This is a genomic window from Shewanella mesophila (genome assembly GCF_019457515.1).
In the GTDB taxonomy this organism is placed as follows: domain Bacteria; phylum Pseudomonadota; class Gammaproteobacteria; order Enterobacterales; family Shewanellaceae; genus Shewanella; species Shewanella mesophila.
The window spans coordinates 288,358-519,043 of sequence record NZ_CP080421.1; the positions used below are offsets into that span (position 1 = coordinate 288,358).

The 230,686-nt window shown below is 46.0% G+C and carries 177 protein-coding genes and 5 tRNA genes (1 of these 182 cut by a window edge); 102 read left to right on the top strand and 80 right to left on the bottom strand.

Annotated elements, in window-relative coordinates:
• On the bottom strand, positions 1-61 hold the beginning of the coding sequence (locus K0I73_RS01400; RefSeq protein ID WP_220062784.1) for a sensor domain-containing diguanylate cyclase. Its footprint begins 2,582 nt before the window's first position; 61 of the gene's 2,643 nt are visible here — the first part of the coding sequence; it begins with the start codon at positions 59-61; its stop codon lies beyond the left edge, outside the window.
• Between the two features lie 234 nt (positions 62-295).
• Between K0I73_RS01400 and K0I73_RS01405 the strand changes: the two genes are divergently transcribed.
• From K0I73_RS01405 to K0I73_RS01420, 4 genes are all read left to right on the top strand, one after another.
• Positions 296-372, top strand: a tRNA-Arg gene (locus K0I73_RS01405).
• 45 nt (positions 373-417) lie between these two features.
• Positions 418-493, top strand: a tRNA-His gene (locus K0I73_RS01410).
• A 67-nt stretch (positions 494-560) separates the two neighbouring features.
• Positions 561-637 (top strand) — tRNA-Pro (locus K0I73_RS01415).
• 52 nt (positions 638-689) lie between these two features.
• Positions 690-766 (top strand) — tRNA-Pro (locus K0I73_RS01420).
• Positions 767-1,336: 570 nt separating this feature from the next.
• Here K0I73_RS01420 and K0I73_RS01425 read toward each other — a convergent pair.
• The 12 genes from K0I73_RS01425 to hemC all read right to left on the bottom strand — a co-directional run bounded on the left by K0I73_RS01425 (position 1,337) and on the right by hemC (position 36,945).
• Complete coding sequence (locus K0I73_RS01425; protein WP_220062785.1) at positions 1,337-3,259, bottom strand: bifunctional diguanylate cyclase/phosphodiesterase; 1,923 nt, start codon at positions 3,257-3,259, stop codon at positions 1,337-1,339.
• A gap of 8 nt (positions 3,260-3,267) precedes the next feature.
• The gene (locus K0I73_RS01430) at positions 3,268-3,975 is read right to left on the bottom strand and encodes a transglutaminase-like cysteine peptidase (RefSeq protein ID WP_220062786.1); all 708 of its coding nucleotides are present in this window, start codon (positions 3,973-3,975) and stop codon (positions 3,268-3,270) included.
• A gap of 19 nt (positions 3,976-3,994) precedes the next feature.
• Positions 3,995-4,600 carry an OmpA family protein gene (locus tag K0I73_RS01435; protein ID WP_220062787.1) on the bottom strand — a complete coding sequence of 202 codons (606 nt, stop codon included), beginning with the start codon at positions 4,598-4,600 and terminating at the stop codon, positions 3,995-3,997.
• A complete protein-coding gene (locus K0I73_RS01440; RefSeq protein WP_220062788.1) occupies positions 4,600-6,012 on the bottom strand; it encodes a TolC family outer membrane protein in 1,413 nt (470 codons plus the stop codon). Before K0I73_RS01440 ends, K0I73_RS01435 begins: the two co-directional genes overlap by 1 nt.
• A 31-nt stretch (positions 6,013-6,043) precedes the next feature.
• The gene (locus K0I73_RS01445) at positions 6,044-7,426 is read right to left on the bottom strand and encodes an HlyD family type I secretion periplasmic adaptor subunit (protein ID WP_220062789.1); all 1,383 of its coding nucleotides are present in this window, start codon (positions 7,424-7,426) and stop codon (positions 6,044-6,046) included.
• Entirely contained in the window at positions 7,419-9,599 is a 2,181-nt protein-coding gene (locus K0I73_RS01450; protein WP_220062790.1) for a type I secretion system permease/ATPase, read from the bottom strand. Before K0I73_RS01450 ends, K0I73_RS01445 begins: the two co-directional genes overlap by 8 nt.
• Positions 9,600-9,762: 163 nt before the next feature.
• Positions 9,763-23,517, bottom strand: a complete 13,755-nt coding sequence (locus K0I73_RS01455) for a cadherin-like domain-containing protein (RefSeq protein WP_220062791.1) — start codon at positions 23,515-23,517, stop codon at positions 9,763-9,765.
• 235 nt (positions 23,518-23,752) lie between these two features.
• Positions 23,753-32,626 carry a retention module-containing protein gene (locus tag K0I73_RS01460; protein WP_220062792.1) on the bottom strand — a complete coding sequence of 2,958 codons (8,874 nt, stop codon included), beginning with the start codon at positions 32,624-32,626 and terminating at the stop codon, positions 23,753-23,755.
• Positions 32,627-32,917: 291 nt separating this feature from the next.
• Positions 32,918-34,084 (bottom strand): heme biosynthesis HemY N-terminal domain-containing protein, encoded by a 1,167-nt coding sequence (locus tag K0I73_RS01465; protein WP_220062793.1) that lies wholly within the window; start codon positions 34,082-34,084, stop codon positions 32,918-32,920.
• Entirely contained in the window at positions 34,081-35,223 is a 1,143-nt protein-coding gene (locus K0I73_RS01470; RefSeq protein ID WP_220062794.1) for a uroporphyrinogen-III C-methyltransferase, read from the bottom strand. The genes K0I73_RS01465 and K0I73_RS01470 overlap by 4 nt, the downstream gene beginning before the upstream one ends.
• A 55-nt stretch (positions 35,224-35,278) precedes the next feature.
• On the bottom strand, positions 35,279-36,010 hold the full coding sequence (locus K0I73_RS01475; protein ID WP_220062795.1) for a uroporphyrinogen-III synthase: 732 nt from the start codon (positions 36,008-36,010) through the stop codon (positions 35,279-35,281).
• Positions 36,011-36,015: 5 nt separating this feature from the next.
• Positions 36,016-36,945, bottom strand: coding sequence for a hydroxymethylbilane synthase (gene hemC, locus K0I73_RS01480; RefSeq protein ID WP_220062796.1), 930 nt, complete (start codon positions 36,943-36,945; stop codon positions 36,016-36,018).
• Positions 36,946-37,156: 211 nt separating this feature from the next.
• Between hemC and K0I73_RS01485 the strand changes: the two genes are divergently transcribed.
• Entirely contained in the window at positions 37,157-39,577 is a 2,421-nt protein-coding gene (locus K0I73_RS01485; protein WP_220062797.1) for a class I adenylate cyclase, read from the top strand.
• A 55-nt stretch (positions 39,578-39,632) separates the two neighbouring features.
• On the opposite strand, the gene cyaY is transcribed toward K0I73_RS01485, so the two are convergent.
• A complete protein-coding gene (cyaY, locus tag K0I73_RS01490; protein WP_220062798.1) occupies positions 39,633-39,965 on the bottom strand; it encodes an iron donor protein CyaY in 333 nt (110 codons plus the stop codon).
• A 461-nt stretch (positions 39,966-40,426) separates the two neighbouring features.
• Between cyaY and lptM the strand changes: the two genes are divergently transcribed.
• The 7 genes from lptM (at position 40,427) to K0I73_RS01525 (ending at position 45,845) form a co-directional block, all read left to right on the top strand.
• A complete protein-coding gene (gene lptM / locus K0I73_RS01495; RefSeq protein ID WP_258405251.1) occupies positions 40,427-40,585 on the top strand; it encodes an LPS translocon maturation chaperone LptM in 159 nt (52 codons plus the stop codon).
• 4 nt (positions 40,586-40,589) lie between these two features.
• Positions 40,590-41,834 carry a diaminopimelate decarboxylase gene (gene lysA / locus K0I73_RS01500; RefSeq protein ID WP_220062800.1) on the top strand — a complete coding sequence of 415 codons (1,245 nt, stop codon included), beginning with the start codon at positions 40,590-40,592 and terminating at the stop codon, positions 41,832-41,834.
• A 49-nt stretch (positions 41,835-41,883) separates the two neighbouring features.
• A complete protein-coding gene (dapF, locus tag K0I73_RS01505) occupies positions 41,884-42,717 on the top strand; it encodes a diaminopimelate epimerase (protein ID WP_220062801.1) in 834 nt (277 codons plus the stop codon).
• 2 nt (positions 42,718-42,719) lie between these two features.
• Positions 42,720-43,358, top strand: a complete 639-nt coding sequence (locus K0I73_RS01510) for a DUF484 family protein (RefSeq protein ID WP_220062802.1) — start codon at positions 42,720-42,722, stop codon at positions 43,356-43,358.
• A 4-nt stretch (positions 43,359-43,362) separates the two neighbouring features.
• Positions 43,363-44,259, top strand: a complete 897-nt coding sequence (gene xerC, locus K0I73_RS01515) for a tyrosine recombinase XerC (RefSeq protein WP_220062803.1) — start codon at positions 43,363-43,365, stop codon at positions 44,257-44,259.
• Complete coding sequence (locus K0I73_RS01520; RefSeq protein ID WP_220064213.1) at positions 44,255-44,971, top strand: HAD-IA family hydrolase; 717 nt, start codon at positions 44,255-44,257, stop codon at positions 44,969-44,971. Before xerC ends, K0I73_RS01520 begins: the two co-directional genes overlap by 5 nt.
• Positions 44,972-45,269: 298 nt before the next feature.
• The gene (locus tag K0I73_RS01525; protein WP_220062804.1) at positions 45,270-45,845 is read left to right on the top strand and encodes a HupE/UreJ family protein; all 576 of its coding nucleotides are present in this window, start codon (positions 45,270-45,272) and stop codon (positions 45,843-45,845) included.
• A 30-nt stretch (positions 45,846-45,875) separates the two neighbouring features.
• Here K0I73_RS01525 and ric read toward each other — a convergent pair whose 3' ends face one another.
• The 4 genes from ric to prmA all read right to left on the bottom strand — a co-directional run bounded on the left by ric (position 45,876) and on the right by prmA (position 49,233).
• On the bottom strand, positions 45,876-46,583 hold the full coding sequence (gene ric, locus K0I73_RS01530) for an iron-sulfur cluster repair di-iron protein (RefSeq protein WP_258405253.1): 708 nt from the start codon (positions 46,581-46,583) through the stop codon (positions 45,876-45,878).
• A gap of 325 nt (positions 46,584-46,908) precedes the next feature.
• The gene (gene fis / locus K0I73_RS01535; protein WP_011864135.1) at positions 46,909-47,214 is read right to left on the bottom strand and encodes a DNA-binding transcriptional regulator Fis; all 306 of its coding nucleotides are present in this window, start codon (positions 47,212-47,214) and stop codon (positions 46,909-46,911) included.
• Between the two features lie 17 nt (positions 47,215-47,231).
• The gene (dusB, locus tag K0I73_RS01540) at positions 47,232-48,200 is read right to left on the bottom strand and encodes a tRNA dihydrouridine synthase DusB (RefSeq protein WP_220062806.1); all 969 of its coding nucleotides are present in this window, start codon (positions 48,198-48,200) and stop codon (positions 47,232-47,234) included.
• A gap of 151 nt (positions 48,201-48,351) precedes the next feature.
• Positions 48,352-49,233: a 50S ribosomal protein L11 methyltransferase gene (gene prmA / locus K0I73_RS01545; RefSeq protein WP_220062807.1), complete on the bottom strand. Its 882-nt coding sequence runs from the start codon at positions 49,231-49,233 to the stop codon at positions 48,352-48,354.
• A 345-nt stretch (positions 49,234-49,578) separates the two neighbouring features.
• Here prmA and K0I73_RS01550 point away from each other — a divergent pair, with 345 nt between their 5' ends.
• From K0I73_RS01550 to K0I73_RS01570, 5 genes are all read left to right on the top strand, one after another.
• Positions 49,579-50,301 carry a fumarate reductase cytochrome b subunit gene (locus K0I73_RS01550; protein WP_220062808.1) on the top strand — a complete coding sequence of 241 codons (723 nt, stop codon included), beginning with the start codon at positions 49,579-49,581 and terminating at the stop codon, positions 50,299-50,301.
• Positions 50,302-50,453: 152 nt separating this feature from the next.
• Positions 50,454-51,125, top strand: coding sequence for a fumarate reductase cytochrome b subunit (locus K0I73_RS01555; protein WP_220062809.1), 672 nt, complete (start codon positions 50,454-50,456; stop codon positions 51,123-51,125).
• Positions 51,126-51,146: 21 nt separating this feature from the next.
• Positions 51,147-53,153 carry a fumarate reductase flavoprotein subunit gene (locus K0I73_RS01560; RefSeq protein ID WP_220062810.1) on the top strand — a complete coding sequence of 669 codons (2,007 nt, stop codon included), beginning with the start codon at positions 51,147-51,149 and terminating at the stop codon, positions 53,151-53,153.
• Positions 53,150-53,881 carry a fumarate reductase iron-sulfur subunit gene (locus K0I73_RS01565; protein WP_220062811.1) on the top strand — a complete coding sequence of 244 codons (732 nt, stop codon included), beginning with the start codon at positions 53,150-53,152 and terminating at the stop codon, positions 53,879-53,881. The genes K0I73_RS01560 and K0I73_RS01565 overlap by 4 nt, the downstream gene beginning before the upstream one ends.
• 99 nt (positions 53,882-53,980) lie before the next feature.
• On the top strand, positions 53,981-54,886 hold the full coding sequence (locus tag K0I73_RS01570) for a LysR family transcriptional regulator (RefSeq protein WP_220062812.1): 906 nt from the start codon (positions 53,981-53,983) through the stop codon (positions 54,884-54,886).
• A gap of 71 nt (positions 54,887-54,957) precedes the next feature.
• Here the strand turns inward: K0I73_RS01570 and rho are convergent, their stop codons facing one another.
• Both rho and trxA read right to left on the bottom strand, forming a co-directional pair.
• A complete protein-coding gene (gene rho / locus K0I73_RS01575; RefSeq protein WP_220062813.1) occupies positions 54,958-56,223 on the bottom strand; it encodes a transcription termination factor Rho in 1,266 nt (421 codons plus the stop codon).
• A gap of 231 nt (positions 56,224-56,454) precedes the next feature.
• Positions 56,455-56,781: a thioredoxin TrxA gene (gene trxA, locus K0I73_RS01580; protein WP_220062814.1), complete on the bottom strand. Its 327-nt coding sequence runs from the start codon at positions 56,779-56,781 to the stop codon at positions 56,455-56,457.
• A gap of 171 nt (positions 56,782-56,952) precedes the next feature.
• Here trxA and rhlB point away from each other — a divergent pair, with 171 nt between their 5' ends.
• Positions 56,953-58,260, top strand: a complete 1,308-nt coding sequence (gene rhlB / locus K0I73_RS01585; RefSeq protein ID WP_220062815.1) for an ATP-dependent RNA helicase RhlB — start codon at positions 56,953-56,955, stop codon at positions 58,258-58,260.
• A complete protein-coding gene (locus tag K0I73_RS01590; RefSeq protein ID WP_220062816.1) occupies positions 58,261-59,202 on the top strand; it encodes a Ppx/GppA phosphatase family protein in 942 nt (313 codons plus the stop codon).
• Between the two features lie 306 nt (positions 59,203-59,508).
• On the opposite strand, the gene K0I73_RS01595 is transcribed toward K0I73_RS01590, so the two are convergent.
• Both K0I73_RS01595 and K0I73_RS01600 read right to left on the bottom strand, forming a co-directional pair.
• The gene (locus tag K0I73_RS01595) at positions 59,509-60,045 is read right to left on the bottom strand and encodes a DUF6568 family protein (RefSeq protein ID WP_220062817.1); all 537 of its coding nucleotides are present in this window, start codon (positions 60,043-60,045) and stop codon (positions 59,509-59,511) included.
• Positions 60,046-60,351: 306 nt separating this feature from the next.
• Positions 60,352-60,930, bottom strand: coding sequence for a nucleoside triphosphate pyrophosphohydrolase family protein (locus K0I73_RS01600; RefSeq protein WP_220062818.1), 579 nt, complete (start codon positions 60,928-60,930; stop codon positions 60,352-60,354).
• 362 nt (positions 60,931-61,292) lie between these two features.
• Between K0I73_RS01600 and nhaC the strand changes: the two genes are divergently transcribed.
• On the top strand, positions 61,293-62,792 hold the full coding sequence (gene nhaC / locus K0I73_RS01605; RefSeq protein WP_220062819.1) for a Na+/H+ antiporter NhaC: 1,500 nt from the start codon (positions 61,293-61,295) through the stop codon (positions 62,790-62,792).
• A gap of 47 nt (positions 62,793-62,839) precedes the next feature.
• On the opposite strand, the gene fre is transcribed toward nhaC, so the two are convergent.
• Both fre and ubiD read right to left on the bottom strand, forming a co-directional pair.
• Complete coding sequence (gene fre, locus K0I73_RS01610) at positions 62,840-63,538, bottom strand: NAD(P)H-flavin reductase (protein WP_220062820.1); 699 nt, start codon at positions 63,536-63,538, stop codon at positions 62,840-62,842.
• Positions 63,539-63,680: 142 nt separating this feature from the next.
• Positions 63,681-65,162 (bottom strand): 4-hydroxy-3-polyprenylbenzoate decarboxylase, encoded by a 1,482-nt coding sequence (ubiD, locus tag K0I73_RS01615; RefSeq protein ID WP_220062821.1) that lies wholly within the window; start codon positions 65,160-65,162, stop codon positions 63,681-63,683.
• 167 nt (positions 65,163-65,329) lie between these two features.
• Here ubiD and K0I73_RS01620 point away from each other — a divergent pair, with 167 nt between their 5' ends.
• The 3 genes from K0I73_RS01620 to K0I73_RS01630 all read left to right on the top strand — a co-directional run bounded on the left by K0I73_RS01620 (position 65,330) and on the right by K0I73_RS01630 (position 66,883).
• The gene (locus K0I73_RS01620) at positions 65,330-65,827 is read left to right on the top strand and encodes a hypothetical protein (protein WP_258405254.1); all 498 of its coding nucleotides are present in this window, start codon (positions 65,330-65,332) and stop codon (positions 65,825-65,827) included.
• A 71-nt stretch (positions 65,828-65,898) separates the two neighbouring features.
• Positions 65,899-66,585 carry a pyrimidine 5'-nucleotidase gene (gene yjjG, locus K0I73_RS01625; RefSeq protein ID WP_220062822.1) on the top strand — a complete coding sequence of 229 codons (687 nt, stop codon included), beginning with the start codon at positions 65,899-65,901 and terminating at the stop codon, positions 66,583-66,585.
• Positions 66,586-66,792: 207 nt separating this feature from the next.
• Positions 66,793-66,883: transfer RNA gene (locus K0I73_RS01630), tRNA-Ser, on the top strand.
• A gap of 167 nt (positions 66,884-67,050) precedes the next feature.
• Here the strand turns inward: K0I73_RS01630 and K0I73_RS01635 are convergent.
• On the bottom strand, positions 67,051-67,917 hold the full coding sequence (locus K0I73_RS01635) for an AraC family transcriptional regulator (RefSeq protein ID WP_258405255.1): 867 nt from the start codon (positions 67,915-67,917) through the stop codon (positions 67,051-67,053).
• A 269-nt stretch (positions 67,918-68,186) separates the two neighbouring features.
• Here K0I73_RS01635 and cyaB point away from each other — a divergent pair, with 269 nt between their 5' ends.
• Positions 68,187-68,741, top strand: coding sequence for a class IV adenylate cyclase (gene cyaB, locus K0I73_RS01640; RefSeq protein WP_258405256.1), 555 nt, complete (start codon positions 68,187-68,189; stop codon positions 68,739-68,741).
• Between the two features lie 87 nt (positions 68,742-68,828).
• Here cyaB and K0I73_RS01645 read toward each other — a convergent pair whose 3' ends face one another.
• From K0I73_RS01645 to priA, 7 genes are all read right to left on the bottom strand, one after another.
• Complete coding sequence (locus K0I73_RS01645) at positions 68,829-69,263, bottom strand: DUF3859 domain-containing protein (RefSeq protein ID WP_220062825.1); 435 nt, start codon at positions 69,261-69,263, stop codon at positions 68,829-68,831.
• A gap of 34 nt (positions 69,264-69,297) precedes the next feature.
• Positions 69,298-69,687 (bottom strand): gamma-butyrobetaine hydroxylase family protein, encoded by a 390-nt coding sequence (locus K0I73_RS01650; protein ID WP_220062826.1) that lies wholly within the window; start codon positions 69,685-69,687, stop codon positions 69,298-69,300.
• Between the two features lie 119 nt (positions 69,688-69,806).
• On the bottom strand, positions 69,807-71,132 hold the full coding sequence (gene hslU / locus K0I73_RS01655) for an ATP-dependent protease ATPase subunit HslU (protein WP_220062827.1): 1,326 nt from the start codon (positions 71,130-71,132) through the stop codon (positions 69,807-69,809).
• 54 nt (positions 71,133-71,186) lie between these two features.
• Positions 71,187-71,711 (bottom strand): ATP-dependent protease subunit HslV, encoded by a 525-nt coding sequence (gene hslV / locus K0I73_RS01660; protein WP_220062828.1) that lies wholly within the window; start codon positions 71,709-71,711, stop codon positions 71,187-71,189.
• 251 nt (positions 71,712-71,962) lie between these two features.
• Positions 71,963-72,547, bottom strand: coding sequence for an SPOR domain-containing protein (locus tag K0I73_RS01665; protein ID WP_220062829.1), 585 nt, complete (start codon positions 72,545-72,547; stop codon positions 71,963-71,965).
• A gap of 14 nt (positions 72,548-72,561) precedes the next feature.
• Positions 72,562-74,307 (bottom strand): arginine--tRNA ligase, encoded by a 1,746-nt coding sequence (gene argS / locus K0I73_RS01670; protein WP_220062830.1) that lies wholly within the window; start codon positions 74,305-74,307, stop codon positions 72,562-72,564.
• A 124-nt stretch (positions 74,308-74,431) separates the two neighbouring features.
• On the bottom strand, positions 74,432-76,627 hold the full coding sequence (gene priA, locus K0I73_RS01675) for a primosomal protein N' (RefSeq protein WP_220064215.1): 2,196 nt from the start codon (positions 76,625-76,627) through the stop codon (positions 74,432-74,434).
• Between the two features lie 194 nt (positions 76,628-76,821).
• On the opposite strand from priA, the gene K0I73_RS01680 reads away from it, so the two are divergent.
• From K0I73_RS01680 to K0I73_RS01850, 35 genes are all read left to right on the top strand, one after another.
• The gene (locus K0I73_RS01680; RefSeq protein WP_220062831.1) at positions 76,822-77,526 is read left to right on the top strand and encodes a LysM peptidoglycan-binding domain-containing protein; all 705 of its coding nucleotides are present in this window, start codon (positions 76,822-76,824) and stop codon (positions 77,524-77,526) included.
• A gap of 261 nt (positions 77,527-77,787) precedes the next feature.
• Positions 77,788-78,000 (top strand): 50S ribosomal protein L31, encoded by a 213-nt coding sequence (gene rpmE / locus K0I73_RS01685; protein ID WP_220062832.1) that lies wholly within the window; start codon positions 77,788-77,790, stop codon positions 77,998-78,000.
• Between the two features lie 147 nt (positions 78,001-78,147).
• Entirely contained in the window at positions 78,148-78,918 is a 771-nt protein-coding gene (locus tag K0I73_RS01690) for a thermonuclease family protein (RefSeq protein ID WP_220062833.1), read from the top strand.
• Between the two features lie 178 nt (positions 78,919-79,096).
• A complete protein-coding gene (locus K0I73_RS01695; RefSeq protein ID WP_220062834.1) occupies positions 79,097-80,344 on the top strand; it encodes a malic enzyme-like NAD(P)-binding protein in 1,248 nt (415 codons plus the stop codon).
• A gap of 134 nt (positions 80,345-80,478) precedes the next feature.
• Positions 80,479-82,389 (top strand): RNase E specificity factor CsrD, encoded by a 1,911-nt coding sequence (gene csrD, locus K0I73_RS01700; protein ID WP_220062835.1) that lies wholly within the window; start codon positions 80,479-80,481, stop codon positions 82,387-82,389.
• Positions 82,390-82,636: 247 nt separating this feature from the next.
• On the top strand, positions 82,637-83,515 hold the full coding sequence (locus tag K0I73_RS01705; protein WP_220062836.1) for an MSHA biogenesis protein MshI: 879 nt from the start codon (positions 82,637-82,639) through the stop codon (positions 83,513-83,515).
• A complete protein-coding gene (locus tag K0I73_RS01710; protein WP_220062837.1) occupies positions 83,516-84,121 on the top strand; it encodes a PilN domain-containing protein in 606 nt (201 codons plus the stop codon).
• Entirely contained in the window at positions 84,118-84,774 is a 657-nt protein-coding gene (locus K0I73_RS01715) for an MSHA biogenesis protein MshJ (RefSeq protein ID WP_220062838.1), read from the top strand. Before K0I73_RS01710 ends, K0I73_RS01715 begins: the two co-directional genes overlap by 4 nt.
• A gap of 34 nt (positions 84,775-84,808) precedes the next feature.
• A complete protein-coding gene (locus K0I73_RS01720; protein ID WP_258405257.1) occupies positions 84,809-85,096 on the top strand; it encodes an MSHA biogenesis protein MshK in 288 nt (95 codons plus the stop codon).
• Positions 85,097-86,794 carry a pilus (MSHA type) biogenesis protein MshL gene (gene mshL, locus K0I73_RS01725; RefSeq protein WP_220062839.1) on the top strand — a complete coding sequence of 566 codons (1,698 nt, stop codon included), beginning with the start codon at positions 85,097-85,099 and terminating at the stop codon, positions 86,792-86,794. It abuts the gene before it with no gap.
• Between the two features lie 6 nt (positions 86,795-86,800).
• The gene (locus K0I73_RS01730) at positions 86,801-87,709 is read left to right on the top strand and encodes an ExeA family protein (protein ID WP_220062840.1); all 909 of its coding nucleotides are present in this window, start codon (positions 86,801-86,803) and stop codon (positions 87,707-87,709) included.
• Entirely contained in the window at positions 87,706-88,920 is a 1,215-nt protein-coding gene (locus K0I73_RS01735) for a tetratricopeptide repeat protein (RefSeq protein ID WP_220062841.1), read from the top strand. The genes K0I73_RS01730 and K0I73_RS01735 overlap by 4 nt, the downstream gene beginning before the upstream one ends.
• A complete protein-coding gene (locus K0I73_RS01740) occupies positions 88,917-90,677 on the top strand; it encodes a GspE/PulE family protein (protein WP_258405258.1) in 1,761 nt (586 codons plus the stop codon). The genes K0I73_RS01735 and K0I73_RS01740 overlap by 4 nt, the downstream gene beginning before the upstream one ends.
• A gap of 2 nt (positions 90,678-90,679) precedes the next feature.
• Positions 90,680-91,900 (top strand): type II secretion system F family protein, encoded by a 1,221-nt coding sequence (locus K0I73_RS01745; protein ID WP_220062842.1) that lies wholly within the window; start codon positions 90,680-90,682, stop codon positions 91,898-91,900.
• A 40-nt stretch (positions 91,901-91,940) separates the two neighbouring features.
• The gene (locus K0I73_RS01750; RefSeq protein WP_220062843.1) at positions 91,941-92,432 is read left to right on the top strand and encodes a hypothetical protein; all 492 of its coding nucleotides are present in this window, start codon (positions 91,941-91,943) and stop codon (positions 92,430-92,432) included.
• Between the two features lie 78 nt (positions 92,433-92,510).
• Positions 92,511-93,140 (top strand): type II secretion system protein, encoded by a 630-nt coding sequence (locus K0I73_RS01755; protein WP_434086707.1) that lies wholly within the window; start codon positions 92,511-92,513, stop codon positions 93,138-93,140.
• An 85-nt stretch (positions 93,141-93,225) separates the two neighbouring features.
• Positions 93,226-93,747 carry a prepilin-type N-terminal cleavage/methylation domain-containing protein gene (locus tag K0I73_RS01760; protein ID WP_220062844.1) on the top strand — a complete coding sequence of 174 codons (522 nt, stop codon included), beginning with the start codon at positions 93,226-93,228 and terminating at the stop codon, positions 93,745-93,747.
• A 17-nt stretch (positions 93,748-93,764) separates the two neighbouring features.
• Positions 93,765-94,280 (top strand): type II secretion system protein, encoded by a 516-nt coding sequence (locus tag K0I73_RS01765; protein WP_220062845.1) that lies wholly within the window; start codon positions 93,765-93,767, stop codon positions 94,278-94,280.
• A gap of 146 nt (positions 94,281-94,426) precedes the next feature.
• Complete coding sequence (locus tag K0I73_RS01770) at positions 94,427-94,873, top strand: pilus assembly FimT family protein (protein ID WP_220062846.1); 447 nt, start codon at positions 94,427-94,429, stop codon at positions 94,871-94,873.
• Positions 94,874-94,913: 40 nt separating this feature from the next.
• On the top strand, positions 94,914-95,477 hold the full coding sequence (locus K0I73_RS01775; RefSeq protein ID WP_220064219.1) for a type IV pilus modification PilV family protein: 564 nt from the start codon (positions 94,914-94,916) through the stop codon (positions 95,475-95,477).
• Between the two features lie 19 nt (positions 95,478-95,496).
• The gene (locus K0I73_RS01780) at positions 95,497-96,321 is read left to right on the top strand and encodes a PilW family protein (RefSeq protein WP_220062847.1); all 825 of its coding nucleotides are present in this window, start codon (positions 95,497-95,499) and stop codon (positions 96,319-96,321) included.
• A 61-nt stretch (positions 96,322-96,382) separates the two neighbouring features.
• On the top strand, positions 96,383-96,814 hold the full coding sequence (locus K0I73_RS01785) for an MSHA biogenesis protein MshP (protein ID WP_258405259.1): 432 nt from the start codon (positions 96,383-96,385) through the stop codon (positions 96,812-96,814).
• Positions 96,807-101,111, top strand: coding sequence for a DUF6701 domain-containing protein (locus tag K0I73_RS01790; protein WP_220062848.1), 4,305 nt, complete (start codon positions 96,807-96,809; stop codon positions 101,109-101,111). The genes K0I73_RS01785 and K0I73_RS01790 overlap by 8 nt, the downstream gene beginning before the upstream one ends.
• 230 nt (positions 101,112-101,341) lie before the next feature.
• Positions 101,342-102,391: a rod shape-determining protein gene (locus K0I73_RS01795; RefSeq protein WP_011864209.1), complete on the top strand. Its 1,050-nt coding sequence runs from the start codon at positions 101,342-101,344 to the stop codon at positions 102,389-102,391.
• A 140-nt stretch (positions 102,392-102,531) separates the two neighbouring features.
• The gene (mreC, locus tag K0I73_RS01800) at positions 102,532-103,416 is read left to right on the top strand and encodes a rod shape-determining protein MreC (protein WP_258405260.1); all 885 of its coding nucleotides are present in this window, start codon (positions 102,532-102,534) and stop codon (positions 103,414-103,416) included.
• Positions 103,413-103,901, top strand: coding sequence for a rod shape-determining protein MreD (gene mreD / locus K0I73_RS01805; protein WP_220062849.1), 489 nt, complete (start codon positions 103,413-103,415; stop codon positions 103,899-103,901). The genes mreC and mreD overlap by 4 nt, the downstream gene beginning before the upstream one ends.
• A 2-nt stretch (positions 103,902-103,903) precedes the next feature.
• Positions 103,904-104,485 (top strand): Maf family protein, encoded by a 582-nt coding sequence (locus K0I73_RS01810; protein WP_220062850.1) that lies wholly within the window; start codon positions 103,904-103,906, stop codon positions 104,483-104,485.
• 82 nt (positions 104,486-104,567) lie between these two features.
• Positions 104,568-106,070: a ribonuclease G gene (gene rng, locus K0I73_RS01815; protein ID WP_220062851.1), complete on the top strand. Its 1,503-nt coding sequence runs from the start codon at positions 104,568-104,570 to the stop codon at positions 106,068-106,070.
• Entirely contained in the window at positions 106,070-110,413 is a 4,344-nt protein-coding gene (locus tag K0I73_RS01820) for a YhdP family protein (protein WP_220062852.1), read from the top strand. The genes rng and K0I73_RS01820 overlap by 1 nt, the downstream gene beginning before the upstream one ends.
• The gene (locus K0I73_RS01825) at positions 110,337-111,167 is read left to right on the top strand and encodes a carbon-nitrogen hydrolase family protein (protein WP_220062853.1); all 831 of its coding nucleotides are present in this window, start codon (positions 110,337-110,339) and stop codon (positions 111,165-111,167) included. Before K0I73_RS01820 ends, K0I73_RS01825 begins: the two co-directional genes overlap by 77 nt.
• 64 nt (positions 111,168-111,231) lie before the next feature.
• The gene (gene tldD, locus K0I73_RS01830) at positions 111,232-112,680 is read left to right on the top strand and encodes a metalloprotease TldD (protein ID WP_220062854.1); all 1,449 of its coding nucleotides are present in this window, start codon (positions 111,232-111,234) and stop codon (positions 112,678-112,680) included.
• 168 nt (positions 112,681-112,848) lie between these two features.
• Positions 112,849-114,240 carry a TolC family protein gene (locus K0I73_RS01835; protein WP_220062855.1) on the top strand — a complete coding sequence of 464 codons (1,392 nt, stop codon included), beginning with the start codon at positions 112,849-112,851 and terminating at the stop codon, positions 114,238-114,240.
• 1 nt (position 114,241) lies between these two features.
• Positions 114,242-115,213: an HlyD family secretion protein gene (locus K0I73_RS01840; RefSeq protein WP_220062856.1), complete on the top strand. Its 972-nt coding sequence runs from the start codon at positions 114,242-114,244 to the stop codon at positions 115,211-115,213.
• Between the two features lie 12 nt (positions 115,214-115,225).
• Positions 115,226-116,392, top strand: a complete 1,167-nt coding sequence (locus tag K0I73_RS01845; protein ID WP_220062857.1) for an ABC transporter permease — start codon at positions 115,226-115,228, stop codon at positions 116,390-116,392.
• A 1-nt stretch (position 116,393) separates the two neighbouring features.
• On the top strand, positions 116,394-117,527 hold the full coding sequence (locus K0I73_RS01850) for an ABC transporter permease (RefSeq protein WP_220062858.1): 1,134 nt from the start codon (positions 116,394-116,396) through the stop codon (positions 117,525-117,527).
• Positions 117,528-117,630: 103 nt separating this feature from the next.
• On the opposite strand, the gene yjgA is transcribed toward K0I73_RS01850, so the two are convergent.
• The gene (gene yjgA / locus K0I73_RS01855; protein WP_220062859.1) at positions 117,631-118,170 is read right to left on the bottom strand and encodes a ribosome biogenesis factor YjgA; all 540 of its coding nucleotides are present in this window, start codon (positions 118,168-118,170) and stop codon (positions 117,631-117,633) included.
• 140 nt (positions 118,171-118,310) lie between these two features.
• On the opposite strand from yjgA, the gene pmbA reads away from it, so the two are divergent.
• The 7 genes from pmbA to K0I73_RS01890 all read left to right on the top strand — a co-directional run bounded on the left by pmbA (position 118,311) and on the right by K0I73_RS01890 (position 126,960).
• The gene (pmbA, locus tag K0I73_RS01860; protein WP_220062860.1) at positions 118,311-119,651 is read left to right on the top strand and encodes a metalloprotease PmbA; all 1,341 of its coding nucleotides are present in this window, start codon (positions 118,311-118,313) and stop codon (positions 119,649-119,651) included.
• 384 nt (positions 119,652-120,035) lie between these two features.
• The gene (locus K0I73_RS01865) at positions 120,036-120,377 is read left to right on the top strand and encodes a metalloregulator ArsR/SmtB family transcription factor (RefSeq protein ID WP_220062861.1); all 342 of its coding nucleotides are present in this window, start codon (positions 120,036-120,038) and stop codon (positions 120,375-120,377) included.
• Positions 120,378-120,418: 41 nt separating this feature from the next.
• On the top strand, positions 120,419-121,459 hold the full coding sequence (gene arsB, locus K0I73_RS01870; RefSeq protein ID WP_220062862.1) for an ACR3 family arsenite efflux transporter: 1,041 nt from the start codon (positions 120,419-120,421) through the stop codon (positions 121,457-121,459).
• A gap of 34 nt (positions 121,460-121,493) precedes the next feature.
• Positions 121,494-122,504, top strand: coding sequence for an ArsJ-associated glyceraldehyde-3-phosphate dehydrogenase (locus tag K0I73_RS01875; RefSeq protein ID WP_220062863.1), 1,011 nt, complete (start codon positions 121,494-121,496; stop codon positions 122,502-122,504).
• A 39-nt stretch (positions 122,505-122,543) separates the two neighbouring features.
• The gene (arsJ, locus tag K0I73_RS01880; RefSeq protein ID WP_220062864.1) at positions 122,544-123,764 is read left to right on the top strand and encodes an organoarsenical effux MFS transporter ArsJ; all 1,221 of its coding nucleotides are present in this window, start codon (positions 122,544-122,546) and stop codon (positions 123,762-123,764) included.
• A gap of 303 nt (positions 123,765-124,067) precedes the next feature.
• A complete protein-coding gene (aguA, locus tag K0I73_RS01885; protein ID WP_220062865.1) occupies positions 124,068-125,174 on the top strand; it encodes an agmatine deiminase in 1,107 nt (368 codons plus the stop codon).
• 79 nt (positions 125,175-125,253) lie between these two features.
• Positions 125,254-126,960, top strand: coding sequence for an amidase (locus K0I73_RS01890; protein ID WP_220062866.1), 1,707 nt, complete (start codon positions 125,254-125,256; stop codon positions 126,958-126,960).
• Between the two features lie 195 nt (positions 126,961-127,155).
• Here K0I73_RS01890 and K0I73_RS19060 read toward each other — a convergent pair whose 3' ends face one another.
• On the bottom strand, positions 127,156-127,290 hold the full coding sequence (locus tag K0I73_RS19060; RefSeq protein ID WP_258405261.1) for a hypothetical protein: 135 nt from the start codon (positions 127,288-127,290) through the stop codon (positions 127,156-127,158).
• 543 nt (positions 127,291-127,833) lie between these two features.
• The gene (locus K0I73_RS01895) at positions 127,834-129,738 is read right to left on the bottom strand and encodes a methyl-accepting chemotaxis protein (RefSeq protein WP_220062867.1); all 1,905 of its coding nucleotides are present in this window, start codon (positions 129,736-129,738) and stop codon (positions 127,834-127,836) included.
• Between the two features lie 404 nt (positions 129,739-130,142).
• On the opposite strand from K0I73_RS01895, the gene K0I73_RS01900 reads away from it, so the two are divergent.
• On the top strand, positions 130,143-131,516 hold the full coding sequence (locus K0I73_RS01900) for an alanine/glycine:cation symporter family protein (RefSeq protein WP_220062868.1): 1,374 nt from the start codon (positions 130,143-130,145) through the stop codon (positions 131,514-131,516).
• A 120-nt stretch (positions 131,517-131,636) separates the two neighbouring features.
• Complete coding sequence (locus K0I73_RS01905) at positions 131,637-132,251, top strand: hypothetical protein (protein ID WP_220062869.1); 615 nt, start codon at positions 131,637-131,639, stop codon at positions 132,249-132,251.
• A gap of 176 nt (positions 132,252-132,427) precedes the next feature.
• Here K0I73_RS01905 and K0I73_RS01910 read toward each other — a convergent pair whose 3' ends face one another.
• From K0I73_RS01910 to K0I73_RS01930, 5 genes are all read right to left on the bottom strand, one after another.
• Entirely contained in the window at positions 132,428-132,601 is a 174-nt protein-coding gene (locus tag K0I73_RS01910; protein ID WP_220062870.1) for a hypothetical protein, read from the bottom strand.
• A 368-nt stretch (positions 132,602-132,969) separates the two neighbouring features.
• Positions 132,970-133,662, bottom strand: coding sequence for a TorF family putative porin (locus K0I73_RS01915; RefSeq protein WP_220062871.1), 693 nt, complete (start codon positions 133,660-133,662; stop codon positions 132,970-132,972).
• 239 nt (positions 133,663-133,901) lie between these two features.
• Positions 133,902-134,174 (bottom strand): HU family DNA-binding protein, encoded by a 273-nt coding sequence (locus K0I73_RS01920; RefSeq protein WP_220062872.1) that lies wholly within the window; start codon positions 134,172-134,174, stop codon positions 133,902-133,904.
• Between the two features lie 147 nt (positions 134,175-134,321).
• Positions 134,322-135,119, bottom strand: coding sequence for a response regulator (locus K0I73_RS01925; RefSeq protein ID WP_220062873.1), 798 nt, complete (start codon positions 135,117-135,119; stop codon positions 134,322-134,324).
• 84 nt (positions 135,120-135,203) lie between these two features.
• A complete protein-coding gene (locus tag K0I73_RS01930; protein ID WP_220062874.1) occupies positions 135,204-135,593 on the bottom strand; it encodes a hypothetical protein in 390 nt (129 codons plus the stop codon).
• 144 nt (positions 135,594-135,737) lie between these two features.
• Between K0I73_RS01930 and K0I73_RS01935 the strand changes: the two genes are divergently transcribed.
• Positions 135,738-136,247 carry a DUF4240 domain-containing protein gene (locus tag K0I73_RS01935; protein WP_220062875.1) on the top strand — a complete coding sequence of 170 codons (510 nt, stop codon included), beginning with the start codon at positions 135,738-135,740 and terminating at the stop codon, positions 136,245-136,247.
• Between the two features lie 69 nt (positions 136,248-136,316).
• Here the strand turns inward: K0I73_RS01935 and K0I73_RS01940 are convergent, their stop codons facing one another.
• Together K0I73_RS01940 and K0I73_RS01945 are read right to left on the bottom strand one after the other, a co-directional pair.
• A complete protein-coding gene (locus tag K0I73_RS01940) occupies positions 136,317-136,625 on the bottom strand; it encodes a hypothetical protein (protein ID WP_220062876.1) in 309 nt (102 codons plus the stop codon).
• A gap of 271 nt (positions 136,626-136,896) precedes the next feature.
• Positions 136,897-137,202, bottom strand: a complete 306-nt coding sequence (locus tag K0I73_RS01945) for a hypothetical protein (RefSeq protein WP_220062877.1) — start codon at positions 137,200-137,202, stop codon at positions 136,897-136,899.
• A 241-nt stretch (positions 137,203-137,443) separates the two neighbouring features.
• Here K0I73_RS01945 and K0I73_RS01950 point away from each other — a divergent pair, with 241 nt between their 5' ends.
• Positions 137,444-137,965 (top strand): DUF3016 domain-containing protein, encoded by a 522-nt coding sequence (locus K0I73_RS01950; RefSeq protein WP_220062878.1) that lies wholly within the window; start codon positions 137,444-137,446, stop codon positions 137,963-137,965.
• A gap of 11 nt (positions 137,966-137,976) precedes the next feature.
• On the opposite strand, the gene K0I73_RS01955 is transcribed toward K0I73_RS01950, so the two are convergent.
• Both K0I73_RS01955 and K0I73_RS01960 read right to left on the bottom strand, forming a co-directional pair.
• On the bottom strand, positions 137,977-139,746 hold the full coding sequence (locus K0I73_RS01955) for a bifunctional diguanylate cyclase/phosphodiesterase (RefSeq protein WP_220062879.1): 1,770 nt from the start codon (positions 139,744-139,746) through the stop codon (positions 137,977-137,979).
• A gap of 80 nt (positions 139,747-139,826) precedes the next feature.
• The gene (locus K0I73_RS01960) at positions 139,827-140,138 is read right to left on the bottom strand and encodes a prephenate dehydrogenase (RefSeq protein WP_220062880.1); all 312 of its coding nucleotides are present in this window, start codon (positions 140,136-140,138) and stop codon (positions 139,827-139,829) included.
• A 48-nt stretch (positions 140,139-140,186) separates the two neighbouring features.
• Here K0I73_RS01960 and K0I73_RS01965 point away from each other — a divergent pair, with 48 nt between their 5' ends.
• Positions 140,187-141,071 carry a TraB/GumN family protein gene (locus K0I73_RS01965; RefSeq protein WP_220062881.1) on the top strand — a complete coding sequence of 295 codons (885 nt, stop codon included), beginning with the start codon at positions 140,187-140,189 and terminating at the stop codon, positions 141,069-141,071.
• 107 nt (positions 141,072-141,178) lie between these two features.
• Here K0I73_RS01965 and K0I73_RS01970 read toward each other — a convergent pair whose 3' ends face one another.
• Entirely contained in the window at positions 141,179-141,967 is a 789-nt protein-coding gene (locus K0I73_RS01970; RefSeq protein WP_220062882.1) for a methyltransferase domain-containing protein, read from the bottom strand.
• Between the two features lie 206 nt (positions 141,968-142,173).
• Between K0I73_RS01970 and K0I73_RS01975 the strand changes: the two genes are divergently transcribed.
• Complete coding sequence (locus tag K0I73_RS01975) at positions 142,174-143,013, top strand: MaoC/PaaZ C-terminal domain-containing protein (RefSeq protein ID WP_220064221.1); 840 nt, start codon at positions 142,174-142,176, stop codon at positions 143,011-143,013.
• A 91-nt stretch (positions 143,014-143,104) separates the two neighbouring features.
• Here K0I73_RS01975 and K0I73_RS01980 read toward each other — a convergent pair whose 3' ends face one another.
• Positions 143,105-143,995: an aldo/keto reductase gene (locus K0I73_RS01980; protein ID WP_220062883.1), complete on the bottom strand. Its 891-nt coding sequence runs from the start codon at positions 143,993-143,995 to the stop codon at positions 143,105-143,107.
• A 173-nt stretch (positions 143,996-144,168) separates the two neighbouring features.
• Here K0I73_RS01980 and K0I73_RS01985 point away from each other — a divergent pair, with 173 nt between their 5' ends.
• Positions 144,169-145,872: a formate--tetrahydrofolate ligase gene (locus K0I73_RS01985; RefSeq protein WP_220062884.1), complete on the top strand. Its 1,704-nt coding sequence runs from the start codon at positions 144,169-144,171 to the stop codon at positions 145,870-145,872.
• Between the two features lie 86 nt (positions 145,873-145,958).
• On the opposite strand, the gene K0I73_RS01990 is transcribed toward K0I73_RS01985, so the two are convergent.
• Positions 145,959-147,590 (bottom strand): mechanosensitive ion channel family protein, encoded by a 1,632-nt coding sequence (locus tag K0I73_RS01990; protein ID WP_220062885.1) that lies wholly within the window; start codon positions 147,588-147,590, stop codon positions 145,959-145,961.
• Between the two features lie 125 nt (positions 147,591-147,715).
• Here K0I73_RS01990 and K0I73_RS01995 point away from each other — a divergent pair, with 125 nt between their 5' ends.
• Positions 147,716-148,051 (top strand): phage terminase large subunit family protein, encoded by a 336-nt coding sequence (locus K0I73_RS01995; protein WP_220062886.1) that lies wholly within the window; start codon positions 147,716-147,718, stop codon positions 148,049-148,051.
• 48 nt (positions 148,052-148,099) lie between these two features.
• On the opposite strand, the gene K0I73_RS19065 is transcribed toward K0I73_RS01995, so the two are convergent.
• Complete coding sequence (locus K0I73_RS19065; protein ID WP_258405262.1) at positions 148,100-148,225, bottom strand: hypothetical protein; 126 nt, start codon at positions 148,223-148,225, stop codon at positions 148,100-148,102.
• A gap of 288 nt (positions 148,226-148,513) precedes the next feature.
• On the opposite strand from K0I73_RS19065, the gene K0I73_RS02000 reads away from it, so the two are divergent.
• From K0I73_RS02000 to rraB, 6 genes are all read left to right on the top strand, one after another.
• On the top strand, positions 148,514-148,795 hold the full coding sequence (locus K0I73_RS02000; protein ID WP_258405263.1) for an ABC-type zinc uptake system zinc chaperone: 282 nt from the start codon (positions 148,514-148,516) through the stop codon (positions 148,793-148,795).
• Positions 148,796-148,873: 78 nt separating this feature from the next.
• Positions 148,874-150,076, top strand: coding sequence for a hypothetical protein (locus tag K0I73_RS02005; RefSeq protein WP_220062888.1), 1,203 nt, complete (start codon positions 148,874-148,876; stop codon positions 150,074-150,076).
• Positions 150,060-150,971 (top strand): metal ABC transporter solute-binding protein, Zn/Mn family, encoded by a 912-nt coding sequence (locus K0I73_RS02010; protein WP_220062889.1) that lies wholly within the window; start codon positions 150,060-150,062, stop codon positions 150,969-150,971. The genes K0I73_RS02005 and K0I73_RS02010 overlap by 17 nt, the downstream gene beginning before the upstream one ends.
• 64 nt (positions 150,972-151,035) lie before the next feature.
• On the top strand, positions 151,036-151,830 hold the full coding sequence (locus tag K0I73_RS02015; RefSeq protein WP_220062890.1) for a metal ABC transporter permease: 795 nt from the start codon (positions 151,036-151,038) through the stop codon (positions 151,828-151,830).
• A 207-nt stretch (positions 151,831-152,037) separates the two neighbouring features.
• Positions 152,038-152,769: a 1-acylglycerol-3-phosphate O-acyltransferase gene (locus K0I73_RS02020; RefSeq protein ID WP_220062891.1), complete on the top strand. Its 732-nt coding sequence runs from the start codon at positions 152,038-152,040 to the stop codon at positions 152,767-152,769.
• A gap of 33 nt (positions 152,770-152,802) precedes the next feature.
• A complete protein-coding gene (gene rraB / locus K0I73_RS02025; RefSeq protein WP_220062892.1) occupies positions 152,803-153,207 on the top strand; it encodes a ribonuclease E inhibitor RraB in 405 nt (134 codons plus the stop codon).
• Between the two features lie 151 nt (positions 153,208-153,358).
• On the opposite strand, the gene K0I73_RS02030 is transcribed toward rraB, so the two are convergent.
• Together K0I73_RS02030 and K0I73_RS02035 are read right to left on the bottom strand one after the other, a co-directional pair.
• Entirely contained in the window at positions 153,359-154,318 is a 960-nt protein-coding gene (locus tag K0I73_RS02030; RefSeq protein ID WP_220062893.1) for a GGDEF domain-containing protein, read from the bottom strand.
• A 13-nt stretch (positions 154,319-154,331) separates the two neighbouring features.
• Positions 154,332-155,327: a response regulator gene (locus K0I73_RS02035; protein WP_220062894.1), complete on the bottom strand. Its 996-nt coding sequence runs from the start codon at positions 155,325-155,327 to the stop codon at positions 154,332-154,334.
• A gap of 668 nt (positions 155,328-155,995) precedes the next feature.
• Between K0I73_RS02035 and K0I73_RS02040 the strand changes: the two genes are divergently transcribed.
• A complete protein-coding gene (locus tag K0I73_RS02040) occupies positions 155,996-156,802 on the top strand; it encodes a crotonase/enoyl-CoA hydratase family protein (RefSeq protein WP_220062895.1) in 807 nt (268 codons plus the stop codon).
• A 125-nt stretch (positions 156,803-156,927) separates the two neighbouring features.
• Positions 156,928-157,425: a YqhA family protein gene (locus K0I73_RS02045; RefSeq protein WP_220062896.1), complete on the top strand. Its 498-nt coding sequence runs from the start codon at positions 156,928-156,930 to the stop codon at positions 157,423-157,425.
• 14 nt (positions 157,426-157,439) lie between these two features.
• On the opposite strand, the gene K0I73_RS02050 is transcribed toward K0I73_RS02045, so the two are convergent.
• Both K0I73_RS02050 and rapA read right to left on the bottom strand, forming a co-directional pair.
• Positions 157,440-158,300: a DUF3530 family protein gene (locus K0I73_RS02050; RefSeq protein ID WP_220062897.1), complete on the bottom strand. Its 861-nt coding sequence runs from the start codon at positions 158,298-158,300 to the stop codon at positions 157,440-157,442.
• A gap of 132 nt (positions 158,301-158,432) precedes the next feature.
• On the bottom strand, positions 158,433-161,339 hold the full coding sequence (rapA, locus tag K0I73_RS02055) for an RNA polymerase-associated protein RapA (RefSeq protein ID WP_220062898.1): 2,907 nt from the start codon (positions 161,337-161,339) through the stop codon (positions 158,433-158,435).
• A gap of 373 nt (positions 161,340-161,712) precedes the next feature.
• On the opposite strand from rapA, the gene K0I73_RS02060 reads away from it, so the two are divergent.
• The 3 genes from K0I73_RS02060 (at position 161,713) to K0I73_RS02070 (ending at position 169,649) form a co-directional block, all read left to right on the top strand.
• The gene (locus tag K0I73_RS02060) at positions 161,713-163,107 is read left to right on the top strand and encodes a PhoH family protein (protein ID WP_220062899.1); all 1,395 of its coding nucleotides are present in this window, start codon (positions 161,713-161,715) and stop codon (positions 163,105-163,107) included.
• A gap of 267 nt (positions 163,108-163,374) precedes the next feature.
• The gene (locus tag K0I73_RS02065) at positions 163,375-167,082 is read left to right on the top strand and encodes a response regulator (protein ID WP_220062900.1); all 3,708 of its coding nucleotides are present in this window, start codon (positions 163,375-163,377) and stop codon (positions 167,080-167,082) included.
• A gap of 164 nt (positions 167,083-167,246) precedes the next feature.
• Positions 167,247-169,649, top strand: coding sequence for a zinc-dependent metalloprotease (locus K0I73_RS02070; protein ID WP_220062901.1), 2,403 nt, complete (start codon positions 167,247-167,249; stop codon positions 169,647-169,649).
• A 47-nt stretch (positions 169,650-169,696) separates the two neighbouring features.
• Here K0I73_RS02070 and K0I73_RS02075 read toward each other — a convergent pair whose 3' ends face one another.
• From K0I73_RS02075 to K0I73_RS02105, 7 genes are all read right to left on the bottom strand, one after another.
• A complete protein-coding gene (locus K0I73_RS02075) occupies positions 169,697-170,242 on the bottom strand; it encodes a hypothetical protein (RefSeq protein ID WP_220062902.1) in 546 nt (181 codons plus the stop codon).
• 218 nt (positions 170,243-170,460) lie between these two features.
• Complete coding sequence (locus K0I73_RS02080) at positions 170,461-170,814, bottom strand: hypothetical protein (protein ID WP_220062903.1); 354 nt, start codon at positions 170,812-170,814, stop codon at positions 170,461-170,463.
• 44 nt (positions 170,815-170,858) lie between these two features.
• Positions 170,859-171,170, bottom strand: a complete 312-nt coding sequence (locus K0I73_RS02085) for a hypothetical protein (RefSeq protein WP_220062904.1) — start codon at positions 171,168-171,170, stop codon at positions 170,859-170,861.
• A 112-nt stretch (positions 171,171-171,282) separates the two neighbouring features.
• Complete coding sequence (locus tag K0I73_RS02090; protein ID WP_220062905.1) at positions 171,283-171,645, bottom strand: hypothetical protein; 363 nt, start codon at positions 171,643-171,645, stop codon at positions 171,283-171,285.
• A gap of 177 nt (positions 171,646-171,822) precedes the next feature.
• Entirely contained in the window at positions 171,823-172,233 is a 411-nt protein-coding gene (locus tag K0I73_RS02095) for a c-type cytochrome domain-containing protein (protein WP_220062906.1), read from the bottom strand.
• Positions 172,234-172,408: 175 nt separating this feature from the next.
• Complete coding sequence (locus tag K0I73_RS02100; protein WP_220062907.1) at positions 172,409-175,504, bottom strand: efflux RND transporter permease subunit; 3,096 nt, start codon at positions 175,502-175,504, stop codon at positions 172,409-172,411.
• A gap of 3 nt (positions 175,505-175,507) precedes the next feature.
• Positions 175,508-176,590: an efflux RND transporter periplasmic adaptor subunit gene (locus tag K0I73_RS02105; RefSeq protein ID WP_220062908.1), complete on the bottom strand. Its 1,083-nt coding sequence runs from the start codon at positions 176,588-176,590 to the stop codon at positions 175,508-175,510.
• A gap of 197 nt (positions 176,591-176,787) precedes the next feature.
• On the opposite strand from K0I73_RS02105, the gene K0I73_RS02110 reads away from it, so the two are divergent.
• Positions 176,788-177,732, top strand: a complete 945-nt coding sequence (locus K0I73_RS02110; RefSeq protein ID WP_220062909.1) for a LysR family transcriptional regulator — start codon at positions 176,788-176,790, stop codon at positions 177,730-177,732.
• A gap of 47 nt (positions 177,733-177,779) precedes the next feature.
• On the opposite strand, the gene K0I73_RS02115 is transcribed toward K0I73_RS02110, so the two are convergent.
• Both K0I73_RS02115 and K0I73_RS02120 read right to left on the bottom strand, forming a co-directional pair.
• Complete coding sequence (locus K0I73_RS02115; protein ID WP_220062910.1) at positions 177,780-178,439, bottom strand: Qnr family pentapeptide repeat protein; 660 nt, start codon at positions 178,437-178,439, stop codon at positions 177,780-177,782.
• Positions 178,440-178,480: 41 nt separating this feature from the next.
• Positions 178,481-179,848 carry an MATE family efflux transporter gene (locus K0I73_RS02120; protein ID WP_220062911.1) on the bottom strand — a complete coding sequence of 456 codons (1,368 nt, stop codon included), beginning with the start codon at positions 179,846-179,848 and terminating at the stop codon, positions 178,481-178,483.
• Between the two features lie 225 nt (positions 179,849-180,073).
• On the opposite strand from K0I73_RS02120, the gene K0I73_RS02125 reads away from it, so the two are divergent.
• Both K0I73_RS02125 and groL read left to right on the top strand, forming a co-directional pair.
• The gene (locus K0I73_RS02125) at positions 180,074-180,364 is read left to right on the top strand and encodes a co-chaperone GroES (RefSeq protein WP_220062912.1); all 291 of its coding nucleotides are present in this window, start codon (positions 180,074-180,076) and stop codon (positions 180,362-180,364) included.
• A 54-nt stretch (positions 180,365-180,418) separates the two neighbouring features.
• Complete coding sequence (gene groL, locus K0I73_RS02130) at positions 180,419-182,068, top strand: chaperonin GroEL (protein WP_220062913.1); 1,650 nt, start codon at positions 180,419-180,421, stop codon at positions 182,066-182,068.
• Positions 182,069-183,008: 940 nt separating this feature from the next.
• Here the strand turns inward: groL and mutT are convergent.
• The 9 genes from mutT to nadC all read right to left on the bottom strand — a co-directional run bounded on the left by mutT (position 183,009) and on the right by nadC (position 191,486).
• A complete protein-coding gene (gene mutT, locus K0I73_RS02135; protein WP_220062914.1) occupies positions 183,009-183,398 on the bottom strand; it encodes an 8-oxo-dGTP diphosphatase MutT in 390 nt (129 codons plus the stop codon).
• 23 nt (positions 183,399-183,421) lie between these two features.
• Entirely contained in the window at positions 183,422-183,634 is a 213-nt protein-coding gene (yacG, locus tag K0I73_RS02140) for a DNA gyrase inhibitor YacG (protein WP_220062915.1), read from the bottom strand.
• A 46-nt stretch (positions 183,635-183,680) separates the two neighbouring features.
• Positions 183,681-184,415 carry a cell division protein ZapD gene (gene zapD, locus K0I73_RS02145; protein WP_220062916.1) on the bottom strand — a complete coding sequence of 245 codons (735 nt, stop codon included), beginning with the start codon at positions 184,413-184,415 and terminating at the stop codon, positions 183,681-183,683.
• A gap of 7 nt (positions 184,416-184,422) precedes the next feature.
• On the bottom strand, positions 184,423-185,028 hold the full coding sequence (gene coaE / locus K0I73_RS02150) for a dephospho-CoA kinase (protein WP_220062917.1): 606 nt from the start codon (positions 185,026-185,028) through the stop codon (positions 184,423-184,425).
• Positions 185,029-185,058: 30 nt separating this feature from the next.
• Positions 185,059-185,970 (bottom strand): prepilin peptidase, encoded by a 912-nt coding sequence (locus K0I73_RS02155; RefSeq protein WP_220062918.1) that lies wholly within the window; start codon positions 185,968-185,970, stop codon positions 185,059-185,061.
• 73 nt (positions 185,971-186,043) lie between these two features.
• Positions 186,044-187,321, bottom strand: coding sequence for a type II secretion system F family protein (locus K0I73_RS02160; protein ID WP_220062919.1), 1,278 nt, complete (start codon positions 187,319-187,321; stop codon positions 186,044-186,046).
• A 60-nt stretch (positions 187,322-187,381) separates the two neighbouring features.
• On the bottom strand, positions 187,382-189,091 hold the full coding sequence (gene pilB / locus K0I73_RS02165) for a type IV-A pilus assembly ATPase PilB (RefSeq protein WP_220062920.1): 1,710 nt from the start codon (positions 189,089-189,091) through the stop codon (positions 187,382-187,384).
• A 101-nt stretch (positions 189,092-189,192) separates the two neighbouring features.
• A complete protein-coding gene (locus tag K0I73_RS02170) occupies positions 189,193-189,666 on the bottom strand; it encodes a prepilin-type N-terminal cleavage/methylation domain-containing protein (protein WP_434086693.1) in 474 nt (157 codons plus the stop codon).
• Between the two features lie 920 nt (positions 189,667-190,586).
• Positions 190,587-191,486 carry a carboxylating nicotinate-nucleotide diphosphorylase gene (nadC, locus tag K0I73_RS02175; protein WP_220064223.1) on the bottom strand — a complete coding sequence of 300 codons (900 nt, stop codon included), beginning with the start codon at positions 191,484-191,486 and terminating at the stop codon, positions 190,587-190,589.
• Between the two features lie 360 nt (positions 191,487-191,846).
• Between nadC and ampD the strand changes: the two genes are divergently transcribed.
• From ampD to K0I73_RS02220, 9 genes are all read left to right on the top strand, one after another.
• The gene (ampD, locus tag K0I73_RS02180) at positions 191,847-192,401 is read left to right on the top strand and encodes a 1,6-anhydro-N-acetylmuramyl-L-alanine amidase AmpD (protein ID WP_220062921.1); all 555 of its coding nucleotides are present in this window, start codon (positions 191,847-191,849) and stop codon (positions 192,399-192,401) included.
• Entirely contained in the window at positions 192,402-193,253 is an 852-nt protein-coding gene (gene ampE, locus K0I73_RS02185) for a beta-lactamase regulator AmpE (RefSeq protein WP_220062922.1), read from the top strand.
• A gap of 267 nt (positions 193,254-193,520) precedes the next feature.
• Positions 193,521-194,273 carry a pyruvate dehydrogenase complex transcriptional repressor PdhR gene (gene pdhR, locus K0I73_RS02190; protein ID WP_220062923.1) on the top strand — a complete coding sequence of 251 codons (753 nt, stop codon included), beginning with the start codon at positions 193,521-193,523 and terminating at the stop codon, positions 194,271-194,273.
• Between the two features lie 70 nt (positions 194,274-194,343).
• The gene (aceE, locus tag K0I73_RS02195; protein ID WP_220062924.1) at positions 194,344-197,010 is read left to right on the top strand and encodes a pyruvate dehydrogenase (acetyl-transferring), homodimeric type; all 2,667 of its coding nucleotides are present in this window, start codon (positions 194,344-194,346) and stop codon (positions 197,008-197,010) included.
• 11 nt (positions 197,011-197,021) lie between these two features.
• Positions 197,022-198,965 (top strand): pyruvate dehydrogenase complex dihydrolipoyllysine-residue acetyltransferase, encoded by a 1,944-nt coding sequence (aceF, locus tag K0I73_RS02200; RefSeq protein WP_220062925.1) that lies wholly within the window; start codon positions 197,022-197,024, stop codon positions 198,963-198,965.
• Between the two features lie 152 nt (positions 198,966-199,117).
• Positions 199,118-200,545 (top strand): dihydrolipoyl dehydrogenase, encoded by a 1,428-nt coding sequence (gene lpdA, locus K0I73_RS02205; RefSeq protein WP_220062926.1) that lies wholly within the window; start codon positions 199,118-199,120, stop codon positions 200,543-200,545.
• A gap of 133 nt (positions 200,546-200,678) precedes the next feature.
• Entirely contained in the window at positions 200,679-205,130 is a 4,452-nt protein-coding gene (locus tag K0I73_RS02210; protein WP_220062927.1) for an EAL domain-containing protein, read from the top strand.
• A gap of 166 nt (positions 205,131-205,296) precedes the next feature.
• Positions 205,297-207,510, top strand: coding sequence for a patatin-like phospholipase family protein (locus tag K0I73_RS02215; protein ID WP_220062928.1), 2,214 nt, complete (start codon positions 205,297-205,299; stop codon positions 207,508-207,510).
• A 163-nt stretch (positions 207,511-207,673) separates the two neighbouring features.
• Positions 207,674-209,728, top strand: coding sequence for a M13 family metallopeptidase (locus tag K0I73_RS02220; protein WP_220062929.1), 2,055 nt, complete (start codon positions 207,674-207,676; stop codon positions 209,726-209,728).
• A gap of 99 nt (positions 209,729-209,827) precedes the next feature.
• Here K0I73_RS02220 and hxpB read toward each other — a convergent pair whose 3' ends face one another.
• The gene (gene hxpB, locus K0I73_RS02225) at positions 209,828-210,490 is read right to left on the bottom strand and encodes a hexitol phosphatase HxpB (RefSeq protein ID WP_220062930.1); all 663 of its coding nucleotides are present in this window, start codon (positions 210,488-210,490) and stop codon (positions 209,828-209,830) included.
• Between the two features lie 413 nt (positions 210,491-210,903).
• Between hxpB and acnB the strand changes: the two genes are divergently transcribed.
• On the top strand, positions 210,904-213,501 hold the full coding sequence (gene acnB, locus K0I73_RS02230) for a bifunctional aconitate hydratase 2/2-methylisocitrate dehydratase (RefSeq protein WP_220062931.1): 2,598 nt from the start codon (positions 210,904-210,906) through the stop codon (positions 213,499-213,501).
• Between the two features lie 110 nt (positions 213,502-213,611).
• On the opposite strand, the gene rsd is transcribed toward acnB, so the two are convergent.
• Positions 213,612-214,079 (bottom strand): sigma D regulator, encoded by a 468-nt coding sequence (gene rsd / locus K0I73_RS02235; RefSeq protein ID WP_220062932.1) that lies wholly within the window; start codon positions 214,077-214,079, stop codon positions 213,612-213,614.
• 745 nt (positions 214,080-214,824) lie between these two features.
• On the opposite strand from rsd, the gene hemE reads away from it, so the two are divergent.
• Positions 214,825-215,889, top strand: coding sequence for a uroporphyrinogen decarboxylase (gene hemE, locus K0I73_RS02240; RefSeq protein ID WP_220062933.1), 1,065 nt, complete (start codon positions 214,825-214,827; stop codon positions 215,887-215,889).
• 96 nt (positions 215,890-215,985) lie between these two features.
• On the opposite strand, the gene K0I73_RS02245 is transcribed toward hemE, so the two are convergent.
• The 4 genes from K0I73_RS02245 to K0I73_RS02260 form a co-directional block, all read right to left on the bottom strand.
• On the bottom strand, positions 215,986-217,455 hold the full coding sequence (locus K0I73_RS02245; RefSeq protein ID WP_258405265.1) for a sensor histidine kinase: 1,470 nt from the start codon (positions 217,453-217,455) through the stop codon (positions 215,986-215,988).
• Positions 217,456-217,459: 4 nt separating this feature from the next.
• On the bottom strand, positions 217,460-218,185 hold the full coding sequence (locus K0I73_RS02250) for a response regulator transcription factor (RefSeq protein WP_258405266.1): 726 nt from the start codon (positions 218,183-218,185) through the stop codon (positions 217,460-217,462).
• A gap of 87 nt (positions 218,186-218,272) precedes the next feature.
• A complete protein-coding gene (locus K0I73_RS02255; protein ID WP_434086694.1) occupies positions 218,273-218,998 on the bottom strand; it encodes a spondin domain-containing protein in 726 nt (241 codons plus the stop codon).
• Positions 218,999-219,005: 7 nt separating this feature from the next.
• Positions 219,006-219,707 (bottom strand): spondin domain-containing protein, encoded by a 702-nt coding sequence (locus tag K0I73_RS02260; protein WP_220062934.1) that lies wholly within the window; start codon positions 219,705-219,707, stop codon positions 219,006-219,008.
• Between the two features lie 584 nt (positions 219,708-220,291).
• Between K0I73_RS02260 and K0I73_RS02265 the strand changes: the two genes are divergently transcribed.
• The gene (locus K0I73_RS02265; RefSeq protein ID WP_220062935.1) at positions 220,292-222,874 is read left to right on the top strand and encodes a putative bifunctional diguanylate cyclase/phosphodiesterase; all 2,583 of its coding nucleotides are present in this window, start codon (positions 220,292-220,294) and stop codon (positions 222,872-222,874) included.
• Between the two features lie 431 nt (positions 222,875-223,305).
• Here the strand turns inward: K0I73_RS02265 and purD are convergent, their stop codons facing one another.
• Complete coding sequence (gene purD / locus K0I73_RS02270; RefSeq protein ID WP_220062936.1) at positions 223,306-224,598, bottom strand: phosphoribosylamine--glycine ligase; 1,293 nt, start codon at positions 224,596-224,598, stop codon at positions 223,306-223,308.
• Positions 224,599-224,683: 85 nt separating this feature from the next.
• Entirely contained in the window at positions 224,684-226,273 is a 1,590-nt protein-coding gene (gene purH, locus K0I73_RS02275) for a bifunctional phosphoribosylaminoimidazolecarboxamide formyltransferase/IMP cyclohydrolase (protein WP_220062937.1), read from the bottom strand.
• Positions 226,274-226,574: 301 nt separating this feature from the next.
• Between purH and zntR the strand changes: the two genes are divergently transcribed.
• Together zntR and K0I73_RS02285 are read left to right on the top strand one after the other, a co-directional pair.
• Positions 226,575-227,054, top strand: a complete 480-nt coding sequence (zntR, locus tag K0I73_RS02280; RefSeq protein WP_220062938.1) for a Zn(2+)-responsive transcriptional regulator — start codon at positions 226,575-226,577, stop codon at positions 227,052-227,054.
• A 2-nt stretch (positions 227,055-227,056) separates the two neighbouring features.
• Entirely contained in the window at positions 227,057-228,436 is a 1,380-nt protein-coding gene (locus K0I73_RS02285; protein ID WP_220062939.1) for an SO_0444 family Cu/Zn efflux transporter, read from the top strand.
• 58 nt (positions 228,437-228,494) lie between these two features.
• Here K0I73_RS02285 and K0I73_RS02290 read toward each other — a convergent pair whose 3' ends face one another.
• Both K0I73_RS02290 and K0I73_RS02295 read right to left on the bottom strand, forming a co-directional pair.
• Positions 228,495-229,547: a DUF4382 domain-containing protein gene (locus tag K0I73_RS02290; protein WP_220062940.1), complete on the bottom strand. Its 1,053-nt coding sequence runs from the start codon at positions 229,545-229,547 to the stop codon at positions 228,495-228,497.
• 307 nt (positions 229,548-229,854) lie between these two features.
• Entirely contained in the window at positions 229,855-230,583 is a 729-nt protein-coding gene (locus K0I73_RS02295; RefSeq protein ID WP_220062941.1) for a YebC/PmpR family DNA-binding transcriptional regulator, read from the bottom strand.
• Between the last annotated feature and the right edge of the window lie 103 nt (positions 230,584-230,686).

Below are 230,686 nucleotides of genomic sequence, written 5' to 3' on the forward strand. Positions count from 1 at the left end.
TCCTTTTAAATAAGCGTCCAATCTCACGAGGTGAAAACTGGTCTGTTTTTTCCCTAAACATGGCTCCGCCAATCGCTACTATTATGTTGTATTAGGATTTTGGATATTAGCTATAGATAGCATAAAAAATCAGCACTACCAAGTCATTATTTTGACTGAATCAACTTGAATTTGACTATTTGAGGTTTAAATGACCATTAATCTGCTAAAAGTTGAGCAAACGCGTAAAAAAATCTGAGTTTGCTATAGACTCGCACCGAAATAATCCATACTATATGCGGCGCTAACAAGGCAGGCACCCATAGCTCAGCTGGATAGAGCGCACCCCTCCGGAGGGTGAGGCCGAGGGTTCGAATCCTTCTGGGTGCACCAGTTGGAGTTGAGACCAAGTTAGCAAGATAAGTAGTAAAATCAGTGGTGATTGTAGCTCAGTTGGTAGAGCCCCGGATTGTGATTCCGGTTGTCGTGGGTTCAAGTCCCATCAGTCACCCCATTACTTTCTTATTAAATATTGAGGGCGACCTCATAAAACATCTGCTACTGTTGGAAAAGTAGATACTCGGTGATTAGCGCAGCCCGGTAGCGCATCTGGTTTGGGACCAGAGGGTCAGAGGTTCGAATCCTCTATCACCGACCACATTATTAAATAGTGAGTCTAACTCGGTATTTGCAAAAAAATTAAAGATTTACGGTGATTAGCGCAGCCCGGTAGCGCATCTGGTTTGGGACCAGAGGGTCAGAGGTTCGAATCCTCTATCACCGACCACTTTCGAAAAGCCTTCTGAGAAATCAGAAGGCTTTTTTCGTTTTCAGTGTTTTCAATCCTGCAAAGGAGGAGGGGCTTATAACAGTGTGGGGACTCTCCTTGTGCAATAGCAATCAGTATAAGAATGTGATCTACTCAGCGTGTTTTTTGGCAACTAATTCAAGGTGACTAGATGATAGAATGCTTGTTCCCTTGTGAGTCTATTCAACGCAGGAGTAGACAGGTAAAAAACACGCTAAAAGGCGAGCTTTAGCGCATTTGGCACAGTGTTAACGAGCTTAAACCTAGTTCGACTATGTTCCTCATTCGTTGCAATCAACAGGGTTTGGCATGTTCCCGACATACTTAAGACATTCCCTCCATCCCTGGAGGTCAGATGTTGTGACTGCCCTTAATGCACGACTATATGGATATAGGAGATAGGGTAACGCATGGAGCGGTTACCGAGGATGCTAGAGCCGAGGAGCGATTAAGAGCCTTGCCCCTTAAGCGCTAAATTCTCGCTGAGCGATCACATCTTTATACTGATTGGTATTAATAAAAAAGGCTGCCATTTGGCAGCCTTCATATCTAAAGGGTGACTCTTTCTGGGGGGTAAATATAACCCATATAAGCATTAGTCTTAAGTGGTTCAAATCGAGCCAGTTGTTGCTGCTCCTGAATGCCGGTGACAATGATTTGAATATCTAGGCCTCTTGCTACATTGACCAGTGCGCGGCATAACTCGCTGCTATGCTCATTTTCATCGTAATACGCAAAGGATTGATCAAGTTTGACATAACTCGGTCTGAGCATCTGTAGGTATGACATGGAACCAAACTGACGACCAAAATGATCTATGCCAAAGTGAGCTCCATTGTCTCTAATTATTGTGCATAGAGCGTGGCAGGCATCTGGGTCACTGTAAACACCCGCCTCAGGAATATCGAAAACGATTCTAGGTGCAAGTTCGGTATGGCGAAGGAATTTGTTTAGCCAGCCATGGAACTCAGGGTCACTCAGACTGTGGAAGGTTAAGTTTATTGCTATTGGCTCGTAGTTACGTTCTAGCAGGCCATTTTCAGCAATGGTTTCGATTAGGCAGCGATCCAATAGCGAGCCCAGTGATAGCAGTTCGATATAAGGCATAAACTGTCCAGCATGTATCTCTTTATCACCAATAGTGAGTTGGCAATACAGTTCGCGTTGTACGACTTCATTTTTGTCTGAAAGGTGGACGGGCTGCCATTTAAATTGAAAATTTTTGTTAGTGATAGCTTCACTTAAGTGGTGACGCCACTGCTCTCTGGTATAAAGCTGCTTCTCAGTGCTTTCAAATGAATGGAAGACTTTATTGTCGGCCACCGCTTTCTGTAACGCATTATCGGTTTGCGCCAGTATGTCCGTTACCGTCATATGATCTGTTCTGTGGGCGATACCAATGGCAAACTGCTCATTCGGCTTACAGCCCGCTTTAGAGATCTCCTGATTGACTGTTCTAATCAGGGTCTGCAAGTATTTATTACTTTGTTCCTGTTCTGCGCTGGTGATCAAGAAAGCAAATTCGTAAGCGGCAATACGGGCAATCACCGAGGGGGCGACTTCATCAAGCTGCTCTTTCATTTTTTCCGCAAGTAGACGGATGGTTTCATCGCGTACTTGATAACCGTATTTACTGTGGACCACTTCAAGCCAGTCAAACTTTGCCATCATTAGGGAGCCATTGTTCGGCTCGCTCAGCCAGCTATTCAATCTTCCCATCATATATTGACGATTAGGAAGTCCAGACACTTGATCGACTAAGTTTTTCTTTCTTAGCTCGGTCACTTCTTCATCCAATGAGCTAAAAATCTGTTTGAGCTGATGAGACATGCTATTAAAGGCTTCGACAACAGATTTGAGCTCGGATGTTTTTGGCAGTTTCATGTCTGGGCCAAATTTACGCTGGGCTATTTCGGTGGCATGTTCAGCAATTTCATGGAGCGGTTTGAGAATCCAGGTAAGTCCGAAACGAGCGAGTACAATCGCTAAAAGAAACAGTATTGAAATAACGATAATGGCATTGGTGAGTGTGCGCCACAGCTCGTTATAACCAAAACCAGGATGTGCGGTAATTTCGAGTTTTGCTAATTGCAACCAACCGGATGTGATCGTACTTTCACGACGAATGGTGTCAAAGAAGCCTAAGTCGATAAACCACTGGGGAACGCCTTGGATCTTCACTGGGTTTTCCCATACCTGCTGTTTGCCATCAACGAGCCAAGTCAATTTAACCTGTTGGTAATAGCCACCTTCAAAAATAACATTAATAAGCGTCTCTGCACCGACGATATCTCCTGCCTCAAGATCAGGCACCAACATTATCCCTAGACTATTGCTAGTATTGTTAAGGTCAGACTCCATTTGCTTGGTGAGAAAGCTTTGGGTTTCGGTAAATTGTACATAAGCTAAGCTGATGACAACTACCAGAAATAGGCCAAATAGCAGTGAGTATATCTGTCGAAACAGTGTCATTATTCTAGCTACTCCAATCTTAATTTAGGCATTTTAAGTCTTTCAACACCCAATCTGTGTTTGAGATCATTCCATTTTTCAAGACGTTCAGATGAACCCGCTAGCACACCGCGTCCTTTCTCTTTGTTTAACCACAGCTGCCGACCATTGAAACTGTATACAGGTATCAAATCTGTACGTTGTGTTGCTGGTTTTATTACCCGATCTAAATTATCGAGCACTAAAGGGATCGAGCCTGGCGTTTCATAATATGCCAATACCATATGATATTGATTTACCGAGGTCGCTTTAACCATGGTAATGCGTAACTTATCATCGGGTACGCCAAGCTGGAGTAAAGTGAAGTATTTTGCGATGGAGAAGTCTTCGCAGTCTCCTCCATTTACACCAATAAACTCCATCGGGCTCGCCCAGTAATTACTGTCGCCCCACAGTTTTATGTCATCGACAAAGCGGAAAAGATTAAAAAAGTTATTTACATTAACAATTTGCTCTTTTTCACTAAGCCCTTGTGATTCATCTAATACTTTGAACCATGCTCTAACACGCATGCCTGCTCGGTCACCATATCGTGATTCTATTGCCGCGGTAATATAGTTCGCGTCTAAAGTTTGTGTCGGAGAAGCGTATAGGCATGAAAACCCCAAGGCCAATGCCATAATGCTAAATTGGCAGACCTTAAGGTAACGTTTATGCCTGCCGCGTTTAGCTTTCATCTTCTCCGACAATTACTGCTTATTTAACTTGTTCATCAACTGTGTAGATGTGCCATTTCATATCGGCAGTCGTATCTTCACCTGTGAGTTCGGCAATAACACGACGGTTTCGAGTATGAGCCATCTTAGTATGAGTAGGATCGACAGGACGGTCATAGCTATAACCTATGGCTGTCACCCTATCACTTTCTATACCAAAACGTTCTGATAGCAAGGAACTCACAGCATTCGCTCTGTTCTGTGACAGGGTTAAGTTATGCTCGTAAGAGCCCGTTTTACTACAGTGACCTTCGATTGTAACTTGAGTATTTGGAAACTGCTGCATAAAAGTCGCAACCGTTTCTACTTGGTTATAATATTGTGGGTCGATGTAGAAAGAGTCATTGGCAAAAAGGATCTTAAGTTCTTGACGTTCATTAATCGGTTTGACCTTTCCACAACCATAGTTGTCGATCGACGCCCCTTGAACCGTGTCATTGCAGCGCTCTCTGGCCACGATAACGCCATCTCTATCGTTGTCATTGAGATCAAAAACTTGGTTTGTTGGCTCGTCCATGGTGACTACGTCACGGGAAGCACAGCCGCCCATTAAGGCAAAGCTAAGGATGATAAGTAAGGCTTTCATTATTTAACTCCCCCTTCGTACTCGCGTTCACCTTTCCAGACATCGGGGCGTGTGACACGAAGTGACTCTAATAGTCGTCCTGTTGCGTTTAGAATACGGTATTCTGAGATAATTTCATCGTACTCGGCTTCTAGATAATCCTTACGAGCTTCAAATAGTTCATTCTCGGTATCGAGTAAATCGAGCAAGGTTCTTTGACCCAGATTAAACTGCTGGCTATAAGCCACTTGGGTATCCTTAGCTGCAATGACATGTTCGCGAATATACATCTTTTGTGGTTCAAGCATTTCGTAGGCATTCCAAGCAAGATTTACCCCTTCAACCACTTGACGATATGCCCGTTGGCGGATCTCTTTTGCTTCACCCACTTTGTATGCTGCTTCTTTTTCACGGGCTAAATCCTTACCGCCAGCGAATAAGTTGTATTTTACCCTGACCATGGCGACAAGATCGTTACTGTGACCACCGACATTTTGTGAGGCGAATGCCGAATAGCCATCTTCACCATCTAAATTGTCGTTCCAATTACCACCAAGTTCTAAAGACAACTTAGGGTAATAGTTGGATTGTGCCGAGGAGCGTTCATTTTCAGCAGCATTGATATCACTCGATGCCGACTTTAAGATCGGGTGATTATCTTGGGCTAATGTTAGGCTGCTATTGAGATCGGCTGGCAACATATCATCGTCGGGTACAGGCACGATAAGGTTTTCAGGTTCTTTTTCTACAATGCGCATGAATTGTGCTTTTGCATCATAGAAATTGTTTTTGGCTGAAATAACGTTGGCATTTGCTCGAGCAAGACGGCCTGTAATCTGTGAAAGATCGGCTACTGAACCAAGACCAGAATCGGTACGCTGTTTAATTTGGTCGTAAATATCTTTGTGGCTTTGTAGGTTCTTTTCTGCAAGCGTTAATACTTGCTCGGCGCGGATATAGTTTACATAAACCCTTGCCACTTCCAGTGCCATATCTTCTGCAGCAGCAAAGAGTGCCCACTGATCTGCGCTGGCTTCAAAGCTGTAACGATCGACTTCGCTAGATGTGTAGAAACCATCGAATAGCATCTGTTTGATGCTAAAGCCGACTTCACTACGCATTAACTCGATAACACCTTCGTCATCAACGTCACCTTGATTCTTCTTCCTACGTGTCGATGGGCTATTAGTTTGTTCCCAACCATAGCCACCGCTGATATCAACGGTTGGCATATAGCCTGCAACTGCTTGATTAACTTGTTCTTCTCTCGCTTTAAAGCGATTGAATGCGATGCGAATATCTGGATTGGTATCCAGAGTGTGTGCAACTGCTTGCTCTAACGTTTGGCTAGAACAGACTCCGGGCAGTAACATCGCGCTAACGGCCAGTGCCAAGGCACTTCGCTTTAGCTGACGTACGGTTTGCTTACTCATTGTTTAACCCCCCTGGTTATTTGTTGTGAACTTAGCGTTCACGTAGGGCAGTATCTCTTGCCCTCAAAATCGGATTAAGTATGTACTCTAGAACGGATCTTTGCCCAATAATTACATCAACCGAGGTCAACATTCCCGGTATGATAGGCATTAGGGTTCCATCGTCTTTCGTCAGACTTGATAGTTCAGTTCTAACCCTTACAAGATAGAAACTGTTTCCTTCTTCGTCCTGTGTTGTATCGGCACTGATGTGCTCTACAACGCCGTTCAAGCCACCATAACGGGTGAAGTCATATGCGGTGACTTTAACAACGGCGGGTAAGCCAGGATGTAAAAATGCGATGTCTTTCGGGAGAATTTTGGTTTCTATTAGCAATTGATCTTCCGATGGCACGATCTCGATAATATCAATGCCAGGTTGAACGACGCCCCCAAGAGTATTGATATGGACTGTTTTAATTGTCCCGTTTACTGGTGAAACAATTTCAGCCTTGCTGACCTTATCCTGCGCGCCAACTTGTGCTTCGTTCATGCGTGATAAGCGAGTCTGCATTTCATTGAGTTGTTTGCGAGTGTCTTCAGCGAATACTAATAATGCCTCTCGTCGCTTTAATATTGCTTCATCTTGAGACGCTTTCACTTTAGGACGTAATAGCCTAACGGAAGCTAATTCCCCGCGAATATCATTAACGATACGTTCGAGTTTCAGTAGTTCAACTTCTGGCACTATGCCTTTATCAGCAAGCGGTCTTGTCAGTTCCAATTCGCGGCTAACTAATTGAAAGCTCTTAGTTAGAGTCGTGATTTTGGATGCTAACTCTTCAGTTTCTTGCTGCTTTTGTTGGATCTGCCGGGCTAAAATCTCAAGTTGATTGCTGAGATTATCTAAACGCCCTTCATATTCTTCTCTCTGGCGGCGGACTAAGTCGGGCTCATCTTCAATTAATGATTGGGTAAACTGTAAGGGCTGTTTGACGATTTTGACTTGTTCACGCCAGTCAGTCGCCACATCTGAAATCGTGATGCTATTTAGTTCGGTGCGCAGACGTAACACGTTGGCTTGGAGACTATAGACCTCTTGTTCTTGTTGGGCAAAGTCAGACTTAAAGCGAGTATCATCGATACGAACCAAAGGCTGACCTTTAGTGACAATCATGCCTTCTTGAACATAAAGTTCCTGCATGATCCCGCCATCTAAACTTTGAATAACTTGTATTTGAGAAGAGGGAATCACTTTACCTGTACCTGTTGTGACTCTATCAAGTTCGGCAAAGTAGGCCCAAAGCAAAAAGCATAATGCTAGTGCTGAAAGTGCCCAGATAATCAGGCGGTGGCTGGTTGGTGCATCTGTCATCATTGCACCGTAAACGTCATCGACCATCTCTAAGTCGTGGGTAGTTAGATGCTTACTCACTCTTCGGTCCTCCAGCAAGTAAGCCTTTGGCAAGCTGATTAAGCACAGTATCTTTAGGACCGTCGGCGACTAAGTGACCACGATCTAGCACTATAATGCGATCGACTAGGTTTAATAGATGCATTTTATGAGTGATCAGTAGCAAAGTTCTCTCTTTAGCTACATTTTGCATTGCACGAATAAACTGTTTTTCAGCTCGAGCATCTAAACTGGCCGTAGGTTCATCCATTAGAAGTACTGGCGGATCGTTTAAGGTTGCTCTGGCGAGAGCAATTGTTTGGCGTTGACCACGAGATAATGATTGTCCGCCTTCGCCGACCTGCTGATCTAAGCCTTCAGTTTCGATATCGGTAAATTGATTGACGCCCGATAATTGTACAGCTCTAATCAATTGGTGCTCTGTGACCTGACGAGTACCGAACAAAATATTATCTCGGATTGAACCATGAAATAGCGTTATATCTTGGGGAAGATAGCCAAAGTTTCTGCGAAGATCGGTTGGATGAATTTGAGCCGAGTCTAAGCCGTCATAACGTAGGCTGCCTTTTGAGGGTTGATATAGTCCCACAAGCAGTTTAGCTAAAGAGCTCTTACCTGAGCCGTTGCGGCCTATGATCGCAACTCGTTCACCTGGAGCGATGGAGAGTGACATGGGATGCAGCACAGGTCGTTCAGAACCTGGATAATTAAAGCTGATATGGTCAGCATTAATCTGCCCTTCAAGTCGCTGCTTACTGACTAAGTGACCCTTATTCTCAAATTCATCTTCTTGGGTCATGATCTGGTCAAGTTGCCGCAGTGCACTTGCAGTATGGTTGCCGCGAGTCATTAGTCCGGCAAGCTGTGCCATAGGTGAAATAGCACGGCTAGATAAGATCACTGCTGCGATAATACCCCCCATCGAGATTTCGTTATCCGCAACGCGATAAACCCCGAGGATAACCACACACACTACAGACAGCTGGACGGTGAAATTGGCGATGTTGGTAACAGATGTCGAAATTTTCTTGGCCTTTAGTTGCCAGTTGGCTGTGTGGCCAATCATTTGCTGCCAACTTTTTTGCACAAGTCCTTCTGCTCCGCTTGATTTTATCGATTCAAGAGAAGCCAGCGATTCAATCAGATGGCCATGTTTTAGGCTGGCAAATTTGTTACTTTCTTCAATTGCAGCTTTCAAGCGAGGTTGCATTATCAAAGTGTAAATGATGATAATGGCACCACCGATGACGGGAATTAGCGCTAGATCGCCAGCAACGATATAAATGATGATCATGAAAAATACAGCAAAGGGTAAGTCGACCAGTGTGGTTATCGTTGCTGAAGTCAGGATCTCTCGAATACTGTCAAATTCACCTAACTGTCTTGCCATTCCCCCGACGCTCGGAGAGCGCTTCTCTAACGGAATACCAATGGCTTTAGCAAACAATCTTGATGAAACAATGATATCAACTTTTTTCCCTGCAACATCAATTAAATAGGCGCGCAATTGACGCATGATTAAATCAAATATGTAGGCAATCCCTGCACCGATAGCTAATACCCAAAGTGATTCAAATGCAAGATTCGGAACAACCTTATCGTAAACATTCATGATAAACAGTGGGGAAACTAAGGCAAACAGGTTAACCAATACCGATGCGATAAGGGCATCGCGATAGATTGGAGCCGAATCCTTTAGGGTTTGCAGCAACCAGTGTGATTTGTTGTCATGTTGGTGCAGGTCAAAGCCCATATCGCCGCGATATTGCTGCTTAACGAGAAACAGGTAACCAACATACATGGCTTCAAGCTCTTCAATAGAAAGTTGCTCTTCACCACCTGTTTCAGGCAGTTGAATCACGGCTCTATCTTTGTCGAAGTCAATCTCTCGTAACAAGCATGCCTTTTTATCTTTAAGTAATAAGATACAAGGTAGAAAAATGGGCGAAATTTGATTTAAGCCTTTGCGGGTTAGTTTTGCGGTAAGACCTGCTCGCCCTGCTGCTTGAGGTACTAATTCTGGCGTTAAAACACTGCCGGACAGGGGTAACCCTGCGGCTAAGGATTCGCTAGAGCATGGGCTGCCAAAATATTCGGTCAATAAGACTAAACTGTCTAACAAGGGGTCGACAGTCACTCTTTGGGAGGCTGAAACCGTCCATTGCTCAGTTTTTGGAGACGCTGTTGATTGCACCTTAAAAACTTATCCTTAAGATTTTATTAAAAATTCTATAAATGAATTATAGAAGTAATAGCTACACATAACAAAAGTATTAATAGTTAGGCATGATAAAAACATGAATAGCACCAATCTGCTAAATAGCAAATTGGCGCTATTAGTTATGTTTTATCTAGCGCTAAAAACTATGCAGTTGATCATGGTCGCTAAGTGGGTTGAACGTTTCAGTTCCAGTCGCACTGCTGCTAGCCGATGCGTCACTAATAATCAGTGCGCTTTCCCCATTACTATTTAACAGGGAGTTGATCACTTCAGCATCACTACTAACACCAAGTTGCTCAAATAGATTCACACCATCAAGAACGATCATTTGGTCGACATTACCGTCATCGTTAGCATCGACCTCAATAGTTGTTGAACCATTTTCGACGGTAAAGTGCAGATAATTTGCCAAATTACCTGTGTCTTCACCTTGCAATAGGTCGCTTAGATCGAGCTTATCTTGATTAACATTAAAGTCAGTTATATGGTCGGTGCCTGTGTCACCTTGTTGCCATACAAAGATATCACTACCATTATCTCCACGAAGAACATCATCGCCAAGTCCACCAACTAAGATATCGTTACCTGCTCCGCCACGAAGTCCGTCATTATGATCTCCGCCCTCTATATGATCGTTGCCAGTATGTCCATATAAAATATCAGAACCAGATTGGCCATAAATATGATCATTTCCGCTACCTCCGTTCACCACATCGGCTTTTTGGGAGGCCACATCATTTGCCAATAATATGCCGTCGTTATCAACTATAGAGTCATGACCTTTCAGAGATCCTGTCATTATGTGATGGTTTTGTATTTCAGATATAGATAGTTCTAGATCGTTATCACTTCCATAGCCTGCTGAACCAGTTTTTCCAGCATAAATGATATCATCGCCCTTTGCTGTCTCTATATGATCGTTACCATCGCCACTACTAACGACTTGTTTATTGCTACTAGAATAACTCGTTAAGTTGGCACCAGAAGCTGATACTTTATCGCCCTCGGCATTGGTAATCACACCACTTTTGTTGCCGCCAAAGTTAATGTTTAGTTGATCCTGTGCACTACCTTTCTCACCATTTATTACGATAAAGTCGTCATTTAAAGATGAACCCTCGGCAGCTATATTTTTGGCATCAATTATTGGCACGCCATTCCCATCAACAATGTTGACATTAATGCTCAACAGAGCACTTGATGTATCACCATCACCGTCTTGCATTGTATAGGTAAAGGTCTCTACTGCATCATTAGGAATATCACTGGCATTAGTCGTTATTGTATAGGTGTAGGTACCATCAGCATTGAGCACTAAGTTACCATAAGTACCGTGTATTGTAGCCGCTACGTTACCAGAAGTACCTGTCGATGTTTCGTCACCAGTCGTAACACCAATGATTGAAACTGCAGTGTCTGCACCAGTGATATCGTTAGATAATACATTACCTTCTGTTGATGGAAGAGAGTAACCGTCACCTTCGGCAATACGAACTACAACTTGATAACTGGTGGCAGCATTTTCGTCAGTATAAATAGTCTGGACAATGTTTCCTTGGTCATCCATAAAACCAATGACTTGTATGGTGTATGTATTTCCTTCGTAGTTAAAGGTTACATTGGTACTGCCTATCGTAATGATATCTTCTGGGTTATCGCCGCTGTTTGGTGTTTCATTATGATTAAACTCAATATCCATCGTAACTGGTGCCGGAACTCCAGATGCATCAAATACTGTGAAAGTGATTTGCATTGTTGCATCAGTTATGGCTGTGCCAGAAGATATAGGGTAGTTGTAGTGCGTAAATGTACCCAATACAATATCTTGATTTAATGGTATCTCACCATTTAAAGCTGCGTCGTTGTCAATAAAGCCATATCCTGATTGAAGTCCATTTGTAGAGCCCCAGCGAATTTGATCGTGACCGTTATCGTTGTCATTACCTCCACCGCCATCACCATCAAATCCGTCAAAAGTATTGACATATAGACCTCCTGAATGGGAAGTCCAGACTGCTTCGACCCCATTCACAAAAAACGAATCAACTGTAACGTTCAAAGAGTTAAAATCATTGTGTGCGGTACCGATATCGTCATAAATGTTCGTGGTTAGTGTTGTGAATGCGGTATCTCCATCAATATCAAAGGCGGTAATCGCAAAGTTGTCATTTATTATGTCGACACCCGAATTGCTATGAGTTTGTGCTTCACTTAATGAGTAGTTATAGCTAATAATGCCATTGTTATAGCTATTTATAATTAAGCTGCCATGTTCCGCAGCAATAACTATAGGAGTTGATGGCGTCGCAGCTAATAACGAGGAAAGTGTAACCGTTGTCGTTACATTTCCGTTTGTGATTTCTATTTTTGCTAAACCGTCATTCGCAATAATGTTCAGTACACCACTATCAGTTAATTGACCAGCACCAGAACCGCTAATTAAGGCTGATTCATCGACGTTAAGGTTTTCTACTTGTCCAAATGACACGTTGTCATCTACTGCAGCTATAACTGCGAAGTGTCCAGTGATGCTATCTCCATCGGCATCAGTTGCAGTTATATTGAAATCAAGCTGTCCATCATTCGGCGAAAGTATTGCTTTATATTGATAGAATTCCCATTGACCAGTGCTTGGGGTGAACTCGACTTTAAATACCAGTTCGCCCGAATCTGTTTGGCCTAAGAGTGTATTGCCAGACAGAGAGGTAACAATACTTTGGCCATCACTAGTAAATAGACCACTCTCATCAGTTCCATCAAAGACCAGAGAGCCCTTACCGTCGGCTCCCCAATTAGTATCAACCGTGCCCGTAGCATAACCAAAAGCGATATCGTCATAGCCTAAAAATTCAATCGCTTTGATGGCAAAATCGCTGTTGTCTCCGGAGTTGTTTACGCCATTATCGAGCGCTCTAATCACCATTTGATCAAAGCCACCCTGTAATACGTTAAAGCGTTCGGCATAGTCTCCGCTGTTTGAATTCGAGCTAAAGGTTTGCGAGCCTACAAGCTGTCCATCGCGATAAAAATCGACAACACCAACTTCTAGTTCGCCTCCAAAAAACATATTATTAAATTCAATATTAACGCCATAAGCTAATTTACCTGCATCTAGAGTAATAATGACCTCTTCTGATGCTGATGTTCCATCTGCAAACTGACGAAAATCAACTTCACCCGCGAGGTTAAGATATGGAGAGTTAACACTTTGAACACCGATGCCGCTGCTATTACCGTATATGTTAGATGCTGTTAGCGTTGAATTAGTGCTGGAGGTAAACCCATTCGCAGTGACTGTAAACCCATCAAAATCGAGTAAGCTATGGCTTCCGCTACTATTAGTAAATGAGAAGCTGCCAACTAGCGTATCAGGGATATCTGTATCTGATACAGCGACAGCGGCAGCATCAGCGATTTCTGGAGCATCATCTTCAATTATTACAGTGAAATCGCCGATATCAGAAGCACCGTTGCCATCGCTGACCGTAACGCCAAAATCGAGTGAAAGGTTATCTTCAGAACCGGTGTCTGCGTGATCAACAGGAGCTAACAGAGTCACGTCATATGACCAAGCTCCCGAAGAACCATTCTCTGGAGCTGTAAGGACAACCGTCATCACTGCAGTATAAGAACTTGTACCTATAGTGCCAACATATCCTGTTAGGGTATTTGTACCATCCCAAGACCATTGAACATTATCACCGCTAGACGTTATGTTTGTTGGCCCAGATAGTGACACTGTAAGGGCATCGCCATCAGCATCATCAATGTTAATCGTCCCCGATGCAGTAACTGAGTTAGTCGTGTCAGTATTACCACTAGTATCAGTAATACCATCAGGTAGACCTTCTTCTGATACACGAGAATTGGTCGTTGAGGTGATTACTGGAGTGTCGTTAGTCGCTGTGATCACCGGAGTGTCACTGTCTTGACCCGTCAATAGCCCATCGGACACGGTCAAGTCGATAGCAGGTAAGGTACCGCCGTTGTTAATGAGATCAGCGCCGGTTTGGGTCAGTACGACAACACCATTCACGAGGGCGTAATAGCCGTCATTGTTAGTGCCTAGCGTGAAGTCTACCGTCAGAGCATCACCGTCTTCATCAAAGGTGGTGTAGGTGGCGGCGACGTCGCCAGCGACAGCACTGTTTTCAGTAAAGTCATTGGCAACCACATCAATAGTTGGTGCATCGTTAGTTGTTGTGATCACCGGAGTGTCACTGTCTTGACCCGTCAATAGCCCATCGGACACGGTCAAGTCGATAGCAGGTAAGGTACCGCCGTTGTTAATGAGATCAGCGCCGGCTTGGGTCAGTACGACAACACCATTCACGAGGGCGTAATAGCCGTCATTGTTAGTGCCTAGCGTGAAGTCTACCGTCAGAGCATCACCGTCTTCATCAAAGGTGGTGTAGGTGGCGGCGACGTCGCCAGCGACAGCACTGTTTTCAGTAAAGTCATTGGCAACCACATCAATAGTTGGTGCATCGTTAGTCGTTGTGATCACCGGAGTGTCACTGTCTTGACCCGTCAATAGCCCATCGGACACGGTCAAGTCGATAGCAGGTAAGGTACCGCCGTTGTTAATGAGATCAGCGCCGGCTTGGGTCAGTACGACAACACCATTCACGAGGGCGTAATAGCCGTCATTGTTAGTGCCTAGCGTGAAGTCTACCGTCAGAGCATCACCGTCTTCATCAAAGGTGGTGTAGGTGGCGGCGACGTCGCCAGCGACAGCACTGTTTTCAGTAAAGTCATTGGCAACCACATCAATAGTTGGTGCATCGTTAGTCGTTGTGATCACCGGAGTGTCACTGTCTTGACCCGTCAATAGCCCATCGGACACGGTCAAGTCGATAGCAGGTAAGGTACCGCCGTTGTTAATGAGATCAGCGCCGGCTTGGGTCAGTACGACAACACCATTCACGAGGGCGTAATAGCCGTCATTGTTAGTGCCTAGCGTGAAGTCTACCGTCAGAGCATCACCGTCTTCATCAAAGGTGGTGTAGGTGGCGGCGACGTCGCCAGCGACAGCACTGTTTTCAGTAAAGTCATTGGCAACCACATCAATAGTTGGTGCATCGTTAGTTGTTGTGATCACCGGAGTGTCACTGTCTTGACCCGTCAATAGCCCATCGGACACGGTCAAGTCGATAGCAGGTAAGGTACCGCCGTTGTTAATGAGATCAGCGCCGGCTTGGGTCAGTACGACAACACCATTCACGAGGGCGTAATAGCCGTCATTGTTAGTGCCTAGCGTGAAGTCTACCGTCAGAGCATCACCGTCTTCATCAAAGGTGGTGTAGGTGGCGGCGACGTCGCCAGCGACAGCACTGTTTTCAGTAAAGTCATTGGCAACCACATCAATAGTTGGTGCATCGTTAGTCGTTGTGATCACCGGAGTGTCACTGTCTTGACCCGTCAATAGCCCATCGGACACGGTCAAGTCGATAGCAGGTAAGGTACCGCCGTTGTTAATGAGATCAGCGCCGGCTTGGGTCAGTACGACAACACCATTCACGAGGGCGTAATAGCCGTCATTGTTAGTGCCTAGCGTGAAGTCTACCGTCAGAGCATCACCGTCTTCATCAACGGTGGTGTAGGTGGCGGCGACGTCGCCAGCGACAGCACTGTTTTCAGTAAAGTCATTGGCAACCACATCAATAGTTGGTGCATCGTTAGTTGTTGTGATCACCGGAGTGTCACTGTCTTGACCCGTCAATAGCCCATCGGACACGGTCAAGTCGATAGCGGGTAAGGTACCGCCGTTGTTAATGAGATCAGCGCCGGCTTGGGTCAGTACGACAACACCATTCACGAGGGCGTAATAGCCGTCATTGTTAGTGCCTAGCGTGAAGTCTACCGTCAGAGCATCACCGTCTTCATCAAAGGTGGTGTAGGTGGCGGCGACGTCGCCAGCGACAGCACTGTTTTCAGTAAAGTCATTGGCAACCACATCAATAGTTGGTGCATCGTTAGTCGTTGTGATCACCGGAGTGTCACTGTCTTGACCCGTCAATAGCCCATCGGACACGGTCAAGTCGATAGCAGGTAAGGTACCGCCGTTGTTAATGAGATCAGCGCCGGCTTGGGTCAGTACGACAACACCATTCACGAGGGCGTAATAGCCGTCATTGTTAGTGCCTAGCGTGAAGTCTACCGTCAGAGCATCACCGTCTTCATCAAAGGTGGTGTAGGTGGCGGCGACGTCGCCAGCGACAGCACTGTTTTCAGTAAAGTCATTGGCAACCACATCAATAGTTGGTGCATCGTTAGTCGTTGTGATCACCGGAGTGTCACTGTCTTGACCCGTCAATAGCCCATCGGACACGGTCAAGTCGATAGCAGGTAAGGTACCGCCGTTGTTAATGAGATCAGCACCGGCTTGGGTCAGTACGACAACACCATTCACGAGGGCGTAATAGCCGTCATTGTTAGTGCCTAGCGTGAAGTCTACCGTCAGAGCATCACCGTCTTCATCAAAGGTGGTGTAGGTGGCGGCGACGTCGCCAGCGACAGCACTGTTTTCAGTAAAGTCATTGGCAACCACATCAATAGTTGGTGCATCGTTAGTCGTTGTGATCACCGGAGTGTCACTGTCTTGACCCGTCAATAGCCCATCGGACACGGTCAAGTCGATAGCAGGTAAGGTACCGCCGTTGTTAATGAGATCAGCGCCGGCTTGGGTCAGTACGACAACACCATTCACGAGGGCGTAATAGCCGTCATTGTTAGTGCCTAGCGTGAAGTCTACCGTCAGAGCATCACCGTCTTCATCAACGGTGGTGTAGGTGGCGGCGACGTCGCCAGCGACAGCACTGTTTTCAGTAAAGTCATTGGCAACCACATCAATAGTTGGTGCATCGTTAGTCGTTGTGATCACCGGAGTGTCACTGTCTTGACCCGTCAATAGCCCATCGGACACGGTCAAGTCGATAGCAGGTAAGGTACCGCCGTTGTTAATGAGATCAGCACCGGCTTGGGTCAGTACGACAACACCATTCACGAGGGCGTAATAGCCGTCATTGTTAGTGCCTAGCGTGAAGTCTACCGTCAGAGCATCACCGTCTTCATCAAAGGTGGTGTAGGTGGCGGCGACGTCGCCAGCGACAGCACTGTTTTCAGTAAAGTCATTGGCAACCACATCAATAGTTGGTGCATCGTTAGTCGTTGTGATCACCGGAGTGTCACTGTCTTGACCCGTCAATAGCCCATCGGACACGGTCAAGTCGATAGCAGGTAAGGTACCGCCGTTGTTAATGAGATCAGCGCCGGCTTGGGTCAGTACGACAACACCATTCACGAGGGCGTAATAGCCGTCATTGTTAGTGCCTAGCGTGAAGTCTACCGTCAGAGCATCACCGTCTTCATCAAAGGTGGTGTAGGTGGCGGCGACGTCGCCAGCGACAGCACTGTTTTCAGTAAAGTCATTGGCAACCACATCAATAGTTGGTGCATCGTTAGTCGTTGTGATCACCGGAGTGTCACTGTCTTGACCCGTCAATAGCCCATCGGACACGGTCAAGTCGATAGCAGGTAAGGTACCGCCGTTGTTAATGAGATCAGCACCGGCTTGGGTCAGTACGACAACACCATTCACGAGGGCGTAATAGCCGTCATTGTTAGTGCCTAGCGTGAAGTCTACCGTCAGAGCATCACCGTCTTCATCAACGGTGGTGTAGGTGGCGGCGACGTCGCCAGCGACAGCACTGTTTTCAGTAAAGTCATTGGCAACCACATCAATAGTTGGTGCATCGTTAGTCGTTGTGATCACCGGAGTGTCACTGTCTTGACCCGTCAATAGCCCATCGGACACGGTCAAGTCGATAGCAGGTAAGGTACCGCCGTTGTTAATGAGATCAGCACCGGCTTGGGTCAGTACGACAACACCATTCACGAGGGCGTAATAGCCGTCATTGTTAGTGCCTAGCGTGAAGTCTACCGTCAGAGCATCACCGTCTTCATCAAAGGTGGTGTAGGTGGCGGCGACGTCGCCAGCGACAGCACTGTTTTCAGTAAAGTCATTGGCAACCACATCAATAGTTGGTGCATCGTTAGTCGTTGTGATCACCGGAGTGTCACTGTCTTGACCCGTCAATAGCCCATCGGACACGGTCAAGTCGATAGCAGGTAAGGTACCGCCGTTGTTAATGAGATCAGCACCGGCTTGGGTCAGTACGACAACACCATTCACGAGGGCGTAATAGCCGTCATTGTTAGTGCCTAGCGTGAAGTCTACCGTCAGAGCATCACCGTCTTCATCAAAGGTGGTGTAGGTGGCGGCGACGTCGCCAGCGACAGCACTGTTTTCAGTAAAGTCATTGGCAACCACATCAATAGTTGGTGCATCGTTAGTTGTTGTGATCACCGGAGTGTCACTGTCTTGACCCGTCAATAGCCCATCGGACACGGTCAAGTCGATAGCAGGTAAGGTACCGCCGTTGTTAATGAGATCAGCGCCGGCTTGGGTCAGTACGACAACACCATTCACGAGGGCGTAATAGCCGTCATTGTTAGTGCCTAGCGTGAAGTCTACCGTCAGAGCATCACCGTCTTCATCAAAGGTGGTGTAGGTGGCGGCGACGTCGCCAGCGACAGCACTGTTTTCAGTAAAGTCATTGGCAACCACATCAATAGTTGGTGCATCGTTAGTCGTTGTGATCACCGGAGTGTCACTGTCTTGACCCGTCAATAGCCCATCGGACACGGTCAAGTCGATAGCAGGTAAGGTACCGCCGTTGTTAATGAGATCAGCACCGGCTTGGGTCAGTACGACAACACCATTCACGAGGGCGTAATAGCCGTCATTGTTAGTGCCTAGCGTGAAGTCTACCGTCAGAGCATCACCGTCTTCATCAAAGGTGGTGTAGGTGGCGGCGACGTCGCCAGCGACAGCACTGTTTTCAGTAAAGTCATTGGCAACCACATCAATAGTTGGTGCATCGTTAGTCGTTGTGATCACCGGAGTGTCACTGTCTTGACCCGTCAATAGCCCATCGGACACGGTCAAGTCGATAGCAGGTAAGGTACCGCCGTTGTTAATGAGATCAGCACCGGCTTGGGTCAGTACGACAACACCATTCACGAGGGCGTAATAGCCGTCATTGTTAGTGCCTAGCGTGAAGTCTACCGTCAGAGCATCACCGTCTTCATCAAAGGTGGTGTAGGTGGCGGCGACGTCGCCAGCGACAGCACTGTTTTCAGTAAAGTCATTGGCAACCACATCAATAGTTGGTGCATCGTTAGTCGTTGTGATCACCGGAGTGTCACTGTCTTGACCCGTCAATAGCCCATCGGACACGGTCAAGTCGATAGCAGGTAAGGTACCGCCGTTGTTAATGAGATCAGCACCGGCTTGGGTCAGTACGACAACACCATTCACGAGGGCGTAATAGCCGTCATTGTTAGTGCCTAGCGTGAAGTCTACCGTCAGAGCATCACCGTCTTCATCAACGGTGGTGTAGGTGGCGGCGACGTCGCCAGCGACAGCACTGTTTTCAGTAAAGTCATTGGCAACCACATCAATAGTTGGTGCATCGTTAGTCGTTGTGATCACCGGAGTGTCACTGTCTTGACCCGTCAATAGCCCATCGGACACGGTCAAGTCGATAGCAGGTAAGGTACCGCCGTTGTTAATGAGATCAGCACCGGCTTGGGTCAGTACGACAACACCATTCACGAGGGCGTAATAGCCGTCATTGTTAGTGCCTAGCGTGAAGTCTACCGTCAGAGCATCACCGTCTTCATCAAAGGTGGTGTAGGTGGCGGCGACGTCGCCAGCGACAGCACTGTTTTCAGTAAAGTCATTGGCAACCACATCAATAGTTGGTGCATCGTTAGTTGTTGTGATCACCGGAGTGTCACTGTCTTGACCCGTCAATAGCCCATCGGACACGGTCAAGTCGATAGCAGGTAAGGTACCGCCGTTGTTAATGAGATCAGCGCCGGCTTGGGTCAGTACGACAACACCATTCACGAGGGCGTAATAGCCGTCATTGTTAGTGCCTAGCGTGAAGTCTACCGTCAGAGCATCACCGTCTTCATCAAAGGTGGTGTAGGTGGCGGCGACGTCGCCAGCGACAGCACTGTTTTCAGTAAAGTCATTGGCAACCACATCAATAGTTGGTGCATCGTTAGTTGTTGTGATCACCGGAGTGTCACTGTCTTGACCCGTCAATAGCCCATCGGACACGGTCAAGTCGATAGCAGGTAAGGTACCGCCGTTGTTAATGAGATCAGCGCCGGCTTGGGTCAGTACGACAACACCATTCACGAGGGCGTAATAGCCGTCATTGTTAGTGCCTAGCGTGAAGTCTACCGTCAGAGCATCACCGTCTTCATCAAAGGTGGTGTAGGTGGCGGCGACGTCGCCAGCGACAGCACTGTTTTCAGTAAAGTCATTGGCAACCACATCAATAGTTGGTGCATCGTTAGTCGTTGTGATCACCGGAGTGTCACTGTCTTGACCCGTCAATAGCCCATCGGACACGGTCAAGTCGATAGCAGGTAAGGTACCGCCGTTGTTAATGAGATCAGCGCCGGCTTGGGTCAGTACGACAACACCATTCACGAGGGCGTAATAGCCGTCATTGTTAGTGCCTAGCGTGAAGTCTACCGTCAGAGCATCACCGTCTTCATCAAAGGTGGTGTAGGTGGCGGCGACGTCGCCAGCGACAGCACTGTTTTCAGTAAAGTCATTGGCAACCACATCAATAGTTGGTGCATCGTTAGTCGTTGTGATCACCGGAGTGTCACTGTCTTGACCCGTCAATAGCCCATCGGACACGGTCAAGTCGATAGCAGGTAAGGTACCGCCGTTGTTAATGAGATCAGCACCGGCTTGGGTCAGTACGACAACACCATTCACGAGGGCGTAATAGCCGTCATTGTTAGTGCCTAGCGTGAAGTCTACCGTCAGAGCATCACCGTCTTCATCAAAGGTGGTGTAGGTGGCGGCGACGTCGCCAGCGACAGCACTGTTTTCAGTAAAGTCATTGGCAACCACATCAATAGTTGGTGCATCGTTAGTCGTTGTGATCACCGGAGTGTCACTGTCTTGACCCGTCAATAGCCCATCGGACACGGTCAAGTCGATAGCAGGTAAGGTACCGCCGTTGTTAATGAGATCAGCGCCGGCTTGGGTCAGTACGACAACACCATTCACGAGGGCGTAATAGCCGTCATTGTTAGTGCCTAGCGTGAAGTCTACCGTCAGAGCATCACCGTCTTCATCAAAGGTGGTGTAGGTGGCGGCGACGTCGCCAGCGACAGCACTGTTTTCAGTAAAGTCATTGGCAACCACATCAATAGTTGGTGCATCGTTAGTCGTTGTGATCACCGGAGTGTCACTGTCTTGACCCGTCAATAGCCCATCGGACACGGTCAAGTCGATAGCAGGTAAGGTACCGCCGTTGTTAATGAGATCAGCACCGGCTTGGGTCAGTACGACAACACCATTCACGAGGGCGTAATAGCCGTCATTGTTAGTGCCTAGCGTGAAGTCTACCGTCAGAGCATCACCGTCTTCATCAAAGGTGGTGTAGGTGGCGGCGACGTCGCCAGCGACAGCACTGTTTTCAGTAAAGTCATTGGCAACCACATCAATAGTTGGTGCATCGTCAACAGGGGTGACTTCAATGGTTAAGGTTGCACTTGCACCAGTATTGGTGGTGTAAGTGATCACAGGAACGCTACCGTTCCAGTTGTCATTAGGGGTAAAGGTGTAGGTGCCATCGGCGTTGATGACGACGCTGCCGCCTTCTAGCTCGACGGTGGTGCCTGCGTTGACGGTTTCGCTGTTAACGGTGAAGCTAACCACTGACAAGTCGCTGTCGATATCACTGTCGTTATCCAGTACGTTGCCGGTGGCGAGGGTATCTTCTGCAATCGTGTTGCTGTCGTTGGCCAACACTGAGGCATCATCAACAGGGGTGACCTCAATGGTTAAGGTTGCACTTGCACCGGTATTGGTGGTGTAAGTGATCACCGGAACGCTGCCGTTCCAGTTGTCATTAGGGGTAAAGGTGTAGGTGCCATCGGCGTTGATGACTAATGAGCCGCCTTCTACCTCAACCGTAGTGCCTGCTGCAACGGTTTCGCCGTTAACGGTGAAGCTAACGACGGACAGGTCGCTGTCGATATCACTGTCGTTATCCAGTACGTTGCCGGTGGCGAGGGTATCTTCTGCAATCGTGTTGCTGTCGTTGGCCAACACTGAGGCATCATCAACTGGCGTCACTTCAATGGTTAAGGTTGCACTTGCACCAGTATTGGTGGTGTAAGTGATCACCGGAACGCTGCCGTTCCAGTTATCATTCGGGGTAAAGGTGTATGAGCCATCGGTGTTGATGACTAATGAGCCGCCTTCCACTTCAACTGTGGTGCCCGCGCTGACGGTTTCGCCGTTAACGGTGAAGCTAACGACGGACAGTTCGCTGTCGATATCGCTGTCGTTATCCAGTACGTTGCCGGTGGCGAGGGTATCTTCCGCAATCGTGTTGCTGTCGTTGGCCAACACTGAGGCATCATCAACAGGGGTGACCTCAATGGTTAAGGTTGCACTTGCACCAGTATTGGTGGTGTAAGTGATCACCGGAACGCTGCCGTTCCAGTTGTCATTCGGGGTAAAGGTGTAGGTGCCATCGGTGTTGATGACTAATGAGCCGCCTTCCACTTCAACTGTGGTGCCCGCGCTGACGGTTTCGCCGTTAACTGTGAAGCTAACGACGGACAGTTCGCTGTCGATATCGCTGTCGTTATCCAGTACGTTGCCGGTGGCGAGGGTATCTTCCGCGATCGTGTTGCTGTCGTTGGCCAACACTGAGGCATCATCAACTGGCGTCACTTCAATGGTTAAGGTTGCACTTGCACCAGTATTGGTGGTGTAAGTGATCACCGGAACGCTGCCGTTCCAGTTGTCATTCGGGGTAAAGGTGTAGGTGCCATCGGCGTTGATGACTAATGAGCCGCCTTCTACCTCAACCGTAGTGCCTGCTGCAACGGTTTCGCCGTTAACGGTGAAGCTAACGACGGACAGGTCGCTGTCGATATCACTGTCGTTATCCAGTACGTTGCCGGTGGCGAGGGTATCTTCTGCAATCGTGTTGCTGTCGTTGGCCAACACTGAGGCATCATCAACTGGCGTCACTTCAATGGTTAAGGTTGCACTTGCACCGGTATTGGTGGTGTAAGTGATCACCGGAACGCTGCCGTTCCAGTTATCATTCGGGGTAAAGGTGTATGAGCCATCGGTGTTGATGACTAATGAGCCGCCTTCTACCTCAACCGTAGTGCCTGCTGCAACGGTTTCGCCGTTAACGGTGAGGCTGACCACTGATAGGTCGCTGTCGATATCACTATCGTTATCTAATACGTTGCCAGTGGCGACGGTGTCTTCTGCAATGGTATTGCTGTCATTAATTGCGATGGTGGGGGTTTCATCGTTTGGAATGCTTGTTTGATTAATTACAGTTTGTTCTTGTGGAACTAGGCTTGAGCTATAACCTGATTCTGCTAACGTCTGGGCACCTGTTCGAGCTAGAGAAACAAAATCGGAACCGCCTTCATTACCTTGGGTTCCACCTGAGGCCGTTTCTGGTAAGGATTGGGTTGGATCATCACCAGCAGCAATCAGTGCTTGCAATTGCTCGATTTCATTTAGAGCATCGGTATCTGCTACGTTTATTTCATTGGCTGACAATTCAGAACTGTTATACGTACTACCATCTTGGTATGCGATCTCAAGCGTAGATTCATCAGGGATTGAAACCTTTGTACCAGCAGGAACGTAGTCTCCAACATTAGCAACTTTACTTCCTGTATCAGATTGAATTGATACATTTCCTTGAGTATTTGTGACGTGTCCGTTTTTAGCTGTAACTAGTGATTTCATTCCTGCCCCCGCAGATTAATTAAATACAATCGTAACCAACTGGCTGCAATTGTTAGCGTACTTTTTCGCCAAGAATGAGATGTTAACAGCGATGTTGACAATGGTCAATTTTTTGACGGGAAGGTCATGCTTAAGTATGGGAATAGGTCTAAACGTTTAACAGAAGGAAATAAAAAGGCCAAACATTCTTTGGTGCGTAGTCTGGCCTTCTATTGTGATATTTATATATTAGATCTTAAGGTATTGTATCTATAATTAGATTTTCATTGTTAAGTAAGTTACTAATGACCTGATTATCACTAAGTGAGTTATTTGCTGTCAGGTCAACGTTCTCTACAATGATGATCAAGTCGGTTAAACCGTCGTGATTTGCATCAACAGAAATTCCTGTATTACCACCGCTAAAGTTAAATTCTAGATATTCATCCAGACTAAAGTTGCCTGTCTCCTCATCAATTAGGATACTTGAAAGATCTAAAGCGTCGTAATTTACGTCAAAATTAACAAGGGTATCGGTGCTGCCATCAGCTGACCCGAGATTCCACACAAAAGTGTCTCTGTCTGTATCGACTCCGGCATCCATCGTATCGCTGCCAGTACCACCAATTAGTATGTCGCTACCTACACCACCAATAAGAATATCGTTGTCACCTTGTCCAAATAAGATGTCGTTACCGTTACCTCCATAGATAGTATCGCTGCCATCGTCTGCTCCTGATATATCAAACTCTTCAGTATGCTCAGATATGTAGCCGTGTATCTCAACGTCGCTAATATCATTGATATCAATATTCGTTTGAGTTGCCACATATTCTTTTAAGGCATCGTATCCTTGAGTGCTAATTCCTGTAAATTGAGCTAAGTCACCAAATACTATATCGTGCCCCTCACCAGCTGTGATGACATCATTACCAGGAAGAAGGCTAGATTGAAGAATTGCATCGGCTAAGTTACTCACGTCAACATTATTTAGGACTTGCCCATCAGAGTCGAAGTCTTCAAGTATGTTAGTATTGATGTTATTGCCAAGTCCGATTGCTTGTATGATTGATAATGCACTTAGCAAGTTGAATGCAGCTAACCCGTTCTGGTAGCTGCTACCAGGTATACCTCCATCGGAAGTTGGTCTTCCATCAGTAATGAAGTACGTGAGGTTGCTGCCGCTATTTTGAGATGCCAATCCAGTTGCAAACCAATCGTAAACCTCGTTAAAGGCGGCATAGTAATTAGTTTGCCCTCCACTGCTCATCGAAGCCATTGCGGTGCTTATCTGCGCTAAGGCATCATTTGCCGTTAAGTCTATAGAGATAAGTGTTTGAGCCGAACTGGCGAAATCAACTAATAAAACATTTACGCTTCCTGAATTAGGCAGATTCGCATTCGTAATTAATTGTTCGATAACGCTGAGTATTTGTGATCTTGCAGTATTCACACCTGAATTCCCCATGCTACCAGAGGTATCTATGAGAAAAGCGATATTGTAGTTTTCACCTGGGATAATGCTTGTGGTGTCGCTAACAATCAGATCATTACCGTCACTGCCCTGATGTGTATCATCGCCAGGATTTAATGTCTGGTGATTGAATATTTCAATATCAACAGCGGCAGAATCTGTTCCACCATTGCCATCACTTATTTCATAAGTAAATCTAACTGGGGCTGAGCTATTACCATTATGCTGATAGGTATAGCTACCATCTTCTTGAATAGTTAACACTCCTCCTGCAACATTAACAGTGGCAACCCCATTAACAAACGTGAGTTCTGCACCATTGATATGGGTAACTTTGAGGTTATCTCCATTAGCATCGGTATCAGAGCCTGATCCTGTGTCATCAGTTATTACATTGGAGCTAATTATTCCTCCGCTATCGACCTTGTATGCATTGTCGATTGCGTTAGGTACGTAGTTATCAGGAGTAAGTGTGATGTAAAAATGGCCGTTATTGTCATTAGTAAATGGTATTGCATCGCCATCATTATCAGTGGCAGTGTATGCAAACTCAAGGTCGATAGGAGTATTGAATACTACGCCAGAAGAGGATAATCCGTTGATTTGGAAATCTTCTCCACTAACGTGGAAGATCTCAATCGACATAATTGACAAACCATTGTGCTCTAATTCTTCAATTAAAAACACACCGTTGGTAGTTGTTATATCGACGACTTTTGTTGAGTTGTCTGAATAAGTAATTATGTATTGAATGTTAGCTGATCCTGTATGGTTACCGTTGTTATTAGTTCCCAAATCAATGGCTAATAAAGAGGTACCATCTACACCATATTCAATTTTAATTGACTCATTTTCGCTGATGGAGGTCTGCGGCCCCACTCCAATGCCGTGACTATTAGAGTTAATTTGAGAAGAAATACCGTTCGTGTATCCTGTAATTGTTGAGATAACACTAGTAGCCTGTCCATTTTGAGCATAAATTGAACCGTCAAAATCAACATAATAAGTTAGGTTATTACCTGCTGGCGCCGAACCTATGTTGTAGTCAATTACCGCTTCTTGGTCTACTTCCTGAAGTAGTACAAACTGATAGTCGTAATGACCATCAGCATCTAATACAGCAGTTAACGTAAATACATCCACACCGTTAGCAGTAGCAGTCAATGTGTTGCCATTCATTGTGTAAACAAGATCGTAACCGTCGTGCTGTAAACCAGTCGTAATGAGTTCGAAATTGACACTTCCGAAATCATCAGCACCAGGGTTAAATAGGTCTGCTGTGACAGTACTACCTATGCTATGGGAAATATCATGTACTAATGATTCGTCAACTTCGTCTACTCCCGAGTCATCTTCAACAGTGACACTAAAGGTTGTTGATACATCAGCTGAATCATCATTAATTGTGACCCCAAAGTTTAACTGCATAATATCTTCAATGCTGTTAAGTGCATGATCTACAGGACCTAAAAGGTTAACTGTATAAGCCACACTATAACCAGATGTATCCCCAGTTACAGAGCCAAGCACTATAGTCATGATCGCAGTGTTATCAACTGAGCCAGTGAGAGTGTTGGTTTGACTATTCCAACTCCAACTGACTAACTGTCCATCGGAATACACACCTATGCTTGGGCCTGACAATGAAATGGCAAAAGCACTGCTGTCAGTGGCATCAGGATCTGTAAAGGTAATCACGCCGTCATTGGTTTTTAGATCAGTTTCATCAGAAGGATCGCCGATATTATCTATAATGCCAGCCGATAAGCCTTCTTCAGATACAACTGTTGAACCTGCGTTAATTACGGGCAGGTCGTTAACTGGGGTTACGGTAATGGTCACGGTAGCGGTATCAGTATCGGTGCCATCGCTTAAGGTGTACTCAAAACTTGGCGGTGTTTGAGTAGGGTCCGAGCCATCGTGTTGATATTCAAAGGTACCGTCTGCTTTGATGCGCAAGGTACCGCCATCAATCGTGAAGTCTTGACTCCATCCGTCAACGTCAAAGACAAGCGCAATGCCATTCACTTCGGTGACAACGAGTGTTCCGCCGTCGCCGCCATCGCTGTCGACCAAATTATCGCCATCGTTATGGGTAATAACATTCCCTTGCGCTAAGGCGCCTTCATTAATACTGAAGCTGTCATCTTCAGCAAAAGGCCCATCGTTAACTGGGGTTACGGTAATGGTCACGGTAGCGGTATCAGTATCGGTGCCATCGCTTAAGGTGTACTCAAAACTTGGCGGTGTTTGAGTAGGGTCCGAGCCATCGTGTTGATATTCAAAGGTACCGTCTGCTTTGATGCGCAAGGTACCGCCATCAATCGTGAAGTCTTGACTCCATCCGTCAACGTCAAAGACAAGCGCAATGCCATTCACTTCGGTGACAACGAGTGTTCCGCCGTCGCCGCCATCGCTGTCGACCAAATTATCGCCATCGTTATGGGTAATAACATTCCCTTGCGCTAAGGCGCCTTCATTAATACTGAAGCTGTCATCTTCAGCAAAAGGCCCATCGTTAACTGGGGTTACGGTAATGGTCACGGTAGCGGTATCAGTATCGGTGCCATCGCTTAAGGTGTACTCAAAACTTGGCGGTGTTTGAGTAGGGTCCGAGCCATCGTGTTGATATTCAAAGGTACCGTCTGCTTTGATGCGCAAGGTACCGCCATCAATCGTGAAGTCTTGACTCCATCCGTCAACGTCAAAGACAAGCGCAATGCCATTCACTTCGGTGACAACGAGTGTTCCGCCGTCGCCGCCATCGCTGTCGACCAAATTATCGCCATCGTTATGGGTAATAACATTCCCTTGCGCTAAGGCGCCTTCATTAATACTGAAGCTGTCATCTTCAGCAAAAGGCCCATCGTTAACTGGGGTTACGGTAATGGTCACGGTAGCGGTATCAGTATCGGTGCCATCGCTTAAGGTGTACTCAAAACTTGGCGGTGTTTGAGTAGGGTCCGAGCCATCGTGTTGATATTCAAAGGTACCGTCTGCTTTGATGCGCAAGGTACCGCCATCAATCGTGAAGTCTTGACTCCATCCGTCAACGTCAAAGACAAGCGCAATGCCATTCACTTCGGTGACAACGAGTGTTCCGCCGTCGCCGCCATCGCTGTCGACCAAATTATCGCCATCGTTATGGGTAATAACATTCCCTTGCGCTAAGGCGCCTTCATTAATACTGAAGCTGTCATCTTCAGCAAAAGGCCCATCGTTAACTGGGGTTACGGTAATGGTCACGGTAGCGGTATCAGTATCGGTGCCATCGCTTAAGGTGTACTCAAAACTTGGCGGTGTTTGAGTAGGGTCCGAGCCATCGTGTTGATATTCAAAGGTACCGTCTGCTTTGATGCGCAAGGTACCGCCATCAATCGTGAAGTCTTGACTCCATCCGTCAACGTCAAAGACAAGCGCAATGCCATTCACTTCGGTGACAACGAGTGTTCCGCCGTCGCCGCCATCGCTGTCGACCAAATTATCGCCATCGTTATGGGTAATAACATTCCCTTGCGCTAAGGCGCCTTCATTAATACTGAAGCTGTCATCTTCAGCAAAAGGCCCATCGTTAACTGGGGTTACGGTAATGGTCACGGTAGCGGTATCAGTATCGGTGCCATCGCTTAAGGTGTACTCAAAACTTGGCGGTGTTTGAGTAGGGTCCGAGCCATCGTGTTGATATTCAAAGGTACCGTCTGCTTTGATGCGCAAGGTACCGCCATCAATCGTGAAGTCTTGACTCCATCCGTCAACGTCAAAGACAAGCGCAATGCCATTCACTTCGGTGACAACGAGTGTTCCGCCGTCGCCGCCATCGCTGTCGACCAAATTATCGCCATCGTTATGGGTAATAACATTCCCTTGCGCTAAGGCGCCTTCATTAATACTGAAGCTGTCATCTTCAGCAAAAGGCCCATCGTTAACTGGGGTTACGGTAATGGTCACGGTAGCGGTATCAGTATCGGTGCCATCGCTTAAGGTGTACTCAAAACTTGGCGGTGTTTGAGTAGGGTCCGAGCCATCGTGTTGATATTCAAAGGTACCGTCTGCTTTGATGCGCAAGGTACCGCCATCAATCGTGAAGTCTTGACTCCATCCGTCAACGTCAAAGACAAGCGCAATGCCATTCACTTCGGTGACAACGAGTGTTCCGCCGTCGCCGCCATCGCTGTCGACCAAATTATCGCCATCGTTATGGGTAATAACATTCCCTTGCGCTAAGGCGCCTTCATTAATACTGAAGCTGTCATCTTCAGCAAAAGGCCCATCGTTAACTGGGGTTACGGTAATGGTCACGGTAGCGGTATCAGTATCGGTGCCATCGCTTAAGGTGTACTCAAAACTTGGCGGTGTTTGAGTAGGGTCCGAGCCATCGTGTTGATATTCAAAGGTACCGTCTGCTTTGATGCGCAAGGTACCGCCATCAATCGTGAAGTCTTGACTCCATCCGTCAACGTCAAAGACAAGCGCAATGCCATTCACTTCGGTGACAACGAGTGTTCCGCCGTCGCCGCCATCGCTGTCGACCAAATTATCGCCATCGTTATGGGTAATAACATTCCCTTGCGCTAAGGCGCCTTCATTAATACTGAAGCTGTCATCTTCAGCAAAAGGCCCATCGTTAACTGGGGTTACGGTAATGGTCACGGTAGCGGTATCAGTATCGGTGCCATCGCTTAAGGTGTACTCAAAACTTGGCGGTGTTTGAGTAGGGTCCGAGCCATCGTGTTGATATTCAAAGGTACCGTCTGCTTTGATGCGCAAGGTACCGCCATCAATCGTGAAGTCTTGACTCCATCCGTCAACGTCAAAGACAAGCGCAATGCCATTCACTTCGGTGACAACGAGTGTTCCGCCGTCGCCGCCATCGCTGTCGACCAAATTATCGCCATCGTTATGGGTAATAACATTCCCTTGCGCTAAGGCGCCTTCATTAATACTGAAGCTGTCATCTTCAGCAAAAGGCCCATCGTTAACTGGGGTTACGGTAATGGTCACGGTAGCGGTATCAGTATCGGTGCCATCGCTTAAGGTGTACTCAAAACTTGGCGGTGTTTGAGTAGGATCCGAGCCATCGTGTTGATATTCAAAGGTACCGTCTGCTTTGATGCGCAAGGTACCGCCATCAATCGTGAAGTCTTGACTCCATCCGTCAACGTCAAAGACAAGCGCAATGCCATTCACTTCGGTGACAACGAGTGTTCCGCCGTCGCCGCCATCGCTGTCGACCAGATTATCGCCATCGTTATGGGTAATAACATTCCCTTGCGCTAAGGCGCCTTCATTAATACTGAAGCTGTCATCTTCAGCAAAAGGCCCATCGTTAACTGGGGTTACAGTAATGGTCACGGTAGCTGGTGTACTGTCGGCTAAACCATCGTTGTCGATAGCATGATAGGTAAAGGTGGTTTGGCCATTCCAATCTTCATTAGGGATAAAGGTGATTACATTGGCATCTGCAACCAAAATAGTCATGCCTAAGGTAACGGCTTCGCCGTTAAGCATGAGTATGCCGTTATCAGGTAAGCTATCAATTACAAAGCTGACCACTGAACCATCGAGGTCACTACCGCTTAATTCAGGTATAACAACGCTGGTATCTTCCGGGCCAGAGGCGACGAGGTCATAGGTTTCTGGCGCATCGTTGGTGCCTTGAATGGTAATTGTCACCACTTGCGTATCGATAGCCCCGAATTCATCGGTTACGGTGACTAAGAATGTTTCTACGGCGCTCTGACCTTCAGCCAAACTGTTGGCTAAGGCATTATCTAAGGTGTAGGTCCACTCCCCAGTATTGGCATCAATACTGAAGGTACCGTAGTTAGTGGAGTTAGTTACTTCTGGTGCGAAGCTCCAGCTGGGGTCACCACTGACTTTGACATCGACATCACTGACCGACAAGGTACCGGAGATGCTGTTCACACCGTTAATTACGTTTCCATTATCGGCATTACCTGCCTCAATCACAGTGCCGCTAGCACTGTCACTTTCATCAAGGAATAAGATTGGACTGTCGTTAGTGCCTTGAATGGTAATTGTCACCACTTGCGTATCGGTAGCCCCGAATTCATCGGTGACGGTGACTAAGAAGGTTTCTTCGGCGCTCTGACCTTCAGCTAAGCTGTCGGCTAAGGCATTATCTAAGGTGTAGATCCACTCTCCAGTATCGGCATTAATACTAAAGATACCATAGTCGGTGGTGTTAGTGATTTCAGGCGTGAAGCTCCAGCTTAGCACTGCGCCGATATCGGCATCTGTGGCTTCTAGGATTCCGCTAACTGTTGCGATACCTGACACAACAGTTCCATCATCTTCATTACCCGCTTCGATAACTGTTCCTGCATCATAATCTTGATTTCCTTCTCCGCCTGATGGCGGTGTGATGATGGGGATATCATTAGTGCCAGTAATAGTGATCGTTAGTGGAACTAGTACTGAGTCGCCGTCATTGTCGGTTAGTAGGTAGTTAAAGCTTTCAATGACTTGCTCACCTAAGGCTAATGACTGGACATCAGAAGAGTCATTGTTTAGCTGATAGGTATAGCTACCATCGGTAAAAATCGTTAGTAAACCGAATTCACCTTGAATGGTATTCGATGTTGAAACGGCGACAGATGTGCCTTGTGCGTTAGTGATTGCGGTAACTTCTGCCGAATCGGCACCTAAGGTGTCATTAGCCAGTAAATTTCCTGCAATTTGTGCCGGACTATCTTCTGTTACACTGTTGGTGTCGGCGAAACCTTCGGGCTGGTCGTCAATAACATTAACGGTAATGCTACCGTTGGCCACATTACCTGCACCGTCAACCAATTCGATATTGAATACAAATTGCAGTTGGTCACTAGCACTATGATCGACACTCGAATTGAGCGTGTAATCATAGACAAACTGACCTGTTGAACTGTCAAATCCGGTAATGGTCAACACGCCATTTTCGGTATTAATAACGATGGGGCCTGCAAATTGGCCATTGTTGATAATATCGATTCCATTGATCGTTAGGCTGGCGATACCAGCTTCTGCATTCGCCTGAATGTTTGCTGCGAGTTTCGTCAATAATGACGATGGATCGCTACCTTGTGGGAGGTTCGCTTCAAAAATGGAAAAGCTTGCAGAGGTCAATGTCGGTGCCGCGAACGTTTGTTCCGGTATAATTACTGTTTCTGGTGGGGTATCTGCCGCTAGAGTAAAACCAGCCGTGTCCCAACCCGCGCCTGCGAGAGTCTCATCTCCAGTACGCCCTAAGGTGACAAAGTCAGAGCCGCCTTCGTTACCAGCGGTACCAGCACCAGCCGCGGTTTCTGGTAATCCTTGAGTTGGATCATCTCCAGCTAGAATTTGCGCTTGTAACGCTGCAATTTCGGGATCGAGAGCAACGGGCACATCAGTTAGCTGATTTGCCGAATCGGTATCGCCTGAATTGCTGGCTGTTTCTTGAGATGGAGTTTGCTCAAGTAGATTTGCCTGAGTTGTTAATGTGCCATCTTCATACTCTAAGTTGAATTTAGCTTGTGGGGAAAAAATCAGCTGTTCACCAGATCGGATAACGTCGCCAATTTTGACATCTCTGATATTTCCCTGTTCATCTTTAACCTTGAGTTGACCGACAAGATTAACAACTACCGCGTCCTGTGTTGTGATTGATGCACCCATAATCATTTCTCGCTTTACTTAGGGTAGATCTAGAGCGCTATTACACTAGTTACACTCTAGCCAATTAGCCTATTTGTTTATTTGTCTGTAGTAAGTGTGGTTGGCTTTGATTTAGAGTCAAATGCGGTGGAATTGGTAAGAAAAGTGACCTAAAAGAGAGTTTTTTAGCGGAGGTGGGTAATAGTTTGTTTTAATGAAGTTTATCTTAAACTAGTAATTAAATGAGAGAATGCTTAAGTAATAAACCACCAGTGAAGGTGGTTTATTAGTCAAAAAAAGTATAAAAAAGCGTCAAAAAATTGCCGCTTTACGGTAACTTTGTAATGCAGAGTTCTGATCGCCAAGATGTTCTTGTGCCTCAGCCAAGGCTAGCCATGCCTGCTTTGACGGCGTTTGACCGCAAACTTTTTGCCACCATTTGTGAGACTCTCTGTACTCTTTACTTTGATCGTATAGGCTAGCAATACAAGCTTGGTAATTGGCATCATCGGCATATTTTTTCTCAAGATCGAAAATATGTTTTCTGGCATCGAGATCGGCTGCAGAGAGGACTTTGGCTATTGCAGCAAAAATATCTTGGTTTGGTGTGTTTTTTAGCGCCTTAAATAATATCTTAATGGCTTCATTTTTTCGGTCGAATGCTGCAATACCAATTGCATATTGTGCGATGAAAGAGGGCTGCTTGCGCTCAGTTCTACTTAACCAATGCCACACCTTTTCCAATTCCTGTTCATTTTTATCAGCCGCTGAAGCTAAGAGTGCTCGATTGGTTGCATCATTTAAGTCAGCAAATTCGTCTTGAGTGAGAATGCTGCGTTTATTGGCTATGGGTAAGAGTAACTTAAGTGCATTCCAATCTTTTTGAGCTTGATAAAGCTCGATAGCAAGGCGTAATAATGGCCTTTTACTCTTACTTGTCGGATTGATCTGATCCAAAATAGCCCGCGCCTGTTCTAATTCCCCTTGTTGCAATAGGTATCTGAGTCGAGTCGTTTGCACAGCTGTGGTGGCTTGAGGATCTTGCTCTGCCTGTAAGAGGTAGTTGTCGCGAGCTGTGGTGTTGTTTTGATGCTGTGCAGCTCGGGCTGCTGCTAATAAATTAAGAGCGGGAATTTCCCCCTTATTCGCGCCTTTCGCCATCGCTTTTTCCGCTTCAGCCCAATCTTCTTCTGCTAAGGCCAGCGCGCCATGTAAGGTGTGTTTTCTTGCCTTTTTACGTCGCCATTTTTCAGGAAGCAAGCGACTGCTTAATATTAGGTTGAGAGCCCAAACGACTAGCGCTTCGAGACAAACAAGTACTGCATAAAATAAGATCGCAGCAAATAGAGCAAAAATCAGGCTAGTCTCTAACTCTTGATCACCTATTGCTATATAAAGGTAACCGTTTAGCCCTGAAAGATAAGGACTGATGATCAGACCAACGAGAATGATAGCAAGATAGATCAACGCCTTAATCATAGTGGCTTCTCCTGCTCGCTAATAAGACTTCCGTGTGTAACTAGTTGTTGTAGCAGTGGCGTTGCCGAAAATTGCTTGATGCTAGGCGATTGAAGCTCTAGGGTCACCAAGGCATCTAAGGCCGCTACAGTTTGTTCCGTTTTACTATCAGATAGGTCGAAATACTGATAAATCCATTTTCTTGCCAAGGTAATAGACTGGCGATAGTTAACCTGATCTTGACGGAAAAGTGCCAATTGAGCCTGCAAGAGTTTGTTGCGGATATTTTCGACTAGGTACCATTGTTGATCGGGTGCCAGAAGAGGGGCGTGATCGGTAGTGCGTTTACGAATCACCACAAACTCTTCAATGAGTGCCTGCCACGACTTAGCTAAATTGCTTTGCCAATCTTCGATTGAATCTGTCATTGCTAGGGAGTCATCGGTTGTAGTGACATCTGATTTGCTTCGATTTAGTTTAAGCTGTTGCAGACTCTCTATCATACTATCCAAAGTCAGTACCGTACCTGCAACATCGGTGGTTTTAATTGCAGCAACTTCGGTCATATCTTTTGCAAGTGCTTTACGAAGCGGGATCAATGAGGGATCTTTCATTGTCTCGATACGGTCATCTGCAGCCTCTAGTAAGCTAAGTGCCGTTTGAGGATCTTTTTCTAACCACAATTTACTCCCTGCCATTCTGACCAAGTATTTAGCTTCTTCTGCCATCCAATGGTTGGGATTTTGTTGAGCTAGCTTGTTGACTTGCTCTTGCAATTGATTCTGTGATTCAGAAACGTGAGTCAGTTTATTTGCAACATCACGTTCTACTGAACGCTGTTGCTGCTCCAAATGAGTAATACGAGCTAAAGGATCATCAAGACGTTGTTGCAGTTGTTTGGATAGCTCGGCCGATCTTTCTTTCTGAACGGTGAGTTCTTGGTATAGATAGAATCCGCCAGCAGAAGTAGCAAACAGTAATAACAGAATGAAAATGAGGTTAAACAGGAAGCCCCAAGAAACGCCCTTAGACAGCTTACTATCTTGGGGTGTCTCTGTTGATGGAGAAGGTGCAGAGGCCTCTGCAAAGTTCGCATCTACGGTGTCACTAATTTTAGATGTTGGTGCTACCGCTTTGCTTTGTTGCGTATTATTATCCATTCAACAGATTCCTTGAAAACGTAAGACTACTTAGCTATGCAGGAGGTTGAAAGGTTTACTTAGATAAACCTAAAGCTATAAGTACTGCATTGCTATTAGCTGCTAGAGCATTCGTTACTTGTGTAAAGCCCGCTTGTATCGCTTGTTCATGTACACGAGAGCTAGGCACTATAATATGACAAGCGTGCAGCCAAGCAAATAGTTCTTTAGGTACAAGTGTTAGTAGATTAGAGAGCACTTCGCCACTGGTGACGACAATCGTATCAACATGTTGTTGTTGCCAAGTTAGTGCAATTGTCTCATCTAAGGCTGGGCATGCGCGTTGATATACTTGCCAATAGCTCACATTCGCGCCTCTTGCGGTGAGTTGTTGCGCAAGGGTTTCGCGTCCTCCGACACCTCGAACTATGGTAAGGTTTTGTCCATCAAGATGTTGTAGCGAGGGCAATGTGAGTAGGCCTTCGGTCTGCTGACATTCAGCAGGTGCTTCCATTGCCTCAATCCCTAATGCATATAGAGCTAAGTAGGTTGCTTTACCTACTGCATAATATTTTGCTGAGGTTGGGAAGTGATTATTCAGGGCTTTTGCTGCGTATTCAACCGCATTGGTACTAATAAATATAATGATGTGTGCGTGATTAAACGCAGCTATAGCGTCCTTGTTGTCAATGTCTTCGGTAGCGACAACTTCAAGTAACGGCGTGACGATAAAGGGTATGTGTCTGTCGTTCAATGCATCGCACATTGACTGATTGCGCCCCTCGGGGCGCGTCAGTAACACTTTCATGCTATTTACTTAGCGTATACAGCGTCTAAGATCTCCTTAGCGCCTTTAGACAGTAAATCTTCAGCCAATGCGATGCCTAAGGCTTCAGCATCAGTTTTGGCGCCAGTCGTAGTACCTTCGATGATCTGGCTACCATCTGGATTGCCCACTAATCCGCGTAGTGTTAACGTATCACCTGAGATTTCGGCATATGCACCGATCGGTACTTGGCAACCACCTTCTAAACGCGTATTCATCGCACGCTCAGCGATAACTCTGTAACGGGTTTCGAGATGTTCGAGTGGAGCAAGTAGTGCTTTAACACGTTCATCATTAGTGCGGCACTCGATACCAACAGCGCCTTGTCCATTGGCAGGTAATGACTCTTCGGCAGAGATAAAGCTGGCTATCCGCGCCTCAAGTTTGAGGCGTTTAAGCCCTGCTGCCGCGAGAATAATCGCGTCATAGTTACCAGCGTCTAGTTTAGCTAGGCGGGTACCAACATTACCGCGTAGGTCGCGGATTTCTAAGTCCGGTCGTGCGGCTCTAATTTGGCATTGACGACGTAAACTAGAGGTTCCTACAATCGCACCTTGCGGTAACTCACTAATTGTTTTGTATGTATTTGATACAAATGCATCTCGTGGGTCTTCACGCTCACAAATCACTTGTAGGCCTAGGCCTTCAGGGAAATCAACGGGAACATCCTTCATTGAGTGAACCGCAATATCTGCCAAATCTTCAAGCATGGCAACTTCAAGTTCTTTTACGAATAAGCCTTTACCGCCGACTTTGGCTAATGGTGTGTCTAGGATGACATCACCTTTAGTGCTCATTGGAAGTAGTTCAACGACTAATCCGGGATGAATCTTTTCTAGTTCTGCTTTTACAAATTCTGCTTGCCACATTGCGAGTGGACTTTTTCGTGTAGCGATACGAATGACGTTTTGAGACATGCTCTATATTCCATCAATGGCCATAGTTGCGCTAATGCTAACATTGGTTTCAAGCTTATGTAAGAAACCACTGTTGATTCTTTGACGTATACCCATTTATCAAAAAACCAACACAAATAAAAAATGTGATCTAAGTCTCACTTGCTTGCGGTTTTTCAATTAACTGTTTAGCATATTAAAAGACAGTTAATTGGGATTAGGTGTTAACACGTTGAGTGAGCAAGAGCATTTTATCGAAACTGCCGATCGCTTAAATCAGGTCCGTTTTGCTCGGGCCTTAGCAATGCTTACGCCTTTACAACGTAACCTTTTCTATTTGATTCCATTATTATTTCATTACCACCGCTCTGGATACCCTGGCTATAATGGGCCTATGACGCCTTCAGGGGTTGCAACTTACTTTCCTGCAGACAAAGCGATAGAGGCTTGTAATACCTTAGGTTTGGCTGAGCCTAGCGTCGAGCACATTCAGCAAAATGCTATTTATGGTATTTACTCTATGGGGAGTACCGCCACTTTTGGTCAAAATCCAAAAAGCGATATTGACGTTTGGGTTGTATATGATCCTACTCTATCTAACGATGAACGACTTTCTCTGCAGCAAAAATCTGCGCTGCTGACCACCTGGTTCGCAAAGCATCAACTGGAAGTGAATATCTATCTGGTTCACCCAAAACAGTTTTTAGTTGCCAATAAAAATGAGGATAATCTTGGGGCTGCAATGGACTGTGAGAACAGTGGCAGTGCTCAGCATTGGTTATTGCTTGAGGAGTTTTATCGTAGTCATATCTGTTTAGGTGGGAAGCCTGTTGCATGGTGGCCAGATGCTTCGACGCCAGATAGCCATATATTTTTAGGCGATGTGAGAAATTTACCTGCCAGTGAGTACTTTGGTGCGTCATTGTGGCAACTTTACAAAGGACTCGATAAACCTCATAAGGCACTGCTGAAGGTTATGCTGCTCGAAGCTTATGCCAGTGATTATCCTGATACTGAGCTCGTGACCAATCAGGTATGGAAAAATACTATTGCTGGCGATTTCTCTGCATTTAATGATGCGTATTTTTTGCTTTATCAATCGATTGAACGCTATTTAAATCATAAAAATGATAAACGCCGGTTGGAGATTGTACGTCGCTGTTTCTATCTTAAATGTGGTATTAGACTTACGGTTGCAGATCATCCAAAAGACTGGCGCTATTTTAAATTACAATATTTAGTTGATAGCTGGGGTTGGTCAGACGTACTACTGAGTACGTTAGATCAATGTGCTACCTGGCATTGTGGTCAGTTACAGTGGTTTAACGAACAACTTAATGAACTGATGCTTGGCAGTTATCAAACACTACTGCGTTTTGCGTCAGAAAATAAACTCAGCGAGAGCCTAAAAATCTCTGAACTTGGGTTGTTAACTCGTAAGCTTCATACTTACTTTAGCGATAATAATGAGCAGATCATTCGCTTGAATCGGCTTTGGAGTGGTTCAATTGCTGAGCCATATTTGACCGTCATTTATAGCCATAATACTCAAGAGTTCTATCTCTATCGTTGTCCTCCTGAATCCAAAAACTTTATGGGTAATCGTGCTGTTTATCACTCGCATAGTAAAGCTAAGTTACTTATTTGGGCGACCTTAAATGGTGTATCTACTATAAATACTAAATGGTATGACTTTGGTGGTAATCATTGGCATAGCAAACAACTGACTAAAGCCGCCAGACGTTTGCCAAACATGTTGAAGGAAGGTGATTGGCGAGCTTCAAAGTTGGATCTGTGTAAGCCTTGGCACTTTAAGAGAATGATTTTTTTGATCAACTTTAATAGTGACCCAACGGTGAGTTGGCGGGGACAGGAGATTATGGTGGATTATATGAATGCCAATATCTTTGCGCTTGGCCGAGATAATATCAATATGCTGCAATCATTGGATGTAATTAGCCAAAATAGTTGGGGCGAATGGCACTGTCATCGATTTGATGGCAAGCAAGCGATTCTCGATGCGTTAGTTTATATTACCCCTGGAATGCAAAGAGCGACTGATGACGTTGAAGTGGGAGTGGTCAGCTGCTCTACTCGCCTAGCTAGTCAATTTGAACGTGCAGTAACTCAGTTGGTACGTCGAGCTCGATTGCTCAGTACCAAGGCTCAAAGTTCATCTACAATGGTGCATCCTCTGCAGGTAGGAGAGATAAAGTATGGTCTTTTCTTCAATTCGAAAGGAATGGTTTATCAGGACCTGAGTGACTCCAAGGCTTTTTATCAGAAATTATCTAAGCGACGAATGCTAGAGTTACCCCGCCCCAATTTAGGTAATGAACCTTTTAGCAAGATCCCTGAAGTGATCCAAGAGTACGCGGCTATTGGAGCGATTCAATATTTCTTACGTCAAGGTAAAGAGGGAATAGATGTGTTTGTTCTGGATGAGGAAAATGGCATTAATCATTATATTCAACCAGGAAGTAACTTGGATGAGTTAGTCAGTCAGGTTAGCCATCATCATGCTTTCGCTGAGTCATATATTGAGAAAGAGCGTTTTAATTTACCGCAGTTTTTTAGATTAGTCCGAATAGATGGCCGACTCACAGCGCTACCGTTTGGGGTCAATGTTGATGAGGCTGCCGTAGAGTTTTAGCGGTGCGCTTCTTTCGCTTTGAGCGAGTGGCACACCGCTTATTCACTCAAGCTGATTAGAGCTTGAGGTTGATACCGCCTTGGCGTCGAATCGACTCAATCACAAACGGCATGAATTCACCAGCATCACTGCGTTCATCAAGCCACTGCTCATCAACATAGGAAAAATGATATCCACCAAATTGAGTGGCAACCCAGATTTGATGCAATGGTTCCTGCTTATTAATGACTATTTTAGAGCGATCCTGAAATTCGAGCTGTAATACATTTCCAGAGGCATCGATATCAATGTCGGCGTCTTGTTCATCGATAGCATTTTCTATGGCATCTTCTATCGCTGTAAACATTTCATCAGCGAGCTTATGGTACTCGGAGTCAGTCATTGCCATGGCAAAGATCCTTCAATGGAGTGGTTTTCAGAGTCAATATAGTAGCAACGGCACTCTTGATGCTCCATAGATTTTTAACACATTCGGCCATAACTGATAAAAATATTCATATTGATGAATATTTGGCTGATATCTGCTTGACGTTTTAGTGCTATCTCTGCAAACATCAGAGGCCGTATACCTAAGCCAGTCTGTTGGCTTATATCGCTGTCTGGGTCTAAGTTTTTCTCTTATTATTTTGAGTTATGCTTAGGTAGTTGAGGTGATAAAACATCGTTTTTTAGCGGTTTTTGTGGTTTTTTATGCTGTTTTGCTAAAAATAACGTATTTTGTGTGAGTTAATCATGCATCTGATAAAGATGGTTTAGGTATATAAAAGCTCTAATCGATAGATAAACTGTGGCGCATTAACCTCGTCGCTTATTGTCCCATAAATTCCGGAATGTCTGATGTTGAGAAATATGAAGCTGATTTCACTAGTGCTGCTGGGTGGTTTGTCCATGGTGGCTTGTGGTCAAAAAGGGCCGTTGTACAAGGCGCCAGAGGTGCAAGATAATCAATCCTCACAGCAACAAAATAAGCCTGTAGAACCAGCGACGACAACACAGAAGAAGGATTAACGCAGTGGATTACTTTCTCTATAAAAACAATGAGCTTTATGCTGAACAGTGTCCCGTTGCTGAACTGGCCCATCGCTATGATACGCCACTGTATATTTATTCTCGCGCTACGTTAGAGCGTCATTGGCATGCATTCGATCAAGCGGTGGCTAATCATCCACATCTTATTTGTTACGCAGTTAAAGCTAACTCAAACTTAGCGGTTTTAAATGTATTAGCGCGTCTTGGAAGTGGTTTCGATATCGTGTCTGGCGGAGAGTTAGCCAGAGTGATTGAAGCCGGTGGCGATCCAAATAAGGTCGTCTTCTCTGGGGTGGGTAAAACCGTCGCAGAGATGGAAATGGCACTTAAGCTTGGTATCTACTGCTTTAATGTTGAGTCTGCTGCAGAGTTAGAACAGCTTAATCTTGTTGCATTGCGACTGGGTAAGATTGCGCCCGTTTCACTGCGTGTTAACCCCGATGTCGATGCTGGCACTCATCCCTATATTTCAACAGGGTTAAAAGAGAACAAGTTTGGTATCGCGATGGAAGATGCCGAGCGGATCTTTGTGCGTGCGCATCAATTACCAGGACTTGAGGTCAAAGGCGCAGATTGTCATATCGGCTCTCAGTTGACTGAAATTCAACCTTTTCTTGATGCAATGGAAAGGATGTTAGGACTTATCGATCGCCTTGCTGAGCAAGGGGTTATCATTTCTCATCTCGATGTAGGCGGAGGTTTAGGGGTGACTTATGATGATGAGCAGCCGCCAGAGCCTAGCGATTACGCCGCCGCTCTGCTTGATAAGATACAAGGTCGAGATCTCAAGCTTATCTTCGAACCTGGACGCGCTATTGCGGCCAATGCTGGCATTTTCGTTACTCAAGTACTTTATTTAAAAGAAAATAGCGACAAAAACTTTGCCTTAGTTGATGGTGCGATGAATGATTTAATAAGGCCTTCACTCTATAGCGCTTGGCAAAATATCATTCCGGTAAAGCCAAGAGAAGGTGTCGCTCTCAACTATGATATTGTCGGCCCTGTGTGCGAGACCGGTGATTTTCTCGGTAAAGATCGCATGTTGAATCTGCAAGCCGATGATCTGCTTGCCGTGCGTTCATCAGGGGCTTATGGTTTTACCATGTCATCGAACTATAACTCTCGCCCACGTGTAGCTGAGGTCATGGTTGATGGCGATAAGCATTATTTGGTGAGAGAGCGAGAAAAAGTATCGCAACTGTGGCAAGGTGAACAACTGCTCCCGTAAACTGGGAGAAGTGAAAGTTAGTTAGCTCGTTATTTTAAGGAAAACTCTTTTGATCCTATTCACCAAAATGCATGGTTTAGGCAACGACTTTATGGTGGTCGATGGCGTGACCCAAAACGTCTATTTTTCGCCTGAGCAGATAAAGCGCTTGGCTGATCGAAACTTTGGCGTAGGTTTTGACCAGCTATTATTGGTGGAGCCCCCCTATGATCCCGAGCTAGATTTCCATTATCGTATTTTTAATGCCGATGGTAGTGAAGTTGAGCAGTGCGGTAATGGTGCGCGTTGTTTTGCGCAGTTCGTTAGAACGAAAGGTCTGACTAATAAGCAAAAAATTAAGGTTAGCACCTCTTCTGGTAAAATGACCTTACGATTAGAGCGTGACGGAAATGTTACCGTTAATATGGGCGTACCTATTCTAGAGCCAAACCGCATCCCATTTAGTGCCAAAAAGGCAGAAAAAACCTATTTGCTACAAACCGAGCACGACAGCGGTATTCAGACGTTCTTGTGTGGTGCGGTTTCTATGGGGAATCCCCATTGTGTACTCGATGTTGAAGATGTCGATAGCGCAGAGGTGGAGACGATAGGTGCATTGCTCACTAACCATGAGCGTTTTCCCAAAGGGGTAAACGTGGGCTTTATGCAGATTATCAATAGTGGTCATGTCAAACTGCGAGTTTACGAGCGTGGCGCCGCCGAAACCTTAGCTTGTGGTAGTGGTGCATGTGCCGCTGCGGTTGTTGGACAGTTACAAGGAAAATTAGATCGTCGCGTGAGAGTCGATCTGCCTGGTGGAACCCTTACCATTAACTGGGAAGGTGAGGGCAAGCCTTTATGGATGACGGGACCAGCGGAACATGTTTACGATGGACAGATATAGCAATGAATGATGCCATGAATAAAAAAACGGAATTACCTTTCGATGAGATATTGATCCGTGAATATCTGCTCGATAATCCAGATTTCTTTAGCCGTTATCCAGAGTTATTGCTGGCGATGCGTATTCCCCATGCTGAGCGTGGCGCAGTGTCTCTTGTTGAACGTAAACAGGAGATGCTAAGAGGTAAAGTTGCCCAGCTTGAAGAGGAGATCACTTCTTTGTTATCGATGGCATCACGTAACGAAAAAATCTTCATGTTTAATACTGCTTTGTCTCTTAAGCTGTTGCAGGCAGAAGATCTAGGTGAACTAAGGCAGCTGTTATCTGTTGAATTAAAAGAGAAATTCCAATTTACCCATGTTCGCTTAATCACAGTGCATGATATTGATAGCGATCTATCCCATATCTGGAGTGAGCGCTTAAAGCAGGGATACTATTTCGGTCGTTTGACTCAAAATGAGTCGAAGCGCCTATTTGGTTGTGATGTCGGATCTGTTGCTCTCTCTCGTTTGTCGGAGCAATGCGGACAAGTAATTTTTGCTATCGCCAGTGCCGATCCTATGCATTTTCATCCCGATATGGACAACCTGTTGTTAGACCAGCTGAAACAGTTACTCGATCACCTGCTGCCAAAGCTTTGATCCGATGACATCAGTACATTGGCTTGCGCGCTTTGAAACTTATCTTGCTTCTGAGCGCCAACTTTCCCCTCATACCGTTCGTAATTACTGCTTTGAGCTACAGCGTGTGGAAAAACTGTTGCCAGCTGATATGGGTTGGCATCAAGTCACTGCTGAAGAGCTGCAAGCGGTGCTTAATAAGCTACATCGCCAAGGCCTTGGAGCACGTTCAATCGCGCTGTGCTTATCGGCCATCAGGCAATTTTTTTATTATCTGCTGCAAGAATCGCTAGTAACTCTTGATCCATCGGCAAGCTTAAATGCGCCAAAGCAGGGTAAACCACTACCGAAGAATATGGATCTTGATTCGGTTACTCACTTGCTTACCATTGATGATGACTCGCCGTTAGCGATGCGAGACAAAGCAATAATGGAGTTGTTTTATTCATCAGGGTTACGACTCGCTGAGCTCGCCGCGCTAAATACCTCAGATATTGACCACAATGAACAGCAAGTTAAGGTGATGGGCAAAGGCAGTAAGGAGCGAATTGTTCCGATTGGGCGTATGGCGATAGAAGCGATAGCGTTATGGTTGTCTATTCGGTTAACTTTGCCCTGTGAAGATGATGCCTTGTTTGTGACTGCGAAAGGTAAACGCCTTGCTCACCGCTCGATTCAGGCACGTTTAAATAAGTGGGGGCAAGAACAAGGTTTAAGCATGCATGTCCATCCGCATAAGTTAAGACACTCATTTGCGACTCATATGCTGGAATCGAGTGCCGATTTACGTGCCGTGCAAGAACTATTAGGTCATGCAAATTTATCCACGACCCAAGTGTATACCAGTCTCGATTTTCAACATTTAGCTAAAGTGTATGATGGTGCTCACCCGAGAGCAAAAAAGCGAGGTGGCAATGATTAATGTCTCGATTCGTCCCCGTCCTTTTAGTGTAATTAGTTTCGATCTCGACGATACGCTCTACGATAATCGGCCGATTATTATCAATGCAGAGCAGCAGTTAATTGTATTTTTGGCCAAGCATTATCCCAAATCCATTCAATGGCAAAGCGAGCAGTGGTTTACGGTGAAAAAACAAGTGGTGAAGTTGCAACCCGAGCTTGCTCACGATACCAGCGCCGCGAGATTAGTCACCTTAGCCTATGGCTTACAGCAACTTGGCTATTCTAAAGCCGAAGCGGAGCAAGGGGCTCACGATGGACTTAGCCATTTTTTAAAATATCGCTCAGATGTCTCGGTGAGTGATGAGAACTTGGTTATTTTGCATCAACTGGCACAGCGATATCGTCTAATTGGGATCACCAATGGTAACGTCGATGCAAAGCGTATTGGTTTAGGTGAGGTGTTTGAATTTGTGTTGCACCCTGGCAACGGCATTCGCATGAAACCCTATCCTGATATGTTTTATCAGGCAGCCAGCCGTTTAGCTCTATCCCCAGAGCAATTATTACATGTCGGTGATAGCTATAAGGCAGATGTGCAAGGCGCCAGAAAAGCTGGATGTCAGACGGTTTGGTTAAATCCTGCCGTCGATAGAGAGCCGCAATCTTTTGGTAATGGCGTATTACCTCACTTGCAAGTGTGTCAATTGAGTGAGTTATTGCACCTCGTATAAGCTTAACTGTCCCATGGTTAGTTTAATGGTAATAGAAAGAACTTAAACTAGGGATAATTGAGTTGCTCAAACTTCGTATTAACCCTCTATTTTTAGTGTATGAACTTATACCTTTGAGTTGAAATAACTGCGCAGAGGTTAAGTTATCTAGAGGTGTTCCACCTCCCAATCAGAGTTCAGATCAGTTAAGCATTGACCAAGCTTATCTTTAGTCACTCATTTCTTGTTCAGTATCACAGTCAAACTTTCATTTATATCTTATTGTTACATTTTCAATTTCAAGGAATGAGACCTACAGATGTTTAAAAGAGCCATAGCGTTAGCGTTGCTTTGCTGGACCAGTCCCGTTTTCGCCCACGGTATAACGAGTGGTGCTGGCTTCATCACAGGACTTAATCACCCAGTATTAGGTTTTGATCATCTACTTGCCATGTTGAGCGTTGGCTTGTTGAGTACTCAACTTGGGGGTAAGGCTATCTGGCGGGTGCCCCTAGCTTTTATGGCATTTATGCTGGTCGGTGGCGTGCTTGGACTGTTTGCGATTGAGGTGCCTTTTGTCGAAATAGGCATTGCTTTGTCTGTGTTGTTGTTAGGCGGTGCTATCGCTTTAGAGAAGCGAATTCCGACCTTGGCCGCGATGGCTTTTGTCGGGCTTTTTGCTATTTTTCATGGCCATGCCCATGGGGCCGAAATGCCCGCTCTGGCTAGCCCAGTGCTTTATGCATTAGGGTTCTTATCTGGTACTGCGTTGATCCATATTTGCGGGGTAGCACTGGGTGTTATCATGCAAAATATCACAGCAAAACTGCCGGTTACCCGTGTTGTCGGCGTTGCCATAGCCGCAACTGGCGGCTATTTGCTGATGGGATTTTAATTTCTTAGTACCGATTTTTGCTAATGAATATCACTGCGTTAGTGTAAGTGCCTGAGGAAATAGCAGATTGTTTTCTAAGTATATGTGTTGCTTTAGGTCGGTCTCAAACTCTGCTAGGGTGGCATAACAGACACGCCATGTGGTGCAGGCATGCGCTGGCGGTTGGAAGTCATTAGTGATTTCGCGGATTTTTTCTAAAATCTGTAATGCATCATCATGTTCATACAGCATGGCGTCAATAGGATTACCGATATGGCCGAAACAATTTTGCATTTCAACTTGATTGTATAGTCCTAGAATCGCCGGGAACAGTATCTGTTCCTCTTTCATTAGATGGGGCATTAAATCCTCCACTAATACGCGGATCCAGCCGGCTAATGGGTTTATTTCATCATGGCTTTCACCATGAGCACGGACCATCTTTTGGCTATATTCAATTAATAGTGGTGCTTTTTCTCTAACGAAGCTGTGATGGGTCGCTTCTATGTAGTTTAGTAAATCTGGTATTGGTAACTGATCTAATCCTTGCTGTTTTTCGCCTTGAGCATCTAGTTGCATTAATGCTTCAACAAGCCGTGCTTCATCGGCATCAAAACGTTTAATCGCGCGTTCTAGTGATATTCCCCCGCCACAGCAAAAATCGATACCGTACTGGCTAAATAGGTGGGCACTGCGAAAATCGTTGGCAACAATTTCACCAACGCGAGAGGCAAGTAGGCGTTCTTTCGCTTGAGACATGTGGGGCTCCAGTAATAACATGAGATTAATTTGTTGAGATAAAGCAATATATTATTTGTATGTTTTGTTTGTCTCAATGATTACTTGAGTAAAGTGCTCGGGTAATCACACTTTTCGCGATAAAACTCCCCTTTAGACTAATTGGTATTATAGCTAGGGTGCTATATAGGGTGAGTGCTTCAAATCATAACAATAAGGCTTTTGCAGCTAGTCATGCTTTATTGGTTTTAGGGGGGCATGAGTGAATTGGCGGTAACCTGTAATGCAAAACGGGCTTTCCATTGCTGGAAAGCCCGTTTCAATACAACATGTTAAGATATGAGTCTTAGTTCATGCCATATTTTTTCAATTTCTTGCGTAGCGTACCACGGTTGATACCTAGCATGTTGGCAGCGCGAGTTTGGTTGCCACGAGTGTGTTGCATGATGATATCTAGTAGAGGTGCTTCAACTTCACATAACACCATTTCATAAACTTCTTCAGCTTCTTGGCCGTCCATTTGAGCGAAAAAGTTAGTTACTGCGCGCTTTACAGCGTCACGTAATAGCTGAGGCTTGATAGTTCCGTTAGCGGTTTCGATTTTGCCTACGGTAAGCTGATGAGCTTCTGGTTGAGTTGTCTGATCAAACATTCGTATTCTGCTCTTTATTAATTCTGTACTAATTCATCAAAATAACGTTCCAATATGGAACATTGTTCTTCAACAGTTTCCAGCCGATTAAACTCGGCTCTAAGTTGTCTCTGCGCTTCTTGGCTCAGATACCATCCAACATGCTTTCTGGCGATACGTAAACCTTTGTATTCACCATACAGTGCATATAAGTCTTTGAGGTGTTCCTGCATCACTTGACGCATTTCGTCCACTTCAATGGGCGCTAGCTTATTACCTGTTTCCAAGTAATGTTGGATTTCTCTGAACACCCAAGGCCGTCCTTGAGCGCCTCTCCCAATCATTAGAGCATCTGCGCCAGTATGATCGAGCACAAAACGTGCTTTTTCTGGGGTGCAGATATCTCCGTTAGCAACAACTGGAATAGAGACATTCTGTTTTATAGCGGCAATTGTGTCGTACTCAGCATTCCCCTTGTACATGCATTGTCTCGTGCGACCGTGAACGGCTAATGAGGCAATGCCACAATCTTCGGCTATTTGGGCTATATGAACACCGTTACGATGTTCTGGTGCCCAACCTGTGCGAATTTTCAGTGTAACTGGGACATCCACTGCGGCAACGACAGCTTGCAAAATCGCTTTTACTTGCTCTGGTTGCTGTAGTAGCGCCGATCCAGCCAGCTTCTTATTCACCTTTTTTGCAGGACATCCCATATTGATATCGATGATCTGTGCGCCTTGTTGTACGTTGACAACGGCGGCATGGGCCATCATATCGGGATCTGCACCTGCAATCTGTACTGAGCGAATCCCATCTTCACCAGCGTGTGCCATGCGCTGACGGCTTTTATCCGTATCCCAAACATCAGGATTCGATGAAAGCATCTCTGATACGGCTAAGGCTGCGCCATAGCGTAAGCAGAGATTTCGAAAGGGTTGGTCGGTGACTCCTGCCATAGGAGCCACGATCAGCTGATTTTTCAGTTGATAGGGTCCAATCTGCATTTATCATTACACCTTGCGCTTCAAAGGGGCGCTATAGTACGCCTTTTTCAAGCCTGTGAAAAGGTCAATAAATGACCTGAGAGCAACTTTTTTACTTGACTTTTGCATGTTGAGAAGTCAGTGGCGGCCTTGAGGCCGCTGGCTTTTACTGTTATTTACGGGTGCCTGTCAAGCGACTCCAATCTTCTTTGTGAGCGGGCGCGTCCATGTCAAACCACTGGGCATAGTGTTGACTAATTTCATCTGCTTGCTCTTTGAGTAAACCTGAAAGCGCGAGCAAACCACCCGGTTGCACCTTTTCAGCAATTAGCGGGGCTAGTTCTCGAAGTGGTCCCGCTAAGATATTGGCGACTAAAACTTCTGCTTTAAGATCGGCTGGTTGATCTTCGGGCAGAAACAGTGCGAGTTTATCTGCGACACCATTGCGTTCGGCATTTGCTTTAGAGGCATCGATAGCTTGATAGTCGATATCAATGCCTGTCACTTTTGAGGCGCCAAGTTTTAATGCCGCGACCGCAAGGATGCCTGATCCACAGCCAAAATCGATCGCTTCTTTGCCTTCAAGATCGAGTCCATCTAGCCATTCTAAACACAGCGCCGTGGTTGGGTGGGTGCCAGTACCAAAGGCAAGCCCTGGATCGAGCATGACATTGACCGCTTGTGGGTCTGGCACTTCACGCCAGCTAGGACAGATCCATAGACGATGACCAAATTGGATTGGATGGAAGTTGTCCATCCACTCACGTTCCCAGTCTTTATCTTCGACTTGCTCAATTTTGTGGCTAAAGTCTTCTCCTATGTATGGTTGTAGCTTTAGCATTTCAACGATAGGAGCCAGATCATAGTCGGCTTCAAATAGGGCGGTTAACACTGTGTGGCTCCATAGTGGGGTTTCGCCCAAGCTTGGCTCATAAATAGGCGTGTCTTTACCATCTTCATAGGTAATAGACAGTGCACCAAAATCCATGAGCAAGTCGCTTAATTGGTCGGCATGTTGGTTATCGGTATCGATTTTTATCTGGATCCAGGCCATGGGATCTTCTCTCTTAGGTCATTAATGGCGTTATTGTAAACCATGCGGCAACTAAAGGCAGAATGATCTGTTATCGATATTTACAGTCTTTTGAATAGAGCTGTAGATTCAACTGGTTATCTCTTGAATTTGGTGCTAGTTGTTTTGTTTGAATTGACCATTTAAATACATGATTAATATTGGTAAATTGGCTTTACCTCCGTTTCTATTTTTGCGATTGTTTGTGATCTTTATCAAATGTTTGCACTGCTATTGGTGAGGCATATCACGCTTTGCTTGCCTGATGATTTTATGGTTTTCGCTTACTGCTATGGTGTAGATCCCGACACTAGGCGCTGAATTAAAATGAATCCAAAAAGCATGCAATCTCATCATACCCATTACGCTTCGCTTGGAAGCCCATGGTCTGCTCTGGCCGATAAACTGCAGAGTGCGACTGGCATAATGCTTGGTTGTTTTTTACTGGCTCATCTTCATTTTGAATCGAGCATCTTGCTCGGTAAGGAAGCCTTTTACCATGTAGTGCAGTTTCTTGAGGGAGGCATGTTTAGTTCGACGGGTCATGGTATGCCAGTCGTGACCAAAGTTTTTTCTATTTTTATTATGTTGGTCGTTATTATCCATGCTGCGGTAGCATTGCGACGTTTCCCTGCTCAATTGGGTCAGTGGCGAGCACTAAGACGTCATATGCATGGTATTAGTCATAGAGACAGTCACGCCTGGTTTTGGCAGCTGGCGACGGGATTTATTCTATTTTTCTTAGCGCCTGTACATATTTTTACCATGATCACTAATCCCGAAATAGGCCCCTATCTATCGGCCGAAAGGGTATATCACGCCAACGCTTGGTTGTTGTATGTGCTGTTGCTGCCTGCTGTCGTGATCCACGCCATGATAGGTTTGTATCGCGTTACGGTGAAATGGGGCTTTACTGCCAATCGTAGTGGAGTGAGAAAGATAGCCAAGTTTTTGATTATCTACCTGATTACTATTGGGTTACTGAGTTTGTTTTCTTACATCATGATTGGACGTGAGCTGACACTACCTATCACACCATTCGTTCCCTAATTGTGGTCTACACTCTGTAGATTAGCATTTTGTGAATTATCAGGTGGTGTTTTGATCTATCGCACGGTTTTTATTGGATTTGTGAGCGACATTAGCATTAAGTGTTTTCATATATTGTGTAAACCGCGTCGCCTACCCAATAGGGAGAAAATATGTCGTTGACTCGTAATAAATATAACTTAAGTGGTTGGCTCGATATAAGTCAGAGTCTTACGGGCGTTATTTTGACGCTGTTTTTATGGACACATTTAGTCTTGGTGTCGTCGATTTTACTTGGTGGCGATGCAATGACCATGGTAGCAAAAACCATGGAGCTGAGTTTTTTAAGCGCTGATGGTCATGGTTATCCTTGGATAGTGTCGACAATTGCCGTTGTTGTAGCAGGATTAGCACTTATTCACGTGTTGGTTGCTGCCCATAAGATGCCGCTTAACCTTGCTCAGCAACGGGCACTGCGCGAGCAGATGAGTGTCATCCATCATGACGATACCAAGTTGTGGGTGTGGCAAGCCATTACAGGGGTAGGTATTTTTCTATTATTACCTGTTCATTTATGGCTAATAGGCAGTGCGCCAGAAACGATAGGCCCGACAGGCAGCGCCGAGCGTATTTGGAATGATGGTGTGTGGATGGTGTATGTGCCATTACTGTTCTGTGTCGAGCTTCATGCCGCCATAGGCATCTATCGAGTAGCGATTAAGTGGGGAGCCGAAAGAGCGCTTAACAATAGATCGCGGATTAAAAAAATAAAAACCATCGTAAGTATTGTATTTGTGGTGATTGGCATTGCGTCATTGCTGGCCTTTCTTCCCTATGCGAGTTGATTCCCTAGTTAAGGAGCAAGTGTGAAACTGATATATACCGATTCTTTAGTGGTTGGTGCGGGGCTCGCAGGTCTGAGAGTCGCCATAGCATCAAAAGAGCGAGGATTAGATACTGTCGTCCTCTCCCTTATTCCTGCAAAACGTTCGCATTCAGCAGCAGCACAGGGCGGCATGCAGGCTAGCCTAGGTAATACAGTGAAGGGGATGGGTGACGATGAAGATGTCCATTTTCAAGATACAGTAAAAGGATCGGATTGGGGCTGTGATCAAGAGGTCGCACGTATGTTTGCTCATTGTGCACCGAAAGCGGTGCGCGAACTCGCAAACTGGGGCGTGCCCTGGACTCGGGTGACTAAAGGCCCAAGAGACGTTGTAGTCAATGCGGAAAAGGTTACGATCGAAGAAGCGGAAGAAGCGCATGGGTTAATTAATGCCCGTGACTTTGGTGGTACCAAGAAGTGGCGTACCTGCTATACCGCCGATGGAACGGGGCACTCGTTGCTATATGCGGTCGATAATAAAGCCATTTCTATGGATATTCCGGTGCATGAGCGCATTGAAGCATTAGCGCTTATTCATGATGGTAGTCGCTGTCATGGTGTGGTCGCCCGCTGTCTTATTACTGGTGAGTTAAGGGCTTATATCGGCAAATCGACGACTATCGCTACTGGCGGTTACGGTCGTATCTATGAGGTGTCAACTAACGCGATCATCTGTGAAGGTATTGGTCAGGCGTTAGCCCTTGAAACCGGCGTCGCTAAGCTTGGCAATATGGAGGCGGTGCAGTTTCATCCCACTGCCATAGTGCCCGTAGGGATTTTAACCACAGAAGGTTGTCGTGGTGATGGCGGCTTATTACGTGATAAAGATGGTCACCGATTTATGCCCGACTATGAGCCAGAGAAGAAGGAGCTTGCCTCTCGTGATGTGGTATCACGGCGTATGACTGAGCATATTCGCAAAGGTAAAGGCGTCGATAGTCCTTATGGACCGCATTTATGGCTCGATATTACCTTGCTTGGACGTAAGCATGTCGAGACTAACTTGCGTGAAGTAAAAGAGATTTGCGAAAACTTTTTAGGGATAGATCCTGCCAAAGATTGGATTCCCGTGCGTCCGACTCAGCATTATTCAATGGGAGGGATTCGTACCGATGCCACTGGTCAAAACCCTCAGCTTAAGGGGTTATTTAGCGTCGGTGAGGCCGCTTGTTGGGACATGCATGGATTTAACCGCCTGGGTGGAAATTCGCTGGCTGAAACCGTGGTAGGTGGGATGATCATCGGCAAATATGTCGCCGATTTCTGCGAGCAAAACACCTTAGAGATCGATACTGCGTTGGTGGACAAATTTGTTACTCAAGTTCGCAGTGAAATTGATGATTTGGTTGAAGGTCAGGGCAGCGAATCCGCTTTTGATATTAAGCTTGAGATGCAGCGTATCATGATGGATTACGTGGGTATTTTCCGCAACGGCCCCGAATTACAAAAGGCGGTTGAGCAATTACAAGCCCTGTTGCTGCGTTCACGTAATATCGGCCTGACTTGTAAAAAACGACATGCCAACCCTGAGCTAGTCGAAGCTCTAAGAGTTAAACGTATGCTTAAGGTGGCGCTCACGGTTGCCTGCGGCGCTGAGGCGCGTACCGAAAGTCGTGGTGCTCATGCTCGTGAAGACTTCCCGCAACGTAATGATAAAGAGTGGCTCAATCGAACCCTCTCTAGTTGGCCAAATCATGATGCCACCCTGCCCGAGCTTGATTATGAGCAACTTGATGTGATGAAGATGGAGTTGCCACCGGGATATCGTGGCTACGGGATCAATAATGCGATTGCACACCCAGACACAGAGAAGCGTGAGCAGCAGATCACTGAAATATTAAGTGGCTTAGGGGATGACGCCGATCGTTATGAACGGCAGCGGGCGATAATGCCTTTTGATGTTCCGCCTTCATTAAAAGAGAAAAATGAGCGTTTACACGATAAGCAGCTTAAAAATAGTCAACAGCTTGGAGATAAAAACCAATGAGTCAGGGGCGTACATTAACCTTTAATATCTTCCGTTATGATCCGCAAGAGCCTGACGATAAACCGAAGATGGTCAAATACCAGCTTGAAGAAGCGCCAGGTATGACGGTATTTATCGCCCTTAATATGCTCAGGGAAAAACAAGATCCCTCATTGCAGTTTGATTTTGTCTGCCGTGCTGGGATTTGTGGCAGCTGCGCCATGGTGATCAATGGTTATCCAACATTGGCGTGCCGTACACTCACCAGCAAATACCCTAAAGGTGAGATCACCTTGATGCCACTGCCCGGATTTGAGCTAATAGGCGATCTTTCGGTGAATACGGGTAAGTTTATGCGTGAACTCGCCGAGCGCTTGAAGTTATGGCTACACCCAAAAACTGATGAAATAGATATTCATCGCATCGAAGCGCCAATGGCACCTGAAGAGGCGGCCAAGCTTTATGAGCTTGAACGCTGCGTCGAGTGTGGCGTATGCGTCTCGGCCTGTGCGACAAAACAGATGCGTGATACCTTTGTGGGGGCCGTTGGGATGATGAAAATTGCCCGCTTTGAACTCGATAGTCGCGACGCCCGTAGTGTCGAAGATTTTTACCATGTTATCGGTAATCAAGATGGCGTATTTGGCTGCATGACCCTGCTCGGTTGTCAGGATAACTGCCCCAAAGATCTGCCTCATATGCAGCAAATTGCCTATCTACGCCGTAAGATGGCTACCGCTTTAGTTTAGTTTTTATGTCCAAATAACCAAGCCTGCGAAATGCAGGCTTTCTTTTTATATCGATAAAATTTAGCATGCATAAATCGCCGTTACTCGAATGTCCTACTGATGCAATTAGCTGACTTAATTTTGTTTGTACGTGTTGCCGATTGTGGCAGTTTGACTGCGGCGGCAGTTGAGTTAGATATCTCTACAGCCGTTGCAAGTGCAGGGCTTAAACGGCTAGAAAAGCAACTTGATACCGTGCTGTTCATTCGTAGTACTCGAAGTTTACGTTTAACTGCAGCAGGTGAGCGCTATCTTAGTTATTGCCGATCCGCGCTAGAAGATCTTCGTTTAGGAGAGCAGGCGCTGGCGAGTATAAAAGATAAGATTACTGGTACATTGAGTCTCGCATTGCCGTCTGATGCAGGGCGTAACTTTATTCTGCCTTGGCTCGACATGCTCATGGATGAACATCCGCAGTTGCAGTTAAGGCTGCATTTATCCGATAGTTTGACCGACTTTTACCATGATAAAATTGATGTTGCGTTGCGTTCAGGTAACCCCAAAGATTCCAGTTTAGTTGCGTTTAAGATCTGTTCTGCAAAGCGGGTCTTATGTGCTTCTCCAGGCTATATAGATAGATATGGTAAGGTGGAAACTCTAGCGGATTTAGAAAAGCACAACTGCTTGTTTTTCATGTTAGATCAGCGAACTCACGATCAATGGTGCTTCTATCGAGATCAACAAGTACATAAGGTACGTGTATCGGGAAATCGTATCTGTAATGATGCTGAAGTTGCCAGAAAATGGGCGCTTGCTGGAAAGGGCGTTGTTTACAAATCTTCTGTAGATTTAGCTGAAGATTTAGCTAGCGGTAGTCTAGTACCAATGCTAACGCAGTACAGTGGTGAAAGCGCAGATCTCTATTTGGTTTGTCCTGGTCGTCAACATGTTACGCCGCTTGTTCTACTGCTGCGGGAGCATTTACGCAAGTTGTGCAAGCAGAGGATTGCTCACTTTGGGCAATAACAATGACCGCTTACACTCATAAAAAATGCCGCTAATTAGCGGCATTTTATTAAGTATCGATAATCTATTACTTAGCTCTTAGCGCGTTTCATCGCTGTAAAGAACTCATCGTTGGTCTTGGTCATAGCCAGCTTATCGATAAGGAATTCCATACCGCTCACCTCATCCATTGGATTAAGGATTTTACGTAGGATCCACATCTTTTGTAGCTCATCAGGTGTGGTGAGCTTCTCTTCACGACGAGTACCAGAGCGATTAAAGTCGATCGCTGGGAAAACACGTTTCTCAGCGGCTTTACGAGAAAGGTGTAACTCTTGGTTACCTGTACCTTTAAACTCTTCGTAAATCACTTCATCCATTTTCGAACCTGTATCAACCAATGCTGTTGCGATAATGGTCAAGCTGCCGCCGTGTTCGATGTTACGTGCCGCACCGAAGAAACGCTTTGGACGATGTAGTGCGTTAGCATCGACACCACCAGTAAGAACCTTACCTGATGATGGGATAACTGTGTTGTAAGCACGTGCAAGACGGGTGATAGAGTCAAGCAAGATAACCACGTCTTTCTTGTGCTCAACTAATCGTTTAGCTTTTTCGATAACCATTTCTGCAACTTGTACGTGACGGCTCGCTGGTTCATCGAAGGTAGAAGCAATAACTTCGCCTTTCACCATACGTTGCATTTCGGTTACTTCTTCTGGACGCTCATCGATTAGCAGCACCATCAATACCACTTCAGGATTGTTGTAGGCGATGCTTTGCGCCATATTCTGAAGTAGTAGTGTTTTACCTGCTTTGGGCGGCGCTACGATCAAGCCACGTTGGCCTTTACCAATGGGTGAACACAGATCTAGGATTCGAGAAGTAATATCTTCAGTTGAACCATTACCACGCTCCATACGCATACGTTCTTCGGCATGCAGAGGGGTAAGGTTTTCAAATAGGATTTTATTACGAGAGTTTTCTGGCTTATCGAAGTTAACTTCGGTCACTTTTAATAGGGCGAAATAACGTTCGCCCTCTTTTGGTGGACGAATCTTACCGAAGATGGTGTCACCTGTACGCATGTTAAAGCGGCGTATTTGGCTTGGCGACACATAGATATCGTCAGGACCTGCTAGGTATGAACCATCAGAGCTACGAAGGAAGCCAAAGCCATCTTGCAGAATCTCTAAAACACCACCACCGAAAATATCTTCGCCGCTTTTTGCGTGGGCTTTAAGGATTGCGAAAATGATGTCCTGCTTGCGAGCGCGGGCCATATTTTCTAGCTTCATGTCTTGGGCAAGTTGTACTAAATCTGAAATCGGTGTGTCTTTTAATTCTGATAAATTCATCGTGGTGGGTCTTGTTCTTACGTGACAATGCCATCTTTGATCTACTGATGTGTAACTTTAAGAGTATCGATCGGATAGCAAGAAGTGGGTTAGTTAGAATGAGTCTGGTTATTAAAGTAGCACTAACAAGGCTAATCGTCTAGAAATTTAGTGACTCTGGACACAATTACTTTACAAGGCTGTGTCGAGAGTCACTTTCTATGACCAAAAAGTCACAGTGAACGCAATTTTTTATAGCTGCGCGTCGATAAACTCTTTTAGTTGAGTTTTAGAAAGCGCGCCGACCTTAGTATCTGCAAGCTCACCATTTTTAAACATAAGTAGTGTTGGGATACCACGAACACCATATTTGGCTGGTGAAGCGTTATTTTGGTCAACGTTTAGCTTAGCGATAGTCACCTTGCCTTCATACTCTTCAGCTACGTCGTCTAAGATTGGAGCAATCATTTTACAAGGACCACACCATTCAGCCCAGAAATCAACCAATACAGGGATTTCAGACTTAATTACGTCATTTTCGAAGCTGTCGTCAGTTAAGGTAATAATTTTATCGCTCATGATGTTCTCCAGTTAGGGTGCCATTGCTGGTTTGTTAATGGCTTAACCTGTATATTGGGTCTGAAATTAGCTTTTCAAGATATTTTAGCGGCTTTCAGAACTCTTTTTTCATTAGCCGTTATTTCAAACGATCGAGTTCCTTATTGCAACCCTAACTGGTATGCTTGCGCTATGAGCGAAACACATTTAACAAATCAAAAGTTTGCCGACTTTTCTCTGCATCCAGAGATCCAAAAGGCACTAATCGAAAGCGGCTTTGAATATTGCACGCCTATCCAAGCATTATCATTACCGATTTTACTTCAGCATAAAGATATTGCGGGTCAAGCACAGACGGGTACGGGTAAAACCTTAGCCTTTCTAATTGCCACCTTTAACCACTTACTGACAACTTCTGTTCCCGAAGGTCGTGAAACTAATCAGCCTCGTGCGATTGTGATGGCGCCTACTCGTGAGTTGGCAATTCAAATTGCTAAAGATGCGAATTTACTTGCTAAACATACAGGCCTAAAAGTCGGTATTGTCTTTGGTGGTGAAAGCTACGATGTGCAGCGTAAGGTGCTGGATAAGGGCGTAGATATTTTGATCGGTACAACCGGGCGTATTATCGATTATGTTCGTCAAGGTGTACTGAACGTCAGTTCGATTCAGGCCGTAGTGCTCGATGAAGCCGATCGTATGTTTGATCTAGGCTTTATCAAGGATATTCGCTTCCTATTTAGGCGTATGCCTGATGCTAAGTCACGTCTTAACATGTTGTTTTCAGCGACGCTGTCAATGAAAGTGCAAGAGTTGGCTTATGATCATATGAATGATCCCGAAAAAGTCGAAATTGCACCGAGCGAAAAAACCTCGAAAAATATTACCGAAGAGATCTTCTATCCTTCACAGGAAGAGAAGATGCGCTTGTTGCTAACCTTGATTGAAGAGGATTGGCCTGAAAAAGCTATCGTATTCTCTAACACTAAGCACAGCTGCGAAAATCTTTGGGCACATTTAGAGGGTGATGGTCATCGCGTTGGTTTGCTGACTGGTGATGTGCCGCAGAAGAAGCGTATTCGCATTCTTGAGCAGTTTACCTCTGGCGACTTAGATATTTTAGTGGCAACCGATGTTGCGGCGCGTGGATTACATATCTCTGATGTGTCGCACGTTTACAACTATGATCTTCCAGATGATTGCGAAGATTATGTGCATCGTATCGGCCGTACAGGTCGTGCTGGTCAAAAAGGGATCTCAATCAGTTTCGCCTGTGAAGAGTATGCCCTTAACTTACCAGCGATCGAGAGCTACATTCAGCACTCTATCCCTGTGACTAACTACGATAGCGATGCCTTGCTTGATGATCTTCCACCACCGGTACGAATTCATCGTAAACACACGACACGCCCTACGGGTCGTCCAGGTAGTGGGAAGCCTCAAGGTGGTCGTCCTGGAGCGCGTCCACGACGCCATGATAGGACTCGTAGACACAGCTAAATGAAGCGCTCCAATTCAGGGCCGCTCTACGCAGCCATTACTTTAGGTTCAAATAGTTTCAATATGCTGGTGGCGCAAACCGTCGCCGGCAAACCTAAAGTTGTGGCTAAATATAAGCGTAAGGTTCGATTGGCCGAAGGTATAGGTGCTGATGGTACCTTGAATCAAACTGTGTTCAATCGTGGTTTAGATTGTTTAATGATGTTCTCTTCGATGCTAGATAAGGAGGGGGTTGATCGCGACAATATCGCTGTTATCGCAACCGCCACATTACGTAGCATCAGTAACGCAGAGGCATTTTGCACTGCGGCCTTGCCGATATTAGGTCAACCTATTGAGATCATTTCAGGTTTGCGAGAAGCTGAATTGATCTATCAAGGTATGGTCGCGACAACCTGCGGAGAAGGGCGTCGTTTAGTGATCGATATTGGTGGTGCAAGCACAGAGTTTATTATCGGCGATGGTAATAAGGTGCTGTTAAAAACCAGCTTAGATATAGGTTGCGTGACCTTCAATGACAAATTCTTTAATAGCTTCCCTTTTCAGCAATTAGATTTTGATGCTGCACAAAACCATGTTGAATCCGCTTTAGGGGGTTATCGAGCTCAGTTGCTCGACTATGGCTGGCACTGTGTTGTGGGCGCTTCAGGCGCCGTGCAATCTGTTGTCGAATTGCTTAACGCTCGCGGGTTATCTGAAACGATTACCTCGGCAGTATTACAGCAACTGCGAGAAGAGGTGTTATCGCAAACAGATGTGAGTATGCGAGACGTAGTCGGTCTGCATCAAGAGCGTGCACCAACGTTTGCGGCTGGTATCGCTATTTTGTTGTCTCTATTTAATTTACTACAGATTCAATCACTAAATTTATCTGGCGGGGCGCTTAGAGAAGGCGTACTTCAGTTACTAGCTGAGCGTATTTCTCAGTCTGAATCGGTTTAAAGCTTAACGCAACGAGGCTAAAGTAGAATTATCTCCTAGGTTGTTTGCCTAACACTCGCCCAAAACACGCCTAACAGGCGAGTTTTAGCGCTTTCGATTATGCTCTTCACTCGTTGCAAGCAACAGGATCTTGTATGTTCCCTACATACTTAAGACATTCCCTCCATTCCTGGAAGTCAGATGTTGTGAATCCCCTTATTGCGCGATTAAAGGAATTTAGGAGATGGAGCGGTGACCGAGGATTTCAGTATTAAAAAAGCACTCAATTCTAAGTGCTTTTCTTCTCGGTACAGTCAACTAAGTCTTCTATAGCAAGATTTTAGCTAAATCGATTTCCAGTGAAGTTTCTGGGCGCTCGACGATACGGCCAATCTCTTCACCCTTTTGCATCACGATAAATGTTGGGATGCGGGTGAATTCGTATTGTGCAGCAAGGCCTTCTGGATCTTGTTTCTTACGATCGACGCCAATATAGGTAATCTTGATATTAGGGTTATTTACCTCTTCCATTATACGAATAAAGCGAGGTGTTTCACGGTGGCAATCTGGGCACCAAGTACCGATGATCACTATAATCTCTGTAGGCTCATCAATCGCCTTCAGTGGGGCAGTGGCTGCCGTATCTACTTGGTATGTTTTGTAGCCCTGGCTGAACTCATTAAGTTCGGTGACTAAGGTTTGCGATGCGACTTGGCCTGTTAAAATCACTTCCTGTTTCTCCTCACTACAAGTGGCAATAAAGCCTTCTTGTTTTTCGTCAAAAGCACAACCGCTATTGGCTAGTGCCTGAGTGCTAAAAAAAAGCGCGGTGGTGGCAAGCAACGCTTTAATGTTGTTGGTCATGATATTACCTCTGGCCAGAATAGGAAATGGTAATCGAGTCTCGATTCATATGAACTTATTCAATCATCTAAATCGTTTACAGAATAGCGTTTAACTGAAGAGCTGTTAACTGGATCACTAGATCTAATGGATATAATGAGTGCAGTTCACATCATTTGGCTATTTAGCTTAACTCACGCAGGCTTTAGACGCTTTCTTGTAACATAACCAACATATAATAGACACCCCATTTGAAGTGCCTATTAGGGTCTGTTGACCTTTTAGGGTTGTTTTGCCCGACTTTATTGGCGGTTCTCGTCTAACTCATTAGGCCGCAACTAACTTGTCTAGATCGGCTGGTCGATAGTAGACAGATTTTAGTACTTTGCCTTGTCGAACAACCTTACCCGCCATCTCTACATCTTTTGCGCATTTGGCGATGATAAAATCACCTTTCTGGCTACCGACAATCTCAACGCCTTGCTGTGCATAATGAGCGATGGTTTCTTCTAGCTCCTGTTCGTTGCGGCATACCTTGCTCATATTGCTTGAATGCACTTCATCCCAGCAGCTCACAAAGTCGATATCGCGGTTTTTGGCTACATGGAGCAATAGATCGATTACGTAGCTAATTTCAAGCCGATCCTCGACCCGTTTAGCACCTAGGTGAACCAGGCGACCCATCAATACATAAACCGAGTCAACTATCGCGTCAGCCTGTTCGACACGGCAATCGGCTTCGGCCAGCTCGGTAAGCTCTTCGATGGCTAACGATGTGTGCAATGTATCAGCCTTGTCATCGAGCGTGGTTTCATCCTCATTCGGTAGATCGAAGGTTGAACGGAACTGGTGAATATCATGATATAAATGGTCGTAAAGGGGCTGGTTGAGTGCGGTGAGTTTCATCTGGTTAGGCCTTTGCAGCTAAATTTTAATAGCGGGCAATTCTAATTTAATGGCTGGCGAATTGAAAGCCACAGCCCTGTCTGTTCGGTAATTATCCCCTTGGATTGATTTTGCTAATTTAATTTTTATTTGGCGATTATCGGAATTTACTGCATAAGTAGTGAGATTAAATTAGATTGAGTGCATTTTTAGTCTTTATGCTAGATGGTGACAGCCCAGTAACCTAGGGTTGCCGAGGTCGACGCCTAGACTGAGTTGTTAACTTTGTGTAAAGATGGCAGGCCGTAAAGCCTGATGAGTGGACGCAGATCCGTAATATGAGCTGAACGTAGGAATAGAAATAATTATAATAAGGAATACCCATGACCTCTAATCAGTCTTTGTCTGATAACCCCAAAAAACCGACTCATAAAACCCCAACGTTACTCGATGCCTTAATCCCTTTGATAGCTCTGGTTTGTATGTTGACCGCGTCGGTATACTTATTTTCATCAGATAGCTCCTATGGCGCTAACCAGATCGCGCTCATCATGGCCGCGTGTATAGCCTTGGTTGTTGGGGTGAAAAACGGTTATAGCTGGCAAGAGATGGAAGCCGGGATTATCAAGAGCGTATCGCTGTCAACAGGAGCATTACTCATTTTGTTTTCGGTGGGGTCGCTTATTGGTACTTGGATCTTAGCTGGTACAGTGCCGACAATGATTTTTTATGGCATGAAACTGCTTGATCCTGATTACTTCTATGCTGCCAGCTGTCTTTTATGTGCGGTTGTAGCCCTAAGTATCGGCAGTTCATGGACAGTCGCCGGCACCTTAGGGATTGCACTCATTGGGGTGGCAGGGGCAATGGGCTTAAGCGTCGAAATCACCGCTGGAGCCATTATTAGTGGTGCCTATTTTGGCGATAAGATGTCGCCAATGTCCGATACGACCAACTTGGCTCCAGCCGTGGCAGGCAGTGAACTCTTTAGTCATATTCGTCATATGGTGTGGACTACCACGCCCAGTATTATCATTGCCTTGGCTGGATTCCTATTTTTAGGACTCAACAGTGACAGTGCAGGTGGTGCTAGTGATTTGGTTGCCACTATGTCGCTGCTAGAAGCTCAGTATCATCCAGGGCTTCATCTGTTATTGCCCTTGCTGGTGGTCTTAGTCTTGGCTTACAAGAAGCTACCTGCATTCCCAACTGTCATATTAGGGACGCTGGCTGGTGCAATATGTGCCGTGATATTCCAGTACGATGGGGTGATAAAATTTGTCAGTGACGATAGCTTGCCTGCGATCGTCGCACTACTTAAAGGTGTATGGGTTGCCATGTTCGATGGCTATAAAGCAAATACGGGCGATGCGGTGCTGGATAACCTTCTAAGTCGTGGTGGCATGAGCAGTATGGTCAATACCGTGTGGTTAATTCTATGTGCCATGGCATTTGGTGGCGTGATGGAGAAAACGGGCTTACTTAAACGTCTAATGCAAGATGTGTTAACAATGGTTAAGTCTAGCGGTAGTTTGATCATCACTACTTTAGCGAGTTGTATCGGTGCCAACTTAATTACGGGCGATCAGTTTATTGCGATATTGCTTCCAGGGCGCATGCTTAAAGTTGAATATGAGAAGCATGGCTTAGCGCCAGTGAATTTAAGTCGTGCATTGGAGGATTCTGCAACCATCACTAGTCCCTTGGTTCCGTGGAACACCTGTGGGGCTTATATGGCGAGCACCTTGGGCGTAGCAACGATTGCCTATCTTCCTTTCGCCTTCTTTAACTTAGTCTGTCCTTTTATCAGTGCGGCGTATGCCTATTATGATTTCAAGATTGAACGACTAGAGGGTAGTGAAGGCATGGAGGCCGTGGTTTAAATTGGCTGGTTGAGTCCTGACTACACGTCAGGACTCAATTGACAGTGTTACTTGATGAAGGCAAACGCATCACCGTAGAGGTGTTCCTCTTCAACGCCTATCTCACGGAACACTTCTCGTGCTGCGCCGACCATATCGAAACGCCCTGCGATATAGATGTCATAGCCATTAAGGCTAATAAAATCTCGCTGGATCTGCTCTAGCAGATTGGCCTGTTTACCTTCCCAGTTGGCTGTTGCTTCTTCAACAACGGGCACAAAATGTAGCCAAGGGTAGGCTTGATGCCATTGGCGAGCTATGGTTTCATAATACATCGCATCTTGATTTCGGCAGCCCCAATAGAGGGTGGTTTCTACTGTTTGCCCCAGGGCTATTTGCTGCTCAACAATGCTTTTGATGTAAGAGAAACCAGTGCCGCCAGCGATTAAGAGACGCGGCCTACGGCTTTCGCTGCGTAGGTAAGCTTCCCCTCCTGGTGCTTCGATATCGACATAGTCACTTTGCTTTAGTTTCTCAACCACCTGCATAGGATAGCTTTCGCTGACAGCAGCACCAATGTGTAACTCGATCTCCTCGGCATTAGGTGCTGATGCGATAGAGAAAGGGCGTTTATCTTTTTCACCCATTACGACGCAAAGATACTGACCAGCCTTGAAATCGAAACTGGTTTCTGGAGTTAATGTTACCCGATAAACGGCATCATTAAAGGCGGTAACATGTTCTACTTTACAGCGAATGGTGTTCATTAAGTTTCCTTCTAGACCTCTCTATGGAGGCTTACTTCTGCGTCTAATACTTGACTAATTATATCGGCTATTAAGCGTCTTGGCGCGATTAAAATCAATATGGATAATATTGTAGATTACCTACGCCAAATCTATGTTCTCACTAGAGTGTTGGTGCCTCATCGATGCCTAACTCATCCCAAATCTCGTCGACCTTTTGCTTGACGGCCTCATCCATCACGATAGGCGTGCCCCATTCGCGATCGGTTTCACCAGGCCACTTGTTGGTAGCATCCATTCCCATTTTTGAACCCAAGCCGGCGACGGGCGAAGCAAAGTCTAGATAGTCGATCGGGGTGTTGTCTATCATCACAGTATCGCGTTTAGGGTCCATGCGCGTAGTGATTGCCCAAATGACATCGTTCCAATCACGACAATTGACATCTTCATCGACCACGACAATAAACTTGGTATACATAAACTGGCGCAGGAATGACCAAGCGCCCATCATCACCCGTTTAGCATGACCTGGATATTGCTTACGAATGGAGATCACCGCCATCCGATAAGAACACCCTTCAGGTGGCAGATAAAAGTCGATGATTTCTGGGTATTGCTTACGCAATATCGGCACAAATACTTCATTGAGTGCCACACCTAACATGGCTGGCTCATCGGGTGGACGGCCTGTATAGGTGCTGTGGTAGATGGCATCTTTGCGATGGGTAATATGGGTTACGGTAAATACTGGGAACTCGTCGGTTTCATTGTAATAACCTGTGTGATCGCCGTAAGGCCCCTCTTCAGCCATCTCTTGCGGGTCGATATAACCTTCTAAGATAATTTCGCTGGTGGCTGGCACTTCAAGGTCACAGCTTAGCGCCTTACACACTTCGGTACGCTCGCCACGCAGTAATCCCGCAAAAGCATATTCACTCATGGAGTCGGGTACCGGAGTCACTGCACCTAGAATGGTCACAGGATCGCTACCTAGGGCCACAACCACAGGGTAACGCTCACCAGGGTGTTTCTCTTTAAAATCTTTAAAGTCGAGTGCGCCACCGCGATGGTCAAGCCAGCGCATGATCAGCTTATCTTTGCCTAACAGTTGCTGACGATAGATGCCGAGGTTTTGTCGTTTCTGACGCGGCCCTTTGGTGATGGTAAGCCCCCAAGTCACTAATGGAGCGACATCGCCTGGCCAGCAATGTTGAATTGGCAGTTGAGTTAAATCGACATCATCGCCCGTTAACACCACCTCTTGGCAAGGCGCGTTGCGTATTGTTTTTGGCGGCATATTGAGAGCCTGCTTAAACATTGGGATTTTAGCAATCGCATCTTTAAAACCACGAGGAGGCTCTGGCTCTTTCAAGAAGGCCAATAGCTCGCCTACATCGCGGAGGGCCAGTGGGTCTTCTTTGCCTAAGGCCATGGCGACACGCTTAGGTGTGCCAAATAAGTTGGCTAGCACGGGCATGGATTTGCCAACAGGATTTTCAAACAGTAATGCTGGGCCTTTCGCGCGCAGAACACGGTCGGCGATTTCCGTCATCTCTAAATGTGGATCGACAGCATAGCTAATACGTTTAAGTTCACCATTGCTTTCAAGGTGATCAATGAAACTGCGTAAATCCTTAAAACTCATATGGAAATACTCGTGCTGAGAAAAATGTGATATGGCGCGCACTATACCATTTTTGAGCGCTATTCCCAAATGACTTCATTGGTCAGTTAGTGAGAATAGAGCCTTACTTTGACCCCTAGTGGAATAGGCGTAAACTGGCAAGTATATTCGCGGCGGGAATTGGTGATATGAAGAAGATAAGACAAGCTAAAACGAGCGGGCTGTTTTTGCTACTGAGTATCGGCTTTGGTTTATGTTCTGGCCCTGTGAATGCGTCGGAATTAGCGCGGCATCATGATCGCTTTCAGTGGACCAGTAATGTCTGGGTGCAACCAACATGGAGTTCGAGTTGGGGAGTCGGCTGGCAAAATGGTTATGGTGATCCTTGGCGAGTCGGTATTGGGTTTAATACAGGTTATCCCTATTGGAATCATCATTATCTTCCTTACTGGAGAAACAGTTGGCGTTATCCCTACCGTTATCAATCGCGTGAATATGTAGAACCTAAGCCGCGCGTGATCTCGCCACCGAAGGTTATCACCACTGGCGTTCAGGTCAGCTATGGGATTAAGCGTTTACCCGCCAATGCAAGAGTGAAGCAGAAGAACGGCCGGACCGTCTATGAATGGCAGGGCGTTGAGTATGTTTATGATTGGACAACAGAGCGTTACAAGGTAATAGAGTAAGCTCGCTTGGTTTAGCGCTTACTATTAGAATGAGTTGTTTTGATGGTTGAATTAAAAAGTTGGAGAGCTTGATGAAGTACCAATGGATATTGTTTGATGCCGACGAAACCCTGTTTCATTTCGATGCATTTAAGGGGTTACGTCTTATGTTCTCGCGTTTTGGCGTGGATTTTACTCGTGAGGACTTTGATATTTATCAAACCGTAAATTTACCTCTTTGGGTTGACTATCAAGACGGAAAAATTAGTGCTGCGCATCTACAAGTCACGCGTTTTCAGACTTGGGCTGAAAAACTGAAAGTCAGCGCGCAGCAATTGAACGATGCATTTTTAATGGCGATGGCCGACATCTGTACTTTATTACCAGGCGCTCAAGAGCTAGTTAATGCGCTGCATGGCAAAGTCAACATGGGCATTATCACTAATGGATTCACTGCCCTACAAACCATACGTTTGCAGCGCACCGGTTTATTACATGCTTTTTGTCCCGTAGTGATTTCAGAAGAAGTTGGTGTCGCGAAGCCCGATCTGGCTATTTTTGAACATGCACTCTCTGAGATGAATCACCCAGCCAGAGAACACGTGCTGATGGTGGGCGATAATCCTCATTCTGATATTCAAGGGGGGCTCAATGCGGGTTTTGATACGTGTTGGCTAAATCATAGCAACCAGTTGACACCTGAAGGGATCACGCCTCACTATCAAGTGAGTTCGTTATCTGAGCTACAGAAATTATTGATGGCCAATACTGAAGGCTAAATTTTGGTGTGTAGCAGCTCTTGTGACCTTTGATTGGTTTCTTGCTTGTTTGGCGAAGATCTAATCATTTTGCGCTGTATCTGTGGATACAAAGGTGGTTTTTACAGCATTTAAAGACGAAAAAAGCCTGAATGGATTATTTGTTGCTCAGTTAGTGAAATTTGGGCTTTACATTTACAGGCCATTTCCTTACTATTCTCGGCGTTCGGAGAGATGGCAGAGTGGTCGAATGCACCGGTCTTGAAAACCGGCACGGGTTTATAGCCCGTCTAGGGTTCAAATCCCTATCTCTCCGCCACATTAAGAAAAAAGGCTTCCAGTAATGGAAGCCTTTTTTCGTTTAATTTAATCTCTTTTTAAAAGGCTTACAAAAGCAGCGCGAACTAGGGTTCCTATTGTTTAAAGTCTGCTATCTCAGTGCCACATTTCTGTAAGCCGTCAAACTGCTTCCTATCCAGTAAACGTCTACTTCAACGCAAAATAGATATCGGTTATCAACTCATGTTCGGCCACTTCAGGAAAGAAGTTGTGATATTCAAAGTAGAGTGGAAAGTCTCGCAACTCCTCACCAGTTTGAGGCAGCCATTCACGGTAGAATTGATAAATTTTATCATCCATCTGATCGTGTGGTCCGTGATGGCGAATAACGGCGCAGCGTCCAGCCGGAATGGTTTTAGTGATAATGCCAAATTCATTGGTTGCGACATCTTGCTCAACAGAACCACAGATATCAAAATGAAAATCCTCTGGGGGAACCGTATTAGGGTCGTTATAGGGAATGCCCAGCGTCTTACTCGTAGCGACTGGTGATTCACTGCTTTGTTTACGCCAATCGATGAATTGTTGAATCGATTGATTTAGGAATGTTGGGCTGCCTTGATGTTCAAGTACGGCAATTTTTATCGAATCTCTTTCTGTCAGTTGTACTTTCACTCTATCTCTCCTAGTCAATTTGACCTTAGTGTATTGCTGACTCCATTGCTCCCACTTTGGGGTTAATCGAAATTGCGATGGAGTTTGGTTAAAGGCATTTTTAAACGCACGAGAGAATGATTCACTATTCTCAAAACCCGCATCTAAAGCGATGTCGGTGATCTTGAGTTCAGGGTGAAACACCAATCGATATGAGGCGCGTTTTAGTCGCATCATGGCGATATATTTACCTACGTTTATGCCAGTAAATACCTGGAATTGACGATGGAAGTGATATTTAGAAAAGTGCGCCACTTCACTGAGTTGTTCAAGCGTCAGCGGCTGTTCTAAGTGCTGCGCGATAAAATCGCATACGGCTTCGATACGCTTACAGTATTTTGGGCTAACTTCTTGGTTCATATCCATCTCTCTTCAGGTGAGAGCTCATTGTGAATGCTAGAGGGTCGAGTTACCTGACAGATATTGCTCAATCTGCTTTTCCTAACAGCTTATTTAGAGTAAGTGAGAGTAGGTTAAAAGGACGATAGAATAAAGGCCATAGCCTTGCCAATAGTGTCATATCTGTAACGGAATTGGGTGGTATATGGCTAGCAAGTCGCAAGGATTTCTCTGCAGTTGAGTCAATTGATGCTACCCTAATGCGACCCATTATCTTAAGAGTAGACGTCGTGAGCCATCAACATTTTGAGGGGAAATTTGAGGTTGAATTAAAGTACCGTATCCCATCGAAAACTCAATTTCTAGACACATTGCAGCGTATGCACCATGAAGTGATGCTGCAAGATAACCTAGAGTTTGACAGCTATTTCGATACGCCAGAGCAGCAACTATTAGCCCAAAATAAAAGTCTCTGTATTCGGGAGATGCAGCCGTCGGGGATCAAACTATGGATAGTCAAAGGGCCTGAGGCCGATCGCTGTGAAGCCACCAATATTAGTGATGCTTATAAAGCCATGAGCATGCTGGAGACTCTGGGGTATGTCAGTGTACATAAGATGAGCAAGGTTCGCAGCATCTATTTTGTTGGGGACTTTCATATTACGGTCGATCATCTTGAAGGGCTGGGGGATTTTGCCGAGTTTGCGATTATGACCAATGAGGAAAGCTTGCTTGAGGATTATCGACAGCGGCTATTGAACTTGGCCGCGCAATTTGGCTTAACCGAGCAAGATCGCGAGCATCGTTCTTATCGCGCCCTGCAAAGTGACAAGTTACCGGTATAAATTGATTTTCTTTTGATATTAATACGCTACTGTCGTGGATACACGGATGCTACCGAGCATTTAACCTATAGTGAATAGCTTACACAGTTAGAATCCACGCCGTTTCCAAAATGCCGAAATTTGGCTTTCATCATCTCTTAGATGAACATTGAAGGTTTTTTCGGCGACGACTTTACCTTTTAGTTCAAGAGTCATCCGCCATTTGCCAGTTTTATTATGTTCTGGTGCCCAGATAGTATCACCGAGATAGAATTTCCAGTCGTTAGATTCGATAAACACTTCGCCATCAAATGGCGGGCGAATATTGTCATTATCATCAGGTATATCAGGATGATATATGCAGTATCTCAGCTTTTGATTCTTGGCTTTTTTGATTTGAGCGAGGAAGCCGAACTCTATATCTATCTCAGCTGGGACATGAACCGTTGCCTTAATAAACTTAGGCAGAGCATCACTATCCTCATCCCATTGGCTAAATATCCCCGCTTGTAAGATGGTGACATCGGCATTGAGTTTCGACACGCAGAAGTTTTCCCTTACTTGGCTTAAAACAGGGCTAGTTGTGGTACTTCACCGCCATATCGATCATCGGCTCGCGGCTCGCTTTAGCGGCACGAATTCTCGCGAGATAGTTTTCCCATAGTTCGACCTGATTGGTCGCTAAGTCAAATAACACTTTCCATGAAAATAGGCCGGTATCGTGACCATCATCGAAGACAATTTTAACCGCATAGTTACCCACAGGAGTGATAGCATCGATATTGACGTTTTTCTTATGGGTGACCAATACTGGATTGCCGTGACCGTGGACTTCAGCCGATGGCGAGTAGACTCGGAGCAGTTCACAGCTTAACGTGTATGTGTTGCCATCATCGAAACTGACTTCGAGTAGGCGTGACTTGCGTTTAAGTTTAAGTCCTGTGACCTTGGGGCTTTGAACTGACATCTGATTTGCCTTGTTGTGTTAGCTGTTGTGTTAGCTGCTGTGTTAGATAGAGAAAGCTAATACTCAGTTTTTGTTTATACAAATAGGGCCTAAGTTGATATTTCCTAGGCCCTTGAGCATTACAAGATAAAGCGGCTTAAGTCTTCGTCTTGTACTAAGTTATCGAGGTGAGCATTAACATACTCGGCATCGATAACTGTGTTGCTGCCCGATTTATCAGATGCTTCGAAAGAGAGATCCTCCATCAAGCGCTCCATTACGGTATGCAGACGACGGGCACCAATGTTTTCGGTACGCTCATTCACTTGCCAAGCGGCTTCCGCAATGCGCTCAATACCTGAATCGCTAAACTCGATCTTAACGCCTTCAGTGCCCATCAATGCTACATATTGCTCGGTAAGCGAGGCGTGTGGCTCGGTTAGAATGCGCTTAAAGTCGTTTGCAGAGAGTGCTTGTAGTTCGACACGAATCGGCAAACGCCCCTGAAGTTCAGGAATAAGATCAGACGGTTTTGACATCTGGAATGCACCAGAAGCGATAAACAAAATGTGGTCAGTTTTCACCATACCGTGCTTGGTGGTGACGGTGCAGCCTTCAACTAATGGTAGTAGGTCACGTTGCACACCTTCACGAGAAACATCAGGTCCTGATGACTCACCGCGCTTACAGATCTTATCAATCTCATCGAGGAACACGATACCGTGCTGTTCTACTAACTCGATAGCCTGCTCTTTTAGATCATCTTGATTAACCAGCTTGGCGGCTTCCTCTTCAATAAGCAGTTTATAGGCTTCTTTGATCGACATCTTGCGACGTTTGCTCGCGCCAGGTCCCATGTTTTGGAACATGCTTTGCAGCTGATTGGTCATCTCTTCCATGCCTGGAGGAGACATAATTTCGATACCGACTTGAGGCGCTGCGATATCAATTTCAATCTCTTTATCGTTTAGTTGGCCTTCCCGCAGTTTCTTGCGAAAAACTTGGCGAGTCGCTGAATCATCTTTGCTTTCGCTGTCCCAATCCTCTTTAGGCTTAGGTAAGAGGGCATCGAGAATACGCTCTTCAGCAGCTTCTTCGGCTCTAAATTTACATTTCGCCATCTGTTCTTCACGTGTCAACTTGATTGCTGCATCGGTAAGATCGCGAATGATCTGCTCAACTTCTTTACCAACATAGCCCACTTCGGTGAACTTAGTCGCTTCAACCTTAATAAAAGGTGCTTTAGCAAGTTTGGCTAAACGGCGGGCTATTTCAGTTTTACCCACACCGGTAGGGCCGATCATCAAGATGTTCTTTGGGGTGACTTCTTGGCGCAGATCTTCATTAAGCTGCATACGACGCCAGCGATTACGCAATGCGATAGCAACCGAACGCTTTGCTGCTTGTTGGCCAATGATATGACTGTCCAGTTCATGAACAATCTCTCTAGGAGTCATCTCAGACATAGTTTTCCCTTAATGCATGATGCATAGGTGATTGATTTCGAGCTTAGCTCAAGATCAGTAGTTCAGTTCTTCAATCGTTTTAAATTGGTTGGTGAACACGCAGATATCACCAGCGATGGTTAACGATTTTTCGGCAATCTCTTTGGCGCTAAGCTCGGTGTTTTCTAAGAGTGCAGTTGCTGCTGCCTGAGCAAAGTTGCCTCCTGAGCCAATCGCGATAAGATCGTTCTCTGGTTGTACCACGTCACCATTGCCCGTAATGATCAATGAGCATTCGGTGTCGGCTACCGCAAGTAGGGCTTCGAGTTTACGCAGCACTTTATCGGAGCGCCAATCTTTAGCCATCTCGACAGCGGCGCGCATTAAGTGGCCTTGGTGCATTTCAAGTTTTGCTTCAAAACGCTCAAAAAGCGTAAACGCATCGGCGGTGCCGCCTGCAAATCCAGCTAACACTTTGTTGTGATAAAGGCGTCGAACCTTCTTTGCGTTTCCTTTCATCACTGTATTACCCAGTGATACCTGGCCGTCACCGGCAATGACTACTTGGTTGTTGCGACGTACTGAAACGATTGTGGTCACGATATTTCCTCTTCTCTAGCCGATAGGTAGGAAACCCATCGGTGGACAATGTTTTAGATATGGGGGATAGGATTTGAAATTTCAAGGGAGAAAAGTAGTGGCGACTGACTATCTCACCACTCTATGGCTGATAAGCATCTGCTTAAGTGAGTGAATATCGATTCTGGTACTGTTCGGTATTATTCTGGTGCGCAGGAGGAACCAAAATAGAAAACGGGCCAAAAGCCCGCTTTAAGTGTTTGAAAGGTTAACTAACTGCCTTCCCAGAACCAGATCTGGCAGCCATTTAAACCGCCGCCCTGTAGAATATGACGATGTTTCTCAGCTAAACGCTTACGATCATAGGGACCCAATACCACCTTGTACCAGATCCCACTGCTACCTTCGACCTTACGCACCTGAGCTTCGAGTCCTTGGAAAGCGATCATGGCTTTCATCTGTTCAGCTTGAGATTGCTTTCTAAATGAGCCACATTGCATCTGATAGGGCCGAGTTGGGCCCGTGCTTTCTGGAATATCCACCTCAACCTGTTTATTTTCCAGTTCCTGCTGATAGGTCCACTCCTCCTTTGGTTTTGGAGGAAGCGCATTAGGATCTTTTTTCTGCACTTTAGGTTTGGTCGCCTGTTCAACAACGACCTCTGGGGTTACATCGCTGGCACTATCATTGATACTCCAGAGAAAGTAACCGAAGCCACCAATTAACCCAAGAGTCACAAGAGAAAGCAACAAGGGAAAACGTGTTGGCGCAGGTTGGGCAGACTTGCGTCTGCCACCTTTCGCCTTGGCTCGTGCTTTGGACGCAGGTTTTCTATTTGCGTAATCGCGATTGCTCATCTTCCCGCCTTACTTTACATGCGCTCTAAAGTTTCGATACCTAGCAGATCCAAACCTTGCTTCAGCGTTTTCGCAGTAAGTTGTGACAGCAATAAACGGCTCTTCTTCTCGGTTTCAGAATCTGCGGCGAGAACAGGACAAGCCTCATAGAAGCTTGAGAACGCACCTGCGAGTTCAAATAGGTAGCCACATAATGCGTGAGGTTGACCTTTAGCAACCATACGGTTTAGCACTTCGCCAAACTGGGCTAATTTAGTGCCTAACTCTTTCTCTTTATCATGTTCGAGCTTGATGCTGGCATCGCTTAAATCTACGTCTGTGGCACGCTTGAAAATACCGGCTACGCGCGTATAGGCGTAAAGCAGGTAAGGCGCAGTGTTACCCTCGAAGCTCAGCATCTGCTCGAAGCTAAAGATATAGTCACTGGCGCGATTCTTAGATAGATCGGCATATTTAACTGAACTAATACCCACTACTTTAGCGATTTTTTCTAGTTCGTCTTGATCCATGTCTGGATTTTTACTGCGAACGAGCTCAAGTGCGCGAGTCTCGGCTTCACTTAATAGGTCGACCAATTTAACCACGCCGCCTGAGCGAGTTTTGAATGGGCGGCCATCTTCACCGTTCATGGTGCCAAAGCCCATGTGCTCAAGGCTCATGTTTGGGTTAACGAAGTTAGCCTTACGCGCCAGATTAAACACTTGTTGGAAGTGCAGGCCTTGACGTAAATCGACAAAATAAAGCGCGCGATCGGCGTTAAGTACGTTTGAACGATAGCGCATAGCAGCCATATCGCTGGTGGCGTATAGGTAGCCGCCGTCCGCTTTTTGGATGATAACAGGAAGTGGCTCACCCTCTTTGGTCTTAAATTCATCTTGGAATACGACTTTTGCGCCGTTACTTTCAGATAATAAACCTTGAGCATCGAGATCGAGTACGACTTGCTCTAAGTCATCGTTGTAGGCACTCTCGCCGCGAACATCGGCGCGAGTTAGGCTGACACCTAAACGGGCGTATACGTCATGGCAATGGCTCAATGAGATGTCGTTAAACTCTTTCCATAACTTGTTGCAGTACTCATCACCCGATTGCAGTTCGACCACGAGCTTACGAGCGCGGATGGCGAACTCTTCAGACTCATCGAAACGCACTTTTGCGGCGCGGTAAAAGCTTTCGAGATCAGATAGCTCCATTTGTGCTTGTTCGCCATTTTGGGCGCGCAGCTCTTCCATGTAAGCCAGCAACATACCAAATTGGGTACCCCAGTCGCCGACGTGGTTTTGACGGATCACCTTGTGACCTTGGAACTCAAGTGCGCGTACCACACTGTCACCGATAATCGTTGAGCGCAGGTGACCTACGTGCATCTCTTTGGCAAGGTTAGGTGAAGAGTAGTCGACCACGACAGTTTGTGGCGTTGGCAAAACAACACCTAAGTGGTCATCCTTTAACGCAGCCATTAACTGATTGGCTAGGGCATTGTCATCAATAAAGAAGTTGATGAAGCCAGGGCCAGCGATTTCAACTTTCGCCACTTGGCTATCTTGCGGCAAGTTGTCGATAATTAGCTGAGCTAATTCACGCGGATTTTTGCGTGCCACTTTGGTTAACATCATGGCTAAGTTGGTGGCAAAATCACCGTGAGTTTTGTCTTTGGTTCGGTCTACCTGAATACGCGCTTCAAAATCGGCCGGAATGATCTCCTGCTGTTTTAGGGTATTGATGGCTTGTTCGAGCAAAGATTGAATATGTGATTTCATTGGCGTTTAATCGACAGTTACTTAAGATAAAAAGATTCAGGGATAACCGCGTATTTTAGCCGTTAGTGGTGGCTAATTGCTATCCTCTGGGCTGAAATTCATGCGCTATTTTACATATTTTTTATTACAACAGGTCTTGCGGGTCGCGATCTAGGCTCCAGCGGCACTTCTTGGCCAAGGGTAGCGCTTCGATTTGCGGCAGTGCGATTTCGAAAGATTGCTGCAGCTGACGGCGTTCTTTGGTTTGAAACATTAGCTGACGGCGAAATTTACCTGCTTTCTTATCCATAGGAGCAGGCATTGGGCCAATCACTTCACAAAGCTCATTTTGCGGCAAGATTGCTGCCACTTGATTGAGGAACTCATCGGCGTCTTCTGCGTTATGGGCTTCTGCTCGAAGCAGAAGCATATGCCAGGCAGGTGGCAGTAGCGCTTGTTTACGCTCTTCTAGCTGGCCTCTGGCAAATTCACCGTAACCTTTATGCATCAGTTCACGCAAGATCGGATTATCACACTGATGGGTCTGCAATAAAACGGTCCCTGGCTTACTTGCACGACCTGCGCGCCCAGAGACTTGAGTGTAGAGCTGACCAAAGCGTTCGGGGGCCCTAAAGTCGGCGCTAAATAGCGCGCCGTCTACGTCGAGTAAGCCCACTAAGGTCACATCGGGGAAATGATGACCCTTAGCCAGCATCTGCGTACCGACTAAGATTTTATATTCGCCTTTATGAATCGCATTAAGATGACCTTCCAGTGCGCCTTTGCGGCTGGTGGTATCGCGGTCGATACGCACGACAGGGTATTTGGGGAACTCTTTTGCTAGCGCTTCGGCTAATTGCTCTGTGCCGACCCCTTGTCCCATTAACATGGTACTTCCACACTGATGACACTGGCGCGGTATCGCATATTGATTACCACAGTGGTGGCAACGGATCTCACCAAGCGATTGATGTACTGTAAAAAAGGCATCACAGCGGTCGCATTCATGCAGATGGCCGCACTCATGGCAGAGTAAGGCGGGAGCGAAGCCACGTCGATTAAGAAACAGCAACACTTGGTTGCCAGCATCTAAATGAATTCGCATCTCATTGAGTAGGGCATGGGACAGGCCGTTTTTTAACGGCTGATTACGAATATCGACAATGCCTTGGCGCACCTTTTCTGCCACTCCAGCTCGCTCACCTAAGCTCAAGTGATGGTAGCGTCCCGATAGCGCGTTTTGTAATGTTTCTAACGATGGAGTGGCGCTGCCCAGTAATACCGGAACTTTCTCTAAGTGGCCGCGCATGACAGCTAAGTCTCGGGCGTGATAGCCGACACCTTCTTGCTGCTTGAAGCTGCTGTCATGCTCTTCGTCTAGGATGATTAGCCCAGGATAGCGCATCGGAGTAAATAACGCCGAGCGAGTACCAATAATGATCGCGGCTTCACCTGCTCGTGCTTGACGCCAGGCGTTAAGGCGTTGGTTGTCAGTTAATCCCGAGTGAATAACGGCGACTTGGACATTAAATCTGTGTTTAAACCGACTAATGGTTTGCGGGGTGAGACCGATCTCTGGAACCAGAATAAGTGCCTGTTTACCCTGTTTCAGTACAGTTTCTAACAGCGCTAAATAGACCTCTGTTTTACCCGAACCCGTGATCCCTTCTAATAAGGTGCAGTGGTAACCCGTTTGCTGATTAAGTGTGGCAACGGCGATCGCTTGCTCAGGATTTAGCTTATGAGGCTCTTCGTCTAGAGATAAGTTCTCTCGCCAAGAGAGGTCGAGTTGGTTGTCTCTATCTTGGTAATGGATCCAGCCTCTATCTTGCAGTGCCTTAATTGCTGTTTTACTCAGCTCGAGTGCATTGAGCTCCTCCTGAGTTAGCTCACCCTCACTTAATTGCTGCATTACTTTGCGCTGGGCAGGGGCGCGTTTTAATGTCTCTATATCAGCATTTTTTCCTGCATCAGTCACTTGCCAATAGCGGGTGCTTTCTGCGCTGACTTGGGCGCCTTTGCGCAGTGCAACTGGGATTGCTTGGGATAGCATCTGCCCTACGCTGCAAAAATAGTAACGCGCTGCCCATTGGGTCAATTTATACAGGGATTCAGGAAGCAGTGGTTCGCGGTCTAAAAATTCAATCACCGATTTTATCTGCTGCGGGGCTAAGCTGCACTCGTCGCTTGTGCTGGTGACTAAACCGATCAGTTGCTGGCGACCAAAGGGGACTTTGACTCTTACTCCTTTTAGTGCCATCGGGATATCGGTTTCTTTCACCCGATAACTAAAGGTTTGGCGCATAGGGATAGGAAGGGCAACTTCAACAAACAGGGGCATAAACACAGGTAACTGAATTTTAGGTATAAGCAGTGTAACCAGCGATTTTTGCTAGGGCTACCACTATCTGTTTGTTTGCTAACTTTTGTCCTAAATCGGCTCTGTTTTGGTGATGGGGATTTGTAATAAAGATGTTGAATCACAACTGATAATTGTGCTTAATAGAGGGACAGTTTTTATCATAAGACGATGATATGAGAACAATTCTATATGCCATACTGACAACGTTGTTACTCGTAAGCTATTCAAGTATGGCCAAAGTCACTCATGTGAGTATTAATCAGCAGCAGTTTGTCTTGGGGGCGAATCCTAAGCTGAAGGTTAATATCGTTACGGAGCGTTCTCACTTAGATAAGTTACAGTTTATTGTCGAGCAACAAAGTGGTAGCGAACGTTTAATGGTGAGTCCAATCAATAGTTTTATGCTGTTGCTTGACGGTGTTGAAGATGTCACCGATGCCGATGCGATGTTGATCGTCAAAGAGTATCAAATTAACCAATGGCAAGAGGTTAAGCGGATGCGCCTGTTTGATGGTGTTGCGGTCACTAAACCAATAGTTAAGCCGTTATCTAATAAAGATAAGTCCGTTAATCTTGCTAAATCTAAAAGTGTCGTCGCAGCTCAGCCTATTCTGGGTGGCAAGTTAGTAGAAGCCAACTGCCAACTCAACTATGACGGACAGCAGACGCTCTGGCGCATCGCCTCTGTTTATGCAAAAGAGTGGCACCTGAGTACCTATGGTGCCGTGCTAGCGATTTTTGATGCCAATCCGAACGCCTTTTCTAAAGGAAAGATTAACAATCTTAGGGCAGATGTTGTACTCGACTGTCCCTCTTTGCCAGTTAAGCAAAGATACCTAGACGCCAAATTTGCCAAACAGACGTTTGATGCAATGTAATCCTGTTGATACTTTTTAGTTCCATTTAGCTGTGATGATTCACTATAAGTCGATATAGACGGTTCGAAAGTTTGGCGGGAATTCCTTAGTGGCGATGATGGCTTGAGTTCGATACTTCTTATGCCTAAGGATTTAATACGCCGAGCTTGTATCTATTGTTCGTATCCTGTACTATCCTGCGCCTGAATATTCTATTAACTGCATGTGGTGTCCGACTTCGGGTTGGAAGAGCGACATGGCCTTTAACTTGAGGTAATCCCAATGAAAGCAGGCATTCATCCTGATTATGCAGAAATCACTGCAACTTGTACTTGTGGTAACGTTATCAAAGTAAACTCTACTGCTGGTAAGCCACTTCACTTAGACGTTTGTGGTGCATGTCACCCATTCTACACTGGTACCCAGAAAGTTATGGATACTGGCGGACGTATCGACAAGTTCAACAAGCGTTTCGGTATGCTTGGCAAGAAGTAAATATTACTTCTGTAACGAATTTAAAAAAGGTGCCTATATGGCGCCTTTTTTGTTGCCTGCGATTTATATCTCTTATGTGTTATAACTTGTTGTATGTTAGTTCAAACAATGTCTTTGGCATTACTTAATCGAGGGATTTGATAAGCGATGAAAACTATTATCGTGATACTGGTATTGCTGGTACCGTTTGTCGCACGCGCAGGAGAAAGTCTTTGTGTGCCGACCCAGTACGATGAGGTTGTCCAGTTTGAGAGTGTGCTTGATGGCGATACCATTAAATTAACCGACGACAGAAATATCCGTTTAATCGGCATAGATGCTCCTGAGATTGATCGTAACTATCCTGAACTATCAGAGCCTTTTGCTAATCAAGCCAGGCAATTTCTTCAACAATATCTTCAGTCTGGACAGAAGCTCAATCTCGCTTTCGATCGCAAGCGCTTAGATCCTCAAGGTAAGACGCTGGCTTATGTTTATACGGATGACGGCACTCATCTGCAGGAGTTGATGCTCAGCAGTGGTTACGCCAAAGCCCGAGTTTATCAAAATGACTATTTTTGGCAGTGTTTGGCGGGGGTTGAACGAGAAGCGCGCAACAATCGTCTCGGTTTATGGCGTTTTCCAGCATACCAACCAATGACAGTCGATCAAATCACTCGTGAAGATCTTAACCGTTGGCGAGAGGTCAGAGGAGTGGTTACTGGTTTTGAAAGAAAAGGTCAGCATATTTGGCTAATTATTGATGAAAAATTTTATGTGGGCATACCTAGAGAAGAATCTGGTAAATTTAGCAACATTTTGAACCTAAACTTGCTTGAAAGCCCCGTAATTGTCCGTGGAGAGTTGTATTATTCCTACAAAAAGTGGCAGTTGATCAGTTATCATCCCTCACAGATAAGTTTGCAAAATACGCCTTAGAACGATTTTGATGATAATAAGCTGAAATTTTCTAATATCTTGTTTAAAAAGTGTCTTGATTCGAGTATCTTAGCCGCTTAACAACCCTGTTCGTTAACAGCTGTATATTTTGTTAACCCACATGGAAGTTTAGACCTCACTCTAAGATTCATTTGCCGCATTTTGCAGGATTATTAAAATGGCCGATTTCCGTCAACAAGCCCTCGATTACCATGAGTTCCCCATTCCAGGTAAAACCGCTGTTAGCCTGACCAAGCCCGCAGAGACCAGTATGGATCTGGCTCTAGCCTACAGTCCTGGCGTTGCAGAGCCGGTGCGTGAAATTGCCGTTAATCCTGATGACGCATATCGCTATACCGCCAAGGGTAATACGGTGGCAGTGATCTCTAATGGTACTGCGATCCTTGGATTGGGTAACTTAGGTCCACTAGCGTCTAAACCCGTTATGGAAGGTAAGGCGCTGCTATTCAAGCATTTTGCTAATATCGATGCGACAGATATCGAGATCAAACACCGCACGACCGAAGAGTTTATCAATACCGTTGAGGCGATTGCAGACACCTTTGGCGGCATTAACCTAGAAGATATTAAAGCGCCAGAATGCTTTGAAATTGAAAAGGCGCTGATTGAGCGTTGTAATGTGCCTGTATTCCATGATGACCAACATGGTACCGCTATCGTTACTGCGGCAGGGATGATCAATGCGATCGAGATTCAAGGTAAGAAGCTAGATGAAGCCGTATTTGTTTGTATGGGCGCTGGCGCGGCTGCCATTGCCTGTATGACTATGTTGGTGAAGTGCGGTGTGCAGCGTGAAAATGTTTATATGCTAGATCGCAAAGGTGTTATTCATACCCGCCGCGAAGATATCAATGAATATAAGGCATTGTTTGCCAACAATACCGATAAGCGTACCTTACAGGACGTGATTAAAGGCGCCGATGCATTTTTAGGCTTGTCTGGTCCAGATGTATTAACTGCCGAAGATGTTAAATTAATGGCTGATAAGCCTGTTATTTTTGCTTGTTCTAATCCTGATCCAGAAATTAAGCCTGAATTGGCTCATGATGTACGCAAAGATTTGATCATGGGCACGGGTCGTAGCGATTATCCAAACCAAGTGAATAATGTGCTGTGTTTCCCATTTATTTTCCGTGGAGCCTTAGATGTGCGCGCGGCCAAGATTAATGATGAGATGAAAATTGCTGCGGTTCACGCAATTGCATCATTAGCCAAAGAGCCTGTACCAGCAGAAGTGCTAGCCGCTTATCCTGATGTGTCAGAGCTTAAGTTTGGCCCTGATTATGTCATTCCTAAGCCTATGGATAGCCGCTTATTATCAAACGTTGCTAAAGCTGTGGCACAAGCGGCGATTGATTCAGGCGTCGCTGCGATAACCACTTTGCCTGAGCATTACATGGCGTAATGGCTAGCGAGTAATAAAAAAGGGCCTAAGGGCCCTTTTTTATTGTGAAAAATAGTGTTTATTTGTATGTTGTTTACTGCACTAGCAGAATAATTCTGCCAGCTAGAATAATAATAATCCTGCAGGAAGCGGAAATGAAAATCACTGAAATACTGACCAAAAAATTAACCGCTTTCTGGCTACTATCCTTAGCTGCTGTAGCGTTTATCTTTTTACTTACCGCTTTGGTCAGTTTTGTTCAGCTAACCTACAAGTTTCAACAACGCCAGATGTCGGAATTTGAGTCGATGCTGTTGCAGCATCAACAACAGCATCAGTTAAAACACTTCGATATCTGGTTACCACCAATCTTATCGGCTTACAACGCCCAGCATTTTTTGTTAACTCGCAATGGCGAAGTCGTCTATCAGTACGACAATCCAAATAGCGAAACGAGTTTAGTTCATTACGATCGTGTCTTGAGTGAACCTCTGGCACTCACCTTCCATATCAGTTTGCCACAGCCCTTTGTGCTTAATAATGTGAGTTGGCACGGCGCGCTGATTTTTCTATTTGGTGTGGTCGTTATCTGGCTATTTGTGCGCTGGGGTCATGCCTGGTTAGCAGAGCAGCTTGAAGGGGTCGAAGATCTTGCTAAGCGAAGTCATCTTATTTTGTCTGGCGATTATGATAAAGCGTTAGCAGAGAGCGGTCACGGTCGACCGCGCTTGATTAATCGCGCATTGACACAATTACTGCTCGAACTTGAGGATGCCCAGAAGCAACGAGCCCGCTTCGATCAGTTTATTCGTTCTAATACTTTTCTTGATCCTGAGACTGGGATTGGTAACCGTTTATTTTTAAAGAATAGACTCGATGCCTTAAGTAATAACGAGGGTATGATGGCACCCGGTGTGTTGCTGCTGTTGGAGATGGAAGATCTTGATCTGCTGCAGCAAGAGCTCGGTGAAGAGGCTATCCATGAACTGCTTAGCCAAACGATCAGTGGTATCAGCCAGTTGCTCGATACTCAAGCCAACAGCATATTCTCTCGTCGCTCCTATAATCAGTTCGCGATTGTGGTGCCGCAAATATCCTTGGCGGATGTTGAAAAGCTTGCCGCCAAGTTATTAAAGGTCTGTTTAGCTCAACCTCTCGATGGGGTTAATAATCGAGATGATTTTTTTCATATCGGCCTTGCTTACTTCAAGGTGGGTGAAAGTAAAGAGCAGCTGCTTGAGGAAGCAGAGATGGCGCTGAGAGCCGCACAGTTCCAAGGCAGCAGTAGTTGGTTTATGTACGATAAAGGTGCTGTCGATGAGGAGTTTGCGCGGGGAACCGTGCGTTGGCGTAGCTTTCTTGAATATGCCTTGGTGAATAAGAGAGTCGTTGCCTTTTCTCAGCCAGTAATGGATAGCGATGGCCTTGAGCATCACAAAGAGATCTCCTGCCGACTTAGGGATAGCAGCGGTGGTTTAGTGCGGGCGACCCTGTTTCTTCCTATGGCAATAAAGTGTGGTTTGACACCGCAGATAGAGCGTCAAGTCATCGAAACTGTGTTGTTTGATCTATTAGGGAGTAATCCTACTGATGACGCAAAATACAGTGTCAACTTGAGTTTAGATACTTTAAGTAGCCGCGCGTTTATTCGTTGGTTAAAAACGACTTTACTCGAATATCGTCACCTTACTTCGCAATTAATTTTTGAGCTGAATGAAGATATCTTGGTGAATAACATGGATAAACTGAAGCCTCATCTGGATATGATCAGTAAGATGGGGGCAAGTCTGTGTGTCGATCGTGTGGGTCAACAAGTGGTGAGTATGGAATATATTCAAGCCTGCAAAATCGATATCATTAAGCTGCATCGTTCAATCGTGAGACAGATTCATCTACGTCAGGAAAATCAACTGTTTGTAAGAAGTATTATCGGTGGATTATATCGCTCCGAGGTACAGTTTTTTGCCGAAGGGATTGAGTCATTTGAAGAGTGGCAAACATTGAAAATTTTAGGGGTGAGCGCAGGCCAAGGCAGTCTGTTTAGCGAGCCGATGGAAGAAGTTTAATCTCGTTATTGTTCTGTTGTTATTGAGGCTGGCTTGTTGTTTTTTGGTTGCTACTTCACGGTTAAAGCAACCTATCTCATTGATATTGGTTTTTTTCTATAAAATTAACAGATTAGAAGCTACAATAACGATAGTTTTTTGACGCTTGATCGCTCATGAGTTTGTACAGCTGTTGTACGTGAGTCTTTTTAGTGCGCAATTTGGGATTCTCAACGTCGCTTGAGCATTGGATAACGGACAAGCCTTGATGGAAAATAATCTTTTGAGTAAGTTTGCCTTTTGGCAAAAGAAACACAATAGAGTCGACTTAGGCGTTTATATCAACACCAATGGGATGACCGTCTATCAGGAAGATCTCCCTTTGCGTCAAATTCCGCTGACGAAACAAGACTGGCGCGGCGCTTTTCAAAACTTGGTCGCGCAAGTTCCTGGTGCCCATCTCCAGATCGTATTAAGCGCCGACTATTATCAGTTGCTGGTTGTCGATAAACCCGCGGTCGACGACGAAGAGATAGGCCAAGCGCTGCAATGGTCGATTAAGGATATGGTGTCGAAACCTATTGCTGAGCTGCATCTCGACTACTTTGAGTCTCCCCAATCTAACAATAATAAATTAACCGTTGTTGTGGTCGACCGACAAATGATGAGCGACCTTGCTCTGGCAGCGCAGCAATGTGATGTGGCGATTGCGGGGATCAGTATTGAGGAGATGGCCATTAGCAACCTATCTGAGAATGAAAACCTTGCTAAGCTCGTCTTATCTCACGAGCCAAATCACGAACTGAAATTGACTGTGATTAAGCAGGGCAAGCTTTATATGCAGCGAAGTGTCAGAGGGTTTAATCAGATTGATGTGGTTAGCGCCGACGATTTACGCCTAGGCATCGCCGATAACCTGAGTCTAGAACTGCAACGTTCAATGGATTACTTTGAAAGCCAGTTACGTCAAGCGCCAGTTGCTTCAATAGAGTTACTGATGGATGGAGCGAAAGAGGAGTTAGCTCGTTTGTTATCGGCAAATTTCGATCAACAAGTTAATATAATTCAGTGCACGGGCGTCGCCGATAAATTTGCTGAACTTGCTTTTGCTGAGTTTAACCATGATCGTCAACAGGAGGTGGCTTAGATGACGCCTAAACTGCGGGTTAACCTGTTTAACCAATCCCTACTTCCTCCGAAACTAAGAGTATCCTTTGTAAAGCTAACTCAGCTGACATTGGGTCTTGTCGTGTTGCTGCTGATAGCCAATCTTATTAGTTATCTTAGCGTGGCCGATTTAACCCAGCAAAAATCAACCTTGTTACAGCAAAAAACGAGTTACGATCAGCAAAAGTCGCAACTTGAAATAGATATTGCAGCCAGAGCGGCTTCACCCGCTCTAGTGGCCGAAGTCGATCTGATGGCACAACAGCTGGAGGTGAAGCGGAGACTGTTAGGTGAACTGGGCAATGTTCAGGCGCTGACGAGCCGGGGATACTCTTCATTATTGACGGATTTAGCAAGGGTTGCAGACAGTTCCATCTGGTTGAGGCGTATTCATGTGATTGAAGATCAATTTGAATTTGAAGGTTACAGTAGGGCTCCGTTAAATGTGCCACAGTGGGTCGAGCGTCTGAAGCAAGTAGACACTCTAAAAGGTCAAGCGTTCAGCACGTTAACAATGAGCCGTGGAGAGGGTGAGCCCTTGTCTTTCATACTGCGTAGCCGTGTGGTGGAGGAATCGACTCAATGAAGGCTAAATTCGATCAACTAGCAGAAAGATTTGATCTGCTTTCACAGCGTGAACGGGTGATGGTAGCTTTAGCCGTGATCATTGTCTTAGGCATGTTGCTCTATTTACCTATAGAGTCACAGCTACTCGAGCGTAGCGATCTGCAGCGCACCGTAAAATCATTGACCTCTGAGAATGCCATTTCAGTTCAACAAATTGCACTGTATCAAGAACGATTAGCACAAGACCCTGACGAAGATTACCGACAGCGCCAGATAACTCTGAGTCAGCAAACTGCTGCGGTCGACCAGGAGCTCTCCTTCCAAATGGTTGATATGGTTCCTGCTGAACACATGCCCGCCATGCTGAGTGAATTATTAGGTCGGGTGAAAGGGGTTAAATTGTTGGCGTTCGATACCGTCGAGCCTAAGCCTCTGTTGGCCGTCGGTGATGAAAACAAGTTGAACCTGTATAGCCACGGAATAAAACTCGCGTTAGAGGGAGACTATTTCTCGACACTGGGTTTTGTACAGGCTGTGGAAAATATGCCAAATAAACTTTATTGGAAACAGTTAGATTATTCAGTAGCCGAATACCCCAAGGCAAGCGTGGTATTGGAACTATATACCTTAAGTATCAATAAGGATTTTATCAGTGTTGCGAATCAAGGTTAACCCTCTGTCAGCACTGGCGTGTATGGTGCTATTTATGACTAGTTGTTTTGTCCAATCCGAGTCGCTTAGAGACCCAACGCGGCCTGGCGTCGGCAGTGTTTCTCTATCGACAAATCAGCAAGGTACTGCAGAAAAACTTAAATTAAACAGTGTATTGATATCCGGTGGCAATGCTACGGCTATTTTTAACAACAAGATCTATACCATAGGTGATTCGGTTCAAGGTGTAAAAATCGTGCGTATAAATAACCAAGGTGTTTGGCTCTCTGATGGCCGCCAGTTTGCTTTATACCCAGCCGTAACAGAGACGAAGGGACAATAAATGACAGCGATAAAAACAATTACGCCTCTACTAGTGCTTTTATTAGTGGCATGTCAGACAACCGACCGTCCACAGCCTGTCGAATCGAAATCGACGCTTTCTCATTCCATTGCTAGTGAAACGGCCAAGCAAGTACCGCCGCCAGCGGCCGTGATGCCCGATTCGGTGCAGCGTGAATTATCTGCAAACACCCTACTCAGTGGGGTATCTCCAGTTATGCCTACCGAGCGTCGTTTTGATGTGGCAGCAAATGATGTCGATGCCAGAGTCTTCTTTCCAAGCTTAATTCAAGGAACGCCGCTAAGCGTAGCGGTACACCCAGATGTCACCGGAAGTATCTCGTTATCGCTCAAAGGGGTCACCTTAAGTGAAGCGCTACAGGTGGTAGAAGATATTTATGGCTATGAAGTGAGCCGAGATGGTCGAATTCTACGAGTATTTCCAGCGGGGATGCGCACTGAAACCTTTCCGTTAAATTATCTCTATATGGAGCGCCAAGGCTTATCGTTAACCTCGGTAAACTCAGGCCGTATCTCAGATAGTAACAACTCGAATAGCAGTAATAACAGTAACAACAACGACAATAACAACAGCAATAGTAGTAACTCAAACAATAACTCAAGCAATGGCTCAAGCAACAGCGGCAGTAACGAAACGACCAACGGTACTTTTATCCGCTCTACCACTAAAACTGACTTTTGGGGGGAGTTGAAAGAAACATTAATTTCAATCGTCGGTGAAACGGGTGGTGGTCGGCAGGTCGTGGTCACCCCTCAAGCTGGGCTAGTGACGGTTCGTGCTTATCCTAATGAGTTGCGTCAGGTGAAAACCTTCCTGCAAACCGCAGAGAGTCATCTGCAGCGTCAAGTTATCCTAGAGGCAAAAATTTTAGAGGTGACGCTTTCCGATGGTTACCAACAAGGGATCCAGTGGGATAAAGTTTTAGGTAGTGCGCTGACGGATGGCAATACGAAGGTTAACTTCGGCACCTCCGAAGGATCTTTTGGCGATCAGATAACGGCGGTGTTAGGCGGTATTACTTCATTAGAAATAACAAACGACACCGATTTTCGCGGCGTGATCACCTTGCTCGATACCCAAGGTGATGTCGATGTGTTATCTAGCCCAAGAGTGACGGCATCGAATAACCAAAAAGCTGTGATTAAGGTCGGTCGCGACGAGTATTTTGTAACCGATGTATCATCGACAACGGTAGCGGGTACGACGCCCGTGACTTCACCAGAGGTTGAGTTGACCCCGTTCTTTTCTGGTATTGCGCTGGATGTGACGCCGCAAATTGATGAAGAGGGCAATGTACTACTGCATATTCACCCTTCGGTTATCGATATCAAAGAGCAAAATAAGTCGATTAAGATTTCTGAAAGCACCCTAGAGTTGCCATTGGCTCAGAGCGAGATCCGGGAGTCAGATACCGTCATTAAAGCGAAGACTGGCGATGTGGTGGTGATCGGTGGTTTGATGAAGAGTGAGAATGTTGAATTAGTATCAAAGGTTCCACTGCTTGGAGATATTCCTTTCTTAGGTGAAGCCTTTACCAACCGTGCTAACTCGTTAAAGAAGACTGAACTTGTGATTTTGCTTAAACCGACCGTAGTGGGCGCCGACACTTGGAAAACCGAGTTAGAGCGTTCAAAAGCCTTGCTCGACCGTTGGTATCCAGAAGATCAAAAGGAGTAGCTAGGTTTGTATCTGCAACATTTTGGATTGGTGGAAGCGCCATTTTCGCTGACACCGAATACCGGGTTCTTTTTTGGACTAGCGCCTCATGTTGAGGCGTTGCAGGTGTTGCAAACGGCATTACAAACGGGTGAAGGATTTATCAAAGTTACCGGAGAGGTTGGTACAGGTAAGACGCTTATTTGTCGTAAATTGCTCAATGATATACCTAAGCGATTTCACTGTGCTTATTTGCCCAATCCCTATCTAACACCCGATGAGTTACGTTGGGCTGTGGCGCTAGAATTAGGGCTTAAGTATTCCGCGAGTATTGACCAACAACAACTGACCAGTTTGATCCAACAGCAGTTAATTGCCTTGTCGGCTCACGGGCATTCAATCGTGTTGGTGCTCGATGAGGCTCAAGCCTTGCCAGATGAAAGCTTAGAAGCATTGCGCCTATTTACTAATTTAGAGACTGAGAGTCGTAAGCTATTGCAGGTGGTGTTGTTTGCGCAGCCTGAACTCGATGAGCGGCTGCGTTTAAATAAGTTTCGTCAGCTGAGGCAGCGGATCACCTTCAGTTATCAACTTAGACCATTAACACGCCCAGAAACTAATGCCTATTTGAGTCATCGTTTGCAGATAGCTGGCTACAAAGGTCAGCCGTTATTTTCATTAGCTGACAGTAAACGGATAGCGAAAGCTGCCAGAGGGATCCCTAGGTTGATCAATATTTTGTCTCACAAAGCGCTACTACTGGCCTTTGGCGAAGGACTATCCGTTGTTAGCCCTCATCATGTGCGCGCAGCGATTAACGATACCGAAGATGCTGAGCCAATCTGGGGGGCAAAACCTTGGTGGTTAGGTGCAATTGGTGTGGCATCTATTTTGTCGATTGTGGTGTGGCGTTGGATTGTAGGGGGAGTAGCATGAGTGTGATTAATACCATGCTGAAAGATCTCGATAAGCGCCAGCAGAGTCATGGGGTTGATGAATTGCCCGTACCTGAGCTTCAGTATCAAAGAGCTGCCACCAGTAAGTTACCTTGGGTCTTATTGATCTTAGTGTCCGGATTATTGGTACTCGGCGGTGGTATCGCCTGGCAACGACTAACCCTGTTACAGCAAGATAATTTGCAATTGACGCAAACCATTGAGCGAACCGTGTCTAATGTTTTGCCTGCGAGGTCGACTCAGGTTGTGCCACCTGTTGCTGTTCCAAATAATATACTAGATAAATCGACTATCGCTGCTGATACAGGTGTTGATGAGGTTAATGTCGCTCAATCGCCGATGGTTAAGGGGGCGGTGACTGATAGTCTGGATCAGGTCAAAGGCTCGGCCAAACAGCAAGTGCTAATCGCTGATGACAATGGGCCTAAAGATACTGAAGCTGCAATGGTTACAGCTAATGCGTTAGCGAGTTCTAAAACTAACGCTGAGCCTGACACCGCCGTGGCAGAGGTTACCGTAGAAAAGATCACTAAAGCGCCCAGCGCTAAGCCCAGCACAAAAAGTAGCGGCTCTGGCAGCGGAGCGATGGCGATAACTGAAGTTAGGCTATCGCCAACAGAGCTAGCACAAAAGCGTTTTGGATTAGCTCAGTCGGCACAAAATGACGGGCGTATAAAACAGGCTCAAGCCTTGTTTGCCGAGGCGGTTAAGATAAATCCTGCTATGCATGAAGCGCGGCAGCATCTAGCTGCACTCTATTATGGCCAAGGTATGTTATCTGAGGCTGAATCGGTATTGGCTCAGGGGTTGGTATTGTATCCGCAAGAATATGATTACGCGTTATTGCAGGCTAGGGTATATGAAGCGGCGGGGCTATTGGATAAGGCGTTAGTGGCACTGACTCAGATCCCCGATAGCAACACGTTAGCAAAACAAAAATGGACCATGCAAAGCCACCTTGCTCAGCAGTCCAAGGCGTACGAGTTGGCGGAGCAAAGCTATCGAAAGTTAGCTCGAGCTGAGCCGCAGCAGGCGAAGTGGTGGATGGGGCTGGCCTATGCGTTAGATTCTCAGAGTCAGTTTTCAGCCGCAAAGCAAGCCTATCAGCAGGCGTTAGCTCAACGGGGTTTGTCAAATCAAGCCATTGCTTTTATCGATAGCCGTTTAGCGCAGTTAGGAGAGATCGAGTGAAACCCAAGTTAAAAATGCGTTTAGGTGACCTATTGGTACAAGAGCAGATCATTACCAATGACCAGCTGATGCAGGCGTTAGCCGAGCAAAAAAATAGTGGTAAAAAGCTTGGCCGCACGTTAATCGATCTCGCCTCTATTACCGAAGATCAGTTGCTGCAGTTTTTATCACAGCAGCTCAATATCCCCTTTTTAGATATCAGTCGCCGAGCCATTGCGCCTCAGGTGGTCAATCTATTACCCGAAGTTCAGGCAAGACGTTATCGAGCCTTGATCGTTGAAGATCTGGGGGATAGCGTATTGGTCGCCATGAGCGATCCCGCCGATCTGCAGGCGATGGATAATATCGAGGTGCTACTGGCACCCAAAACCATAACCATTGCGGTTGTCACAGAGACTCAGTTACTTGAGGCGTTTGATAATCTTTATCGCCGTACGGGGGAAATCGCGCAAATTGCAGGCAAGCTAGATGAAGAATACGCTGCCGACGATCAATTTGACTTAGCCAGCCTCACCGATGTCGATAGCGATAATGAAACGACTGTCGTTAAGCTATTACAATCGATATTTGAAGATGCGGTGCAGATGCGAGCGTCGGATATTCACATCGAGCCAGGTGATAAAGTGTTGCGAATTCGCCAACGTATAGATGGCCAGTTGCAAGAGAATATCTTACCAGAGGTGAATATCGCCGCGGCCTTAGTGCTTAGGCTGAAGTTGATGGCGGGGCTTGATATCTCTGAAAAGAGATTGCCTCAAGATGGTCGTTTTCATATGGAGATCAAAGGCCATCAGATCGATGTACGTATGTCGACTATGCCTATATATCACGGGGAGTCCGTGGTGATGCGTTTGCTGGATCAATCGGCAGGCTTATTAACCTTAAACGAAACTGGCATGCCACCATCGATGCTCGCCAGGATACGCAAACAGATAAAACGTCCCCATGGGATGTTATTGGTGACAGGGCCAACTGGTAGCGGTAAAACAACCACCTTGTACGGCGTGTTAAGTGAGCTTAATACCGCCGATAGAAAGATCATTACCGTTGAAGATCCTGTCGAGTATCAGTTGCCTCGAATTAATCAGGTGCAGGTCAACCATAAAATAGGGTTGAATTTTTCTAATGTACTTCGCACCACACTGCGTCAAGATCCCGATATCATTATGGTCGGTGAGATGCGTGACCAAGAAACTGTTGAAATTGGTCTTCGGGGGGCGTTAACGGGTCACTTTGTGCTGTCGACCTTGCACACCAATGATGCAGTAACCAGTGCCTTGCGTTTGCTTGATATGGGCGCGGCGAGTTATCTGGTTGCTAGCGCATTAAGAGTGATTGTGGCGCAGCGACTCGTGCGCCGAGTTTGCCAAAATTGCGCTCAAGCTTACCAGCCTAGCGCCCAAGATATTGCTTGGTTAAAGTCGGTAACCCATCAAGATTTCTCCGAAGCGACCTTTAAAATGGGCACTGGCTGTCAAAGTTGCAATGGCAGCGGTTACCGCGGTCGTATAGGGGTATTCGAGATACTTGAACTCGATGACGGGATGATCGATGCGATGCGCAGTGGAAATCCGCAAGATTTCGCCGCTGCCGCCTATAATAGTCCTAACTTTACTCCGCTGGCCGAGTCTGCACTCGAATATTTGGCCCAAGGATTGACCACCATTGAAGAGGTAGAAAAACTCGTTGAGGATGTCTCTGAAAATCAAATTCCTCTCTCTACCGAGATGATTAACCATTCGAAGGTTGAGGGCTAATTATGCCTGTTTATCAGTACCGCGGACGTGATTCTCAGGGCAAAGCGGTAACGGGTCAACTTGATGCGGTTTCTGAGAGTGCGGCGGCGGATCAACTTATGTCTCGAGCGGTTATCCCGCTAGAGCTTAACGAAACGAAACCTAAGCGTGAATTTAACCTTGGCAAGTTATTGAAGGGCAAGGTGGGCTTAGATGAGTTGCAAATTTTCACGCGGCAGATGTATTCGTTAACCCGTTCAGGTATTCCTATATTACGCGCGATTGCAGGGCTCGCCGAAAGCACTCACTCTAAAAGGATGAAAGAGGCGCTGCGAGATATTTCTGAGCAGCTAACCTCGGGGCGTCCGCTATCTTCGGCAATGAATCATCATCCTGATGTGTTTGATGCACTCTTTGTGTCTATGATCCACGTGGGTGAGAATACGGGCAGGCTAGAGGATGCCTTTATTCAGTTATCTGGTTATATCGAGCGTGAACAGGAAACGCGCAGGCGCATTAAGGCGGCGATGCGCTATCCGATTTTCGTGTTGATAGCCGTGGCGCTGGCAATGGTTGTATTGAATATCATGGTGATCCCCAAATTTGCCGATATGTTCTCTCGTTTTGGTGCTGACTTGCCTTGGGCGACGAAATTGTTGATCGGCACCTCAAACTTCTTCGTGAATTATTGGTATCTATTGCTGGCGGGCTTAGGGGCCATGTTTATCGGTATTCGTTATTGGCACAACAGTGAAAAAGGTGAAAAGCAGTGGGATGAGTGGAAGCTAAAGATCCCTGCAGTGGGGAGTATTATCGAACGCTCGACCCTGTCACGTTATTGCCGCAGTTTTTCAATGATGCTGAGCGCTGGAGTTCCCATGACGCAGGCATTAAGCCTTGTTGCCGATGCGGTCGATAATGCTTATATGCATGATCGTATTGTTGGCATGCGCCGCGGTATTGAGTCCGGTGACTCTATGCTACGGGTATCTAACCACAGTAAACTATTTACCCCATTAGTGTTGCAGATGGTTGCGGTAGGTGAAGAGACGGGGCAAATCGATCAACTGCTTAACGACGCCGCCGATTTCTATGAAGGTGAAGTCGATTATGACCTTAAAAACCTGACCGCAAAGCTTGAACCTATTTTAATCGGGATTGTAGCTGTGATCGTGTTGATCCTTGCTTTGGGTATCTATCTACCGATGTGGGATATGCTCAATGTGGTCAAGGGCGGAAAATAAAGTGAAGCATCACAGATTAACTAAGGTATTGGCATAAAGTATGCAAATTCAGCAGCAAGCCGACAGTGAGCTAATTCAAGTCTATGGCAAAATAGTGGCTATCGCTGTGATGTTGCTAATCTTGGCGGTATTAGGCTTCCGTTTTGTTGGTAGTGTCGACAAGGTTTCTGCTCAGGGGCTTAAAATTGAACATGCGCGGCTATTAAATGTCTTAGCTATGGTGAGGTCTCAGTGGATGTCTCAGGGACGGCCAACACAAATGATGCTCGATTGGTCTACAGCACTAGACAGAGGCGGTGGCGAACAAAATATCATTTTAATGAGCAATCAAGGTTGGCCGACATTGGATAAGATCAGCGAAAATAGCTGTAATCAGCTTTGGTGGCAGTTACTTGGCTCAAAAAACAACCTAGCTCAAGTTACAACCTCACGGGGGATTGATGGGGATATATGTAGCTTTATTGCTAGTAATGGTGATCGATTAAGTTATCAGCTGAGCACCGGACGTGTTATTTTTTTGACAGATCACTAAATTATGCGATAACAATAGTCTCTAATTTTTGTTTAACTGATAGAATTAACAGGATTATCTAAGAGATAAGGCATGACTATGACAAGCATTATGGCGACAAAGAAGCAGCAAGGGTTTTCTCTTATTGAGTTAGTCATTGTGATAGTGATCCTTGGTATCTTAGCTGCGACCGCAATTCCTCGTTTTTTGAATGTAACTGACGATGCCGAAGACGCTAGCGTCGATGGCGTGTCTGGTGGTATTGCCACCGCAGTCAGCTTTGTACGTTCACAGTGGGAAGTCGATGGCCGCAACAATAACAGTGTGGTGTTAGACGGAACGAATATCTCATTGGATAGGCGTTTTGGATTCCCTACAGGATTAACTTCAGGAAGTAACGTGGTGAGCGCAACGGCCATGACCAATGCATCATGCCAAGAAGTTTTCGCTAATATTTTGCAAAATGCACCGCGTAATGTGTTGGTGACGCAAGATGCACGTAACCAGCGTTATACCGCTCGTGTTGTCACTGGCGCAGGCGGTAATGGTGTCACTATCGATGGCACCACGGTAAACAACCTAGATCTATGTGTGTATCATCAGGTGTCTTCACTGACGCTTGATCAAGCTAGTGGTATACCGACGCCAGCGCCTGATTTAGCCACAGCAGGTGCAAAAGGGGTGTTATATAACCCAGGTACTGGGCAAGTATTGAGTTTTACCAATTAAACGTTTTTTCTAACAACTTGTATTTTAATAGTGTGTGTTTCTAACAGTAGAAGTGCAGTCGATATAATCTTAAGGGATGTTAAATATGAATAAGCAAAAAGGCTTTACGCTTATTGAGCTAGTAGTGGTGATTATTATTTTAGGTATTTTAGCGGTGACCGCCGCCCCTAAGTTTATCAACTTGCAGTCAGATGCGCGTGCATCAACATTAGATGGACTCAAAGCGTCTTTGCAAGGTGCTAACTCTCTTGTTTACTCTAAGGCTGCGATTCAAGGGCTCGATTCTAAGGCTACTGCGACGGTAATCATCGATGACAAGGGTGATACGGATGAGAGTAATGATGTTACGGTTGATGCTGTATATGGGTATTTGAATAATGCGTCTGCTGACCTTGTTAAGGTACTTGATATTGATACTACATCTACGTCTCCCGAGTGGACAATTGTCGATACGCCAACGGCGGTTACTACAACGATAACTGGCGCAATTATCATCCATCCAGGTGATAAAGCCCCATCAGACACCGCCAAGTGTTGGGTTGAATACAAGCATCCTGCAGCTAAAGGTGCAGCCCCTACCTATAAAGTTGAAGATTCAGGTTGTTAATTAAGGAATTTTAAATAATGAATAAGCAAAACGGTTTTACACTAATCGAATTAGTGGTTGTTATCATCATTTTAGGTATTTTAGCGGTTACCGCTGCGCCTAAGTTTATCAACTTGCAATCCGATGCTCGCGCGTCGACCGTGAAAGGGTTAGAAAGTGCGATAAAAGGTGCTGATAGTCTGGTGCATTCCAAGTCGCTTATAGCGGGAAATGAGACTGTAGCAAGTACTGAATCCCCTGCGCCTAAAGTAACTGTTGCTACTGGAGAAACCGTTAATTTGAATTATGGTCATGCGACACCAGTATGGACTGATAGCTTAGATAATATGTTAGATATTAATGCCGCAGCCTCAGGCACTGGTACTGAGTGGCTATATGTTCCTGCTGCAGATGCTAAAAGTATTTACTTTTATCCTCAAGGGCAAAATAGCCCTATAGCGACTACAGATGCTGGTACTTGTTATGTTCAATATGTGAATGATTTAACTGCATACGGTCCCATTACAGTAAATACTGTTGTGACAGGTTGCTAGATTCATAACCTAGAAAAAGGCCTGCATAGCAGGCCTTTTTTGTCTCTGGGGATAACAGAAATATCTGAAATAGGTGGCATTATTTGCCATACTGATTAAGTTGTTAGAAAATATAGCGCTATCAGCGGTTTGTGGGCGGATCATCAATGGAAAAACAGCAAGGCTTTACCCTTGTAGAGCTAGTGACCACCATCATGTTAATTGCCATTTTGTCTGTGGTGGTCTTGCCGCGTTTTTTTACTGGTTCCAGTTATAGTGCCTTTACCCTGCGTGATGAGTTTATTGGCGAGCTGAGACGAGTACAGCTGATGGCGATGAACAATCAAGATCGCTGTTATGGCGTGAACGTGACGGCCAGTGATTATCGTATGATGATCTATCAAACAGACTGCAGCTCGACGATAGTCACAGGTACGACGCAAAATCTCCCTAGCAACACAGCAATCAATCTTAACGGTAATACTAGTTTTGCATTGGTGTTTGCCCGTGACGGTGGCATCACATCCTGCGGCGCTGGCTGCGTCATCAAGGTGAGCGCCGATGAGACCTTAGACATTACTATCGAAAGTCAGGGATATATCCATGGGCGTTGATATTAAAGCGATTGCTCACTTGAACGAGGTTAATCCTGAGATGCCTAAGGGCGTAAGTTTTCACAGTGTCACAGCTTATCACAGGATGCAAGGCTTTACTCTAATCGAACTTGTTGTTGGCATGTTGGTACTAGGCATAGCCTTAGTGATGTTATCGACTATGCTATTTCCTCAAGCCGATCGCGCAGCCGAAACCTTGCACCGTGTGCGCTCGGCCGAAGTAGCCCATTCGCTGTTAAATGAGATTTGGGGTAAGCGTTATGATCAAAACAGCAATCCCAATGGTGGTGTTCCAGCGTGTGACGCCGCTGCACGTTCCGATTTAGGCCTTCCTGCTGGGGATGCATGTACCGACGAAGTTGATTTTGGCGCAGCAGGCTTAGCGCGAAATGCTTATCGCGATGTCGACGATTATCATGGCTTGACTCAATCAAGCCAGATGCTGAACTCCTCTCGAACCTATGCCGAGGAGTACGTCAACTACCAGCTGTCGGTCAGCGTGACTTATCCTTATAGTGATAAAAATAGCAAGCTGGTTACGATAAATGTGACTACTCCAAATGGTGAAGTGATCACTTACAATGCTCTGCGGAGTAACTATTAATGAATGCGGATAACAGGCGATGAATAATCGTTTCAGTGGCCTTAAAGCGCGCAGCCAAAACTTAGGTTTTACCTTAGTTGAGATGGTTACTGTTATCATCATTCTCGGCATTTTAGTGGTGGGAGTCAGCAGTTTTGTTATTCTCGGCACTCGTATTTTTATTGAGTCGACATCGGTCGATCAAGTCTTGAGCCAGAGCCGCTTTGCCATCGAGCGTATGACCCGTGAGCTACGTAATGCGTTGCCTAATAGCATTCGGGTTAAAACATCACCGCTACTCTATCAATGCATTGAATTTATCCCTATAAAAAGCAGCGCCAGTTACCTTGAGTTGCCTATTGCGCCAAACGTCGCTGCCAGCAGTGGGTTGATCATGCTGCCATCGACCGCTATCGACGAGAGCGATCAAATGGTGGTTTACCCATTAACCCCCACTCAAATATATGGTGGTACTGCAGCGGGCAGTGAAGGACATATTTTCGACATTAAGCAGGTGACGGGAAATGACGTTGAGTTTAACCGCCCCGTTCGCTTTGCCCAGGCATCACCTCAGAAGCGCTACTTCATGGTTAATGGTGCCGTGAGTTACTGTTTCTTAGCCTCTGGTGAAGTACGGCGTTATGGCGGTTATAGTTTAACGTCAGTGCAGCCAGCTCCAAGTCAAATGGGAGCAGGTGTGTTGATGGCGGAAAATGTCACCAATAATTTGCAGGTTCAGCCACCTATTAGTTATACCCCAGGAACGCTGATTAATAATGCTGTCGTACAGTTGTCACCACGTTTTGAGGTGAATGGTCAGTCGTTTCAATATCAGCATCAGGTGCAGGTGATCAATGTCCCTTAACTTTCATCGCTCACTCACAAACAGCAACCGAATGTATCGTCGACCCGTTCGGACTCTGCCTATGACTAATATAAAGCTGATTAATCAAAGAGGTAGCGCGCTAGTTATCGGTATCTTTATTATCACGGTAATGTTTTTAATGGCAGCGGCATTGATCAATATTTTGAGCGATGCCGATGAGCAGGTGAATTTAGAAGTATTGGGCACGCGTGCATTTGCCGCCGCCAATAGCGGCGCTGATGTGGCCTTAGCGAGGTTATTTCCGCTAAGTGGCTTAGCAGTTGATCGAGTATGTGCTGCTAACAGTACATGGACACCACCTGATGTTGTTGGCTTCCACGGTTGCTCGGTCAACTTGACCTGTAAGGGGACAGTCGTTACGGGAGTGACTCAGTACCTGATCACCAGCGAAGCGACCTGCTTAGCTGGTAATTGTGATGGCGATAGCTGCATTAGAGTCAATCGCAAGGTGGAGGTAGAGGCCCGTGATTAGAGCTGATTTAAAGTCTGTTTATGCTTTTTGTTTTATCTGTATGTTGTTTTGTAGTGCTGGTCATGCAGCAGACTGGACTCAGACTTTTAAAGAAGGGGTGAATAACTACACTGCTGATGGCTATATTTATTTAAATACTGCAACAATTCGCAACGCTCCTTCAAACGCTAAGTTACCGACGTACAATTATTATCAAGGCGGCGACTCTAGATTTGAGTCCTGTATTGCTAGTAACGGTCGAAATGCCAAGCCTTGTAGAAAGGGGAATTATGTTGCGAATAAACCAAATGATATCTTCGAGTTCTCTCAATGTGAATCCCATAGTCATGTCGATATTAAACCACAATGGGGAAGTGGAATAACAGAGATCCCCGAGGGTGAGTATCGCAACATTGAGCTTGGATTAGGGGATAGCCATGGTATTGAGTTTACGTCAGCTAATGAATCTGGAATTTATAAAATTAAACGTTTAACTATTCGTTCTGGTAGTTTAAAGCTGGCTGCGGGTCAATATTGGATTGAAGACCTCGTTTTAAATTATGGCGTCAGACTGGTTTTCCCCGATTCAGGTCAAGTGAGCTTCTTTATTAAGAATGATTATACTCATCCTGATATAGCATTGAGCTCTCTTGCAGAGCGTTTTCTCATATATAGCTATGGGGATTTTACTTTAAATGGTGGTGCTAGCCTTAATGCTTATGTTATGGCAGAAGGCAGTGCAACTATCTCGGGGAGTTCCCACTTAGTCGGTGCTGTTACTGGGCGAAATGTATTGCTGTATGGAGGCGCCTCAGTCGTTTTTGCTAGATCCGCGCAAGATATTAACGTAGTTCCTGATTGTAGTATAACACCACCACTTTTACCTTCCGTTCCCCTCCAATGTCCTGTTGGCAAAAGTACTATTTCTGGGGTCACCTACAGTACTTATGACGCTCGTATTTGGAAGGGCGGACAATATACTAGCCCTGTCGATCATGATGACTTTAATGATCTGATTGCTACCGTTAAAACTCCAGCTCAGCAGCTCGGCGAATCGATAGAATCTGAGATAGATGGTTATGGTTCGGGTATCAACCCGCACTCTAATCAAGGCGACTATTATCTTGGGGTTTTTGAGGGGTATATCGATGTCCCAGAGTCGGGCATCTACACCTTTGGTATTGATGGTGATGATGCGATAGAGCTATTGATTGATGATCGCGTTGTCGCTGGCTTTTATGGCATACATGCACGATGTGGTTGGCCCTGCGAAACCGGAAAAATTGGTTTGGCTGCGGGGACACACAAAGTTGAGATGCGCTTTCATGAAGCCACAGGTTATGAAGCCTATCACCTCTATTGGCAGTTACCCTCCTCAACTAGCTTAGTAAAAGTACCTGCCAGTGCTTATTTAACCTGTTCGTCGACACAGCTTGGGTGCTTTAAAGATGATTTTAATCGCCAAGATCTGGGCAGTGATTGGGCAATTAAAACACTAGGTAGTTCGGTGCCGCCTGCGATCAATTCACAGCGGATGAGGATTACTCCAGCGAGTGGTAATCAGGCAACATCGAGTACTTTTCAGCGGTTATTCCCGGCAGAAAACAACTTAGTTCAAGTTGAATTTGATTATTTTGCTTGGTCACCTTCATCTGGTACCGGCGGTGATGGTGTTGCCATTATTTTGTCTGACGCTGCTATTACACCTCAACCTGGCAGCTTTGGCGGTTCGTTAGGATACGCACAAAGAGATGACGGAACCCCCGGATTTGCAGGGGGCTGGATAGGCATTGGACTAGATGAGTATGGCAATTTCTCTAATCCTAATGAAGGTAAACGTGGTGGCCCCGGGTTTAGGCAGCAGGCAGTTGCTATACGTGGTTCAAATAATAGTGGTTATATGTACTTAGCGGGGACTAGAGCCAATATATCCCCAACAATTGATGTGAGAGGAACCAATAGCGCTAAGCCTAATCATAGATATCGAATTACGGTTGATTCTAGGCAAGCTGGCAAGGCTCTGGTGCTAGTCGAACGTGATATTAAAGATGGTAATGGCTTTCAGGTATTAGTTCCTCAATTTGATGCGAGAAATATTAATGGCCAAGGCGGTGTCCCTGCAGATTTTTATCTGTCTATCACGGGGTCAACCGGGGGCGCTAATAACAATCATGAGATTGATAATTTTGAGGTTTGTGCCCTTGATTCTCGACCTGTGGGTCAGCAGGTGCATCATTTTGAGTTTTATTACTCGAGTAATCCATTAACCTGTAATCCTGAGTCGATGACAATTCGGGCATGTCGCAATGCCGATTGTGATCTGTTTACCGATCCTGTTACAGCGACTCTTTTGCCTGCCAATATGACTAATGGTGGGTGGGTGGGTGGCAACATTGTCACTATAAACAATGGAATTGGCACAGTTAGCTTAAGATCCAATACCACAGATCCAGTCACCATTGGCGTTAGTAGTTCGTCGCCATCAACCATTGCGGGCAGTAATACTCTGTGCCGCAAAGGAAGTGGAGGTTTAGATACCGCGAGTTGTACACTGAGCTTTGCCGAAAGCGGATTTGTCTTTGACGTGCCAGATGAACTGTCTAATAAGCCTTCGACCAATATTTTAGTTAAAGCGGTTAAACATGATGATGAAAGTTTGCAATGTGTCCCCGCTTTCAAAGGGGATAAAATCGTTAATTTTTGGAGCGATTATATCACTCCAAACAGTGGTTCCTTGCCTGTAAAAGTCACTACAGGTGCTATTGAACGCCCAGTCGGTACTTCCGAGAATACAGCAGAGCCCCTGAAGCTTAGCTTTGATGACAAAGGGCAAGCGATTATTGATGTTAACTATGCCGATGCCGGTGAGATGCAATTAAATGCCCGTTATATAGGTAGTGGCGACGAACAGGGGTTAGTGATGAACGGCAGCAATAAGTTTGTCCGTCGCCCAGTGGGTTTATGTATCGATTCAGAGGTGTGTAGCAATTGCAGTGTATCTGGGCCTGTTTATAAAAAAGCCGGTGAAGAGTTTGATATGACGGTAAAGGCAATGGCATGGGAATCTGACAGCGATGGCGATATTTGTAGCGGCAATGCGCTGACGCCTAACTTCACCTTAAAGGGGATAGCTCTAACCCATGAGTTAGTGATTCCTACCATTGCAGATGGTGGTGTGAAAGGCTCATTGGGATTGGATGAGTATGAGCAAAAAACTGGAAAGCAGACTGTTAAACAGTCAGTTTCTGAAGTCGGAGTATTCAAGTTTTTGGTGACGCCTAAACCTAACAGCTATTTTGGTTATAGTATTCCGGGCGCGACAACGGGCAATATGGGGCGTTTTACTCCCTATTATTTAACCGTTACGCCTAATGACCCAACGTTAGCACCGAGTTGTAATAGTTTTACCTATATGGATCAACCTTTTGGTTTTGTGGTGGGCAGTGAGCCTAAGCTGCTGGTTACGGGGAAAAATAAGCAAAATAATGAAGCCAAAAACTATCAGATTGGTGATTGGTGGAAATATAACAATCAATGGACGCAGCGTGCGTTTAGTAATCTCACAGGTTCAACTCTTACTGAGCTCGTTCAAGTTGATGCTGGAGAGGTTAAATTTCCCCCAAGCAGCAACAATCAGTCACGTTCGGCTTATTTGCTAAATGAAACACTCAAATATAAACGCACTCCAACGGCGTTAGCCCCTTTCGATGCCTTGATGGAGTTGCAGCTGTTGGTTGATGATCTCAAAGATAGCGATAACATCTGCTATCAAGTAGATGCCGACTCAATTTGCAGTGGCATTATTTTTGAAAATATTGCCGATGGTGATGAGTTTGCGCTTAGGTATGGGCGCTTAGTATTAGAAAATGGTTACGGTCCAGAGTCAGAAAGTTTACGTCTGCCGCTGCGCGCTGAGTATGTCAGCAACGTCGCGTCAACGGGAGAGGCTACTTGGCTGACTAACAGCTTAGACAGCTGCTCACTCTACAATACCCAAACCTCAGTCGATGCAACCGAGGCATCGACTGAGGGCTTATATATGCAGCCACCGACGGGCTTTCCGGCCATTCGCGCCTATAGCAACCCCAGTTTAACATTGCAGAGTGGCAGACTTGGTTTAGGCAACGGCTACAGTTATTTCTCTGTACCGAATGCAGCGGGAGAGCTGTCACTTAAACAGCATGTAGATCCTTGGCTTAAGTGGTATTGGAACTTCGATACTTCCTCCCCAACGGATCTGTATGATCCGCGGGCAAATGCTTATTTCGGTACCTATCGGGGTCACGATAAAGTCATTTTCTGGCGTGAAGTTCGATAGTTTTTGTCATAAAAACTAGCGTTATCTTGGCGATCGAAGTGATCAGAGTGGCTGAATAGATCTTTGGAATAAAGCGAGTATTCACTACGCCCGAGGTGCTGACATGACAAACTCTGAAGATGAACAGATATTTATCATCGGATCCGCATAATATCCTTGTGGAATCGGGGGGCGATTGATAAAGTTACCTGATTTTTCTTTTTCCGACTCCACTGAGACAGGCTGGTTACATGTTCAAGAAGCTGCGTGGCATTTTTTCTAACGATCTTTCGATCGATTTGGGTACGGCTAACACCTTAATTTACGTTCGCGAAGAGGGCATAGTGTTAAACGAACCCTCTGTTGTCGCAATTCGAGGCGAGCGCGGTAGTGGCGGACAGAAGTCTGTTGCTGCGGTTGGCACCGAAGCAAAGCAGATGCTAGGTCGTACGCCAGGTAATATTCAGGCTATCCGTCCAATGAAAGATGGGGTAATTGCCGATTTTTATGTAACCGAAAAAATGTTGCAGCACTTTATTAAACAGGTGCATAACAACAGCGTTTTTCGTCCAAGCCCTCGAGTGCTAGTTTGTGTGCCTGTTGGGGCGACACAGGTTGAGCGCCGCGCTATTCGAGAATCAGCTATGGGCGCTGGTGCTCGTGAAGTGTATTTGATTGAAGAGCCAATGGCGGCAGCGATTGGTGCGGGTCTTCCTGTATCGGAAGCCACAGGTTCTATGGTTGTCGATATCGGTGGTGGTACGACTGAAGTGGCAATCATTTCGCTAAATGGGGTTGTGTACTCATCTTCTGTGCGTATCGGTGGTGACAAGTTTGATGATGCCATCATCAATTATGTTCGCCGTAACTATGGTAGCCTAATTGGTGAGGCTACTGCTGAGCGTATTAAGCATACCATTGGTACCGCTTACCCTGGTGATGAAGTCCTCGAAATTGAAGTTCGTGGCCGTAACTTAGCTGAAGGTGTACCGCGCAGCTTTACCCTAAACAGCAATGAAATTTTAGAAGCCTTACAAGAGCCGTTGTCGGGTATTGTGAGTGCAGTCATGGTTGCACTTGAGCAATCACCGCCAGAGCTAGCTTCAGATATTTCTGAGCGCGGCATGGTGTTAACTGGTGGTGGTGCTTTACTACGTGATCTGGACCGTTTACTGATGCAAGAAACGGGTATTCCTGTCATGGTTGCCGATGATCCGTTAACTTGTGTTGCTCGCGGTGGCGGCAAGGCATTAGAGATGATCGATATGCACGGCGGCGATCTATTCTCTGACGAAAATTAATTCAGCTTAATACTGGCAGCGAAATGCTGGCAACCTGGTGTAATGGGAGAATTGCTTATTTATCTATACCCATTTACCTCAACCTTTTGGTATGACAAAAGGTTATACAGGTCGCCACATCTAGCTGCCTTAAGTGTTTTATGAAACCCATTTTTGCTCGCGGTATTTCAAATCAATTCAGGCTAACATTGGCAATTATTTTGTCGGTGATCTTGCTTGTGGCTAATGACAGGCTAGAGCCTGTTCGGCAGTCTATCTCCTCAATTTTGAGTCCATTACAATACGTTGCCAATATTCCTGGTGTGATACTTGATTGGTCAGCCGAAAGTATCGCAACTCGTAATATGTTGCAAAAGCAAAATACCGAACTTCTTCGGCAGCAGCTGTTAATGAGCGAACGCCTACAGCGTTTTGAACATTTGCGTCAAGAGAATGAGCGCCTTAGAGCCTTGCTTGGCTCACCCGTACATATGGACGCCAAAAAGGTCGTAGCCGAAGTGATGGAAGTGGCTAGCGATCCGTTTCGTCATTATGTGGTGTTAAATCATGGTGCCCGCAGTGGTGTGTATGTGGGTCAGCCCGTGGTCGATGCCCAAGGCGTTGTTGGACAGGTTGTTGAGATTAGTGAGCTCACGAGTCGGGTGCTACTTATTTCTGATGTGACACACGCTATTCCTGTGAGAGTAACCCGTAACGATGTACGCCTCATCGCCCAAGGCACTGGGGAGTTGGATGAATTAGAGCTGCGTCATGTGGCCAAGAGTACCGATCTACGCGTAGGGGATCTGCTAGTCTCTTCTGGGTTGGGTAAGCGTTTCCCTGAGGGATATCCAGTAGCGCGCATCTTACGTGTCGACAAAGATGATGGTCAAAGTTATGCCACGGTCGCAGCCCAGCCTCTGGCGGCCTTAGACCGTATCCGTTATCTGTTGTTGATCTGGCCCGATGGTTATCTTCCCCAGGGAGAAACATCGAATGAAGATAACAAGGAATCTGTCGCTAACACACCGGAGGTAACCCCATGAGTATGCATATTCCTCATGGCCGCTGGGTCGTGTGGCTAAGCTTTTTGTTGGCAATGTTATTTCAGATCATGCCGCTGCCGAGTATTGTCGAAGGTTGGCGCCCCGATTGGTTGCTTTTGGTGATGATCTACTGGGCGATGGCACTACCTCATAGGTACAATATTTTATCAGCCTGGATATTAGGGGTGTTGCTGGATATTTTACTCGGTGCTCATTTAGGTATCCGAGCCATAGCGATGTCACTGGTTATCTATGTAGTGGTGCTGCATTTTCAGCGGCTACGTAATTTTCCTATGTGGCAGCAGTCGTTGATGATTGCCAGTTTAGTCTGTTTATATCATCTGGTGGTATTTTGGGTGCATTTTGTGGTGAATGTCGCCACATTTGATACGAGTTTATTTTTACCTGCGGTATCGAGTTTGATTATTTGGCCATGGGTGTTTTGGATGCTTAGACGGATCCGACGAATCTATAAAGTGAGATAAAGATGGCATTGGTATTAGCCTCGGCTTCCCCGCGCCGTAAAGAGTTGTTAGCTCAGCTGGGTATGGCCGATGAGCAGTTTAAATTTGATATTTTAGCTGCCGATATCGACGAGACTCATATTGACGGCGAGACGGCTCGAATGTTTGTCGAGCGTCTTGCAATTGAGAAAGCCCAAGCGGGTTTAGCGCTATACGCTAAGCCAGATGCCGTTGTCCTAGGCTCTGACACGATAGTGGTACTTGATGAGCAGATCTTAGGTAAACCCAAAGACGAGGCCGATGCTAAAAGCATGCTTGAGCAGCTGTCAGGCCGGCAACATAGTGTCATGACTGCGGTTGCAGTGACAGATGGAACCCAAACGCTTTCGACGCTTGTTGAAACTAAAGTGCAATTTTGTGGCCTAACTGAGCAAGATATTCTTGCCTATATTGCAACGGGCGAGCCTATGGATAAGGCTGGTGGCTATGGCATTCAAGGTTTAGGCGGATGTTTCGTGCAAGGGATTGAGGGGAGTTACTCTGCGGTAGTGGGTTTGCCTTTGGTGGAAACTAGAGCACTACTAATCCAGATGCAGGCTGTATAATTTAATCCAAAATCAGTTGTTTAGGCTTAGCGTCTCGAGAGACCATTTTTAGCTAACGTCTATAAACATTAAGTGAGTATTCATGAGTCGCCTAGTCAAAAACAGAGTGCAGCGAAAGATTGGTTCTGAGTTATTGATCAATGTGACGCCGACTGAAGCTCGTGTTGCCTTAGTTGAATATGGCATCTTGCAAGAGGTGCATATTGAGCGTCGTATGAAGCGCGGTTTGGTTGGTAATATCTATAAGGGCAAGGTCAGCCGAGTATTACCTGGCATGCAAGCGGCATTCGTCGATATTGGCTTAGATAAAGCGGCCTTTCTGCACGCATCAGATATAGTTCCCCATACCGAGTGTGTCGCCGATGTTGAAAAAGGCAACTTCGTTGTGCGTGATATTGGTGAGTTAGTACGCCAAGGCCAAGATATTATGGTGCAAGTGGTCAAAGACCCCTTGGGAACCAAGGGCGCCCGTCTAACAACGGACATAACCTTGCCATCACGCTACTTAGTTTTCATGCCAGGCTCTAGCCATGTCGGTGTATCACAACGTATTGAGTCTGAAGAGGTTCGTGCTCGGCTTAAGGGCCTGACCGAACCTTTCGTGGATGAAGATGGTGGCTTTATTATTCGCACCGCAGCAGAAAATGCTGGGGAGCAAGAGTTGGTTCAAGACGCGGCTTTTTTAAGGCGAGTTTGGGCTAAAGTTAGCGAGCGCCGTAAGCGCTCTGGTGTTGCTCTGCTATATCAAGATCTCGCGCTACCCGTGCGAATCGTGCGGGATTTTGTCGGCACGGAACTGGACCAAATTCAGGTCGATTCTCGCCAAACCTTTGAAGAGTTACTGCAATTTGCGCAGGAGTTTATGCCTGAGGTTGCCGACAAAATTGAGCACTATTCGGGTCGAGTGCCTATTTTTGATCTCTATGATGTTGAAAATGAAATTCAGCGGGCACTTGGACGTAAGGTCGAACTCAAATCTGGCGGCTACTTGATCATAGATCAAACCGAAGCCATGACCACGGTAGATATTAATACTGGTGCGTTTGTTGGTCATCGTAATCTTGAAGAAACGATCTTTAATACCAATCTTGAAGCGACTCATGCCATTGCTCGCCAGCTACGGCTGCGCAATTTGGGCGGTATCATCATTATCGACTTTATCGATATGCTTAATGAGGATCATAAAAAGCGGGTGTTAAGCACCCTAGAGGCGGCGTTAGCCAACGATAGAGTCAAAACCAATGTGAGCGGCTTTTCTGGTTTGGGCTTAGTAGAGATGACCCGTAAGCGTACGAGGGAAAGTCTAGAGCATGTACTTTGTGGTGAGTGCCCAGTCTGTTTAGGTAAAGGTACCCTGAAAACGGTTGAGACGGTTTCCTATGAAATATTTAGAGAGATCATTCGTCTCGATCGTGGATATGATGCAGACGAGTTCTTGGTGTATTGTTCACCAGCGGTTCATGGAAGCTTAACTGGTGAAGATAGCCATTTGTTAGCCGAACTCGGCGCTTATATTGGCAAACGAGTCAGGTTACAGAATGAACCCATGTATGCGCAGAACAAATTTGATGTGGTGATAATGTAGTGTCTCGTACATTTTGCCCTCGAACCTTTGGCCGTCTCTGCTGGCAGAGCGTCGCGATAATTTTAGTTGTATTTGCCCTCGGCGTGAGCCTTTTTCGAGGGTTATTGCCTAAGCTAGATCAAGTGCGCCAAGAGTTAGTTAGTTACATTGAGCAAGAGTATCAAGTTACAGTGCAACTGTCTGAATTGACCGCAGAGTGGCAAGCATTTGGTCCAGCGGTGACGATAGAAAAGCTTGTGCTTCCGCCCCAAGAAAATCTGCCGCTAACGCTCATTGTTGAAAATGTCCATGTCAAACTCGACTTTTGGCAAACCTTAGTCTCAGCGTCACCTCAAATTGAGAATGTGATATTTGAGGGTGTCGATATCGCCCTCGATATCGATAAGCTCAATCAATCCGCGGCCGTGGCCCGAGACGATCAAAATAGTGTGGCGAGCGAACTGAATCTCGATTGGGTTTATCAGCTTATGCTTGAGCAACTCGAGCGATTTTCGATCACCGATGTGACGCTGCAACTGATCAGCCAAGCTCATCAATATCGCCCTATTCATGTCAACAACCTGCGCTGGCGTAATCGAGATGATTCTCATCGTGCCCAGGGTCAGCTTTATTTAGACAAGAATGCCTCCGAGGTTGAGCGTCTATCCTTGAGTATTGATATTGATGGCAATGGTTATCAACCAGACAGTTTAGAGGGGCAAATATACCTTGCAGCAAACTCGTTAGATCTGGGGGAGTGGGCTTCGAGGCAGCTGAACCCCTACGACAATAAACGTACTTTACCCTTAGAAGGTGTGATAAATCTGCAGGCATGGGCCGATTTTTCTGATCGCCAAATTACCTCTGCGACTGTTGCATTTAATCCCAGTTGGCTGCAATGGCAACTCAATGGTGAGCAACAAAAATTTGAGATCCAAGGCGGCCAGTTAAATTGGGCACCAACTGAACTCGGTTGGCATTTAGCTAGTGCTAATTTGGCTTTCGCTACCAATCAAACCCCATGGCCAGCGCTAAATCTTGCTGTGAATAAGCGAGATGATCATATTAGAGCGAGTCTCAATGAGCTTGATACCCAAGTGCTGCTGCCGTTATTACCTCTCTTACCTGGCATGGGCTTAAATGGGCTTAATAGTTGGCAGGCTATGGCTCCTCATGGCGCGATAAAGGACCTACAGCTGGACTATCAACTTGGCCAGCCCTTGTTGCTCTCGGTAAATGCGCAGCAGTTGGCCTGGAAATATGCCAACGGTATTCCAGGTAGTGCGCCAATCGATCTGCAACTGGGTGTACGTGGTGACAATCTCTATGTTTCAGCGCCAGCCCAAGATTATATTATCGATTTCGATACTGGATTTGAGCGACCTATCGCGCTGCAAGGTGAGGCGTTTAGCGTTAAGTATGTGCTCGGCGATGCATCGCTCATTGCTCCTAAGCTAGTCTTTAGAAATGATGATATTGCCATCGACGCAGGATTAAAAATGCAGTTCGATCAAACTGCTCATCTGAGTTTGCTGGCCGATGTCGATGTTAAAGATGCGGCAAATGCCAAGTATTACTTTCCTAAACATGGCATGAGTGAGTCGCTGATAGATTACCTCGAAGGCGCAATAAAAGCGGGTAATAGCGATGATGCAACTGTGGTATGGCAAGGTGCGCTAGCGGATTTTCCTTATCAAGATAACAGCGGCGTGTTTCAGGCAGGGTTCTCGCTGAAGCAAGCGCGATATCAATTTCAGCCAGATTGGCCTGAAGTGATCGACTTGAGTCTCGATGCCCTATTTGAAAATGCGGCGATGGATATTTGGGTTAATAAAGGCCAGCTCTTGGATGTGGCTGCCGATGGTGCCCATGTGGCCATCGCCAGCATGAGTCATGAGACAGTGTTGACCGTACGCGCCGATCTTCATACTGCGGGAGATGCCGCGAAAGAGGTGTTAATTCGTTCACCGCTTAAGGACAGTGTCGGGGCCACGCTGAAAGTGGTACAAGTTCAAGGTGATGTTGATGGCAAGCTGGATCTCACTATCCCTCTGTATGAAGGTGGTATCGCGGACATTAAGGGGACGGTCAGTTTTTCCGACACGCCTGTTTACATCGCCGAGCCCGGCGTGCAGCTTGACGGCGTAACAGGCCAGGTCTACTTCGTTAATGACGTAGTTACGGGCGAAGCGATACAGGCTAAGTTATTTGAGCAGCCCGTTAGTCTGAGTTTTGATACTGGAAAGCTCAACAAAAACTATGGCTTAAATTTAGATATGCAGGGAAGTTGGCAACTGGAGTCGCTGCCAAAAATCTTAGACAATCCCCTTAAGGATTATTATCAAGGCCAAGCAAATTGGCAGGGGGCGATGACATTGATATTCGACCCCTTGGGGTATCGGATTCAGGCACAGGTTGATAGTGATCTCGAAGGTGTGTCTTTAACCCTGCCAGGTGAGTTTGCTAAGAGCGCCGATAGTAAAAGGCGATTATCTTTCGAGCTGATTGGTGACAATAAACAATCCTCTTTGGGCGCTAAGTTGGGCGAACAGCTTGAGTTTTGGGGCGGATTTAACGAGGAATCTTCAGGTCAGCTAGCTCACTTTGATCTGTTATTGGGGCGGACCTTTAAGCCGGGTGATCAGTTGCGTCGAGAGCAGGGGCATTTAGCGTTAGATCTGCCTGAAACCGATCTAGCACCATGGCTGCCAATTATTAGAGGGTTCATTGGTGATATTCCAACGAGTACCTTGGCGACAGATGCTGCGATGGCCGACGCCTTAGGTAGTGATGAGAACTTAGATACTGATGAAAACTTAGCTATCGATGATTCCTTAGCTCAGGATTTAGCTGTACAGCAAGTGGTTGCACCGCAACAGGGATTTTTCCCGCCGCTGGTTTCGATAGATGGTCGTATGCAACAACTGTCAGTGTTTGGATTACCTATGACTGATTTGAGTATACAGGCCAGTCCGACGGACCACGGTTGGCGCTTTGAAGGCGTGTCGAACGAGTTTGACGGTCGTGTTGATTTTTATCCTGACTGGTCGTCACAAGGCTTAAAAATCGTTGCTAAGCATTTTGATTTTTCGCCAGTGATTAAAAAGTCTGAAGAAACCACTATTCCGAGTGATACCGTGTTAAGTAACCTTCCTCCTCTGGCCGTCGATGTCGACGAATTTAGCCTTTATGGTAAACAACTCGGCCACTTGGTATTGCAGGGCACACCAGCTGGTGGAGACTATCAAATTCAAACTATTTCGCTTAACACTCCAGGTATAGCCCTTAAAGGGAAAGGAGCTTGGTTGAACAGTGAGCATCAGAATTTGACGGAGTTTGACCTTGATCTGCAGGCGAAAAAATTTGATGAAGTGTCTGAGCGCTTAGGGATCGATCCTGGGTTAAAAGAAGCCCCACTCGATCTCCAAGCTAAACTGTCATGGATTGGTGCACCCTATGGATTTTCCTTAGAGACGCTTAATGGTCAGGTTGACTATAAATTAGGTAAGGGGCATCTGTCAGAGGTGAGTGATAAGGGGGCACGCATATTTTCGTTATTTAGCCTCGATTCTTTGCTACGGAAATTATCGTTAGATTTCTCCGATGTGTTTGGTAAGGGGCTATATTTTGATTCGTTTTCTGGCACGTTAAGGCTTGACGATGGCGTGGTTAAAACCACAGATTCCGAAATGCAAGCGGTCGCGGGTAATATGCGGGTACGTGGTTATACAGACTTAACCACCGAAAGCTTGAATTACGATATTCGTTTTGTGCCCAAGTTAGCCTCGAGCGTACCGACAGTGGTGCTGCTCAGCACTGGCGGCTGGACCTTCGGCTTGGGCGCATTTGCCTTAACTAAGGTACTCGAGCCTGTCATTGAGGTGATTTCTGAAATTCGTTTTAGACTAACTGGCACCATGTCAGAGCCCAAGCTTGAAGAGCTAGAACGCAAGAGTAAAGAGATAGAGATCCCTGAATCGGTATTACCTGAGCACTTAAGGAAGAAGACGCCTCAAGCGCCCGCAGGTGATAGCGTGATGCCCGAGTCAATAAAAGATCAAGCGCAACCAGCCAGTCTAAGTGAGGTTGCAGTGCCACCCGTTCTCAATCAAGCTGTGCAGAGTGAAACAAATGCCGCTGGTGTCGAGATCCCTAAACCAGTGGTTGAAGCCCCGCCAGAATTTAAAGAGTCAACTAAACCGAGACAAGCAAACCCACAGAAAAAAGACAGCGATAACTCAGGTTCGAGTGATAACAGTGACAGCAGTGACAAGAAGGAGCAAATTGATGCAGATAAGCTTATTACAATGTCAGAGTGGTCGAGATGTCGATGCCAATCTCCACTTTATCAGCGAGCAGCTTGAGCAGCTTGATGTTAACAATCGACCTCATTTAGTGGTGCTACCCGAATGCTGTTTGTTATTTGGTGGTCATGAGAGTCAGCAACTCGCCTATGCTGGGACCGATGCGCGAAGTGAGCTAAAGCAGACTCTGGCTAATATGGCCGCGCAATATGGGGTTTATCTTGTCGCCGGAACGATTCCTATCTTGGCCGATGACGGTCGAGTTTATAGTCGTAGTTATCTGTTTGATGATAATGGCAGTACCTTAGGTCACTATGACAAGCTGCATCTATTTGATGTGGATGTTGCCGATGGCACCAAAAGCTATCGTGAAAGTGATACTTTTTGTCCAGGGGATCATATCTGCGTTATCGATACTCCTTTCGGTAAAGTGGGGATGGCGATATGCTACGACTTAAGATTTGCGGATCTGTTTAGAGCGATGAGGCTGCAAGGCGCTGAGATCATCGTACTTCCAGCAGCATTTACTCGAGTAACAGGTCAGGCCCATTGGTTGCCTTTACTCCAGGTTAGGGCGATTGAGACTCAATGTTTTGTATTGGCCGCCGCTCAATGGGGGCAACATAATCAAGGGAGTCGAGAAACCTGGGGTCACAGCTGTGTGGTTGGCCCTTGGGGCGATGTATTGGCGTTGATGCCTGAGCAGTGTGGTTGGTTGACGACCTCTATAGATGTCAGTGAGATTGAAGATATTCGCAAGGGGATCCCCGTAGGTAAGCACAATCGTTTCGTTGAACCTAAGTTAAGGTCATAAGTCCTGATTGTATTACAACGAATAATGTATAACTCGTGGAATACGAGCTAAAGAGAGAGAATTAATGCCATTTTTAACCCAAGTAGAACAGAGTTTATTGCAAGATGGATTGTCATTAGATCAATTGCAAGGCTACCTCAAGAGTATGCACCAACATCAGATCGACTTTTCCGATCTCTACTTTCAAGGTAGCCGTCATGAGTCTTGGGTGTTAGAAGATGGCATAGTTAAAGACGGTAGTTTTCATATTGAGCGCGGTGTCGGCGTTAGGGCTATCTCGGGAGAGAAAACCGGTTTTGCTTACGCCGATGAGATAACCCCAAGTGCACTCAATGCGTCGGTTGAAGCTGCGAGAGGGATCTCTGCTGTGGGAGAGAGCGGCCATGTTCAAGCGTGGAAAACACAGAAGGTTAATCCTCTTTACCAGAGCGCAGATCCCATTGCGGCAATGGAAGAGGTGAAAAAAATCCAGCTGTTAAAGCAAGCAGATGCTTATGTGCGCAGCTTAGATAGTCGCATAATTCAAGTGGTGATCAGCCTCTCTGGTGTACATGAAGAGATCTTAGTGGCGGCCAGTGATGGTACTCTGGCGGCAGATATTCGTCCCTTGGTTCGTTTTAACTGCAGCGTGATTTTAGAGCAAGATGGCAAACGCGAACGCGGCGCGAGTGGTGGCGGTGGACGTCACGATTATCAAGGCTTCTTCGACAACGACGATACTGGGCTACCCAGCTGTTTTGCATTTGCCAGAGAAGCCGTGCGTCAAGCGTCGGTTAACTTAACGGCTATCGATGCCCCCGCTGGCGAAATGCCTGTAGTCTTGGGGGCTGGCTGGCCAGGGGTGTTACTGCACGAGGCGGTAGGTCATGGTTTAGAGGGTGACTTTAACCGTAAAGGTAGCAGCGCATTTAGTGGGCTTGTGGGCCAGCAAGTTGCGTCTAAGTTGGTTACCGTCGTCGATGATGGCACCATTGCTAATCGTCGCGGCTCGCTCAGCATAGATGACGAAGGTGTGCCCACTCAGAAAACCGTGTTGATCGAAAATGGCGTTCTCAAAGGTTATATGCAAGACAAGCTCAATGCCCGCCTGATGGGTGAGCAATCCACTGGCAATGGTCGCCGCGAGTCATATGCCCATTTGCCTATGCCGCGTATGACCAACACCTATATGGAAGCGGGTGAGTCAGATCCTGCTGATATTATTAAGTCGGTAGAAAAAGGTATTTATGCCCCTAACTTTGGTGGCGGACAGGTGGATATCACTTCCGGCAAGTTTGTATTTTCGGCGTCGGAAGCTTACCTAATTGAAAAAGGTGAAATTACTCAAGCCATTAAAGGGGCTACTTTGATTGGCAATGGGCCAGAAGCCATGGGGCAGATCTCTATGGTCGGTAATGATTTGGCGTTAGACCAAGGTGTTGGTGTTTGTGGTAAAGATGGTCAGAGTGTGCCTGTTGGGGTTGGTCAGCCAAGTCTGAAGCTCGATCGTTTAACTGTGGGTGGTACCGCTTAAGTCGATAACGATTTGAGGCGTGTCAGCTACTTACAGCTATCATTGCTGTGGTGAGGATTTGCTTCACTACAGCGATCTAACGCCCACAATTGAAGGAGCGTCTTCTCATCCCCATTAATGGGTGTTAACATTTGCCAAGGAAGTAGAGCATTCGCTCTAGGGGTGTCGATGAAATATTTACATATCATTTTGCTATCGCTATTAGCGGTACATGCTAGTGCTGCACAGGCTACAGAGATTGCTTTTAGTGACGCATGGCAGCAATTACTTAAAGTCAGCGATAAACTGCAAGCGAGTGCGCAGGAAGTTAATCGAGCCCAGGCTGAGAAAGATGCTGGCGATGATCTTAATCTGCCCTCTTTATCTATCAATGGCAGTTACACTCGATTGGAGAAACCAATCGAACTGGATCTGCGCGATCTCAATCCGCTCGCCAATCTCGATCCGGCTGCGCTGCCTCCTGCTTTAGGTGGTGCTTTAGCCTCTATTCCGGGCTCGTTATTTGTCACACCCTTCACCGAGCAAGATATCTTCCGCTCTAGTCTGCAGGCTATGTGGCCCATCTATACCGGCGGTCGTATTACCGCGGCTCAAGGTATTCATGCGGCCCAAGTTGCTGAAAAGGAGCAGCAGCATCAACTGTCTACCAGAGATCTGTTTTTACAGCTGGTAGAGCGCTATTACGCAGTCTCTGTGAGTCATTCGTTAGCGAATACTAAGCAGCAGCTTGTCGAGGCTCTGACTGAGCATGCAGATCATGCCATCAAATTAGAGCGACAAGGCCAGATTGCTAAAGTGGAACGACTTAACGCACAAGTGGCTTTAGAAAATGCCAAAGTTGATTATGCCAGTGCTCGTAGACAGCTAGAGATGACCCAAATCGCGTTGTCACGCATGTTGCATCAACAAGCTGTAGATACCGCTTCGCCACTATTTATTGTGGCAAGCTCGCCCTCCTTACCGCAATTGAGTCAACTTACCTTGTCGCATCATCCAGCACTTAAATTGCTCGAAGCAAAGGAGAGACAAGCTCAGGGGTTAATCGATGTCGAAAAGGGCAGCTATCACCCAACGGTTTTTCTCTATGGTAATTACACTCTCTATGAAGATGACAGTCTGTTCTCTAAGGTTGAGCCAGATTGGATGGTGGGTGTAGGGGTGAAGATACCACTATTAAGCCGAGATGGACGCAGTGGCAAAGTGGAAGCCGCTAAGAGTGCGTTATTACAGGCTCGTTATACTAAGGCGCAAACACAGCAAGATCTCAGTTTGCTGCTAGAGCAAAGTTATCGTCAGTTGCAGCAGGCTGAAGAAGAGGTGGACTCATTACGCCTTTCGCTCACGCTAGCACAAGAGAATAAACGCCTCAGAGACTTAGCTTTTAGCCAAGGCTTGTCGACCTCGATAGAGAAGGTTGATGCAGAGCTTAAGCTTAGCGCGGTACAAACCCAACAGTTAGCTGCCCGCTATCGCTATGTTTTAGCTTACGCAAAATTAATGGCTATCAGTGGCCAGTTAGATGAATTTGTCGGCCGCGCACGCAGCGCCCAGGAGAGATAAGATGCGCACCAACAGAGTGTTAGCCATTGTGGCATTGATTGCTTTAGTGGCATTACTAGCATACGGATTAAAGTTAGCTCATACCCCAAAGCCTGATAGGCTGCAGGGACAGATTGAAGCTAGGGAATACAATATCTCCTCTAAAGTTCCCGGCCGGGTAGCACAAGTGCTAGTCCGTCGTGGCGATAAGGTTGAAAGTGGCGATCTACTGTTTGCTATCGATAGCCCAGAACTGAATGCCAAACTGATGCAGGCTCAAGGTGGACGCGATGCCGCTAAAGCGATGCAGATGGAAGCTGATAACGGTGCCCGTAAACAGCAGGTCGCCGCATCGAAAGAGCAATGGTTAAAAGCGAAAGCGGCAGCGACACTCGCCGAGACGACTTATAATCGTGTCGAGGTCTTATTTACCGAAGGTGTATTAGCCAGACAGAAACGCGATGAAGCATTTACCCAGTGGCAGGCGGCTAAGTATACGGAGCAGGCCGCCTATGCCATGTATCAAATGGCTGAAGAGGGGGCGCGGGTCGAAACCAAGGCGGCGGCGGCGGGTAACGCTCGTATGGCAGAAGGTGCGGTGAATGAGGTCAGCGCTATCTTAGCCGATAGCCAGATGCGATCACCTAAATCAGGCGAAGTCAGTGAGGTACTACTACAGAGTGGTGAGTTAGCGCCCAGTGGTTTCCCTGTTGTCAGTATTATTGATATGCAAGATGCTTGGGCCATTTTTCAAGTGCGTGAAGATCAGTTAAAAAGCTTTAAAGTGGGTGATACCGTTGAGGTTGAGATCCCAGCACTCGGAGAACGCCACGGCTTTACCGTTGCACATATTAGTGTGATGGGGAATTTTGCTACTTGGCGCTCAACGGAAAGCGGCCATGACTTTGATATGCGTACCTTTGAGATGGAGCTGCGCCCTACAGCGCCGATTGCTGATCTGCGAGTTGGCATGACGACACTCTTGGTGCGCTAACCATTGGCTTCCATGAAGCAGTTAATCAAACGCGAGCTCAATGCCCTTTGGCATGACCCATGGCAGCTTGCATTGGTCAGCTATATTCCTTTAGTGGGCATTTTTGGCCTGTGGTGGCTGTTTAGCGCGGGGTTACCGCGTCAGCTTCCCGTGGCGATAGTGGACCAAGATCAGAGTCAGATCAGCCGTATGTTGGTGCGTCAGCTAACCGCTAATGCGGCGATTATTCCGATCCACTATCAGGACATCAATAGTGCCAAGGCCTCGATGGAAAAGGCGGAAACTTATGCCATGGTGGTGTTGCCGTTTCAGCTAAATCGTGACCTGCTCACTGGTCATCAGCCCAGTATCGATATTCGCTACAACAGTCAATATTTGTTGGTCGGTAAGCTGTTATCTAGCCAACTTCAGTTGAGTTTAGCCGATGGGTTAAAGAGAAAGGCGTTGATAAAGCAGCTTGCTGCTGGCGTACCAATGGCTCAGGCTGAGGTTAATCTCAATCTGGTGAAAACCCAGATTAGCGCGCTGTACAATGCCAATAGTAATTACGTGGTGTTTCTATTGCCGCCATTACTGATTGCGCTCGGACAGCTACTCGCCATGCTAGTATTTGCTAACTCACTTAATCGTGAATTAAGGTTAAATACCATGCAAGAGTGGTTTTCCTTAGGCACACGGCGCGTGTTATGGGCCAAAATATTGGTCTATACGCCGCTTATCGTGCTGCAAGGGCGACTGATTTTGACTTTGCTCTACCAATATTTAGGCTTGCCATTAGCGGGCCAGTTTGGTCAGCTGCTCTTGGCGCAAATTGTGATGTTATTGGCGGTATGGCTAATGGTATTGGCCATCTTTTTCTTACTCCAAGACAGTGCACGGGTGGTGAGTTTTTGCACGGCACTGTTTGCCCCCGCTTTCCCTTTTATGGGGATCACCTTTCCGACACAAGATATGCCGAAGCTGGCACAGTGGTGGCGCGAATTAATGCCGTCTAGCCATTATATCGATACCCATGTTGGTTTGGTCAGTTATGGCCAGAGCTTTGCCACTTTTACCCATCAAGTTATGAGTTATTGGGGTTACCTATTATTAATCCCTGTGATTGTCTTTTTAGCCCGTAGGGTGAAACGAGCGACACATGATGTAGCGGCCGAAACCCGCTGTAATGAGGCGAGCTAGTATGAGTTTTTGGTCCTTAATGATGGCCGATCTCAAGTCGATCGTGACCGATAAAGCGATAGCGATAACATTATTTGGCGGCGTACTATTTTATTCAGTGCTGTATCCATTGCCCTATCTTAACGAGGTCCCCACTAAGCAGCAAATTGTGGTGATTGATGGCGACCACTCAAGTTTAAGCCGCCAGCTCATTCGCCATGCCGATGCAAGCCCTAAGCTTGATGTTGTGGGTCAGCTGACCACTATAGATCAGGCACAGCAGTGGGTTGCATCAGGGAAAGCTCATGGCTTTATGGTGATCCCAGAGAACTTTAGGCGTGATCTGATCCGTCAAAAAGGGGTGACGCTAGCGTATGGGGGCGATGCCAACTACTTTTTGATCTATTCGGCCGTTGTCGAAGGCTTGATGTCAGTGGGCATCGATGCGGGTAAATATGTGCAATTTAACGGACTGCTAGCGAGGGGAAGCTCGGCTAAGCAGGTGAAGCATGATTTAGAGCCTATTAAACTTAATAGTGTGCCCGCCTTTAATCCCAGTCTAGGCTATACCCCTTATGTGGTGCCTGGGGTATTGCTCTTGGTACTGCATCAAACCTTATTGATTGGAGCCGGGATCCTCGGTGCTGGTCAATGGGGCAGAGAGGGTTATTGGCAACAAGCATCGGCGTTAAAACTTATCTTGGCGCGGGTGGCAGTGTTTGCACTCATCTACAGCTTTTTTACCTGTTTTTATGTGGGATTTTGTAACTATTGGTATGGGGTCAGTGTGCAAGGAGATTTGGGACAAGTTGTGCTGTTTTTGGTGCCGTTTATTCTCTGTACGGCTGTCGCTGGCGTGGCGTTTAGTTGTTTGTTTACCCGTCGGGATCTACCCACTCAAGTGTTACTGTTGATCTCTATGCCTATTCTATTTGTGTCTGGATTTATTTGGCCGCTTGAGCTGATTCCATCGCCGCTAGTATGGCTTGGACAGCTCGTTCCTGCAGTGTCGACTATTCAAGGCATGTTACAGCTCAATCAGATGGGCGCGAGTTGGCCAAGTGTGGTGCATTTTTGGTGGCAGCTTTGGGGGCTGGCATCGGTTTACTTTGTGCTGGCTTATTTCGGGGTGCGTTACCGATTGAATAAGGGGTAAGTAACCCTAACTCAGGTTGAGTAGGATCACGCCTCGTGATGAGGCGTAATTGCAGAGACTGTCAATTGAGTTATAACGAAGTGAAATTTAAACAGCCAAGCAATCACTCGGCTGTTTCGGTGCGGATATATTTAACTAATTCTGCTGCAGATTTCGATGCTTCATCAGGCTTTTTAACGAGCTCTTTGTTGGCTTGTCTTACTAACTGACGTAGCTTCTGTCTTTCCAGTTTTGGATGTTGCTCAATAAGCGCTTGAATCGCATCATCGCCGCCGGTTAATAGCTGATCTTTGGTCTTTTCCGCCACATTGAGCTTAGAGCTTTCATTGCGGTTTTGGTTTAACACATTTTTAAGATCGGTTTGCAGCTGCTCAATATCGACATTGCGCATGATCTTGCCAATATATTGCAGATGGCGACGATACGCTTCGGTATTGATGCGTATCGTCTTCGCCTTGAGCACGTTATCATAAAGCAGCTCGTCAAGTTCAAGCTTGTTTATTTGACTCTTGCTCAGCGAGACTAACTGCTTTCCTAGCTCTTGGTATACCGCTATTTCTCTTTTCACTTCGGCTCTGCTGACGTATTCGTCGTCATGGTCGAAGGGCTGTTTAAAGTGTTCCGAATCACCAACAATATTCATAATCAAAAATCTCTCACATAAACTGGCTTAATAATACCATTTCATTGGAATATCGCCTACGAAGCACGGCAGTTATTTAATGTGAAAGCGCATCGGGTTTGTTATGCTACTGCCATTATTGATCACTAAAGAGTAGATTTGTGCCTTCACCTAGCATTGAAACTGAACTGGATTCATTAAAAGACGCCGTTGCTATGGCATTAGAATATGCCGCCACTTTGGGGACCACGGGTGCCGAAGTCGCCATTAGTAAACAGCAAGGGTTATCGGTATCGACTCGCCTCAAAGAGGTTGAAACTGTCGAGTTTAATAAAGATGGTGCGCTAGGTATCACCCTGTTTAGGGATGGCTGCAAAGGTAGCTCTTCTACTTCGGATTTAAGTCCTGACGCGATTCGCCGCGCCGTTAAAGCGGCCGATGATATTGCTAAGTTCACCTCAGAAGATCCCTTCAATGGTTTAGCCGATGCAGATTTAATGGCTCAGCATATTGAAGATCTTGAGCTCTATTATCCTCACGAAACTACGCCTGCTGAGCTTGAAGTGTTAGCCGCTCGCGCTGAAGAAGCTGCATTAAGCGCCGACACTCGGATTAAAAACTCCGATGGTGCCAGCGCCAATGCCCATACAGGAGCCAAAGTGTATGGTAATAGTCACGGCTTCTTAAATGGTTACGTCAGTTCTCGCTATAGCCTTAGTTGTGTGGTGATTGGCGAACAAGATGGCAATATGCAGCGTGATTATGATTATACGGTAGCGCGTAAGTTTAGCGATCTGTGGACGCCAGAAGCCGTTGGCCAAAAAGCGGCTGAGAAAACCGTTAGTCGCCTCGGCGCGCGTAAGATCGCGACCACCAAGTTACCCATTCTGTTTGCTCCGGATGTGGCAACGGGCTTAATGGGCCATTTAGTCGGTGCGATCAGCGGTAGTAGCTTGTATCGTAAATCAAGTTTCCTGCAAGACTCTATCGACACTCAACTGTTTCCAGATTGGTTTACTATTGCCGAGCAGCCCCATCTTAAAGGTGCGCTTGCTAGTGCTTATTACGATAGTGAAGGTGTCGCGACAGTTGAACGTAATATTATCGATAAGGGTATCTTATCGACTTACCTATTAACCAGTTATTCGGCGCGTAAGCTTGGTTTAACCAATACTGGCCATGCGGGTGGCATCTATAACTGGACCCTTGCTCATACAGGACAAAGCTTTGATGAGCTTATCAAGCAGATGGGCACGGGCTTAATTGTCGCCGAAGTGATGGGCCAAGGAGTTAATGGTGTGACTGGTGATTACTCTCGCGGTGCGGCGGGCTTCTATGTCGAAAATGGGGTTGTGCAATATCCAGTAGAAGAGATCACTATCGCTGGAAATCTAAAAGATATGTATCGCAATATCGTTGCGGTGAGTAAAGATAGAGATCTGCGTTCATCGATTAGAACTGGCGGGATCTTACTCGACGAAATGAAGATTGCGGGTAACTAAGAGCAATTATCTTGCTTTAAGATTAGCGAGTGCCAAGGCACTCGCTTTTTTATGCCTGCAATTCATACTAATTAACCTGAACTTGGGATATTAAATGTATCTCAAACAGCTCTTTATTCCGCTAACTGCGTTGGATTCACTTGCGATAGGCGGGCTATTGACGCGTAAATACGCCTTGTTAGCAAAACAAACGACAAGTTTGAGATGAAATAAGCATAAAACGGCTAATTCATCTAGCGTTATTCCATCTCTTAACCCGAGTTCAGGTTAATAAACATCAACCGCCATACTCTTGCGAACAAAAAAGCTAAACTTAAGCTTGAATATATGGATATCCATATATATGATTTGGCGTATATAAAGAATGTTTGAGAGGGGGAGATAATGGTGACTGCGATTTTTAAGGCGTTATCCGATGAAACCCGTTTGCTGAGTCTGTTGTTGATCCATGCAGAAGGCGAGCTATGTGTTTGCGAACTCATGGCGGCGCTTGATGAGAGTCAGCCCAAGATCTCTCGTCATCTCGCTCAGTTACGTAAGGCTGAGCTGTTGAGTGATCGCCGTCAGGGGCAATGGGTGTTTTATCGGATTAACCCTGACTTAGCCTCATGGGCGTTAAATGTCATTGAGCAAACAAGAGCAGGCAATCCGTCTCTATTAGCGAGTGGTTTAGCGCGCTTGCAACAGATGGGGCAAAGGCCTGAACGAGTTAAGGCTTGCTGTTAGGTAACGGCAATGAACGAAACAGATAATGATAGGTAAATACCATGGGACTGTTTGAGCGTTACTTGAGTGTGTGGGTTGGTTTGGCAATTGTGTTTGGTGTGGTTTTGGGCCATTTTCTGCCCGATCTATTTAGTGTTATCGCCGCTTTAGAATACGCCAAGGTCAATTTGTTAATTGCTCTGCTTATCTGGGTGATGATCTACCCAATGATGGTACAAATTGATTTTTCAGCGGTAAAAAATGTGGGTAAGAGTCCCAAAGGTTTAGTGTTGACCCTAGTGATAAACTGGTTGATCAAACCTTTCACCATGGCGTTACTTGGCTGGTTATTCTTCAAAGTATTCTTCGCTAGCTTGGTCGATGCGCAAACTGCGAGTGAGTATATCGCTGGGATGATCTTACTCGGCGTCGCACCCTGTACGGCTATGGTGTTCGTCTGGAGTCAATTAACTAAGGGCGATCCCAATTACACCTTGGTACAAGTCTCGGTAAATGATCTGATCATGGTGGTGGCCTTTGCCCCTATCTGTGCTTTTCTTTTAGGGGTGAGTGATATTCAGGTTCCCTGGGAAACCTTACTCTTATCTGTGGTGCTCTATGTGGTGCTGCCCTTGATAGCAGGGGTGATCACCCGCCAAGTGCTAAATCGCCGAAGTCTAAATGGGGTCGATACCTTTGTTGGCCGCATTAAGCCTTGGTCGATATTGGGGCTACTCGCCACCGTGGTATTACTCTTTGGTTTACAGGCTAGTACCATATTGGCCCAACCGCAAAATATTGTGCTTATCGCGATTCCGCTTTTGATTCAAACCTATGGCATTTTCTTCATTGCTTACTTTGCGGCGAAAAAACTCAATATAGCGCAAAATGTAGCAGGCCCTGCATGCATGATCGCTACCTCCAACTTTTTTGAACTCGCTGTCGCGGTTGCGATTTCGCTGTTTGGCCTACATTCGGGGGCGGCGCTAGCCACTGTGGTTGGCGTGTTAGTCGAAGTCCCTGTCATGTTGTCGCTAGTGGCGTTTGTCAATCGAGATAAAACTAAGTATCAGCAGGCGGTTAATACCGATCCTGAACACTAAATGAGCAGAATTTCCTCTTTTTTAGGATAGTAATATGACAATTAAAATTGGTATTAACGGTTTTGGTCGCATGGGGCGCTTAGCACTCCGAGCAGCGTGGCAGTGGGATGATGTGGAGTTTGTGCAGATCAATGATCCAGCAGGGGATGCGGCAACCTTGGCGCACCTACTGACGTTCGATTCGATCCATGGCCGTTGGGTGCATGAGGCGACCGCCGACGGCTCGCAGATTGTGATTGGTGAGCAGCGCATAGCAACCAGCATGAACAAGACGATTAGCGAGACCGATTGGTCAGGATGCGATCTCGTGATTGAAGCATCGGGTGTGATGAAAACCAAGGCCTTACTGCAAGCCTATTTAGATCAAGGTGTTAAGCGCGTTGTAGTGACGGCCCCAGTGAAAGAAGATGGCGTGCTAAATATCGTCATGGGCGTGAACCATCACCTGTACGACAAAGATAAGTACCCTATCGTGACTGCAGCGTCTTGCACCACGAACTGTTTAGCGCCTGTGGTGAAAGTCTTACATGAGCAGATTGGCATTAAGCATGGCTCAATGACGACCATTCATGATATCACCAACACCCAAACTATCTTGGATGCCCCCCACAAAGATCTGCGCCGGGCGCGTGCTTGTGGTCAGTCATTGATCCCGACAACTACCGGCTCGGCAACGGCTATCACTCATATCTTCCCTGAGCTAAAAGGTAAGTTAAATGGCCATGCGGTGCGTGTGCCTCTGGCCAATGCGTCGATCACAGACTGCGTGTTTGAGATGCAGCGCGGCGTCACCGAAGCTGAGGTAAATGGGCTGTTTAAACAGGCCGCAGAAGGTGAGCTTAAAGATATTTTAGGCTATGAGGAGCGCCCTCTGGTATCGGTGGACTATAAGACAGATCCGCGTTCAAGCATTGTCGATGCACTCTCGACCATGGTAGTGAACGATACCCAACTTAAAGTATATATTTGGTATGACAATGAGTGGGGCTACGCTAACCGCACTGCAGAACTTGCCAGAATGGTTGGTCGTTTGGATAAGGCATAGCGGGTATTTTACATTGCCTAGTCAAGGAAGTGATGATTGATGTTTGCCACGATTCGCTCGCTACCAGTTGAAATAAGACAATACCTGATTGTCACCGGTAACTATTGGGCATTTACCTTGACCGATGGTGCGCTGCGTATGTTAGTGGTATTGCACTTTCATCAACTCGGTTATTCGCCGCTAGCCATCGCGATGTTGTTTATCTTCTATGAGTTCTTTGGGGTCGTCACTAATTTAGTCGGCGGCTATCTCGGTGCACGTTTAGGCCTCAATCGCACCATGAATATCGGCTTGGGCTTGCAAGTGGCGGCTTTGTTGATGTTATTGGTGCCCAGCGCTTGGCTTACTGTGCCTTGGGTGATGGCTGCGCAGGCTGTGTCGGGGATCGCCAAAGACCTCAATAAGATGAGTGCCAAAAGTAGCGTTAAGATGCTGGTGGCCAAGGGCGAAGAGGGCAGATTATACAAATACATCGCACTGCTAACGGGTTCTAAGAACGCCTTAAAAGGAGCGGGCTTCTTCTTAGGTGGCGCATTGCTGGCTCTGCTGGGGTTTCAGGGCGCAATTGGGTTAATGGCTGCACTGCTGAGCCTTGTTTGGCTGATGAGTATCATCAAGCTGAAGCAAGACTTAGGCAAGGCGAAGAATAAGCCTAAGTTTAGTGAGCTGTTTTCTAAAAGCCGCGCGATTAATATCTTGTCTGCTGCACGTATGTGCTTATTTGCTGCGCGCGATGTGTGGTTTGTGGTGGCACTGCCGGTTTATCTTGCCAGTCAGTTTGGCTGGGATCATTATGCCGTCGGTGGGTTTCTGGCGTTGTGGGTGATAGGGTATGGCGCGGTGCAAAGCGTTGCGCCTAGGCTGACTGGCAAAGCAAGTGGCGTCGTACCCGATGGCCGCACCGCACTATGGTGGGCGTGTGGGTTGACGCTTATTCCTGCCGTTATCGCACTCCTCATGACTGCCAATTATGCCGCCGAATATTCCCAAGCCGCGCTGTTGCTCGGTTTGCTAATGTTTGGCGCCGTGTTTGCAGTGAACTCTTCTCTGCACAGTTATCTTATCGTTAGCTATGCCAGCGATGATGGCGTATCACTGGACGTTGGTTTTTATTATATGGCCAACGCCATGGGACGTCTGCTCGGCACCCTGCTGTCTGGTTGGGTGTATCAACAGTTTGGACTTATTGCTTGTCTGTGGATCTCGGCTGGACTACTCGGGACCACTGCGCTGATCAGTATTGGATTACCGAGGCGATAACCCTGAAATAAGGCTTTGCCATTTTTCTGTTTGTTTGAGTAAAGTGCGCCAGGCTGGATTCTCTTCTATGGCTGTCACAACACTATTCAGTGTAAGCATTCTTAAATGATAAGATATGCCCGAATAGTTCAACAGGCTCGAGTGAAGATTTCGGCCAAACTAAGCAGCTGATGAGCACGGCATGATCAATGCGGTCGTTCGATTTATTCATTTGATTGACGTTAGGCGTATTTTTATTCTGCCGTCCTATTATTATGGCGTACACCCTTTTATAGTTTTTCAGCATTACTGGAGACAAGACTCATGACAAACGTGGATGCCACGGTGTTAACGACTAAGCCATCCCAAGATGGTTTCCACATGCCAGCCGAATGGGCGGCTCAGCAAGCGGTGTGGATGCTTTGGCCCTATCGTCCTGATAACTGGCGTTCTGCGGGCGCTTATGCGCAGGCGACCTTTGCTAAGGTGGCTGATGCCATTGGTGCTGCCACGCCTGTTTATATGGGCGTTCCCAAGGTATTTATGGCAGAGGCCAAGACGGTTATGCCTCATCACGTCACTTTGGTCGAGATAGATAGCAATGATTGCTGGGCTCGGGATACTGGGCCTACTGTAGTGGTGAATGCTAAGGGTGAATGCCGCGGTGTTGACTGGGGCTTTAATGCTTGGGGTGGCCATCAAGGTGGTTTGTACTATCCATGGGATATGGACGAACGGGTAGCTGAGCAGATGCTCAAGCAACATGGTTTTGGTCGTTATCAGGCTCAGCTGATCCTCGAAGGGGGCTCAATTCATGTCGATGGTGAAGGCACCTGCATGACGAGTAGCGAATGTTTGCTCAATAGTAACCGCAACCCAGAGTTGACTCGTGAACAGATAGAAGCATTACTGCGTGATTATTTGAATGTGGAGCAGTTTATCTGGTTACCAGAAGGCGTGTACATGGATGAGACCGACGGACATATCGACAATATGTGCTGTTTCGCTCGCCCAGGCGAAGTGATTTTACACTGGACTGATGATCAAACAGATCCTCAATATCCTCGTTCAAAAGCCGCTTTGGATATTTTGCAAGACAGTGTAGATGCAAAAGGCCGTAAGTTAAAGATCCACCTAATGCCACAACCTGGACCTCTGTATTGCACTGAAGAGGAATCTCGCGGCGTGACAGAGGGGACTGGCGTGCCACGCACGGCGGGTGAGCGCTTAGCTGGGTCCTATGTAAACTTTTTAATTACCAACCAACGTATCGTTTTCCCGCTACTCGATTCGCTCACCGACAATATCGCTGCGCAAAAATTGCAGGAGATTTTCCCCGAGTATGAGATTGTCGGTGTGCCTGCCCGTGAGATCCTATTGGGTGGTGGTAATATCCACTGTATTACTCAACAGATCCCCTCTGGGCAATAAGTAAAAACCAAGGAGAACACAATGACCATTTATGTCACTGTTGTTGCAACACAATTGGCTTTCGGTAGGAGCTCCTAGCATGTATGAAGTAACAGAGGTTTCCATTGCCGAGCTGCGTGCAGCCCTCGAATCAGGTCGCACCACAGCGGTTGAACTGGTGCAGGCTTACCTTGCAAGGGTTGATGCTTACGACGGCCCAGCGACACAAACCAAGCTGAATGCGCTCGTAGTCCGTAATCCTGATGCGATAAAGGAAGCTGAGGCTTCTGATGCGCGCCGAGCTCGGGGGGAAACACTTAGCCCACTCGACGGTATTCCTTATACCGCCAAAGACAGCTACCTAGTTAAGGGGCTCACGGCGGCATCTGGCAGCCCAGCGTTTAAGGATTTAGTTGCCCAATACGATGCCTTTGCGGTCGAGCGTCTGCGCGGTGCGGGGGCTATCTGCTTGGGTAAAACCAACATGCCACCTATGGCCAATGGTGGCATGCAGCGCGGTCACTACGGTCGCGCCGAGAGTCCATACAATGCTAACTATCTTACTGCTCCCTTCGCCTCGGGTTCTTCTAACGGGGCGGGTACAGGTACGGCAGCGAGCTATTCTGCTTTCGGGCTAGCCGAAGAGACTTGGTCGAGCGGTCGTGGGCCGGCATCGAACAACGGATTGTGCGCCTATACTCCCTCACGCGGTGTGATTTCCGTGCGTGGCAACTGGCCCTTGACCCCGACCATGGATGTTGTAGTGCCTTACACTCGTACTATGGCAGACATGCTCGAAGTGCTTAACGTCATCGTTGCCGACGACCCTATCACCCGAGGTGACCTATGGCGTTTACAACCTTGGGTCGAGATCCCCAAAGCATCAACAATTCGTCCCGCATCTTACCTGAGTCTTGTCGCCCAAACCGATACGCTTAAAGGCAAGCGTTTCGGGGTGCCGCGCATGTTCATCAATAAGGATGAATTGGCTGGCACCAGCGAAAACCCTGGTATCGGAGGCCCGACCGGTCAGCGCATCAATACTCGCGCGTCTGTGATAGCACTCTGGGAAGCGGCGCGTAAAGTGCTGGAGTCTGCTGGAGCCGAAGTCATTGAGGTAGATTTCCCGCTGGTTTCCAACTGTGAAGGTGATCGTCCTGGTGCGCCGACTGTGTTTAACCGCGGCATAGTCACACCTGAGTTCCTCGATGATGAGCTGTGGGAATTATCCGGTTGGGCTTTCGATGAGTTTTTGCGTGCCAATAATGACCCTAAACTCAACAAACTGGCTGACGTTAACGGATATTTGATTTTCCCACACGACCTTGGCACCTTGCCCAATCGAGAAGGGGATTTAGCCGCAGGCATGGAAGAGTACGTCAACATGGCCAAACGAGGCCTCAAGCGTTATGACCAGATTGACAGCATACCGGATGGTCTGCGCGGTTTAGAGAAGACTCGTAAGCTGGATTTAGAAGACTGGATGGATGAACTTAAACTTGATGCAGTGCTCTTCCCAACGGTAGCTGACGTGGGGCCTGCGGATGCGCACATTAATCCAGCCTCCGCCGACATCGCTTGGAGTAACGGTGTTTGGGTCGCTAACGGCAACCTTGCTATTCGCCACTTAGGTGTGCCGACAGTGACTGTGCCTATGGGGATCATGGCCGATATCGGCATGCCCGCAGGTTTAACATTTGCAGGCCGTGCTTACGATGACAACAACCTGCTTAGGTTTGCTGGCGCATTTGAGGCCACAGGCAGCAAGCGCACAGTTCCTCCGCGTACACCAGCGCTGAGTAAATAAGCAACAAGCAGTGAAGAACGGGATTGGTTGCAGTGCGCCAGTCCCGTTTTTAACTCCAAGGTAATTCTCTTCAACATCAAGCATTGTTACTGAGTCTCGCTAATAGCCAATGGTGTAGATGCGCTAGGTTTATTGCTTTAAGTTAGTGCGCTTTTACGATCGCAAACATAGTGAGTCATGACATACAGAAAGGGCTTAATCGAAGATATGGATAACGCGATGACGTTCCTCTTCGGCAGACTTGCCTTGGTGTGAGCCAATCGACAAGGCTAAAGCTGATTTTCGCAGCGAATACAGACTTGTTTCCAGCTGACTTTGTGTTGTCCACATCTAGGACAGGCTTCATCGCTAGAGACAGAATATTGATGGTTAGTCGTCGCTTTTGAGCGAATAGGCTTAAAAAGAGTGTTTTTAATAGTGATAAAGGGCCTAAGGCAAACACCAGTACAAAATAATTGAACGCTGGATATCCTTTGTATGCGCGAATGACAAAGGTTGCGACGATTGAGAATGACTAGATTGATTCAGTAGCAAGGCATTGATTTTCAATATAAAATTTCAGACGTAAAACAATGACTACAAAGTTATCCATATTCCTGCCTGATGATTAAGCTACTCTTGCCTCATCGAACCGAAATCAGCATCTGTTTACTATCTGTGGAGTGTAAGTTGGTTTGTAAAGGTATTAATACCATAAAGAGTAATAAGTTAGGTAAATGTTCAGGTCTCATGTTATCTATTTTCTGCAGAGATAACTCATCGAGGAGTTACTACATCTATTTAGGTATTAAACTGGGGATGTAACATCGGCATGAAGCTCGGCTATCACCACCCAAAATTGGGTGGTTAATAGACTTAGTTACGGAGCATAGATTAGAGTTTAAAGCGTGCCAATAGCCCTTTTAGTGTAATGCCAAGGCCTGCAAGATCCTCGGCCGAATGCGCGGTTTCCTCCGCCCCTTCGGCTGTTTGCTCAGCAATATCGCGAACCCTAATTACGCTTTTATTGATATCTTCGGCGACAGAGCTTTGCTGTTCAGATGCTGCCGCGATTTGGTGAGTCATATCTTGAATTCGACTAACCGCATCAGCAATATCTACCAACATCACCCCAGCCTCTTGTGATAGTGAGACTGCATCGTTGCTCAACGTGCGACTTTTGGTCATCATCTGCACAGACTCTAAGGTTCCTTTTTGTAGATTGATTATTATTTTTTCAATCTCTTCGGTGGAGGATTGAGTACGACTTGCTAGACTTCTTACTTCATCTGCCACCACGGCAAATCCTCGTCCAGCTTCGCCCGCTCTTGCTGCTTCAATTGCGGCGTTCAATGCTAGTAAGTTAGTTTGCTCTGCGACTGATTTAATGACATCGAGTATCGAGCCAATACTGTCACTCTCAGATTGTAGTCGTTCGATAGCCTGAGCCGTCGACGTGATCTCTTGAGCTAACAATTCGATTTGGCTCACGGCTTCTACGACTTTTCTGTTGCCAGTTGCGGTAATGTTATCTGCTTCTTTTGCTGCAAGTGCAGCATTTTCAGCGCTGGCTGAGACCTCTTGTACCGTTGCAGCCATCTCATTAATGGCTGCAGCGACTTGATCTGTTTCACTGCGCTGATTTTGCATTCCAGAACTATTTTGTACCGTCACCGCTGATAGTTGGTCTGCTGCTGATGTGAGTTGTACGACACTGCCGTCAATTTGAGTGAGTACTAGTTTTAAGGTGTTATTCATTCCTCCCATTGCTCGTAATAACTCACCCATTTCATCTTTGCGAGCGGAATCAATATCACAACTTAGATCGCCCGATGCAATCGCTTTTGCAGTTGCTAAGGTTTGTCTTAACGGGTCGAGAATCTGGGCACTGATCACCCAAGCTAGGAGTGGTCCAATTAAGAATGCTATGATCACCACGGCGATAACAACTGTTTTTGAGCGACTGTCTGTCTGTTCACGCTTAATTTGTTGATCGTTAACCACATTGGCAATATTACTCATCAATGCCTGTGCCACTTTGGTTAGGGAATGTCCTGCATTATCAATATTGCGATTGACCTCGAATAAGGCGTCTATATCATGATCATAACGCTGCAGTATTTGAATGGCTGCGGCAGTGTCTTCGCCTTTTAGCGTCTTAACTTCTTGTAGTAAAGCGGCGATCGCATTTTTGGCCGTTGTGAAGTTTTTCTCATTGGCAGCATAAACATAACCACGAACATAGTAGCGCAACATTGTCATCTGCTGGCTGATACTGAAAGCTTCGTGTAGTAAATGTGAGTCTTGGGTTAACTGTGCTTTGTCAGTCATCTGTTCGACTAACTCTGCATAGATGGAAACCAATTTAGCCCCAACTTGCGCGCCGGTAACATTGAGGCTTAGCTTCTGGCTAAACACTTGTTCAAATTGTTTGATAGCTTGGAGATAATCTTCAATCGCCGCTATTGCTTCTTGTAAGTGTTGGCGTTCTGTGGTGTCGTTTACATCGCCGAGATGCTGCTCGATGATGTGCTTAGATTTTTCGATTAGGCTGTGTAAGGTGTCTAACATAGCAGGATCACCCTTGGTCATATAGTCCAACCTGACAATCTTTGCGTTGAGTAATATTTCGTCTAGTTGGGTGATCGATTCTAACTTTTTAGTACTTGAGTCTATCGAGACAAGACCTTGATATCCTATCGCTGCGATAATTAAAATCAACAATAGTAGAGCCCCAAAGCCTAGTTTAAGCTTATTGGCCACAGATATATTGCTCAGTAGGCGACGTAAGCCTTCCATAAATTAGTACCCCATGTCTGATAGCTAAATCAGTTAACAAATGTCCGGCGATTGTAACTAACTTCAAAATGTCATTTTTTGATATGGTTAACTAAATTACAATATACTCAATATGTATGATGTTTGATTGTTGTAATCTGGTGTTTGGATCATTTCGATCTATAAGTTATTGCCGTTTAAGTAGCTATGCCGAGTATATGAGTAATAGACTTCTATTATTCTTTTTTGAGTTAGTTATTTAGTTTGCTGCAATATTTCCATCAATATCTGAATGAACATCTTTTTGTTTCAATTCGTTAACAATACTCGCTTTCATTTTGAGCACTTTTCGTTGTACTCTGGGATGCAATCAATTAAGTGTGGCGAAGATCACCTAAAATAACGATAAAAATGACGAGGTTTTAATGGAAGGAATTACTGAGTTTGTCAGTATGATCAACGGATTTGTATGGGGTACACCCATGCTGGTGATGATCTTAGGCGTGGGGCTATTTCTCTCGTTTGGTTTGAAACTAATGCCCATTTTAAAATTAGGCACGGGCTTTAAACTACTGTGGTCAGGACGTATTCCTGACAAAGATAAAAACATGAAAGGGGAGATCAGCCCTTTTAATGCCTTAATGACCTCACTCTCTGCCACGATTGGTACGGGGAATATTGCTGGCGTTGCGACCGCCATTTTTGTTGGCGGTCCAGGCGCACTGTTTTGGATGTGGTGTACAGCATTGGTCGGCATGGCGACTAAATTTGCCGAGGCGGTGTTAGCGGTTAAATATCGTGAAGTCGATGATAATGGCAACCATATCGGTGGCCCTATGTACTACATCAAGAATGGCCTTGGTAGTAAATGGGCTTGGTTAGGCACGGCATTTGCGTTATTTGGTTCGTTCGCCGGTTTTGGTATTGGCAATACAGTGCAAGCCAATTCTGTAGCGGATGCCTTAAGCAGTAACTTTGATATACCAACATGGGTTACTGGTGTGGTGTTGATGTTGCTGGTGGGAGCCGTGCTTGTCGGAGGCATTAAGCGTATTGCCGATGTGGCTGGCAAGTTAGTGCCACTGATGACAGTATTTTATATTGCTGCTGGACTGGCCGTATTGGTTGTAAATGCCGCTGAGTTACCCGCTGCTATCGCGTTAATTTTTCACAGTGCATTTAATCCTGTCGCGGCTCAAGGTGGGTTTGCTGGTGCAGCGGTTTGGGCTGCAATTCGCTTTGGTGTGGCGCGAGGTGTATTTTCAAATGAAGCGGGTCTGGGGAGTGCACCTATTGCCCATGCTTCGGCGCAAACGAATAATCCAGTAGCACAAGGTTTAGTTGCTATGCTTGGAACCTTTATCGATACCCTGATTGTATGTTCTATTACAGGTTTGGCTATCGTGGTTTCAGGTGCTTGGACATCGGGAGAAAATGGCGCAGCGTTAACCTCCTATGCCTTCTCACATGCCTTGCCTATGGGTAATTATATTGTCGCTATTGCGCTTTCAGTGTTCGCCTTTACCACTATTTTAGGGTGGAGCGTATACAGTGAAAAGTGCGTACAGTATCTGTTTGGCATTCGGGCGGTGAAACCTTTCCGTGTCATCTGGATCTTAGTTGTCCCTCTTGGGGCGGTAAGCTCACTCGATTTTATCTGGTTACTCGCCGATACCCTCAATGCGATGATGGCTATTCCTAACTTGATAGCATTGGCACTCCTAAGTCCTGTGGTGTTTAGTTTGACTCGAGAATATTTTATTAATAAGCGTCTACAAGAGGCTGAAGCTAAAGCATAACTTCTTGCCCATAAAAAAGCGCCAGCAGGCGCTTTTTTATCTCTTAAATTTGCTGCAGTCACCAATCTACGTGCAGCATCGAATACTTTTTAAGTTCGAAATTGATTAAAGGTTCACTTCTTGAGTGTCAAACTCTATTCGGTGGTCGGTGCTGCCATGCTGATTATTGCCCTTTTTCTTACCGCTTCATTAACACTGGCGACGCTCTGGAGTATTGGGGGGATTTTGCTGTCGGCTGTGATGGTTCAGCAAGGGTTAAATGATCAAATTATTGCCACGATCGCGCTGTCCGATACAGGCGCTTCGGTCGAAGCATGGAGTGGTATGGTATTGCCCTTAGTGGTGATTGTCGTGGCCCAAGGTTTTACGAGTGCAGCAAGGCAGAAGGCTAATAAGGTGCAAGCGGTGGCGCAGCAAGCGATTGAGCACGGTGCGACTCTGGCGCTGGCGGGTGAACAGCGTTTAGGGCAAGTGTTAACCCAGGCTAATCAAGATGCGACCGAACTCAGTAACCTGGCTATCGACCTAGATATGCAAGCGGTTGCCTTGCATAGCCAAGTGAATCAACTCAATGTTAACTGCGAGTCTCAAGCCAGTGCGGCAGAGGAGATGAGTCAGCAGGTTTATCGTATGACGCAAGATATGGCGCAATCGGAGCAGTTTATGGCGGAGTTAAAGCAACGCTGCCAATCGATACATAGGCAAACGCCAGCAGTGAAGTGGCTACCAGTGTAGTAAATACCAACCAAGTATCTGAGTCCGTTGCGGTTGAGGGCGAGCAACTGGTCAAGCGCGTTTAGAGCTTGAAGTCACTCGCGAGCAGCTTAACCGTAGTCGTAGCATGTCATAACGCTTAATCCATTAGGGTAGACTCGATACACATAGGTATTGGCTACCCTAATCTTCACTGCTCAATAGAAATCACCGCCCATTGCCCGCTTTAGCGCCGCCTCTTCGAGTAGCTCTTCGAGGCGTCTTTTTACTTCACGCCTGTGTTGTAACTCACATGCTGCCTTAGGGTTTTTAGGCCTAGTTATCGCTTCGATCTCTGCATCGTTTGGAATAACATCAAGTAATTGAGCCATAGCGGACTCCTTAATAACTCAAATCCAGTACCTTTAGCACTTTGTGGTGCTCTTTGGCACAACAAGCTTTGACTATATGCACAGGGCCAAAGCGATAGTAGTACCAATCGTATTAACTATTTAATTGGATTGGTATAGATGGCGCTTTGTAATGGGTTAACTTATTGTTCAATGAGTTAGTTTCACATTAGCGAGCGCTAATGAGAAAAATAGCAGGGAGTTTAAAATCTTTTTGAGATCGAGTTAACACAATTGTATTTACTTATATTCTGTAGGTTTTTTGTGAGATTTTAATTGTAAGACTTTGAATTTAAATGCTTTAAGTTATGGCTGCCACCTAATTTAGTGGCAGCTCATTTAAATAAAGATCACAAATCGAAGCTATAGCTATAGCCGATAAGGACTTTCGGATCGTCATCTTGAAGATCGGTATCGCTGACGGTAAATGAAAAGCTACCAAAGTCAGTATCTTTACTTAGTGATACTGAGTAGTCGCTGTAGTTGTCTTCATCAAACCAAGCTTCAACTACGTCGCCCGTTGAGTAACCATAGTGGGCAGAAAGGGATAGCGTTTCTGACAATGGAAAGCTTACGCCTGCATCTATGTAGCTCATATCTTCATTGTCATAAGGGGCGCTGGCGACGTCACTGCCGGCATTAACTATGGTGGAATAGCTCAAGCTTAACCATTTCCAGCTCACTCCTAATTTAACCTCTCCAAAATCAATACTGCCAGCATTGTCAGGATAAGCATAATAGAGGTAGCTGACATTATATCCAAAGTCTTCGCCTATGCTGCCTGCATAGCCACCGTAGAAATCGAGTTCATATGTTGTATCATCGCCAAAATCGACATTAGACGCCCAAGTACCGAGGTAGAAGCCACTGTCGTGCTCGTAATCAATACCGCCTTGAACAGCCGCCGAATCATCGGTTTGCGTTACGCCTCTCCACAAATAGTTAGAAGTCACACCTGCATTGCCGGTGACACTAGCGCTGGCTGGTAAGGCAATCATCATGGTTCCCGCAAGGATGCTAAGGGTTTGAAGTGCTCGTTTCATACTCATTCCTTTTTATTAGTCTATGGGAGCGGCCTAGCGCTATAGTTGTAAGTATTGTTAGGCTGCAAATAAGCCAAAGCGAAGAGTATGCCAACTTTTTAATTGTTTTAATTCAATGTTTTAAAAATAAGCGCGCTGAAATAGCAATGGATATTGACTAATAATGAGGCAAGATTGCACATTCTTGGTGCATAAAAAAACCTCCAAAAAGGAGGTTTTTTAATGGGTTAAAGCAGTGTTTAGTTAACGCTGTCTTTTAGCGTTTTACCCGCTTTAAACTTAGGTACAGTCGCTGCAGGGATCTGGATCTCTTTACCTGTTTGTGGGTTGCGACCGGTACGAGCTGCACGGTTTGTCGTTTCAAAAGAACCAAAACCTACAATAGAGATTTTCTCGCCGTTCTTCATCGCTTCCGCTACAGTTTCTTCGAATGATTTTAATGCACGTGCAGCTTCAGCTTTAGTTAGTTCAGCGCTTTCCGCTATTTTTGCAACAAGTTCAGTTTTATTCATTTGGATAGTCTCTTCTTTCCGTAGATTTAGTATTACCAATTACATTAGGCACTTGCAATTGCTGAACTTAACATGCCACAAGCATTGCTATAATGAAAGCGGTTTTATGCCGATAAATGGTGGTTTCAGTCAAATTTTGCAAAAATGTTAATCGTCGAGCAATGAATAGAGCAGCTGTTTCACCAATTGTGGTTCAAAAGGCTTATCACATAATGCATTGACCCCAGCTTGAGAGACATTGCTTAGGTGAGCATCATTAGCTTCGGATGATACCATGAGTATAGGTATGTGCGATTGTTGACTGTGATTCCGAATATATTGGGTTAAGGCTAAACCATCGGCATTGGGCATGTTGTAGTCGGTGATCACCAAGTCATACATATTGTTCTTCATCAACTCGATCGCTTCGGCGCCATCGCTGGCTTCGGTGATCAGTTTTAAGCCTAAGTTAGTGATGGTACGCCTGATAATGTTTCTTGCCATCTTGCTATCATCGACCACGAGTACTCTGATGTTATGTACATCGAAATGTTCCAAGTCCAGCTCATCATTACTTAGCAGGTCGATGGTCGCATTGAGGGCTTTGCCTAGATGTTCTGAGGAAAAAGGTTTAGGTAAAATGGAAACCACACCCGATTGGCGATAGATTTCAAGTTGTTCTCGGCGGCACTCGCTAGAAACGAGCATAAACTGAATGTCACAGAAGGCGTCAGTTTCTTTTATCACCTTAAGCAACTCTAAAGCCGTACCATCTTCGAAATGCATCGCACTGGCGATCAAATCGGGATGGTGACGGGTCATAATGGCTAACGCGTCCTGTAGATTACTTGCTGTTTGGATGTTGCTAATCCCTTCTTGGCTTAAGCGACTGGTAATAATTTTACGTTGTGTATCAGATGGCTCGACCAGGAGAATGGATAGTTCACTCGGAGATAAGGTGCCCATAATTACGGCTCTCGGCTTATTTAGTTGTGGTCATATTGGGGTGTCAAACTAGCTTAATGTTAACACGTTAGCAACAATTAGACGCTAGTCTTGTGGTGGATTTAAGTATTGTTTCGTTGATTGGGCAAAAGCTACCCACCACTGAAATGAGAGTAAAACCAACACGACCGCTGCGATTAAGGGGATAGGAATATTCTGACCATTAAATACGACCTTAACATCCTCCGGCGTAATTTGATAAGCGATGACTGCAGTTGCCCCGAGGGCGGTAAACCCAAGGGTCTGAATTCCAATATAAATTTTAAGTACCAGACTTGCCCAAGCGGTTCTCATCAACAAGCCTATTAATACAGGGATCACACCTGCAGTAAATAGATCTAAGCTTTGGATTTCGAAGGCGCGCCAAAGGGCGAGTACAGTGCCTAGAGTATATAAACAGATAAGTATGATTAGAGCTAAGCTGGGTCGATTCATGAATGATGTCGGTAACAAATTTGCTAGCGAGTGTAGAAAAAACAGTACTATTAGTCCAATTTTTTAAAGTGATCGGCAAAGCCTAGCTGCTGGTAAGGGCTTCTTAGGTTAATATGATGACGATTTTTTAGGGTCGAGAGTGATATGACAGAAACTGAATTTTGGCGATTAGTAAAGCGAGATACTGCCGATCAAGATCAACAAAGCCTAGCTGATAATTTAAAGCAAGGCTTGAATGAACTGAGTAATGAAGAGTTGGCGGCTTTCGATAAGTATTTTTCCCAGCAGATGCGCAAAGCATACCTTTGGTCTTTATGGGGTGCCGCCTATATCGTGACAGGCTGTGATAGCGAATATGAATTTGCTGAGTTTCGCTGTTTTTTAATCTCGTTAGGGCAAGAGTGGTTTGAGAAGGTGTTGCTCGATCCCGATGCGTTAGGGTTATTGCCTCAATGGCCAGAGAAAGATGGCTATGCCTATCCCTTTGTCGATGAATATGATCTGATCGCGGGTCAACTCTTTGAACAGCGAACAGGCGATGAACTGCCTTTTGTGCCATCGGGTCAGGCAAGTCCACAAGGGAAAAAGTTTTCTCATAAGAAAAAACAGCTTAAAGCGACTTATCCACAGCTCAGTCAGCGTTTCCCCTTCTAATCTTGTTAAAAATAACAGTCAAAAAGCGGACACTCGGTCCGCTTTAGATGTCTTTCGTCTAGTGTGTTATTAATAACAGACTTGAGTGTCATTATCATACTGTCTGTCGTGTTCAGCGCAGGCTGTTTCCATAAAGTGTTCTTCCGCTTGTTCCATCTGTTCATCGAGGTTGGTCTGAATACTGCTTATTATCTCTTGCTCGCTAGCTTGTTGCTGGTGATTGAGTATCTCATCGTGCTGTTCAATAGCGGCTCGTTGCGTTGGCGTTAATTCATCGGCTTGCGCTTGAGATGAGATAGCGGATCCAAAAATCATCGCTGCGACAAGTGCCATCTTGCCTGAATAAATAACTCGGGCTCTGGTAAGTGAATTGCTCATAATATTTGCTCCAATTACATTCTATTAGACCGACTATCAGGAACCGTTTGCTTCAATTTGATCTGAGTGGGGTTGTCAAATTGAGGGCATCCTCAGGGTCACTCATTCGATATTTAAACTAAGCTGGTGCATTTAATGTTAGTGCACCGTGCCGTGGTAACTTGATACCTATGTTAATGATTGGATGCTGAATCTAGGCTGAACAAAAAAACAGCAGCGTGGATGGTATTGGCTATCGCGATTAATGCGTTGTGTGATCAATGAGTTATGTCTAGTTGTTTTGCATCGTCTCACATTGATAACCTTGGCGACTGGAGTCAAATCGACAACGAAGGCCGCATTCCCAAACCACGTTGCCTAATTCGCTAGCCTGTTGTTCGGCGAATAGCTTGCAGCTTGGATAATCATCGAAGTCATCGGTTTTTTTATAACGGCCAGAATTGTAGCCATGAGCGTAGACGAAAGCGGACCAGGTCTCTGGCTCCTGAGTTTTCTGATCTTGGTTTATTGATACTATCGCGGCGGAGACGATTAACAAGAGTACAATGACGAATAGGATGGGCTGATAGTTTTTCATAATTAATTTAAGTTGTGAGAGTGGGGTTAGTTTACCTTAAGATGATTTTAGATGGATACAAAGTGACGCAAATTTGAGGAGTGGCGCAGTAGCCTTGTTTGCTTTGGGTTTAACAGCCGTGAGTGCAAAATACGTCGTTATAGGTTTTGCATTAAGCCAGTATTCAGGTTAGCTTTTGTACAGTGACCTGGTCTATATAGGTATAGCCGAGCACGAAATTTTCAGCCTAGAGGAGGCTAATATGAAATTAAAAACTCTACTGATAGTGGGGGCGTTAGTTTCCCTTAATGTTTACGCTGATGAAGCCAAAGAGAATCCTGTGACTGAAGAGGGCGTGGTTAAAATTACTTGGCAGGATGTCGATGGTTTTCACGATGTCAAAGCGGTTGGTGATATTCAGTCACGCTATGAGTTACGTGTCTTTGAAACTTTGACTAAGAATTTGAATAAAACGGCGACTAAAAACTTCCAACCAAATCAAAAACTGGAAATGGTGGTGACAGATGTCGATTTAGCTGGTGATGTTAGGCCTACTTTTGGCGCGACAACCAATGATATTCGAGTGGTCAAAGATATTTATCCACCTCGCTTAACCTTTAGTTACCAGGTACTGGAAGGCGATAAGGTGATTGTTGCTGGTGATGAAAAACTCCGTGATATGGGCTTTATGCAAACCGTCGGAGTGGCTAACGATAAACCTCTAAGATATGAGACTAAAATGTTAGATGAGTGGCTTAAGAAGAGTGTTATCCCAAAGCTCTAAGCGCGCTTTCTCTAAGCACTCCTTAATGGATGATAGATAACCGTTTGTTCATCCGGGCAGATCTTAAACAGGCTAAAGGCATTATCTGCTTCCTTAGCCTGTTTTTTTGCCGCGGCACTATAAGCCGATAAACTTTGCTCATTGCATCTCATGGTCACTTCTGGTGGCAATAAACCCACACACAGGCTGATCAGCGGGTGTTCTCGTATTACTCCCTGTCTGTCTTCTGCCATCATCTTTTGTGCTTGCCAATGTACTGGGTTGTAAAATAAGTGTTTATTAACATTAAATAAACTCAATACATCAAAACATTGTTGCTCTATGTTCTCTTGGGTACTGATGATCACAAAGTCGTCACCGCCAATATGACCAACAAAATTATCCCCGCATAACTGTAGCTGTAGTAATTTGGCTACCGATTGAATTACTTCATCTCCGCGACAAAATCCGTAGCTATCGTTGTAGGGCTTAAAATGGCATAGGTCGAAATAGGCTAAATAGAAAGGGCGGCTCTGTTGCCTAAGACGTTGTAACTCCTCTTGGATAGGGATGTTGCCTGGCAGCCCAGTTAGCGGATTGGCATGTCTAGCGATTTTGATTCGTTGCTCGGTGATCTGCTGTAGTAGATCCTTGGTATAGCCTATCCCTAAAAATTGCTTATTGCGCATGATTAGAAACTGCTGTGCGACGCAGCCATGCTCCGCTGATGTCAGTAGCTGACTCACTCTAGAGATAGGATCGCTAGCCTCAACTATCAACACATTGGCGTCCATAACCGTGGCGACGGGACGGTTTTCATGTAGCGCTCGGCCGTAGGGCGTACTAAATAGCTCCATTAGCTGGGCTCTATCTACAATGGCTAAAGGTTGTTGCTTATCCACAATAGCAATAGCCTGTAGTGAATGTTGAGTCATAAACAACTCACTGAGCACCTTTAACTTTGTATCTGATGGCAAAGAGCGTGTCTGAGTTATCAAACTTTCTGCCGATTCAGCATATCTGACTTGAGATTGGCAAAATTCATGTTGGTTGTTGTGCTTGAATGTCTGTTCGGGTTGACTCTTGGGATGACCTAAAAGATAACCTTGGCAGTACACTATGCCAAGTTGCCTTAATAGGGCGAGTTCATTTTCCGTTTCAATGCCTTCGGCAATCACCTTGCAAGTCAGACTTTGGCATAGGTCGATAATAGAGCGGACGAACTCTTGCTTAACGGGTGATTTATCGATTTGATGAATAAAATGACGATCAATTTTGACGTAATCGGGCGCCAGCTCAGACCAGAGCCGCAGACCAGAGTAGCCTGTGCCTAAGTCATCGATCGCCGTTAAAAATCCTTGGCTACGATAGTGATTAAGACAACTTTTTAGTAGGTCGATATCATCGGCGGGATACTGTTCTGAGAGTTCAATAACCACTTGGCTTGGCGATAGCCCTAACTCTTGTACTAGGCTCAAGGTCAAGCCTTTGGCGTGACCAGGTTCTAGTAAGGCTTTGGGGGAGATATTAATAAACAATTTCCCTGGCAGCTGACGGACATTGAACTCTTGTATCGAATGACGACGACAGATCTCTTCCAGTTCTGATAAGCGTCCTTCGTGTGCGGCAGTTTGGAATAGGGGAACGGGTGAAAACAGGGCGCTATGTTCAGGACCTCGACTCAGGGCTTCAAAGCCATGGACTGTTTGTGTCGTAATATTAAATATAGGCTGAAATAGTATCTGGATTTTCTGGTTGTCGATGATCTTATCTAGTGCTTCGCTTAGATCAATTGCCGTCATGGTGAATCGCCTTACTCATAAAGTAGAGCGATTCTATGACTAGCCTGTGACAGCTATATGACACTCACCATTAAGATGAATTATTTTGTTTGTGCCTTAAACGCTTGCAAGGTTTGCAGTAATACACCGAGCTTTCGGACATATTTTTCTAGTGCGGGCGCTAATGTTTCTGCCTCGATTGGCAGTAGGGTCATCTCATTAGCCAACTCCTGAACATAAGGGCCAAAACGATTGCTACGCGCATCAAATCCTTCATCTTGGGTGAAGATGGTGCTGAATTTCCCATGACCCGCTTTCTGTAGTTCATCGAGCTTAGTATCGGCATCGATTGCCTGACGGTAGGCGACTTGTAAATTCTCTTTCAGTTGCTCTATTAGTTGACTATGTGGCATAACAGCCTCTTATCATAAAATTTAGGCGAATTATAAGGGGCTAGTCTGATGGCAACAAGTCGGCATTGGTTTTTACTGTTATTGATTACTTTGTTTACTGCTTTTTCTTCTGTCAGTGTATTGGCTGCAGCTACAGATAAACCCCCATTTTATAAACTTAGCTATCAGGGGAAGAGTGCCTATCTACTGGGCTCTATTCATGTAGGGCGTGATGATTTTTATCCTATGGCACCTCAGATCGAAGATGCGTTCTCACAGGCGGGGGCGCTAGTGGTTGAGGCCGATATTGATAATGCCGATACCGCCGAGCTGATTCGCCGTTATGGTATGACTGCGCAGGCACAAGATAGTGAAACCAAGCAACGAATGGATAGTTATTGTCAGACTCGACAGCCTGTTTGCAGTGCGTTAGGAGGGTACTCTCCTTGGATGCAGGCGATGCAGTTAACCATGTTTCGTTTTGGGGGGATGGGCTATCAGGCTCAATGGGGCGTAGATCAAGTGTTAATGCAGAAAAATCGCGATAGGCCTTTAATCGAGCTTGAAAGTACTGAGTTTCAATTTAGATTGATGGCATCATTTGCGCCTAAAACTCAATGGGATATGGTTCTGGAGGCTATCAATGCACCAGATGATGAAATGCTAACGCTCATAAATGCTTGGCGTTTAGGGGATGAGAAAGCGTTAGATGAACTGCTGGCTGGGCAGATGCAAAATGGGGAGGATACAGAGCTAATAGAAAAAATCCTCTGGCAAAGAAATATCGACATGAGTCATAAGATTGCTCAGTTGATGGTTGATAAGGATACACCATCGCCACTGTTTATTGTGGTTGGCGCTGGGCACGTCGTGGGTGACAAGAGTATTCCAGCTAAAATGCAGGCCTTGTATCAGGCGCAAATACAAAACTGTTGGGTAACCCCTTGCCGATAGTGGTTAGGTGGGATTAATGATCATCATCTGAGCGCGTGACTCAGATGATGCCCAGCTGAAGCGTTAGGGACTACTCAGCAGCGAGATAAGTGCCTTGAGTCGTTCGATTAATCCTCACTACGCCATTTAGTCAGAAAGTGAACATAGCGTCCAAACGCGATATAAGGCGGTAGCTGGGAATAGGTAAGCTCCATCTCAATGAGCTGATTAAAGTCGAAGTTAGGTGGCTGATTGATTTTGAGATAATCATGGATCACCCGTACGCCAGACTCTGTGATTAGCTCCATTTGCCAATCATTCACCCAGTTTTTGACCTCTTGAATATAAAGTGGATGCGTCGGCGTCAATCCCACTTTCTTTTTCACCTTAAAGTCGGCGGCGACATAATCGAAGTTGCCCGAAATTAAACTGTGAAAACGCATCGCTTCCTTGTTGTAGAACATCAAGGAAAATAACCCCGTTGGGTTGATCAGTTTGGTGAGCTCTGCCAAGGTATTTTCGGCATCAGTTAGCCACTCGGCAACTGCGTGACACATAACGAGATCGAACTGACCATGCTGCTTAACATTCAAGGCTTGGATCGGAGCGTGGAGTAATTCGATCTCAAGTGGATGCTGGTTTTTGGTTTCATAGTCATTAATTTGTGATTTTGCGAGCGCAAGCATCTCGGCGGAGATATCACATAGGGTGACCTTATGGCCAAGCTTCGCCAGCTTCTGTGCAAAAAATCCAAACCCACCGCCAGCATCCAAAATATGGAGCTTTTGACCGCCAAAATGAGACAGAGCCTGGCTCAAGTCACGCCAAATAACGGCCGAACGTACTTCACCTTTTGGAGTTCCATAGATGTTTTTTGCAAATTTACTGGCGAGTTGATCAAAATTTTTGTCTTGCACTGGGGCGTTACCAATTGACAGGAAATTGTATGGAAAAGGGATGCGCTATTTTGCCATATAGAAACAGGCTAAGCACCTAGTGATGTAAGATTTAGGTGTTAATGCGGATTTTAGGGTATAATCGCAGGCTTGAAAATTTTTAGATTATGTAAATGTTGAAGGGTTCATATAGCGTGAATAAAGAAATTTGTGTTGAATTGAAAGTGATGCCATCGCTGTTGTCGCTCTATCGCAAGATCTTTTTTGGCCGCAAACCCGGTTGGGATCAGCAACCCTTGCCACATATTCGTGTGACCTGTCCCGAGGTAAACATTGCTGCCGAGAAGGTGCATCAGTACGCTAAGGTATGTGGTTTTGAGTTTGATGGTAAGGTATTACCTATGACCTACCTTTATGTCATGGCATTTAGATTACATGCTGCCATTTTTACCCATCAGGCCATTACGTTTCCACTGCTTGGGATGATTCATCTAAAGAACAGCATCAGTCAATATCGTCAGGTTGGACTAAACGAATCGTTTAAAATTGAATGTGAACTCACCAGCAGTCAGATGACCGACTCGGGTCTCGAGTTTGAGTTAGTGTCTAAGGCTTTTGTCGGCGATGAATTGGTGTGGGAATCATTATCCACTTACCTTTACCGCATCGAAAACGCAGGGCGTCGAGTGCGTCCACCTAAAGCCAGCCCTATGAATTGGAACGACCCTGTAATTTGGGAGTTAAGTGAAGATTTAGGCCGCCGCTATGCCAAGGCATCGGGTGACTATAATCTGATCCATCTACATCCTGTTCTGTCTAAGCGCTTTGGTTTCGATCGCGTGCTCGCTCATGGAATGTGGTCAAAAGCTCGTAGCATAGCGCAGTTAATGCCTCATATTGGTGATAAGCCTTGTACCGTTGACGTCGCATTTAAGCTGCCTTTATTGATGCCTGCTCAAGTGAGTTTTGGCGTCGATACTGAGAATGAATCGGGACTGACCTTTGAACTTCGAGATATCAAGGGGCGGCGTCCTCATTTGAGCGGCAGCGTAAAATTCCTCGATTAGCGTTTGCCCCGAGAGTTTTATTTGCCTTAAAAAGCCAGCATCCTCGCTGGCTTTTTGGTTTCTGGCGAGATCTTATATCAGCATGACAAACCTAAGGTACGCTGTGACCCGTAGAGGCTTGCCAGATACTAAACCACTGCTGTTTATCTAGTGTTATCTGTTTCGACGCCACCGCTGCACTGATGCGATCGAGATTTCCGCTACCTATGATAGGTTTGGGCTGGCTCGGCAGGGCAAGTACCCAAGCATAGATAATCTGGCTGATATCGTCGGTATCATGTGCCTTGGCAACTTGAGTGAGCGTCTCTCGCAATCGGACGGCCTTGGCGGAGGTGCCAGTAAATATCTCTCCGCCACCCAGACAAGACCATGCCATCGGCGGGCAGCGATATTGTTGGCAATGATCTAAGGTGCCGTCATGCAGTGTCGACAACTGCATGGGTGAGATCTCTAGTTGATTGGTTATCAGAGGATGCTCTAGTCTAGATTGCAGTAGATCAAATTGAGCGGGGGTAAAGTTGGAGACGCCAAAATGTCTTACCTTGCCTGTTTGGTACAGCTGCTCAAATGCTTGTGCCACTTCATCGGCGTTCATTAGCGGATCGGGTCGATGGATCAATAATAGATCTAAGTAGTCGATGTTAAGTGCTGAGAGCGAATTTTCGGCGCTTGTTATTATGTGTTGGTAACTGGTGTCGTAGTGGTTTACATAACGGTCTTTGGTCGATGGAAACGCGGGTTTGATACCGCATTTACTGATAATTTGCATCTGTTCTCTAAGAGAGGAATTAAGGCTTAATGCCTTTCCAAATAGGGCCTCACAACTATATTCACCATAGATATCAGCATGATCCATGCTAGTCACCCCAAGGCTTAAGTAGTGCTCGATTAATGCTAACGTCTCAGATGGTGATCTGTTCCAGCTATCGAGCCGCCAAAATCCAGCGATAAATTGTGAAAGTTCTAGTTGATGAAGGCTCATCTTTTTTCTCCGATTGGGATACATGAGGCAGATACTGGTCATTTTATTGATTTAGATTCATAAATGCTTAATTAACTCGACTTGCATCGATGAATAGGTTTCTAACGCGCTATTTTTATCTTATATTCGCCTCAGCTCATCATTTTCAAGTTTGTATCGTAGGAGTTATGCCTATGCGGTCTGATATCGACATTTCTCGCCATGCCAAATTACAGCCAATCAGTGATATAGCATCAGCACTAGGGATCGCGGCTTCTGAATTAACCCATTTCGGCCCCTACAAAGCAAAAATCAATCTTACAATACAGCAACGATTAAAAGATAACAGAGATGCAAAGTTAGTCATAGTTACCGCTATCACGCCAACGCCATTTGGTGAAGGCAAGACCGTTACCACCATAGGGCTGACCCAAGGGTTACAGGCGATAGGAAAGACAGCTTGTGCCTGCATCAGGCAACCCAGCATGGGGCCAGTATTTGGCATTAAAGGGGGAGCTGCTGGTGGCGGATTTGCGCAAGTAGTGCCCATGGAGTCGTTAAATCTGCATCTCACAGGAGATATTCATGCGGTGACTAGCGCTCATAATCTCGCTGCCGCCGCGATAGATGCGCGTTTGTATCATGAGCAGCGCCTGGGCGCTGAGGAGTTCAGTCTGCAGTCGGGGCTAACCGCGCTGAATATCGATCCCAATAAGATACTATGGCGCCGGGTTGTCGATCAAAATGAGCGAAGCCTACGTAACATATCAGTTGGTTTAGGTGAAAATAACGGTCCCATCCATCACAGTGGATTCGATATCAGTGCAGCATCAGAGCTGATGGCAATTTTAGCGTTAAGCCGCGATTTACAGGATATGCGTCAAAGAATAGGGCGTATCGTGTTAGCACAAACTCTCGATGGTGACTATATTACCGCCGAAGATTTAGGGGTTGCAGGGGCCATGACAGTCATTATGAGTGAGGCCATAGCACCAACATTGATGCAAACCTTGAGCGGAGCGCCGTGTTTAATCCATGCAGGTCCGTTTGCCAATATCGCTCATGGAAACTCCTCGATTATTGCCGATAATATCGGATTAAAATTGGCCGATATCGTGGTTACCGAAGGCGGTTTTGGCTCTGACATGGGCTTTGAGAAGTATTGCAATATTAAGTCGCGCCAAGCGGGTAAAGCGCACGATGCCGCGGTGGTCGTTGTAACCATTAAAGCCCTAAAGTCTCATGCAATAGATTTAAAACCTGACGCTAGTGAGATGGATAAGCTTGAGTCTGGATTTGAAAACCTTAAATGGCATGTGGCAAATGTGGCGCAATATGGTGTGCCTGTCGTTGTCGCGATAAACCGCTTTGACAGTGATACGACCCAAGAACTCGATTGGCTTAAACTCAATACCCTGAAATTAGGGATATTTGGTTGTGAAGTGTCAGATGCCTTTAGCCTCGGAAGTAAAGGTGCCACAGCATTAGCTAAAGTGGTCGAGCAAGCGACCAAGGTTCGCAGCCAATTTCATTATTTATATCAGCTTGAACAAAGCATAGAAGCCAAGCTGATGACGATTGCCGAGGCGGGTTATGGTGCATCTGGTATCGAGCTTTCCTCGGTAGCACAGTCACAGTTGCAGCTGTTAAAGCGTCAGGGCTTTGAGCACTTAGCTATTTGCGTTGCGAAAACGCCATTGTCGATTAGTCATGATCCTAAGGTAAAAGGTGTGCCAAAAGGGTTTAAGTTGCCGATATCTGAATTAAAGCTCAATGCGGGTGCGGGGTTCATTACCGCCTTAGTCGGTAAGGTCATGACCATGCCTGGGCTTGGCGTCAAGCCTGGATACCTCAACGTCGACATTAATGAGTCTGGTGAGATTGTTGGTTTAGCCTAGGGCTGCAATTAGTCGCAAAATAGAAGTGGTAGCAAAGTAAAAGGTCCGAGCTGTAAACTCGGACCTTTGTCATTTAATTAACTCAACTATTGCTGGGTTTGATAAATATGCACATCGCGCTGTGGGAATGGAATCGAGATCTTCTCTTGATCGAAGCGCATTTTCACTTCACGAGTCACATCCCAATAAACATCCCAATAATCTTCTGGCTTGACCCAAGGGCGCACGACAAAGTCGACCGATGATTCACCGAGTAGATGAAGCTTAACCGTTGGTGCTGGCGTGTTGAGCACCTTAGGGTGCTTCTCTACAATAGAGGTGAGCACCTTCTCTGCTTTTTCTATGTCATCGCCATAACCAATACCGAATGTCATATCGACGCGGCGTTGATGCTCTACTGTGATGTTATTGATGGTGTCACCCCAAATCTTATTGTTTGGAATGATCAGCCGCTGGTTATCTAAGGTCTTGATGGTGGTAGAGACTAAGCTCATTTGGCTAACCCTACCAGTGACCCCAGCAGCGCTAATGAGATCGCCTACATCATAGGGACGGTAGATTAAGATCATCATACCGGAAGCAAAATTGGATAAGGTATCTTGCAGCGCAAAACCTATGATCACACCGGCAACACCAAAGCCTGCCAGCAGTGGCCCTAGTTCAAAACCTAGCTGAGATAGGGCGATCATTAATCCTAGGGCAAACACAATTTTCCCTGAGAGGGAGATAAAGAAATCTTGCAGTAGGTGACTGAATTTCAGCTTAGAGTTGCTCACTGTTTTCTTGATGATGCGCTGCGTCGCTTTACCAGCCAAACTGGCTAAAAACAGAATAAGCACAAAGATAAATACCTTAAACATCATACTCGGGCCATTATCTATGGCTTGGTTTCTTGCCGTATCCCACCACTGCTCGACTAGATTGCTCGCCACATCAATATTAAGCACATCTTGGGTGATGTCGCCTGAGATGCTAAATAGGGTTTGTTTTAGGGTGGAGGTATCCTGTTCTAGCTTGTCGAGCAACTCAATGGCAACGGACAAACTGGTACTGGTGAGTGATAGACGTTCGTTTAATTTGGTAATGAGCGCCGTTTGTTCGCTAGTCACATCTTTACCCGCAGTTGCTGCGTCATCGATTGCCGTTTTTAACTTGTCCTGAGTAAAATGTACTAGGCTATTTAGGGTATCAGAGCGCTTAAGGAGGTTTTCAGTTAGCCTTGTTTTCGTGATGACAACGTCTTCGCCTAAGATTTCTAGCCAAGTAAGTGTTTCATATTTAGCACTTAAAAACTCATCACGCTCCCTCTCCCTGCTTGCTAGGCTAAACATGATATTTGAATCATCATTTTTACCTAACTTGGTTTTGAACAGCTCTATGTCATCAGCATAATAGTTGCCGACCTGATTGATAAAGGCGAAGTGATCTTTAACTAAAGGAAGCAATGCGGGTTTATCTATATCTTTTTCAGACATCAGCGCCTTTAGCTTGTCATGGAACTGGCCTGCATGCTCCTTGATACGATATTCAATAAACTGTTTCATCTCGCCGTGAGTATTGGAAAGCTTTTCTATATCTTTGCTCATAGAGCTTTCTAATTGTTGCAGTTCGGCTATTGGGGCTGAGATTGCAGTTTGTGGCGTCTGAGTATCAGCATAAGCGAGGTTGATACTGATACTAAATAGGGTTATCAACACTATTGATAGTGTTCGCAACATAGGTGTAATCCTTTGAGGGGTAATGGGTTGAATCATAATCTCTCTAACTAAAGCTGTAAAATGACAACTGCGAATTTATAGCGCTATCTGGTAAACTGCCTGTTCAATCATTAGAGAATATTATCGTGCTGTGTACACATTGTAGTAAAACCTTTGCCGCTGATGGCGTCAAAAATCAACGGGGACGTGGGTTAAATGCACAGATCCAGTGTCCACATTGCAGCGCTTGGTTGGGGAGAAATCCAATACTCACACGGATGAAAATGGTGGGCTTTTATTTAGGATGCGCGGCGCTTGCTTATGGATACTTCTCGCCATCGCTGCGTCATATCACCACGCCTGTCGCGATATTTGCCATCATGGCATTACTGGTTAGTCACATGATGGATCACCTAAAGGTGATAGAAGCGCCTGACGTTGAGCCGGTGGATGATAGCGAGCATCGTAAGAAGTATCGCTAAGAGAATAAGTGAGAGGTGGTGAGCTTTGTGCTCACCATTTGGCCGACATTAGTCGATAACTTGAACTTGAGCTTCAAGTGCCGCTTCTACATAGTAGATACCACCTAAGACAGCGATGAAGAAAATCGTTGTCCAAAATATCATCTTGAAATTTTCGCGGAGAAACTCTTTCATACTGTTTTATCCTTGCGCCTAGTTCGTTGAAATCGTGTTGTATTAGATTTCATATAATGGATTAATTCTAGCCACTATTACTTAAGTCAGACTTAATTGCTGCTGGCTATTGAGTGATCCCGCTCATGTTTGTCGATGAGCTAAGCAGCGTTATATTACGGTGCATTGGTATTAGATTTTGTTACAACACTGATACAGTGAGTGGTATTTGTCACTTGACTTCATCCAGTCAATCCATAAACTTGGTCAAAATTTCTGTCATCTCAGTTCGGAACTATGGCATCAGTAATGAAAAGATTAGCAAGAGGAGTGGCAATATGGCTTAGTGCCATACTGTTCTGCTTGTCTGTTGCTGCGCCTGCCCATAGTTTAGAACACTTCGATGACGGTGCTAAAACCCATTGCACCCTCTGTATTCAAAAAGTTCAGCTTAATAGTCTACTGCCTATTAGCGACTTTAGTTTTACCCTTCCTCAACTCGCTGTTGAATCTTATGTTGAACTCGTCGCCTCAACATCGAGTACTCATGTTAGCTATTTTCAAAGCCGGGCTCCTCCTAGCTGTTTGTAATATCACATCTAATTTATCGATTATTACAACTCTCTGTCCAATGACAGCAGAGGACTATACCTGTTTTTTGGAGATGTTATGCAAACCTTTAATTTCCGCGTATCTGCGGTAGCGATGGCCTGTGCCTTTGTTTCAACTGTGACTCTTGCGCAAGATGCTACCTTGACCAACCCTGCGATAAGCGGCGTGTTAGATGGCTATTATCAAAACACCGAACGACCGATGGCTGAACGAGAAGAGGGGTTCGGCCTAGGGCATACCGAGCTTGCGTTAAGTGCCAATATTGATGATATGTTTTATGGCAAATTAACTGCAGTAGTAGAAACTCATGGCAGTGACACTGAAGTTGGCTTGGAAGAGGCTTTTATTCAAACTTTAGCTATGCCAGCGGGTTTTTCTATTCGCGCCGGTCGCTTCTTATCGGATGTGGGCTATCTTAACAACCAACATGTTCACACCGATGCATTTTCAGATAGGCCTGCCGCATATCGCGCCTTCCTTGGAAGTCATTATTTTGATGACGGGGTACGCTTAGATTACGTAGCGCCTACCGATCTATACTGGGCTATGGGCGTCGAAGCTTTCAAAGGCGACAGCATGCGTGCCGAAGATGAGCATGGTGAGCGGGATTTCAAAGACCTTGGCGTCTATACCGCTTACAGTAAATTAGGTGGTGACATTGGCAACAGTAGTTCTTGGATGTTGGGCTTAAGCTACTTACGTAACGAGAACGGTCGTCTGACGGCACATGAAGAGCATGAAGATGAAGTTGTCGCCGAGGATGGGCACGAGCATGATCATAGTCATGCGGCCATGTATACCGGCGAGAATACCTATATTGCCGATTTTGTTTATAAATGGGCACCCAATGGTAACTATAAGTATCAACACCTTACTTTAAGTGGCGAATATTTCATGGTCACCGATTTTGCTCCGTTAGAGGAGCATGACCATGGTTTAGATGAGGCTCATGGCGGCGAGCATACTCCTGATGATCAAACGGGTTGGTATGTTAGTTCTGTATATCAATTCACCCCAAACTGGTCGGCAGGGTTACGTTACGGTCAGGTCGATACTCAAGAGTTACATGACGATCATTTTCACGGTCAAAAGCTGAAAGAAACCGAAGTGAGTCTCGCGTGGCACCACAGCCATTTCTCGACAGTGCGTTTGCAGTACACTAATCAGCAAGGCACTAACTTTGATGGTATCGAAGACGATAACGTCATTACTCTTCAATATGTTATGACTCTGGGGGCTCACGGTGCGCATCAATTCTAAATTTATTAAAGCCAGTTGCGCAGCTATTGCGCTAACTATGGCGAGTGGAGCGCAAGCTAAATTAAACATTTTTGCCTGTGAGCCTGAATACGCAGCGTTAGCGAAGGAGTTAGCTCCCGATGCCAAAATTTACTCGGCAACGACAGCGATGCAAGATCCACATCAAGTACAGGCGAGACCGAGCCTAATTGCTAAAATGCGTCAAGCAGATTTAGCCGTGTGTGCAGGTGCCGATCTTGAGGTGGGTTGGTTGCCTATGCTGCAGATGAAGTCGGCTAACGCTAACGTGCGCTCAACCGAGAAGGGACTGTTTTTCGCCGCCGAACATGTTCAGACGCTTGATAAGTTAGACAGTGTCGATCGCAGTATGGGCGATGTGCATGCTCAGGGGAATCCCCATTTGCATTTCGACCCTGAGCGCTTACTCTTGGTTGCAAAGGCACTTAGCAGTAAATTAGTGCAATTGGATCCCGATTCTAAAGCTGAATATGATGCTGCGCTAGCCGATTTTTCAACTCGTTGGCAAGCCGCTACAACTCAGTGGCTGGCATTAGCTGCGCCGTTAAACGGTAAGAAAGTGATCGCATATCATACCAGCTTTCGCTATCTGTTTAACTGGTTAGGGATAGAGCAAGTGGGGGATCTTGAACCCAAGCCAGGCCTTCCACCCAGCACGAGTCATCTAGCCGATTTACAGAGCCGAGCTAAGCAAGGTGATGTCATGGCGATCATTGTGGCGTCTTATCAAGATGAGCGTGGCGCCAATTGGCTTGGTGAACGTACACAATTGCCTGTGCAAGTATTGCCTATGTCGGTTGGGGGAAATGATGATAGCCAAGATCTATTCTCTCTTTACCAAAGTGTCATTACTTTATTGTTAAACCTTAATAAATAGTGACTCTTGATAGCCGCCTGACTATATGTCAGGCGGCTATCTTAAAAGCCATTAGGTACACATCATGTTTGATTTAGATCTGTTATCGATTTTGCTACCTGCCTTTGCTGCAGGAATATTAGTGTTATCGACCCATGTATTACTCGGCAGCCAAGTACTCAAGCGTGGCATTATCTTTATCGATTTGGCCATTGCACAAGTTGCAGCCCTAGGTGCCATCATTGCCCATACTAATCATGACATAGAGCATATTCCTTATGCGACAGTGTGGATGCCTGCGTTATTTGCATTAATGGGGGCTGGGTTTATCGCTTGGTTATCTAAGCGTATGGCCGATGAATTAGAAGCCATTATTGGTTGTTTCTATGTATTATCGGCGGTGGCGGCAATGTTGATGCTATCCAATGATCCCCATGGCGCTGAGATGTTAAAGCAGCTAATGTCGGGGCAAATTTTGTGGGTAAATTGGTCACAACTCTTGCTTCCTGCCATAGTGTCATTGTTCGTATTAGTCATTATCGCATTAAAGCCACAGCTGCTCGATGGCGTTGCGTTTTATCTGCTGTTTGCTTTAGTGATCACCCTCTCAGTCGAGTTGGTTGGTGTTTATCTGGTATTTAGTTCATTAATTTTACCTGCATTAGCGGTTAACAAATACTCTGGTAAAGGTAGCTGGGCCCTCGCTTATTTGGTTGGGTTTATCGGTTATGCCCTCGGGCTGGTTTTATCTGCCACATTTGATCTACCCAGTGGTGCCGCTATCGTTGCCACCCTAGCGCTGAGCACTGTGTTATTTCGTTTCCTGCATCCGCTGCTTTTTAAACAACGCTCAATTGGAAAAGCCGAGTTTAATTCGTAAATCCGATACAGGCTATCTTAGGCTTAGTGAGAATAGGTTACTTGGATTCGAGTAGCCTATTTTTTTGTCTTAAAATTCTTTTAGTTATCTGCTTTATTGTCACTCAATGTTGCTAAAGGTGAAGCCTAGGTTAAATCTTCAGACTACAGGTGTAAGTCATTTTTGCTTACTGATATAATATCGCCACTGAAATCACAGGAGTAAGTTGTGCTGTTAATCTTCAGATCATTGATCTTGGCTATTATGTTGCTATTAGCGTTTGTCTTTGGTGGGCTTTATTGTCTGCTTAGGCCTCGCCATCGCGATAATGTACATCTGTTTGCTAAAATATTTTCGTGGGCCGCACCTGTATTAGGGGTAAAAGTGGTACTGCGTAAAGCTAAAGTTGAGACGACAGAGCCTTGTATCTATTTAGCGAATCATCAAAATAACTTTGATATGTTTACCCATACGGCAGCGGTTCCTAAGGGAACGGTGAGTTTGGGCAAAAAAAGCTTAGCGTGGATCCCATTTTTTGGGCAAATCTATTGGTTGTCGGGTAATATTCTCATTGACCGTAAGAACCGTAATCGTGCATTTGAGACCATGGCGGAAACGGCAAAGAAGATCAGAGAGAAGTGTCTGTCTATTTGGATTTTTCCCGAGGGAACTCGTTCGCGAGGAAAAGGTTTATTGCCATTTAAATCGGGTGCATTTCATACAGCGATAGAAGCCGGTGTTGCAATGGTGCCAGTGTTAGCCTCAAATCAAGAACATATAAAGCTTAATCGCTGGAACAATGGTGTGGTGATCATTGAGATGATGGAGCCTATCCAGACCAAGGGATTAGCAAAAACACAAGTTAAAGAGCTTTCAACACGCATCCATGCCATGATGTCGGAAAAGTTAGCGCAGTTAAACCATGAAGCCATGACATTGATGGCAAAGAAAGCCGTTTAACTCATCATATTATTGATAAATTCGGAGTGATCCATGTCTACAGAACGTCAGTTACAGGAACAGAAACAAGAGAATCAAGAGATCGTAGAAGCGATCCTTGCCGATGGTTCTGAGCCAGATGCTGAGTACACTATCGAACACCATTTCTCAGCGACCAATTTTGATCGTCTCGAAAAGGCCGCCGTTGAAGCATTTAAAATGGGTTTTGAGGTTAATGATGCCGAAGAGATGGAACTCGATGATGGTTCGGTGATCTTCTGTTTTGATGCTATTGCTTATCATAAATTAGAAGTCGAATTACTCGATAAAGCCTGTGAAGATCTGATTAACTTGGCCGCCAAGCAAAAAGTCGATTATGACGGTTGGGGTACTTACTTTATTGGCGATGAAGTCGATGAAGACGATGAGTTTGATGGAGATGAAGCGCGTTTTCATTAACCTCTCGCCAAATCTGAGTTGGTGATAAGCATCACCGACCTATTAAAAAAGCCCTTAACATCATTGATGCTAAGGGCTTTTTAATGATATGCGATACAAACGGGCTAGGCTATCGCCCCTTGCTCATTACTCAATAGAATACTGATTGGTATTATTCTTTAAACGTCACACAACAATTTCGGCCAGCTTGCTTGGCTTGATAGAGGGCGTTGTCAGCATTAGCTAACCATTTAGCGCTGTTGTCCAGTTCTTCGCCAATATCACAGATCCCAATACTCACACTCACGCTAATTTTCACGCTCTCGTAGCGCATCTCTGAGGTGGCTATTTTTTCTCGTAAGCGGTCGGCAAAATGGAGTGCGTGCTCTGCATCGGTGTTAGATAAGACCACGGCAAACTCCTCGCCGCCATAACGACCGGCGCAGTCGGTTTCACGCAATGACTGCTTAAGAATATGTGATACATGCTGTATCACCTTATCACCCGCTAAGTGACCATAGGTGTCATTAATTCGCTTGAAGTTATCGATATCAATCATCACCAAAGTTGTCGATTCACCATAACGGCTATGGCGATCAAACTCGCGCTGCATACACATCTGCCAATGTCTGCGATTGTGCAGCTGCGTGAGGCCATCGGTCTGACTCAGGTGTTCTAAGCGTTCATTTGCAGCCTTTAATTGCAAGCGGTTGATGGCCACATCGGTCACATCATAGATAATCATGCTGATATGGGTTATCTGGCCCGTAAGCGAAGAGAGCGGTAATAAGGTCACGTTTTGGTACATGAAGTCGGCGCGACCAGTGATGGGGCGGTAGTTGCCAAATTTAAATACATATGGCCGCTGTTCCCAACTGATGAAAGCCCGGTTCTTGAGCAAAAAAACCGATTCCATCTTCTGTTTTAACCAAGTTGCAGGCAGGTAGTCAAACTTGTCAAACAGGTTGGCACCTTTGATGGAATTAGGAGATATTCCACTGTGGTTCTCCATAAAGCCATTCCAGAGCTGGATATCATAATTACGATCTAATACCACCAAGCCGACTTCTATGGTCTGCACCATATCGATAAGCCAGTGTAGTTCGTTCATTGCGCTTTGATCATATGCCATGTATGAGTCCAACTTAATCTAACAGATAACCGAGCTTGTAGTTGAGCGTCGGTAATGATTCTTCGGTAAATAGCAGCAGCAGATCACACTGAATATCATGACCTTCGATACGATAGTTAATCTCCATCGCTAGAGTTCTCGCCCATTTTTCGGAGTTATCGTGAATAAGGTCGTTAACGGTACAATGTCGACCAAGCACCACGGGGTGGCTTTGGCTAAATTTCATATGTAACTGTTCTGAGATGCCGCTAAGAAATGCGCCAATTAATACGTTACCCGTATCGATCATCACTTCTATTTCAGTATTGGTATCTTCAGGGTTCGCTAGCCCCATGAGTTTTGCCATATCTTGAAATGAGGAGTCATGGAAGAGCAGTAAGGCTTCTCCGGCAACCCCTGCACCAATAAAGCCTTGGCAAAGCGCCGAAACCGTGCCGTACTGCTCAGTCGCTTTTAGCGTCATGGTGAGTTCGCTAACCTCGAGCACATTAACATTGGGGATCGGAAGGAGGACGAACACATCTAGTAGCTTTGCCAATAGATCGGCGGCGCGCCCCATTGCAACGTTGGCAACCTCCTGACAGGCATCCCTCAAGTCGACTTCGATCATGGGAGCGTCGTCAGCATCCTCGCCAAGGGCGATTGTTAATATTCCATATTCTTGCAAGATATTACTGATGGCATCAGCGCTGACTGGTTTTTGAATAAAATCGAGGGCGCCAAGGGCCTTAACCCTTTCGTGAGCCTTTATTTGGATGTCACCAGATACCACAATGACTAGCGCAGGGAGATCTTCTTTTTGGATCGTTTCGAGTACCTCATAGCCATCCATTACAGGCATATTGAGGTCGAGAAAAACCACTTCGCCTTTGCCCGCTCGAATGGCCTCGATACCTTCGGCACCATTATTTGCGAAGGTGATCTCCACATCCCATTCCTTTGGAAGTGTCCGGGCCATCTGCTTTCTGGCGAGCGCAGAATCATCACATATTAGTACTGGGATCGACATTCTATATATAACATCCTAATCTGCCCTTTTATTGAAGATAACACTAAATAGTGAATTTCGTGCTGAAACGCACTCATTTGGGGCAGTTTTTTGTTGAGTAGTCTGAGAAAGCCTAATATCTCCGAGCTTTCATAGCGGGGTACATGAGACCATGTTAATCATGATTTTATTTCAGAATTAAAGTGAATTTCCCTTCCGCACTTTCTAGGGCCTGTTGATCTTTGCTGGTTGAATTTCGTTCGAGACAAAAATGTTTTAATCGAGGCGAGTGGATTGCAGCCTAGTCATCTAAGCAAAATTCACTTAACAAAGAGTAAAATGTTTTTAGCCGAACCCTTCGGGCCGCGTTTGTTGGTCATTTCTACTGCGTTCTTAGCTTTTCATGTAGAACAACTACACTACAAAGCCTCTGTCTCGTATAAATACCCAGCAATTCGCTGTAAAAATAACCTTGAAAGATCTACATGTCCTAGTAACTGTAAAAAAATATTACAAATTATGCTTGGTTACCATAACTATCAGATTGAGCCTCATAGGTAAAATGCGGTCGGCATATTTTTGACCCCCGTCAAAAAATCGTTGCATGTTATATGTTTTAAGTAAATATTCCAAATGTGTTAACCTTTGTCCTTCTGGACAGACCAGTTTTTTTGGGGGGGAGTAAAGGAATGCTACATCCATGTGTGAATCTGACTATCGAATCAGGGATCGCCATCGTCGAGCTTAATCGGCCTGATAAATATAATGCGTTGAATTATCAAATCTTTACCTCTATCCATAAGGTTCAGCAACGTCTCGCAAAAGATAGAAGGATTCGCTGCGTTATCTTGACTGGCAGCGGTGGTAACTTCTGTTCAGGGCTAGATGTCAGTAGTGTGATGCGTTCGCCCATGCAGGCAATAAAGTTATTGTTCAAGTGGTTACCGGGTAACGCGAATCTTGCCCAGCAGGTTTCTATTGGCTGGCGACGCTTACCTGTGCCTGTTATCTGCGTACTCGAAGGGATCTGTTATGGCGGGGGAATGCAAATAGCCTTAGGGGCCGATGTGCGTATTGCTAGCCCTGATTGTCGTCTTTCAATTATGGAAGCTAAGTGGGGACTGGTTCCCGATATGGCTGGGCTTGTGGGACTTAGGGAGCTAGTCAGTAAAGATGTGGCCTTGCTGTTAACCATGACTGCAGAGGTAATTGAGGCGAAGCAGGCTCATCGCTATGGCCTAGTTACTGAGGTATGTGAACAACCATTAGAGCGTGCTCAACTTTTAGCTAAGCAGTTAGCGCAAACCTCTCCCGATGCCAATGCGGCAATAAAGTCGAGTATTAATAAGAATTGGCGAGCGAGTGAGCGTAGCTTGCTATGTCGTGAGAGCCTATACCAGATCCGTTTATTATTGGGAAAAAATCGGGTGGTTGCTGCACTTCGCCAAACTAAGGGCTCTGAGCGTGCTTATAAACAGCGTCAGTCATGGTGGTAAGGCTAGCTAAAATTGAGTCTCCTAAAATTCAAGGTGAGCGAGATCACACTCTCTTTATCTGCTTGAGATCTTAAGTGAGCGGACGGATAGGATCTGCCCTCAATATAATCATTGGGAACTAATCGATGAGAGAGTTGTTTGAACGTTTTCTATGGAGCAGTCGCTTATCTGTGATGATCGGCGTTTTTGCCTGCGTTATTGCCGCTTTTGTTGTATTCATCATGGGGATCAAAGATGTAGTGCATATGATTGCACTGCTTTGGGATTATTTGATGACAGGCAGTCATGGGGTACGCAATGAATTAATCATGGTGGTGGTCGAAATTTTAGATACGTTTCTGCTCGGCTCTGTATTGTTGATTTTTGCCTTTGGTTTGTATGAGTTATTTATTAGCAATCTGCAGGCGGCAGAAGATAGTGCAGCAGGCGGTAAAATTCTAGTGATCAGCAGTATCGATTCGCTGAAAAGTAAGCTAGGAAAAGTGATCTTGATGATGTTAATAATCAAGGTGTTTTCTTATTTCACTGAGATGAAGCCCGCTTCCATGTTAGAGCTGCTCTATATGGGAATCATCGTGGTATTGGTCGCGCTGGCATTGATGCTCAGTAAAGATAAGAAGTGATCCACATGTAATATTTAAGGGTAAGCCTTATTTATTCGTCTCGCGAAGCCATCAATTAACACTAAGGTATTTTGCCACGCGTTAGGCTGATCTAAGTTGAGCGCAAGGCGCTGTTGTTCATATTTCAGCGGCTGATTGAGCGGTGATAAGCTCTTTCGCTCTCTGGCGGTAGTTAATGATTCTGCTGGACCGTCTGGCGACTGGATATCTAATACCGGAATATCCAGTTCGCTAAGTAATCTTGCTAATTGCAGATTTTCGTCGGGATGATCTAGGTAGGGATTGATGATCACGAGTATGTCTGGTTTAGGTAGGGTGCCAGCATTGAGCTGTGATATAACTAAGCCTGCCCCCTTACCAGAGGCGATTAAAAGTCGCTTACCCGGGTAAGGTTGGCCCAAGCTATCGAGCTGATTCATGGTTTGGATCAAGCGGTTATTCTGTGCTTCTCTCACCTTTTTCCATTCTGCTTCACTGTATTTGGGCAGCGCTTTATCGGCCTTTAATTCAAGCTGCTTCTCTCCTGGTTTGCTGATCTCATCTGCATCGGTAGTATGATTGATGAGCGGCGCGCCAGATGGTGCCTGCAGACTGATACTTGCCCAACCTTTATCATTGATATGTCGTCTGAGATAACCAATGACGCCAATAGGATCGGCATGGGTATCAAAATCAGCCATTAATATCGCGGCGCCATATTGAAATTGTCCACGCCATGGACGAACTAATGCATAGCTTGGTTGACCACCAACGGTTATCGCCGCAATCTCGCTTTGGGGGAGATAATCATAACTGGGTGTCGTGGTAGCACCATAGGCTGGAAGTAGACTGAGCGAAAGCGTCAGTGCAGCGAAGTAAAGTGCGAGTCGTTTCATTACAGGCTTAAAGCAGATTGTTATTGGCTGAGTATAATGGGTTTTCTCTCAAGGCTGTGAGAATTTTAAGGAGTAAAAAATGCAGGAGCGGTCAACTCCTGCATTTTTTCATTATTTCTACGCCGTAAAAAACTAGGCGTGACTGACCAAGACTAGACGTACGGCATCGAGTTGGAGTAAGCAACCATCTAAATAGGTGTTGAGTTCATTCATTTGCGAGCGTAAATGCTCCAGTTCTTCATCACGAATATTAGGGTTAACAGCTTTAAGTGCTTCTAAGCGCTCAAGTTCAGCAGTCAATTGGGTTGTCATCTTGGCTCTTGCGCTCTCTCTGAGAAACTTAAGCTCAGTCTCTGCAAACGTTTCTGCTTTAGCAAACAGAGGGTGTAGCATGGTTTGTGAGGCATTGACTAGTTTACTGGCGATATGGCGATTAACCGCGCTGAGCTGCTTATCGAAACTCTCGTAGCTGACGTTGTCAGACAGATTGTTACCGTTCTTATCTAACAAGATCCGCACCGGCGTGGGTGGCATATAACGATACAGCTGGCTCGATTTGGGTGCAGACGCATCGGCCATATAGATCAGCTCTAAGAAGATGGTACCTGCGGGCAATGCCTTGTTCTTCAAGATCGCCACACTGGTGGTGCCAGTTTCTGAGGAGGTGATTAAATCGAGGCCCGTCTGAACCAATGGATGTTCCTGAGTGATCAACGCAATATCATCACGAGACAGTGCCATTTCACGGTTAAAAGTGACCGTAATGCCATCTTCGGGTAACCCTGGATAGGTCGGGAACATCATATGCTCACTTGGATGCAATACGATGGCATTTTCACCGCTATCTTCCTGCTCGACACCTATGATATCCCACAGGCGAATCACCGAGCCGATAAGCTGAGTATCTTCATCCCGCGCTGCTAGACTTTCCACCAGTTTATTGGCTCTGTCACCGCCATGAGAGTTGATCTCAAGTAACTTATCACGACCTTGCTCCATCGCCTTTTTCAGCGCTTTATAACGAGTCTGAGTGTGATTGAGTAGCTGGGTAAATTGGTCTTCATCTTGATAAACCAATTGAGTTAACAGCTCCTCAGAAAACTCGCTAAACAGGATATGACCAATAGGGCAGGTTTGCTCGAATGCATTGAGCCCTTTATGGTACCAATGCATCAGGTTTTCTTGGGCCGTATGTTCAAGATAAGGTAGATGAATTTCGACATCGTTTGCTTGACCGATACGATCGAGACGACCGATACGCTGCTCTAGTAGATCGGGGTTAAGTGGCAGATCGAACAGTACTAAGTGGCTGGCAAACTGGAAGTTACGTCCCTCTGATCCGATTTCACTGCAGATAAGTGCCTGAGCGCCACCCGTTTCTTGGGCAAAGTAAGCGCCTGCTTTATCACGCTCGATAATCGACATACCTTCGTGGAATACCGTAGCTTGAATCCCTTCACGGGTACGCAATGCCTCTTCAAGGCTCAGGGCGGTTTCCGCTTGGCTGGCAATGATTAGTACTTTCTTACTGCGATGACTCTTTAAAAAGTCGATTAACCAATCGACACGCGGGTCGAATCTCCACCAACTGGCGCTGTCGCTTTCGAATGCTTGATAGAGTTTTTCAGGACTTAATGCCTGTTTTACTTTGGCTTTAAGGTCAGTACTGCCACCCATCATGGCCGATACCTTGGCCGCAGTTACATATTGCGGCGGCATAGCCTGTGGGTGCGCATTAAAAATACGGGTTGGGAAGCCTTTAACCGAGGCGCGGCTATTACGATAAAGTACCCGGCCAGTACCATGGCGGTCTAATAGCTCTTGTAGTAACTCATCGCGAGCGTCGTTACGCAGATCGATATCGACGCTATCATCTTCAATAAGGCGCAGTGTCGGGGTGATATCTTTTTCACTGAGCAGTTCTGTTAGGCTGGCGACAGCATCATCTGGAAGCTTAGTTCCGCTAGCGAGAGCATCGGCAGCTATTGCGACATCTTTGTAGCTCTCTTCCTCTTTAAGGAAGGCTTGATAATCGTAAAAACGATCGGGATCTAGCAAACGTAGGCGGGCAAAGTGGCTCTGGTGACCAAGTTGATCCGGTGTTGCGGTTAGTAGTAATACGCCAGGAACCACTTCACTTAGGGCTTCAACCACACGATAAGCGCGACTTGGTGCCTCTTCGGTCCACTCAAGGTGATGAGCCTCATCGACAACCATAAGATCCCAATCGGCTTCTAAAGCTTGCTCTAAGCGTTTCTTTTTGCGTAGCAGCTCGAGTGAGCAGATCACCAGCTGCTCTGTGTAGAAGGGGTTGTCGTGATCGGCATAAGCCTCGACGCATCTATCTTCATCGAATACCGAGAAGCGCAGATTAAAGCGGCGCAACATCTCCACTAACCATTGGTGGCGCAGGGTATCTGGTACAATGACTAGAATACGTTCGGCGCGACTAGTCAGCAGCTGCTGATGGATAATCAAACCCGCTTCAATAGTTTTTCCTAGGCCCACTTCGTCGGCAAGCAGTACCCTTGGCGCATATCGTTGACCAACTTCATGAGCAATCCACTGCTGATGTGGAATTAAGCCGACACGTGGCCCTTGCAACCCAAGTAGATCTGAGGTGGCTAATTTGTGGCGTAACAGCTGGCTTTGATAGCGGACCCCAAATCTGTCGAGACGATCGATTTGGCCTGCAAATAGGCGGTCTTGGGGTTTATTAAAACGAATATTGTGGTTAAGCAGGGTTTCTCTTAGGCTAGTTTGCTCGCCAGTTTCAGCGTGCACACCATGATAGATAATCAAGCCATTTTTTTCTTCCAGTTCGCTAACCGCCAAACTCCACCCTTCGTGACTCTCAATGGTATCGCCTGGATTGTAAATTACGCGTGTTAACGGCGCATCGTTGCGCGAAAACATGCGGTTCTCATCGGTTGCCGGAAACATCACTGTGACCATACGGTCTTCTAATCCAACAACAGTACCTAAACCAAGCTCTGATTCGGTATCACTAATCCAACGTTGACCTAAGGAAAAGGGCATTACAAATTCTCATCTACAGGGTGAATCACGGAAGGGCGCGTATGTTATCCAATCGAGGCTATGATGTCGAACACAAATGCCTCGTAACCGCTCTGTTTAAAAGCCTAATTGCTAACCCCTTAGATTACAAATTCATCAATCGAATTTTGATGTGACTAGTTTGTCATCTTAATGTCATCAATGGCTTTCAGTCTCGGGTGAGTAGTCAGCAGATTTAGGGCGCCAATTTTCCATTGAAGCTCATCGACTTTAGTGTCAGTATGGATTTAAAAGCGGAAACTATTTCCTGCGATCATACTGGCTATAAGGAGAATACTGATTATCGACCTGTTGGATTAACGACAATTTATCCCTACGCACAAGTGGAGGCGCCATGGAACAAAACGACAAAAAGTTGTTTGTACTGGATACCAATGTGTTACTGCATGAACCTTTAGCTATCTATTCGTTTAAAGAGCATGATGTAGTTGTCCCCATGACCGTTCTGGAAGAGTTGGACCAGATCAAAGATAGAAAACGAGACGTTAGCCGAGATGCTCGAGTCGCGATTAGAGCGTTAGAAGATATCCTCGGTGGGCAGACAACCCCAGAGCAGATTGTTAGTGGGGTGGACTTACCTAAACGTGAAGGTCACGGCGATGCCGTTGGTACTCTCTCTATTTTCCCCGATCACCAATTGGAGTTCACTCAAGCATCGCTTCCCGGCGATAACAACGACAACCGTATTATCAACACCGCATTACATCTGCAAAATCTGCATCATCCCCGAAAAGTCGTCTTGGTCACTAAAGATATTAATATGCGTCTTAAGGCAAAAGGGGCGGGTATCTCCTTTGTCGAGGATTATCGAACTGACCAGTTAATTGATGATATCCGCTTTTTAACTAAAGGCTTTCATCAATTCGAGGGAGACTTCTGGGCACGTAAAGAGCATGTGACCACAGAGAGTCAGGGGCGTCATACGGTGCACACAGTGCCACTTGCTGAAGTTGGAGAGGAGAACTTTTACACTAACCAATACCTCATCGACGAAGAGTCTAATTTCTGTGGACGAGTCCTGAGTAATAATGACAAGGAGATAGAGATCCTCGATCTTGGTCGAGAGCGCTTGCTGCACTTAGATGCGTGGGGAATTAAGCCGAAAAATATCTATCAGGGCATGGCGCTACAGGCGCTGCTCGATCCCGATATCGATCTCGTCATACTAACTGGCCCAGCAGGTTGTGGTAAGACACTACTGGCGATGGCCGCAGCCTTAGAGATGGTGGTAGAACGCGGCTTATATGACAAGGTAATAGTGACTCGAAATACGCCTGAAATCGCCGAATCTATTGGTTTCTTACCTGGAACCGAAGAGGAGAAGATGGCGCCTTGGCTGGCTGCGATTACCGATACCTTAGAAGTCCTTCATAAAAATGATGTCAACCCAAGTGGCAGCATGAACTACATCATGGATAAGGCCAATATCCAGTTTAAATCGATTAATTTCATGCGTGGCCGTTCAATCCAAAACTCTGTGGTATTGCTCGATGAGTGTCAAAATCTAACCGCTTCACAAATTAAAACTATGATCACCCGAATGGGCGAGGGAACCAAACTGATCTGCAGCGGTAACTTAGCACAGATTGATTCTAACTATCTGACTGCGGTCACATCGGGATTAACCTATATAGTGGAACGTTTCAAAAACTTTGAGGGTAGTGCCAATGTCTATCTCAATGGCGTGGTGCGCTCACGTTTAGCCGAATTTGCCGAGGAGAATTTGTGATCTTCAAAGGGACTTCGTAGGCCACTGCCACTGCTGGGCTATTGGGCGAAGCAGCGCGAGTTTACCGGTAAAGATCAACTGACCCTAGTGTTAAAGACTCCATCGATTGGGGTCTTTTTGCGTTGTAGTGCTCACAAATTATTTAAGTTTTACGCAAGCCCGTTGTAGTTTGTATTCCAAAGCACTTGGTTCCTGATACTATATGAGGAATATGTTGTGCCATGATATGGATTCATTATGGCAGGCACTTGTTCTTAAAGGTAATGAATGAAATCGACAGAGCCGGACTTACAGCTTAAGTCACCGATCCAAAAAAACTATAACCGTGCCGTGTTTTACACCTATATCGGTGTAATTATTATGGCTCTGTTAACCGCTTGGATGTTTTTTGAACGGCAAAAGACTCAGATGATGTCTCAGCGTGAAGAGTTGGTTGAGCGTCATGTACTGCAAATCGACTTATTACTCGAGTCGAGTATTCGAGCGGTAAAAAGCTTACGCAATGTGGCGGTGGATCATTTAAAGCTGGGTGAACTTGTTCGTACCGAACGTCTACCTCAATATGAAAAGTTTAACGAAAGCGGCCAGTTTTTTACCCTAGAACCCAGTTATGCCACCAGTGGTAAGCCCTTTACCAATATGGGGCGAATTACGGGGGCGGGTTCTCTTAATGGCCGCAGTGACAAGTTCTACCAAGAACTTGAGATGTTATTTGAGTTATCGCTGTCATTTCCTGTCGCCACCGAAGCAGCCCCTAAAGCATCATCTATCTATTACATCTCTAAACATCGAATGATGTCCTATTACCCGTGGCCATCGGATGAACAGCGTTTTAGAGAAGAGTTACTCAATAAAAACCAGTTTCAACTCGCGACGCCAGCGATGAACCCCCAGCGCAGTGTTTTTTGGAGTCCAGCTTATGTTGAGCCTACAGCTAAGGGATTGCTCACTACCCTTGGTGTGCCGATCTATCTTGACGATGAGTTTATTGGCTCTATTAACTTAGATATGACCCTGTCATCGCTTGCAAAGCAGATCCGCCTCTATTTCAAGATGCCTGGTACGGTGATCTTGCTCGATCAGCAAAACAACATTTTGTCTGACAGTGATATTGATACCGCCGATATTAGTCGGGTTTACCATATCAGCCAGAAGATCCCGTCAGCGCTGCATTCTGTGCCCGAATCAGAACTTTTTGATGCCCACGAAGGGATCATGCGTAACGGCTACTATATTCACTCAGTTGCACTGCAAAATGCCCCTTGGCGTTTGCTCTATCTGCAAGATGAGAATGAGCTATTTAAGGACTCATGGGAAAAATTAGAGTTAACCTTCTTGCTGGTGGTGATAGCGCTATCTGTGCTGGTGACGATTGTGCATTGGCAGACGCGGAGATCGTTTGTGAACCCAGCTTCACGTCTACTTTCCCATCTTGAGGGGTGCTCACAGGAACCTCGCAAGCCCCCAGAGACCATTACTAAAGGATGGGAGCCTTGGTTCCAGTTGGTTAGCCGTATTTTTGAGGAGAACCAGCAATATACTCGTCACCTTGCGGAGCAAAACCGACGCCTCGATAAGCTAGTGGCGCGTCGCACCGAGCGACTAAAAGAGACGACAGAGCGACGGGAGCGAGAATATGCTCTGCTACGTTCACTGCTCGATTCCATTCCTGAGGCGATTGTTTTTAAAGATAAAGAGGGTAAATACTTAGGTTGTAATAAGTCGGCCGAGCGTATGCTGGGTTTCACCGAGAGTGAGATGATCGGCCAAGACTCTTTGGCGATGACGACCAATGAGCAATCTATCCGCATTCGCGCCGAAGATGAACGTGTGCTTAGCGAGCGAACGCCTCTGCGGTACCAGGAGAAGGTCGAACTTGCCGGAAAACCTGTGCTGCTCGATACCCTCAAGATTCCGTTCTATAATCGCCGTGGCGAACTATTAGGTTTGATTGCCGTATGGCGTGATGTGACCCGTGAATATGAATCTGCCGAGCAGCTACGTCTTTCTGAAGAGCGTTATCATCTCGCCATGGATGCGGTAGAAGATGGTCTGTGGGATTGGTATTTGGATTCAGAGCAGATCATCTGTAACCCAGCCTACTACTCTATGCTGGGCTATAAGACCAATGAGTTTCCAGCGTTAGTCTCGACTATCGATGAGCTTATTCATCCCGATGACCGTATTCGTGTGGAAGAGTATCGTGACCAATATCTAGCGGATCCAGCCGATACTTACGATATCGAATTTAGGATGCGTGGCAAGAGTGGTCTTTACCACTGGGTGCTTAGTCGTGGACGTGTGGTGGAGTTCACCAGCGATAATCAGCCTAAACGAATGGTGGGTACTCACAAGGATATTACCCGCCATAAGAGTAACGAAGTGGCACTGTTAGAAGCCAAGCAAGATGCGGAATCGGCTAACCTGTATAAGAGTGAGTTTTTGGCGAATATGAGCCACGAGATCCGCACGCCAATGAACGCCATTATTGGTATGTTGCAGCTGGCTAGCCGGACATCGCTTACTGCGCAGCAGGCCGACTATCTGGATAAAGCGGGATTCTCGGCGCAATCATTACTGCGAATTATCAATGATATTCTCGACTTCTCTAAGATCGAGGCGGGTAAACTCGAACTCGAACGCGTTGCCTTCCCACTCGACAAGGTGCTGGATCATGCGCTCGATCTCAACGCCCTGAAAGCTCAGGAGAAAGGGGTCGAGCTGCTACTCTATGCGCCTGTCACAGCAGGTTTGATCCTCGAAGGCGATCCGCTACGGCTAGGACAAGTGTTGATCAATATGCTCAGTAATGCGGTTAAGTTTACCCAAAATGGTGAGATTGAGCTGGGCTGCGAAGATGTGGGTGAGCGAGATCATCGAATTACCCTTAAGTTCTGGGTTCGTGATACTGGCATCGGTATTAGCAAAGAGCAGCAAGAGAGCCTGTTTGATGCCTTCGCTCAGGCCGATGGTTCCACTACTCGTAAGTATGGGGGGACTGGGCTGGGCTTGTCTATCAGTAAACATCTAGTCTCTATGATGGGCGGCACCATGCAGGTGCAGAGTGAGCTGGGTGTCGGCAGTACCTTTAGTTTTACCATTAGTTTGGAGATTGCTGAAGAAGCCGAAGTGAAGAAGCTGGTGATCCCTGAAGTGCTAGGGGATCTAAAAACCTTAGTCGTGGATGATAATCCTACTGCATTACAGATCTATTCCAGTGCGATGCGAGATTTTCACTTCGATGTTGAGACTGCCGCCACTGGCGCCGAGGCCTTATATAAACTTGGTCGCAGCTCCGTCGATCTGCTCCTGTTAGACTGGATGATGCCAGAGATGGATGGCATTGAGGTGATTAAAGAGTTGGATATGATGGTGGCCGATGGTCGCTTAGATAAACGACCCGTGATCATCATGATGACCGCCTATGCATCTGAGCCGCTTAAAGAGGACTTAGACAATCTCGATATCTATGCCATGTTGCAAAAACCCTTTAAAGCCTCGGCGTTGTTCGATGAGATAATTTCCGCCTTTGTGGATAAACCTAAGCTTAATCCTGCCCTTGAACTGGCTAAGGAGCCAGCCAAAGAGCGTGACAGCCAAGTATCTGGCTTAATCCTATTGGTTGAAGATAACTTTATTAACCAACAAGTTGCGACAGAACTGCTGAAAAGTGCAGGTTATGAGGTCGACGTGGCTGAAAATGGCCAAGTGGCGTTAGCCATGGTGGATAAGCGAGATTACGACGCGGTATTGATGGATATTCAGATGCCAGTAATGGATGGTTTAACCGCAACCAAAGAGCTACGTAAGCGTTATTCTCAGCAGCAACTGCCGGTGATCGCCATGACGGCTCATGCGATGTCGGGAGACAGAGAGAAGAGTTTAGCCGCCGGCATGAATGCTCATATTACTAAGCCTATCGTACTCAATGAGTTGTTCGATACCCTTAGCCATTGGATTAACCAAAGCCACTAATCTTGCTATGCGTCATCAAAAAGGGAGCATTCGCTCCCTTTTTGATGTGTCATTAGTGTTGAATTATTTGCACTTGAGACGGCGGAAATACCTGTTAAGCTAGGTTTTCGACTGGATCATAAAAATAACCTTGAAAGATCAACAGGCCCTAGATAGGAGTACCCATGAAACCCTCTACACTCACATTGGCCATCGCATTAGCGATCCTCCCTGTCGCCAATGTTATTGCAGCCCCCGATGATAGTGCGACACTGATCAAAACGAGCCAAGTCTCTCAAGGGTTTATCAATCTCTTTTATGAAAAACAGTCGGGTGAACTGTATCTCGAAGCAAACCGTTTAAATCAACCATTCTTGTTATTAACCAGTTTACCTCATGGTGTGGGCTCCAACGATGTTGGCCTAGACCGTGGCCAGCTGGGAGTCACGCGTATGGTGCAATTTGAGCGTCATGGCCCCTACCTTATTTTAAAGCAGCTCAATACTCAGTACCGTGCCAGCACAGATAACCTAGCCGAGCAGCGCGCCGTCAAAGAAGCCTTTGCCGAATCAGTGCTCTGGCGTGGCAAGATCTTAGCGGGTAAGCGCGCAATTGTGTCGATTAACGATCTCGTGGTTAACGATCTGCATGGGATCACTGATGTGCTTGAAAACACTAAACAGGGCAGTTATCGCCTCGATAAAGATCGATCGCTTATTCTGCCTAAGGGGGTTAAATCCTTCGAGCGCAATAGTGACGTAGATGTGCTGTTGACCTTTAAGGGGGCTAAGGCGGGGGCTCAGGTTGCTCAGGTAACACCAGATGGAAAACATCTGTCGATTCGGATGCGTTATTCGTTTGTACAGCTGCCCGATGATAACTATCAGCCAAGGGCCTATCACCCCATGAGTGGTTATCTCTCTGACGATTATCTCGATTATGGTACAGCGATTAATCAAGATATTGTCAAACGCCATCTACTGCGGCATCGATTAGAAAAAGTCACCCCAGGAGATGCCCCCTCTGAAGTGGTGAAGCCGATTGTGTACTATCTGGATCCTGGCGTACCAGAGCCTATTCGCAGCGCGTTACTTGAAGGTGCGCGTTGGTGGGAGGAGGCATTCACTAACGCAGGTTTCATCAATGGTTTTAAGGTTGAATTACTGCCAGAGGATGCCGACCCACAAGATATCCGCTACAACATGATCCAGTGGGTGCATCGTGCCACTCGGGGTTGGTCATACGGCAGCGCCATCGCCGATCCGCGCACTGGTGAGATCATTAAAGGCCATGTCACCTTGGGCAGCCAGCGGGTAAGGCAAGATCACCTCATAGCTCGTGGTCTAACGGCAGGATGGCAAGATAGAGAGGCGGCCGAACAGGCGGCTACCTCATTATCGCTCGCGCGTATTCGTCAGCTCGCTGCCCATGAGGTTGGCCATACTCTTGGGTTAGATCATAACTTTGCCGCTTCCAGTAACGGTAATGCGTCAGTGATGGACTACCCCCATCCCAAGGCGACGCTGAATGGCGATGACATAGATATTTCTGCTCCCTACGATGAAGGCATTGGCCGCTGGGACAAGTTTACTGTTGCCTATGGTTATGGTCAGTACAGCCCTGAACATCAAACCGATCAGCTTGCTAAGCTCATGAGCGAGGTGGAGTCAGAAGGGCTGCGTTATATTGGCGAGGCCGACTCGCGATCGAAAGGAGCGAGCCATGCTTATGCAAGCCTTTGGGATAATGGCCAAGACCCTGTGGCTGAACTTGATCGTCTTGCCGCCGTGCGCGAAAAAGCCATCGAACAGTTCTCCTCATCGGCGCTGCTCGTTGATCAGCCCTATGGTGAGTTACGTGATGCTTTCGTGCCAATCTATCTGTTAACCCGTTATCAGATCAGCGCCGCAGCCAAGTTTATTGGCGGTAGCGATTATCACTACAGCACCAGTGATGCGGGCAGAGAGTGGCACTATATGGCGCCAGAGTTACAGAAAGGTGCCCTCGATAGCCTGCTACGCACTCTAAAGCCTAGTGCACTACAAATCCCGTCTAACCTGGTCGATATCTTGGTTCCTAAATCGGGCAACTATGGCGCGACACGGGAGAGTTTTGTCGGAGCTACAGGGGTGATTGTTGACCCTATCGGTATGGCTGAAGTACTCAGTCGTCATACTTGTCAGCAACTACTGACGCCAGCGCGATTAAATCGAGTCGAGCAAGGGTATTTGGCCGATAAAGAGCAGTTGTCGGTCTTGAGTCTAGTGGATCGATTATTAGGGGCAACTCTCTATGGCGATATTCCCACTGGACCCGAACTTGGTCTCTGGATGAGAGTCAATGCCGTGGTGTTAGATGAACTGCTCAGCAGCTACCACAGCGATAATAGTTCCCCCGAAGTCAAAGCCCTGTTAGCCGACCGCCTTAACTACACGCTCAAGCAACTGAGCCGAAAGGTTAAACGCAGCAGCGCCTATGAGGCGGCGCATTTTGAGTGGTTACGCCAAGGGATTGAACAGGCCTTGGTCGATGCGAAGGTGAAACTTATCCCTCAGCCGCTACCTATGCCGCCAGGCTCACCTATTTAACCGATAATGATAAGCCCCTTTAAGGGGCTTTTTTTAATGTATTTTCGTTAGAGGAAGCGCACCGAATTAAGAAAGTTTTTAGCGGTCTTCTCTTCACGCTCAGAATGGTAGCCTGCCATTAGCACCAACAGATGTTCATCGACGATATAGATATGTTGAATCAGATTTATCTGTTTTGGCTCTAGCTTCATGACCAACTGATATCCTCGCATGCCATCTGTGTTGATGTATCCACGGTCGATAATGCTATCTTCGGTCATTCCTTTTAGCCCCCCAAATGATTCGCCTACAGGACTATATTTTTCAATCTCATAGGGAAGAAACTCCAGATCCTCGGCGTCGAAGCGGTCCATAGTCGAGTGGTATGACATGACGAACATGGTCAGAGACTCATCTTGGTGTTTTTGGCTATCGAGTAACTCGAAGTCAACCTGATTATTCTGGGTTCGTGATATCCTAGGATCGGGTAAAATATCTAGAGTGACAGGGACTGAAGCGAGCCGATACTCCTCTAATGGGAAAGCGGCGAACCAGTGTTGATAACCGAAATAGCAGGCGACAAATATCGCGCCGAGTTTGAGCAGGTTAGACATATCAATTTCCTTATCCATTCCCTCTTGATTAACAGAGAGGGGACTCATCCTTTAGGGGCCACGACCAGAATAGACTGTGAGGTGGTTAATGGCATGTTACGCATAACGTTCGTATTTTTCAATGTCATATCGAAGCGAAAGATATTGATTGAAAATGCCATAAATATAATGACCTAGTGTTATGTTTGAGAAACATAGATATTGGCTTAATACGTATGTTAGCTTGCCTGTTGTTTGTCCAGCTGCTTTCCTAGGCGATAGGCATCGATGACTCCCACAACCCATGCGGCGATAAACGCAAAGGTGGCCACATTAATCCACAGACCATTATCGCCTGGCGGAGCTTGAGTGATATGTTGATAGATGATATTGAAATCTAGCGGTATTTCGCCAGACAGGATGCGATCTGAGATCGCTTGCGCCCGTTCAACTGCCTGATATAACAGATATACCAAACCCGACAGGCTGATACATGAGATAAGGGTGCCCATGTTATAACGCTTAAGATAGAAGTGGCCGCTACCCGGGCAGATAAAGGCTGACATCAGGGCGGCAATAACGGCGTTATTCATGTTGTTCTCTTTTTTGGGGATTAACTAGCCAGAGCTCAGGATAACTATTCTAAGTCGATACGTCTAAGGCTGATTTTTAAGTGTTTGGCTTTGTTTACTAGCGTAGGATCGGCATTGTCACCCTGCGCCGCCAGTTGGCTTTCTACACCCGTTAGCTCTTGTACTATCCAGCCGCGGATCATCACATAATAGCGCGAATCTGTGCCATAGCGAACAAGGGCTTCAACCGATGTCAAAGAGGGCGAGTCTATTGCGTTCGCAATCGATTGCACCATGATCCCAAGCTGTTGTTGTGTCTGCAGTTGGGCTTGTTGCTGAGTCTGTTGCTGCAAGCTATCTTCACACCCCCATGCCACGTCAATGCTTAAGGTTAATATCGCCCCATTCAGGGGCTTTTAACAAGTTGGCTAAAATAACGAACGTAGTGAGGAAAGCCAACTGTTAAAAGTCCCACACTGCAATGGCTTGTTATGTTTTACATTCAATTATTTCTTTTGCATCGGCAATTTCATGTAATGTTTGCTTAAAGAACTCAAGAGATGGCTTAAGCAATTCACAATGTTCTAAGTTAGCGACATCTAACGGGTATTCTTTATTTTCAACTAAACTACCACATTCGAAGGCATCAGCTCCCTGACCATCAGCGACACAACTTGCAACGGCTTTCCAGTGCGTTGCGCTCTTGATTGTGCTTTTGCATTCTTTGTAAGGCTTATTTACTAATTTGAATATTTCTTCACGTAGTTCGACATATTCTTTAGTTCGCTCACAAGAGTCATTGGCAAAAGCAGAAAAAGATAAACTTATTAAAATGAGCATTCGAATTATCACCAAAACCTCCGTAAAACATAACAGTAGTAATACAGACTTCATCATGATTCCTTATTGACGCGGATATGCCGAATCTACCCTAAAGTAAAAGCTGAAGATAGTGCTGTATTGTCGAGCGAAGATAGGCCACTTGATACTAATAGGTATTAGGTGCTATCAGTGGCCTAGATTTGACAGTTAGTTGTTATTGGCTCCTTGATCTATCCAATTTTTAATCACCTCAATTTGCTCCGTTGTTAATGCTCTACCTTCTCCTTGGGCAAACTTGTTGTCATGGTGGGGGGGCATCTGGATTTTAGTATCGACAAGGTGGTTAATGACTAAATAGAGCGAACTGGATACGGCACTTCCAGGCACGACAACAGGACCAAGCTTTGTGCCTTGCATGACGGATTCATAGTTGTCTAGCGCCAGCTTAGTTTGGGTTACGCCTTCACCAGAGCCTGAGTGGCAGCTAATACAAGCGTTGTTCAAAATAGGTTGAACCTGAGATGAAAAACTGACAGGACGTTCACAGCCTAATAATACGAACACAGACACGACAGCGATGAGTGCTAGGCGAAATTTGAGGGGGCGATCATTAAACATAACATCCTCCAATGGCCTTGGTAACTATACGTTTTAAGTATAGTCCTATGAAGCTGGAGTGGGGTTAATGCATGAATGATACTTGTGAGCTGTGTATCGTCATCGTAAATTTTGCTTGCCGTTATAGGAAGCCCAGTTCCTATCGAACTGGGCGCGCCGGGAAGCGTTGTTTGGATTAGTTTTGTGGTAGCGACCTCCCATTATTCCCAGGATAGGATATACCAAATAGCAAGGTATAGGTCACTGGCAAGACGATTAACGTCAGTACCGATGCAAACCCAAGGCCGAAGATAATGGTGATCGCCATCGAGCCGAAGAAGGCATCCGATAGCAGAGGTATCATCCCCAGCATAGTGGTGATAGCCGCCATCAATACTGGGCGTACACGACTCACCGCCGAATCGATAACCGCCTGATAACCGACTTTACCTAAGCTGAGTTCTAGATTGATCTGATCGACCAATACAATGCCATTTTTGATCACCATTCCAGTCAAGCTAAGTAAGCCAAGCAGTGCCATAAAACTAAAGGGTGCATTAAATAGCAGCAGTCCCGATACCACGCCAATCAAGGAGAGCGGCACTGTAAACCAGATCACTAAGGGTTGTCTCACCGAGTTAAACAGTAAGACGGTGATTAAGAACATAGCAAGGTAGCCCAGTGGGATAGAGCTAAATACCGATACCTGAGCCTCGGTTGCCGTCTCATACTCGCCGCCCCACTCAAGGGTGTAGCCCGCAGGAAGGGCCAACGCTTCGATTTGCGGACGAATCTTTCTAAATACTGAATCGGCGGTCTCATCGGTGCCGTTGATGGGTTCGGCCAATACCGCAATCACACGTTTACGGTCACGGCGCATGATCAGTGGGTTTTCCCACTCTGTGGTAAAGTCAGATACGACTTGGCTGATAGGCACAAACAGATTGTTGCCAGAACTCCATACCTGTAGCTCTGCCATACTCATGGCATCGAAACGTTCGCTAGCGGGCGCTCTGGCTATAATAGGCAGTAGGTGACTGTTTTCACGATATAAGCCTATCTGTTTGCCACTGAAGTTGGTCAGCAGCGCATTGTCGAGATCTTGTTTGCTGACCCCCGTCTCTCTTGCTTGGGCTTGAGCCAATTGTGGACGAACTAGGGTGACCTGATTTCGCCAATTATGCCTAACGCTGGTGGCTGTCGGTTCTGCTTTAAGAATATCGACCGCTTGCTGCGCAAGGTTTCTCAGCACTTGAGGATCTTCACCATAGAAACGCGCCTCAATCTTAGCCGCCGGGCTGGGACCATTTTCTAAGTATTTAAAGCGATATTCTGCCTCGGGGTATCGGACGCTTAAATCCCGCTCAAGTGTTCGCATATACTGGTTCAGGCTGACAAGATCCCTCATCTCAAATATCAGCTGGCCATAGGCCTTGTAACCTTTTTCTGGCACATAAGGCAGGACGAAACGCTGCGCCCCTTGGCCTAAAACCGTGGTGATATTGATCAGTCCGCTATCCTGTTTCGCTTGCTCAGAAAGTAGCTCTTGTTCAATACGGCTAAGCTGGGCCTCGGTAGCTTTGATATCAGTGCCTTCTGGCATCCATACGTCGACAAAAAACATCGGCGTATTAGAGGAGGGGAAGAACACGTTTTTGACATGCCCCATACCTATCACCGAACCCACTAAGGCGATGATCACCACGCTCAAGGTCAGCATGCGAAAACGCATGGCGAGGTTGAGGATTAACCGATACAGGTTGAACAACCAACCTTTGTAGGGGTCGCTATCTGTATCATCGTCGAGCACGCCATCCTTAAACATAATGTTGCAGAAAAATGGGGTGAGCGTCATGGCGGTGACCCAGCTGATTAATAGCGAGATCAGCAAGACTAAAAATAGGGTAATACAAAACTCACCAGTGGCGTTGTCCGACAGACCAATAGGGGCAAAGGCCATGATAGCAATAACGGTCGCACCGAGCAGGGGCCACTGGGTCTGGCTGATCACTTGCTTAGCGGTTTCGAGACGGGTTTGGCCGCGCTTGAGACCAATCAATATCCCCTCAGTGACCACAATGGCGTTATCAACCAACATCCCCAAGGCGATGATGAGTGCACCTAATGAGATGATCTGCAGCTCGATATTGAGCACATTCATCATAATAAAGGTGCCGAGAATCGTCAGCAGTAACACCAGTCCCATTAACAGACCTGAGCGGACGCCCATAAAAATCAGCAAAACACCAATGACAATCGCAATAGATTCGGCAAGGTTGACCAAAAAACCATTAATGGTCTCATCAACCATCTTACTCTGGTCATAGACGGTAGTCAGCGCCATCCCAAGGGGCAGCTCACTCTCTAGCGCCGCAATCTTGTCATTTACCGCTTGGCCGACATCCACCACGTTAACACCGCTGGAGAAAGCAATACCGATAGATAGTGCCTTGTTTCCCGCGCCGTGATAGATGTTGTTAGGAGTTTCTTCGACATCTTTATAGATGTTGGCAATATCGGCTAGATGAATCAGTTTAGTATCGCCAGGCGGACTCACCACAAGGTGTGACAGTTGCTCGACACTATCGAATTCCCCTGTTGGATGTATACGAATACGGTTATCACCGACCTTGATGCTGCCCGCATTGGAGACGACGTTTTGGCTAGTGATAAGACCATAGATATAGTCTTGATTTAACCCGAGTGCATTGAGCTTCTGGGTCGAGATCTCTACCACCACCTGATCAGATACAATACCCGCAATATTGATGCGTTTAATGCCTTTAATCAGCACCAGATCACGGCGTAGAAAGTCGCCATAGTTTTGCAGTTCGCGATCGCTATAACCCTCGCCGCTAAGATTTAGCAAGATGCCATAAACATCGCCAAAGTCATCGATAACAGAGGGTTCCATAACGCCTTGTGGCAGGCTCCCTTTGGTATCGTTAACCTTGCGGCGTACCTCATCCCATACCTGGGGGAGTTCGGTGGCATCGTAGTTTTCTTTGATCTCAATCTCGATTTGAGACAGTCCAGCACTGTTAATCGAAGTGATATGCTTGATGCCATCGAGTTGCTGCAACGCATCTTCCAGTGGCAGGGTCACCTCCTCCTCGACCTGCTCTGGAGAGGCGCCTGGGTAGGCGGTGACGACGAGCGCTTGTTTAATGGTGAATTCGGGAAACTCTAGCTGACCTAAGCTAAAGAAAGAGATGCTGCCACCAATGAGCAGTAGCAGGGCAAACATCCAACTGACAACCTTGTGGTTGATCGAATACTCGGCAAAATTCATCGATTAAACACCTCGTTGCCAGCGCAGAGGCTTCACTTGCATATCATCTCGCAGATATTGCACCCCAGCCACGACCACCTTGTCACCAATCTTGATGCCATCAAGCACCTCAATGCCATTGGTGGTGACGTTACCTAAACTGACCTCTTGAGATTTCACTAATCCTGTATCTGGATTGTAGGTCCAGATGATGGTTTTACCATCCAGATCTCGCTTGAAAACCGCACTCGCAGGCACAGTTGCGCCAGTGCTGGTTTGCACTTTCCCCGATAGAACTATGGTCAGTTCGGCGCTCATGCCAGGTAAAATGCTGATATCTTGCGGCGCAGGTAGGGTGAAAACCACCTCATAGCTTTGAGTCCCCGGCGTCACCTGAGTCGCAAACTCCTTTAAGCGTGCGGGATAGTGTTGCTGGGGATAGTTACTAAAGGTTACGCTGGGGAGCGCTGGTGCATTGGGATTAAAGCGGGTCACTTGGCTGGCCAATGACTCAGGCACCTGAATAACCACGTCGATAAAACTATCTTTTTGCAGGATCAAAATAGCTTGATTAGCTTGTACAATTTGATAGTTCTCAATCGATCTCTTTGCCACAGTACCGTTAAAAGGAGCCTTAATGATGGTGTAGCTGAGTTGATCTTGGGCGCTAGCAAGGTTGGCCGCTGCCGATTTTATCTGGGCCTTGGCTAAGTCATAGTCGGCTTGAGAGATAAGTTCACGGCGTAGCAGTTCACCTTTACGTTTAAAATCGGCGACTGCCAACTCGTGGTCCGCTTCTCTATTGAGCAAGTTATTGCGTGCATCTCTATCATCGAGTCTGGCAAGAATATCGCCCTTGTTCACCCTCTGACCCTCAACCAGTGAAAAGTCAGTTAGCTGACCCGAGAGACGAAATGACAGCTCTACCTGTTTGGTTGCCGCGACCTTGGCGGGAAAGCTGCGTAAGGCATCTTTGTTGATTTCGGTGATCTCCAGCAGCTTAACGGGACGAACACTCTCGGGAGTGATCTCGGCAGATTCTGTGCTGCAACCGGTAAGTACCAGAGTTAATACGAGTAGTGAAAGCGAGGTTGCCAGGTGTTTCATATCGTAAACTCCATCATTTGTGACAAGGTGTATCTAATTTGTGGCTAAGATAGCAGTGCTACATACTTAATAAAACGGAATTATGTGGAACCATGAGTTCCAAAAAATGAAACAGTATTGGCTTGATTTACCCATTGATTGTGTGCAAAGTAATATTGAATTGGGTTTGCCGCCTATTTATTGCTCGCGAGATCATCATGAAAACCGAAGATATTGCCCTGTTCCACCGCATCGTCGAGACTGGTAGTCTGGTTGAGGCGGCCGATATTCTCAATGTGCCCAAGTCGACCTTAAGTCGTCGCTTGCAGGCGTTAGAAGATGAGCTGAACGTAAAGCTGTTTCACCGCCAGAGTCGTGCCATGACCCTCACTGCATCAGGCAGTCATTTTTACAATAAGACCACCCCCATGCTAGCGACATTAGAGCAAACCTTCTCCGAGTTGTCGGGGCAGGAAGCAGCGGTCACAGGGCATCTACGCATCCTGATCTTTCCCATTCCGGAGATCCTGCACATCACCCATGCGATATTTGAGTTTATGGATCTCAACCCGGCGCTTACGGTGGAGATCATCGTGAGTTCTGAGCCTAAGGATATGATCAGAAACAACATCGATTTGGCCTTTATGCTCGAAGATGCGTTTAACGAGAATGAGATGGTGGCGCGTCACTTGATCACCGAAACCGTGCACTTCTTTGCCAGTCCTGAGTATCTGGCGCGAGCCGGGACGCCCACCCAACCTGAAGAGTTGGAAGCGCATAACTCGATTTTGTTTCGCTATCCCAATGGCAGGATCTTCAACGAAGTGCCCTTCGGTAAAGAAAGAAACATCTGGGTAAAAGGTAATCTGTGTGTCAATAGTCTGGGCACCTGCTTAGAGGCGACCTTGATGGGGCGAGGCATTTCCATGATGCCACTGCCGCTAGCGCAAGAATATGTGGAAAACGGTAGGCTAGTGATGCTATTCGACGATATTGAACCCTATGAGGGCAAGTGTTTCCTCGTCTACCCGTCACGACGTTTCATCAGCCTTGCCAGCCAACGCTTTATCGATCACATGATGAAGGCGTTAGAGGAGTGTATTCAAAGCGGCGCCTGTGATAGCGAAGCCAAAACCAAAGGTGCTATTAAGCCCTTGATTTAAGCGATGGCACTTGAGTTAAACCAGGACCTTTGAGCTAACTGATGGCATTAATCGGCACTAATGATCAGGCCAAAGGGCGCAAGTAACTGCTCTTGTTGCCACTGATTGATGATCACCCCCTCGAGTGGCACCACTCTTGGGTCGAGCCCATCGAGCTCGACTCGAGTCAGGTTGGCGCCGCGCAGTTCAAAACTGCCCCATTGTTCGGGAGAGAACTCGCCACCACTCAAGTCGGCGCCTTTCATCGAGGCGGCGTTTAAATGCGCCCCGCGCCAGCGATTATCAAACAGCTCACACTCTTCAAGCAGTACGCCATCGAAGTTGCTGTAGGCAAGATTACAGCCCGTGATATAAGCGCTACAAAAGTAGCTTTTCTGGGTGATATAGTTGGCGAAACTGGCACGATGAAAGTCGGCTCCCTGCAGGTTACTATCCCGAAACTCGGCGCCGAAACAGCGGCTGCCCTTAAACAGACTCATGCTCAAGTTACACTGCTTAAAGCTGGCATTGGTGAGGGTGGCGTAACTAAAATCACAGCCAAGTAGATCACCGCTCTCTACAAACTGACAATGGTCAAATTGGCAATCGGTGAGATCGCTATGGGTAAACTGACAGCGATAGAAATAACAATTTTTAAACTGATGATCCTGCAGATCTGCGCCACTAAAATCATGGTCGATATAATGCTTATCAGCAATGATATACATGGCTTATTCCTTAGCGCGTGTGAGTTTGTAGCAAATTTAGCTTAATGCTCAATCGATTGTGCGTGTTTAGCGGCCTTTTCTGGCTCACTGATGCGGCTAGCCAAAATATAACAGGCAATCCCCATCACAGTGTTCGTTACGGGAAGCGCCAATAGCAATCCTTTCACGCCCCCAAGGTAGGAACCTAATGCCGCTAAGGGCAGCAAGAGTAAAAACAAACGGCAGATATTTAACACCAGTGAACTCATGGGTCTATGATAGGCGTTGAGCGTGGTTGCCATTATGATCACCATGCCTAAAGGGCCGTAGGCGGCGGGCAGGGCGACAATGTAAAAAGTCAGCCACTCAATCACTTGCGGGTCATGACTAAACAACTCGGCAATCGGTGTCGCGCAAAACAGTAGGGGCAGGTAGATCAAGGTCTGAAACACCAGCACAAACTTAAGCGACAGCATTAAGGCCTGGCGAGCGCGTTCCGTCTGCCCCGCTCCTAAGTTTTGTGCCACAAAAGGCACCAGGCTTGAAGAGAGTGCCATTACGACAATTAACATCACCGACTCTAAGCGGGTGCCGGCGCCAAAGGCGGCCACGGCACTATGGTCGATACGTGCCAGCATCGCCATGATCAGGGCATTAGCCACTGGGTTTAGCAGGTTCATCAAGGCGGCGGGCTGGGCAATATGGGCCAGTTGTTTCCAGTTGCAGCGCATGCGGGCTAGATTAAACTCGGCAAACTCAACCAAGTTTCGTTTAATTATCAGCAGATAACCCGACAGCGACAGCGCGACTATCCAAGAGATTAAAGTCGCAATCGCAGCGCCTTGGATCTCTAAACGCGGAAACGGTCCAAGGCCAAAAATCAGCAGTGGGTCGAGCACTAAGTTGATGAGCGATGCCAGCGCCATGATCTTGGCCGGTGACTTAGTATCGCCTGTGGCACGCAGTCCTTGGTTGCCTACCATCAACAAGACTAGCAATGGCGCGCCTAAGTACCATAAAAACATATAGTCGCGGATAAGCGGTAGGCTCGAACTATTGGCGCCTAGCAGGGTAAACAGCGGGCCGATACAGAGGCTGCCCAGCAAAGATACCGCCGCGATTAACCAGAAGGTGAGCATTAAGGCATCGTGCAAAAACACCTTAGCTTTGTGGCTGTTGCCGCTGCCAATAAGCCGGCCTAAATTGGTCGACACGCCAGCCCCGATACCAATAGCTATGCTCGAGATAATCAAAGTAACCGGAAAGGTAAAGCTGATAGCCGCCAACGCCTCAGTGCCTAACTGACTGATGAAAAAGGTATCTATAAGACTAAACCCAAGAATGGTTAAGATACCAATCAGGTTCGGCAGGCTCATGTTTAGCAGTACACGACCGATTGGCTGGCTAAGTAGCCCGTGTCTGTCTCTCATTAAATACGGAATGCCTTGATTAAAGAAGGAGGGCAATTCTATCAGGGTTGGCTGATATTTTATAAAACCCAGTTAAAAAAAATGAGATTTTTTTTGTAAAGCCCTTGGATCTTGTTACGGCGATCCCCATATATGCAAACATCAGACGGTATAAGCCTTATGCCGTATTACTTTGATAAACCGCCAACGTTTGTTGGGCAAGAAAATCATTAGGAGAGTCCATAGATGAATATTCGTCCATTACATGACCGCGTCATTGTTAAGCGTTCTGAAGTTGAATCAAAATCTGCCGGTGGCATCGTACTTACAGGTAGCGCAGCAGAGCAATCAACTCGCGGTGTAGTCCTTGCCGTAGGCAATGGCCGAATCCTTGAAAACGGCACTGTTCAGCCACTTGACGTAAAAGTCGGCGACACGGTTATCTTCAATGAAGGCTACGGCGTGAAAAAAGAGAAGATCGATGGCGAAGAAGTCTTGATCTTATCTGAATCAGATCTAATGGCTGTAGTGGAATAATCCACTAAGTTACTTTCTATCCCAGTTAAACCTATTTTTTAAAGGATACAGAACATGGCAGCTAAAGAAGTTCTTTTTGGTAATGACGCACGCGTAAAAATGCTAGCGGGCGTAAACGTACTAGCCAACGCAGTTAAAGTTACCTTAGGCCCTAAAGGCCGTAACGTAGTACTAGACAAAAGCTTTGGTGCACCACTTATCACTAAAGATGGTGTGTCAGTAGCAAAAGAGATCGAACTAGAAGACAAGTTCGAAAACATGGGCGCACAAATGGTGAAAGAAGTTGCTTCTAAAGCCAACGATGCTGCCGGTGACGGTACCACTACTGCAACCGTACTAGCACAAGCTATCGTGACTGAAGGTCTAAAAGCCGTTGCGGCTGGCATGAACCCAATGGATCTTAAGCGCGGTATCGACAAAGCGGTTATCGCAGCGGTAGCCGAGCTTAAAAACCTATCTCAAGAGTGCAGCGACACTAAGGCTATTGCTCAAGTAGGTACTATCTCTGCTAACTCTGACGAGTCAATTGGTGAAATCATCGCAACAGCGATGGAGCGCGTAGGCAAAGAAGGTGTTATCACAGTTGAAGAAGGTCAAGCACTCGAAAACGAACTCGACGTCGTTGAAGGTATGCAGTTCGACCGTGGTTACCTATCTCCATACTTCATCAACAAGCCAGAAACCGGCAGCGTAGAGCTAGAAAGCCCATTCATCTTGTTGGTTGATAAGAAAGTATCAAACATCCGTGAACTACTGCCTATCCTTGAAGGTCTAGCAAAAACCGGTAAGCCACTGCTTATCGTTGCCGAAGACGTTGAAGGCGAAGCGCTAGCAACACTGGTTGTAAACAACATGCGCGGTATCGTTAAAGTGGCTGCTGTTAAAGCACCAGGATTTGGCGACCGTCGTAAAGCCATGCTACAAGATATCGCTATCCTAACTGGCGGTACTGTCATTGCTGAAGAGATTGGCCTAGAGCTTGAAAAAGCGACCCTAGAAGACCTAGGTACGGCTAAGCGCGTTATCATCACTAAAGATGACACGACTATCATCGACGGTAATGGTGAGCAAGAGCAGATCCAATCTCGCGTAGCACAAATTAAGATCCAAGCTGAAGAGTCAACTTCTGACTACGACAAAGAGAAACTACAAGAGCGTATGGCTAAATTGGCTGGCGGTGTTGCAGTGATCAAAGTCGGTGCAGCCACAGAAGTTGAAATGAAAGAGAAAAAAGCTCGCGTAGAAGATGCACTACACGCGACTCGCGCTGCAGTTGAAGAGGGTGTCGTAGCTGGTGGTGGTGTTGCACTTATACGTGTAGCGAGCAAGATTGGCGAAGTTGAAGTATTAAACGAAGACCAAAAACACGGTGTGGTTATCGCACTACGCGCTATGGAAGCGCCACTACGTCAAATCGCCACTAACGCTGGTGAAGAAGCGTCAGTTGTCGCTAACAACGTGAAGAACGGCACTGGTAACTACGGTTACAACGCAGGTAACGACACTTACGGTGACATGCTAGAGATGGGTATCCTTGACCCAACTAAAGTTACGCGTAGCGCGCTACAGTTCGCTTCATCTATTGCAGGCCTAATGATCACCACCGAAGCTATGGTGGGCGAAGTTGCTCAAGAAGCTGGTGCTGGCGATATGGGCGGCATGGGTGGAATGGGCGGCATGGGCGGTATGGGCGGCATGATGTAGTGCGACGAGAGTCGTGTAGGTCACTAACCTAGCAGGCTACACCGTAAGCAAGCACTAACAAGTGCTTGCTTCCATACCTGCAAAATTAGTAGTTGACACCGGTAATCGGTATGCATAAACCGATTGCCGGAATCTTCCTCGAAGATGTCGCGCAATTGTGTTTATATACAATTGGTTAAAGAAAAACGGCGACGCAAGTCTGCCGACAACACGTAATAGACAACTACAAACTTTAGTCGACTAGTTATGCAGTCGGGAAAAAGAAGGGCGATTAATATCTGCCCGCAAGGCGTTCCGCCATCCTCGTAGTGTGTCTTCCCAATTAAGAAAGCAATTCAATGAATACTCTAGCGGGTCTAATTAACCTGCCTGTGTACTTATGATTGTTTTATTCGATTACCTGTTCCATGTGTCAAATGATTACTGGAGTGATCTGCCGGTGTCAGCTGTTGAAGTTATTGTCTCGACTTGTTCCATTAAACAAGTAAGTGAGACCTAGCACTAGGTGACATTTGCGCATCCATGTACTTCGTAGTCCAGTTGCACCAATAGTGCTCCCTATATTGTTTGGCATTCACTCCCATCAATGAGAATTTTAGACTTTTCATAAACAGAAAATTGCATGGATCTCATAAATAGCCAGTTCGACAATCCATGTTTCTCGTTCATAAACTTATGACTACGTCATATTTACCCTATTTCATGCGCCGAGAGCACAAGAATTCTTTTTAATAGAGATAGTCCGCCCCAGCTTCGTGTTCGTAAGCACACTGTTATCACCGTTCTATCCCACAACATAAACTCGAAAGCCTTAACGCAACCGCTAAGACTTTCGAGTTTATGTTCGGTAGATAGGTGTATCAAAGTAGGCATGAGTTCGTCTTTTAATGACTGCTAGCTTTTATTAAAAGACGACAGATGACGTTGAGTCTTTGTAAGATTATAAAGAAAGGAGCTTTTCTATAATGGGAGTATTGGCTTCGGGAAAATCATAATCTTTCAATGCCTCTATGTATGCCCATGTAATGGGTTGGCCTTCAAGGCCTTCTGCTTCGCCTGAGAAGTCTTTTACCGAATGAATATCCAGAAGTACCTGTTTATCCGGATAATCGTGTGAGATGGTCATTAATGGCATGGTCGATATGACATTAAGATTAACTTCTTCTTTAAGCTCTCTGATTAAAGCTTCTGAGGTCGTTTCATCGTTTTCAACCTTACCACCGGGAAATTCCCATTTACCGCCTTGATGAAGATTGTCGGGTCTTTTAGCTAACAAAATTTGGTTAAGGTCGTTGAAGATTACGCCAACGGCAACATGAATTCGCTTCATTAATTGTCCTTAGTTATCTTTAATCAATTATCTTTAAAGAAATTTGCTTCGTCATAACCAAGAGAATCTAATGATTCTGCATCGAATTCAGGTTTAACTGGAATAGCATGTTTTTCAGATGCCCAGTCGCCGAGATCGATAAGTTTGCAGCGCTCACTGCAAAAGGGTTTGAATCTTGATTCTGCAGACCATTCAACTTCTGTTTGGCAAGTAGGGCAATTGACTACGGTTGGCATTAGGTTTCCATTAACACGTTTAACTGTGGGGTTAATGGTAATCAGTTTAGCCGCAGGTTGCCAACATAAAGTCGATGGTTTTGTCGGAATGTTTTTGCTGGTCAAATAATACGAAATGGATAGCGTAGCGATTGCGATTACCACTGATGGTTGGATAACAACCTTGAGATGCATCCAATCTAACTCGAATTAACGACAAGGCTTGGTTGCTGTTACCTTGATAAAATCCAGCTACTGCGGTTGCTGGATTATAATCTGTGGTTTTTCTTGTGAGTTCAAGCAGCAGTGTTATCGGCGTGAGTAAACAGGTGAAATGCGTTATCCAAGTTTTATATTGTTGCTGACGAATTTCCCAAGGTTTTGCTAACCAATAATGGAGTTGTGGTAGGTCAAAGTTGCAACAGGCTCCTGGCATTCCAAAGCGTTGGCGCAACGCCGATAAAAAACGGTCTTGTTTTAACGCTTGTCCAGGACGGCTACAGTCGAGTAAACATTTACGAGCATCTTGTAGTTGTGCGACATAGGAAATCACTTGCAGTTCGTCTATATGGGGCAGGCTTTTCCAATTTTTGAGGGTGATTAGTTGTTTGTCGATATCTTTGATGATTTCGCCGCGATAGTCACATCGTTCAGTTAAGTCACAGAGTGAAAAAAGAGGGTAAAAACATCGATGTTGATGATCTTGATCTAGATTGCTCTGCAGTTGATTGGCGAGATACTCAAGGCGCAAATAGCTGCGAGTCTTCTCATTAAGTGGTTGTTCATAGATCAATTCATTCATGACATTATCAAGTGCGATCTGCTAATTTTAAGTATTTATTATGCAATAAAGCGACCTTGCTTTTTAATGCTGATACAGTTCCTTGATTGTCGATGACATCATCAGCTTTTGCTAGTTTCTCGGCTCTACTGGTCTGACTGGCTATTATATTTTGTACTTGTTCTGCACTGACAGAATCTCTGTCCATGGTCCGTCTCGTTTGTAGCTCTGGCGAAATATCAACCACTAAGGTGCAATTGACTAACCTATCTAAACCATTCTCAAATAGCAAGGGGACAACTAAAATAGCGTAAGGTGAAGTCGCTTTTTTTAGTTGATCGAGCATCTCTTCTCGGATCATGGGGTGCAGTAGATCGTTAAGCCACTCTCGTTCGGATGGGGTGCTGAAGATCCGCTCTCTCAATGCCGCGCGATTAAGCTGACCGTTCTTAAGCAAAATGTTTTGGCCGAAGTGTTCGGCGATACGTGCTAGCCCGAGTGAGTCCTTGGCGACGACCTGTCTACTTACAATATCAGCATCGACGAGTGTGATACCTAAATCTGCAAAGAGATTGGCGACAGTGGTCTTGCCGCTGCCAATTCCACCTGTAAGACCGACGACAAAGTTAGACATGGAGATACTCTTGAGTGATAGGCTTCGGCATTACAGGGTCGACAGATACCAGTTAACTATCTGCTCGCCCCAGATCATCGCTATCCAGCCAGCAAGGGCGATATAGGGGCCAAAGGGAATTGGATTACCTGAGTTAATTCGCTTATTGATTATCAGTAACACGCCAACCACGGCGCCGACAACAGATGACAGCAGTATGATGAGTGGAAGCAGTTGCCAGCCAAACCAAGCGCCAAATACCGCCAGTAGCTTAAAGTCACCGTAACCCATACCTTCCTTACCAGTGAGTAGCTTAAAGCCCCAGAAGACGCTCCATAAGCTCATGTAGCCAGCGGCAGCGCCAATGATAGCTTCGGTTGGCGAGGTGAAGGTGCTATTAAGGTTTATGAGTAAACCTAGCCAGAGTAGTGGTAGGGTTATTTGATCCGGCAGCAGCATCTCATCGAGATCTATGCCCGTCAGTGCTATTAGGCCAAAGGTTAACAGTGTCGCAAACACAAACTGCTCGGTTGGGCCAAAATGGTAGGCTAAATAGGCTACTGCTAAACCTGTTATCGCTTCAATGATGGGGTAGCGTGCTGAGATTGAGGTTTTACAGCTGGCGCATTTTCCGCCGAGCATTAGCCAGCCTAATACTGGCAGATTATGCCAAGGTTTGATGTTAGTTTTGCATTTGGGGCAGGCAGAGCCCGGCACAACAAGATTATATTTTTCAGGGTAATCATCAATAGGCTTAACGAGTTTATCGGAAATCCCTTTAATGAGTGGCTGATGATACTCATTAAGGTACTGATTACACTCTTGTTGCCATTCACGCTTCATCATGATGGGCAAGCGGTGGATAACAACATTTAAAAAGCTACCAATGGTGGCAGCAAAAATAAAAGCGAGTGCGACAAACAGCAAAGGATACTGTGCCATTAATTGGATAAATTGGGTCATTATTATTTAGTCGATCAACTTTAGTTATTATGGTTAGATTTTAAAATTGCTCAGCTATGAGCTCGCTACGGCCTTAGCCTACTACTTTACCTAGTTGGAAGATTGGCAGATACATACCAACAATCAGGCCGCCGACTAAGGTGCCGATCACCACCATCATAATCGGTTCGATGAGACTCGATAAGCCATCGACGGCATCGTCTACCTGCATCTCATAGATGTTAGCCACTTTGTTGAGCATCTCATCGAGGCCGCCAGATTCTTCCCCAATCATCACCATCTGAATCAGCATATCGGGGAAAATTCCGGTTGTTCGCATGGCGACATTCATCTGCATGCCTGACATCACTTCTTGTCTGACCTTTATCAAAGCGCTTTTGTATACATAATTACCGGACGCGCCAGCGGCGGATTCTAATCCGTCAATCAGGGGTACACCTGCCGCAAAGGTGGTGGCTAAGGTTCTGGCAAAACGCGCCATTGCCGCTTTATGGAGGATGGGGCCAATTGCTGGGATTTTTAGTACTAGTTGATCAATCTGATTTCGAAATCCCTGCGATGTTAAATGAGCCCTTTTGAATGAAAAAAACGCTACGACGATGCCAATAACAAAGAAGTACCATGAGGTTTGTAGCCAACGTGACAACCCGATAATCAACTGGGTAAATGCGGGTAGCTCTGCGCCAAAACCATTAAAAATTTCTTCAAATTGAGGTACGACAAACAGGAGTAGGAGAGCTGTTACGCCCACAGCAACTATAACAACTGCGGCAGGATAGAACATGGCCTTTTTAATTTTGGACTTGAGTGCTTCGGCTTTCTCGCGATAGGTAGCGATGCGATCGAATACCGCATCGAGTGAACCAGAGTGTTCACCTGCCCCTACTAGATCTACATAGAGATCGTCGAAATATTGTCTGTGTGGCTTCAAGGAATCCGATAGTGGAATACCTGATTGTACATCGCTAACAATTGTTGCCAACAGTTCACGCATTCTGGGTTTTTCATGACCGCGACCGAGCATCTCCAAGGTGGTGACAATAGGAACGCCCGCCGCCAACATGGTCGCTATTTGCCGGGTCATCATGGCTATATCCATGGCGGTGATTTTGGGGTTGCTCTTAAACAGGGATTCAGGCTTTTTCCTGACGACTTTGGGATTTACCCCTTGGGATTTTAGCTGCGCCTTTACCTCGTTAACAGATGTTCCGCGGAGTTCTCCGGAAGTTTTATTGCCATCGCGGTTGGTGCCTTTCCACTCGAAGGTAACGACTTTAGGTTGCGCCTTTGCCGCTTTTTGCTTTTTACTTTTTATTTGAGCTTTACTCTTAGCAAGCGATGCGGTTGCCATGATAAATCCTTATTCTTAGGGTGCGAGGTACTAGCTGCATTTATCAATTAACATTAACAATTAAAAGCTAGTGACTCGGTTAATTTCGGCGATACTGGTCACCCCTGCTATTACCTTACGAAGACCTGAATCACGCAAGTCACGCATACCTTGTTGTTTAGCTATGGTAGCGATTTGTAGCGAGTTGCCTCCTTCCATAATAGTACGGGCTATTTCATCTGACATCTTCATTACTTCATAAATACCGACACGGCCCTTATATCCACCTGAGCAGAGGTCGCAGCCTACCGGTTTATAGACGGTAAAGCCTTCATCGATTTGTTCCTGGGTGAAGCCTAAGCGTAGGAGTTCATGCTCGGGCACCTCTTCTGGTGCTCGGCACTCGGTACATAAGCGGCGTGACAGGCGCTGAGCGATAATCAGATTGACCGAGCTGGCGATGTTATAGCCAGGAACGCCCATATTAATAAGTCGGGTTAAGGTTTCGGCCGCTGAGTTGGTATGTAGGGTTGAAAGCACTAAATGGCCGGTTTGGGCTGCCTTAATGGCGATTTCGGCAGTTTCTAAGTCTCGGATCTCACCGACCATGACGACATCTGGGTCTTGACGTAAAAATGAACGCAAGGCGGAGGCGAAGGTTAAACCTGCCTTTAGATTAATATGAACCTGGTTGACGCCTTCTAAGTTAATCTCTACCGGATCTTCGGCTGTGGAGATATTGCGCTCTTCTGTGTTAAGAATATTAAGGCCGGTATAGAGTGAAACGGTTTTCCCCGAACCTGTGGGGCCAGTCACTAAGATCATGCCTTGGGGCTTGGCCAGCATCTCTTCATAGAGTTTACGTTGATCATCTTCATAACCCAGTTTCTCGATGCCGAGCTGCGCCGATGAGGAATCCAAGATACGCATTACGATTTTTTCGCCCCAGATGGTGGGCAGGGTGCTGACACGAAAATCGATAGATTTGGTGCGAGATAGTTTCATCTTGATCCGGCCATCTTGGGGCACGCGGCGCTCGGCAATATCCAGTTTCGACATCACCTTTAAGCGAGCCGAAATTCGACCTGAGAGGTTGACTGGTGGCTCGGAGACTTCATGCAAGATACCATCGATACGAAAACGAATGCGATAACGTTTCTCATAAGGTTCAAAATGGAGATCCGATGCCCCTTTACGAATGGCATCGGTTAAAATTTTATTGATGTAGATAACAATCGGGGCATCGTCACTAGATTCCCCTTGTTGCTCTTCATGGCGCTTATCGGTATCGGTGATCTCGATTCCCGAGAGTGAATCTTCATCGATGCCGTCTAAATCCAGCGCGGAGATATCCTCTTCGAGCACTTTTTCTAGGGCCTTGGTGAGCTTATCATCTTCAACCAAGATGGCTTCGGCGTGCAGGCCTGCGCTAAATTGAAAGTCCTCTAAGGCGGCAATATTGGTGGGGTCTGATGTACCGATATAGAGGCGGTTACCGCGCTTAAACAGTGGTAGGCACTTGTGTTTTTCGATGAGTTTTCGATTGAGGAAATCTTCGGGAATACTGGCAATATCGAACTCATTGAGATCGAGCAGTGGGGTACCGTACTCTTCATAGCAGAGCTCAGCTATTTCACGAGCTGAAATGAGTTTTTCTGAAACTATGGTGGAAACAAGGGATTGTTTTGATTGACGAGATTTTGTTATTGCCGATGCAATCTGTTCTTCGCTTAGCAGTTGCTTGCGAATAAATAGAGTGGATAATCCTAAGTGAAGACCTGTTGTTGGCATCTGATATGCTTAACCAATCCATTAGTATTTGTTTGACTAATTAAACAGCACCGCCCTAGCTAGAAGGCGATGCTTATATTATTTTCCGGTTGCAACTTAATCTATGGTGTTACCATCGAAGCAGGAATATTCGCGCCATCTACACACTGCTCAAGCGTTGCACCGGTTGCACCTGTAGTTACTGTTGCTTTATAAGTGACTACGCCAAGATTGCTTACAGTTGCAGTAACAGTACAAGCACCTTCGTTAAAGGCAATTGTGCCGCCTACGGCTTCATCCCAACCGCCTGCAGTTGGAGCGGCTGTAGCTGGAGCAATTGTTACTTCAGTGTAGGTTGAGGCATCAGTTACAAGTGAAGCACAACCCACTCCAGACTGAACACATGCAACAGCTTTTGACGTAATCGAGCTAACTCCTTTCATTGCTGCACCACCATGAGCGGCACCAACATAATCGCGATATGCAGGTAGTGCAATTGCAGCGAGAATACCGATAATTGCAACAACGATCATTAATTCAATTAGGGTGAAACCCTTAGCATTACCCATCTTTTTGTTTAAGTTGAAACCTTTCATTTTCTCTCTCCGTTTGACAGAACGCTGACTCGATTCACCTAACCTATGGCTATTTGCGACTTATTGCAACTCATTACAACTGCACTGTTAACACAAACTGTTAATACAATTAGTGCTTAGCATTTGCAATTCTCAATCATTCGCTCTAACCACTTGTAACTTTAGTCTCAATGATAGTATTAACACTATTTTAGAAATTAACACTATTTTAGCGAAAAAGTTACGCTCCTGCGTGTGGTCGGTTGTTTCATCCTTGGTCAAATCGTTATTGCTATCAACTATATTTAGTTACGGTTTAATCATCAGTATGATGTATGTCGTTTCGGCAAACTGCACCATTTAGTTGCTTGTTAGATCGAAGTTACCCTTGTAATTTGGCTTATTTGGTATTGCGTATTATGTTTGCATGTTATACCAGTTTTTAACGCTAGTTGATGAACTTCATCATTGTGTGCCGTATTAACTTGTTGATAACAATGCAGTGATAAAATTCAGCACTAGAGCTTTAAACCTAATTCCCGACCACTTCAATTTCACAATTTGGTCTACCTTCATGGTGAGCTGGCCGAAAGGGCCATCTCGCCTACTGTCAAAGTTAGTACAAAGTTAACTAAAATGAAACCACAAATTGCACCAAAGTATTAATTTGATGGTGAATTTGTCTAACGAAGCACTATTGTTGTTAAAAAAGTTATAGCATCTTTTTGGCGCTGATTGAAAAAATGACACTTGGTGGGTTTTAGTCAAAAAAATAGCGTTTCATGATTGTGTGAATAGTAAACGATAGTGTTTCGCGCTATTAGTTTGTTGCGACTCAGAGCGAGTAAAGGGAGGCGAGGAGCTGGGACGAGGTTAGAGGAAATGGAGGGCGAGGAAAGTAAGGGCCTAGTTCCTAGAGGCTAGGAACTAGGAACTGCTCGTTAGTCTTTTAAGCGCAAAGAGAGATCTAGTGCTTTGACATGTTTGGTCAACGCGCCTACCGAGATGTAATCGACGCCAGTTTTGGCAAAGTCGGCTATGGTGTCTAAGGTGACGTTACCTGAGACTTCTAATTTCACTCGCTGGGCTTCTGGGTAGCCCCGTTCTTTATGACAGCGTTGGTTGAGCTCGACGGCATCTATCATCATGGTGACATCGAAGTTATCGAGCATCACTATGTCAGCCCCCGCCTCAATGGCTTGTTTTAACTCATCGATGCTTTCGACTTCCACTTCGACCATTCTGTCACTGGCGAGGGCCCGTGCCGACTCAATGGCGTTAGCAATAGAACCGCAGGCCATGATGTGGTTCTCTTTAATGAGGAAAGCATCGAACAGGCCTATGCGATGGTTTTTACCGCCACCGCAGGTGACGGCATATTTTTGTGCGGTGCGCAGGCCGGGAATGGTTTTGCGCGTATCGAGCAGTTTACAATGGGTGCCAGCGATTCTATCGACATAATGCTTAGTGAGTGTGGCAACGCCTGACAAGGTTTGGATAAAGTTCATTGCGGTGCGCTCGCCAGTTAAGATAGCGCGGGCAGGGCCTGACATTTCGCATAAGACTTGGTTAGGTACAAGTAGATCGCCGTCATCGACGTGCCAATGAAGGGCGACTTCACCACCTAGTTGATTAAATACTTGCTCGGCCCAAGCTTTACCTGAAAAAACGCCTTCTTCTCGGGTGATGAGTGTTGCCTCGGCATATTTGTCGCTTGGGATCAACTGAGCCGTAATGTCGGCTTCGAGTTTCTGCTGTGAGCTTAAGTTGCTATCGGCTTGGTAACCTAAATCTTCTTCTAATGCGATTTTGACAGATAATCGAATATCATTTTCGAGCATGTTTCTATCCTCAATGGGCTTAGCGTTGAGTATCACTTGTTGGTGATGACTGTATCTCATGGCTTTCTCTGCTAGCTTTGGTTTAGTCTATTTGCTAATCGCTCGGCAGGTGAAGTCATATCAGCGCCATTTGCTCTTTTGTGGGAGCCAAAGTGTACGCTGCAAGCACTTGTTCTTATTGCATTGATGATAGCAAATTTGCTAATGAAAAAGCAGGTTAAAATTGGCGGGAATATTTACGTCAGTAGAAACAGAGATAGCCTGCGAATCACTCAGGTTAAAAGTCTAGCGCCTATAGTGAAAAGTGGGTAGAGTTGATTGAGGTTTATCTTTTATAATTTATAGAGTTAATTGGTGAGTATGAAACCATTTAAAGCTGGCTGGATTGATTATGGGAGAAGGTGCGAGTCGCCCCATTTTAATGCACGTCCAGATAATGAAGTGAGCTTACTGGTGATCCATAACATTAGTCTGCCAGCGGGCAAATTTGGCGCCCCTTTTATCGATCAACTTTTTCAAGGTTGTTTAGATGTGGAGGCCGACTCTAGTTTTTGTGAGTTAGAGGGACTGCAAGTTTCGGCGCACTTTCTCATTAGGCGTGATGGTGAGTTGGTTCAATATGTGAGTTGTGATGATAGGGCTTGGCATGCCGGGGTATCATGTTATCAGGGGCGCGATGCTTGTAATGACTTTGCCGTGGGGATTGAGTTAGAAGGAACGGATAATATTGCGTATACCGATGCACAATATCGACAATTGCAGCAATTAACATTGGCCTTGTTTGATGCGTATCCTATGCTCAATACTGGATCGATTGTGGGTCATTGTGATATTGCTCCGGGAAGGAAAACCGATCCTGGCGATAGCTTTGATTGGTCAAGGTACAAAATGAGTCTGGTCGGTAAGGGGAATTAAATGGCGCTGTTTTCATTGTTAGTTGCGATTATGATTGAACGTCTAAAATTATTGCCTCAGGCATGGCAGTTAGAGACGCTCTTGTCGTTTTATGTAAAGGCTTTTTTCGGCAGAAAGCAGTTAGGTAATGACCTTATGATGGCGATGGCATTGTTGCTGCCAGCGATAAGTGTGCAAGTGCTAGCCTGGTTTGTGAGTGGTATGGTTTGGGGCATAGTTAGCTTAGTGCTTTGGGTTACAGTCGCTATTTTATGTTTTAGCCATCTTAAGCAGCGTCAGCTATTTAAACAATATATTCAGGCGGCGTGTCGTGGCGATGCGCAAGCTTGTTATCATTTTGCCGATGCGCTCGACCCCAACATTAGTATCGATGCGGTTTCTGAAGAGGATTTAGGTGCCAAAGTTGGGCAAACGGTCGCTTGGCTCAATTACCGTTTTTATGGTGCGGTTGCTCTCTATCTTATCTTCTTTGGCCCTGCGGGGGCTGTGCTTTATTGTACTGCACGTTATTTCTCTGATGATGCCAAGGCTAAAGGTGTTGAATTGCCTATCGTGGACTCGACATTGACCCTGTTGGATTGGTTACCTAGTCGCCTGATTGCCTTTGGATATGTATTGAGCGGTCATTTTTCTGCGGCGTTCTCTCAGTGGCGACACTTAGCGATCGATTGGACAACATCGGCCAGAGAGATAGTCACCGAGGTTGCGCTGGCGGCCGAAACAGTAGAAACCTCATCTCCTACGCCAATTTGTGTGCAATCGACCATCTCTTTACTACAGTTGAGTAAGCGTAATTTTATCCTATTAGTCACGGGATTGTCTTTGTTAACGATTTTTGGTGTGGTGGTTTAAATGTTAACCAGCAGCTAGTCGGTGTTTGCTTTCGCTGCTAAGAGAGTAAGGTCAATATTGGTTGAAGCGGTCATGGACACTTTATTTAGCGTGACGGCTGTATTTAACCTAATGGTCAGACCCCTTACCAAGAAATATCAGCTATTCTCACAAATCGTGAGTTTACATGATGCAGATCACGAGCTAGACATCTGAAATGTGATTTGATAAAGTGCGCTCAGTCAATTAAATTGGTAAGACCAATTTACAATAGGAGCTGAGGGCCATATGGCTTATAGCAAAATCAACCAGCCAAAAATCTCTGATGTGATTATGGGGCAGTTAGAGCAGATGATCCTTGAAGGTAGTTTGCAACCTGGCCAGAAGTTACCTCCAGAGCGTGAATTGGCACTTCAATTTGAAGTCTCTCGACCATCTCTTCGTGAAGCCATTCAAAAGTTAGAAGCAAAAGGCTTATTGCTCCGCCGCCAAGGTGGTGGAACTTATGTTAAAGAGCAACTTTGGCAGAGCCTTGCCGATCCTATTGTGGAGCTGATGCATAGCGATTCTGAGAGTCAGTATGACTTACTCGAGTTTCGTCACGCCACTGAAGGCATGATGGCCTATTTTGCTGCGCTTCGGGGTACCGATGCGGATATGGCAAACATCAAACAAAAAATCCAAGCGGTAGAGGCGGCCTCTGACATAGAGGTTAAATCTGAGGCGATCGTCTGCTTTTATCGCGCGATTGCCGAAGCATCCCACAATGTGGCGATGTTGCACTTGGTATTAAGTTTATCCCCTGTGCTGCATAAGAATGTGGCGCAAAACTTGGAATTGCTTAAGCGTAGAGCCGATGCATCCAAGATGGCAAATGATCACCGGCGAGACCTGCTTGCCGCTATCGTACGCCGTGATCCCGAAGCAGCAAGAGAAGCCTCGAATGAACATTTAAGTTATATCGAGGAAGTGATGTTGTCTGTAAGGGAAGAAGATAGCCGGTTGCAGCGTAGTCTGCGCCGTTTGAAGAGTGGCGGATAGACAATCGTTCTAATCGTTACTTTTTGTCAATTAATTCATACTATTAATGTATATAGGGAAGGACTGCGAAATGTCTGAACATATGCTACAAGATTTAGATCCGTTAGAGACTCAAGAGTGGGTAGATTCACTGCAGGCGGTATTAGAGCAGGAAGGCCCAGAGCGTGCTCATTATCTATTAGAGAAGCTGATTGATAAGGCGCGCCGTAATGGTACTCATCTGCCTTACAAAGCGACTACCGCGTATTTAAACACTATTCCAGCGGGCCAAGAGCCACATATGCCAGGCAACCAAGAGATGGAGCGTCGTATTCGCGCTATCGTCCGTTGGAATGCGTTGGCTATGGTACTGCGTGGATCGAAAAAAGATCTTGAGCTAGGTGGTCACATTTCGAGTTTTGCTTCTAGTGCAACGATTTACGATGTGTGTTTTAACCATTTCTTCCGTGCGCCTAATGAAAAAGATGGCGGCGATCTGGTTTATTTCCAAGGCCATATCGCACCGGGTATCTACTCGCGTTCATTCCTTGAAGGCCGTATCACTGAAGATCAGATGAACAATTTCCGTCAAGAAGTTGATGGCAAGGGTCTTTCATCTTATCCGCATCCTAAGTTGATGCCTGACTACTGGCAGTTCCCAACGGTTTCTATGGGTCTTGGTCCTATCCAAGCAATTTACCAAGCACGTTACCTTAAGTATCTTACTGACCGCGGTCTGAAAGATTGCTCTGAGCAAACCGTATATTGCTTCTTGGGTGATGGTGAGTGTGACGAGCCAGAAACATTAGGTGCTATCGGCCTTGCTGCTCGCGAAGAGCTAGATAATTTGGTGTTTATTGTTAACTGTAACCTACAGCGTCTCGATGGTCCTGTTCGTGGTAATGGTAAGATCATCCAAGAGCTTGAAGGCGAGTTCCGCGGCGCAGGTTGGGAAGCGGTTAAGGTGATTTGGGGTCGTTATTGGGATCCACTATTAGCGCGTGACACAAGCGGTAAGCTACTGCAGTTAATGGAAGAAACCGTTGATGGTGAATACCAAAACTGTAAAGCCAAAGGTGGCGCTTATACTCGTGAGCACTTCTTTGGTAAGTACCCTGAGACTGCGGAGATGGTTGCTAACATGTCAGATGATGACATCTGGCGTCTAAACCGTGGTGGTCATGATCCTGTGAAGATTTTTGCTGCGCTTCAGCATGCTAAAAACACCAAAGGTCGTCCAACCGTTATTCTAGCGAAAACCGTTAAAGGGTATGGTCTTGGTGATGCGGGCGAAGGTAAGAACATCGCTCACAACGTTAAGAAGATGGATATCAGCGCAGTACGTTACTTCCGTGATCGTTTCAATATCCCGATCCCTGATGACAAGTTAGAAGAGATTCCTTTCTACCACCCAGGTGCTGATTCTGAAGAGGTTAAATACCTTAAGGAACGTCGTGAAGCCTTACATGGTTCAATGCCAGCTCGTCGCCAGAAGTTCACAGAAGATCTTGAAGTACCATCATTGAAGATTTTCGATGCCGTGCTTAAAGGTTCTAACGGCCGTGAAATTTCAAGCACCATGGCGTTTGTACGTATTTTGACTGCACTGCTTAAAGACAAGAAGATCGGTAAGCGTATCGTGCCAATTATTCCTGATGAAGCACGTACTTTCGGTATGGAAGGCTTGTTCCGTCAAGTGGGCATTTACGCTCACGAAGGGCAAAAATACGTACCGCAAGATTCTGATCAAGTGGCTTACTATCGTGAAGATAAGTCGGGTCAAGTATTGCAAGAAGGTATCAACGAGCTAGGCGCAATGTCATCTTGGGTCGCGGCGGCAACCAGTTATTCGGTTAACGACACACCTACGATTCCTTTCTATATCTACTACTCTATGTTTGGTTTCCAACGTATTGGCGATATGGCATGGGCTGCGGGTGATATGCGTGCTCGTGGCTTTATGGTGGGTGGTACTTCTGGTCGTACAACGCTTAACGGCGAAGGTCTTCAGCATCAAGATGGCCACAGCCATGTGTTAGCCAACACGATTCCAAACTGTATCTCTTACGATCCAACTTATGGCTATGAGATTGCAGTAGTGGTTCAAGATGGTATCCGTCGTATGTATGGCGAAAACCAAGAAGATATCTTCTACTACTTGACTACGATGAACGAAAACTATGTTCAGCCAGAAATGCCTGAAGGCGCCGAAGAGGGTATCGTAAAAGGTATCTATAAGCTTGAGTCTGTGTCAGGTAGCGGTAAGGGTAAAGTACAGCTTATGGGCTGTGGCACCATCCTTGAGCAAGTGCGTAAAGCCGCACAAGCATTGGCAAAAGACTTCGGTATCTCTTCAGATGTATTTAGCGTAACCAGCTTCAATGAGCTAACTCGTGATGGCCAAGCCGTCGAGCGTTACAACATGCTGCATCCAACTGCTGCGCCAAAGCAAGCCTACATTAGTCAAGTGATCTCAAGTGATTCACCTGCGATTGTTGCAACTGACTATATGAAGATATATGGCGAGCAGTTGCGCGCTTATATCCCAACAGATTACAAAGTATTAGGTACTGATGGTTTCGGCCGCAGTGATAGCCGTGAAAACTTACGTCATCACTTTGAAGTGGATGCTAAGTTCATTGTTATCGCAGCGCTTAAGTCACTCGTTGATCGTAATGAGTTGCCAGTAGAAGTGTTGAGCAAAGCCATTGCTGAATACGGTATCGATGCTGACAAGATCAACCCACAGTACGCGTAAGGGGATAGATAATGGCTGAGTTAAAAGAAGTTTTAGTCCCCGATATTGGTGGGGATGAAGTACAAGTTATCGAGATCTGCGTTGCCGTCGGCGATAGCATAGATGCTGAAGCATCGATCATCACCGTTGAGAGTGACAAGGCGACCATGGATATTCCTGCGCCTTTCGCTGGCACACTTGCAGAGCTCAAAGTTGCGGTAGGTGATACCGTTTCTGAAGGTTCACTTATCGCTATGATGAGTGCTGAAGTCGCTGACACCGCCGCGCCAGCGGTCGAGGAACAAGCGCCTGCACCAGCGGCGCCAGTTGCCGAGGCTGCACCCGTTGCCGCTCCAGCACCTGCTGCATCATCAGCGTCACAAATTATCGAAGTCACAGTGCCTGACATCGGCGATGCGTCTGATGTGGATGTGATTGAAGTGCTAGTGGCCGTCGGCGACAACATAGATGTTGATACTGGTCTTATTACCCTTGAAACCGATAAAGCCACCATGGAGGTGCCTGCACCTGCTGCTGGTGTGGTCACCGAGATGAAAGTCTCTGTCGGTGATAAGGTTTCTCAAGGTTCGTTGGTGTTGATGTTACAAGTCAGCGGCGGTGAAGCAGCAGCGCCAGCGCCAGTTGCAGAGGCTGCTCCGGCAGGACCAGCTGTAACCACAGTTGACGTGAAAGAGATTGCTGTGCCCGATATTGGCGATGCATCTGATGTCGATGTGATCGAAGTGCTTGTGGCCGTTGGTGATATTATCGAAGCTGATCAAGGCCTCATCACGCTGGAAACCGACAAGGCGACCATGGAAGTGCCTGCGCCGTTTGCGGGTAAATTGGTGTCGTTAACCGTTAAGGTGGGCGATAAGGTTTCTCAAGGTAGCGTTATCGCAACTGTTGAGACGCAATCAACTGCGCCAGTACCGGTACAAGCAGCGGCTCCTGCTCCAGTGGCATCAGCTGCTCCAGCACCAGTGCCTGCGGCAAGTAAGCCTCCTGTGCCACATCATCCGAGCGCAGGCAGTACGCCTAAGACGGGTGCGGTACATGCCTCACCAGCCGTGCGTCGTTTAGCGCGCGAGTTTGGTGCCGACCTGACGTTAGTCACAGGTACTGGTCGCAAAGGACGTATTCTTAAAGAGGACGTTCAGGCGTTCATTAAGTATGAGCTAAGTCGTCCAAAAGCTTCTGCTGCTACAGCGGTTGCTGGTGGCGCTGGCGGGCTCAATGTGATTGCCGCACCTAAGGTTGATTTTGCTAAGTTTGGCGAAGTTGAAGAGGTTCCGCTAACACGTATTCAGAAGATTTCTGGGCCAAACCTACATCGCAACTGGGTCACTATTCCCCATGTAACGCAATTTGATGAAGCGGATATCACTGAGTTAGAAGCGTTCCGTAAACAGCAGAACGAATTAGCCGCTAAGCAGAAGACAGGCGTTAAGATCACGCCACTTGTCTTTATGATGAAAGCTGTTGCTAAGGCGTTGCAGCAGTTCCCCGTATTCAACTCAAGTTTGAGTGCAGATGGTGAGTCGCTGATCAAGAAGAAGTACTATCACGTTGGTGTAGCGGTTGATACGCCAAACGGTTTGGTTGTGCCAGTGGTTCGCGATGTCGATAAGAAAGGCATTCTTGAGTTATCTGCTGAGTTGATGGAGATCTCTATCAAGGCTCGTGACGGTAAGTTGAAAGCTGCCGACATGCAGGGTAGCTGTTTTACTATTTCAAGCTTAGGTGGCATCGGTGGTACGGCATTTACCCCAATTGTGAACTATCCTGATGTCGCGATTCTTGGTGTGTCTAAGTCTGAGATTAAACCTAAGTGGAATGGTAAAGAGTTTGAGCCTAAGTTAATGTTGCCATTATCTTTATCATACGACCACCGTGTGATCGATGGCGCAATGGCAGCACGCTTTAGTGTGACACTGTCAAGTATGCTGTCCGACATACGTACACTTATTTTGTAATGATGAAGGCTACTCATGTTGAGTAGCCTTTTGTTTAACTCGTTGACAGGTTAAAATGCGGCCACCTTACAAGAACACACGTTCACAAGCTGGCGTCATCAAGCGTTGGGCCGGGATTCCTCCCAACGGAATGAGAATGAATAGAGGAAAACATGAGTAACGAAATCAAAACTCAGGTAGTGGTATTAGGTGCAGGTCCTGCGGGCTATTCTGCGGCATTCCGTGCTGCAGATTTAGGTCTAGAAACAGTGATCGTTGAGCGTTTTAGTACCCTAGGTGGTGTATGTCTAAACGTGGGTTGTATCCCATCGAAGGCGTTACTTCACGTATCTAAAGTGATCGAAGAAGCGAAAGCGGTTGCTAGCCATGGTGTTGTATTTGGCGAGCCGCAAATCGATTTAGATAAATTACGTGATTACAAGAAGAGTGTGATTAGCCAACTCACTACGGGTCTAGGCGGCATGTCTAAGATGCGTAAAGTTGATGTGGTCAATGGTCTTGCTAAGTTTACTAGCCCGAACACCCTTGAAGTGACTGGTGAAGATGGCGTTAAAGTGGTTCGCTTCGAACAAGCTATTATCGCTGCGGGTTCACGTCCAATTCAGCTGCCTTTCATTCCTCATGAAGATCCACGTATTTGGGATTCGACCGATGCGTTAGAGCTTAACGAAGTGCCAGGTAAGCTGCTCGTTATGGGCGGCGGCATCATTGGTCTCGAAATGGGTACGGTATACTCTTCGCTAGGTAGTGAAATTGACGTGGTTGAGATGTTCGACCAAGTTATCCCTGCTGCCGATAAAGATATCGTTCGTGTTTACACCAAGAAGATCAAGAAGAAGTTTAACTTGATCCTTGAAACCAAGGTAACAGCGGTTGAAGCGAAAGAAGATGGTATCTACGTTTCAATGGAAGGTAAAAAAGCGCCAGCTGAGCCTGTTCGTTACGATGCCGTATTGGTTGCCATTGGTCGTACACCAAATGGTAAGTTAATTGATGCTGATAAAGCAGGCGTTAACATCGATGAGCGTGGCTTTATTAACGTTGATAAGCAGATGCGTACTAACGTGCCGCACATTTATGCAATCGGCGATATCGTCGGTCAGCCAATGCTTGCGCACAAAGGTGTGCATGAAGGTCATGTTGCTGCTGAAGTGATTTCGGGCATGAAGCACTTCTTCGATCCAAAAGTGATCCCATCCATTGCGTATACTGACCCAGAAGTCGCATGGGTAGGTTTAACTGAGAAAGAAGCTAAAGAGCAAGGTATTGCTTACGAAACCGCAACTTTCCCATGGGCCGCAAGTGGTCGTGCAATCGCTTCAGATTGCAGCGAAGGTATGACTAAGCTAATTTTCGATAAAGAAACTCATCGCGTTATCGGTGGTGCTATCGTGGGTGTTAATGGTGGTGAACTTCTCGGTGAAATCGGTCTTGCGATAGAGATGGGTTGTGATGCTGAAGACTTAGCACTTACTATTCATGCACACCCAACACTGCATGAGTCTGTTGGCTTAGCGGCTGAAGTTTATGAAGGTTCAATTACTGATTTGCCTAACCCTAAGGCAAAGAAGAAAAAATAACTTAGGTTATTAAGGGAAAAGCGCTCAATGAGCGCTTTTTTTTTGCTAGTCTTACTTATATTATGTAACAACTTAATGTTTTTTATAACATGTCCATTATTTTAGCTGATGAATCACTGAGCTATTTTTATCTATGAGCAATAACGGCTGGTTCCGCCCTATTTTTTATTTTTTGCTTCTTTGGGCTATTGCGTTACCCGCATCAGCTGGCGATTTAGTTCAGCGGGTTTTTAGTGCGCGAGATGGGCTAAATAATGCGATAGTTAATAATATTAGTTTTGATGAGTATGGCTATACTTGGCTGTCTACTGAGCAAGGGCTTTATCGTGTTAGCGACACCACAGTTAGGCGTATTGATAAAGTAAAACAAGATATCCGTCTCTCGGATGAATATATCACCTTCACTATACCACTCAGCAAAAATCATCTCTTAGTGAGTACCTACGCTAACACCTATCTTTATAATTTGGTGACGGATGAGTTTGTTCAGTTTGGTAGCCTTGAGTTGTTTCCTGACTTTAAAAAAAGTGGCTTACAAGCTATTACTAAGCAAAATGATGGCAGCTATATCTTTTTAAACTATCAATCAGAGATATATCGTTTCGATTATGTGGCGATGGAGCTTAATTTCGTTAATGCCTTGCCCCATGACCCAGATATCCCTTGGGGGGTATTGGCCAAGTTTAATGATAACCAGCTTATTATTGGGACCAGCAGAGAACTTCAACTAAGAGACAGCTTAGGGATGCTGCGGGCTCTGTTTCCTTGGACTGAAACCATGGGACTGATAAAGACTCTGTTTGAGGATCGAGCCGGCAGAATTTGGTTAGGTTCGAGTAACGGATTGTACCGGGTTTATCCCGATTCAGTCACAGTTGAAAAAGTCGCTCAAATGCCATTTTACATTACGCATATGGCCCAAGATCAAAAAGGGTTTATGTGGTTATCTGGCAGAGATGGTTTGATCAAGTGGAATCCCGATACGCTGGAATTAAAGATATTTACCGATGAGCTCAAACTCGCCGCAGACTTAGATTATATATATGACATTGCAGTCGACAGTAATGACCTTATATGGGTTGGGGGGTCGGGTGATGGGCTTGCCGTTATCGCCGATGATCCAGATTTCTCAATCGATAATTTGACGCGTAAGGCACCCTACAAATTGGGTGATGAGATGGTTTGGGCTATTTACGCTGAAGAGCAGCGCGTTTGGCTTGGAACAGATAAAGGTTTGATCGATGTCGATCGGGAGCTTAAACGCAGCGTATTAATCACACCATTGGGAATGGAAGTCAATGACAGTATTTATACTGTCAAAGCTATGGATTCAGAGCACCTGTTATTAAGCTCGACCAATGGTCTGTTTATTTATAATAAAGCGACTAAACAAGCGATGCGTTTTGCCCAGTGGACAGGGGGAGAATCTTCTTTAGAAAACAAGACGGTATTTTTTAGCTATCAGGATCCATTGCTGGTTGGCCGATGGTGGTTCGTGACGTCTACGGGTCTATTTTATTGGGATAGTGGTACTTTAGAGCCTAAAGCTTTATCGATTAAAGGTGCTGATGGGGTTGTACGCAAGGGGGTGTTACGTTCTATTTTTCGTAGTTCCGATGGTAAGTTGTGGCTCGGCGGTGAACATTCTTTTGGTTATCTTGATAGTCGCGGGGTGTTCTTTTCTCGTAGCGATATTTTTGCCGATACTAACAACGCTATCGAAGTGAACTATATTCAAGAGGTTAATTCTGGAGTGCTATGGTTAGGTACATCCCCTAAAGGGTTGGTGGAATACCACCCTAAGACGGGACTAACCTATATGATGACCAAGAAGTGGGAACTCGACTGTAATTCTGTCTATTTTATTGAGCAGGTGCCAGGCTATCGTCTTGTTGGCTGTCCGAATTCGTTAGTTAGTCAAGATTTAGCTTCTGGTCAGTTATTGGTTGTTGAGAAGCAAGATGGACTAGTCAGCCATGAGTTAAATGACGGTGCCTCCTTTTATCAGCCTGGTGTAGGGCTCTATGTTGGTAGCCCTGATGGCGTAGGTTTGGTTGATGTACCTTTACTTAAAAATCGACTCAGTGAAGATGGCATTATGCTCGAATCCGTATCGGTATTTTATGAAGATAAAACAGATATCGATTTGATTCCATTAGAACATAAGGTTGTTCATCCTGGTTCGAGAATGATCAGTTTTCAGCTGACTAGTTTAGATTATTTGACCGATATTCCTTTCAAATTACAGTATCGTTTGCGCCGCGAAGGAAAATCATCAAGGGTGAATTATCTGCAGTTAAATGGACAGTCTCAGGTTAATGTTTCTGGTTTAGAGGCGGGTAATTATACCTTAGATATCCTAAGTGAGAAGAATGGCATTTGGTCGCAAACACCTTACTCATACTCATTTAGTGTCGAAGATTTTTGGTGGAATCATAGTTGGTTTAAAATTCTCATCCTATTATCGCTGTTCCTTGTCGGTTTATATTTTTTGATAGTCAGACAAAGACAGCTTTCTGCATTTAGACGGGTCAATAGTGCACTTCAAGACAGTGAAGACAGATTAAGGCAATCACTACGTGGCAGTGATTCTGAGTTGTGGGAGTGGCAGAGTGATACTGAGCTGTTCAGTATAGAGAATAACGGTGGTCATTTTCCTAGCGATGCGACATCTATGATGATCTCTATGGCTGAGTTTCCTATTTTTGACGATGATAGAGAGAAGGTTCGTCAGGCCTGGTTTCGTCTTATTAATAAAAAAGATGATCGTTTCGATGTTGATTACCGTTATCGCCGTAGTGATAACTCCTTGGGGTGGACTCGGGTGAGAGGACGGCCACTGGAGTTTGATTCAGTTAGCGGCAAGGTGAAAAAAGTTGCCGGTATCTATACCGATATTACCACGCAGCGTCGGTTGGAAGATGATGTAAAGCTGCTGGCACAAGCGTTTGGTAATACCTCCGAGGGGGTGTTGATTCTTGATGCAGATGAGCGGGTTAAAGTTTCTAACAAAGCGGCACAAAACATTTTAGGAATAGATGCTGAAGAGCTTGTTGATCGCTATTTTTCTCAATTAGTTTATCAAACGGATGATCGCAGTGATGAGATTCAGCTACTACTCGAACAGGGGATTTCCTGGACAGGAGAGCATGATTTTAGGGCTGCCGATGGCACTATTTGCCCTGTATGGTTGAATCTATCGACCATGAATGATGAGCGTGGTGCGATTTCTCACTATGTTGCCGTGTTCTCTGATATTACCGAAAGAAAGCAGACCGAAGCGGATCTGCGCCGTCTTGCTAACTATGACGTATTAACGGGATTACCTAATCGCTCTTCATTTTCGATTCGACTAGCGAAGACAATTCATAAAGCAGAGTTGACGGACGAAAAGCTAGCGTTGATGTTTCTCGATTTAGATCGTTTTAAAAACGTCAATGATTCCTATGGTCACAGTATGGGAGATGCTTTGCTGATCGAAGCCTCTAATCGTTTGCAGTCTTGTGTTGCCGATGAGCATACTCTGTGTCGTTTCGGTGGTGATGAGTTTGTTATTTTACTGCGAGATATGGACGACATTGATGAAATTAATCATCTATGTGATGCGTTGATCCGTCAGATAGAGAAGCCGTTTGAACTCTATGGCAGAGAGTTTTTCATTTCGACCAGTATTGGGGTCAGTCTATGGCCCGATGATGCTAAGCAGCCGGAGATGTTAATTAAGAATGCCGATCAGGCGATGTATCACGCCAAAGAAGAGGGGCGTGGTAACTTTCAGTATTTCTCTGCAGAGCGAAACGCAGAAGCACTTTATCATCTCAAGTTAGAGGCGGATCTACGTAAGGCGATCGACAAACAAGAATTTGAACTGTATTTCCAACCACAAGTCGATATTTTAAAAGACGATAAAGTCATAGGGATGGAGGCCTTGCTAAGGTGGTGCCATCCAAAAGAGGGCTATATCAGACCCGATATCTTTATTAAGGTCGCCGAGTCCTGTGGTTTGATCGTAGATATTGACCGTTGGGTATTGAGGCAAGCTTGTATTCAAGGCGCCAAATGGGAGCGAGAGTTTGGAGCTGGCTTTAAGTTGTCAGTCAATGTCTCTGCGGTACAATTTAGGCAGCCAGGATTTATTCAAGGCGTCCAGCAAGCATTAGCCGATTCTGGGATGTCGCCTAGGATGCTTGGTCTTGAGATCACTGAAGGTGTGTTGATGAAAGAACTTCATGTGGCTAAAGAGCATCTCAAAGCGCTGCGCGGGCTTGGAATTGATGTGGCAATTGATGACTTTGGTACGGGGTATTCATCGCTAGCTTACCTACGTAGCTTTGATGTTAGCACCTTAAAAATTGATCGATCATTTTTGATCGATATTGCTAATAATGAAGCCGACCAAGCGATTGTTAGCAGTATTATCGAACTGGCTCGAAATCTTAAGTTAACTGTTGTTGCAGAGGGGATAGAAACTCAGGAGCAGTTGGAGCAAGTATTTAGCCGCGGTTGTTACATTATTCAAGGTTATTATTTTGCTAAGCCAATGGCGGTTAGCGAATTTGAAGTTTATCTGCGAGACAGATCATAAGTAATTAGTGGCACGGCTTCTTGTATGACTCCGCTATTTAAGTTTTTTCAATCTTCTAAACCAAGTTCGGCTTAATTTCATTGAATAGAAAGCATACTTTTTCGTTTGCAAATATGTTTGCTAGAATGAGCGTTCTTGTTCCAATAACGATAATAAACAATCCTATATGATACGTTTCCTTGTATTAAGCCTTTCTCTGTGTTTTAGCATGACTACTTATGCCGAAGAGGTTCGTCCCAAAGTCGGCTTGGTGCTCAGTGGCGGTGGTGCAAAAGGTGCCGCTCATGTGGCTGTGCTCAAAGTGATTGAAGATAACCATATTCCAATCGATTACATTGCCGGAACCAGCATAGGCGCTTACGTTGCAGGCATGTATGCCCTTGGTTATAGCGCCAGTGAAATCGAAACTATCATGATGGGTGAAGACTGGGATAAGGGCTATTCCGACACGATTCCTCGTGAAGCCTTAAGTTATCGAAATAAGCAGCAAAGAGACAGGTTCAATATTCCGATTAATATCGGTTATAGCAACAAAGAGGTCAAAGTGCCTACGGGGTTACTGCGCGGCCAATCTATGTCTTTGTTACTCCAAAACTCAACCGATCTTGTACACAGATTTGACCACTTTGATGAGCTGGCGATCCCTTATAGAGCTGTCGCTACCGACCTTGAAACGAGTCAGGCAGTGGTGATTAGTAAGGGTAGCCTAGTAGACGCGATGCAGGCTTCTGCAACGGTTCCTGGTGCGCTTCAACCTGCGGTATATGATGGCAAATTGGTGGTCGATGGTGGCATAGCAAACAATATGCCTATCGATGTTGTGAAAGAAATGGGGGCAGACATTATTATTGCCGTCGATATTGGTTCTTCGTTGGTTAAACGAGACCAATTGCAGAGCACTGTCGCGGTACTTGATCAATTATCAACAATGCTGACAAACGCCAGTACCGAGCGGCAGAAGTTGTTGCTGACAGACTCAGATATTCTTATTCGCCCAGAGGTCGGTGAACTTAGTACCACGGATTTTACCATAATGCCCAAAGCCTACCGCCTAGGCGAGGTTGCCGTGTTAGCTCAGTTAGACAAGCTCAAGGAGCTAGCGGTCAGTCCAGATTCTTATAGTGCTTACTTGCTCCATAAAGAGTCGGTGAGTATGGCGTGGAATCAAAATATTAGTCGACCGGTTATCGATATTCGATTCGATAATAATTCGAAAGTAAGTGCTAAATTATTGCGCGAGACCTTGGGGATTCAACTGGGTCAAGTTGTCGATAAGCAGCAACTCCAACAAGGCATTAATAATGTCTATGCCTTGGATAAATTCGAACGAGTGAATGCTGAATTCTTGGATACCGAAGAGGGGCGGATTCTCATTCTAAAAACCAAAGCTAAATCATGGGGACCCAACTATTTTCAACTTGGTTTTAGCTGGGAAGATGATTTTAGCTTAGATTCGGCGGTATCACTTGATATCGCCTATACGCTAACGGATTTGACCCAATATGGTGGCGAGTGGCGTAACGAGCTGCGTTTAGGTTTTGAAAAGCTATTGTCGTCAGAGTTTTATTTACCGTTAGATTCTGATCAGCGTTACTTTGCTCGCACCAAGATCTCCTATGAGAACAAAGATTGGGCCTTCTATGAGAATAACAACCGCGCCTTGCTGTTGGGGCAAACCACATATCGTGGAGACATTGGGGTTGGCCTCAACTACATAAAAGAAGGTGCGGTTGAAATAGGCTTCACGGCTGAAAGTGGCATGTTAGAAAATAGTGCTTTTATTGGGAATGTCGATTATTCCTCATACGGAGCTTATTTAAAGTTTGGCTTCGATAACCTCGATAGCATCAATTTCCCCACATCTGGAAATCGCTTCACGATAAACCTCTATTATCGAAAAGATAATAACCCTGAGCTGTTTGATAATTTAGCGTCGGAAACATCATTGCAAATAGAGGCCGATTGGCGTGGCGCTCTCAGTGTCAATAACCATGCCTTTGTTGGTATTGCTTCTGTCTCTACAGTGGATAGCGATGCCGATTTTAATATTCACGTGTCGGAATTAGGGGGATTTCTTAATCTCTCTGGCTATCACAAAAATGCGCTTGCTGGGATGCATAAAGTGTTTGGTGCTTTTGTTTATCAATATGATTTAGGTAGAGATATGTTGGGAATGACCGACTACCCTCTTTACCTTGGTGCTAGCCTTGAGGCGGGTAATGTATGGATGTCTCGAGAGGGCGTCAGTCTTAATGATTTAATTTACGGTGGGAGCGTCTATTTTGGTACCGATACCTCAGTTGGCCCCGCAGCATTAGGTTTTGGCTGGGCCGATGATGGAGAAAAATCGATATTTCTCTTCTTAGGTAAGAATTGGTAGGTGACTATTTCATATAAAGTTACAAAATCAGGCTACATAGCAGCCGATCCCGATGCTAATGTGACGGTCATGTTTTGGCATGTTTTGACCATAGTCTTGATACATAGTGGGTTTGCTATCAGGCAATAACAACGACAAAAAGCGATAAGACCGGGGATATAAAATGAAAAAAGTGAGTCAGTTAGCGTTTGCGATTGCGCTAGGATTAGGCATGACAGCTTGTAGTAGTAATGAAACTAATATTACTGAGAGTGTGCAAAGTGCCAAGGTTTCAGGGGTTGAAAAAGCCAACTTTGATGCCTCGGTTCGTCATCAAGATGATTTTTATTACAGTGTGAATGGTCATTGGTTGGAAAATACGCCAATCCCGGCAGATAAATCAAATTACGGCTCTTTCACTGTGTTATATGAACAGAGTCAAAATGCGTTAAAAGAGATCATCGATGAAGCTGCAGCGAAAACAGGTAAAGTTGCTGGTTCCAGCGAGCAGAAGGTGGGGGATTTCTACGCCAGTTATATGAACACTGACTTGGTAGAGCAGTTAGGCGCGACTCCGCTAAAGGAGCCTCTTGCTGAAATCGGCCTCGCGAAAGACCACAATGATGTCGCGACCTTAATGGGTCAACTATTGGTTAGCGGTGTTCAAATTCCATTTGGTTTTTATGTCAATAATGACGCGAAAAACTCCTCTCAATACGCGGTTTATCTTTACCAATCAGGGTTGACGCTACCCGATCGTGATTACTATTTAAAAGATGATGAAAAGTTTGTTGCCAACCGCGCGGCAATGAAAGCCTATGTGCAAGCACTACTTAGTAAGGCGGGTTACAGTAATCCTAAGCGAGCGGCGGCTAACGTTGCAGAGATCGAGCATTTCATCGCCCAAAGTCAATGGACGCGTACCGAATCTCGTGATGCCAATAAAAGCTACAACAAAATGGATAAAGCCACGCTGCAACAGGCCGTGACCAATTTTGATTTTGTGCAGTTTGCTGTGGGAGCTGATATTGAAAAGGTTAATGAGGTAATTGTGCGTCAGCCCTCTTACTTCGAAAAATTCGGCGAGCAGTTTAATAAGTTCAGCGTTGAACAATGGCAAGACTATATGGCATTTCATGTGGTTGATAGCTATGCCGAACTGCTTAATAAAGATCTCGTAGATCTTCATTTTGGATTTCATAGTAAAACCTTGATGGGTATCGAAGAGCAAAAGCCGCGTTGGAAAGCCGCTGTAGATGCTGAAGACCAAGTAATAGGTGAACTTGTCGGTAAAGAGTACGTTAAAAAGCATTTCAAACCTGAGGCTAAGGCGCGAATGGAACAGATGATTCAAAACCTAATTAAAGGCTTTGAAGTCAGCATTAACGAACTCGAGTGGATGACGCCAGAAACCAAAGTTGCGGCGCAAGAGAAGCTGTCTAAATTTACCTACAAGATAGGTTATCCAGACAAATGGAAAGATTACACAGGTTTAAGCATTAAGGCTGATGACTTGGTGGGTAACTACTTGCGTTACGCTAAGTTTGAATACAAAACCATGCTAGATAAATTAGGCAAGCCAATCGATCGCACCGAGTGGCACATGACACCGCAGACGGTGAATGCTTATTATAATCCAGTGATGAATGAAATTGTGTTCCCAGCAGCTATCTTACAACCGCCATTTTTCAACATGGAAGCTGACGATGCGATCAACTATGGTGGTATCGGTGCCGTTATTGGCCATGAAATTAGCCATGGTTTCGACGACCAAGGTGCTAAATATGATGGCGATGGTAACTTACGTGACTGGTGGTCAGACAAAGACAGAGAAGAATTTAACAAGCGTGGTGCCCAGCTATCGGCACAGTATTCGGCTTATGAAGCGCTGCCAGGAAAGTTCGTTAATGGCGATTTAACCTTAGGTGAGAATATCGGTGATTTAGGCGGTTTAACGGTTGCAGCGCGTTCATATCAACTAAGCCTAGATGGTAAAGAAGCCCCAGTTATTGATGGATTAACGGGCGAGCAGCGTTTGTTTATCGGTTGGTCCCAAGTGTGGCGTCGCAACTATCGTGACGAAGAGTTAGGCCGTCGCTTACTGACTGACTCTCACTCTCCGAGTCACTTCCGCGCTATGGGGACACCAAGAAATATTCCTGCTTTCTACCAGGCCTTCGATGTCAAGGACAGCGACAAGATGTACTTGAGTGAACAAGATCGAGTGAAAATCTGGTAATAGCCAACTCGTTTGAGAAAAAAGCCCATCATCTGATGGGCTTTTTATTATATAGTCGTATGAGTTACAGCTAATATTTACACTGATTGGTATCAATGATCAAATCATCGCTAAATAGCCATCAAGTTCGGTTAAATCGCGAAGCTGATGATGTGCCGCAGCCCATCTTGGTTGCTCGGCTTCATGGGGCGCGGGAATGACAGCGCAGCGCATATTCGCAGCTCTTGCGGCAATAAGACCATTGAAAGAATCTTCAATAGCAAGGCATGATGTTGGAGTGACACCTAATACCCTAGCACATTGGAGATAAACTTCGGGATGGGGTTTACCAAAAGTGAGCGACTCGGCGCTGCAGACGGCATCGAAATAAGCGCGAATAGCCAACTTTTGCATCACAGCATCGATAAGGGGTGATGATGAAGAGGTGGCTAAACCAATTTTCAACCCTCTATTTTTACAGGCATCAAGGGCTTGAATCACGCCATTCATTGCTTGGCCATTTGTTAATATTTCTGCTGCCACTTGATCAACGATTGCGTTGGCAGTGGCTCGATTGTCGTAGTTATCCCAAGGATGGCGCTGATACCAAAACTCGACAACTTGATCTATGCGCAGGCCTGTCGTTTGCAAGGTATCCTCTAGCGAAATGGCTAAACCAAGTTGGCTAAAAACATTCAGTTCAGCCGATTGCCAGCTGGGCTCCGAATCGATTAATACACCGTCCATATCGAAGATAACGGCGGCTAATATCTTTTGGCTCATTTGAATAATCCTAAGCGCATTTAAAGAGATGAAAGTGGAACATTATGCGCAATAATTGGCTAATTACGACCCATAAGCTAAAGTTTTTTAGATTATTTATCGTTAATAAATGGTTGATTTAGTTCGTTTACAATAAAGTGTAGGAAAAGATTAAATAGCATATTTATCAACTGCTTGGTATGTGTTTCAAACTATTGTCTAATTTCATTTGTTTTATCTCTGAGATAAATTGTCTTGCGCCCTAGAGAATCCCCGTAATTTCTCACATCTAAGAGTGTGATCTGATTCATACTTTTGCAAAGCTGTAGTATAATGCGGTCCGGAAATACGGGTTGAGCCTGCTTGACTGTTAGCTTCTTTATTGAAGACGTGCAGTTTCGCTGTTAGAACGCCAAACAAAGAGGAATGTTGCCGTGCTAGAAGCATATCGTAAACACGTCGCAGAACGTGCTGCAGAGGGCGTAGTCCCTAAGCCACTAGATGCCCATCAAGTGGCCGAATTAATCGAATTAGTAAAGAATCCGCCTGCGGGTGAGCAAGATTTTATTCTTGACCTGCTAGAAAACAGAATCCCACCAGGGGTTGATGAAGCGGCATACGTTAAAGCTGGCTTCCTAGACGCACTGGCCAAAGGTGAAGTGACTTCTCCAATTCTCTCTTCAGAGCGCGCAGTTGAACTGCTTGGTACTATGCAGGGTGGGTACAATATTGAGCCACTGATTGCACAGTTAGACCACGCATCACAGGCTCCGTTGGCTGCTAAAGCATTGTCAAACACTCTGCTGATGTTTGATGCTTACCACGATGTGGTTGAGAAGATGCAGGCGGGTAATGACCACGCGAAGCAAGTCGTTGAGTCTTGGGCAAATGCGGAGTGGTTCCTAAACCGTCCAAAGCTTGCTGAAAAGGTAACGCTTACCGTATTTAAAGTGACAGGTGAAACCAATACCGATGATTTGTCACCAGCACCAGACGCTTGGTCTCGTCCTGATATCCCATTGCATGCCTTAGCTATGCTAAAAAATGCCCGTGATGGTATCGTGCCTGATGAAGCGGGCGTTGTGGGTCCAATTAAAGAGATCGCAAGCCTAAAAGAGAAAGGTCATCCACTCGTTTACGTGGGCGATGTTGTGGGTACGGGGTCTTCACGTAAGTCAGCAACTAACTCAGTGCTTTGGTTCATGGGTGATGATATCCCTTATGTGCCTAACAAGCGTGCCGGTGGTTTCTGCCTCGGTGGTAAGATCGCGCCTATTTTCTTCAACACCATGGAAGATGCAGGTGCACTGCCAATTGAGCTAGACGTTGGCAAGATGAATATGGGTGATGTGATTGATATCTATCCATACGAAGGCGTTGTTAAGCTTCACGGTACTGACGAAGTTATTTCAGAGTTCAAACTGAAGACAGAAGTCTTATTAGACGAAGTGCGCGCTGGTGGCCGTATTCCATTGATCATCGGTCGTGGCTTAACTGACCGCGCACGTGAAACATTAGGCTTACCGGCATCTGATATTTTCGTACGTCCACAAGATGTGGCCGATTCAGGCAAAGGTTATACCCTTGCTCAGAAGATGGTTGGTAAGGCATGTGGTGTTGCTGGTGTTCGTCCAAACCAGTACTGCGAACCTAAGATGACCTCTGTGGGTTCACAAGACACGACAGGTCCTATGACGCGTGATGAACTTAAAGATTTAGCATGTCTTGGCTTCAGTGCCGATTTGACGATGCAGTCTTTCTGTCACACAGCGGCTTATCCAAAGCCTGTTGACGTTAACACTCACCACACCCTGCCTGATTTCATCATGAACCGCGGCGGTGTATCACTGCGTCCTGGTGATGGTGTTATCCACTCTTGGTTAAACCGCATGCTACTACCTGATACTGTCGGTACTGGTGGTGACTCGCATACTCGCTTCCCAATTGGTATCTCCTTCCCAGCGGGTTCTGGTCTTGTTGCATTTGCAGCAGCGACGGGTGTTATGCCTCTCGATATGCCTGAGTCTGTATTGGTGCGCTTTAAAGGTCAGATGCAACCGGGTATCACTTTACGTGACTTGGTTCATGCTATCCCGTTAAAAGCGATCGAAATGGGTCTATTAACGGTTGAGAAGAAAGGCAAGATCAATGCTTTCTCTGGTCGAGTATTAGAAATTGAAGGTCTAGAACATCTGAAAGTTGAGCAAGCATTCGAACTTTCTGATGCTTCTGCGGAGCGTAGTGCTGCTGGTTGTACCATTAAACTGGGTAAAGAGCCTATCATCGAATATCTCAACTCTAACATCGTGATGTTGAAGTGGATGATCGCCGAAGGTTATGGCGATCGTCGTACTATCGAGCGTCGTATTACAGCGATGCAAGAGTGGATTGCTAACCCAGAGCTTATGGAAGCGGATAGCGACGCTGAGTACGCTGAAGTTATTGAGATCGATTTGAATGAGATCAAAGAACCTATTCTTTGTGCACCAAATGATCCTGATGATGCGGTATTACTTTCATCTGTTGCCGAAACAAAAATTGACGAAGTGTTCGTGGGTTCTTGTATGACTAACATTGGTCACTTCCGTGCTACTGGTAAGATGCTAGACAAGTTTGCTAAGACTCTGCCTACACGTTTGTGGATCGCGCCACCAACTAAGATGGACAGAGATCAGTTAACCGAAGAGGGTTACTACGCTATCTTTGGTCGTGTCGGTGCACGTATTGAGATCCCTGGTTGTTCACTGTGTATGGGTAACCAAGCACGTGTTGCCGAAGGTGCTACCGTGGTATCAACTTCTACACGTAACTTCCCGAACCGTCTTGGTACTGGTGCAAACGTTTACTTAGCGTCTGCAGAGCTTGCTGCGGTTGCTGCACTGCTGGGTCGTTTACCATCGCCAGCTGAGTATCAAGATTACGCGAAAGAGCTAGATGCGACAGCGGCTGATACCTATCGCTACTTGAATTTCGATCAAATTGATTCTTATACCAAAAAAGCCAGCGAAGTTATCTTCCAGTCTGCGGTTTAATCAATAGGATTAAGTAATATCGCTTAATTGCAAAAGGGCCAGCTAACTAGCTGGCCCTTTTTACATCTTGATATCTGAGGAGTCTGATTCCTGAAATCTAGAAGTTTGTTTTATGACAACTTGTTATGCAGAACTTCGAGTAGCTGATCTTCTAATTGGAAACGAGTTTCCATCACATCGCCAAGAGATGACAGATCTTTATCGAGTTGATACAAAATCTTCTCATCGTCAGCCTCGGTATATTTATCATTAAAGTCCAGGGCGAGATCCGTCGTTTCACTTATTTTCGGAACGAGATTTTGTGCTAAGGCCTGGCTAGATTCGCAACTCTTTTCACATGCGCTGACCACACGGTCATAGACCTCAAAATGGCCTTCAGATACGTAGTCGACCAAGAGATCACAAAATTCTTTCACTGCTTGAAATGCTGGGAGTGATTTATCTAAGGTTTCATAGGGCGTTAAACCTGCTATCTGGCAGTACTGTACCAGTAACTTACGACGGTTATTGAGCCACTGATCAATCAGTGTATTTGAGCCTCTCCACTTTTTTTCAGCTCTTTCTAACTGTTTTAGCATGGCGTTCCCCATCAAAGTTGCCCTATGACTACTAATGTAGGTGACAATGGCTGCTTTGATCAACCCTTTTCTAGTGGCAGAGGCTTATACCAATCAGTATAAAGATATGATCGCTCAGCGAGAATTTAGCGCTTATGAGGCAAGGCAACGAGTGAAGAGCATAGTTGTTCTACGGTCAAACTCGTTAACACAGCATCGAAAGCGCTAAAACTCGCCTGTTAGGCGTGTTTTTGGCTTCCTACTTCTGCGTTGAATGGCCTCACAAGGGAGCAACCATTCCATCGTTCATTCGCCTTGGATTAGTTGCCAAAAAACACGCTGAGTAGATCACTTTCTTATACTGATTGGTATTATCTTCTATCTGGTCGAATCTGCTTGTTTTGTATACAAAAGTGAGGGGGTATTAAGTTATTGAGTTGTAAAAATAAAAAGCCCAGCAATAGAAATCTATTGCTGGGCGAGTAAAGTTTTTTGCGGGCTCGATGCGACGAGCTTCTTGATTGTTCTTGCTAGCGCAGAGTTTTTATACCAAAGCCGCGGAGGCTGTGCAACTTTTTTCTGTCATATCGGGAACCCGCGCCGCTATTTATGGTCTGGATATTTTGTGTGAAAAGCGTGCACTTAGAGGGTAAAAAAATATTCGAGCGGGGTTTGTCACATAAATGTGCAGATGAAGGTTACTTTACTCGCGTAAATGCTAAACTACTGTCCCAGCAGAAATCAATAAGCGTAGGAATAGAGCCAAATGGCAGAACTAAAAAATGATCGTTATTTACGTGCCTTACTAAAGCAACCTGTTGATAGAACTCCGGTATGGATGATGCGTCAAGCTGGCCGCTATCTTCCAGAATACAAAGCTACTCGCGCGGAAGCGGGTGACTTTATGTCTCTTTGTAAAAATCAAGATTTGGCTTGCGAAGTGACACTTCAACCGCTACGTCGTTATGATTTAGACGCTGCTATCTTATTTTCCGATATTTTGACTGTACCTGATGCTATGGGGCTTGGTCTTTATTTTGAAGCCGGTGAAGGTCCGCGTTTCGAGCGTCCTACAGACACCATCGATTCGATCAAAAAGTTATGTATCCCTGACCCAGAAGATGAGCTTGGCTATGTGATGCGCGCTGTCAGCACGATTCGTCGCGAGCTAAAGGGTGAAGTTCCTCTGATTGGTTTTTCTGGTTCGCCATGGACACTGGCAACCTATATGGTTGAGGGTGGTTCGAGTAAAGCGTTTGAGAAGATCAAGAAGATGGCCTACGAAGAGCCAGCGACTTTGCATCTGTTACTCGATAAGCTTGCCGATTCAGTTACCCTTTATCTGAATGCGCAAATAGCCAATGGTGCGCAGTCAGTGATGATTTTCGATTCATGGGGTGGGGCGCTTTCTCACCATGCTTACCGTGAGTTCTCACTCCGTTATATGCAGAAAATTGTTGATGGTTTGACTCGTCATGCCGATGGCCGTCAAGTACCAGTCACCCTGTTTACTAAAGGTGGCGGGCTATGGCTTGAATCTATGGCTGAAACTGGCTGTGATGCATTAGGTCTAGACTGGACTGTTGATATCGGTGATGCGCGACGCCGTGTCGGTGATAAAGTTGCCTTGCAAGGCAATATGGATCCATCTGTACTGTACGCATCTCCAGAGCGTATCCATCAAGAAGTTGACCAGATTTTGGCTTCTTACGGTGAAGGTACGGGCCATGTATTTAACTTGGGACACGGCATTCACCAGCATGTCGATCCTGAGCATGCGGGTTCATTTATTAAGTCGGTTCACGAGCTATCTGCGCAATATCATAAGTAATCGAGTACTGATTAGATAATTAAAGAGCCCGCTTAGCGGGCTTTTTTATGCTCCGACAAAAAATCCTGGTGGTAAAAATAGCTAATCTTATAGAGGTTAAGCGCAGGCGAGCTCAATTTTAAACTCGCAGCCTTTACCCGGTGTGCTCTTTACCTGCAGGTCACAGTTAAGCAGTCTTAGTAGCTGACTGACAATCGAAAGCCCCACTCCCAGTTGCGGTAACTGTTGCGATAGACGTTCGCAGGTATCTATTGGCTTGTGCTCTTGAGAGTGTTGTTGTAATGCGAGCAGTTCATGCTGATGAATGCCCGAACCATTATCTGTCACTAACAGCCATGTTTGGCCGTCGCTATTTTCTAGGTTGATGCTAATTTTTCCACCTTGAGGTGTATACCTGATGGCATTGTCGACCAGGTTGCTTAACACGCGAAATAGCAGCAAGGGATCGCTGTCAATCGTCAAATTTTCATCCACATCAAATGCCAGTTGTACCGCTTGGGTTTGTGCTCGAGGTAAAAAATATTGCTTCAACTCATTGAGCAGTGGTGCCAGGGGAATGCGCTGTATTGTGGCTTTGACCTGACCATTTTCTAACGCCTCCAGTTGCAGAATTTGGTTAAGCAGTTGCTGCAACTGCAAGCCTGCTCTTGCGGCCACTTCGATAAGGCTGGCATCGCGTTCATGTGGCGGGAGTAATAACCAAGTATCGATATAACCCTGTAGTGTGGTCAACGGGGTTTTGAGATCATGAGATAAGTGCAGCATAAAGTCATGCCGCTCAGCTTGTTGCTTGGCAATGGCGAGGTGCTGCCGATGAACCTGAGATAGCAATTGGTTAATCTTATCCGTTAAGGCAAGGATCTCTTTACTCGCTTGAGGTCGAGCGTTGAGTAATGCTCCTTGTGTCGGATTATGTGAACTCAGTTGATTCATGTCATGGGCTAATTGCGAGATAGGGGCGGTAAAGTATTTCAGTAGCACCACAAATAAGGCTAGGGCAAACAAGATGGTGACACTTAGTCCCACTCCCCATTGATTAATATGTTGATGTTGAGAAACAATTGCTTGCCAAGCATCATAGTCTTGACCGCCGATAATGACATACAGATAACCTGTGTTGACGCCTTGTGAGTCGATGAGAGCGGCCGCCGAAAAAATTTTATCAGTGGCATTCGAGCGAGGATCTTGCCCCAAAATAGGGAGTTTGGCACCTTTGATAAATTGTTGTAAGGGGGCAATGGCCACTTGCTGGCGCTTGATCACCGATTTTGGCGCATCGAACGCAATCAGCTTTCCTTGGCGATCTAATGTATAGATCTCAAAGCTGGGACCGAGCAACATAAAATCGTGAAATGCCTCTTTGAGCGCGGCATCCGATGTCACTCCCTGTGACAGCAGCGGATTGATGTGCGCCATATGGACGGCCAGTTCGCGGTGAAGCGATTGTTGGATCTGGTTTTGGTTATACTGATGGTTGGTGGTAAACCATTGCCATAACCCCATAAATAGCACAAATACGGCGATGCTTGCCGACAGTAGGATACGGTTAAATAGGCTGTTCATCATTGGCTCAGTGGCTGTGGGGAGAAAACTTGTAACCGACCCCCCACACCGTCTTGACGAGATCACTGGTTGATGGAGTTAACGCTAATTTAGCCCGCAGCCGATTGATGTGGCTATTTACCGTATGTTCATAGCCAGAATAGGAGTAACCCCATACGGCTTCGAGTAACTGCATTCGGCTAAATACCTGCTTGGGATGCTGGGCGAGAAACAGTAGTAGATCAAATTCTCGCGCCGTTAGGGCCAAGGCTTGGTCTAGTGCAGTTACCTCTCGGGTACTGCTATCGATCACTAAGTCATCAAAGGTGAGGGGCTCGACTTGTGGCGAAAGCTGTCTGCCACGCCGCAGGAGTGCTTTTACGCGTGCCCGCAACTCTAACACGCTAAAGGGTTTGACTAAGTAGTCGTCAGCGCCCGACTCTAGTCCCAAAACGATATCCGCCTCGCTGTCTTTGGCGGTGATCATCATGCAGGGCAGTAGCTCGCCATTTTGTCTTAGCTGTTCACATAGCATCAATCCATCTCCATCGGTGAGCATTCTATCGAGCAGCAGTAAGTCGATGCATTTGGCCGACAACACCTGTTTTGCTTGGTGTAAGGTGCTGGTATGGATCACCTCGTAATTGAGAGACTTCAGATTAAGAGAGATGAGATTGGCAAGATCTATCTCATCTTCAACCAATAAGATGCGTTGAGGCTGTTCCGTTTGTGTTCCTGGTTTCATCGCTGCCATGGTAAATCCCTCTGGTTGTCCTTTGAACAGTAGACCAACCATAGAGGGGTTTTATTTCGTGGTCAGCGAGTTTTTACTCCCGTCAACTTAACGAGTGCGTTTCAATGTGATACGCAGCGTCGGGTTATCAAAGCGGTGCGAAGCGTTAAGGACTGAGTCCATAAGCCCGTCATCATGACTGATGACCCCTGGGTGGAGGTGGACTCTGTTAACATCATCTCGGTCGGCGTTAAACCCTTCGCCACCGTCAGCAGGGCCGGGAATGGTTCCTTTTAGTTCACTGTTGGCTTCTGTGCCAGCGTCATAGACAGCTGCCAGCTTTTGCTGCGTATCACCGATGTTCATGGCATCAAGATCGAGATGATTGAGGCCACTAAAGGCATCATTGGTATTCACCAGCATGGTGAGCACTGCCACTGAAGTCGCGTCTTGGGCTAAGGTGACGGTTAAGGTTTCACTGGCTCCAGGGGCAAGTATGCCTTCGCCCGTCGTGAGCGAAGCTATGGTGCCAGCTTGCGCTACAAAGCCAGAACTGTCACCAGATTCAGCTAGTTTTTCCAACGCATGGCTAGCCATTTCGCCTGTCTGCCAAGGATAATAATCCTTGTCGATAGCCAGCAGCGCTATGGGGGACATGGGTTGGTTTGCGGTGAGATTGGTGACGGTAATCGTAAACATCTTATCAAGTTCTGGTGTCGGTGGTGGCGTGGAGTCGCTATGGTCGTTGTCTGAACACCCAGCGAGTAGTAAGCCGCCTGCGACCGCTAACATGGGTAATATTTTGCCAGTGGACTGAGTTAGGTTTGTCATCATTACTCTCCTATTTCACCGTGACTAGAATTCGGGCGACCGGATTTAACCAGCGATGGACGCGACTGTCTAAATCGCTCATGCCGCCATTTAAGTCAGTATCACCGAGTACACCTGGATGAATGTGAACCTTGTCATTGCTGCTCATATCGCTGATCCCCGTTGCATTTGCACCGCCATTACCGCCAGGTGCCGCAGGGATACCTGGCACACCTGGCATGCCTCCGCCGTTAATGATTTCATCGTTAGCCTCTGTGCCCGCGTCGTAACCATTGAGGTCGATGGTATATGTGCCAGGAGTTGTGGGGATTGCCCAGGAATCTAAACCGACGAAGGCGTCATTGGTGGGTAAGATCATGGCAACCATTGATAAATGCGTCATGGCTTGGCTGTCGAGCATGATGGCATCAACGCGCTGTCCTGGTGCCATTAAGCCACTGGCTGGATTACTAACGGTGATCCCATTGGCGCTTTCAACTAAGGTCATGAGATCGGCAATGTCACCGCCTTCTGCCATCTTTTGCAATGCGCTGCTTGCCATCTCTCCCACACTAAATAGATGGGTGTCGCTGTCATGGGCCGCTAGCAAAACAGGGGTAAAGTGATTGCCGTGGGTAAGGTTGTCGATACGAATTTCCAGTTCTGTGGCCATCGCAGATGTACCGATAAGGCTGCTAAGCAGTAGTGTGCGGTTAAGAGGATTTAGGTTCATGGTCTCGCTCCGTTGAATGGTTATTGGTGACTGTGATAGTCATCATGGTGGAGAGAGGTCACCTAAGTATCGCCAAATTATCACAAAAGTTTCACATTTGATTTTGAGTCTGTTTTAGGTCGCAAAAAACGAGGATTTACGAGCTTTTATTGTTAATTACTGCGCTAAGTCAATGTGCAGTATTGATTGCTCATGCACTCTACTGACTATTTTTGCAACGAGTGAATACAAAGCTGTGTAATCACCGTGACAAATGAGGTATTTTGGCCTCCCGTAATAGGGTCTGTTGAACTTTCAAGGTTATTTTTACCGCGAATTGTTGGATATTCGTACAGGATGGCACTTTGTGGTGTCGTTATGCTTTATAAAAAGCTGATAACGCAGTAGAAATGACCAATAATTGCTGCCCGAAGGGGTTGGCTAAAAACGTTTTGCTCTTTGTTGGGGGAATTTTTCTTAGCGTGCTAGCAGAATTCACTCGTCTCAATTGAAACGCTTTTATATCGAATGAAATTCAACAAGAAAAGCTCTACAGACGCTAGCTTGAATGCGGTTTTGAATCAAACAGGATAGCTGCCACTTACATGCGTATTAGCAAAAAATTAGTCATCTTTGTTGTAGGTTTTTGCTTACCTGCAATCATAGCCATTTCATCTTCTCTTAGTGTTTGGTTCGACAATCGTGTCGACGAATTGAAGTACGCCTTTATCGACTCGGAATTGACCGATATTCAGGCGAAAATAAGTAAAGATCTAAATCAGTTAGAGTTATTCAATAAGATTTATGTGATCCCTATGATCGGCTTAGAAGGTGAGAGTTATGATGCCTTTGAACGGGTTTGGTTGGCGTCGGGGAGCGCAGAATATTTTCATCTATTTTATATTCAAGATGGCCAAGCCACCGCCTTTTCTCCCGCCTATAGCCAAGTGAGTCATTTTGATTTGCCAGAGTTACCTGCATCATTATTAGCAGTAGACCAACAAAAAACGGGATTTGTTTTATCTGGTGATAAAGGGTTTATGGTGAGTGTGATCCCCGTATCCACCACACTGTCGACCGCGGTAGCCAGAAATATTGATAGCAGCTTACTTAACCATTATCAGGCGAGTGATTTTGTAGCGAGTATTGTATTAAAGCCAGGAGAAGTGACTCCTACTGGTATTCCTTCGTCATCAGGTCCTGAGCAGACATTCAATGTTCCAGGCCTGACTGATAATGAGAAGCTCCATCTTGAGATCCATTTTAGTGAGACGATGTTCAATAACATCACTCAGGAGTCCTCACTCGTTATCTACTTAGTTTGGGGGCTTAGTCTACTACTGCTGTTTATCGGCTATTTATGGTTAAGGTTTGGGGTCGTAAGGCCATTTAAGCGACTCTTAGCCCAGCTTGCCCAGATTGACCCAACGGCGAAGACATATCAGCCTATTCATGGTGATGGATGTTCGGAGTTGATGGCCGTCGCCGATCGAGTCAATGGTTTATTGGTGCGAGTATTCCAGCAAAAGGAGCGCTCTAAAACGACGTTGGAAGCGATTGTCGAGGCGGTTATTCTCACTGATGCTTGGGCTAAAGTCGTTTATTTAAATCCTCAAGCTGAGCGCTTACTTAAGATTAAGTGTGAAACCGCGGTAGGTATGGAGATTGATCGGCTCTTCAAGTCTGATCGCTCTATTAATCAGACCTTATTCTCGTTTATGAAAGGGAAGGCCGATTCCCCTTTAGTGAGTAAAGTGAAGTTTGATAGCCTGTCACCTAAGATCATGCAGCGCAGTATTAGCCATTTACGTAATCCCCGTAACCAAGTTATCGGAACGGTCATTGTGTTGCGTGATATTACTCAAGAAGAGCTGCTTAAGCATCAACTTAGACGACGAGCAAACTATGATGCCGTGACGTCACTGCTTAATCGCAGTGCGTTTGAAGAGCGTTTAGCAGCCTTTAGTCATGATGCTCAGACATTGGCGCTGTGCTATTTCGATCTTGAGCAGTTTAAGCTGATCAATGACTCATGTGGTCATAATGCGGGTGACGCCATGCTTAGAATGGTGGCAAAAGCGATGCAATCGAGTGTTGAAGGTGATGTATTATTAGCGCGTTTAGGTGGTGATGAATTTGGCTTAGCACTTAGAGACATTGGCGTTGTGGAAGTCGCTCAACAAATAAAACTGATTATTGATGCGGTATCTATGCAAGTGATGGAGCATCAAGGATGTCATTATAAAGTGGGTATCAGTGTTGGTATCGCCCTCGCTCGAGCGCCTTATATTGTCCCGCAAGAGTTGCTAAAAGACGCCGATATAGCCTGTATCGCTGCCAAACGTAAGGGTAGCAATCAAATACATTTCTACGATGATAAAGATAAAGAACTCACGTATCAGCGAAATGCACCTAAATGGGCCGTTCGTATTGCTCAGGCTATCGAACATAACGAGTTACTACTTTACTATCAGCCTATCAGAGGAATTAGTGGTAATAGTCACCGAAAACGAATGGAGATATTACTGCGTATTCAAGAGCCTTGTGGACGGATATTACCTCCGGCGCAGTTTATTGCTGCTGCCGAGCGTTTTAAGTTGATGACTGAGGTAGATAAAGAGGTGATTCGTAAGACTTTCTTATGGCTATCTATGCATGAGGAATTATGGAGCGATCACTGCTTGTCGATAAATCTATCTGGCAATAGTCTCGGGGCCGAGGGAATGGTCGATTACATTGTTGGCCAGCTACAACGTTTTGCTATTCCGAGTCATTGTATCTGCTTTGAGATCACAGAGACCAGTGCGATTCAAAACCATCATCGTGCGATGGAGATGCTAAACCAATTACGTAAACAGGGCTTCTCATTTGCCCTCGATGATTTTGGTACTGGCTTTGCGTCCTATGGTTATTTGCGCGAATTACCTGTTAATTATGTCAAAATTGACGGCTGTTTTATCAAGACTCTTGCCAGTAACGCTAAAGATTATGCCATCGTTAAGTCTATTCATGATGTGTGTCGGGTCATGGGGATAGAAACGGTTGCCGAATTCGTCGAGAATCAAGAGATTATCGACAGACTCGAATCGATAGGGATCAATTATGCTCAGGGTTATGCTATCGGTCGGCCTAAGAGTTTAGACAGTTACCAGACATACGAGCAAAGTGACACACGGTTGCTAGCTTAAGGTTTGTGCTTTCTACTTATCTATGTGAATTTAGGGATTATTGCTTATATAACCTAGGGCCTGTTGATCTTTTAAGGTTATTTTTGCAGCGAATTGCCTTGTATTTATACAGGGCAGAAGCTCTCTGCTGTAGTTATTCTACATAAAAAGCTGAGAACCCAGTAGAAATGACCACCAAACGCAGCCCTAAGGGGGCGGCTAAAAACGTGTTATTCCTTGTTAAGTGAATTTTGCTTAGATGACTAGGCTGCAATCCACTCGCCTCGATTAAAGCGTTTTTGTCTCGAATAAAATTCAACCAACAAAGATCAACAGGCCTTAGGCAAGATGAGACTTATTCATCAGGTCTAGTGATAGGCAATTTAGAGAGATGCGTAAGTAAAGACGTAAAAAAACCGGCCAGTGACCGGTTTTTATAACTGTGCTGTATTTTAGCTTTCGCGGGCGATAGCACGGTAGGCTATATCGGTGCGGAAATACACATCGTCCCAGTGAATTTGATCGACTAAGGCGTATGCCGATTGCTGTGCTTCTGTCACTGTGTTGCCTAACGCCGTTGCGCATAACACGCGGCCGCCATTAGTAACCACATGCCCCTCTTTCATGCAGGTGCCCGCATGGAACACTTTAGCGTCATTATTGCCTAGCGTTAGCCCATCAATCACATCGTGCTTGCGGTACGCATCTGGGTATCCGCCTGCGGCTAAAACCACACCAACGGCCGCGCGCGAATCAAACTCGGCAGTGACTTGGTCTAGCTCGCCACGAGTGGCGGCTAAGCAAAGCTCAACTAAGTCAGATTTAAGACGCATCATGATAGGTTGAGTTTCTGGATCGCCAAAACGGCAGTTGTATTCAAGTACCTTAGCGCTGCCATCGGGTGAAATCATCAAGCCTGCATAGAGAAAGCCTGTGTAGACATTGCCTTCAGCCGCCATGCCATCCACGGTTGGTCGAATAACATTGGCTATCGTCCAATCGTGGACCGCCTGGGTGACAACCGGCGCTGGAGAATAGGCGCCCATACCGCCCGTGTTAGGGCCATGATCGCCATTGTCACGCGCTTTATGATCTTGGCTGGTGGCCATGGCAAGAATGTTGTGCCCATCGACCATCACGATGAAACTGGCTTCTTCACCTTTTAAAAACTCTTCGATCACTACCCGGGAACCAGCTTCACCAAACATGTTACCCGCTAGCATATCTTCAATTGCGGCGTCTGCTTCACTTTGGTCTTGGGCGATAATCACCCCCTTACCCGCAGCTAGGCCATCGGCTTTGATGACGATTGGATAGCCAGTACTCGCGGTGACTTCAACGACATAAGCTTTGGCTGGTTCAATCTCGGTAAAGTTTGAGTAGGCCGCGGTTGGGATGTTGTGACGAGCTAAGAAATCTTTAGTGAATGCTTTAGAAGACTCTAACTGAGCTGCGCCTTGGGTTGGGCCAAAAATAGGCAGACCAGCTTCGTTAAATGCATCGACAACCCCAAGTGATAATGGCACTTCTGGGCCGACTATCGTGAGTTCAATCTTGTTTGATTGAGCAAACTCAACTAATGCATTGATCTCTTCAACGTTAATGGCGACGTTTTCTAATTTTGGCTCTAGAGAGGTACCTGCGTTACCTGGTGCAACGAAGACTTTTTCAACTTGTGCTGATTGGGCAGCTTTCCACGCTAACGCATGTTCGCGACCGCCACCACCAATAACCAATACTTGCATCTTGATCCATCCCTCTAATTATAAAATGATTATGTTCTTTTAACGAAAAAAGCAGCCAAAGTAGGCTGCTCTAATCTAATGGTGATTAATGACGGAAGTGACGCATGCCAGTAAATACCATTGCCATACCGTGCTCATCTGCAGCGGCAATGATCTCTTCGTCACGAATCGAACCACCTGGCTGGATGATGCAGCTGATACCCGCAGCTGCTGCAGCATCGATACCATCACGGAATGGGAAGAAAGCATCGGATGCCATAACAGAACCAACCACTTCGAGGTTTTCGTCAGCGGCTTTAATGCCTGCGACTTTGGCGCTGTATACGCGGCTCATTTGGCCAGCGCCAACACCAATGGTCATGCTGTTTTTGGCATAGACAATGGCGTTTGATTTTACAAACTTGGCCACTTTCCAGCAGAACATCAGATCTTTCATTTCGGCTTCGGTCGGTTGACGTTTTGATACCACTGTGACATCGGCTTGACTCACCATACCTTGGTCACGGTCTTGCAGCAGTAGGCCACCGTTGACACGCTTGTAGTCTAGGCTGGTGGTCTTAGCGTTCCACTGGCCGCACTCTAGCAGGCGCACATTGGCTTTAGCTGCAACCACCTCACGTGCGGCTTGGCTCACACTTGGCGCGATGATCACTTCAACAAACTGACGTTCAACAATCGCGCTCGCGGTTGCTGCATCAAGCTCGCCATTAAAGGCGATAATGCCACCAAAGGCTGAGGTTGGGTCGGTCTGATAAGCGCGGTTGTAAGCGTCAAGCAGGTCGCTGCCAATGGCTACGCCACATGGGTTAGCGTGTTTCACGATAACGCAGGCTGGCTCGTCGAATTCTTTCACGCACTCAAGTGCGGCGTCAGTATCGGCAATATTGTTATAAGACAGGGCCTTACCTTGCAATTGTACAGCGCTAGCCACTGAGGCTTCGTCAATATTGAGATCCACATAGAAAGCGGCGCTCTGATGGCTGTTCTCGCCGTAGCGAAGATCTTGTTTCTTCACTAGCTGGGTATTGTAAGTGCGAGGGAACTTAGAATCATCGTGGCACTCATCTTTGCTGTGCGCTGGCACCATAGTTCCGAAGTAGTTGGCGATCATGCCGTCATATGCAGCTGTGTGCTCAAAAGCAGCAATGGCTAGGTCAAAACGGGTTTCAAGCGTCGTGCTACCTTCATTGGCCTGCATCTCTGCAATGACGCGGCCGTAATCGGCTGCGTTCACAATGATGGTCGTGTCTTTATGGTTTTTAGCGGTCGAGCGCACCATAGTTGGGCCACCAATATCGATGTTCTCAACGGCATCGGCTAAGGTGCAGCCCGTTTTTGCGACGGTTTCGGCAAATGGGTATAGGTTTACGGCAACCAGATCGATAGGCTTAATGGCATTCTGTTCCATGACTATCTCATCGATACCGCGGCGCGCTAAAATGCCGCCGTGCACTTTAGGGTGCAAGGTCTTAACGCGACCATCCATGATCTCAGGGTGACCAGTGTAGTCAGAGACTTCAATGACAGGCACACCGTTGTCTGCTAGTAGGGCAGCGGTGCCACCAGTAGAGAGCAGTTCAACACCTTGAGCATGCAGGGCTTGTGCAAACTCTAGGATTCCGGTTTTATCAGAAACGCTTAGCAGCGCGCGACGAATAGGTCTGGCATTATTCATTTTGGGTACAGGGTCCAGTAGTTATTTTTAAGGATCTTTCGGAAAGCAGAACAGTTCACCGTGGGTAACGGCTTGCTATGCTTTCCAAAAGTCCCTCAATTATTGTTACTGTCCATCGCGGCGCGCGTATTTTAACGTAAAATGGTGTGCCACGCTGTTTTTTTCTGCGCGATTTCACAATACGCCTAAGCGAACAAGCACCCTATGATAAAATCCGCATAATAACCCTTGACCTTAGATTTAACTCTAAGGTTTATACTTAAGATATTCGACAACCATATAAACCCCAATTGGATGATTTATGTATCGCATTGGTGAGCTATCAAAAGCGTGTGATGTCAAAGCTGACACACTCAGGTTCTACGAAAAGCATGGTTTGCTGTCACCCTCGATGCGAACCGAGGCGGGCTATCGCATGTATACCGAGAGTGATGCTGAGCGACTACGTTTTATCCTACGAGCGAAAGCCGTGGGCTTTACACTCGCCGAGATAACTGAGTTGTTGTCAATCGAGCTGGATAAGTCCAATTGGGCCTGCGCCGATGTCAAAGGCATGGTCGATATAAAGCTCGAACATGTCGAGGCCAAAATCGCCGAACTCAATTATTTTAGAGAGTCATTGCAGCGTCTGTCCGATGCCTGTTGTGGTGGCCCTGAAAGCGCAGAACATTGTTCGATCCTCGAGGCGCTAGAATCCAATTCAGCCGAGGTGAAGTGTGAGAACCATACACATCAACATACATCAACAGAATACAAAGCAAGTTGTAAGGTGAAGGGTTAACTATGCTATTTAGTAATTTTATCGATCTATTTCTAGATTCGGCGCCATGGCTGGTATTGGGTCTTGTGTTGGCCGGTATGCTCAAGATGTTTGTGCCTATGAGCTGGATGCAAGAACAGCTCGGTGGTCACGGCTTTAAGGCGACGGTCAAAGCGGCGATTCTAGGTGCGCCATTACCACTGTGCTCCTGTGGCGTGATCCCTGCCGCGGTTGGGCTGCGTCGCTCAGGCGCTTCTAAGGCTGCCACTACCTCGTTTTTAGTCTCTACTCCTGAAACGGGTATCGACTCGGTTAGTGTGTCTTATGTATTACTCGGTCCTTTTATGGCCATTGTTAGGCCGATTGCTGCGGTGACGAGTGCGATTGTTGCAGGGCTATTAGTCGGACGCGATGAAGCGGATGAAAGCGCCGTTGTGGCAGGAAAAAGTGCTGTTGCTATGAGGGCAGCCGACAAGAGTGTATTAGATAAAGAGTCAAGGAGCAGTTGTTGTAGCGGTAAAAAAGTTGAGCCGGTAATTAAAAGTTGTTGCAGTAGCAAAACAACAGCGGCAGAAAAAAGCAGCTGTGGTTCAACTCCAGAGGATAAGCCACTCGCCATGCGTCCAGTCGCACAAAGCAATCGCATGATGGAGATGGCGGCTAAACCAGTGGTCGACCTCAAGCCTGCGACCGCGAGTGCTAGCTGTTGTAGCAGTAAGGCGGCTAAAGTCGAGCCCGTCGCGAGTTGTTGCAGCACAGAAAATAGTGCCAATAAAGAAGAGAGCTGCTGTGAGTCGACTAAAGATATCGCTTCGGAATTACAAGGAACCTCAGTTATTTCGAGAATGGCCAAAGGACTGCATTACGCCGCCACCGATTTGGTTCGTGATACCACTATCTGGCTGTTGATCGGCTTGTTTTTCGCTGCTTTAGTACAAACCTATGTCCCTGGTGATTTTATGGCGAAGTGGGGCGATGGCATATTGGCGATGTTAGTTATGGTGCTTATCTCTGTGCCTATGTATATTTGCGCCACAGCATCAACGCCAATTGCGGCGGGTTTATTGCTGGCAGGTGTGTCACCGGGCGCGGTATTAGTATTTATGTTAGCGGGGCCTGCAACCAATATTGCTACCTTAGGAGTTGTCACTAAAGAGTTAGGTAAACGCGCCTTGTATGGTTACTTAGGTGGGGTACTGGGTGTGGCGTTAGTGTCAGGGGTTATTGTTAATTATCTGGTGGATAGCTTCGGCTTTGTGGTGATGCCACAGATTGGCGAACAACACAGTCTATTGCCATCAACTGTCGTTTACACCTCGGGTGTGGTGTTAGCGATATTGATGCTCAAAGTCTTGTTAGAGAAGTTACCTAAAAACTGGTGGCGCAGAGATTGCTGTTCATAACGTTCCAATAAAAAAGAGCGCTAATAGCGCTCTTTTTTATATCTCAATATGTTGAGTGTTAACTTGCAGGGACAAAAGCCATAGGAAAGTGACGTTCTGTGGTAGTGCCGTTTGTGACCTCGACAGTTTGCTCGTCAATGTGAATAAAGAAAGGCATCTCTGCGTCTTCTGGTGTATTCACGGATTCAGGATCATCATTTTGAGCCACACAGGTATAACCCAAGCTATAGGTGCCAGCGGTTACGAAGCCAAATTCATATTCATAGCCAGTCACTTCATCATTTTGGTCTAGCATAGCGTTGACACGGGCTGATGCCATCGGGGCGGCTTGTGGTGCTGTGATGTCGGCATCAGGGCGGAAGTCCACCATGTCAGTCAGTGCAGTGTCTGCTGGATATAGGTACACGGCTTGGCTATATTCAGTCCCGCCAGCAGCTGTTTCACAGTCTGTTTTTATATTGGCTATCGTTTCACTATCACTGGCATTGATCTGACCTTTAATCGCGCCAACTTCGGCATTGTTAACCAGTTGCACAGCGGTGGGCTTAAGTGTCCAATAGTCTTTGTTTCCGTGAGGCGCTTGCAAGCCTTGACCAAGGTTAAACTCGGCTACGAAGGCATTATTACCAGCAGCAATGGTAAAAGATTTATTGAAGAACAGTCGTCCAGTCCCTGGTTCCTCGGCGCCAACACCGCCGCAGCTACCATTACTATTGGTGGTTAACCCTGCAATCCCATCTGCCGTTTTTACGTAGGAGCTATCTTCGTTAGCGACTTCGCTCTTTTCCATGTAGATACACATTTGGTATTCACCAGTGGGTATAGATTGACCACTGACTAAAGTCTCCACCTCTTGGCCTTGGAACTGGAGCAGATCGACATGCTTTAGCTCACCGTTGTCGGATACATCAAACGAGAGTGATTCTCCATTGCCTTTAAGCACGACCTGTTTAAAGGCGATGTTAACGATTTCGGCATCGGCAGGGTTATCCGACACGCCTAGGCTGAAAGTACCAGTGATTGGCTGTGGAGTATCATTGCTATCGCTACCACCACAGGCGGTTAGCAAGCTGGCTACAGTAATGGCTAATATCGACTTAGTGTATATCATAAGTTCCCTATCTCTTTTGTAATATTTCATCCCTAGTATGGTGCTATCCATAGGGGAAAAGTATCGATTAAGCATAGTCTAGTTTGAGCTCAAGTCTATACGAAACCCCCGAATATTCGTGAGTTTGATGGGTTTTACAGCAGTTCAATTTAGGCGGGATTACAGAGTGACAACGAGTTGGCGGATGTCAAAAATAAGTGGTTAAATTTCGGCCATGCAAACATAAAAAATCGGTCTATTGCCGTGGTTCTTTGACAATAAACCGATAGTATTTTTTGTTGAGCGACTAAGTCGTTATAACGAGACGTTACGATTTAAACTCAGCATTATGGTAAACGTTTTGTACGTCATCGCAGTTTTCTAGTGCAGCGAGAAACTTATCGAATTGCTCGATAATTTCTGGATCGGTTACTTCGGTCATGGTTTGCGGAACGAAAGTGATCTCTTCCATAACAAACTCGGTATCTTCAGGTAATTCAGCTGTTAATGCGGTTTTGACCTTAAAGAACTCTGTGTGAGGAGCATATACGCTGATCATGCCGTCTTCTAGCTCGACATCGGTTACATCGACATCTGCCATCATGAGCATTTCAAGAATCGCATCTTCGTCATCGCCAGCGAATACAAAAACAGCCTGATGATCAAACATATGCCCCACAGTGCCCGGACCACCAAGTTTGGCATCATTTTTAACGAATGCTTGGCGAACTTCGGTAAAAGTACGCTTACCGTTATCGGTTAAGCAGTCGACGATGACCATAGCGCCACCAGGACCAAATCCTTCGTAGCGAGCAGTTTCATAGTCTTCACCGCCGCCGCCGCGAGCCTTTTCAATTGCGCGCTCAATAACATGAGCTGGCACTTGATCTTTTTTAGCCTTAGCGATCATTTGACGCAGCGCTAGGTTACCGTCTGGATCAAAACCACCGTTCTTAGCGCAAACATAGAGTTCTTTGCCGTAACGAGAATAAAGTCTAGTTTTTTGTCCAGCCGTTTTGGCCATAGATTCTTTGCGGTTTTGGTATGCTCTTCCCATCTTGATCTATCTCATTAAGCTAAAAAAATTGGCCCAATATTAGCAGCTTTATCGAAAGTTTTGCACAGCTGACGTATGAATTTGTCAAAACAGCGCCAAGTGT

What these genes read in the sequence shown, in the direction of transcription:
- K0I73_RS01425 (WP_220062785.1), bottom strand. Translation starts at nt 3,259, where the DNA reads ATGACACTGTTTCGACAGATATACTCACTGCTATTTGGCCTATTTCTG.
- K0I73_RS01430 (WP_220062786.1), bottom strand. Translation starts at nt 3,975, where the DNA reads ATGAAAGCTAAACGCGGCAGGCATAAACGTTACCTTAAGGTCTGCCAA.
- K0I73_RS01435 (WP_220062787.1), bottom strand. Translation starts at nt 4,600, where the DNA reads ATGAAAGCCTTACTTATCATCCTTAGCTTTGCCTTAATGGGCGGCTGT.
- K0I73_RS01440 (WP_220062788.1), bottom strand. Translation starts at nt 6,012, where the DNA reads ATGAGTAAGCAAACCGTACGTCAGCTAAAGCGAAGTGCCTTGGCACTG.
- K0I73_RS01455 (WP_220062791.1), bottom strand. Translation starts at nt 23,517, where the DNA reads ATGAAATCACTAGTTACAGCTAAAAACGGACACGTCACAAATACTCAA.
- K0I73_RS01460 (WP_220062792.1), bottom strand. Translation starts at nt 32,626, where the DNA reads ATGGGTGCATCAATCACAACACAGGACGCGGTAGTTGTTAATCTTGTC.
- K0I73_RS01465 (WP_220062793.1), bottom strand. Translation starts at nt 34,084, where the DNA reads ATGATTAAGGCGTTGATCTATCTTGCTATCATTCTCGTTGGTCTGATC.
- K0I73_RS01470 (WP_220062794.1), bottom strand. Translation starts at nt 35,223, where the DNA reads ATGGATAATAATACGCAACAAAGCAAAGCGGTAGCACCAACATCTAAA.
- K0I73_RS01475 (WP_220062795.1), bottom strand. Translation starts at nt 36,010, where the DNA reads ATGAAAGTGTTACTGACGCGCCCCGAGGGGCGCAATCAGTCAATGTGC.
- hemC (WP_220062796.1), bottom strand. Translation starts at nt 36,945, where the DNA reads ATGTCTCAAAACGTCATTCGTATCGCTACACGAAAAAGTCCACTCGCA.
- cyaY (WP_220062798.1), bottom strand. Translation starts at nt 39,965, where the DNA reads ATGGCAATGACTGACTCCGAGTACCATAAGCTCGCTGATGAAATGTTT.
- lptM (WP_258405251.1), top strand. Translation starts at nt 40,427, where the DNA reads ATGAAGCTGATTTCACTAGTGCTGCTGGGTGGTTTGTCCATGGTGGCT.
- K0I73_RS01510 (WP_220062802.1), top strand. Translation starts at nt 42,720, where the DNA reads ATGAATGATGCCATGAATAAAAAAACGGAATTACCTTTCGATGAGATA.
- xerC (WP_220062803.1), top strand. Translation starts at nt 43,363, where the DNA reads ATGACATCAGTACATTGGCTTGCGCGCTTTGAAACTTATCTTGCTTCT.
- K0I73_RS01525 (WP_220062804.1), top strand. Translation starts at nt 45,270, where the DNA reads ATGTTTAAAAGAGCCATAGCGTTAGCGTTGCTTTGCTGGACCAGTCCC.
- ric (WP_258405253.1), bottom strand. Translation starts at nt 46,583, where the DNA reads ATGTCTCAAGCGAAAGAACGCCTACTTGCCTCTCGCGTTGGTGAAATT.
- fis (WP_011864135.1), bottom strand. Translation starts at nt 47,214, where the DNA reads ATGTTTGATCAGACAACTCAACCAGAAGCTCATCAGCTTACCGTAGGC.
- dusB (WP_220062806.1), bottom strand. Translation starts at nt 48,200, where the DNA reads ATGCAGATTGGACCCTATCAACTGAAAAATCAGCTGATCGTGGCTCCT.
- prmA (WP_220062807.1), bottom strand. Translation starts at nt 49,233, where the DNA reads ATGGCCTGGATCCAGATAAAAATCGATACCGATAACCAACATGCCGAC.
- K0I73_RS01550 (WP_220062808.1), top strand. Translation starts at nt 49,579, where the DNA reads ATGAATCCAAAAAGCATGCAATCTCATCATACCCATTACGCTTCGCTT.
- K0I73_RS01555 (WP_220062809.1), top strand. Translation starts at nt 50,454, where the DNA reads ATGTCGTTGACTCGTAATAAATATAACTTAAGTGGTTGGCTCGATATA.
- K0I73_RS01565 (WP_220062811.1), top strand. Translation starts at nt 53,150, where the DNA reads ATGAGTCAGGGGCGTACATTAACCTTTAATATCTTCCGTTATGATCCG.
- K0I73_RS01570 (WP_220062812.1), top strand. Translation starts at nt 53,981, where the DNA reads ATGCAATTAGCTGACTTAATTTTGTTTGTACGTGTTGCCGATTGTGGC.
- rho (WP_220062813.1), bottom strand. Translation starts at nt 56,223, where the DNA reads ATGAATTTATCAGAATTAAAAGACACACCGATTTCAGATTTAGTACAA.
- trxA (WP_220062814.1), bottom strand. Translation starts at nt 56,781, where the DNA reads ATGAGCGATAAAATTATTACCTTAACTGACGACAGCTTCGAAAATGAC.
- rhlB (WP_220062815.1), top strand. Translation starts at nt 56,953, where the DNA reads ATGAGCGAAACACATTTAACAAATCAAAAGTTTGCCGACTTTTCTCTG.
- K0I73_RS01590 (WP_220062816.1), top strand. Translation starts at nt 58,261, where the DNA reads ATGAAGCGCTCCAATTCAGGGCCGCTCTACGCAGCCATTACTTTAGGT.
- K0I73_RS01595 (WP_220062817.1), bottom strand. Translation starts at nt 60,045, where the DNA reads ATGACCAACAACATTAAAGCGTTGCTTGCCACCACCGCGCTTTTTTTT.
- K0I73_RS01600 (WP_220062818.1), bottom strand. Translation starts at nt 60,930, where the DNA reads ATGAAACTCACCGCACTCAACCAGCCCCTTTACGACCATTTATATCAT.
- nhaC (WP_220062819.1), top strand. Translation starts at nt 61,293, where the DNA reads ATGACCTCTAATCAGTCTTTGTCTGATAACCCCAAAAAACCGACTCAT.
- fre (WP_220062820.1), bottom strand. Translation starts at nt 63,538, where the DNA reads ATGAACACCATTCGCTGTAAAGTAGAACATGTTACCGCCTTTAATGAT.
- ubiD (WP_220062821.1), bottom strand. Translation starts at nt 65,162, where the DNA reads ATGAGTTTTAAGGATTTACGCAGTTTCATTGATCACCTTGAAAGCAAT.
- K0I73_RS01620 (WP_258405254.1), top strand. Translation starts at nt 65,330, where the DNA reads ATGAAGAAGATAAGACAAGCTAAAACGAGCGGGCTGTTTTTGCTACTG.
- yjjG (WP_220062822.1), top strand. Translation starts at nt 65,899, where the DNA reads ATGAAGTACCAATGGATATTGTTTGATGCCGACGAAACCCTGTTTCAT.
- K0I73_RS01635 (WP_258405255.1), bottom strand. Translation starts at nt 67,917, where the DNA reads ATGAACCAAGAAGTTAGCCCAAAATACTGTAAGCGTATCGAAGCCGTA.
- K0I73_RS01650 (WP_220062826.1), bottom strand. Translation starts at nt 69,687, where the DNA reads ATGTCAGTTCAAAGCCCCAAGGTCACAGGACTTAAACTTAAACGCAAG.
- hslU (WP_220062827.1), bottom strand. Translation starts at nt 71,132, where the DNA reads ATGTCTGAGATGACTCCTAGAGAGATTGTTCATGAACTGGACAGTCAT.
- K0I73_RS01665 (WP_220062829.1), bottom strand. Translation starts at nt 72,547, where the DNA reads ATGAGCAATCGCGATTACGCAAATAGAAAACCTGCGTCCAAAGCACGA.
- argS (WP_220062830.1), bottom strand. Translation starts at nt 74,307, where the DNA reads ATGAAATCACATATTCAATCTTTGCTCGAACAAGCCATCAATACCCTA.
- priA (WP_220064215.1), bottom strand. Translation starts at nt 76,627, where the DNA reads ATGCCCCTGTTTGTTGAAGTTGCCCTTCCTATCCCTATGCGCCAAACC.
- K0I73_RS01680 (WP_220062831.1), top strand. Translation starts at nt 76,822, where the DNA reads ATGAGAACAATTCTATATGCCATACTGACAACGTTGTTACTCGTAAGC.
- rpmE (WP_220062832.1), top strand. Translation starts at nt 77,788, where the DNA reads ATGAAAGCAGGCATTCATCCTGATTATGCAGAAATCACTGCAACTTGT.
- K0I73_RS01690 (WP_220062833.1), top strand. Translation starts at nt 78,148, where the DNA reads ATGAAAACTATTATCGTGATACTGGTATTGCTGGTACCGTTTGTCGCA.
- K0I73_RS01695 (WP_220062834.1), top strand. Translation starts at nt 79,097, where the DNA reads ATGGCCGATTTCCGTCAACAAGCCCTCGATTACCATGAGTTCCCCATT.
- csrD (WP_220062835.1), top strand. Translation starts at nt 80,479, where the DNA reads ATGAAAATCACTGAAATACTGACCAAAAAATTAACCGCTTTCTGGCTA.
- K0I73_RS01705 (WP_220062836.1), top strand. Translation starts at nt 82,637, where the DNA reads ATGGAAAATAATCTTTTGAGTAAGTTTGCCTTTTGGCAAAAGAAACAC.
- K0I73_RS01710 (WP_220062837.1), top strand. Translation starts at nt 83,516, where the DNA reads ATGACGCCTAAACTGCGGGTTAACCTGTTTAACCAATCCCTACTTCCT.
- K0I73_RS01715 (WP_220062838.1), top strand. Translation starts at nt 84,118, where the DNA reads ATGAAGGCTAAATTCGATCAACTAGCAGAAAGATTTGATCTGCTTTCA.
- K0I73_RS01720 (WP_258405257.1), top strand. Translation starts at nt 84,809, where the DNA reads ATGACTAGTTGTTTTGTCCAATCCGAGTCGCTTAGAGACCCAACGCGG.
- mshL (WP_220062839.1), top strand. Translation starts at nt 85,097, where the DNA reads ATGACAGCGATAAAAACAATTACGCCTCTACTAGTGCTTTTATTAGTG.
- K0I73_RS01735 (WP_220062841.1), top strand. Translation starts at nt 87,706, where the DNA reads ATGAGTGTGATTAATACCATGCTGAAAGATCTCGATAAGCGCCAGCAG.
- K0I73_RS01745 (WP_220062842.1), top strand. Translation starts at nt 90,680, where the DNA reads ATGCCTGTTTATCAGTACCGCGGACGTGATTCTCAGGGCAAAGCGGTA.
- K0I73_RS01750 (WP_220062843.1), top strand. Translation starts at nt 91,941, where the DNA reads ATGCAAATTCAGCAGCAAGCCGACAGTGAGCTAATTCAAGTCTATGGC.
- K0I73_RS01755 (WP_434086707.1), top strand. Translation starts at nt 92,511, where the DNA reads ATGACAAGCATTATGGCGACAAAGAAGCAGCAAGGGTTTTCTCTTATT.
- K0I73_RS01760 (WP_220062844.1), top strand. Translation starts at nt 93,226, where the DNA reads ATGAATAAGCAAAAAGGCTTTACGCTTATTGAGCTAGTAGTGGTGATT.
- K0I73_RS01765 (WP_220062845.1), top strand. Translation starts at nt 93,765, where the DNA reads ATGAATAAGCAAAACGGTTTTACACTAATCGAATTAGTGGTTGTTATC.
- K0I73_RS01770 (WP_220062846.1), top strand. Translation starts at nt 94,427, where the DNA reads ATGGAAAAACAGCAAGGCTTTACCCTTGTAGAGCTAGTGACCACCATC.
- K0I73_RS01775 (WP_220064219.1), top strand. Translation starts at nt 94,914, where the DNA reads ATGCCTAAGGGCGTAAGTTTTCACAGTGTCACAGCTTATCACAGGATG.
- K0I73_RS01780 (WP_220062847.1), top strand. Translation starts at nt 95,497, where the DNA reads ATGAATAATCGTTTCAGTGGCCTTAAAGCGCGCAGCCAAAACTTAGGT.
- K0I73_RS01785 (WP_258405259.1), top strand. Translation starts at nt 96,383, where the DNA reads ATGACTAATATAAAGCTGATTAATCAAAGAGGTAGCGCGCTAGTTATC.
- K0I73_RS01795 (WP_011864209.1), top strand. Translation starts at nt 101,342, where the DNA reads ATGTTCAAGAAGCTGCGTGGCATTTTTTCTAACGATCTTTCGATCGAT.
- mreC (WP_258405260.1), top strand. Translation starts at nt 102,532, where the DNA reads ATGAAACCCATTTTTGCTCGCGGTATTTCAAATCAATTCAGGCTAACA.
- mreD (WP_220062849.1), top strand. Translation starts at nt 103,413, where the DNA reads ATGAGTATGCATATTCCTCATGGCCGCTGGGTCGTGTGGCTAAGCTTT.
- K0I73_RS01810 (WP_220062850.1), top strand. Translation starts at nt 103,904, where the DNA reads ATGGCATTGGTATTAGCCTCGGCTTCCCCGCGCCGTAAAGAGTTGTTA.
- rng (WP_220062851.1), top strand. Translation starts at nt 104,568, where the DNA reads ATGAGTCGCCTAGTCAAAAACAGAGTGCAGCGAAAGATTGGTTCTGAG.
- K0I73_RS01825 (WP_220062853.1), top strand. Translation starts at nt 110,337, where the DNA reads ATGCAGATAAGCTTATTACAATGTCAGAGTGGTCGAGATGTCGATGCC.
- tldD (WP_220062854.1), top strand. Translation starts at nt 111,232, where the DNA reads ATGCCATTTTTAACCCAAGTAGAACAGAGTTTATTGCAAGATGGATTG.
- K0I73_RS01835 (WP_220062855.1), top strand. Translation starts at nt 112,849, where the DNA reads ATGAAATATTTACATATCATTTTGCTATCGCTATTAGCGGTACATGCT.
- K0I73_RS01840 (WP_220062856.1), top strand. Translation starts at nt 114,242, where the DNA reads ATGCGCACCAACAGAGTGTTAGCCATTGTGGCATTGATTGCTTTAGTG.
- K0I73_RS01845 (WP_220062857.1), top strand. Translation starts at nt 115,226, where the DNA reads ATGAAGCAGTTAATCAAACGCGAGCTCAATGCCCTTTGGCATGACCCA.
- K0I73_RS01850 (WP_220062858.1), top strand. Translation starts at nt 116,394, where the DNA reads ATGAGTTTTTGGTCCTTAATGATGGCCGATCTCAAGTCGATCGTGACC.
- yjgA (WP_220062859.1), bottom strand. Translation starts at nt 118,170, where the DNA reads ATGAATATTGTTGGTGATTCGGAACACTTTAAACAGCCCTTCGACCAT.
- K0I73_RS01865 (WP_220062861.1), top strand. Translation starts at nt 120,036, where the DNA reads ATGGTGACTGCGATTTTTAAGGCGTTATCCGATGAAACCCGTTTGCTG.
- arsB (WP_220062862.1), top strand. Translation starts at nt 120,419, where the DNA reads ATGGGACTGTTTGAGCGTTACTTGAGTGTGTGGGTTGGTTTGGCAATT.
- K0I73_RS01875 (WP_220062863.1), top strand. Translation starts at nt 121,494, where the DNA reads ATGACAATTAAAATTGGTATTAACGGTTTTGGTCGCATGGGGCGCTTA.
- arsJ (WP_220062864.1), top strand. Translation starts at nt 122,544, where the DNA reads ATGTTTGCCACGATTCGCTCGCTACCAGTTGAAATAAGACAATACCTG.
- aguA (WP_220062865.1), top strand. Translation starts at nt 124,068, where the DNA reads ATGACAAACGTGGATGCCACGGTGTTAACGACTAAGCCATCCCAAGAT.
- K0I73_RS01890 (WP_220062866.1), top strand. Translation starts at nt 125,254, where the DNA reads ATGTATGAAGTAACAGAGGTTTCCATTGCCGAGCTGCGTGCAGCCCTC.
- K0I73_RS19060 (WP_258405261.1), bottom strand. Translation starts at nt 127,290, where the DNA reads ATGTGGACAACACAAAGTCAGCTGGAAACAAGTCTGTATTCGCTGCGA.
- K0I73_RS01895 (WP_220062867.1), bottom strand. Translation starts at nt 129,738, where the DNA reads ATGGAAGGCTTACGTCGCCTACTGAGCAATATATCTGTGGCCAATAAG.
- K0I73_RS01900 (WP_220062868.1), top strand. Translation starts at nt 130,143, where the DNA reads ATGGAAGGAATTACTGAGTTTGTCAGTATGATCAACGGATTTGTATGG.
- K0I73_RS01910 (WP_220062870.1), bottom strand. Translation starts at nt 132,601, where the DNA reads ATGGCTCAATTACTTGATGTTATTCCAAACGATGCAGAGATCGAAGCG.
- K0I73_RS01915 (WP_220062871.1), bottom strand. Translation starts at nt 133,662, where the DNA reads ATGAAACGAGCACTTCAAACCCTTAGCATCCTTGCGGGAACCATGATG.
- K0I73_RS01920 (WP_220062872.1), bottom strand. Translation starts at nt 134,174, where the DNA reads ATGAATAAAACTGAACTTGTTGCAAAAATAGCGGAAAGCGCTGAACTA.
- K0I73_RS01925 (WP_220062873.1), bottom strand. Translation starts at nt 135,119, where the DNA reads ATGGGCACCTTATCTCCGAGTGAACTATCCATTCTCCTGGTCGAGCCA.
- K0I73_RS01930 (WP_220062874.1), bottom strand. Translation starts at nt 135,593, where the DNA reads ATGAATCGACCCAGCTTAGCTCTAATCATACTTATCTGTTTATATACT.
- K0I73_RS01935 (WP_220062875.1), top strand. Translation starts at nt 135,738, where the DNA reads ATGACAGAAACTGAATTTTGGCGATTAGTAAAGCGAGATACTGCCGAT.
- K0I73_RS01940 (WP_220062876.1), bottom strand. Translation starts at nt 136,625, where the DNA reads ATGAGCAATTCACTTACCAGAGCCCGAGTTATTTATTCAGGCAAGATG.
- K0I73_RS01945 (WP_220062877.1), bottom strand. Translation starts at nt 137,202, where the DNA reads ATGAAAAACTATCAGCCCATCCTATTCGTCATTGTACTCTTGTTAATC.
- K0I73_RS01950 (WP_220062878.1), top strand. Translation starts at nt 137,444, where the DNA reads ATGAAATTAAAAACTCTACTGATAGTGGGGGCGTTAGTTTCCCTTAAT.
- K0I73_RS01955 (WP_220062879.1), bottom strand. Translation starts at nt 139,746, where the DNA reads ATGACGGCAATTGATCTAAGCGAAGCACTAGATAAGATCATCGACAAC.
- K0I73_RS01960 (WP_220062880.1), bottom strand. Translation starts at nt 140,138, where the DNA reads ATGCCACATAGTCAACTAATAGAGCAACTGAAAGAGAATTTACAAGTC.
- K0I73_RS01965 (WP_220062881.1), top strand. Translation starts at nt 140,187, where the DNA reads ATGGCAACAAGTCGGCATTGGTTTTTACTGTTATTGATTACTTTGTTT.
- K0I73_RS01975 (WP_220064221.1), top strand. Translation starts at nt 142,174, where the DNA reads ATGCCATCGCTGTTGTCGCTCTATCGCAAGATCTTTTTTGGCCGCAAA.
- K0I73_RS01980 (WP_220062883.1), bottom strand. Translation starts at nt 143,995, where the DNA reads ATGAGCCTTCATCAACTAGAACTTTCACAATTTATCGCTGGATTTTGG.
- K0I73_RS01985 (WP_220062884.1), top strand. Translation starts at nt 144,169, where the DNA reads ATGCGGTCTGATATCGACATTTCTCGCCATGCCAAATTACAGCCAATC.
- K0I73_RS01990 (WP_220062885.1), bottom strand. Translation starts at nt 147,590, where the DNA reads ATGTTGCGAACACTATCAATAGTGTTGATAACCCTATTTAGTATCAGT.
- K0I73_RS19065 (WP_258405262.1), bottom strand. Translation starts at nt 148,225, where the DNA reads ATGAAAGAGTTTCTCCGCGAAAATTTCAAGATGATATTTTGGACAACG.
- K0I73_RS02000 (WP_258405263.1), top strand. Translation starts at nt 148,514, where the DNA reads ATGAAAAGATTAGCAAGAGGAGTGGCAATATGGCTTAGTGCCATACTG.
- K0I73_RS02005 (WP_220062888.1), top strand. Translation starts at nt 148,874, where the DNA reads ATGCAAACCTTTAATTTCCGCGTATCTGCGGTAGCGATGGCCTGTGCC.
- K0I73_RS02015 (WP_220062890.1), top strand. Translation starts at nt 151,036, where the DNA reads ATGTTTGATTTAGATCTGTTATCGATTTTGCTACCTGCCTTTGCTGCA.
- rraB (WP_220062892.1), top strand. Translation starts at nt 152,803, where the DNA reads ATGTCTACAGAACGTCAGTTACAGGAACAGAAACAAGAGAATCAAGAG.
- K0I73_RS02030 (WP_220062893.1), bottom strand. Translation starts at nt 154,318, where the DNA reads ATGGCATATGATCAAAGCGCAATGAACGAACTACACTGGCTTATCGAT.
- K0I73_RS02035 (WP_220062894.1), bottom strand. Translation starts at nt 155,327, where the DNA reads ATGTCGATCCCAGTACTAATATGTGATGATTCTGCGCTCGCCAGAAAG.
- K0I73_RS02040 (WP_220062895.1), top strand. Translation starts at nt 155,996, where the DNA reads ATGCTACATCCATGTGTGAATCTGACTATCGAATCAGGGATCGCCATC.
- K0I73_RS02045 (WP_220062896.1), top strand. Translation starts at nt 156,928, where the DNA reads ATGAGAGAGTTGTTTGAACGTTTTCTATGGAGCAGTCGCTTATCTGTG.
- K0I73_RS02050 (WP_220062897.1), bottom strand. Translation starts at nt 158,300, where the DNA reads ATGAAACGACTCGCACTTTACTTCGCTGCACTGACGCTTTCGCTCAGT.
- rapA (WP_220062898.1), bottom strand. Translation starts at nt 161,339, where the DNA reads ATGCCCTTTTCCTTAGGTCAACGTTGGATTAGTGATACCGAATCAGAG.
- K0I73_RS02060 (WP_220062899.1), top strand. Translation starts at nt 161,713, where the DNA reads ATGGAACAAAACGACAAAAAGTTGTTTGTACTGGATACCAATGTGTTA.
- K0I73_RS02065 (WP_220062900.1), top strand. Translation starts at nt 163,375, where the DNA reads ATGAAATCGACAGAGCCGGACTTACAGCTTAAGTCACCGATCCAAAAA.
- K0I73_RS02070 (WP_220062901.1), top strand. Translation starts at nt 167,247, where the DNA reads ATGAAACCCTCTACACTCACATTGGCCATCGCATTAGCGATCCTCCCT.
- K0I73_RS02075 (WP_220062902.1), bottom strand. Translation starts at nt 170,242, where the DNA reads ATGTCTAACCTGCTCAAACTCGGCGCGATATTTGTCGCCTGCTATTTC.
- K0I73_RS02080 (WP_220062903.1), bottom strand. Translation starts at nt 170,814, where the DNA reads ATGAATAACGCCGTTATTGCCGCCCTGATGTCAGCCTTTATCTGCCCG.
- K0I73_RS02095 (WP_220062906.1), bottom strand. Translation starts at nt 172,233, where the DNA reads ATGTTTAATGATCGCCCCCTCAAATTTCGCCTAGCACTCATCGCTGTC.
- K0I73_RS02100 (WP_220062907.1), bottom strand. Translation starts at nt 175,504, where the DNA reads ATGAATTTTGCCGAGTATTCGATCAACCACAAGGTTGTCAGTTGGATG.
- K0I73_RS02105 (WP_220062908.1), bottom strand. Translation starts at nt 176,590, where the DNA reads ATGAAACACCTGGCAACCTCGCTTTCACTACTCGTATTAACTCTGGTA.
- K0I73_RS02110 (WP_220062909.1), top strand. Translation starts at nt 176,788, where the DNA reads ATGAAAACCGAAGATATTGCCCTGTTCCACCGCATCGTCGAGACTGGT.
- K0I73_RS02115 (WP_220062910.1), bottom strand. Translation starts at nt 178,439, where the DNA reads ATGTATATCATTGCTGATAAGCATTATATCGACCATGATTTTAGTGGC.
- K0I73_RS02120 (WP_220062911.1), bottom strand. Translation starts at nt 179,848, where the DNA reads ATGAGAGACAGACACGGGCTACTTAGCCAGCCAATCGGTCGTGTACTG.
- K0I73_RS02125 (WP_220062912.1), top strand. Translation starts at nt 180,074, where the DNA reads ATGAATATTCGTCCATTACATGACCGCGTCATTGTTAAGCGTTCTGAA.
- groL (WP_220062913.1), top strand. Translation starts at nt 180,419, where the DNA reads ATGGCAGCTAAAGAAGTTCTTTTTGGTAATGACGCACGCGTAAAAATG.
- mutT (WP_220062914.1), bottom strand. Translation starts at nt 183,398, where the DNA reads ATGAAGCGAATTCATGTTGCCGTTGGCGTAATCTTCAACGACCTTAAC.
- yacG (WP_220062915.1), bottom strand. Translation starts at nt 183,634, where the DNA reads ATGCCAACCGTAGTCAATTGCCCTACTTGCCAAACAGAAGTTGAATGG.
- zapD (WP_220062916.1), bottom strand. Translation starts at nt 184,415, where the DNA reads ATGAATGAATTGATCTATGAACAACCACTTAATGAGAAGACTCGCAGC.
- coaE (WP_220062917.1), bottom strand. Translation starts at nt 185,028, where the DNA reads ATGTCTAACTTTGTCGTCGGTCTTACAGGTGGAATTGGCAGCGGCAAG.
- K0I73_RS02155 (WP_220062918.1), bottom strand. Translation starts at nt 185,970, where the DNA reads ATGACCCAATTTATCCAATTAATGGCACAGTATCCTTTGCTGTTTGTC.
- K0I73_RS02160 (WP_220062919.1), bottom strand. Translation starts at nt 187,321, where the DNA reads ATGGCAACCGCATCGCTTGCTAAGAGTAAAGCTCAAATAAAAAGTAAA.
- pilB (WP_220062920.1), bottom strand. Translation starts at nt 189,091, where the DNA reads ATGCCAACAACAGGTCTTCACTTAGGATTATCCACTCTATTTATTCGC.
- K0I73_RS02170 (WP_434086693.1), bottom strand. Translation starts at nt 189,666, where the DNA reads ATGAAAGGTTTCAACTTAAACAAAAAGATGGGTAATGCTAAGGGTTTC.
- nadC (WP_220064223.1), bottom strand. Translation starts at nt 191,486, where the DNA reads ATGCTCGAAAATGATATTCGATTATCTGTCAAAATCGCATTAGAAGAA.
- ampD (WP_220062921.1), top strand. Translation starts at nt 191,847, where the DNA reads ATGAAACCATTTAAAGCTGGCTGGATTGATTATGGGAGAAGGTGCGAG.
- ampE (WP_220062922.1), top strand. Translation starts at nt 192,402, where the DNA reads ATGGCGCTGTTTTCATTGTTAGTTGCGATTATGATTGAACGTCTAAAA.
- pdhR (WP_220062923.1), top strand. Translation starts at nt 193,521, where the DNA reads ATGGCTTATAGCAAAATCAACCAGCCAAAAATCTCTGATGTGATTATG.
- aceE (WP_220062924.1), top strand. Translation starts at nt 194,344, where the DNA reads ATGTCTGAACATATGCTACAAGATTTAGATCCGTTAGAGACTCAAGAG.
- aceF (WP_220062925.1), top strand. Translation starts at nt 197,022, where the DNA reads ATGGCTGAGTTAAAAGAAGTTTTAGTCCCCGATATTGGTGGGGATGAA.
- lpdA (WP_220062926.1), top strand. Translation starts at nt 199,118, where the DNA reads ATGAGTAACGAAATCAAAACTCAGGTAGTGGTATTAGGTGCAGGTCCT.
- K0I73_RS02210 (WP_220062927.1), top strand. Translation starts at nt 200,679, where the DNA reads ATGAGCAATAACGGCTGGTTCCGCCCTATTTTTTATTTTTTGCTTCTT.
- K0I73_RS02215 (WP_220062928.1), top strand. Translation starts at nt 205,297, where the DNA reads ATGATACGTTTCCTTGTATTAAGCCTTTCTCTGTGTTTTAGCATGACT.
- K0I73_RS02220 (WP_220062929.1), top strand. Translation starts at nt 207,674, where the DNA reads ATGAAAAAAGTGAGTCAGTTAGCGTTTGCGATTGCGCTAGGATTAGGC.
- hxpB (WP_220062930.1), bottom strand. Translation starts at nt 210,490, where the DNA reads ATGAGCCAAAAGATATTAGCCGCCGTTATCTTCGATATGGACGGTGTA.
- rsd (WP_220062932.1), bottom strand. Translation starts at nt 214,079, where the DNA reads ATGCTAAAACAGTTAGAAAGAGCTGAAAAAAAGTGGAGAGGCTCAAAT.
- hemE (WP_220062933.1), top strand. Translation starts at nt 214,825, where the DNA reads ATGGCAGAACTAAAAAATGATCGTTATTTACGTGCCTTACTAAAGCAA.
- K0I73_RS02245 (WP_258405265.1), bottom strand. Translation starts at nt 217,455, where the DNA reads ATGATGAACAGCCTATTTAACCGTATCCTACTGTCGGCAAGCATCGCC.
- K0I73_RS02250 (WP_258405266.1), bottom strand. Translation starts at nt 218,185, where the DNA reads ATGGCAGCGATGAAACCAGGAACACAAACGGAACAGCCTCAACGCATC.
- K0I73_RS02255 (WP_434086694.1), bottom strand. Translation starts at nt 218,998, where the DNA reads ATGATGACAAACCTAACTCAGTCCACTGGCAAAATATTACCCATGTTA.
- K0I73_RS02260 (WP_220062934.1), bottom strand. Translation starts at nt 219,707, where the DNA reads ATGAACCTAAATCCTCTTAACCGCACACTACTGCTTAGCAGCCTTATC.
- K0I73_RS02265 (WP_220062935.1), top strand. Translation starts at nt 220,292, where the DNA reads ATGCGTATTAGCAAAAAATTAGTCATCTTTGTTGTAGGTTTTTGCTTA.
- purD (WP_220062936.1), bottom strand. Translation starts at nt 224,598, where the DNA reads ATGCAAGTATTGGTTATTGGTGGTGGCGGTCGCGAACATGCGTTAGCG.
- purH (WP_220062937.1), bottom strand. Translation starts at nt 226,273, where the DNA reads ATGAATAATGCCAGACCTATTCGTCGCGCGCTGCTAAGCGTTTCTGAT.
- zntR (WP_220062938.1), top strand. Translation starts at nt 226,575, where the DNA reads ATGTATCGCATTGGTGAGCTATCAAAAGCGTGTGATGTCAAAGCTGAC.
- K0I73_RS02285 (WP_220062939.1), top strand. Translation starts at nt 227,057, where the DNA reads ATGCTATTTAGTAATTTTATCGATCTATTTCTAGATTCGGCGCCATGG.
- K0I73_RS02290 (WP_220062940.1), bottom strand. Translation starts at nt 229,547, where the DNA reads ATGATATACACTAAGTCGATATTAGCCATTACTGTAGCCAGCTTGCTA.
- K0I73_RS02295 (WP_220062941.1), bottom strand. Translation starts at nt 230,583, where the DNA reads ATGGGAAGAGCATACCAAAACCGCAAAGAATCTATGGCCAAAACGGCT.